A 230,686-nucleotide genomic window follows, 5' to 3' on the forward strand; every position below is an offset into this window, starting at 1 on the left:
CGCAGGTGGCAGGTGGTTTCAGGGAAACAGAAAAGCCGCCCTCTCGGGCGGCTTTTTTCATGCTTGCAAGCTGGCTAAAACTACGCCTTTACGTGCTCGGCGCGGACGTCGTTGGCGGTGAACAGGCTCAGGAAGGGCGCGCCATGGGCAGCGGCTTCCACGGCGGGGCGGCCGTTGGCCTCTTCGCGCTCGACGATGCAGACGATGGCGGCGATCTTCATGCCGGCTTCCACTGCGGCCTGGGCGGCGTTGATGGTGGAGCCGCCGGTGGTGCAGACGTCATCGACGATGACCACGCTGGCGCCTTCCTTGCAGAAGCCCTCCACGCGGCGGCCGGTGCCGTGGTCCTTGGCGGCTTTGCGTACCAGAAAGCCATTCAGCACGGGAATGCCGGGGTGAGTAATGGCGCGCCATGCGCTGGCCGTGGCCACGTTGGAGACGATGGGGTCAGCGCCCATCGTCAGGCCGCCGACGGCATCGGCCTGAATGCCGTTGGCCTCAAGCAGCTCAAGGATGGCGTGGCCGGTCAGGCGGCCGCCCTCGGCGTCGAGCGTGGTGATGCGGCAATCAACGTAGTAATCGCTGGTGGCGCCGCTGGCCAGGGTGAACTGGCCGAGCTTGAAGCTCTTGCGGGCCAGAATCTCAAGAAGCTGCTGGGCGTGAGTCTTGGTGATCATCACTCTTGATTGTAAGGGAAATGGGGTTGCGATAGGGAAGGGGGGAAGTTTTTAAGCGTGCGAGTCAGCGAGTCGGCAAGACAGCAAGTCTGCTGTCAGCTTTTAATGTATTGCTTCCCCACCCTAGCCGCAAAAACAAAGACGCGGCGAGGGTGGGGCACCCGAAAATCTTGGGGTTGGGCCCGGAGAGTCGAGGGTGGGCACCCGGACCTTCGTCCTGGAAGAGTTGCTTAGGACCAGTAGCTGCGATCGAGGGTGCGGTACTGAATGGCTTCGGCCAGATGGGGAACTTCCAGATGCTCCGCGCCTTCCAGATCGGCGATGGTGCGGGCGACCTTCAGAATGCGGTCGTGGGCGCGGGCGGTCAGGCCCTGCTGGAGCATGGCGCGCTCCAGAAGCCGCTCGGCGTCGGCATTCAGCTCGCAGTTGGCGCGGATCTGGCGGGTATTCATCTGGGCGTTGGCGTAGATTTTATCTTTGGTTTTGGCAAAACGCTGGCGCTGGCGTTCGCGGGCCGTCATCACGCGGGCGCGAATCTGCGCGGAGTTTTCCGTGGCCGCCCCGCCCCGCAGCTCCTTGTACTGCACCGCTGGAACCTCGACGTGAATGTCGATGCGGTCGAGCAGCGGGCCGGAAATTTTGGCTACATAGCGCTGAATCATCGGTGGCGTGCAGCTACACTCGCGGGATTTGCTGTTGAAGTAGCCGCAGGGGCATGGATTCATGGAGCCAATCAGCATGAAACGCGCCGGAAAGCTGAGCGACATGCTGGCCCGGGCGATGGTCACGGTGTGATCTTCGAGGGGTTGGCGCATGACTTCAAGCACGTTGCGCGGAAATTCCGGCAGCTCGTCGAGGAAGAGCAGGCCGTTGTGGGCAAGAGAAACTTCGCCGGGCCGGGGCATGACACCGCCGCCGATCAGGCCAGCATCGCTGATGGTGTGGTGCGGCGAGCGGAAGGGCCGCTGGGTGACCAGCCCCTGCGCATTGTCGAGTACGCCGGCTACGGAGTGAATTTTGGTGGTTTCCAGCGCTTCCTCAAAGGTGAGCGGCGCCAGAATCGAGGGCAGGCGTTTGGCCAACATGGTTTTGCCGGAGCCGGGCGGGCCGATCATCAGCAGGTTGTGGCTGCCGGCGGCGGCCACTTCGAGGGCGCGCTTGGCGGTTTGTTGGCCGCGCACGTCGCTGAAGTCGACGGCAAAGTGTTCCAGTTCGCCGAGCAGTTTGCGGGAGTCGATGCGGAAGGGCTCGCGCTGAATGTGGCCGACCACCGAGCTGTTGAGCAGGTCCAGTACGTCGCTGAGCGAGCTGACCGGATAGACGCTTACGCCCTCCACTACGGCGGCCTCGGCAGCGTTGGCGGAGGGCAGCAGCAGGTTGGCAATGCCTTTTTCCCGGGCCAGAATGGCAATGGGCAGTACCCCGGAGATCGGGCGCAGGCTGCCATCGAGGCCCAGTTCGCCAATGAACAGGAACTGGCTCAGGTCGTGGACGCGCAGCGAACCGTAAGCGCCCAGAATGCCGATGGCGATGGGCAGATCAAAGCCCGAGCCTTCCTTTTTGAGGTCGGCTGGGGCCAGATTGATGGTGAGGATGGAGGAGGGAAGCAGGTAGCCGGAGTTCTTGATGGCCGAGCGCACCCGGTCGCGGCTTTCACGGACGGCGGCATCGGGCAGGCCAACGGTGTGGAAGATCTCCTTGTCGCTGGCCGCACCGCCGTAGTCCACCTCAACGTCGATGAGGTGGGCATTGATGCCGTAAACTGCTGCACTGAGCGTCTTGAAAAGCATGGAATTCAGGTCGCAGCGAGTGTAGCAGAAGAATCCCGCAGGGCCTCGATTTTTCTGCTTTTACGCTGTCGTAATCTCCTCGGCGAGGGCCTGGGCGGCGGCAATGCACTGGGCGCGGCTGACGTCGCGGTGCGTCACCAGACGCAGGGCTCCGGGAGTGAAGGTGCTCAGCAGGATGCCGCGCTGCTTGAGCCGTGCCGCCAGCTCGGGCGCGCCTTTGCCCGCTTTCAGGTGGAAGATCACGATGTTGGTTTCCACTTCCTTCAGCTTGATGGAAACCGGATCGAGTGTGGACAGCGCCTCGGCCAGCAGACGGGCGTTGGCGTGGTCTTCCTGCAGGCGCTTGGGGCCTTCTTCCAGCGCAATCAGTCCGGCGGCCGCCAGAATGCCTGCCTGACGCATGCCGCCGCCCAGGGCCTTGCGATAGAGCCGGGCCTGCTCGATCTGCTCAGCAGAGCCAGCCAGCATGGAGCCAACCGGTGCGCCCAGACCCTTGGACAGGCAGAACATCACCGTATCGAAGCCACGGGTGAGCGTCTTCACGTCCACGCCGAGCGCTACCGAAGCGTTGAAGATGCGTGCGCCATCCAGGTGGGTAGGGATTTTTCTTTCCTTTGCACCGGCCCAGATCTCTTCGAGCACTGGAAGCGGCGTACAACGGCCTCCCGCGAGGTTGGCGGTGTTTTCAATCTCGATCAGGCCAGTGGCGGCATGCAGACCGCTGCGCGTTTTGATGGCCGGTTCAATCTCTTTCCAGGTAAGAATGCCGGTGGCGGCAGGAACGGCGCGGATGAGGCAGCCGCTGAAGACGGCGGCGGTGGCCATCTCCCAGTCGAGGATGTGGGAACGGGCCTCGCAGAGCACCTCTTGCCCGGGCTGCGTATGCAGGCGGGTGGCAATCTGGTTGCCCATGGTTCCGGTGGGCACAAACAGCGCCGCCTCGCGGCCCAGGAGCTCGGCTGCACGCTTCTCCAGTAGGTTTACGGTGGGGTCTTCGCCGTAAACGTCGTCGCCTACCTCGGCCGTGGCCATGGCGGCACGCATTTCCTCGCTCGGCCGGGTCACGGTATCCGAACGCAAATCGATAATTTCCTGCATTGAATCGCCTCCGTTGTTATTGTGCACGGTCGGGGGCGTGCGGCTCAATTCCTGATAGAAGAGCCAGTCTTCTGGCGAATTTTGATTCCTGCCGTAAATATTCTAGAGACGAAGTTCGTGCTCTCCCACCCTAGCCACAAAAACAAAGGCGTGGCTAGGGCCTGTTCACGTTCCTCAGGCCATCCACCTGCGGAACGTCAACGGGCCCTAGGGCACCCAAAGAGTCGTGGTATTTGTTTCACGAAAGCTAAGAGCTGGAAGCTAGGAACTGGAAGCTGCCTTTACGGAATCTGCTTCATTTCGAGCGCCATGATGGGCGTCTGCTTGCCCTTGGTCGAGGCGATGGCCCACAGACCATGGAAGTTCTGGCGCAGGCCCGGCTGGGCCTTGAGGAAGGCGCTCAATACGGTCTGCGCCTCGGTGCGCTGCACCGAGGGGTCCGTGACGCCGGTGGATTCATAGACGACGGCCAGATCGGGCTGGCGCAGAGTGCCGTCAAAGAGCACGGAGTCGATCTTCCAGATGCGCTCGCCATCCTGAATCGCGTAGGGGAAGGCAGCCTGCGGACCGTTGGGAATCTGGGCCTGCTCCTGATGGAGTTTGTCCAGATTCGGCGAACTGAGAAAGTCGACCGGCAGCAGCAGGTAGCGGGCGGCCTCGTAGAGGTACCATGCGCTCCAGCCGTCCACGGCGGCCAGCGAACGGGAGCGCGACCAGTACCAGACGCCGTCATGGCCGTCGAAGGAGCCCTGCCGTAGCGAAAGTCCGCCAAGCTTCCAGGCGGAGCCGTCCCAGGCCAGGATCATGCTCAACTGGCCGGCCAGCGGCGCGCCCTCGGCGTCGGCCAGCAGCACGGCATAACGGCCCGGGGGCAGCGCCTGCATGTTCATGGTCACGGTGATGGAACCGCTCTGGTTGGAGCAGAAGAACTGGGTGTCGGCGGCAGCGGTGAGGCTGGTGGCGTCCAGCAGGTAGAGGCTGCGCAGCTTGGGGTGGCCATTCTTGAGCAGATCGCCGGATTGCTCGACGGCGGTGTGAATGCCCGTCCACGCATCGGCTTCGGCGGGCAGCAGCGCGGCCTGTAGGGTCGTGTTGTCCTGATTGAAGACGGCCTGCGTCAGACGGCTGGCAGCCGCACTGAGTGAGGCATGATCGGCCGCCGAGAGCTCGGCAGAGGAGACACAACTGACAGCATGGGCTACCGCAGGCAGAAGGCCCAGAGCAAGTACCCAAACAGCAATCCAACGCATGCGAAACTTCATTTTCTCTTCCACGCAGCTCTGCTCCATGGCGCGCCTGACTTTTGAGCGAATGGCGGCCACTGCTAGTCTATTCTGTGTACGGCCCGGCAGACCACACTGTGTTTCTGCCAGACCCCCCCCGGGAGCCCTGCTGATGCGCACGAACGAATTGCCGCTGTCCACGATGAACCGACTGACTGCCAGCACCGGCCGCCGCTGGGCATCCCTTCTGCTTTTGACGGTTCTTGTTCTCATTCCGGCTCTACATGGCCAGCAGGAAGGTGCAAGTACGGCTACGCCCGCGACCAAAGCTGTGGCATCCACACATAAAAGCGCGGCGCACAAAAAAGCTGCGGGCAAAAAGGCCAAAGCTGCGGCCAAGTCAGCTGAACCGGCTCCCGAAACCATAAAGCCAGCCGTGCCGGTGGAAGCGCCCAAGCCGGACTGGCCCGCGAACGACCCGCCAAAGACCGCGACGGTGAGCTGGAATGCCAGTGGTTTGCGGATTGAGGCGCAGAACGCCAGCCTGAAGCAGATTCTGAACGACGTGGAGACGGCAACCGGAACCAGCATCGACGGCCTGGGCAAGGATGAGCGGGTTTTTGGCACCTTCGGCCCCGGACCGGCGCGTGACGTACTGACGCACTTGCTGGAAGGCACCGGCTACAACATCGTGATGGTGGGCGACCAGGGCGGAGGCAATCCGCGTCAGATCGAACTGACCCTGCACAACGCCAAAGATGGTGGGGCGGCGAATGCAGGTGGTGCGAACAATAGCCATAGTGAGGACGACGACGCCGACGTGGAGCCGGAAGAACCTCAGCAGCCGCCGGCGGGACACAACGGGGCAAATGGCGGTCCGAACGGTGCTCAGGGAAACGGCCCGGGCAATGGACGGCCGCCCATGCAGGGCCAAACGCCGCCTCCGGGGCAGAATTCTCCGCAGTAGTAGCGCAGCTTTGCAGGCAAAGTGGAGCGGTGGCCTGATCTTTTGGGATTGGGCACCCAACGGCATGGGGGTTGATTTGCCGGGTGAAAGCGAGTTCCCTTGAGGAATTCTTTCAGATAGGGATTTTGCGGGGGAGAGAGAAGAAACCTTGGCAGAAAGCCCAGCGGGGGACCAGGCCAGTCTGCGGTTTATCAAAAAATAATAATTATTAAAGAGCCTGAGCAACCTCGCCCTGCGGTTTGACCACCGGTTTAGCCTGCGGGCGCATCAGGGCAAAACCAGCTTTCAAAATGCCGTATGCTGCAAGAATGCCGAACGCCATCGAGCCTGCCGACGCGCAGATCAGCACTATCAGATTCATTCCATCGGTCATTGTAGTGTCCTAGCTTGCTTGGTATGAATTAGAACCGTTTCAGACAAATCTGCATCTAAAACACTTCCTGTTGTTGTACTTTAACGCATTGTCGCGAATCTAACCAGTGCGTTGACCCGTATTTTGTTGCAAAATAAAATACCTTTAAGGGAACGCATCGCAGACGACCGCCACTCCTTCCCCGAGTCAGGCTTATCCCATCATGTCGATCACTCACATTTCGGTACTCGGTGCGCGTCAGCATAATCTGCGCGACATCAGTGTGCGTATTCCCCGCAACTCTCTCACCGTGGTCACTGGCCTTTCCGGCTCGGGCAAAAGCTCGCTGGCCTTTGACACGATCTATGCCGAGGGCCAGCGCCGCTATGTAGAGACGCTCTCGGCCTATGCGCGGCAGTTTCTGGACCAGATTGAACGGCCCGACGTGGATTCCATCGAGGGGCTGAGTCCGGCCATCTCCATTGAGCAGAAGACCACCAGCCGCAGTCCGCGTTCGACGGTGGGAACCATCACCGAGATTTACGACTACCTGCGTCTGCTCTACGCTTCGGTAGGCACGCCCCACTGCCCGCAGTGTGGCCGGCCGATTGCCCGGCAGAGTGCCGAGCAGATTGTGGACCGCATTCTGGAGCAGGGCAAGGGCGAGCGCGTGACGGTTGCCGCACCCATCGTGCGTGGCCGCAAGGGCGAGTTCCGTGACCTCTTCGACGATCTGGACCAGCAGGGCTTTCGCGCCCGCATTGACGGCGAGCTGTACGACCTGAGCGAGCCGGTGCTGCTGGACCGGCGCAAGAATCACACCATTGAAGCCATCATCGACCGCATTCTGTTGCGTAGCGATGGTCAGAGCTCCGCGCGTACCTTCGGCGTTAAGCTGAAGCAGGATTCCGTCCCTGCTTCCGGCAGCAAACAACCGGTGGAAAAGCGCCTGGAAGCCGCCGTGCAGAAGGCGCTGCAACTGGCGAATGGCTTGGTGCTGGTGCTGTTTTCGGGCGACCGGGAGCAGCTGTTCAGCTCTTCGATGGCCTGCCCCGACTGCGGTCTGGACGTGCCCAAGCTGGAACCGCGCAGCTTCAGCTTCAACTCCAACTTTGGTGCCTGCCCGGAGTGCCACGGCCTCGGTTCGCTTTACGACTTCGATCCGGCCAAGGTGATTACCGACTGGTCCAAACCGCTGCTTGATGGCGGACTTGGACCGGGTTCCAGTTCGCAGTACCTGCTCAAGCTGATGCATCTGGCTGCGGAAAAGTACAAGATCAACCTCAAGCTGCCGTTTGAGGATCTGCCCGTCCCGCACCAGCGGATTCTGGTCTACGGTCCGCCCAAGAGCGAGGCTCCGCGCACTGGTTTTCACGGCATTCTGGACTACCTGCGCAACACGGTGGAAGAGGCCCACAGCGACGATTACCGCGAGTCGATGATGGTCTACATGTCGGCCACGGCCTGCACGGCTTGCCGTGGCAAGCGTCTGCGGCCGGAGTCGCTGGCCGTCAAGGTGGGCGATCTTTCCATCTCCGACTTCACGGCGCTGCCCCTGAACAAGGCGCTCTCCGCCATGCTCCAACTCCGCTTCAACAAGCGTGAGGCGGTGATTGCCGACCGCATCCGGCAGGAGATTGAGCAGCGGCTGGAGTTTCTGTGCGCCGTGGGCCTCACCTACCTTGCGCTGGACCGCAGCGCGGCCACGCTGAGCGGCGGCGAAGGCCAGCGTATCCGTCTGGCCACACAGATCGGCTCCAAGCTGCGCGGTGTGCTCTACGTGCTCGATGAGCCGTCGATCGGCCTGCATCAGCGGGACAACAACCGGCTGATCGAAGCCCTCGTCAAGCTACGCGATCTGGGCAACACGGTGCTGGTTGTGGAGCACGATGAAGACACCATCCGCGCCGCCGATTACGTGCTCGACCTGGGCCCCGGCGCAGGCCGTCTGGGTGGCTACGTGGTGGCCGAGGGCACTCCGGCCCAGATCATGGCTACCCCGGAGTCGCTCACCGGAAGATATCTGAGTGGCGCAACCAGCATGATGCAGCGCGAGGCTCCACGTCCGCTTACCGGCAAGTGGCTGACCGTGACAGGGGCCCGCGAACACAATTTGCAGGAACTCACGGTACGCTTTCCGCTGGGCATTATGACGGTGGTGACGGGCGTGAGCGGTAGCGGCAAAAGCACGCTGGTCAATGATATTCTGTACCGCTCGCTGGCCCAGGCGCTCTATGGATCCCGCGAGGAACCCGGTTCGCATGAGGAGCTGTTTGGCGCGCACCAGATCGACAAGGTCGTACGCATTGACCAGTCGCCGATTGGTCGTACGCCGCGCTCCAATCCCGCCACCTACACGCAGGTCTTCTCGCCTATTCGCGATCTGTTCTCCATGCTGCCTGAATCGCGGGAGCGCGGCTACAAGGCCGGGCGCTTCAGCTTTAACGTCTCTGGTGGCCGTTGCGAGGCTTGCCAGGGCGACGGAAAACGACGCATCGAAATGAACTTCATGCCCGACGTTTACGTCGAGTGCGAGGTTTGCGGCGGACGGCGCTACAACCAGGAGACGCTGGCCGTAAAGTTCCACGGCCATTCCATTGCCGACGTTCTGAACCTGACCATCGAAGACGCGCTGGGTGTGCTCACCGACGTGCCGCAGGTGCGCCAGAAGCTGCAGACACTGGTGGATGTAGGCCTTGGCTATGTGCGCCTGGGCCAGAGCGCCACCACGCTGAGCGGCGGTGAGGCGCAGCGCATGAAGCTGGCCCGCGAACTGAGCAAGCGCCAGACGGGCCGCACGCTCTATCTGCTGGATGAACCCACCACTGGCCTGCACTTTGACGATGTGCGCAAGCTGCTGGAGGTGCTGCATCAGCTGGCCGACCTGGGCAATACGGTCATCATCATCGAGCACAATCTGGACATGATTCGCAACGCCGACTGGGTGATCGATCTGGGACCCGAGGGCGGCGAGGATGGTGGCCGCGTGGTGGCCGAGGGGCGTCCGCTGCAAGTTGCCGCCGTGGCGGGCTCGCATACCGGGTATTTTCTGCATCGCGTCTACGCGCTGCCGAATGGCAAGCTGCCCAAGGTGGATTTTTCCGCCGACCTTGAAGCGCTGGCCGCGCCGGACGAAGCTGCTCCCGCATCCAATCAGGTAGAATCGAGCGAGCCGAAAAAATCTTCTCGTGCCAAAAGCGCATCGGCGAAAGAAACACCCCGCTCCACTGCCAGAAAGAAGAAAACGGGCCAACCATGAGCAGCCTTCCGGAGAACGATCCGCTTGCCCTCGATGTAACTCTGCCAGAGGCTAGCGCCGACGCGGCTGTGATCCATCCGCCTGAAATTGTGGCGGAATCCGCGCAGACCGATCCGCCGCTTTTCCAGAGCTGGGAGCATTTGCCCCCTCCGCAGCCGCCGCGTGTGCCCCACATTGGCCACTTTCTGATGCTTGGCTTGTTCGCCATGGGCGGACTGCTGCTGGCCAGTCTGCTGCTGCAACTGGCGTTGCACTTTCATCTGTACGGCGTAAGCACGCTGCAGGAAGCCACCGACGACATTCACTACAACCTGGCCAGTGAAGGCATTCTGTACCTGGTCATGATTCTGGCTTCCTACTTCTTCTTTCCGCTGCTGTGGGGGCGTACGTTCTTTGCCGCCATCGAGTGGAATGGCGCGGTGGCCGCCCGCATCTTCTTCCGTCTGGTGCTGGTGGCAATGGGCTGCTTTCTGTTTGCAGTGTTGAACAGCCTGTGGCTACCCGGCCCGAAGGATGCGCCCATTGACAAGATTTTTCACTCGCCCGGCGCGCCCTGGCTGTTGTTTGCCTTTGGCACCACCATTGCGCCCTTCTGCGAGGAGCTCGTTTTCCGGGGTTTTCTGCTGCCCTCGCTTTGCACGGCCTGCGACTGGACGATGGAGAAGATCCGCCGGGTTCCGCCTCCGGAGCTGTCAGAAAGTGGACAGCCGCAGTGGTCAAAGTCGGCCATGATTGCGGGTTCGCTCTTGACGAGCCTGCCCTTTGCCGCCATGCACGCCGCCCAGACGGCCTACTCCGTTGGCCCGTTTCTACTGCTGATCTGCGTGAGTCTGGTGCTGTGCGCTACCCGCCTGCTGACTCGCTCTCTGGCTTCGAGCATCGTGGTTCATTCCAGCTACAACTTTCTGCTCTTTGCCATGATGCTGCTGGGGACGGCGGGATTCCAGCAACTGGACAAGCTTTAAAGCATGTGCCGCATGGCTTTGTTGAAGCAAAACCAGCTCTCTAGTCCTTGCTTTTGAAGTTTCCGTCCCGTTTTCCAGTTTCCCCCGCCGCCCACATCCGCTAGACTCGTTGGAGTGAACGGGCTTTTGGTTATCGACAAGCCAGCCGGCATGACCAGTCATGATGTGGTCAGCCGCCTGCGCAAGATCTGCGGGGAACGCTCCATCGGGCATCTGGGTACTCTGGACCCCATGGCTACCGGTGTTCTTCCGCTCCTGATGGGAAAGTACACGCGGTTGGCGCAGTATTTCTCTACCGCGGAAAAGAGTTACACCGGAGCGATCCGCTTCGGCTTTGCCACCGACACCTACGACGCCGAGGGACAGCCCTCTGGGCCTGACCTTCCGCCAGCGGAGCTGACCCTGGAGCAGATCCGGGCCAAGGCCGTGCGCTTTCACGGCGTAATGGACCAGATGCCGCCGCCCTACTCGGCCAAGAAGATTGCCGGAACGCCCGCCTACAAGCTGGCCCGCGAAGGCAAGCCGGTGGAGCTGAAGACCGCCAAGGTAGACATTTCTTCCTTTGAGATTGAATCGCTGCAGGGCGTGGAAGCAAGCTTTGCCATGAGCATCAGCGCCGGAGGCTACGTGCGTTCGGTGGCCCATGAACTCGGCCAGGAGATGGGCTGTGGCGCGCACCTGACCGCGCTGCGCCGTACCCGCGCCGGCGTCTTTTCGCTCGAAGATACGCACACGCTGGCGGAGCTGGACCCGCTGGCCGGCAATACGGACGCGCTGGAGCAGTACTGTGTGCATCCGCGCCTGCTGCTTAGCGAAATGCCTTCTGTGACCGGCGATGCTTACGTGCTGGGACGGCTGCGCAATGGCGCGCAGGCCAATCTGCCGGAGTTCAGCGAGGTTCCCATGGTCAAGGTCTTCAGCAGCCAGCGCGAATTGGCTGCCATCGTGCGCCGCGTGGCGGGAACGCTCTTTCAGCCCGTCGTGGTGCTGGATGTGGGAAAGTAAAACTGAACGAGGGTAGGCGGCGGAGCAGAAAGAATCGGAGGTCGGTATGAAGTTGGTTTCTTTTGTCGCTGCGGATGAGAAGGTCAGGCCGGGCGCGCTTTTCGAGGCGCAGGGGCAGGTTGCAGACCTTTCCGCGGCTGGCTACAGCGATGCGCTGAGCGTGATTGCCGCGGGGGTGACGTCCGCCGAAGCTTCGTTGCCCACATTCAAGTGGGCTGAGGTCAAACTTCTGGCGCCGCTTGTCCATCCACCCCGCATCTTTGCCATTGGCTTGAACTATCGCGAGCATGCGATTGAGACCGGGGCTGCGTTTCCGCACTCTCCTGTGGTTTTCTTCAAGCTGCAGACGGCGATCACGGGGCCGGATTCCGCCATTATTCTTCCCAAAAATTCCCACGAGCCGGATTATGAGGTCGAGCTGGCCGTGGTGATTGGCAAGGGTGGCTATCGCATTCCGGCCGAAGATTGGCGAGAGCATGTGTACGGCTACACGATCGTCAACGACGTGAGCGCCCGCGATATTCAGCGTTCCACTTCGCAGTGGTCGATGGCCAAGAGCTTTCCCACCTTCTGCCCGATGGGCCCCGCCATTACTACAGCCGATGAGGTCGCTGATCCGCATCAGCTTGCGATCAGCCTGGCCATCAACGGTGAGGTGCTGCAGAACTCGAAGACGAGTGAGCTGATCTTCAAAATTCCGCAGCTGATCGAGTACCTGTCGTCGATTGCGCCCCTGCTGCCGGGCGACGTGATCTCGACCGGCACGCCTTCGGGCGTGGGCATGGGCCGCACGCCCAAGCGCTGGATTCAGCCGGGCGAGAAGATTGTGGCAAAGATCGACGGATTGGGCGAGCTGGCCAACACCGCCGTCGCCGAAGCACCTGCGGTGCGGCTAACTGCTTCGCTTGACTTGTCGTAGCGCCGAAGCACGACAGGCCTCAATCCATCACTTCGCTCAGGTTAGCCTTCGAGAAGAGGGCTGCATAGAGCGCAATAGCGAGGAAGCAGACGGCGGGCAGCAGGTAGCCATAGCGCACGCCGGCGGCGTCGCAGATGCGCCCCATGACGGGGGTAAGGACTGCGCCGCCAATAATCGCCATCACCAGCAGCGAGCCGCCCGTCTTGGTGCGCAGACCCAGTCCCTTGATGCCAAGCGCGAAGATCGTCGGGAACATCATGGACATGAAGAAGCTGGCGGCGATCAGGCAGCCCAGGCCGAGCCATCCCGGCCAGAGCGCGGCCACGGCGCAGATTCCCGCATTCAGCAGGGTGTAAATCGTGAGCAGGCGCGCGCCGTCCACGTAACGCAGCACAACGGTGGAAGCAAAGCGGCCCAGCATGAAGGCGACCAGAGCGCCTGTCAGCCAGTAGCCCGCGCTGCGCTCGTTCAGACCCACGTAATTTTGCACGTAGGGAATCAGATAGCTCCAGATGCTGACCTGCGCGCCCACATAAAGGAACTGCGCGGCCACGGCCAGGACGAAGGAGCGGCGTCGCCAGAGCGCGGGTCCCAGCGTGCCGGCGTAAGGATTCGTTTCCGTGGGGTTGCCGACCTCGGGAAAGCGCGTGGCCGCAATCAACAGCGCCCAGAGCAGCACCACTACGCCCAGCACGATGTAGGGCGCGACCACCCGCAGCGTCTCCGATTGCAGATAGGCGTGGTAGGTGCCCGCAGTGTGCATGGTGGCCACCTGCGTCTTGCTCAATTCAACGCCTGAAAAGATGAAGCGCGCCCCCACCAGGGTTCCGGCGATGGAGCCAAGCGGATTGAAGGACTGCGAAAGATTCAGGCGCTGCTCAGCATTCAGCGAGGAGCCGATCTGCACGATGAAGGGGCTGGATGCGGTTTCAAGGAAGGCCAGTCCGCAGGCAATCACAAAGAGCGCCATCAGGAAGAACCAGTATTGGGCAACCAGCGCGGCGGGCCAGAAGAGAATGCAGCCCGCGCCGTAGAGCGAAAGACCGATCAGAATGCCAGTCTTGTAGCCGGTGCGGTTCATCAGGCGGCCAGCAGGAAAAGCCACTAGAAAATAGCCAAGATAGAAGGCCGACTGCACCAGACCGGCCTGCAGGCGGTTAATCTCGAACGACTTCATGAACTGGCGAATGAGAATGTCGTTGAGGTTGTTGGGAATGCCCCAGAGGAAGAAGAGCGCAGTGACAAGCAGGAAGGGCAGGAAGCGTTCTGCGGGGATCAGCGGCAGACGATGCGCGCTTTTTGCGTCGCTCAGGTGCGGTTCATGCGTGGTGGAACCAACGGCAAAGCTCAAGGCGATTACGCCCTCCTCTACGAAGACAACAACGAAGACAGTAGGGAAGGGAAAAGCCGAAATTCAGGCTACTTTCACGGTAACTTTACCGCATTCCGTACTGTCGGTAACGTTGTACCGGATCAAGGACGGAGCTGGCAACCGGAAATCACAAAAGAAAAAGCGCGGCTCGAAAACCGCGCTTTTTCATGCTTCGGAATTTTCTTTACAGCACGCGAGCCAGCCAGTGGCCCGTGTGCGAGTGCAGGTTGGCCGCGATTTCTTCGGGCGTTCCCTCGGCTACAATCAGGCCGCCGCCCGATCCGCCCTCCGGACCCAGGTCGATGACCCAGTCGGCCGATTTGATCACGTCCAGATTGTGCTCGATGACGATCAGCGAGCCGCCGCCGTCGATGAGCTTTTTGAAGGCCGTGAGCAGTGTGGCCACGTCGTCGAAGTGCAGGCCGGTGGTGGGTTCGTCGAGGATGTAAAGAATGCGGCTGGCCTGACTGGGCTTGGCGCTGGCATTGGCTGCGCGCACCGAGGCCAGATGCGCCGCCAGCTTGACGCGTTGCGCCTCGCCGCCGCTGAGCGTGGTGGCCGACTGGCCCAGGCGCAGATAGCCGAGGCCGATCTCGTCGAGTACAGCCAGTTTGTCGAGCAGGCGATTGTGCCCGGCAAAGAAGCGTAGCGCCTCCTTGACCGTAAGCTGCAGCACCTCGTGAATGTTTTTGCCCTTGTACTGCACCTCCAGCACGCGCTGCTGGAAGCGGGTTCCGCCGCAGTCTTCGCAGGGCAGCTCCACATCGGCCAGGAACTGCATTTCTACAGTGACCGTGCCATCGCCCTCGCAGGTGTTGCAGCGGCCGCCGGGCACGTTGAAGCTGAAGTGGCCGGGGCTAAGGCCGAGCCGCTTGGCATCGGGCTGTGAGGCGAAGAGTTCGCGGATCTGGTCGAAAGCCTTGATGTAGGTGACGGGATTGGAGCGCGGCGAGCGGCCGATGGGCGTTTGGTCCACCAGCACCACGTCGTTCAAACGCTCGGCTCCCGTCAGGTTTTTGTAGACGCTGGAAGGATCGGCGCCTTCGGTCTGGCCGAGTGCGCGTGCTACAGCGCGATGCAGCACCTGATGCACCAGCGTGGACTTGCCCGAGCCGGAGACGCCGGTAATCACTACCAGCATGCCCAGCGGAATGGTGACGTCGAGCCCCTTGAGGTTGTGCACGCGGGCTCCGTTCAGCACCAGCTTTTCCCGGCCCGGCAGACGGCGGCGCGTGGGCACGGGAATAGAGAGTTTGCCCGAGAGGTAGCGGCCAGTAAGCGAATTGGGATCGGCCTCAATTTCGGCTACCGTGCCTGCGGCCAGCAGCTTGCCGCCCAGTTCGCCAGCGCCGGGGCCCAGGTCGAGCAGATAGTCGGCCGAGCGCAGCACGTCGGGGTCGTGCTCCACGACGATGATGGTGTTGCCCAGGTCGCGCAGCTCCTTCAGAATGCGGATGAGCCGTTCGGTGTCGCGGGTGTGCAAGCCGATGGAGGGCTCGTCGAGCACGTAGAGCGTGCCCACCAGCCGCGAACCAAGCGAGGTGGCCAGCGTGATGCGCTGCGCCTCGCCGCCGCTCAATGTGGAGGCCAGACGGTCGAGCGTCAGGTACTCCAGACCGACAGCATCGAGGAAGCTGATGCGCTGCCGCACCTCATGCAGAATAGGCCCGGCAATCTCTTCCTGCATGGGCGAGAGTTGCAGGGCATTAAAGAACAATCGCGCTTCGGCAATGGTCAGGGCCGAGGCTTCGCAGATGTTCTTGCCGTTGATGCGCACGCTGCGGGCATCGGCGCGCAGGCGTTGGCCACGGCACTCCGGGCACTCGGCGTAGCCGCGATATTTGCTCAGCATTACGCGCACATGCAGCTTGTACTTCTTCTTTTCGAAGGTGGCAAAAAAGCCGAAGACGCCTGTGTAGCTGCCCTTGCCGTGCAGCACGGCCTGCTGCGCCTCGGCAGGCAGATCGCGCCAGGCAACGTCCAGCGGAACGCCCAGCTCAGCAGAACGCTTCTTCAAATCCGTGTAGTAGGGCCGCGCGGTGGGCCGGTTCCACGGATCGATTGCGCCATCGGCAAGGCTCAGGCTTTTGTCGGGGATGATCAGATCAATGTCATAGCCGACGGTGTTGCCAAAGCCCTGGCAGGTGGGGCATGCGCCGAAGGGATTGTTGAAGCTGAAGAGGCGCGGCTCCGGCTCACGGCCGGGACGGCGGCAGGTGGTGCACTCGTAAGCGCCGCTGAAGCGCACCCGGCGCGTTTTGCCTGTTTCGTCGCGCAGAACCTCTTCAAAGATCACTTCACCGGCCTGACGATAGGCGACTTCAACGGCGTCCACAATGCGGGAGCGGTTCTCGTCGGCCTGCACCACAAGGCGGTCCAGCAGCACGAAGACCGGCAGCGTCAGGTCCAGGTCAATGAGCGATTCGGGCGAGGAGAACTCGAAGAGCTGGCCGTTCTGCCACAGGCGATTGAAGCCCGCAGCGCGCAGCTCAGCCAATTTTGCCTTGAGCGAATCAATGTGCAGCTCTTCCTTGCTGGGCGGGGCTTTGGTCTTGCTGGCGCGCGCCGGAGCCTTCTTGGCCTTGGCCTTTTCCTCGCTGGCCGCATCGGTTGCGGGCGTGGGCACCTTGACGGGAAAGAGCACCATCAGGCGTGTGCCTTCGCCCAGAGCCAGCACCGCGTCAGTGGCTTCGTCCACCGAGTCGCTATGCACCAGACCGCCGCAATGCGCGCAGTAGACGGTGCCGCAGCGGGCGTAAAGCAGGCGCATGTAGTCGTAGATCTCGGTGGCCGTGGCGACGGTCGAACGCGGATTGCGCGTGGTGTTCTTCTGCTTGATGGCGATGGCCGGGGCCAGGCCGTCGATTTCGTCCACGTCGGGCTTTTCAATGCGATCGAGGAACTGGCGCGCATAGGCCGAGAGCGACTCGACGTAGCGGCGCTGGCCTTCGGCATAGATGGTGTCAAAGGCCAGCGAGCTTTTGCCCGAGCCGGAGACGCCGCTGACCACCGTCAGCTTGCCATGGGGAATCTCGCAGGAGATGTTCTTCAGATTGTGCGTCCGCACGCCGCGGAGGATGATCGAATCGTTCAATGGAATGTCCTGGGGTTTCTTGTCTTGCGGCGACAAATCGGCCATTCTTCATTTTATCGCGTGGCTTTCGAGTGGTTTTCCAGTACGTCCAACTATCTGGCGTCTGACCTGGACCTAGGCCAGACGCTACACTAGACGTTGAGGTGTTTCGTGCTTCGGAAGAGTTTGTTGGCCGTGTGCCTGGGTGCGACGGCGGTATATGCGCAGGAGTCGTCGTCAAGTTTGCCGCAGCAGCCTGCAGTGCAGGGGCAGGCGCAAGGTCAGTCGCAGGCTACCGAACCTGCTCCACCCGCCGAGGCCGTGCTGGCCGCCGAGGCAGCCATCGCGCAGGGCGACTGGAAGACCGCCGAGAGCAAACTGACTCCGTGGGTGGCTGAGCACACGGACGATGCGCGGGCGCTCTTTGATTTGGGCTATGTGGCCGATACGCAGAACCGTACGGACGATGCGGAACAGAACTACCGCCGGGCGCTGGCCGCCAATCCAGACTCGTTTGAGGCGCATCTGTCGCTGGGCCTGTTGCTGGCGCGTAAGGGCGAGTTGGACGATGCCCAGGATGAGCTGCAGGAAGCCACAAAGCTCGATCCTGGCGTGGGCGGACCGGCGTTGAAGGCCAAGGCCTGGCGGGCACTCGCGCGCATCGACCGCGAGGACGATCCGGAGCAGGCTTCCAGCGAGCTGATCGAGGCGCTTAAGTTGAGTAGCGAAACCCCCGAAGATACGCTGCTGGCGGCAGGCATTGCCGAGGCCGCGGGGCAGGTGGATGAGGCCGAAGCCGCCTACAAGCGGTTGCTTCAGCGGGAGCCGGAAAACGTCGCTGCCAAGGCAGGGCTGGCACATCTGCTGATTGCCAACAAACAGTATGAAGAGGCTGAAACTCTGCTGCGTGCGGCGCTTGAAAAAACGCCGGACGACTTGGCTCTGACTGCGCAACTGGCTGCCGTACTGGCCGCTGAAAACAAGGCCGAGGCGCTGCCGCTGCTGGAAAAACTCCACACGGCGCACCGGGAAGACGCGGCGATTACGCGCATGCTGGCCGAAGTTCGCGCCGAAGCAGGCGACATTGCGGGCAGCGATCTGCTCTATATGCATTTGTTGGCCGCTGCGCCGGAAGACGCCGCGCTGCTGGTGGCGCATGGGCAGAATCTGGTGCGGCTGGGCAAGCTGCAAGAGGCGTATGTGGTCTTTGACAAGGCCACCAAAATCGATGCGGCGAGTGGCGATGGCTGGAGCGGTCTGGCTTTTGCCGCATCGAAGACCGGCAAGCCTGCCGAGACGGTGCATGCCCTGACCGAGCGCTCAAAGGTGATGCCGGAGAATGCATCGACCTATTTCCTGTGGGCCACGGCCTACGATTCATTGCACCAGAAACCTCAGGCCGTGGCCTACTATCACCACTTCCTGGAAGCTGCGGCCGACAAGTACCCGAATCAGGTGTGGCAGGCCAAACAGAGGCTGCAGTTGCTGGAAAAGTAAAAACGCTTCCCGCCACTTTGCTGCATGGACGGTCCGACTGCCCCGCAAGGGGCAGTGCGAAAGTAGCCTAGGGTGGACCCTGAGCGAAGTCGAAGGGGTAACCCTGGGTAGGCTGCGGGTAGGGTATCCGCCCCGGAGGGGCGGTGGGATGCGGTAGCTCAAAGCGGTTTTTTGCCAGGTTTCACAGCGCCCCTCCGGGGCGCTCCGTCTTTCCGAGCCAGCAAACCCCGGGTTCCATCTGAGTCTTCCCCTTCGACTACGCTCAGGGGCAGACTCAGCTTCCACCCGGGGCTATTTTCGCTTCACCCCTCCTGGGGTGAAAAACAAATTGCCGATCAGATAGACGCCGTAAACGTCAGCAGTCCACGGAACTTGCCTACGGGTAGAGCTTGGCGGGAAGAATCTCCGCTTCCGGTTCGCCCGAGGCGGTGATGAGCTTCTTCAGCTCTGTTCGCAACTGGTTGGCGGTTGCGCGGTACTCCTTGCGTCCGGCAAGATTCACGAGCTCATGCGGGTCGTTGCGCTGGTCGTAGAGTTGGTACTCGGTGTAGCTGGTGCTGGCGGGTTTGTTGGTGGTGCCAGTCGGCTCAGCCACGCAGTAGGTCCAGTCGCGGGTGCGAATGGCGCGCGCGGTCATGGACTCGCTGATCTGTACAAGTTGCTGATCGGGCCACGCGGCGCGGGCCTTGGCGTCGGAAACCAGCGGGAAGAAGCTCTTGCCCTTCATCGAGACTGGTGGCGTGACGCCGGCAGCCTCCAGCAGCGTCGGTGCCAGATCCACAATGCCCACCAGTTGCTGAATCACGCGCTCGGCTTCAAAGCCGGGCCCAGCCATCAGCAACGGAATGCGCAATGAGCTGTTGTGCGTGCTGCGTTTGTACTCCGGATTGCGGGTCATGAAGTGGCAGCCGTGGTCGCTCATGAAGATGAAGATGGTGTTGTCGGCCAGCCCTTCTTCTTCAATCGTCTTGCGCAGGCGGCCTACCGATGCGTCGATGCTGGCGCAGGCGGCGTAGTAGTCGGGCAGCTGTTTTTGCCAGTCGCCGGGCTGGGGACGCAGATCTTCCGGCACATGAGCGTTGATGTAGGCTTCGGCCGCGCCCTTGGGACCGACCATGCGGCCCAGATCGTTCTGCTGATGCGGCTCAAGCTGCGAAACCACCAGCAGGAAGGGCTTGTCGTGCTTCTGGCGCAGGAAGAGGTCGGCGCGATCCGTGAGGAAGTCAACGCGGTACTGGTCCTTGAAGCTGATCGGATTGCCGTCGCCGTCCCAGATGGTTCCATCGTAGGGGTGCGAGGTGTGCTCAAGCGCGTTGGCTACTTCCCAATGATCGAGAAATCCGGCACGATCTTCACGGGCCACGGGGCCCGGCCCGCCGCCCTCGGCCTTGGCCTCAATGGCCAGATGCCATTTGCCGATGTAGTTGGCGCTGTAGCCGGAGTTGCGCAGCTCAGTGGCTAGCGTAGGCAGATCCTTGCGCAGGGCCAGGCCGTTGCGCCACACTCCGGCCTCGGTCGCGTAGCAGCCGGTGAGCATGACGGCGCGCGAAGGGCCGCAGACCGGCTGATTGGTGACGGCGTGGTTGAAGTTGACGCCGTCGGCAGCCAGACGATCCAGATTGGGGGTGTGGGCGCTGCCGTTCAGACCGTTTGCGCCCAAAAAATCCCAGCGAAACTGGTCGGAATGATAGAGGACGATGTTGGGCTGTGGGCGCGGCTTCTGCGGTTTCGTGCTTTCTGCCTGAGGCTGCGCATGTACGGCAGCCGCCACACTGGCCTGTGCTGCGGCTGCGGCCGAAGCAAGAAGAAAATTCCGTCGGTTGACCGGCAAAGGTAAGGACCTCCGAAAACTGATTCCTTCGATTGTCGCCGATCAGGGTCCATCCACCAAGCGAACGGCCAGATTCGTAGATGGATGGGATGAGTACGCGGCGCAGGTAGATTTACTCCGCATCGGCGGGAAACTGCAGTTCCACATCTTCGAAGGTCTGGCTATCAGCGGGTTCAAACTTCCATTTTTCTACGGCGTTACGGGCCGCTTCCAGCAATACATGTTCCCCCATCACGGCATCGGCAGACTTCACATGGCCATTCGGCTCCACGGTGACAGTCAGCAGAACGCTGCCCGTGACCTTCATGCGCTTGGCAATGGGCGGGTACACCGGCTTGACGCGCACCAGAATCTTGCGTCCGCTGGCATGCGCCAGATTGGCCTGACACAAAAGACACGCTGCTATCAGAACCAAAGCTGTACGGCGAACAAGCAACCGAAAGCTAGAAGAAACAATATAAAGGCGCATGGAGTGCTCCAAAAAATGAGATTTAAAGTCCTCATCGGCGCTTTGTTAGAAGATTCCAATCAATTAGCCATGAAACTTCAGTTGCAGGAATGTGAATCCGGGGCAAGTGCCCAGCCTTCCAGAGGGGCCGTTCGATCCTTTACGATGGGAGGCAACGTGATTATTAATCTGGCCAGACGCGCGCACGATCACAACTGGGAGATGGACCCCATCACCCGTTCGCTGCTCGACACCGACTTCTACAAGCTGCTGATGCTGCAGTTCATCTGGAAGAACTTTCCCAAGACGCAAGCCTCGTTTACGCTGAACAACCGCATGCGCTCGGTGCGGCTGGCGGAGATGATCGACCGCAGGGCTCTGGTGGAGCAGCTGGAGGCAGTGCGCCAGTTGCGCCTGTACAGGTCAGAGCTGGTCTGGCTGGCTGGCAATACCTTCTATGGCAAGCGCGGCATGTTTGAGCCCGCGTTTCTGGAGTGGCTTGACAAGGACTTCCGGCTTTCGGACTACGAGCTGACGATTGAAGACGGACAGTTCAATCTGCGCTTCAGCGGCTTGTGGACTGAGACGACGCTGTGGGAGATCTATGCGCTCACCATCATCGACGAGCTGAAGACGCGAGCCAGTCTGAAGAAGTTGAGTGAGCTCGAACTCGATATTTTGTACGCGCGCTCGAAGACCCGGCTGTGGGAGAAGATGGAACGGCTGCGTGGCGTGCCGTGCCTGAACGTGAGCGACTTTGGCACGCGGCGCAGGCACAGTTTTTTGTGGCAGGAGTTTGTGGTGACCGCGATGCGCGATATTCTGGGCCCGCAATTCAGCGGTACTTCGAATACGTATCTGGCCTACAAGCACGATCTGGAAGCGATCGGCACCAATGCGCATGAGCTGCCGATGGCGCTGGCCACCATGGCCAATAGCGACGCAGAGCTGCGCCAGTCGCAGTACAAGCTGCTGGAGCTGTGGCAACAGAGCTATCAGGGCGAGTTGTTGATCCTGCTGCCCGACACGTTTGGAACGACGCAGTTCCTGGAAGGTGCGCCGACGTGGGTGAGCAACTGGACCGGTCAGCGCATCGATAGCAAGAACCCGTTTGCGGCAGGCGATGAGTATATTGCGTGGCTGAAAGCGCGCGGTGTCGATCCACGCGGCAAGCGTCTGATTGCATCGGACGCGCTCGATGTGGATCAGATTCTGGCTCTGCATGCGTATTTCAATGGAAGTTTGCAGAATGGGGCGCGGCCTCAGGAGTTCCAGCGAGCCAGCGACTTTGCCGATGGTTCCCGCTGGCTTCCGGAGCGTCGTATCCGCTTCAGTGCCGGTTGGGGCACACTGCTGACCAACGATTTTCGCGGCTGCAATCCGCGGGGCGACGAGGGCTTTGATCCAGTGAGTCTGGTGTGCAAGTTGAGCGAGGTGGAGGGCCGTCCGGCAGTCAAGCTGAGCGACAACTACTCAAAGGCCATGGGCGAGGTGAGCGAGATCGAGCGCTATCGTCAGCTCTTTGGTACAGCAGGCGTTTCCGACCTTCCGGTGGTAGCGTGAGGGGAATTATGTCCGTAATGCACACATGTGCGATCAAAAATGAAACAATTTTTATTACAGGAGCGTGAATAAGTTCACGCTGTAACGTTGCATTCTTCTTCTTGTAAAGCTGCATTCATGAGATCCCTCTAAGTTTGTGCGAGGAATCAATTGTAGTTTTTCCCCATTTCAAGGAGACCAGAAGAATGCAGCGAGTCATGAGAGGATGGCGGAACGCCATCACACTATGCGTGTGTCTTGCCCTCATCGTTCTTTGCGCCGGAGCACGCGCGGAAGATGCGAACGGCGTAGTGAAAGGCACGATTACCGATGGCCACGGCAAGGCGCTGGCCGGCGCGTCCGTCACACTGTCGAACGTGGCTACCGAGCAGGAAAAACGTTCTCTGACCGACAATCAGGGCTACTACGCCTTTGTGAATCTGCCTGCGGGCCGCTACTCGCTGCAGATTACGGCGAATGGCTTCAAGGTGGACGAGCGTATCGTGAGTGTGACGTCGGGTGAGCAGATGCTCGACATCAAGCTGTCGCTGGCCTCGGTTTCAGAAGAAGTCGTGGTGGAAGGCGAGGACAATGCATCGATCGCCACGCAGGATGCGGTGGTCAAGTCGCCGCTGGATGCGGGCAGCGCCCGCACCGAAATCAGCAGTCTATATATTCGTGATTACACCTCGCCGGTGACCGACTTTGCCGACATTTCGCAGGCTGCTCCCGGAACGGTCAGCTATAGCGTCAACGGCGTGGGCAATGGACAGGCCAAGATCTGGTTTCGTGGATTTGCCGACGATGATTACACCATGACCTGGGATGGCGTTCCCTTCGAAGACGCCAACGACCCTTCGCACCACTCCTGGGCCTACGTTCCGGCACCGGCCATCAGCTATGTGGATTTTGACCGCAGCCCGGGTCTGGCATCAGATATGGGACCGGCCAACTACGGCGGTTCGATCCATATGTTCTCGCCAAAGCCTGCCAATACCATGGAGATCAAGGGTGCCGTTTCCTTCGGATCGTTCAATACAACGCAGGTACTGGGCGAATTCAATTCCGGTTTGTTCCTGAACAACAAGGGCAACTTCTGGTTTGAAGGCCACCACAACAACTCCGACGGCTATCAGACCTACAACTATCAGCAGCGCACCGCTGCCACGGCCAAGTTCATCTATCGCATTGACGAGAAGAATGACCTGGCGATTGTGGGCACATCGGTGATTGCCGACGCCAATACGCCCAACAGCGACGCCACCCGCCGTCAGCTCTTCCATCATGGCGATAACTACCTGATGGAAAACACCGTCACCAATTCGGACGGCACGGCAAACTCGCAGTATTATCGCTACTTCAACTATCACGTGCCGACGAACTTTGAGATCGTCACCCTCAACAGCCAGTTCGACAAGGGCTGGGCGATGAACCTGAAGACCTACACCTACTCCTACTCCAACCACCAGCACTACCAGAAGAAGCAAGATCAGGATCTGATCACCACTCCGCTGCCCGGCATTGCTGACGGCCAGAGCCTGACGGCCCAGACCGAAAAGGTGAGCGCCACCAGCGCGGTGGACAAGATGAACCAGTACAACCGCATTGGCGAAATTGCCGCCTTCAGCAAGGCCAGCTCCTTCGGTGCTCTGCGCTTTGGCTCGTGGGCGGAGTGGACCACCACCAACCGCTATCAGCAGTACAGCGATCCTCGTACCTGGTTGGATTCAGTGGTGGCGGACAAGACCTATTCCACGGTCAATGATGAATTGAAGTTCCATGAGAAGTTCTGGACCGACAGCATTCAGCCCTACATCGAGTATCAGCTGGTTGCTATTCCCCACATGACCATCACTGCGGGCGTGAAGGATGCTTTCTATCGCATGACGCTGCAGCAGTTCGCCGATTGCGGTTCCAATTGCAGCGGCGGTGTGGTGGGCAATCTGGGCGGCAATGCGTTTGTCTACAATCATGCCGATTACAACTCGTTTCTGCCTTCGTTCCAGGCCAACTACCGTATCAGCAGCATCTGGTCTGTCTACGCAAATTACGGCCGTGGCAGCATCATTCCCTATAGCAGCGTCTTTGACCAGACCGGCGCTCAGGTGGGCACACTGCCCAAGCCCACGCTGGCTATGACCGCCGAAGCTGGCACGGTTCTGCACGCCAACCGCCTCAGCATGGATGCCGATGTCTACCACATCCACTTCCAGAACCAGTACCAAGGCAATACCGATACCAACGGCGACTACCATTACTACAAAACTCCCGATTCCAACACGATGGGTCTGGAAGGCGAAGGCAATCTTGCCATCACCCATGGCCTGAGCTTCGCCTTCAATGGCACTCTAGGGCAGGCCAAGTATGAATCCACCAACGGACTGATCGAAAACGGCAAAACGCTCTACGGTGCATCCAGCTCTGTCTGGGTAGCCAATGCGCCGCACGACACCGAGAGCCTGGGCATGACCTACCAGCGTCACGGCTTTGACGTTGGCATGTTCAACAAGCGCATCGGTACCCGCTACGATGACGATGGTTCCTACCATCAGGCGGTCACCTACGATCCCTTCTGGATCAACAACCTGTTCTTCAACTACACCATCCGCAAGAACTCGTTTTTCGATAATTCGAAGTTCAAGATCAGCGTGAACAACCTCTTCGACTACCACAACACAGTGGGCATTTCGCCCAACTATGCGGTAACGGCCAATGCCACGCCGTATACGCCCAGCGTGGCTGACCAGATGCAACTGCTGCCCGGGCGCAGCATCATGTTCACCTTCCAGCTGGCCATCAAGCCGCACAGCAAGCAGTAAGCAATACCGGTCAAGCAACAAAAAATCCCCCGCGTTGCCATGAGCAGCGCGGGGGATTTTTTTTGTTGCTTGACCGGTTGAACTAGGCTTTGCCGTTTACCTGCCAGTAGACGGTGTAGCGTTCGTCCATCACCTGATAGAGCGGCTTGAGCTCCATGGAAGAAAGCTGTCCGGCGGTGCGGAAGCGCAGTGGCTCGTGGGTCTTTTCCACCCAGGCTCCATTGACGTTGCGCAAACGGGGCAGTATGGCGCTAGAGAATTTGCCGGTGTGCGCCGGAGCCGTGGGGCCGTAGATCATCTCGGTGGTCAATCCGTCTCGTCCCATTAGCCCAGCCAGCACCAACGGGCCGTACATCATAGCCTGCACGCTGGAGTTGCCGGGCAGGCGCTCGGGATGGAAGCGCATGGGCAGCAATACGTCAATGCGGTCGCCTTGCTGCCAGACGCGCTCCAGCTCAATGTAGCCGTTGCTGTGGGGCGTGGCGGGCTCGGGCCGGCCGTTGATCCGGATGGATACCTCCGGGCACCAGTAGGGGGCACGAATGTGCAGGGCCATACGCACCGGGTGTACCGCGTGTATATGCAGCGAGGTCGATTCTTCGTGGGGGAACTGGGTGTGCTGGGTCAGGCGCAGGCCGCGCTCCGGCCACTCCACCTCACTGGCGGCAAACTGATTGACGTAAATGCCGTGCTCGTCATGGAAGTAGAGCGTGTCGCTGATCTTGGCATACTCCTCGACGCCGGTACCGGTGCAGCACCAGAAGGAGTCGTAGGCCGTGCCGAAGGTCTTCCAGTTGCCCGGCTGCATGGGCACGTAGTACATCAGCATGCCGTGCGGGTCCTGCGTACCGAGGCGCACATTCCACAGCAGGCGTTCGTAGTAGTCCATGTAGCGGGCGTTGCTGGTCCAGCCGAAAAGGTGGCGGCTGAGCTTCATCATGTTGTAGCTGCAGCAACACTCTTCGGCGGCGGGCACCAGCTGGTTGGCCAGGTTGTTGGCGGTGTGCCAGCCCTCGCCGTCATCACTGCTCAGCGGCACGGTGGAGCCGGTTCCGCCGGTGCAGTAGGCATGATGCTCGGCCACCATCTGCCAGAAGTTTTCGGCAATGCTGTGGTAGCGTCTGTCGCCCGAAAGTTCGTAGCCTCGGGCCGCGCCAATCACCTTGGGGATGTTGGTGTTGGCGTGATGGCTAGAGAGACGGTCAACGCCTGCGGCCAGCGGATCAAAAAAGGCCCGGTGCTCAAAGCGGAAGCCGAGGTTGCGGAAGCGCCTTTCGCCGGTAACGGCGTACAGGTTGAAGCAGACCTCGTTCATGCCGCCGTGTTCCACCAGCTGAATCCGCGCCCACTCCTTCTGCGGAATCGGTTCAATCCATCGGGTGGCCCAGTCCGCCATGCGCTCGCACATGGACAGCGCCTGCAGGTTGCCGCAGTGCACATACATGTCCAGCAGGCCGGCCATGATCTTGTGATAGGTGTAAAACGGTGCCCAGATGCGTTCGCCCTTGCGCAGGCGGTCGTAGTAGCTGGCAGGATAGGCGCCCAGATAGCCGTCCTCGCGCTGACATTTGGCCAGTTCGTCCACCAGAGCATCGGCCTTCTGCCGGATCTGCTCATCGCCGGTGGCAGCCACGGCCAGAGCGCAGGCAGAAAGATAATGGCCCCCGGAAAAATGACCGCGCAGCTCGCAGTCCGGAGCCTCCCAGCCGCCCAGAGGCTGCGCCGAGGAGTGCCTGCCGGCCGTCAGACGGAAGCTGTGCAGCAGCCGGTCATTGGGCAGCATGTACAGGTAGACCAGATTGCGTTCCCGCGCTTGGCGCAGAGGACCATCGAGCAGGTGAACCTGCCGCATGGGGAAGGGACGAATTTTCCAGGGAACAATTTCATATCCCGAGTGGTTGGCAGATCTCTCGGTGTTGCTCACCGGATCCTGCGCCAGAGCGTTGAATCCATGGATACCCAGTAAAGATGTGCCCAGACCAGCCGCGGTCACGGCTGAAGCGGACTGCATGAATCCACGTCGCGTAATATCGCCCATCCATTTTCCTTTGAGAAACTTGTAGGAGTCTCGGCTGCAGTCTATTTTGTAAAGGATTAGATACACATAAAGAAAGGCTTATTTGTTGTAGCAGAATGAAACATGAGGATTGCGACAACAAAGTGCACAATGTAAAACAAGAGGGCAAATATGTACCGGTATATAAAAAAGATTTCGTAGAATGATCTGGATCACAGACTGGTCAGACCTCAATACGATAGATTATTGGTGGTATGGAAAAACTCTTGATCCCTGACACACAACGCCGTTGGGACTGTCTTAGCTTGGGCGAAGTTATGCTCCGGCTCGATCCCGGCGAGGGCCGTATCCACACAACCCGCACCTTTCAGGCGTGGGAAGGCGGCGGCGAATACAACGTAGCCCGCGGTTTGCGGCGCTGCTTCGGCATGAAGGCCGCCATTGCGACCGCGCTTGCCGACAACCCGATTGGCCGCCTGGTTGAGGACTTCATCCTCCAGGGTGGCGTCGATCCTTCGCTCATCAAGTGGGTTCCCTACGACGGCATTGGCCGCACCGTCCGCAACGGTATGAACTTTACCGAACGCGGCTATGGCGTGCGCGCTGCCGTCGGCTGCTCGGATCGTGGCAACACGGCCGTCAGCCAGATTAAGAAGGGCGACTTCGATTGGGATTCGATTTTTGGACCCGAGAATGGCGCTCGCTGGTTCCACACCGGTGGCATCTTTGCCGCCCTGTCGGCCTCGACTGCTGAAGTGGCTGCCGATGCCATGGACGCCGCCAACAAGTACGGTACGCCGGTCAGCTATGACCTCAACTATCGTCCTTCGTTGTGGAAGTCCATTGGCGGCGAAGCCAAGGCGCAGGAAGTCAATCGCGAGATCGTCAAGAAGGTTGATGTTCTGCTGGGCAACGAGGAAGATTTCTCGGTCATGCTCGGTGTGAAGATCAAGGGCGTCAGCGAAGACTTCAACGAGCTGCCCATCGAGGGCTACTCCGAGATGCTGCGTGAGGTTGCCTCGCTCTACCCCAACCTGAAGGTGATTGCCAGCACGCTGCGCACGGCCCACACGGCCAGCCGCAACGCCTGGGGTGCAATCGCTCTGGTCGAAGGCGAGATCGTCCACGTTCCGCAGCGCGACATCGACATTCTGGATCGCGTAGGCGGCGGCGACAGCTTTGCCTCCGGCCTGGCCTATGGCTTCCTGTCGGGCGCCAGCGCTCAGGATGCGATTGCCTACGGCGTGGCACACGGCGCTCTCGCCATGTCCACCCCCGGCGACACCAGCACCGCTTCGCTCAATGAAGTGAAGAAGGTCATGAAGGCCGGTACGGCCCGCGTCGACCGCTAAACACCCGAGAGCCCGGCGCAGGCCGGGCTCTTGTCTTTGAGCGTCTCGCTTCGTTCCAGTTTTGAAAGGGCACGGCTTCAGCCGTGCCAACGGCGCTCATCAAAGTTGCGGGGCTTTAGCCCCTGTGGGACGGCTTCATCGATCCCCGAAAGGACATTGAAATGGCAGAAACAATCAAGGAAGCAATCGAGCGTATTGGCCTGATTCCTGTACTGCGCGCCAAGAACAAGGAACAGGGTCTGGCCGTTGTGAAGGCCATGCTTGCTGGCGGCGTGAACACCGTGGAAGTCACCATGACCGTTCCCGGTGCCATCGACCTGCTGAAGGCCCTCAAGGCCGAGTACGGCAACGATCTGCTGCTCGGTTCGGGCACCGTGACCTCGGCCGCTCAGGCCCAGGCCACCATCGATGCCGGCGCTGAGTTCGTCATCAGCCCCTGCCTCAATCTGGAAGTGATCGCGGCCACCAAGGGCAGCGGCAAGCTCAGCTGCCCCGGCGCACTCACCCCGACCGAAGTCCACACCGCCTGGAAGGCCGGCGCTGACTTCGTCAAGATCTTCCCTTGCTCGGCCATGGGCGGCGCAAGCTACCTGAAGGCCCTGCTGGCTCCGTTCCCCTACATGCAGCTGATCCCGACCGGTGGCGTGAGCGTCTCGACGGCCAAGAGCTTCCTGGATGCCGGTGCGCGCGCCCTCGGCGTAGGCTCGGATCTGGTCAACCTGAAGGCCATCGAAGACGGCAAGCCGGAGATCATCACCGAGCAGGCCAAGGCCTATCTGAAGGTCTTCGAAGAGTACCGCGCAGCCAAGAAGTAGTTTTTCTTTGCTGGTAAGAACGAATATCGGGCGACGCAGATGCGTCGCCCGATATTTTTGTGCCTCCTGCTTTATAGCATTTTCGGAATTGCTGTAGACCGAAAGCTGGGTGCTAAGCGCCTTTTTCCTCAAGAAAAATGCGCCTTGCAAGCCCCTTAAAAAGTCTGTGTGTATTCCGAAAATGCTCTAGTCCATGGTAGAGTTACGCTCAGATCTCTATTTATAGGATTTATTGATATGAATTATGCTTCCCTCAAGATAAAAAACACTGCCGCCTCAGGATCGACGACTTCCTCCTATATGCCCACTCTGGATGGATGGAGAGCTCTGGCAATCCTTTGCGTAATGTTCACCCACAACGCTGTCATTCATTTTGGTCCGCTCAGCACCGCTTGGCTCTATCAAAACGGCCATTACGGCGTGGATATATTTTTCGCTATCAGCGGCATTCTGATCTGCACAAGGCTATTGCACGAAGAACACCGCAATGGAAGCATTTCCGCACGCACGTTCTATCTTCGCCGCGCCTTTCGTATTCTGCCAGCTTCCTTTCTTTATCTGTTTACACTCTTTCTTTTAAGCCTGTTTCATCTTGTTGCTGTATCTCGGGGGGAATGGCTGGGATGCCTTCTCTTCTATCGGAATTACTCTCATCTGGTCGGTTCTTTGCCCGCATCCGGCATCACGTACACAGGCCACTTCTGGTCCTTGGCAGTTGAAGAGCATTTCTACTTTCTGCTTCCGGGCTTTATGATCTTTGTCCGCAGAAAAAGCTGGCGTATCGGCATTCTGGGCGCAACGGCCTTCATGGTTCTGGGCAATCGCCTGATCCAGCTTCAATCGCGCTCCTGGGACACAATTCGTTTTCATACGGATGTTCGACTGGATTCGCTGCTGTTTGCAGCCTTACTTGCCATCATTCTTTACTCTGGAAACGAGGGTAAGATCCTTCGCTTTCTTCTCCGATTCTGGCCGGTGATGTTATTGATCTGCTTCTTGGTCCTGACTTTTCTTTCCGTTCGTGTGTACAGTACCCTGATTCCGATTTGTCTGCCGTTCGTTATCTTTGGCAGCATGCGCAACACGGGGAGTTTGTCTGGGCTTTTACTGGAAAGTCCGCCACTGCGTTTTGTCGGAAAGGTCTCTTACAGTCTTTATCTTTGGCAGACGCTCTTTTGTGTGGGACACATTACCAGTCAACATCCGCTTGGAATCTTTCAGGTCTGGCCCATCAATTTTCTTTTTGCTTTTTCTGCAGCAATCGCAAGCTATTACTTGGTTGAAAAGCCTATGATCCGGCTTGGCCATAAACTGGCGCCCTCTGTTGTGCCCGGACGACTCGAATTCACCAGCAAGAAACCAGTCCTTGTGAGCTCCTGAAGCGATTCAGAAAATGAACGAAAGAAATGCACATCGTTTTCGTTCGTTATTCGCGGAATGACAGCCTGAGATACGTTCTAATTCAGTATCGTTGCCTATCCGAAGAACCACAGAAAAATAAGAACGCCGCGCAAATAACCAAGCCCCGGGAAAATCCCGGGGCTTGGTTCGGAACGATAGGTGTTGCAACTACAGAGTTGCGAAGGCAGCCTGCGCGCCCTTGGTCAGGATCGTGTTCAGCTGTGCGCTGACGACCTTGGCCAGACCCGGAACGGTGCGCAGATCCTTGCCGCCCCACCAGGCTTCCTTGGCCAGAACGGCGTCGGCTACGGCAGTGGCTCCAGCTTCGGTGCCATCGTACTTCTTCCAGATGGCCACGAATTCCTGCAGGATGTCCTCGTTGTCCTTGATCGGGTACTCGACGCCGTCGCGGCTGCCGATGAGGGCGCCGTTCTTGATCTCCGAACCACGGTAGAAGGCGATCAGGGCCGAGAGACCGAAGGCCAGACGCTTGGGCACTTCGTTCTTCACGCTCACGTACTTCTCCAGCGTGGGCAGATTACGGGTGGCGTACTTCGAAACCGAGTTCAGCGAGATGCTCAGCAGCTCATGCGCGATGAACGGGTTGGCAAAGCGCTCCAGAACTGCGGCGGCGAACATGTCCAGCTCAGCCTTGGGCAGCGTCAGCACGGGGATGATCTCTTCGCTGACCATCTTCTGGATGTGGCTGTGGATCAGCTCATCCTTCATGCAGTCGCCCACCAGGTTCTTGCCGGCAAGGTATGCAGCGAGCGACATACCAGTGTGCGCGCCGTTCAGAATGCGGACCTTGCGCTCGCGATACGGCGTCATGTCCTTGGTGAACACAACGTTGAAGCCCGCATCGATCAGCGGCAGTTCCTTGCCCAGATCTTCGGGGCCTTCGATCACCCAGAAATGGAACTGTTCGCTGGTGTTGTAGAGGGTGTCTTCGTAGCCGGCCTTCTGCCACAGACCCTCGGCTTCCGCCTTGGGATAGCCGGTAACAATGCGGTCAACCAGCGTGTTGGTGAAGATGTTGTGCTTCTCTACCCACTCGACGAACTTGGCATCCAGCTTCCAGTTCTCGGCGGTCTTCAGCACGGCCTTCTTCAGCTTGTCGCCGTTGCGGTCGATCAGCTCGCAGGGGATCATCACCAGACCCTTGGCGGCATCGCCATTGAAGGTCTTGTAGCGCTCCAGCAGCAGGCGGGTCAGCTTGCCGGGGAACGAAACCTGAGGCTTGTCTTCCTGCTTGTCTTCGGCACGGTAAACGATGCCGGCTTCGGTCGTGTTGGAGACGACAAAGCGCAGCTCGGGGTTGTGCATGGTCTGCAGGAAGTCATTGAAGTCGGTGTAGGGGTTGATGCCACGGCTGATCGAACGGATCAGCTCGGTGTTCTCGACCACCTTGCCATTTTCAATGCCGCGCATCAGCATCGTGTAGACACCGTTCTGCTTGTTCAGCACGTCCACCAGACCGCGCTCAATCGGCTGGGCCACGACCACACGGCCGTTGAACAGACCCTTGCGGTTCATACCGTGGATCATCCAATCCACAAAACCACGCAGAAAACCACCCTCGCCGAATTGCAGTACGCGCTCAGGCAATTCCGTCTTTTTGTTGGCAATCTCAGCATTCAGATGCGGCAATGAAGTCGAATGAGCTGTCACAGTGTTACACCGTCCTTCCAGATAGAAATTTCGCGGTAGCCGTTGAGTTCGCTGCGGGTCTGAGTGCGGCCCGAGGCAATGTCAATCAGCTGATCAAAAAGTTTGTCGGCCAGTTCGTCCAGCGTAGCCGTTCCGTCAGCCACTGGGCCGGCGCTAAAGTCGATCCAGTTCTTCTTGTGCTCGGCCAGCGGCGAGTTAGTAGCAATCTTCACCGTCGGGGCAGGGAAGCCCATGGGGTTGCCACGGCCCGTGGTGAACAGCACCATGTGCGCGCCCGCGCCACTCAGCGCCGTGCCCGACACACCGTCGTTGCCCGGACCGTTGAGCAGAGCAATGCCGCCCAGCTTGGGCTGCGCGCGCTCACCGTACTTGAGCACCTGCGCTACCGGAGCCGTGCCGCCCTTCTGCACGCAACCCAAGGATTTTTCGGCCAGCGTGGTGATGCCGCCATCCTTGTTGCCGGGCGAGGGATTCTCGTCAATCGGCTCATTGTGCTTGCGGAAGTACTCGCGGAAGTCGTTGACCAGATCGATGGTGTTGTCGTACACCTCGGAGGAGCAGGCGCGACGCAGCAGCACATCCTCGGCGCCGAACATCTCCGGCACTTCGGTCAGAATCGCCGTGCCGCCGGCAGCCGCCATCTTGTCGGCAATGCGCCCTACAAGGGGGTTGGCCGTGATGCCCGAAAGACCATCGGAGCCGCCGCACTTCATGCCCACAATCAGCTCGCTGACCGCAACCGACTCGCGCTTGAACTTGCTGGCGTACTCGGCCAGCTCAACAATCGCCTGCGCGCCGAATTCCGTTTCGTCGTCCACTTCCTGAGCGTTGAAGTAGCGGACGCGGCCTTCGGTCTGCGGTCCAACAACCTGGAGGAACTGCTTCATCTGGTTGTTTTCACAACCCAGACCAAGAATCAGTACCGCACCGGCATTGGGATGGCGGACCAGCGCAGCCAGAATCTTCTGCGTGTAGATCAGATCATCGCCCAACTGCGAGCAGCCAAAGGGATGGCTCAGCGTGTAGACGCCGTCCACGGTGGGGAACTTGCCCTCAATGCGCTTGCGGGCAGCTTCAGCAATGCGGGCGGCCGTGTTGTTCACGCAGCCAACCGTGTTGATGATCCACACTTCGTTGCGGATGCCTACCGAACCATCGGGACGGCGGAATCCTTCAAACGTGCGACCGGCTTCCTTGCTGGCGTTGGCCGTGGGGGCCGCAGCAGCCTTGTAGCCGCCACGCTTGAGCTCGGCAGCCAGGGCGCTGGCCAGGTTGTGCGAATGCACCCACTCGCCCGGCGCAATGTCCTGCTTGGCCACGCCCAGCGAGTAGCCGTACTTGATGATCCGCTCTCCAGCCTTGATCGGCTTGAGTGCAATCTTATGCCCGAAGGGGACGTCGGCGGCGGCCACCAGGCCACCTTCCAGAGTCTGTCCCTTGGCTACCGGTTGCAGGGCAACCAGCACATTATCGGAGGGATGGATTTGTAGAACAGCTGGCAATGTCGTCTCACAGGTGAGAAAGTTCTGCAGTCTAGCAATCTGCAGTCGTACAACCGTACTTTCCAGCCAAAGCACTGTCCAAATTGGAAAATTTGTGTTGCTTCCAAAGAGGTCAGACCTCTTTTGGAACACACCCTTCCCAAAATTCACATTCGGACAGACTCTTGGCGGTTTCACTCTTTTGCTTGCAGAGCGAAGATCTTACGACCGCACAGGCTGACAGGTTGATTATACAGCGGCACATTTGTCTACTGCTGTAGCAGTTCTCTCACAGAATTTCATAGATCCAGAATTTGCCCTGTGCCCTTCGTCACGCTAGCTCCTGCAGTGGATCCGGAAAGAGGAAAATCCCGGGCATCGAGCGTGGTGCGACCACTGGCCTCTCACATCCTGAGACTCACTGCTGGATGTCGAACTTCTTGACTACATATATATTGTTTAGCCACTCAGTTGCAGAGGCTTCGGTGTACAGCAATTGGAGAACCGCTTTAAACAGGCTGCGGAGAAACTCGCCTCCGAGTGGATTTCTCTTTATGGAGGGAGCAAGGGCCTTCAGGCCCTTGAAGAACCGATGCGTTGAATATCGCCTTTAGGCGCGGGCTTTATTTTGCCCTGCTTGTTTTGGATGCCTGCTGGGCAAAAAAACTCTCGGGACTGAAGCCCGTGTGCGTTTTCCTCTTTAGCCTGTTTAAAGCCCCAGCTTACTGGCTGCGGCCATGCGATCTGCCTTGTCGGAACGAATGTACCGCCTCAGCATGGCGCTGGATTTGTGGCCGGTCTGCCGCATGATCGCCAGTTCCGAGGCTCCTCTGCTGTATGCTTCCGTGGCGAAGCCTGCTCGCAGCGAGTGGGCACCATAGCGTGCAACCTCTTTTTCGCTGAGGCCGGTCCGTCGCAGCAGTCGTTTGACGATCTCGGCGATCGAGCGCGGATCAAGACCGGTTTTCCCTACAGTCTGGGCGTGGGAGATACGGCGGAAGACAGGCCCACTCGAAATGCTGGCGATCTTAAGCCACTGCTCCAGAGCCCGCACCGGACAGGTGCGCTCAGCCAGCGGCACATTGTCGTCCTGGCTGCCGAGCGGCAGCTCTACCTCCCGCCCTTGCCCTTCCTGGTCCGTCTTCGAATTCGGCAAAAATATTGTGATTCCACGTTTGTGCCAGGTCAGGTCCTCAAACTTCATGGCCGCCAACTCGGAACGCCGCATGCCCCCGGCAAAGCCAACCAGAAACACCGCCCGGTCACGGCTGGCGGCCAAAGCGCCCTCCGCGCTGGCCAAAGACCGTTTAAGCAGTTCCAGATCGATCGGCAACTTGACCTTTTGCCGTACGCCTAGCGTGCGGCGAATTCCCTGCATGGTTTCCGTGATCAATTGCTGATTGCGGGAAGGCGGGGCAAGGCCTACCCGCTTATGCGCGATGTTGATCGATGTCAGCCGCCGGGCAATGGTGGCCACTTTTCTGCCCTTTTGCGCCAGGCTGGTCAAATACAGGGCGATGCTGGAGGCCGTAGCCGGCAGAGGCTCAATCTGGTGCTCATTGCACCAGAGCAGGAAGTCATGCCAGTCGGACTCGTAGGCGCGTCGGGTCGAATTGGCCCGGGCAGCACGGATATATTGGCTGGCAGCTTGGGCTGTTTCGAAGAGCGAATCGCCGGGGCGCAGGGAAGTTAGAGGCTCGGTGGAGGAGCTGGTTTGCGACAAATTCAAAAATGAATCTTGGGAGTTCGTGGACATGGAAAATGCGCCTTGCGAGGAGGATATCACAGTAACATCCGATAACTGTATATTCTCGGATGTTTGATGCTTTTAATAATAATTGGCACTTCGGCCATTTATCCCCTACCATTGAAAAAGCTACTTTTCCCTGCTTCTGAGAGGTTTCCATGCCCAAGCCCATCTCCTGGTCCAACCGTATGCACGAGATTCGCGACCGCGTAAGACGTTCCAAAGTCCAGACATGGAACCGGCGCGACCTTGAAAATCTCTTTCTGGTCAAACGCGCCTCGGCACAATCCCTGATGAAGGCCATCGGCGGCATTCAGAATATTGGTGGAACCCATCTGGTGGACCGTGTTGTCCTGCTGCAGTTTCTCGAACGCGCCATCGGGGCCGAGGATCTTTCCCTCTCTGTGCAGCAGAGCAAGCTGAATTCCGGTCCGGTGCCCAAGCCCAGGCGACTGACCTTCTCCCTGCCTGCGGAGATGCGCTCCATCATGGTCGACGATCTACCGGAGACAATCCGGCTGGAGCCGGGCAGGCTGACAATCGAGGGGGAAGACGCGGAAGCTATTATCGAGTCCTTATATATGCTGGCCCAAGCTATGCAAAACGATCTTTATACCGTGCAGGTGATGCTCGATCCTGTCCCCCATCCTCCTGCGGTCGAGGATGATGAATTACAAAGGCTCTTTGGCCGAGGGAGATAGACCGGAGAAGAGTGCGGCACAAGAGTAAGGGGCCGTTTTCCCTAGGAAAACGACCCCTTGAACAACCCGAGTTATCTACTACGTGTAGAGGAGAACAGCTCTACCGTTCTTCCGCGATCAGCTTCACATCGCCCGTCATTCCCGACGGCACCGGCTGCAGATTCTCGATATCCTGCATCACGAAGCGTTTGCCGAATTTGGCGTAGAGTGGAGCGAAGTCGCGGGGCTTTTGTCCGGCCAGCTCATTGATGGCGGTGTTATAGACCCGTACCTCCACCGTGTTTGTGCCGGCCTTCAGCTGCTTGGTTACGTCCAGCCGGTAGGGTGCATGCCAGAGTGAGCCCACACGCTGGCCGTTCACCGTAACAATCGCTGCTTCCCGCAAGGGAGGATCGAACAGCGCGCGCACGCCGTTTGTAGCATGAGGATCGGTTGTCGCCACGCCCTGCCCGAAGTCAATCAGGATCTTCCCGCTCTGCAGGTCGGCTGCGCTTACTTCGATTGCCTTCGTGTAGGCCGCTTCGCCCGAAAAGAATTTCTTTCCCTCAACCTCGGTCCACGACTGCGGTTTGTCCAGCTTGAGCTCGGTTTTGTCATCGCCAAAGCGCACCGTCCAGCCGTTGCTCACGTTGGCCAGCAGGCGTTCGGCGTGCAGCTTGGGCTGTGCGGTGGGTTGGGCCGCGCTGCTGTCGCTGAAGACAAAAACGCGGGATTCGTAGGGGGCCAGATGCAGCGCGTATTGGCTGCCCGCATGGTTGGCTGCCGTAAACAGCACCGCCGCTGTGTCAGGATTCCACGCCTCGGCCACCGGCCGCGCCGTGCGGAAGCTGACCTGCGTGTCCAGCACGCGATTGCTGCTGTTCACCACAAAGTAGACGTCGTTTGTTTGCAGCTTGCGATGCAGAAAGCCCAGGTCCTTCACGTCGTCGCTGGCCAGCAGGTCGGGCGTCAGAGCCGTACGCAGAGTCTTCCGCAATTCGTCGAGCGTGGTGGGTACGCCCTTGTGTCCGACGGCCTGAAAGAGTGCGTTGCTGAGTGCCGCAACTGCGGGCGAGTCGCCCTGATCCTTCAATCCCGGCGCAAGCGAGGGCAGCGTACCCACGGCAATTACTTTGCCGCCCTTGGCAGCATAGGCGGCTATGGCCTGGTAGGTTGCCAGCGGTATACGCTCGGTGGAAGGAATCAGCAGCACGGGGTAGGGAACCGCGCCCAGCTTGTCGATCATGCGGGCGTCGATGTAGTCCACGTTGTAGCCGGCGTCGAGCACGGTAGCCATCAGCTCGGGCGCAATGCGCTCCTTCATGTCGTCGCTGATGCTTAGGCCGCGGCTGGTGCCGGGCGCAAAGCTGGCCTGCGCGTCGTCCTCAGGCAGCAGAATGGCCACGTCGTTGGCGGATTTTCCCTGGCGCAGCAACCAGCTCACCCGCTGCAGATAGGCGGTCACATCCGGCATGACGGCAAACCACGGATTGTGGCTGTTGAAGACCGCTGCCGCATAGAGTGACCAGCCCGGTTCACCTGCGCCGGTGGGCGAGTACGGCCAGCCGTGGCCCACAAACTGATTCACGCCTTCCACAAACATGCGGTCGGCTTCCACCTTCATGTCCAGCGGGGTGGCGCGGAAGACCGGCGAATGCAGCCACGTCCACGTTTCGGCTGAGGTAATATTGTTGCCCGCCAGATGGTTGGCTGAGCTGGCCCAGCGCGTAAACGAGAAGCTGCGCCACTGCGGTCCTTCGCCCTCGGGCAGCGGGGCGGTCAGTTCGTCGGCCAGCATCACCGGCGGAAAGCCGTAGGTCTGCGAGCGAAACTTGGAGCCATGCGCTTGCGCGAACTCCGCAACGGGCTGCAGATAGTTTTCCCGCACCAGATCGCTGAGCGTTACGCCCCAGTCGTGGCGGATGGCGTTGGCCTGGGGCGTTCCTCCGGCCAGCATTTCCGGCAAATGCGGAATCAGATCGTAGCCGCGCCGTTTGAGGAACTCTTCCGGCAGGGTGGGCGTCCAGTCGGCACCGTATACTTCCAGCGAATCGGAGAAGGTGGCCGTTGGCGGATGGTCGCCAAAGGCTGCCAGCAGCGGCGTAGCCACTTTCTGCAGATGGTTCTCAATGGCCGCGCGCGACATATGGTCCAGCACTGGACCCTCCGCGCCATAGGAAGACCGCTTGACCTCTTGCCCAGTGTGGCTGGCAATAAAGTAGAGCGCCGTCCGCTCGCCCGCGCCCGCCGGAGCCAGCGCCGCAGGATTGAAGCGCACTGCCGAGGCGGCATCGAACTTCTCCTTCGTCCCACTCACCGCAAAGGCGGCCACAATGCTCTCGCCCTCTTTCAGCTTGGGCGCGGCAACGGGGCCCGCAAGCGGAAGATAGACCACGCGCAGCTTGCTGCTGGCCAGTGCCAGCGGGGTAGCCGGTCCGCCGTAGGGCCAGCCGCTGCCGAGCGTAATATCCACCCGCATGCCGAGGCCGCGAGCCGTCTCGTTGGCAAACTTCACGTCGTCCAGGAATTCCGGCGACAGGTATTTCAGGTTGTGAATGTCCTTGGCGTTGTCGTCGAGCGCCATCGGATAGACGGGCTGAATCTCCACGCCGCCAATTCCAGCCTTGCGCATCGTCTCCAGCTCCAGTTTCAGCTCCGGCTTGACCACGGCCGACCCGAACCACCACCAGCGCATCATGGGCCGGGCGTCAGGTGAGGAATGGACAAAACCGTCCTGCAGGCCTCCGGGCGCGGGGGCGGGCGACTGGGCGATTAGCAGGTGAGCAACGGCAAGCACAGCAGGTGCGGAAACGGCAAAGATGAGCCTGCGCCGAAGCGTGCGGGCCGAGAGCGGGAGAACCATGGTATTCCTCCATGAAAATTGTTTCCCAGAAAGAATATCCCGCCCGGCATAGCTTTGGCTGCCCCTGAGAGAGGTTTTTCTCTTCAAAGAGCGCTTCTCAGACGATGTTCTGCAAACAACCAGGAGCTTTCGAGCCTTCTGAAAGGGAAAAACGTCTATCCTCAGTATGTAAACTGAGCAGATTGGATGCGGCTTGTAGCAAAAAAACATGAGGAAAGAATCTACAGTTTCTGTCATTCAACCGGGGCCGCGCGTTCTGCTAAGCGGGCATTTTTATGAGCCAACGGGCTACGGAACGGCCGCGCGGGCTTATGTGCACGCCTTTGCCAAGGGGGGGATGGAGTTAATGCTGCAAAACCGCCTGCCGAGCATGTTGCAGCCGATCAGCGACACTTTGGTGGATACGGTCCTGCACCAGGCGATCGAGCCGGAGTTTTTCATCTGCCACGCGGAACCCTGCGATTTGTTGGTGGGCGAGCGACCGATGAATGAGGTCATCGCGCTGACGACCTTTGAGACGGAGACTCTGCCGGAAGATTTTGTGCGTTCGCTCAATCGGGTGCGTGAGGTCTGGGTTCCTTCTGCCTTCAACGCCGAGGCCTTCCGCCGCCAGTTGAATGTGCCGGTCTTCCGGCTGCCGCACGCCATCAATGTGCCGTCGGGGGAGCAGACGGATCAGGAAGAAATCCACCAGTATTGCGGGCTGGAAGCTTCGGACTTTGTCTTTCTGAGCGTTGCCACCTGGCAGGAGAGAAAGAATCTGGCCGGGACGATTGAGGCCTTCCTGCGCGCTTTTCCCGAGGATCCGGGCGTCAAATTGGTGCTTAAAACCTCCTTTGCTTTCGTACATCTACCTGCAGCCCTGGCCCAGATCCGGCGCAAGATCGAGAAGCTGAATCTGCCGGGTGGCGGCGCACAGGCCTTCGAGCGGGTGCGGATCGTCGATCTGGAGTGGCGGTCGGCGCAGATGGAGGCGTTGATGCAGCGGGCGAACTGCTACGTCTCTCTGCACCGGGGGGAGGGGTGGTGCTATCCACTCTTTGACGCGGCGTGCGCGGGAATGCCGGTGGTGGCCACTGGCTACTCGGGGCCGATGGACTATCTTTCCGCAGAGAGCCACCATCTGGTCAACTACGAGCTTGTTCCGATTGATCGCGGAGACGATCCGCCGAACTTCCCGTTCACCCCTGATCTGAAGTGGGCCGCGCCGGATGTGCTGCATGCTGCGGAACAAATGCGCGCCGTTTACGAGAATTATGGGCAGGCCTGCCAGCGAGCCGAGGCTGCCGGAGCGCGTCTACGGGAGGAGTATTCCTTTGAGGCCGTGGGGCGGATGGCGCGGGAACGGCTGGAAGCGTTGCGGTGTAGCTGAGCGCGGAGGGAGCAAGGGCCTTCAGGCCCTTGAAGAACCGGTGCGTTGAATATCGCTTTTAGGCGCGGGCTTTATCTTGCCCTGCTTGTTTTGGATGCCTGCTGGAAAAAAGACTCCCGGGGCTGAACAGGCTGCGGAAAAACTCTCTTGGGGCTCGGTTTTGAAAGCGCACGGCTTCAGCCGTGCCAAATAAACGCAATAAAATCAACAGGGCTTTAGCCCCTGAGGGACGTTTCTCTCCTGCCCCCTGCAAGGATTCAACCGTTTTTCCGCAGCCTGTGAAGCCCTCGCACATATTGCCTCTTTTTGCAGGGGGTATCCTGCCTCCCTCCGCTATGAGTTTTTCCGCAGTTGTAAAGTTGGCCTTCCAGATGGACCCAAGCCTGAGTTGCTCAGCAACCTGAAAAAACGCCGGGAGAGATCCTTCTCTCCCGGCGTTTTTCTGCTTCTTTGTCTGTTGTTACGAGCGGGTCTTCTGTGCCACCGGAACCGCTTCCTGTTGTGAGTTCAGGTAGGCGTTAACCGCCTCGGCGGCGTTGCGGCCTTCCGTGATGGCCCAGACCACCAGCGATTGGCCTCGACGCATGTCGCCTGCCGCAAAGATGCCGTCCACTGAGGTCATGTACTCGTTGGGGGCATTCACGTTGCCGCGCTGGTCCAGTGCCACGCCGAATTGCTCCAGCATGCCGTTGCGGACCGGGCCGGTGAAGCCCATGGCCAGCAGAACCAGTTCGGCGTTGAGGGTGAACTCGCTGCTCGCAACGGGCTCGAACTTGGGCGGAGCACCTACGCGGATCGCCTTGATCTGCTTGATGTTACCCTTGCCGTCGTCCACGAACTCCAGGCTATTGATGGCCCAGTCGCGTACGCCGCCCTCTTCGTGCGAGGTCTCGGTACGCAGTTTGTAGGGCCACATCGGCCAGGGGGTTGAGTCTGCCCGTTCCTCGGGAGGCTTGGGCATGATCTCGATCTGGGTGACACTTTTGGCCTTCTGGCGCAGGCTGGTGCCCACGCAGTCGGCTCCAGTGTCGCCACCGCCGATGACCACCACGTTCTTGCCGGTGGCCAGAATCTCCACGGCAGGGTCAATGACGTCCCCCAGCACGCGATGCGTGGCCTGGGGCAGGAACTCCATGGCGAAGTGAATGCCCTTGAGCGCGCGGCCCGGGATCTTCAGGTCGCGGGGCTGCTCACTGCCGCCGCAGAGCAGGATGGCCTCGTAGTGTTCGGTGAGTGCTTCCACCGGTACATTGCCGCCCACATGGGAATCTGTAAGAAAAATAACGCCTTCCGCCTTCATCTGCGCGATGCGGCGATCAATGTAACCCTTTTCAAGCTTGAAATTGGGAATCCCGTAACGAAGTAAACCGCCAACACGGTCGGCCTTTTCAAAGACGCTGACGGAGTGGCCGGCGCGGCGCAGTTGCTGGGCTGCGGCCAGACCCGAAGGTCCGCTGCCTACCACGGCCACACGCTTGCCGGTGGAGTGCTCGGGCGGCTCCGGCTTGATCCAGCCGTTTTCCCAGGCATGTTCAATGATGGATTTTTCGATGAGTTTGATGGAGACCGGCGGCTGATTGATGCCGAGCACGCAAGCCTGTTCGCACGGAGCCGGGCAGACGCGGCCGGTGAACTCCGGGAAGTTGTTGGTGGCATGCAGACGACGGATGGCCGTCTCCCAGCGGTTGTTGTATACCAGATCGTTCCAGTCGGGGATCAGGTTGTTGAGAGGACAGCCGGTGTGACAGAAAGGCACTCCGCAGTCCATGCAGCGCGCACCCTGCGCGCGCTGCTTTTCTTCAGGAAAGGGCAGATAGACTTCTGCCCAATCGTTGACACGATCCTCGACCTTGCGGCGGTCGGGTTGTTGGCGATCAATTTCAAGAAAACCAGTGACTTTACCCATGCTGAACCTCGCAACACATGTATCACCTCACCTAGACGGGACCTCATTCGCCTCCACCAGAGACGAGGTGTGGGCCGAAGAAACATAGACAGATTCCGCCCGAGCAATGCCGAAAACGCGCTTGAACTCATGCGGGAAGACCTTGACGAATTTGGACTGAATTTCTGCAAAGTGATCGAGAACCCATGCGGCGCGCGGGCTACCGGTCAAGTCGCGATGCCGTTCAAGCAGATTCTTGACCTTGGCCACATCGTCCTCATGCACAAGCGGTTCCAGATCGACGCTGGCAGTGTTGCAGCGGCGCGTCGAAAAGTCGCCCTGTTCATCGTAGACGTATGCTACACCGCCGCTCATACCGGCGGCAAAGTTGCGTCCCGTCGGTCCCAGAATCAGAACCAGACCGTTGGTCATGTACTCGCAACCGTGGTCGCCCACGCCCTCAACCACGGCTGTTGCGCCGGAGTTGCGGACGGCAAAGCGCTCGCCGCCGATGCCGTTCAGGAAGACCTCGCCGCTGGTTGCGCCGTAGAGCACAACGTTGCCGGCCAGGATGCTTTCTTCAGGCAGGAAGCTGGAGGTCTTGGGCGGGTAGACGATGATGCGTCCGCCGCTCAGGCCCTTGCCCACGTAGTCGTTGGAGTCGCCTTCGAGTTCGAGCGTCACGCCCTTGGGCACGAATGCACCAAAGCTTTGACCGGCTGAGCCGTTGAACTTGAAGTGGATGGTTTCTTCCGGCAGTCCGGCGGAGCCATAACGGCGGGCAATCTCGCCGCCCAGCATCGCGCCTACGGTACGGTGCACGTTGCGGATGGCAAAGGTGCCGGTGACCGGCTTCTGCTCTTCGAGTGCCGGCTTGGCCTTGGCGATCAGGGCATGATCGAGGGCCGTAATCAGGCCGTGATCCTGCTCCTGCATCTTGCGGCGGGCCACACGCGAGGGCAGCGTCGGGGCATAGAGAATCGATTCCAGATCAATGCCCTTGGCCTTCCAGTGGTCAGCGGCGATGGCGGCATCGATCTTGTCCACGCGGCCGATCATCTCATTGACCGTGCGGAAGCCGAGCTTGGCCATGTGTTCGCGGATCTGCTCGGCAACGAAGAAGAAGAAGTTGATCACGTGCTCGGGCTTGCCGGCAAAGCGCGCACGCAGGACCGGGTCCTGTGTGGCGATGCCCACCGGGCAGGTGTTCAGGTGGCACTTGCGCAACATCACGCAGCCCATGGTGATGAGCGGCAGAGTGGCAAAGCCGAACTCTTCCGCGCCCAACAGGGCAGCGATCACAACGTCACGGCCGGTCTGCAGTTTGCCATCGGTCTGCACCCGGATTCTGGAGCGCAGATCGTTGAGCAGCAGCACCTGCTGCGCCTCGGCCAAGCCCAGTTCCCAGGGCAGGCCGGCGTGCTTGATGGAGCTGAGCGGCGAAGCACCGGTGCCGCCGTTGTCGCCAGAGATGAGCACCACATCGGCATGCGCCTTGCTGACGCCTGCGGCCACCGTGCCCACGCCCACTTCGCTCACCAGCTTGACGGCGATGCGGGCCTGCGGATTGACGTTCTTCAAGTCGTAGATCAGCTGAGCCAGATCTTCGATCGAATAAATGTCGTGGTGGGGTGGAGGCGAAATCAGGCCCACGCCAGGGATCGAGTGGCGGGTCTTGGCGATGACCGCGTCGACCTTGTGTCCGGGCAGCTGACCACCCTCACCGGGCTTTGCACCCTGCGCCATCTTGATCTGAATTTCGTCGGCGTTCACCAGGTAGTTGGTGGTGACGCCAAAGCGCCCCGAAGCTACCTGTTTGACGGCCGAGCGGCGCGAGTCGCCGTTGGCGTCAGGGGTAAAGCGATCTTCGTCCTCGCCGCCTTCGCCGGTGTTCGACATGCCGCCCAGGCGGTTCATGGCGATGGCCAGCGTCTCGTGCGCTTCCTTGCTGATAGACCCGAAGCTCATGGCGCCAGTCGTAAAGCGCTTGACGATCTCCTTGGCCGGCTCCACTTCTTCCAGCGGAATCGGCTGGTCGGCGTACTTCAGCTTCATCAGACCACGCAACGTGCACAGGTTCCGATTCTGGTCGTCGACCATCTCGGTGAATTCCTGGAAGGTGGCGGCGTTGTTCTGCCGGACCGCGTTACGCACCTTACTGATGGTCTGCGGGTTCAAAAGGTGATATTCGCCGCCCTGGCGGTAGTGGTACTGGCCACCCACCACAAGGTCGGTTTCGCTCTCGGTGAGCGGCTGGAAGGCGTAGCTGTGCTTGATCTGCGCTTCCTTGGCCAGTACTTCCAGACCAATGCCCTCAATGCGCGAGGCGGTGCCACTGAAGTAGCTTGCAACCAGATCCTTGTTCAGTCCGACGGCTTCAAATACCTGTGCGCCGCGATAGGACTGCAGGGTGCTGATGCCCATCTTCGAGAAGGTCTTCAGCAGACCCTTGTTGATGGCCTTGATGTAGTTGTACTCGGCCTTTTCCGGCGTAATGCCTTCCGGCAACAGGTCACGGCGGGTCATGTCATGCAGCGTCTCAATCGCCAGATAGGGATTGACGGCGCTGGCGCCATAGCCGATGAGCAGGGCGAAGTGCATCACCTCGCGGGGCTCGCCGCTTTCAATGATGAGCGCCACCTGGGTGCGGGTCTTTTCCTTCACCAGACGGTTGTGCACGGCGGCCATGGCCAGCAGGCTGGGAATCGGTGCCGAGTTGGCGTCCACACCACGGTCGGAGAGGATCAGCAGGGTGTAGCCGGAGTGTACAGCCAGAGCGGCGCGCGAACTCAGATCGTCCAGAGCATGCTTCAGGCCCTTTTCGCCGTCGGCTGCGCGGAAGAGCGCAGGCAGCGTGGTGGCCAGCAGATCACCCGATGAGACGCGGCGCAGCTTTTCCAGATCGCGATTCGACAGGATCGGCTGCGGCATCTTCAGCGTGTGGCAGTTCTCGGGCGCTTCACCCAGAATATTGCGCTCGGTGCCGATGTAGCTGATCAGCGACATGACCATCTCTTCGCGGATCGGATCGATGGGCGGATTGGTGACCTGCGCAAAGAGCTGTTTGAAGTAGTTGAAGAGCGACTGCGGACGATCGCTGAGGCAGGCCAGAGGCACGTCGGTGCCCATGGAGCCAATCGGCTCCTGACCCTGCGCACCCATCGGCGCAAGAATGATCTTCAGATCTTCATCGCTGTAGCCGCTGGCGCGCTGACGGCGCAGGAGCGTCTCAGGATTGGAGGCGATCACGCGCGAAGGCTCGGGCAGCTGATCCATGGTGACCTGCTGCTTCTTGAGCCACTCGCCGTAAGGCTGGCGGCCGCTAAGCTGCTTCTTGATCTCGGAATCACTGATGATGCGCTGCTGCACAGTGTCCACCAGGAACATGCGGCCCGGCTGCAGACGGCCCTTCTTGCGAATGTCTTCGGCAGGCACTTCGATCACGCCGGCTTCGCTCGAAAGCACCACCATATCGTCCTTGGTGACGATGTAGCGGCCCGGGCGCAGACCGTTGCGGTCAAGCGTGGCACCGATCAGTTTGCCGTCAGTGAAGGCGATGGCGGCCGGACCGTCCCAGGGCTCCATCAGCGAGGCGTGGTACTCGTAGAAGGCGCGCTTGTCCTCGTCCATGTCGGGATTGCCCGACCAGGCTTCGGGAATCAGCATGGCCAGCACATGGGGTAGCGTGCGGCCGGACTGGAAGAGGAACTCGACGGCGTTGTCGAGCGACGAGGAATCAGAACCGCCGGGAACTACGACCGGGAAGATGTCATTGATTTTGTCGCCAAAATTTTCGCTCTTGAAGATCGACTGGCGGGCGTTCATCCAGCTCACATTGCCGCGAATGGTGTTGATTTCGCCGTTGTGAGCGATGTAACGGTAAGGGTGGGCCAGTTTCCAGCTAGGGAAGGTATTGGTGGAGAAGCGCTGGTGGATCAGACAGAGTGCGCTGGTGACCAGGGGATTGGCCAGCTCGAAATAGAACTTCTCAATCTGCGGGGCCAGCATCAGACCCTTATAGATGATGGTGCGACAGGAAAGCGAGGGAACGTAGAAGCTCTCCTTCTCTTCAATGTCGCTTTCGGCAATCTCATTTTCCGTACGGCGGCGAATGCGATAAAGCAGGCGCTCGAAGGCATCTTCGTCCAGACCTTCAGGACAGCGGACGAAGAGCTGCTCAATATAAGGTTGGCTGGCACGGGCTTCGCGGCCGATGGCGTCGCCGTTGACCGGCGTATCGCGCCAGCCGATGACGGTGGCACCCTCTTCATTGGCGATGCGCTCAAAGATGCCCTCACACTGCAGGCGGGCCTGTTTTTCCACGGGAAGGAAGCACATGGCCACACCGTAACGGCCAGCTTCGGGTAACTGCATGCCAAGTTCGCCGCACTCACGCGCAAAGAAGGCGTGAGGAATCTGAATCAGGATACCGGCACCATCGCCAGTCTCCGGGTCGCAGCCGGCAGCTCCGCGGTGGGTCAGATTGATCAGGACTTCAAGACCCTTGCGGATGATTTCGTGGCTCTTTTCGCCACGAATATTGGCGACCAACCCCATGCCACACGCGTCGTGCTCATTCTGCGGGTGGTAAAGACCTTGCGGCTGGGGGATAGAAGGACGACGACTGGTTGTTTCCATGGCAGCCTTTTCGAATAAAAATGTGCTTGCAGATTGCCTTGCGCGCCGGTAAAGACACTCGTGCCCGCGACCTCAAGTATCGGAAATCGCATATGGGGAAAAGGGAGTGCCTGTGCGGACCCGGCAGCGTACGGGTTAATGACAATAATAACGAAAAAAAACCGGCACTGTTCAATTTCCTTTCACTCTTTCTTCATAGAATTCTTAGAACTTCTCCGATCTCCAGCAGGAAATCTATGCATTTATGCCGGATTGTCGAGTCTCTTGCGGCTTGCTGCCACAGCCCGGGGAGGGGCGTCGGATCGGGGACTTATAGCATTTTCGGAATTGCTGTAGATCGAAAGCAGGATGCTAAGTGCCTTTTTCATCAAGAAAAAGGCACCTTGCAAGCCCCTTAAAAGTCTATATGTATTCCGAAAATGCTCTAGGGAGTAGGGACCAGGGACCTGGGAAAGCAGGAACCAAGGTACAAGATTTATGAGGTCAAAGACCTGGGGGCTGTTGATGCTCAGCGCGAAGTCCGTATCGGTCTCCGCTTTTTCACCCCTCCCGGGGTGAAAAACCAAGAACAAAAGGGCATCCTGGGGAGGGAGCGGGGGTATTCATGCCCCCGAAACTGGCAGGCCGAAGAGCGTGCCTTCAGGCGCGGGTATTTTTCCGAATAGCCCCCAGGGCTGAAGCCCTTACGTATATGCCAGAACTTTTGCAGGGGTTAAAACCCCAGCCTCCCTCCGTCTGCGGGCAGGAAAAGTCTTCTATGGAAGATCGGAAGTGTAACTATAGATTAGATTTGGGTCAGTAAGTTAAAGTTGCGCTTTAGATTTTCTGCTTTCCAGGTCAGACCTCAGGAAGTTTCCGCAGGCAAGCGGCAAAGAAACCGGAAAAATCCGGAGTGTAGCTCTGGCCATCTCCTTATAAGGATGGAATTTTCAGCAGCAGAAAAATTCCGTGGACGTATGTCCGATAAAGCCCGTGATTGAGCGCCCCCTCGGGTGGTATACTCACAGCGCAGGCGCGTAGCGCGCCATTATTTTTCATCACGTTGAGGTTTCCATGTCCGGCCACTCCAAATGGGCCACCATCAAGCACAAGAAGGGCGCGCTCGATGCTAAGCGCGGCAAGATTTTCACACGTCTGCTCAAGGAAATCGCGGTCGCTGCAAAGGGCGGCGGTAATCCTGACAGCAATGCCCGTCTGCGTACGGCCGTAGCCGCTGCCAAAGCGGAAAACATGCCGCAGGACAACATCAAGCGCGCCATCCAGCGTGGTACCGGTGAGCTTGAGGGCGTCAACTACGAAGAGATCACGTTTGAGGGCTACGGCCCCGGCGGCGTGGCCATCATCGTAGAGGTACTGACCGATAACCGCAATCGCGCGGTCAGTGAAGTTCGGCACGCCTTCTCCAAGAACGGTGGCAACCTGGGTGAATCCGGCTCAGTGCGCTTCATGTTCTCAAAGAAGGGCGTGATCGCCATTGAGAAGGATGCAGCCGGTGAAGATCAGCTGATGAGCATCGTTCTCGAACATGGTGGCGAGGATCTGAACGACGAAGGCGATAGCTGGGAGATTCTGACCGAGCCGGGTTCGTTCGAAGCTGTGTCGGAGGCCGTCAAGGCTGCTGGCATTACGATCGTGGCCAGCGAAATTACCATGATCTCTTCGACCTACACCAAGCTCGAAGGAGCACCGGCGAATCAGATGGTCCGCCTCATTGACACTCTGGAAGATCTGGACGACACGCAGAACGTCTACAGCAACTTCGAGATGGATGAGGAAGAGGAGTAGTCTGCGCCTCGTCGTACTTTCAAAAAAAGGCCGCCCGGCAAAGGCGGTCTTTTTTTGGTGATTACAGAATGCAGTTGCAACTGGGAAGGAAGAATTCGTGAACCGTACAGCAAAATGGATGGTCCTGCTGCTGCTGACAGTTTCGGCAACCATATGGGCGCAAGGAGTGGACGGCAAAACTGCCCCTCTCGATGGAAAGGCTGCTCACGCGGAAGACGCCAACCCGGTGGCCTATGTGCGCAATCACCAGAGCTGGGAGTATGGTCCGTTCGTCAACTATGGCGTGGGCGTGGGCGAGCGTTCGGCCTACAAGTTTCTGTGGGCCGGTTTTCAGGTAGGCAAGGCGGTTACGCCGGTTGTGAAGGCTGGTATTTTCAGCGGCCAGTTTGAAATGAGCGGCAACATCATGCCCTTCTGGCAGGCCTATACGCCGGCTTCGCATTTGGAGAACTACAACTGCATCAACGCCACGACGAAAGCGTCCTATAGTTGTGAGCTGAAGACCGGTGGCGGCACCTTTCGCGGTATGAGCATCACGCCGGTGATCTTCCGCTGGAACTTCCTGACCCAGTCGCGCCGGATTCAGCCCTGGGCCCAGGCGGCGGGCGGTCTGATCTATACCTCCCACAAGTTTCCGCCGAACTATTTGAGCGATCCCGCGCTGGGCATTGATGGTGGTACCTCGGTGTGGAACTTTTCGCCGCAGGGTGGGGCGGGCGTGCATTACTTTGTAAAGCCGCGCCGGTCCATTGACCTGGGTGTGAACGCATTGCACATCTCCTCGGCTTCACTGGGTGATCGCAATCCCGGCGTGAATGCCAGCGTGCAGTTTCAGCTGGGCTACACCTACTGGAAGTAATGGATGAGCGAACCTCTGGTTGAGTGCGTACCGAATTTCTCCGAGGGCTGCGATGCCCGGCGGGTCCAGGCCATTGTGGCTGCGATGCGCGTCGATGGGGTGCGCCTGCTCGACTGGTCGCTCGATACCGCGCATAATCGCTCGGTGGTCACTATTGCCGGTTCTCCCGCTGCGGTCATTGAATCGGCAGCGCGTGGGGCAGGCAAGGCCGCTGAAGTGATTGACCTGACCAAGCAGGAGGGGGTTCATCCGCGCATTGGTGCGGCGGACGTGATTCCCTTCGTGCCAGTCTCCGGCATCAAGCTGGAGCAGTGCGCACTGCTTGCCCGGCAGGCAGGGTTGGAGATCTGGCGGCGCTATGGCGTTCCGGTCTATTTTTACGAAGCAGCGGCGGCGCGGCCGGATCGGGCTAATCTTGAAGATGTGCGGCGTGGCCAGTTCGAGGGTCTGCGCGAGATTGTCCGCAAGGATTCCTCTCGCCGGCCAGATCTGGGCGGGCCGGATCTGCATCCGACGGCCGGCGCCAGTGCGGTGGGTGCTCGCAAGTTTCTGGTGGCCTACAACATCTACTTCAACTCTGCTGACCTGACGACGGCCCGGGCGATTGCCAAGGAGATTCGGGCTTCCGCTGGCGGTTTGAAGGGCGTCAAGGCCATGGGCGTTATGGCCCACGGACGGGCACAACTGACGATGAACATTACCGATTTCGAAATCACTCCGATCTCGGTCGTTTATTCGAATGTTGCCAAGCTGGCCGCGCAGCATAAGATCAGTCTGGCGGAGGGTGAAGTCATCGGACTTCTTCCACAGGCAGCCTGTGAGCGCGACAGCGAGTGGATGCGTCAATTAACACAGTTCGATCCCGCGACCAAGATTCTGGAAGAGCGGTTGGCCGCTCCGCTGGAGTGGCCGGGATAGCGAACAAGGCGGTTTGATGGAAATCGCCCGGGCCCAGTCAGAAGTATGCGGCTGTTTCCGGAGATGTGCGGTTTGCACAAGGACGACTGGTGGCGAATCCCGTCCACGGTCGAATCAATGGGAAGATCTCCCGGAGGATGGAATTGTTTAAAGTCTGGTTTCGACTCTCGATTGCAGGTGCTTTGCTGGGCTCGGCCTGTCTGGCCTCGGCGGCTCAGCTGAATAACGACGCTCGTGGTGCCATTCCCCGCGATGTGCAGCAGCTGGTTGTGATCGATTACAAGGCTATGCAGAATTCGCAGGCTGCCATGCAGTTGCGGGATCGCATCATGCCGCCCGAGTTGCGTCAGTTCGATGAGGCGCTGCGCAAGTCTGGCCTGAATGACAATCACGATGTGGATTCGCTGGCCTTTGCTCTCTTCCGCCCGGCGGGTAGCTCCAGCACTGACAATCTGGAGACGGTCGGCATTGCCCAGGGTCAGTTCTCCTATGAGGACATCATCGCCAACTTCCACAAGCAGAAGCTGCGTGCCACACTGCTGCGCACCAACAAGATCTATCCGATGAGCAAGGCCGGTATGGTGTTGTGCTTCATCGATCCTTCGACGTTGGTCTTCGGCAGCAAGGAGTCGGTAACGGCGGCGCTGGATGCCCGCGATGGCGTACACCAGAGCCTGCTCACCAATAACTCGATGATGGACGCCATGAAGTCGGTGGACAGCGAGCCGTTGTGGAGCATTCTGGACTCCAAGGGTACGCAGGTGGTGCTCAAGCAGTTGATGGGCGAGGCCGGCGCGGTGACCGATTACGATTCCGTGCGCAAGCGCATGGAGGCCTGCTGGTATTCGATGAACTTCAAGCACGGTGTCAAGTTTGAGCTGACGCTTGAAACGGGCGACACGATTGCTGCTGCTACCGTCAGTTCGCTGCTTTCCGCTGCCGTGCTGGTACGCAAGATGAGCGGCTCGGATGAAGAAAAGGCTGCCCTGAGCAATACCACCATCAAGTCCAACGCGGGCAATCTTCTGATCCATTTTGCCGCCGATGATACGCAGTTCGACAATCTGTTGCAGTCTTCGCTCTTCAAGAGCGTCGTGCGGTAAGCAAAACAGCTTTCAGCCCTCGGCTGTCAGCTCATTGTGCAGATTCAGGCTGTATCGGCTTTTACTTGGCCGGTACAGCCTTTTTCTTGCGGCAAAAAGACGGCTTTCAGCCCTCAGCTGTCAGCAATGAGCTCTCAGCTGTGAGCTCATCCTGCGAACCGAAGCTGCATGGACGTTTGTACACTGCAGCGAGTGCCCGCGCCGTAGGCGCAGCGCAGGTTAACCCCACGTTTCAACGTGGGGTACGCGGTGGCAGCCACGAACGGAGTCCCGTAGGACGGCGCAAAACCCCAATCCAAAATCCAGGCGATGCCACTGGCTTCCGTGGCCACCAAAAAGTAGAATCTGCAAATGCCAACGGGCGAGGGAATCAATCCCTCGCCCGTCGTGTGTTGCGTAGAAGTGGTAGTTAGAAGTTGAATGCCGCCTGGATGAAGATGCGGCGGGCGGCCGAGTTGGAGGGCGAGGCGAACATGCCGCCCGCCAGAGCGGTGGATTTGCCGAAGCGGCTGCCCGGGCCATAGTTTCCGGTGGAGCTGTTGAGCGTGGGAACAATGCTGCCCGAGGGCGTTCCGTAGTCGATGTCGTTGAACAGGTTCATGGCTGCCACGCTGAAGGTGAGGGCATATTTGTGGCCGGTGTTATTTGTGCCGCCGCCGGGGCCGCCGCGTCCACCGCCGCCTCCATGTCCACCACCGGGGCCGCCGCCGGGGCCGCTCATGTAAGAGCCCTGCTTCTGGTTCTTCTGGTCATTGCCGCTGCTTGCCTGTCCGGTCTTCGCTCCGAGGCCGATGGAGCGGTTGATGCGCAGATTTACGGCAACTGCTGCGGGGCCGTTGGCCAGATTGATGGGAATCAGGCTCTCGTTTTGGCCGGGCTGCACATCCAGGCAGCCGTAGCCGGTTTGCACATAGCGTGAGCTGCCCTGCGAGCAGTCGGAAGACGTAGCGTAGGCAGGACGGTCGTTATAGAAGTTGTCGCCCGTCAGATCGGTATTGGTAACGATGTTGTAAGGATGCCCCGCCTGCGCCACCAGAAAGGGATTGAAGCTGACCCCCCACGGTCCGGTATAGCTGCTCATCAGATAGAGCATGTTACGACGTACGAAGGCGGCGCGACCGTAGTCCTGGCTCAGGTCGTAGGAGTTGGAGGCGGTTGTAGAGTCGGTGTTGGCATGGCCAAAAACATAGAAGCCCATCAAGTTGAAGCGCGGCGAGATGTGGGCATTTGCGTTGACGATCAACTGGCTCTGCTTGAAGACGGCTTCAGGGTAGATTTCGTCCACTAGGCCTTCGCTCGCATTCAGACGGCTGCCAGTCGAGCTGTTGTAGTAGTCGGTGCCGGAAATTGCCGTGTACGGATTGGCATTGATGGTGGCCGACTGGTGTAGGCCGAAGCTATGAATGTAGGTCCCAGTCAGCGTGGTGGTCTTGGTCAACTGCCGTTCAATGCTCACACTGTACTGCTCGTTATAGGGTGAGCGGTAGTTGGACTCAAGCGCATAGATTTGCGAGGAGACCGCACTGCCCGAACCGCAACTGGAGAGCGTGATGCTGCTCAGACTGGTGGCGTTGAAGCACTGCGGGCTGGTGATGACCTGTGTCTTCTGACTGTTGGCGCCACCGTTATCGCGTTCCAGATTCATCAGGTTGGATACGCCGAAGCGGTCATAGAAGAAGCCGAAGCCACCGCGCAGTACGGTCTTGCTCTGTGCGCCCTTTTTGTGGCCGTCGAGGGCATAGGCAAAGGCAAAGCGCGGCGCAATATCCAGATGATCGTTGATGTGGTTCTGCATCTCCAGGCGCAGACCGCCGGAGAGCGTCAGAAAGCGATTGGTCTTCCAGTCGTCCTGCACGAAAACGGCGGAGTCAAAGGTGTTGCCCTCGAACTTCTGATTACCGGTCGCATAGGTCAGAGATGTTGCGGAGGGCGTTCCATTCAGCGTTGCCACATAGGAGGCCAGTGAACTGAAGCTGAAGCTTCCGTTATAGTTTGCATCGGAGTCGTTGGCGTCCCGATTGTCGCGCAGCCAGAAACCTGTCTTGATGGCGTGCGTGCCCGCCGTCATGGTGGTGGTGTTCTGCAACTCCATGTGATCGGAGTGGTCAGTGGAGTACTGACTGGAGGATCCACCTCCGCTGAAGTATCCTGAGACGCCCACCGTTGGCGCAGTGCTGACCGGCGTTTGGGATGAAATCGAACGGCGGAACTGCCCGCGGAACTCCGTGGCCATGCGGTCGTTGATCAGGATCGAGTCACTGAACTGGAAGGAATACTCCGAGGAACTGGAATCATAGGCCGCGCTGGGCAGGGTGGTTGAGCCTGTGCCGCCGTTGGTCGAATTGCTGCGCTCAAACTGGAAGCGCATCGTCAGCGTGTTCTTCTGGCCAAGTTGCAGATCCAGCCGGGGCGAAACCTCAATGCGGCTCGACGGATTGAAGAGGCCGCCCGATACCGGAACCACGGAATAAACACTATCGCTCAGCACGGGCAGATAAGCAGAATAGATGCTGGCATCCTGTGTGTTGCGGCCTTCCACCGTCAAAAAGTACGAGGCCGTTTTACCAAGGGAACCGCTGACGTTGGCGTTGTACTGAATGGCGTGATAGGCCGGAATCAACTTGCTGAAAGGATTGCCGGTGTTGAAGGCATCGTCGTTGCCCTGAATGAAGCCGCGGGCATGGAACTTGTCGGTGCCGGGTTTGGTCAGAATCTCAATACGGCCATAGCCGATGTGATCGTACTCGGCGGAAAAGGGATTCTGATTGATGCGGATCTCGCGAATGGCCGACTTGGGCGGCAGCGTGCCACCGGTAAAACCGTCAATGTAGATCTGGCCACCGTTTGGACCGGCAGCGGGGCCGGCGAGCGCGGTCAGTTCGTTCTGCAATTCGTCCGGATCATCCGACAAGGCGTCCAGATCCTTGTCCTTGAGCACGACGGCGTTGGCATTGGAATCAGCTTCGACGCTGACGTGCGGTCCTTCGTCGTCGCTGACCACCACATTCTGCTGGTCGGCAAAGACCGCCATCGAAATATCGACGTGCTTGCGCTGGCCGGCGGTCAACTGAAGGGTGGGCGAGGTGAACGGCGCAAAGCCGTCCATGCTGGCCTCAACAATGTAGCTGCCCGCAGGTAGATTGCTGACGTTGTACACGCCCGCGGCATCCGACTTGGTGGTTGTAATCGCCACGCCCAGTGCATTCGCGATGGTCACCTTGGCCCCCGGAATCAAAGCGCCCGAGGGATCGGCAATATGACCCCGTATGGTGACTCCGGTCGGTGCGGTCGGTGCGGTCGGTGCGGTCGGTGTAGCTGGTGTGGATAGCGTGGATGGTGCGGAGGGCGCGGTTTGCGCCGCGCCACTCAGGGTGAGGAACAGGAACAAGGCAGATAAAAGGCCGGCTGCCCAGGCACGGCCATGTGTGCGGAGCGAGTTCAGCCCAATGGATAGTAAGTACACAACTCCCCCTCGATTCTCTCTTGGCAATCTTTGGTTGAATCAGGTTTCCAACAAAAAGCAGGCGGCCTTACTGGCCGCCGCTCATATCACTGCCGCCGCCCATGCTCCAGTTCGACAGCAGGTTGCTGGCTGCGGGTGCTTCCAGCAGCGCTTCTACGCCCGCCATCAGCGAAACCGCCGTCAGATCGGAAGTGCCCTGCGTAGCCACCAGCATGACGGCTTCGCCCTTCTTCAGATCAGAGAGCTGAATGGCCGGTGCGCGGCTCAACATCATCTGCGGATCAGGAGCGCCACCGCCGAATCCGCCTCGCGGATCGCCAGCGCCCGCAGCCGGTGCCGGTGCAGCGCCCTGCGTAGGTGGTGCGCCAGCGGGCTTTGCGCCGCCCTTCAGGAGGGCCGCCAAACGGCTGGCCATCGTATCGGGCAATTTGTGCAGTTGCGATTCGGCGCTGAACTTGATGGTGGCAGGCTTCTTGGTGGCAAGATCCTTAACCGTCAGCGTTCCTGCCGCTGCATCCACGGAAAGCACCGTGCCAGCAATGTTGCGGAAGCTGCCGGAAACCGTTTCCTCGGCCGTCAACTGCAAACCGTCGGCGGACTTGCTGCCACGGGCGCGAATCTGATCGCCGGGCTGGATGGCGGTGATGGGGGCAGCCTGGGCCAGATCAAAACGGACCGAGGCCGGCGCGTAACGCTTGAGCACGGAGCTCTTGTTCGTCTCGACCGTGATGGTTTTGGCGCTCTGGCCGCTACCACTGGTAATCACGATGGTGCCCGCCGCAGGATCGACGCTCTTCACCAGACCACCCACGCCGCGGCGCTGCCAGTCTTCCCGGTCGGCCTGCTGCTTTTTGGCCAAGTCCGCCTGCTTGATGGCGATGATCTGCAGGGCAACCGACGAGCCCTCGGGAGCTTTCGTGTCCAACCGGACCAACACGCGGTCGCCGATGGCCAGGGCCGGGAAATCAATGACCTCAGCCTTGCTCAGGTCCTTTTCGCCGGGTGCAATCTGCTTGAGAACAGCGGTTGCAGGAACATCCACCGGCTGGCTCTCACCGGCATCGGTCTTGACCGTGAGCGAGCTGCCATTGATCGCGGTTACGGTTCCCAGAAATCTGGATGCAGCGGGAGTCTGCGCCATGAGCGGCGCAATCAGCAGGGTGGCCAGAGCCAGCATCCATGCGGAAAGCCGAAGTTGTTTCGTCCAGTTCATTTTTGCGTTCTCCATGCGATGCGTCCACATACTCGGGAAAAGCTTCTCACTCGGGTAGACGAACGATATTCGCAAAAGGTTGAAAGTTTTTCTCTTTGAAAGTAGAGGGAGAGATTTGGCCCAAAGTTGTCCAGTGAAACAGCTTATCGCATTTCATTGTGGTCTAGGCAAGCGTTTTCCAAAAATGCGAAGCTGCCCGAGGGCGTGGGAACCACGTTGCTCAGGCGGCGGTTGTGCACCACAATCGAATCGCGGTACCAGAGATTGAGCGCCGGAAGCTCGTGGGCCAGAATCTGCTGGACCTCCACATAATCTGCTTTACGCTTTTGCTGATCCAGATTTTGGGCTGCATCGCTTAGCAGCGCGTCCAGCCGCGGATTCACATAATGGCCGCGATTGGCCCCTTTGGGCGGGAAACTGGCGCTAGAGTAAGCAAAGTTGAAGATGTCGGGCTGCTCGTTGCCGCCGATCCAGCGCAGGGAATAAAGCTGGAAGGCTCCGCGCGTCACATCGGAATAGAAGGTGGCGAACTCGTAGCTGCGCAGGTCGAGCGCAATGCCTACCTGAGCCAGTTGCTGTTGCAGAACGGCGGCCAGCAGGCGGGTGGCTTCATCGGTACTGGTCTTCATCACCAGATGAAAACGCACGCCGTCCTTGCCGCGCGGGTGGCCAGCCGCATCCAGCAGCTTCCCAGCCAGGGCGGGATTGTAGTCGTGGTGCTCCACTGCGCCGGTCCAGGCCCAGTGCGCGGGCGGCAGCAGGCTTTCGGCGGTCTGCCCGCGACCAAGCAACAGGGTGCGCACAATCAGCTCGCGATCCATGGCGCAGGCAATCGCCTGCCGGACGCGCACGTCGGAGAGTAGTGGATCGCGCAGATTGAAGGCCAGGTACTGGATCTGCGTGCCGGGCGTATCTTCCATCGCCAGATTGGGCCGCTTGGCCAGCTCCGGCAGCGCGTCCATGGGCAGGGAATTGACTGCCACGTCGCCCGAACCTTTTTCCAGCTCCAGCGTTGCGGTAATGGCGTCGGGAACCACGGCAAAACGCACCCGCTCGATCTGCGGCACCAGCTTCCAACTCGCCGTGTTGCGCTCCACCACGACGTCCTGATCAATCTGCTGGCTCACAAAGCGGAAGGTTCCAGTGCCGACGGGATGCTTCCAGAAATCTTTGCCGCTGCCCTCGGGCACAATGCCCAAAGCCCCGGTGGACAGGTTGGTGAACAGATAATTGTCGGGGTGCTTGAGGTGAAAAACGACGGTAAGCGGATCGCGCGCTTCGACGGAATCAACCGAGGCGTAGGAGGCGGTGCGCGGCGAAACCACCGTGCCGTTGCGCATGGAGTCGAGCGTCCAGGCTACGTCGCGGGCGGTTAGCTGCTTGCCGTTGTGGAAGCGCACACCCTCACGCAGATGGAAGACGACGGTGAGCGGGTCGGGCTGCTCCCAGCGTGTGGCCAGCGCGGGCACAAAGTGAAAGCTGCGGTCACGCGCTACCAGACCGTCAAAGAGCAGTTCGTCGATGTGCTGCGACTGCGCGTCGGTGCCGATGCGCGGATCAAGATTGGCCGGACTGCTTTCAATGAGGAAGACAACCGTGCGTGGATCGCGCCGGCTAGCATGGCAGCCCGAAAAAAACAGGGTCGCGCCAAACAGGGTTGCGCAGAGCATGGCCGCAGAAAGCAACGCGAAGAGCCCTGGGCGAGAGAAAAAAGAGCGCGCATTAAACATAAGCCACCTGTCCCAGCAGCACGGGCCGCGCCGCGCCAGTAGCCGAAGGCACATTGCCGGGCCGGTGCTGCCACGTTTGCCAGGCCAGCAGCGCGAAGGCTGCGGCTTCCTTGGCTTCGGCAGGCAGGCCAAAGTGCTCACTGGTGTCGAGCGAGCAGTGGAGCGGAGCCAGCCTTGCTTCCAGCATCTGCATCAAGGTGCGATTGCGTGCGCCACCGCCGGAAACAATGTAGTCCACAGGACGGCCTTTCATGCGGGGATGCGCGTAGGTTTCATAGGCGCTGGCAATGGTTTCGGCAGTCAGAGCGCAGGCCGTGGCCAACGCGTCTTCCGGCTTGCGGCTCAGCTTGCGGCAGGCGCTCAGGAAGCGGGCGGAAAACTCGCGGCCAAACTGTTCGCGGCCCGTGGTGCGGGGTGGCTTCTGGCGGAAGTAGGTGTTACGCAACTCCGCGCGGAGCACGGGCTGCAGCACGTTGCCCAGCGCGGCACATTGGCCATGCGGGTCGTATGGTTTTTGATAAAGCTCACTCGCCAGCCAGTCCATCACCATGTTGCCGGGGCCGGAATCGAAGGCCAGAACCTGATCGGCTTTGGCGGCAGGTGGAAGCGCGGTAAAGTTGGCAATGCCGCCAATGTTCTGCAGCACGCGGCCCCGGCGCGCATCGGCAAAAAGCACAAAGTCGAGCAGCGGAACCAGCGGTGCGCCCTGGCCTCCGGCAGCCATGTCGGCGGGACGAAAATTTGCCACGACGGGCGTTTGCAAAGCCTGCGCCAGTACCGCCGGTTCGCCCAACTGCCAGGTGCAGGCAAAACGCTTGCCCGCGTAGATGGAGGGCGCGGCCTGATGGTAGAGCGTCTGCCCGTGGCAGCCCACCAGATCGAGCTTCAACTTGTGTTTGGCGCTGGTTTTGCGCACGGCTTCGGCATATTCAAGCGCCAGCCGCCAGTTCAGCCGCGCCAGTTCCGCCGTCGTTGTGCTCTCCGCATTCATCGCGGCCAGCACGGCCAGGCGCAAGGCCTTCGGATAGCGAAAACCTTCGTGGGCCAGCAGCTCCAGCGTGGGGCGCTTGTCCGCATCCGCAATGCGGCAGATTGCCACGTCCACACCATCGGCCGAGGTACCGCTCATTACGCCCGCGACCACGAGTTCGTTCTTCTTTTTGGCACTGCTCATGCGGCGGAGTCCTCCGCAGGCTGCAGCGCTTCGATCTTTGCGGCGAAGGCGCGAATGCGTGCGGCCAGCGCTTCAGGCTGCTGGGCATTTTTGCTCTTGCTTTTGGGAATGATTTTGGAACGCAGCCGTTGTGTGTGTGTGGCGCGTGCCAGCAACAGTGTGCGGAAGGCCCGCGAACGTTCGCCCTCATGCAGCAGCGCTTCAAAGGCGCGCAGAATCAGCTCCGGGCTGTGGCAGATTTCAATCAGATCCATGCCTGCGCGGATGCTCTCGACGGCGGCTTCTTCCATGCTCATGGCGTTGAGAATGCCGCCCATCTCCAGATCATCACTGAAGACCAGCCCCTTGTAGCCGATCCTCTTGCGCAGCACTGACTCGATCCAGTAGCGGCTGACGCTGGTCGGAGTGCTTTTGCCTCCGGTCAGCGGATAGGCCGCGTGGCTGATCATGACCATCGGCAGAACGTTGCGCAAGCTGCGATAGGGGGCAAGATCCTGCTGCCAGAGGGTGCGGAAGCTGCGCTCGATGGAGGGCGTGGCCAGATGCGAATCGAGCGTGCCGCCGCCCAGTCCGGGAAAGTGCTTGCCGCAGCCCACTACGCCTGCTGCGGTGAGCGCGGCAACAAAAGCGCCCGTGTATTCCGCCACTTCTTCCGGCGTTTCGCCTGCGGTGCGCGAACCCATCACCTGGGCTGAAACGTTCAGGCCAAGATCGAGCACCGGAGCTAGCGTGGTGTTAAAGCCGAAGGACCGCACCGCGCGGGCGACCAGCGTCCCGTGCTCGGTGGCCAGATTGGGTTTGTTCTTTTTGCGCATGGCCCGCGCCACGGCCTGCGCCGAGGGCATGGGAGCCAGAGCATCGCGCAGGCGGTCCACCGAACCACCCTCCAGATCCACGCAGCGCAGCGCGGCGGGTGCGGCCAGCGTAGTGGCAGCGTCGAGCAGGGCACGGCACTGTAGCGCATTTTCAATGTTGCGGCGGAAGAGAATGATTCCCGCAGGCCGCACCACGCTGAGCCATGCGCGCTCCAGACCTGTGAGTTCCGCACCGTTCAGGCCCACCACCATCAGACTGCCAACTGCCTGCCGCAACTCCATTGCTCTACTCGATTCTCCGCCTCTAAGCGCGGCCGTCCTTGAGTTCCTGCTTCAACTCTTCCAGCAAATTCAGCGCTTGCAGCGGCGTGAGCTGATTCACGTCGGTTTCCGCCAACCGGTCCACAATGCGCTGCGAAAGCGGCGTGAAGATAGTCATTTGCAACGGCTCCGGCTCGGTTTCCACCTGCACGCTCTTCTGCTCCTGCTTCTCATGCTGGCGCAGCACGCGGCGGGCGCGGTCAATCACCGCCGCAGGCAGGCCCGCCAGCCGCGCCACTTCAATGCCGTAGCTCTTGCTGGCCGCGCCTTCTTCAATCGTATGCAGAAAGACGATTCCGCCCGCGCCTTCCTTCACGCCCACCCGCAGATTGCGCACGCCTGTCAGCTTTTCGGCCAGCATGGTCAGCTCGTGATAATGGGTGGCAAAGAGGGTGCGTGCGCCGGTTTCGGCGTGCAGGTACTCAACCGTAGCCCAGGCCAGCGAAAGGCCGTCAAACGTAGCTGTGCCGCGTCCCATCTCGTCCAGCAGAATCAGCGAACGGCGTGTGGCTGTATTCAGAATCGTCGCCGTTTCGGTCATTTCCACCATGAAGGTGGAGCGGCCACGGGCCACGTTGTCGCTGGCGCCAATGCGCGTATAGATGCGGTCCACCAGCCCGTAGCGCAGGCTGTCGGCGGGCACAAAACAGCCCATCTGGGCCATCAGAATCAGCATGGCGGCCTGACGCAGATAGGTGCTTTTGCCGCCCATGTTGGGGCCGGTAATCAGCAGCAGGCTGGGGCCATCCTCGCCCGCATTCAAATACAGATCGTTGGCAATGAAGCGGCCCTCGCGCGTCTCCTCCATCCACTGCTCAATCACGGGATGGCGTGCCGCAACGACTTCCAGCACGTTTTCTTCCACTAGCTGGGGCCGCACGTAGCGGCGCAGCGCGGCCAGATGCGCAAAGCTGGCCAGAACGTCGGCCTCGGCCACAATCGACGAACTGCGGCGAATGCGGCTGGCAGCGGAGAGAACGAAAGAGCGCAGCTCGGCGAAGAGGCGCTTTTCAATCTCGATGGAGCGGTCGTGCGCGGTCAGAATCTTGCGCTCGTACTCCTTGAGTTCAGGCGTCGTGAATCGCTCGGCATTCACCAGCGTCTGTTTGCGCTCGTAGTCGTCGGGCACCGCGGCCAGATTGCTCTTGGTCACCTCGATGTAGTAGCCGAAGACGGTGTTGTAGCGAACCTTCAGTGAGCCGATTCCGGTGCGCTGCCGTTCCCGCTCTTCGATGGCGGCAATCGACTGGCGGCCACTCGAACTGATGCTGCGCAGTTCGTCCAATTCACTATCAATGCCCTCGGCAATCGCTCCGCCATCGGCCAGCGTCAGTGGCGGCTCGGGCACCAGCGTGGTTGCAATGCGGACCGTGATTTCGTCGAGTGGGTCGAGCTTTTCCGTCAGCTCCCGCCAGAGCGGAGCCTGCATGGCGTAGAGCGCCGTACGCAGCCCGGGCAGATGGGCAAGGCTGGCGGCCAGCGAGCGCAGATCGCGCGGGCCGGCGGAATCCAGCGAGATGCGGGCCAGCAAGCGCTCCAGGTCCAAAATTCCAGAAAAAGCGCGGCGCAATTCCTCGCGGTGCATCAGGTTGCCGTGGGCCTCGCCGACGGCCTCATAGCGGGCTTCAATCACCACCGCATCCATCAACGGGCGCAGAATCGTCGCCCGCAGCATGCGTTTGCCCATCGGCGTCTGGCAGGCATCGAGGGTGCGGAAGAGCGTCACTCGATCATCGCTGCCTTGAAAGAGCGGTTCCACCAGCTCCAGATTGCGCACCGAAACCTGATCGAGTTCAAGCGCGCCAGAGTGCTCCTGAAACTTGAGCGAATCCACGTGCAGCGCCTCGTTCTTCTGCGTGGTGCGCACGTAATGCAGCACCACTCCGGCGGCAATCGCGGCGGCCTCGTGGCGATCCAGACCAAAGCCTTCGAGCGAGTGCACGCCCATCTGCCGTTCCACCAGGGGCACGGCAAAGTCGCGGGTCCAAACCCAGTCGTCAATGCGTGTGCAGGCTGAAATCTGCGCAAAACCCGTGGGTGGCGTGGCGGCGGCGCGGATCAGCACCTCGCTGGGACTGGCCAGCAGGATTTCTTCCATCGCCTGCTGCTGGGCATGAATGCCGCTGTACTCGGCGGTGCGAAACTCGCCGGTGGAAAGATCGAGCAGGGCAATGGCGCAGAGCTTGCCGTTCTGCAGTTCCAGATGCGCGGCCAAAAAATTGTTCTGGTCGCTGCCGAGGCCAGCATCGATCGCCGTGCCGGGCGTGAGCACCCGCGTAACCTCGCGCCGCACAATCTTTTTGGTCAGCTTGGGGTCTTCCATCTGGTCGCAGATGGAAATGCGGTAGCCCTTGCGCAGCAGGCGCGTCAGGTAGCCATCGACGGCATGGTAGGGCACGCCGCACATGGGCTGCGAACGTTCGCGGTCGCGCGCCGTCAGCGTCAGTTGCAGTTCGCGGCTCACCACTACGGCGTCGTCGTAGAAAAGCTCGTAGAAGTCGCCCATGCGAAAGAAGAGCAGCGCGTCGGGGTTTTCCCGCTTGGCCGCCACCCACTGGCGCAGAAAGGGCGTCAGCGCGGCTGGATTTTGTTCAAGCGCGTCCAGCTGAGCGCTTCCGCTCAGGCTCTGGACGGGTTCCGTCGTCGGGGGGATCAGGTCGTTTTCCGGGGCTTCTTCGCGAATCATTCTGACTTCAAGATTAACGCTTGAACGCTCCTCGTGCAGGCTTCTCTGTGGATTGCCCGGAAGGAAGCAAGGTATTGCCGCCGTAAGGGTTGGCAATCGGCACACGGAGAGGGAGGGGATAGCGATTCAGGGTGAAACGCGTTACCCTTATAAGGTTCTGGAGTTCATCGCGTCACTTTGAGAGCTTTCCCTATCCCTATCGTAGAAGCTGTCGTAAGACGTCCCAGAAGAGTTCCGGACTGGTTTTTCGCTGGGAACAGCTTTAAGGAAAGAAGCAACATCTCTGATTAGGTGATTTGGATCACAGTATACTGTCTTTTTCACCTAGTAAGGTAAGGAACGGTATGTACCTCCTCTGGCTACGAGTTGCGGCGGTCCTTTATGCGGCTGCCGGTATTACCGTCTTCCCCGCGGTCCTCTACGGCATGGAACGTTGGCGCAAAAGCTGCGTCCATCTGGGCGGAATGGCGTTCTTTTTCCATTTTGTCTCGGTGGTGGAGATGCTGGTGCAGTCCCATCACTGGATGCCGGCTGGCATGCGGGATCTGGAGTCGCTGCTCGGTTTCATCATCGCCGGACTCTTCTTTCTGGTCTGGTGGTTTTATGACGCCATTTCATTGGGTGTTTTCGCCTTTCCTGCCACCTTTTTCATTGTTTTTGTGCCCTCTCTGGGGCCGGATCGCTATACCTTTCCCTCGCCGGGCGTGCGTACCAGCTGGTTGATCGCGCACATTATCGCGCTCCTGCTGGCCTATGCCGCGCTGAGCTTCAGCTTGCTGACGTCGTTGCTCTATCTGGTGCAGGAAAAACGCATCAAAACGAAGATTCTGCCCGGCAAAAGTGGTTCGCTGCTGGAGTGGCTGCCCCCACTCGACACACTCGAACGCGTGGCTCTGGCGACGCTGGAGTTTGGCTTTCCCTGCATGACGATTGGTCTTCTGATTGGTTCCGTACTGGCACAGGAAATGCCGCTCGGGGCCGCCTATTTCCTCGATCCGAGGGTGATTGCCTCATTTCTCAGTTGGTTGGTGTACCTTCTTCTCTTGTGTGTTCGTCACAGCGCCGGGCTCAGGGGCCGCCGCGCGGCCTATCTCTCCGGGGTCGTCCTGGTGGGGATGATGGTCGTCTGGGCCGCGAATTTGATTGGCCATGTGCACAGGTTCGGTCCCCAATGACGCTTACGCTGATTGGTGTGAATCACAAAACGGCTCCGCTGGCGTTGCGCGAAAAAGTCGCCATCGGCCGTGCCGCTCTGCCGGATACGACGCGTGCGTTGGCGGCACTGCCCGGAGTGGCCGAGTGCATGATTGTTTCCACCTGTAATCGTGTGGAGATGATTGCCGCGCTGGAAACGCCCGCCGTGCAGGTGGCTGAGTTCCTGGCCCAGCACTTTGGCGTGGCCACCGACGAGATTCTGCCCCACATCTACGAGTACCGCGACCGAGAAGCTGTCGATCATCTCTTCCGCATGGCCGCCAGCCTGGACTCAATGGTGGTGGGCGATGCGCAGATCCTCGGTCAGGTGAAGGAAGCTTTCGCCGTGGCCAAGGCCGCAGGCACCGTCCGTGGCCAGCTTGAGCACCTGATGCAGAGCGCCTTTTCCGCCGCCAAAAAAGCGCGCAGTGAAACCGGCATCGGCGCCAACTCGGTTTCCATCGCATCGGTTGCCGTGGAACTGGCGAAAAAGATCTTCGGCTCACTGGAAGGCCGCACTGCATTCATCGTGGGCGCAGGCAAAATGAGCGTGCTGGCCGCGCGGCATCTGATGCAGCAGGGCGTGAGCAAGATTCTGGTGACCAATCGCACTCTGGAGCGCGCCGAGCGCATGGCCGAGGAAGTGGCCGGCCGCATCACGCCGCAGGTGGTGCCCTTCGAGCAGATTTATGAAGCCGCCGCGCAGGCCGACATTGTGCTCACTTCCACCGGAGCGCCGCACGTCATCTTCACCCGGCAGCATGGACAGGCCTTCCTGCAAAAGCGTCGCAACCGGCCCATGTTCTTCATCGACATGGCGGTGCCGCGCGACGTTGATCCGGCCATGAATAAGCTGGACGGCATCTTCGTCTATGACGTGGACGATCTGCAGCAGGTGGCGGCGGCGCACATGGCCGAACGCGCCCGCGAAGCCACCGACGCTGAGTCGATTGTGGCCGCCGAGGTTGAGCGATTCCAGCAGCGGCAGCTTGCGGTCAATGTGGCTCCGGCGATTGTTGCCTTGCAGCAAAGGGCGGAAGAGTTGCGCCGGGCGGAGCTCGAGCGCATGCACGCCAAGCTGGCCTCGCTTTCCGCTGAACAGCAGGCTGCGGTCGAGGCGCTCACCCGTGGCCTGGTCAACAAGTTTCTTCATCCGCCCATGCTGGCGCTCAAGCAGGCCGCGCGCGAAAGCGATCAGAGCAAGATCAATGCGCTTTGCGACGTCTGGCAGATCTCTGCCGTGCCACAAAACGAATCCGAAACAAAGGAAGACCATGAAGCTGCGCATCGGTAGTCGCGGTTCCCAGCTTGCCCTCTGGCAGGCCCATCACATTGAAGCTCTGCTCGTCGCCGAAGGCCACGCGGTTGAGATCGAAATCATCAAGACCACCGGCGACAAGCTGCAGGAAGTCACCTTTGCGCAGGTTGGCTCCAAGGGCATGTTCACCAAGGAGATTGAAGAGGCTCTGGCTGAAGGCCGCATCGATCTGGCCGTGCACTCGCTCAAGGATCTGCCCACCGAACTGCCTGAGCCCTTCGCATTAGCCGCTACGCCGCATCGTGTAGACCCGCGCGATGTGCTGGTTGCCGTGAACTACAAAAATCTTTCCGAGTTGCCGCAGGGCGCGCGCGTGGGAACCAGCAGCCAGCGCCGCCGCGCTCAGCTCAAGGCTCTGCGGCCTGATCTGGAAGCCATCGAGTTCCGTGGCAATGTGGATACGCGCCTGCGCAAGCTAGCGGAAGGGCAGGTGAGCGCGATTCTGCTGGCTGCCGCTGGCCTTGATCGTCTGGGCAAGACCGACTGGGTGCGTGAGCGTTTGAATCCGCGCCAGTTCTGCCCGGCTGCCGGTCAGGGAGCGCTCGGCATTGAAGCGCGCAAAAACGATGCTGCCGTGCTCAATGCGCTCAGCTTCCTCGATCATGCGCCCACCCGCTTTGCCGTCGCTACGGAACGCGCCGCGCTGGCGGCGTTGGGTGGCGGCTGTCAGGTTCCTATCGGCATTCACTGCCGCCCGGCGATTGCTCCCGGCGCTGAAGTGGGCGACTGGTATGAGGTCTTTGGTGTGGTGGCTGATCCTGCCACCGGCAGAGCTGTTCGTGTAGAGCACGCTGCCGCCGCTGTCCATCCCGAAGCTCTTGGCCAGCTCATCGCGCAGAAGCTCAAGGATGCGGGCGCAGAAGAAATTCTGAGCTGCTCGGCCGGAGGCCAGAAGTGACCAAGGGCCGTCGCGTCCTGGTCACGCGTGCCGCCCATCAGGCGGGCCGCTTGAGTGAGGCGCTGCGTGCCCGTGGTCTGGAGCCTGTCGAGGTTCCCGTGCTCAGCATCGAAGCTCCTGCGGATTGCAGTGCTTTGGATGAGGCGATACGTTCCATTGCCAGCTACGACTGGCTGATTCTGACCAGCGGCAACACGGTACGCGCTCTGGTGGATCGTGCGGCGGAGCTTGGCCTTTCGCTTGCACTTGTTGCTGCGTTGCAGCAAGTGGCAGCGGTGGGTTCTGCCACTGCGAGAGCCGCCGAAAAAGCTGGTCTGAAGGTTGCGCTGGTTCCTGAAACGTACGTTGCGGAATCCTTGGTGGAGAGCCTGCAAGGGCAAGTCTTCCAGAAGAAAATCCTGCTGGCCCGCGCCGAAGTTGCGCGCGATGTGATTCCCGACGCGCTGCGTGCAGCGGGTGCGCTGGTCGATGTGGTGGACGCTTATCGCAACGTGCTGCCCGCCGCCGCGCCAGCCCTGCTCCGCGCCGCACTGGAAGAGGGAATTGCCGCTGCCACCTTCACCAGTTCGTCGAGCGTGACGCATCTGGCGAGTGCTGCTCAGGCGGCTGGAATTGATTTTCCCTTCGACGGCGTGAAGGCCATCTCCATCGGACCCATCACCAGCGAAACCCTGCGCAATGCAGGCTGGGAACTCGCTGCCGAGGCTGTCCCCTGCGATATTCCGGGGTTGGTGGAAGCCGTGAATCGCATTGTGAACCCTGCCTGAAGTATAAAAAACGTAAATGCTCTGTCATCTTGAGCGGAGTTTGGCCGGTTTTTTGGCCAAATGGAGTCGAAAGATCTGCGGTTGTTCTTCAAGGATCTTCTGCGGAAGTTGTGCGTCTTTGGAGCCAGAGTTCATGGGGAAAGAGGCAAAAAGCAACCGCAGATCCTTCGACTCCCTGCGGTCGTTCAGGATGACAATCGACAGCCTGTTTGGCGCCTTCTCCTTGCGCCCTACTCTGTTTTATCTACGACTGCCAAGTCTTGTCTTTCGCCGTGCACACCTGCTCCAGATTGCACTGGTCGCACTTGGGCTTGCGCGCATAGCAGACCGCGCGGCCATGATGGATGATCTGGTGGCTGAAGCCGATCCATCGCTCCTCAGGCAGAATCTTCATCAACTCCTGCTCCACCTTCTGTGGCGTATCGCCCTTGGCCAGCGCCAGCCTTCGCGTAATGCGGAAGACGTGTGTATCCACCACCACGCCCTCGGCCTTGCCAAAGCAGACGCCCAGCACCACGTTGGCGGTTTTGCGCGCCGCGCCGGGCAGTTGCGTCAGCTCATCCAGCGTCTCAGGAACCTTGCCCTTGAACTTTTCCAGCAGCACCTGCGCTGCGCCCTGAATGTTCTTCGCCTTGTTGTGATAAAAACCTGTAGACCGGATCAGTCCTTCCAGCTCTTCAAGCGAAGCTTTGGCCATCTTTTGCGGCGTGGGGAAGCGACGGAAGAGCGCGGGCGTAACCATGTTCACGCGCACGTCGGTACACTGCGCGGAAAGAATCGTTGCCACCAGCAACTCCCACGGCGAACTATGGGTGAGAGCGCATTCCACGTCAGGATAGGCTTCATCGAGCCCGCGCAGAATGGCTTCAATGCGGTCAGGAGTGAGGAAACCATTTTTGCGGTGAGATCCGGGGACGTTGAATATTTTCCGGTTCGACATGAACTGAGTCTACAATCTCGAAATTCTTCTTACCACCCATCACTGCAACTGACATGCAGAATCGCGACTCGGACATCTGTATGCCGGAATAAAAGCAGGATAAAGGCGACTACTCCGATGCCACAGAGTACCTTAACTAACGAGCGCATCACATTCCCTCACGCAAGACGAGGATCAATGTACCACATCGCTCGTTAGTAAAGGTCGCAATTATCGTTCTTTACAGCTTGCCTTCCGTCCAATCGCCCAGCTTGTCCAGTTCCAGACGCAGGGCCAGGAAGAACTGGCCAAAGAGCCCGTAGACAGCCGAGACTTCGTCAAAGCGCATCTCGTAGATGATCTTCTTGAAGATCACCGGATCTTCGGCGAAGAGCGTCACGCCCCACTCCCAGTCGTCCAGACCGACCGAGCCGGTAATAACCTGTTTGACCACCTCGGCGTAGCGGCGGCCGATCATGCCGTGTTCGTGCATCATGCGCTGGCGTTCGGCAAAGGGTACCGCGTACCAGTTCTTGTCCTCGCCGCGTTTGCGGTCCATGGGGTAGAAGCAGAGGTACTTGGCATCGGGGATTGCCGGATAAAGGCGTGGAGCCATGGCAGAAGCGCCACGTTCCAGGCTGGAGCGCACCTCGGCATTGAATTCCGGCGTGTTGGGCTCCAGTCCCTTGGCGGCGGCAGCCTCCCAGGTCTTGCGGCTGGACTCATACAGTCCCAGTTCCACAACGGAAACATAGGAGTGGCTCAGCGTCAGGTAGTCATAGAGTGGCGTCTGGGCCAGGTCCAGTTCCACCTGATTCAGCTCCTCGAAGTTTTCGCGGAAGTGGACCAGCACCAGATCGCCTTTGTGGCCAAGCTGCGAAAAAATGGCCGAGCGGACGGGTGCGTCCTCCGATTCGCGCTCCAGCATCTTCAGTGTTTTCGCGGTTTCAGAGACAATCCGCGCACGTTCGGCAGGTGTGCAGCTCTTCCAGGCTTTCCAATCAAAGCGGAAAAACTGATGTAGTGTCGCCGAGCCTTCCAGCGTGAGAGGAACAGGGGAAAATTCCGTCATGAATGCCTCCATACGAGCAGATTACGAGTTGCCCGTTACCCACATCGTATCAAAATGGAAATGCATACGTGTGTGCAAGCGTGTGCAGGAAAGTTTCCGCTAAATTTTGGTAAACAAGCCACTTGCGGGTTCTATACTGAGGTTGTTCATGAGTGAAAAGATTATTGCGCTTCTTGTTTTGTTGGTAACCCGGGCAATCAGTTTTGGTGGTTATGCCGGTGTTGCCGCTCTGATGGGGATTGAGTCGGCTTGTATTCCGCTGCCATCTGAGATCATCATGCCCTTTGCCGGCTACCTGGTTTTTTGCGGCCGTTTCAGTTTGCTGCTTGTAGCTACGGCAGGAGCAATTGGCTGCAACCTTGGCTCTCTGGTTGCTTACTGGATCGGTGCCGCCGGTGGTCGCCCCTTGGTGGAGCGCTACGGCAAGCTGGTTCTGATGAGCCATCACGATCTGGACCGTATGACTTCGTTTTTTGAGAAGTACGGATCCATCACGGTTCTTCTGGGTCGCCTGTTGCCGGTTGTACGGACGTTCATTGCCTTTCCGGCAGGTATTGCCAGAATGCCGCAGGCAAAGTTCCACATGTACACCTTTCTGGGATCGTGGCCTTGGTGCTTCGGTCTGGCCTATGTAGGCATGAAGTTGGGGGAGAAGTGGCATACCGACCCCCGTTTTCACCAGGCGTTTCACCGCTTCCACCTCGGAGTTGAGGTTGCATTGCTGGCGGCAATCGTCTGGTTTGTCTGGTCGCACATCCGGCGCTCCAAAGCCTCGGTTGCGGCCTGACAGGCAGCTAAAACAAACTTGAGTAAGAGCTGACGACGGGTCAATTGGCCCGCCAACCATGCACAAGAGCGTGGGCAAGATCCTGCGCCTCAAAAACAAGGAAGGTCAAAGAAAATGTCGACAGAGAAGATCGCTCCTGCAAAAGGCAAACTGGGCGTAATGGTCGTGGGCCTGGGTGCTGTGGCTACCACGATGATCGCCGGTGTGGAAGCTGTACGCCGCGGATTGGCCAAGCCGATTGGTTCGCTCACCCAGATGGGCACCATCCGCCTGGGCAAGCGTACGGAAAACCGCTCCCCACTGATCAAGGAATTCGTGCCTCTGGCTGACCTCAACGATGTGGTCTTTACCGGCTGGGACATCTTCGAAGACAACGTCTACGAGTCTGCCGCCCACGCCAAGGTTCTGGACGAGAAGCTGCTTGACCAGATCAAGCCCTACCTGGAAACCATCAAGCCGCTGCCGGCCGTTTTTGACCAGTACTACGTGAAGCGCCTGCATGGCACGCACGTCAAGCAGGGCAAGAACAAGCGCGATCTGGCCAATCAGGTGATCGAGGACATTCGCAACTTCAAGAAGACCGTGGATCGTGTGGTGGTCATCTGGGCTGCCTCGACGGAAATCTTCCTGCAGCCGACTGCCGTCCATCAGAGCATTGAGGCCTTCGAAAAGGGCCTTGAAGACAACGACGTCAGCATTGCTCCTTCGCAGATCTACGCCTATGCGGCGCTCAGCGAGGGTGTGCCCTTTGCCAACGGTGCACCGAACCTGACGGTGGACAATCCCGCCATGGTCGCACTGTCCAAGAAGAACCATGCCCCCATCTGCGGTAGGGACTTCAAGACCGGCCAGACCTTCATGAAGACCGTGCTCGCGCCCGCCTTCAAGACCCGCCTGCTGGGCGTCAAGGGGTGGTTCTCCACCAACATCCTCGGCAACCGCGACGGCGAAGTGCTGGACGATCCCCAGAGCTTCAAGACCAAGGAAGAGTCCAAGCTCGACTCGCTGGAGTACATCTTCCAGCCGGAGCTTTACCCCGACCTCTACAAGGATCTGTACCACAAGATCCGCATCAACTACTATCCGCCGCGTGGCGACGACAAGGAAGCCTGGGACAACATCGACATCTTTGGCTGGCTCGGTTACCCGATGCAGATCAAGGTGAACTTCCTTTGCCGTGACTCGATTCTGGCTGCCCCCGTGGCGCTCGATCTGGTGCTCTTCCTCGATCTGGCCAAGCGTACGCCCGAGCTGCAATCGATTGGTGTGCAGGAGTGGCTCAGCTTCTACCTGAAGGCCCCGCAGACGGCCGAAGGCCTGAAGCCGGAGCATGATCTGTTCATTCAGTCGATGAAGCTGAAGAACACTCTGCGCCACATTGCCGGCGAAGAGCTGATCACGCACCTCGGCCTGGAATACTACGACTAATCTCAGATGCAGAAAATGAAAAGCCCCGGCCATGGCCGGGGCTTTTCTTTCGTTGAACGGGAGAGTGAGTGAAATCAGGCGAGCACGATTGCGGGTTCTAGCACTGGAAGTGCGGGAGCCACAATAGCCTGTGGTGGCATGGCGGCCACTGCCGCATGCGCAGGACGCGTCAAACGGTGGACGAAGTGATACGGCGGCCACGGACCGGAGTGCTGCATGGTGCAATCGCGCATCATGACGCTGGTGGAGGCATACTTGTTCTGGTAGCGTTCCACATACTTGCGGTCAATCAGATGTGCAATGTCGAGCAGCATCTTGCCGTTTTCAGTCAACCGACAGCTGACCTCCTCGTCGAGCGGCATAAACAAGCGATGCATCTGGAAGCTGATTGCCCGGGCGCGGGTTTGCCGCTCACGGGCGCGGGTGGCATTTTCGCGCAGGTTGGACAGATACTTCTGGCCTGTCGCTGCCGGAATCTGGCTGGAAACCTCCTTGGTGCAACAATCGTCCACCAGAATCTTCAGATGCATTTCGGTCTTGCCACGCAGTTTTTCAATGTTAGTCACAAACTGCCGCTGGTTGGACCGGATGGACTTCCGCAGACTCTCGTCATCGTTGAAGATGGTGCCGAAGCGGAAGGGAAGGACGGTTGACTGCTGAAAGCAGTCGGAGATGACGCGTGCGTGATCGACGCCTGACTTTGGATTCAGGCTTTCGCTCGAGTTATGTTCGCTAACGACAATGGCCAAATCACTTGCGGGGTACAAAAAAACCTGGTTTCCGCTAATTCCGTGAACTGATTCCAGAGGAACTGGTTTACGATGACGGGCTAACTCAGGAAAGGCTAGTTTTTCACCGATGCAGTAGGCATACCATGCCATATCGAGACACTCCGTTCGCAGACGCGAGCTTACTGAACAAGCGCTGCTCGTTGGTGAAACGCGGTGAGCTTGTGAACAGCTTATACATGGAGGAGGGCAAGAACCGTAGTTTGGTAGCCCAGTTCAACTACGCGAATCCTAGCCTTCCGAAAATACGGTTGGCAACAGCAAACTTAGCTATCCGTGTCCTAGACGGCTCGAATGATCAAAGTAACTTTTGTACGATGAAATCGGATGTTGATCCTGCGGATTTGGTCGATAAAACAGTCCTTTTAGATCATGTAGGTCTTGATCCTTTGCAGTTTTAACTTCCTGAAACAGAGAAACAGAAAAGAGATTTTCCAAATTTTTAGATCGTCATGATTGAAAATAAAATACTTACGAAGACACCCTCATAAAGTTGGAGTCCACTGGAAATTCCATTCAGCGGAATTTTTTGCAATTCCGCAGAATTCCTCAGGGAAGTACCCGTTGAATATGTAAATAAAGGATTAGATTCAGCAATAACGAAAGGGTGAGCATCGCCAGCATCACAATTGTGACAATGTTTACCCGTGTGCCCACTGACTTCAGATCATCCATCAGCTCCTGCTGCTCAAGCGTATTGCGGTCCGTCGCCTGGCGCACCATGTCGAGCCGGTCTTCCACCCGCTTGAGCGAAGCATTCTGCTCCGTCATCTGCCCACGCAGCTCGTGCTGCTCCTGTTGAAGCTGATTCAGGCTCTCTTTGATCGGAGCCAGATGCGCGGACTGAGCCGGTTCCCGCACCACCTCAACAGACTGCGCCGGGGTCGGAATCAGCGCCGATGGAGCGCTCTGGGGTCTGGGAGTGGCTGGCGCACGCAGATCGAGCAGGGGAAGCAGTTTCTGCACGAAGGGCATGGCGATTTTGAAGGCGCTGATAGCTTTTTGAATGTTGCTGGCGAAGGGGTCGCTGCTGGCCTGCGGGTTGGCGCTGGGCTGCGGCTGCCGGGCTGCCCCAGGACGCGCTGCGGGCTGCTTTGCGGCGGCCGCTGGACCTGGTCCAGACTCGGGTTTGGGCTCGGGCTCAGACTCGAATTCTGACGCAAACCTCGGTTTGGCTTCCGGCGCAGCAACGTAACGCCCTCTTCCTCCTCGGGAAAGAGGCGTTCCCTGGGCGCGATCCGTGCCCGGATTGCGATCATTCAACACGTCTTCGAGCGAATCTCTCATCAGCTTCTGTTTCTACTATAGTGGCGTTGTGGCTTTCAGGAAGGGGAGGTAGTTCGGGAGGCAACAGAAATCGCGTATCCTCAGTACAGCCCTAAGCCTATTCAAGCATTCGGAGCAAGCATGAAGCGTCTTTACTCGCGGGCAATGCGCAGCCTGCAAAGCAATATCCTGGCTGGCATTCTTACCATTGGTCCGCTGTTTGTCACCTGCCTCATCTTCAGCTTCCTGTTCAGCACGCTGGCCAAGGCCGGTTTGCCGATGGTCAAGCTGATGGCCGTCATCTTCCCGGAAGAGTTGCTGCTTCAGCCCTGGCTGCAGTCCGTGCTGGCGATTCTGCTGACGGTGGTGGTTCTTTATGTCACAGGCCGCGTCACCTCGCTGGTGGTGGGCCGCCACTTGTTCCGGCTTTTTGAGGCCATTCTGGAGCGTCTGCCCTTTGTAGCCAAGGTCTATACCTCGGTGCGGCAGTTGCTGGATACGATGATGGCCAAAAAGGAGAGCAGCCAGCGCGTGGTGCTGGTGGACTTTCCCATCGCCGGGCAGAAGTGTATTGGTTTTTTGACGCGCCAGATGACCGACGAGAGCACCGGACAGGCGCTAGCTGCCGTGCTGCTGCCGAATGCCATTAATCCGACTTCGGCGATTTTGCAGATTCTGCCGCTCGACCGGGTGACCGATACGGACCTGAGCATGGAACAGGCTATGAGCATGCTGATGACCGGCGGCGCGGTAGGGCCGGATTCGATCCGCTTTGAAAAGTCAGCCAGATCGTAGAATCCAGAGAGTAGACTAATGCTTGGGCAATATGCCTGTGCCTGTTGTGGCATAATGTCCGCAGAGGTATCCATGGCGACCAACCCCAAGGTTTTCTCATTCATTGGTGTTCAACCCATGTCGGATCTGGAGTTGGCTACCCAGACGGAAAAGGGATTTCCGTTAGCCACCATTGAGCACCTCAAAAAACATGGGTTGACGTTTACCGAAATTGCCGGATCCATCATCTCTCCGCGCACCCTCAAGCACCGCAAAACCCGTCAGGAACCACTTTCCAGCGTTGAAACCGAGCGGGTAGTGCGTGTGGCACGCATTGTGGAATTGGCCGAACAGGTCTTTGGCTCGCGCGAAAAGGCTTTTTTGTGGCTGCGTTCCACGGATGAGCGTTTGAATGACCGCACCCCCATCCAGATGCTGGTGAGCGAACCGGGGGGAAGGCTTGTGGAAAGCATGCTCTGGCAGATCGACGAGGGGATTTACGCTTGATCCATCTTTGGAGAATCAGCAACCACGCTGATCTTGCAGGGGTTGGAGGCGAAAAAGCGGATGGGCGCTGGCATACGGCCGCCATGGGCAAACGGATCGTCTACCTGTCGGAACATCCAGCCGTTGCGCTGGTGGAGACGCTCGCCAACCTCAGAGGCAACCCGGCCCTGTTTCCGCAAGGATTCCAGCTACTCAAAGTTCAAGTGGAAGATGAAGCTTTTGCCCGCAGAATCGAGCTGGTAGAGAGCGAAGAGCAGGCCCGCGACGCGCAGTTCTGTCGGCAGGCTGGTGATGCGTGGCTCAAAAACCGGTCGAGCGCTCTGGCCGTGGTTCCTTCCGCTCCATCCCCGCGTTCGCTCAATGTGCTGCTGAATCCATTGCATGGCGATGCACCGGGAATCCTCGTGGCAGAAAGCTGCTGGATCCGGTACGACAAACGCCTGTTTCATACCGGATCCAGTCCATTTGTCTGAGTCAGCAAGTCGGCGCGGAGAGCATTGGTTCCGGCAACGAAGCTGTGCCCATTTCCCACGCTCCATGCGCTGACTTGCTGACCCGCCGTCTAGGCTTCCACTTCGGATTTGTCGCTGATCTTGCCGCCGGCGTGTTCGCTTTCTTCGGTGATCGAGCGCAGGCTGATGTTTTCAAACTGTGCCCAGGTCAGGCCGATGGGAATGATGCTCAGGAAGGTGACCAGCAGAAGAACCGCGGCGGCTGCCGTAGCGGCCTCCGGTGCTGCTCCCAACAGTCCGCTGAGCGCCGCTGCCACCAGACCGATCTGCGTGAACCACCCGATGATCGGCAGTTGCAGAGCGCTGGCGCCACCGCTGATGGCCATCACCAGAATGCCGCGGGAAAGGTTCATCGTCGCCAGTGCCGGGCAGGCCGTGAAGGCGCGCAGGGTGGAGATGTAGGCAACGGTGATCAACGCCCACATGGAGAGCGAAAGGCTCAGCACCACGATCAGGTCGGTCAGCGAGCGCATATTGTCGAGCCCGGCATGGAAAGCGCGGATCTTCTGTCCGGCGGCGTGGCCAAGTTTGGGCGAGATCAGGCCAAAGAGCGTTTCAAAGAGCGAGGCCACCCAGGATCCAGCCATGCGTACAAACAACAGGAACAGGCCTCCGCCAATAGTGGCCACAAGCCCCGTGGTGCCTACCTTGCGGACGATCTCCTGATGCGGCATGGAACCGGCTGGCGAGAGCAGAATCACCGAGAAGATGATGATGGCCATGGCGCCAAAATCGAAGAGGCGCTCAACAACGTAAACCGCGAACTGCGTGCTCAGGTCAGAGCCGGTCTTTTTTGCCACCAGAAAGGGCCGCACCGGGTCGGCCACGCGGCCAATCAACGCCACGGCTGTAAAGCCGATCACCTGCGTGCCGATGAGCGAAAGCGGCTGCACGCGCTTGGAGTGGCGCATCAGATAGGCCCAGCGGTAGGCGCGGAAGACGTAGGCGACATAAATGCTGGCAATTCCCAGAAGAACCATGCGCCAGTCGGCGAGTTTGATTTGTTGCCCGAGCTGGCTAAAGTCGAAGTGAAAGCGTCGGCAACCCCAGGTGAACAAAATAGCTATGGCAAGCAGGGCTACAGGCGTAAGAATCAGTTGTTTCTTCTTCAAGGGATCTCCAGAAATTTTCTTGCGGTTTTGCAGTTTCTATCCTACGACCTGAGGATGAATCGGGCGAGAATTTCGCAGGCTACGCTCAGGGCAGGCTACGCTCAGGGCAGGCTTCATGGTTGCAAGGCCGCTGACTTGGCCGTCCACGCTGGCTTCGTGGAGCGGGCCTGCGCCTGGCGGGCCATCACGCGCCGGTTGAACTCGTGGATCACGCGGGCCACGTAGGCGCGGGTTTCCGCGTAGGGCGGAATGCCGTGGTACTTGTCCACGGCCGCCGGACCGGCATTGTAGGCCGCCAGCGCCAGCGCCAGATTGTCGTGATAGCGGTCGAGCAGCGCATCCAGATAGGCCGAGCCGCCACGCACGTTCTGCTCGGGCTGGAAGCTGTCTGCCACGCCCAATGTGGCGGCGGTGGATGGCATCAACTGCATCAGGCCGCGTGCTCCGGTGCGGCTGACCGCATGGACATTGCCGCCGCTTTCAGCCTTCACCACGCTGGCCAGCAGATCCGCGTCCAGATTGTGCGTTTTTCCAGCCGTCGTCAGAATCTCGCCCAGATCGGCCTGACTCAGGGGTGCGCTGGCTGCGGTGGGGGTGGCAAGCAGCTTCGAATTGGTTTCAGCCGGAGTTGCGGGCGGATCCGGAACCAGCTCAAAACGCTCCACATCCTCCTGCGCGTAGTCAATGAAGCTGCCTTCGCCTGGGCTCAGATAGAGCCGCAGACGGCCATCGACCACGGCGTGATGATGGCAGGGCTGCTCGAATCCGTTGTGCAGAAGAGCAAGCTCGGCGGCGCGTGCCGGGCCGCTTTCCAGCAGACAAAAGACGGCCAGAAGCGGAAGCAGCGTGCGTGTGCGTCGGGGGAACATCGGCAGAATCATCCTAGTGCATTTTTGTGCCCGGCGGAAGGCGTTCTTAGAGCAAATCCAGAGTTTCCGTGGGGGCGGGAAGAAGGTGTTAGGCGCAGTTTTCTTGAGGAAAACTGCACTGGAAAGCATCGACTCGCACTGCACCAACTCTGAATTTGCTTTAGACCGCCAGAGCATCCAGTTTTTTGAGCGCGGCCTCAATGGTCACGGCCACGCCATCCTGATCGTTGGGCGGGGCCTGCTTCCATCCATTCAACTTGGCCATGGTGTGCAGCTCCGGTACGGCGTTGCCCATCAGCACGGCCTGACCGGCCCACTCCAGCATGTCCAGATCATTCCAATTATCGCCGATGGCCATCACTTCCTTGCGGTCTACGCCCAGCCTCTCCGCCAGCCGCTTCAGCCCCCAACCCTTGGAAACGCCCTTGGGCAGCAGGTCCAGAATCGCCAGATCGCGCGCCGGGTACTCGGTGCGGACTGAATCGCACTCCGTCGCCCAGGGGCTGGCCTTCAACAGCGCCTCGGCCTCCCGCATCTGGGCGAGGGTACCGGCGGCCATGCCCTGAATCGGCTGTGTGGCCACATCGTCGCTGTCTTCAAAAGCGCTTTCCAGCGGCTTGAAGACCTCGATGGCCTGACGGTTAGCCTCAATCCACAGCGCAATGCGGCCCCGCGCGGTATCCATGTCCTCCAGAACCAGTTCGCCCCGGCCGGGACGGTCAAAGGTAAAGATCAGGCAGCCGAAGGGGCGCAGCAGCGTGCAAATGCCCCGGGCCACACGAGCCTGCATCGAGCAGCGGTCCAGCGACTGTCCACCCAGCGTGCGCAGTACTGCACCATTGGACGTAAGCAGGGGTGTATCCGCTCGTAGATGTAGCCCGTCGAGCAGCGGCGCGGTGTAGGCGGTGCGGCGGCCGGTGGCAATGGCGACGGTAACGCCCGCCTTTTGTGCGTCAACCAGCGCACGGCCCGTGCGTGGGGTAATGGATCCGCCTACGCTCGGCAAAAGGGTTCCGTCCACATCAATGGCAATGAGCCGAACAGGTGGGTACATGGATCCAGTGTACCGGCTGAGGCGTTTCCGCGCTGCGCAGGCAGTGTGGAATGGGGTAGGCTAGGTGGATGGAACGTCTTTGCAGCCAGTGCCACGCCGAATTGGAAGCGGATTTGCCCGCCGACTGGTGCCCGGCCTGCGGCGGCTCGTTGCTGGTCCGCGACCCCCTCGAAGCCCAGCCGCTACAGCTCGCCGCCGAGGTAGACCATCGCGGCATCCGCCTGCCCAGGCGTCATGCGCTGGGTGGGGTGATTACGCCGCAGTAGGCGAAGTTTGCAGAAAAACTTGCCCAAAGTGAGGTTGCATTTGCGGAGGGAGCAGGGGCCTTCAGGCCCCTGAAAGATGGCCTTCGTAGAGGACCGCCTTCAGGCTCGGGCTTTTTCTTGCCCTGCCTACTTTGGCTGCGAACTTCCGAAAAACTTCCAGATCTGAAGCCCTCGGTCATTGTGCAGATTTTTGCTGGGGTTATAGCATTTTCGGAATTGCTGTAGACCGAAAGCTGGGCGCTAAGTGCCTTTTTCCTCAAGAAAAATGCACCTTGCAAGCCCTTAAAAAGGGCTACGTGTATTCCGAAAATGCTCTAAAACCCCTGCCTTCCTCCGCCACGCGTTTTTCCGTAGCCTGTAAAGCCAGCCTCCCGCCCCACCCAACCTTCCCCGCAAGCCCTCCCACGCGTTACCCTAGGGTTTGCGCGCGAGCTGCGCGCGGAAGGAGTACGAACGCCCCCATGCCTATCACACCGACAAAACATATTTGGCGCAACGGAGAGCTGATTGCCTGGGAGCAGGCGACCCTGCACGTGATGAGTCACGTGGTTCACTACGGGTCGTGTGTTTTCGAGGGGATTCGCTGTTACGCCCAGCCGCAGGGCGCGGCCATCTTCCGCCTGCCCGAGCACATGCAGCGGTTGCTCGATTCGGCCCGCATCTATCGCATGGATCTGCCCTACACGCTCGAAGAGCTGTGCGCGGCGGTGGTCGATCTGGTGGAGTCCAACGGCGTTGCCCCCTGCTACATTCGCCCCTTTGCGCTGCGTGGCTACGGCGAGATCGGCGTCAGCCCGCACGGTTCGCCGATTGAGGTTCTGGTGTCCAACTTCCCCTGGGGCAAGTACATTCAGGGCACGGGCGGAGCCGACGTTTGCGTTTCCAGCTGGAACCGTCTGGCGCCCAACACCATGCCGTCGCTGGCCAAGGCCGCGTCCAACTACATGAATTCGCAGCTGATCCGCATGGAGGCCGAGTCGAACGGCTACCAGGAAGGCATCGCTCTGGACGTGAACGGCACAGTCAGCGAAGGTTCGGGCGAGAACGTTTTTGTGGTGCGCAATGGGGTAATCTACACGCCGCCGCTGGCCAACTCGGCGCTGAGCGGCATTACCCGCGACTCGGTGCTGACCTTGGCCCGCCACTTGGGCCTGACGGTCGTCGAGCAGTCGATTCCGCGTGAGCTGCTCTACATTGCCGACGAGGTCTTCTTCACCGGCACAGCCGCCGAGGTGCAGCCAATCCGCTCCATCGACAAGATTCTGGTGGGCGACGGCAATCCGGGACCGATCACCAAGAAGCTGGCCGACGAGTTCTTCGCCATCGCCAGCGGCCACAAGCCGGACCGCTTCGGCTGGCTGACGCCGGTCAAGGTGGAAGCGGCGAAGTAGATCGCGAGTCAGCAAGTCAGCACATGGAGCAAGTCAGCGCATGGAGCAAACCAGCGAGTCAGCGCATGGAGCATGGGAAATGGAACACAGTTTCGTTGCCAGAACCACTGCTCTCCGCGCTGACTTGCTGACTCGCCGACTCGCTGGTTTGCTGTCTCGCTTTTCCTCACGCAACATCCCCATTTGCGTGGTATGCTTCCAGCCGAGATTCGCACTCATCGGAGGCTGCCATGAACAAGCCCCGTCAATGGAACCGCCGCGATTTCACCCCGACCTCCGCCGGTTATTTCACCGTATTGCGTGAGAGTGGCTGGTTTTCCACTCTGCCTCTTCCCGGAGGCTATCGCTATCAGACCGGGACCAAGAAGAAGCCTGCCTTAAAGCCGGAATCTGCTGCCATGTTTGGCATCACCGCCGTGCAATCACCAGTTCTGCAGTGGTACAAAGATCCGAAGCTGGGGCTGCGTAGACTGGTGCGCCCCGCTCTGATTCTGCTGGCGGTTGGGCTAATCTATCTATCGATTTATGCGTTTGCGTATCTCTGGGCGAAGATGTTCAAAGAGCTTTTGTAGTCTCTGCGCCTTGGGTTTGCCTGCGGACTATTCGCAACGCAGCGCAACAACAGGTTCCACCTTGGTGGCGCGCAGGGCGGGAAAGAGCGTGGCGACGGTGGCCGCCAGCGCCAGCAGCAGAACGGCTGTTGCCCACGCTGCCGGATCGTAGAGCGCAACGCCAAAGAGCAGACTCTTGAGCAGTTGTGCTGTAGCGAGTGCGGCCAAGAGTCCCAGCAAAATCCCCAAGCCAAGCAGACGCAAACCCTCCTGCGCCATGAGCCGCAGAATGGCCGGTCTGGTTGCGCCCAGAGCCATGCGCACGCCAATCTCGCGAGTGCGCTGCACGGCCAGGAAAGCTACGATGCCGTACAAACCAATCAAGGCCATCAGTAGCCCGCAAAGCGCGAAGAAGCCCAGCAGAGCTGTTTCAAAACGCGGCTGATCGGCCAGTTTGCGGACGGTGAGCTGCAATGTTTCCGTCTGCACCGGAACGGTCGGGTCGAGTGCGGAGATCTGCGCGCGGAGCCACGGGGCAAGGTTGGCCGGGGGCAGTGCACTGTCAATGAGCAGCACCGGCGTGGGGCCGCTGCTCCAGTCTTGCGCGAGGTTGCGGCGCAGCGTGTAGAGCTCCGGCGTATTGGCGGCTGTCAGGCCGTTGTTTTTCACGTCTTCGGCCACGCCCACCACGCTGACCCACGGGCCGTCGTGCGTGATGCGCATTTTTTGCCCGAGGGGATCTTCGCCGGGAAAGAGGCGGCTGGCCAGGAGCCGGCTCAGAATCACGGACTGCTCGTTGCCGCCGCGGTCCTGCTCGGTGAATCCGCGGCCGCGCACTATGGGAATCCGCAGCGCGGCAAAGTAGCCGGGGGTAACCAGCCGCGTGACAATCGATCCGCCGGTTCCGGGCGTCATGGGCGGCTTGCCCTCCACACCAAGCTCGGAAAAACGCCCGCCGCTATTCCAGCCGCCCGGGGGCACGGAGTCGGTGATTGCTATGCTGCGCACACCGGGCAGTCGCTCCATGGACTCTTCGGCACGCAGATAAAACTCCATCTTCTTTTGCGCGGTGTTGTAGCGGAAGCTGGGCAGCGCAATTCGCGCGGTCAACACGCTGTCGGCTTGCATGCCCAGCCGCTGGTTCTGCATTCTGGAAAAACTGCGCAGCAGCAAAGCCGAAGAGGAGAGCAGAACCAGGCAAACGGCAATCTGCGCTACCACCAGCCCGCGTCGCAGCAAGGTTTTCTGGCTCGACGGTGTTGCATGTGTCGTCAGCGCAGCGGCGGAGGGCTGTTGCAGGGCGGGAAGAATGCCGAAGAAGAGGCCGCAGACCAGCGCCAGCAATACCGTAGCCAGCAATACGCAGGTCGAGCGTGGCGTGGTTGAGGAAGGCAATGCCAGTGGGTGCCAGTTGCACAAAGATGTGCAGCAGGCCTACGGCCAGCGCCATGCCCAGGGCTGCTCCTGAGAGCGAAAGCAGGCAGGCTTCGGTCAGCGCCTGCTGAATCAGCCGTCCCCGGCTTGCGCCCAGCGCCAACCGCATGGCTTGGTCGCCCGCCCGCGCCTGGCTGCGCGCCATCGTCAGGCTGGCCACATTGGCGCAGGCAATCAGCAGCACGGCCAGCACCGCTGCAAAAAGGATCCATGCAGCCAGGCGAATGTCCGAGGTTTCACGGGCTCGCAGCGAGCGCACGCTCAGGTGGAAGTCCTTGCGGATGCGCGGGGGCAGTACATTCTGCTGGTACTGCGCAAAGAGTGGATCGAGAGAGGCTTTGGCCTGCTCCAGGCTAACGCCGGGCCGGAGCCGGGCAAAGACGCGCATCGGCGTACCGGGAATTGCGGTGCGTTCTTGCCCCTCGTTCAGCGCCATCGGCAGCAGCAGATCTGGCGCTTGCAGAGTGGGCAGTTCAAAACCCTTGGGCAGCACACCAATTACGCGCGCATCCGTTCCGTCCACATTGATCAGCCGGTTCAGAACGCCCGGATCGCGATGGAAGCGGTCGCTCCACAGACCATAGGAAATCAGCGCGACACGCGGACCGTTGGGCCGGTCTTCTTCCGGAAGAAAATTGCGCCCGAGTGCCGGTGAAATGCCCAGCAGAGGCAGAAAACCGCGCTGTGTCTGTATGCAATTCAGTTGCACGGGATTGTTCTCCACCAGATCGCAGGGATGCAGCATGGTTCCTTGCGCAGCCATGGCTTCAAAGGGTGTCTGCTTGTCCTTCCACTGGTAGTAAAAGCCGCCCAGCATGAACTCCTGCACCTCAAGGGACTGCACTATCCCGGCAGAAACCAGACGGTCGCTGTGCGCATAAGGCAGGCTGCGGAAGAGAATACGATCCACCACGCTGAAGACGGCGGTGGTGGCTCCGATGCCGAGCGCCAGCGTAAGAATGGCCGTGAGGGTAAAAACCGGCTGACGCAGAAAGCCGCGCATGGCGTAGCGCACGTCCAGCAGGATGGTTTCCAGCCGCCAGCCGGGGCGCTGGCTGTGGCACTGTTCGCGGGTGCGCTCCAGGCCGCCGAATTCAATGAGCGCGCGGCGATGGGCTTCGCGGGCGCTCAGGCCAGCGGCACGATGCGCTTCTTCGGCCTGCTCCAGATGAAAGCGCAGCTCTTCGTCAAGCTCCTGCTGGCGAAGGTGTGGGCGAAGCGTCTGGCGAAGCAGAAAGGCCGTTCGCCGAAGCCATGCGGCGCTCATTGCGCGGCCTCGGGAGCAAGGCGCAAAACCTGCTCGACGGCAGTCGTCATCCGCTGCCACTGGTTGCGCTCGGCCTCCAGTTGGCTGCGGCCTGCAGTGGTGAGCGCGTAGAACTTGGCGCGGCGGTTGTTCTCCGATTCGCCCCATTCGGCTTCGATCCAGCCACGGTACTCCAGCCGGTGCAGCGCCGGGTAGAGCGATCCCTGACCGATCTGCAGCACATCGGCGGAAAGTTGCTGAATGCGCAGCGCCACACCCCAGCCGTGCATCGGCTGCAGAGAAAGCGTCTGCAGAATCAGAAGATCGAGTGTTCCCTGCAGCAGATCGGAAGAATCGGCCATGAATCTTTCCCCCTTGACGTTCGACAGGAACAATAACGCTGCTCTTGTCGACTGTCAAGGGGAATCTTTTCTCCGACCGTCGCAGACAAAATCCGGCCTGCGCAGGCACAAGCTTCATCACAGATTGATCCAGCGCCACGTCTCGGATTGGTATCATCGGAGGCATGAAGATCTTTGGCCGAATGAAGCTGCGAATGAAGTTATTTGTCGCCTGTGTTGCTGCCTTGCTGGTTCTCTCCCATGTGGTTGCCCACGCCCAGGCCTTTGCCGCCAAGCCCAAGCTGATCGTGATCGTGGTGATCGACCAGTTCCGTGGCGATTATCTGATGCGCGACCGCGCCAAGTTCCAGGGCCGCGGCTTCCGTCTGTTCACCGAGCAGGGTGCCTGGTTTACCGATTGCTATTACGACTACGCCAACACCAAGACGGCTCCCGGCCACGCCACCATTGGCACCGGTGCGTATACCGATGGCCACGGCATTGACTCGAATGAGTGGTGGGATCCGACCCGCTCCTTCGACGAGCAGGTGAGCAGTGTGCAGGATGAGCGTTATCGGTTGGTCGATGTTGACCCCAGCTCGATTCCCGCCAATCAGCCCGGTGCTCCGGCCAATGCCGCCAAGTTTCTGGTGGGAAGCTCGCCGCTGAATCTGCGCGCCACCACGCTGGGCGATGAGCTGCGTCTGGCCACCGCCGGCAAGGCCCGCGTCTACGGCGTTTCGCTCAAGGATCGTGCCGCCATTCTGCCTGCCGGGCAGACGGCCAACGGCGCATTCTGGGTTGAACAGAACAGCGGTAAGTTCACCACTTCGACTTTCTACATGCAGCATCTGCCCGGCTGGGCCACGGCCTTCAATGAAGGTGGCCGTCGCGCTCAGGCCGCTCGCGAGGCCAACGCCGACGAAAATACCCAGCAATTCTTTGAGCTGGTGGGCCGTACGCCCGCCGCCAACGACTACGAACTGGATTTTGCCAAGGCGCTGATTGATGGCGAACATCTGGGCCAGAACGACGTGACCGACCTGCTGGTGGTTTCGCTCTCGCCCAACGACATTCAGGGCCATCAGTTCGGACCCGACTCCGAGAGCGAGGAGCAGATGATTCTGGGCCTCGACAAGTCGCTCGACAACTTCAATAACTGGCTGGACAAGAAGATCGGCCTGAACAACGTGTGGATGGCGCTGACCGCCGACCACGGCGTGGCTCCGGTTCCGGGCGAAGCCGCCAAGCTCGGCGTGAATGCCGTGGCCGTCAAGATGGACAAGGTCTACGATGCGCTGAACGTCGCGCTTGCCAAGCGTTTTGCCCCGGCACAGCCGACTGGCGCAGCCAAGCCCAGTTTCCTGATGCCGCATCCCGACCTGCCCTACATCGTGCTCGACAAGCGTACCTTTGCAAAGCTGCACATCGATGAGAAGACGGCCGAAGACGCCGTGGCCGAGCTACTGCCCGAGGCCGTAGCCACGCTCAACCAGAATCCGCCGCCGGTGCTCAAGCCGAATGCCGCGCTGCCCGCGCCTTCGGAAGAGCGTCTGCCCACGTATCCGCGTGTCCAGTACGCCTATACCCGCCTGCAGTTGGCCAATGGTCAGTTGCCGCCCAGCGATTGGGGCCGCGAGATCGCCCACAGCTACACCTCGCACGGCAACTGGTTCGTAATGATGGTGCTCGACGCCTATCAGATGCAGGGTTCGGGCCAGTTTGCTGGAACCACCCACTTCAGCCCCTGGTCCTACGACCGTCATGTGCCGCTCGGTTTCTATGGTGAGCCGTTTGTCGCGGGCGAGTATCATGGACGTGTAGCCCCGGTAGATTTGGCCGTGACCTTTGCTTCGCTGGCGGGTGTTAACCTGCCCTCGGCGGCCAGTGGTCGTGTGCTGAGTGAGGCGGTTAAAACCGTGAAGGCTGCAAAGTAGGAATTGACTCCTGCGGAGGGAGGCGGGGGTTTTAACCCCCGCAAAAAATCCTGCAAAGTGGTCGGGGGCTTTACAGGCTGCGGAAAAACTCTCTTGGGGCTCGGTTTTGAAAGGGCACGGCTTCAGCCGTGCCAAATAAACGCAATAAAATCAACGGGGCTTTAGCCCCTGAGGGGCGTTTCTCTCCTGCCCCCCGCAAGGATTCAACCGTTTTTCCGCAGCCTCTTTAGCCCCTGCGGGACACTTTTCACCTTTTGCCCCGCAGCAGGAATCCGGGACGAAAGTCCATCGAATCTGATTTTTCTTGAAGGAAGGGAACTGAGCTGAGCGTGAAACCCGAGATGAAAGTGAAGTTGGCCGGCATTGAGCTGACCAACCCCGTAATTGCCGCCAGTGGCACCTTTGGCTACGGCATTGAATTCGAAGAGATCATCTCGCTGGAAAAGATCGGCGGCTTTGTCACCAAGGGCATCTCGCTGGAGCCGATGGCAGGCAACGCGGCTCCGCGTCTGCTGCCCACCGCGGCCGGCATGCTGAACGCCATCGGGCTGCAGAATGTAGGCGTGGAAGACTTTATCGCCCGTAAGCTGCCCCCGCTCAAGCGCTATCCCAAGTGCAAGGTCTTTGTGAACGTCTTCGGCTACACGGTGGGCGACTACTGCGCCGTCATCGAGCGCTTGAATGACGCCAAGGGCATTGCCGCTTACGAGCTGAACGTCTCCTGCCCGAATGTGCATGCCGGTGGCATGGCCTTCGGAGCCGATCCGGGTGAGCTTGAGTATCTGGTGAGCAAGGCCAAGGCCGTCTCCAAGCGGCCGCTGCTGGTCAAGCTCTCGCCCAACGTGACTTCCATTGCCCACATGGCCCAGGTGGCTGAAAATGCCGGTGCCGACGCCGTCAGCCTCACTAACACCTTTATGGCCATGGCCATCGACGCTGAAACCCGCAAGCCTCGGCTGAGCAACGTCACGGGCGGGCTTTCTGGTCCGGCCATCAAGCCGATTGCCTTGCGCATGGTCTACGAGACGGCTAAAGCGGTCAAAATTCCCATCGTCGGCTTGGGCGGCATCGTCACGGGCGAAGACGCGGTGGAGTTCCTGCTGGCCGGTGCTACGGCTGTTCAGGTGGGCACGGCCAGTTTTGCCGATCCCTGCGCTGCCGAACAGCTCGCCAAGGGGCTGGAGAGCTGGTGCCGCTCGCATCAGGTGGAGAAGGTTTCCAGCCTGACCGGAGCTTTGGAAGTTCCCAGCCCAACCCTACCGGAGCCCGAAGAGTAATTTCGTTTTGTAAAGCTATTTTGATTGACTCGAAGATCCTGCCCAGTGCCCATTGGAGGCCTGGGCAGGATCTTTTTGTGCATAAGCCGACTCTCTCCTGTTTCCTCCATTTCGAAAACTCCCTCCAGCCAATCTCCCGATTTGAAATTTTCTGCTCCTGCTGGCGATAGAAGGTACTTCAATCACGCTACTTTCAGCTCTATAGCATTTCTCCAATTGCTGTAGACCGAAAGCTGGATGCCGAGTGGCTTTTTTCCTTAAGAAAAAGCCACCTTGCACGCAATTCGAAACTGCACGTGTATTGGAGAAATGCTCTAGGATGAGGCTGCCGAGCTGACTCGTTGGCCGGAATGTTGGCCGGAATTTGGAGAAACTAGGGCCATTAGTCCCGGGATGAAGCAGAAATTTGCGGCAATGGTTGACCATTCTGGTGTGATCTATCGCACGTTGTGATAGGAATCACAGCCATCCGTTTTTCCATCAAGGTAACTTCGCAGACATTGGCTGGGCCCCTGACTCTGTCCAGTTGTCAATACCCGTTCAGGGGAATCCCGATGCAGGTTTCAAGAGAGGTAGGCATGGGTCATTCCATTTGGCAGTCAATGCAGCAGAAGGGCTATAGCCGACGGGACTTTTTGCAGTTCTGTACGGCGGCAGCCACTATGGCCGGTCTGGGACAGGCAGGGGTCGCCCAGGTTGTTTCGGCTTTTGAAAAGAAGGAAAAACCGGCCGTTGTCTGGATGCACTTTCAAGAGTGCACCTGTTGCAGCGAGTCCTTTATCCGGGCCTCGCATCCCATTGTGGCCGATGCGCTGCTCGACATCTTTTCGCTCAACTACACCGAGACTCTGATGGCCGCCAGCGGCTTCCAGGCCGAAAAGAGCCTCAAGGACACCATCACCAACAACAAGGGCAAGTACATTGTGTTGGTGGAAGGCGCAGTGCCTACCAAGGACGGCGGTGTTTACTGCATGATCGGCGGCAAGACGGCCGAATCGATTCTGCAGGAAGTCGCAGCCGATGCCGCGGCAGTGGTGGCCTGGGGCAGTTGCGCCTCGAATGGCTGCGTGCAGGCTGCCCACCCCAATCCCACCGGCGCAACCCCCATTCACAAGCTCATCAACAAGACGGTGATCAACGTCCCTGGCTGCCCACCGATTGCTGACGTGATGATGGCCGTGGTGACGCATCTGCTGGTGGTCGGGCAGATTCCGGCGCTCGATTCGCTCGGTCGTCCCAAGGAGTTCTACGGTCGCCGCGTACACGACACCTGCTATCGTCGCCCCAACTACGATGCCGGCCTGTTCGTCGAGTCCTTCGACGACGAGAACGCGCGCAAAGGATACTGCCTGTACAAGATGGGCTGCCGCGGACCGGTCACCTACAACGCCTGCTCGGTCACCAAGTGGAACGAGGGCACCAGCTACCCGATTCAGTCCGGCCATGGTTGCATCGGCTGCAGTGAAGAGGGCTTCTGGGACAACGGACCGTTCTATCAGCATCTGCCGTCGTTCCCGGGCTTTGGCATTGAGAGCACGGCCGACAAGATCGGTGCCGTGGTTGGCGTGGCGACTCTGGCTGGCGTTGCCGCTCATGCGGTTGCCACCAACGTTGGCAAGCACAAGCTGATTGCCGAAGTTCACACCGAAGACCAGCAGGAGGAGTCGTAGGCGACATGACACGCGTAGTCGTAGATCCAGTCACCCGCATAGAAGGCCACCTGCGTGTTGAAGCAGTGGTGGAAAATGGCGTGATCACCGACGCCTTCAGCTCCGGCACGATGATCCGCGGTCTAGAGAAAATCCTGATCGGGCGCGATCCGCGCGACGCCTGGGCCATAACCGAGCGTGTTTGCGGGGTTTGCACCGGCATTCACGCGCTCGCCAGCGTGCGCGCTGTGGAAGATGCGGTGGGCATCACGGTGCCGCCCACGGCCGAGCTGATCCGCAACATCATGACCCTGACCCTGCAACTGCATGACCATGTGGTGCATTTTTACCACCTGCATGCGCTCGACTGGGTCGACATCGTGAACGCTCTGAAGGCCGATCCAAAGAAGGCGGCCGAGCTGGCCGGCAGCTTCTCCAAGTGGGAGAAGAACACCCCGGCCTACTTCTCTGAAGTTCAGGGCAAGATCAAACAATTTGCCGACAGCGGTCTGGGCATCTTCAACAACGGCTATTGGGGGCATCCGGCCTACAAGCTGCCGGCGGAAGTGAACCTGATCGCCGTGGCGCATTATCTGGACGCCCTCGAATGGCAGAAGGAGATCGTCAAGATTCACGCCGTTTTTGGCGGCAAGAATCCGCACCCCAACTTCCTGGTGGGCGGTGTTCCGTGCTCCATCAACCTGGACGAAGTAGCCGCCATCAACACCGAGCGGCTGAATCTGGTGGCCAAGCAGATCGCCATGGCCGACCACTTCGTCAACGAGGTCTACATTCCCGATCTTTTGGCCGTGGCCAGCTTCTACAAGGATTGGGCCAAGTGGGGCGGCGGACTCTCGAACTACCTCAGTTACGGCGAGTATCCGACCAAGGGTTACGCGCAGGTGGATGCCTTCAAGTATCCGCGTGGTGCGGTGCTTGGCCGCGATCTGAGCCATGTGCTGCCGGTCAATCCCCGCGACTCACAGGAAATCAAAGAGTACATCTCCAGTTCCTGGTACGACTATGACGGCGGCAACAACGTTGGCCTGCATCCGTGGGAGGGTGAGACCAAGATCAACTACACCGGGCCGAAGCCTCCCTTTGAGACGCTCGAAGGACACGAGAAGTATTCGTTCCTGAAGACGCCGCGCTGGAAAGAAAACCCCATGGAAGTGGGGCCGCTGGCCCGCATTCTGGTGGCGTATGCCGCTGGCCGCGCCGACGTGAAAGAGATCGTTGGTCAGGTGCTGGGCAAGCTCAACGTGCCTGCTGAGGCGCTCTACTCTACGCTTGGTCGTACCGCGGCCCGTGGCATTGATGCGGCGCTGGGCGTGGTCTGGATCAAGGAGTTCTTCGCCGAGCTGATGGAACGCGTCAAGACGCGCGAGACGGCCACCTTCAGCCCTGAAAAGTGGGATCCGAAGAACTGGCCCAAGGACTGCGAAGGCGTGGGACTGGCCGAGGCGCCGCGTGGCGCTCTGGCTCACTACGTCAAGATCAAGGACGGCAAAATCGACAACTACCAGCTGGTGGTTCCAACCACCTGGAACGGCTCGCCCCGCGACGGCAAAAAACAGCACTCGGCTTTTGAAGCCTCGCTGATCGGTACGCCCGTGGCCAAGCTTGACCAGCCGGTAGAGATCATCCGCACCGTTCACTCGTTCGATCCGTGCCTGGCCTGCTCGGTCCATCTGTATGACCCCGAGGGCAAGCACATTCACCAGGTTTCCTTTGAGTGAGGCCTATGAGTACTCCTTCGATTAGCAATCACGCGGGACCGGGTGCTGAGCACCCGGTGGAGTACCGGCGGGTCTACGTCTGGGAACTGCCGGTACGGGTCTATCACTGGATCAACGCCGTCGTCATGGTGGGCCTGTGTATCACCGGCTACCTGATCGGAGCGCCCATCCGCGCCTTCTACGCGGCCGAAGCCTATCAGCAGTACTGGTTCGGCACGGTGCGCTTCATTCACTTCCTGTGTGCCTACATCTGGACCTTCAACTTCGCGGCCCGCATCTATTGGGGCTTTGTGGGCAATCAGTACGCGCACTGGAACAATTACTTTCCGCTGACCAAAAAACAGCGGCAGGAAATTGTGGACGTGGTCAAGGCGGATGTGCTGCAGGTCAAGCTGCATGGGCCGCTTTCCACCGGACACAACGCGCTGGCGGCGTTCATTTACTTTTTGACGTTTCTAGCCTTTCTGGTGCAGGTGATTACCGGCTTTGCGCTCTACTCCAGCATGAGCACGTCGTTCTTTCCGCACCTGTTCACCTGGGTAGTGCCGCTGCTGGGCGGAGAATTTGCCGTCCGCGCCGTGCATCACGTCTTCCTGTGGTTCTTCGTCTGCTTTATGGTCGTGCACATCTACCTGTCCTTCTACCACGATTACATTGAAGGCCGGGGAACGGTTTCGTCGATCATCGGCGGATGGAAGTTCATACAGGAGAAACGTGAGCACAAATAGCGAAGCGCAAAAAACGCTGGTGCTGGGCCTGGGCAACGTCCTGATGGGCGATGAAGGCATTGGCGTGGCAGTGGTTAGGCAACTGGAGACACACACGCTCCCCGTCGGCGTGGAGTGTCTGGACGGCGGAACGGGCGGCATGGTGCTGCTCGGGCCGCTCGAGAGCGCTGATCGCATCCTCCTGATTGATGCGGCGGCGGATGGCAACCCGGTGGGCACCGTGACGCGGACCCAACCGCGCTTTACGCGCGACTACCCGCCCACGCTCACCGCCCATGACATTGGGGTAAAGGACCTGCTCGACGTCTTTTACCTGCGCGGCGGCGGGCGGGACGTTACGCTCTACGCCATTACCATCGACCCTCAACAGCCGATCCGCATGAGTCTGTCGGAAGGTGCGGAGCGCTCGGCCGCCGAAGCGGTTCGCCGCATTCTGGCGGAATTAGGCGCTCAGGAACTCGTCGCTCAATAGAGCCAGGTCCGGTCTTCGCGGAGCTTCTGCCGAAGGCCGGACTTGTCGTTGCCGACAAAAATGGTCTACTATTGCTTCCATGATGGCTTCTCCCCTCTGTCGTCTCTGTTGCTGTTTTTACGCACACGGCTGACCCATGGGTAGAATGCACAATCACGGATCTTCCGTCGCCCGCGTCCAGCCCAGCTGCCGCGGGTTTCATCGTTTCAGCCTATAAAACCACTTTCCCCCGAGGTCCATATGAGCGAATCGCCCATTGTGAAGGAGACCAAGGCGCAGCGCGCCGAACGTCTGAAGCGTGAAAAGAATCCCTGGCTGGCTTTGGACGAGGTGTTGGCCTTTGCGCGGCAAGGCCGCTCCAGCGTGACGCCGGAGTGGGCCGGAAACTACTTCAAGTGGTGGGGCATTTACACCCAGGGCGATGGCCGGGGCATTACCGGTGGCAAGGGTGGCGAGGGCCTCACCAGCGACTACTTCATGATGCGTGTGGGCCTGCCGAATGGCGTGGTTACGGCGGAGCAGTTGCGCATTCTGGGCGTAATTTCGCAGAAGTATGGGCGCAATACGGCCGACATTACCGTGCGCCAGGCCATTCAGTTCCACTGGTTGGAAGTTGAAAGCCTGCCGGAGATTCTGGAGACGCTCGACAAGGCCGGTCTCTCCCCCAAGGGCGCATGCGGCGATGTGGTGCGCAACGTGACCGGCTGTCCGCTGGCCGGTGTGGACCGGCACGAACTGCTTGACGCCGCTCCGGTGGCCGATGCGATCACGCAACTGCTCAAGGGCAATTCTGAGTTTTATAATCTGCCCCGCAAGTTCAAGATCGCGGTTACGGGTTGCCCGGATTGGTGCTGCCACCCGGAGATTAACGACTTGGCCCTGACCCCTGCCACCCGCGATGGCAAGGTCGGATTTTCACTGCGGGTAGGCGGTGGCTTGTCGAATCAGCCTCATCTGGCCGTCAAATTGGACGCATTTGTGCTGCCGGAACAGGCTGTGGCCGTGGCTAAAGGGTTGGCCGAGATCTTCCGGGAGCAGCAGGTGCTGCGCGAGAGCCGTGAAAAGGCCCGTATGAAGTTTCTCTTCCTGAAGGAAGGCTGGACGGCGGAAAAGTTTTTGGCCGAGTTGCAGGCCAAGCTCGACTTCCAGTTGCTTTCGGCAGGCGAGGAGACCGTACCGGACGAGATTGCCCGCGATCATGCCGGAGTTCGTCCGCAGCGGCAGGCAGGGCTGAACTCGGTGGGCATTTCGGTGCTGAACGGGCGGCTGAACGGTGCTTTGCTGGAGTCTTTGGCGGGCCTTGCCGAGCGTTACGGCTCGGGTAGGCTGCGTACCACCATCAGCCAGAACATCATTTTGCTCGATATTCCGAGCGAAAAGACGTCCGAATTGGTGCAAAAACTGTCTGAAATCGGGCTGAAAGTGGACGGTTCTTTCTTCTGGCGGGGTGCCGTGGCCTGCACCGGAACGGAGTTCTGCAAGCTGGCGATTACTGAAACCAAAGGCTTTGCCCGCTGGGTAGTGGGTGAGCTGGAGGAGCGCCTGCCGGAGTTCGACCAGCAGTTGAAATTAAATGTAACAGGTTGCTCAAACGGCTGCGGCCAGCACTGGGTGGCCGATATTGGCCTGGAAGGCAAGAAGGTGAAGCAGGACGGTCAGATGGTGGATGCCTATTACTTCTGCCTGGGCGGAGCCGTTGGCAGCAACGCTGGGATTGCCCGTCCAGTAGGCTTCCGTACCCCTTCTGTGTTGGTTCCCGAGGCGATTGAGCGGCTGTTGCGGCATTATCTGGACGGCCGCACGGCGGGTGAAAGCCTGCGCGGCTGGTTTGCCCGCCACTCAAACGAAGAACTGCTTGCGCAACTGGCGGGCGAGGCGGTGGAACCAGTGGAGCGCGACAAGCCGCAGGGGCATGTACCGCAGGGCGTGGCGGAGTAGGCGTTTTCCGGATTTTTGCGAAACTCCGGGCCTGAAGGCCGGATGTTCTGTTCAACCAGTACAGGGGCCTGAAGACCCCTGCTCCTTCCACAAACCGTAGAAGCAATTCTTTGGCGCAGGAAGGAACGGCTTCAAGGAGATAGAGTGAGCCTTCTGCCGGTTTTTTTGAAAATCGAGGGAGCGCGCGTCCTGCTGGTGGGCGCGGGCTCCGTGGCACTTGAAAAGGCCGGCAGCCTACTGCGAGCTGGGGCGAGGTTGCGGGTGGTTGCGCCGGGGGTAAGGGAAGAGTTTCGCCTGCTGGCCGCCGAAGGCCGCATCGAGCTGATGGAGCGAGGCTTTGCGCCCGGCGATCTGGACGATTCCATGATCGTTGTGGTGGCCACCAATGATCCGGCGACGAATGCGCGGATCCGGGTGCTGGCCAACCAGAAAAACATTCTGGCCAACAGCGTGGATGATCCGCCCAACTGCGATTTTTTCTTTTCCTCGGTGGTAGCGCGGGGCGATCTTCAGGTGGCTATTTCGACGGCGGGCAAGAGTCCGGCGCTGGGGCAGCGGCTCAAGCGGGAGATCGATGCGCAACTTCCAGCCGATCTGGGCGCGTGGCTCGACGAAATTGGTACGGTGCGGCAGCAGATTCTGGCGACTGACCCGCCTGGAGCGGAGCGCAAGGCACGGCTGCACCGTCTGGTGGAGGAAAGGCCGGTTCTGCTGGGGCAAACACCTTCGGAAAAGCTTGGGGCGCAACCGGAAAGACTTGCGGCGGGGAAGGTTTCTCTGGTGGGCGCGGGGCCGGGCGATCCGGATCTGTTGACGGTGAAGGCTTTGCGTCGGATCGAGCAGGCCGACGTGATTCTGCACGATGATCTGGTTTCGGCAGCGATTCTGAAGCTGGCTGGGCGGGCCGAACGCATCAACGTGGGCAAGCGCTGCGGAAGCAAGGCCATCAGCCAGGAGCAGATTCACAGGCTCATGATCGAGCAGGCTCAGATGGGCCGCAGCGTGGTTCGGCTCAAGGGCGGCGATCCGATGCTCTTTGGCCGCGCCGCCGAAGAGATGGCCGCACTGGAGGCGGCGGGCGTGCCTTACGAGGTGGTTCCAGGAATTTCAGCGGTGTTTGCCGCTGCGGCCGCCGCTGGCTGTTCGCTGACCGACCGCAAAAGCGCCTCGCAGGTGCTGATTGCCACCGGCCATCTGGCCCAGCCCGAGGATCCCAATCCCCCGGCGCAGGCTACGCGAGTTGTTTATATGCCGGGGCGCGATGCGCGGCCGCTGGCCGGGGAGTGGCTGGCGGCCGGATTGCCCGCCGATCTGCCCTGTGTGCTGGTGGCCCGGGCCTCGCAGCCAGATCAGCAAGTGATTCATACCACGCTGGGTGCGCTCAGCCGCCAGAACGAGCTGCTGCCTGCGCCTAGCCTGTTGCTGGCTGGGTGGGCGCTGCGGCCGAAGAGCGTGACCAGGGAAGAAGAGAGCCAGCTTACAGCATTTTGACCGGCTCTCTTCCAAAAGGCATGGCAGGGGGCTTAAAAGAAACGCTCCAAGCTGTTAACCTAGATGTATGAAATTCGGGGTTTTGGTTTTTCCGGGTTCCAATTGCGATCACGATGCGTACAATGTGATTGCCGAAGTGGCCCATCAGCCTGTCACCTTTCTTTGGCACGACTCTGCGGATCTGCAGGGCGTGGACGCCGTGTTGGTTCCCGGTGGTTTTTCGTATGGCGATTACCTGCGAACTGGGTCAATTGCCCGTTTCTCACCCGTCATGCAGTCGGTAAAGAAGTTTGCCGACGCGGGCGGTCCCGTGCTGGGCATCTGCAACGGCTTCCAGATTCTGACCGAGTCTGGCCTGCTGCCGGGCGCACTTATGCGCAATGCCGGGCTCAAGTTCATCAGCAAGCAGATTCACATGCGCACTGAAACCACCAACAGCCCCTTCACGAATCAGTTGAAGAAGGGCGAGGTGTTGCAGGTGCCTATCGCACACATGGAAGGCAACTACTATTGCGACGCCGCGACCTTTGCCCAGCTTGAGGCCGAAGATCGCATTGCTTTCCGTTACTCCACGCCTGAGGGCGACGTGACGGCCGAGGCCAATCCCAACGGATCGATCTCAAACATTGCCGGCGTTCTGAACGAGAAGCGCAATGTACTGGGTTTGATGCCGCATCCGGAGCGTGCTAGCGAAGCGGTGCTCGGTTCAGCCGACGGCTGGAAGATGTTTGCCTCGCTGGTGGGGACTCTGGTAAGCCGTTAAATGTTTCAATAGTTGAAGCTGTCAATAATTGAATGGCTCAATGATTGATATACATCATCATCTGATTTACGGGGTCGATGACGGATCTCCTGATCTGGAGACCTCGTTTGCCATGGCTGAGATGGCGGCGCGCGACGGAATTACACATATCGTCTGCACGCCGCATCACAGCGACGAATACTTTTACCGTCAAGAGATCATTCTGGAGCGCTGGAACGAGCTGAAAGAGAAGCTTCGCGGCGTTGTAGAACTGAGCCTCGGTTGCGACTTTCATTTTTCTGCCGAAAACATCTTTGAGGCCCTGCAGGAAAAGGGGAAATACTCGATCAATCACAAGCAGTATCTGCTGATTGAGTTTTCCAATGCGGGCATTTCCCAGCAACAGCAGGATGCGATTTTCGACATGCAGGCAGCGGGTTATACGCTGATTGTGACGCATCCGGAACGCTATCCGGCAGTGCATCAGCGGCCAGAGATGGTGGGGGAGTGGATCGAGCGAGGTTGCCTGATTCAAGTGACGGCCAGTGCGCTCTATGGGCGCAGTGGTCCGGTGGCGCAATATATATCGAATGAGTTTCTGAAGCGCAACTGGATTCACTTTCTGGCTACCGATGCGCATCATCCCGAGTGGCGTCCGCCACGGATGAAGCATGCCTACGACTATGTGGCGCAGAAGATGGGTGTGGAAGCTGCCGAGCGGTTGTGTGTGAGCAATCCCCGCGTGGCAGTGGAAGGCGCGGCCTGGCCGGCGCAACCGGAGGCACTAGATCTGGGTGCGAAAAATGTGATCAGGATCGATGAAAAGCTGCTCCGCCAGCCCAAATCAAAAAAGATAAAGTCGGGACCGGGATTTTTGGCGCGGCTCTTTGGCAGATAGAACAATTTGTAGGCAGAAGAAAAGACGGTAATGCCCGCCGGAGTTGACTAAGGCCTGTTGACGTTCATGGGATCGGTCGTATCGATCATTCATTTTTCACCCCGAGAGGGGTTTGCTGCCACAGAGAGACGGAGCTCCCTGGAGGGGCGCTGTGAAATCCTGCAAAAAACAGCTTTGAGGCACCGCATCCCACCGCCCCTCCGGGGCGGATTTACCTGCCTGCAGTCTACCCAGGGTTCCCCCTTCGACTTTGCTCAGGGTCCATCCGGGGCTATTTTCGTACTGCCCCTTGCGGGGCAGAGAAAACTTCTTCACGCTCGACGCGCATTTTGTCTCCCCCAAACGGAACTCAAGTTTCCTGATCCAACCATAGACTGTGATGGCCGATGCGCCCTGTGCTATGAATTGTCGTAAACGTCAACAGCCCCCAGGCTGCAGGAAAGCTCATTTCGGAGAGAGGCGGGGGTTTTAACCCCTGCAGTGTGCGCGGGTTTCAGCCCCGGAAGTCTTTTCGCCTGCAGGCATCCAAAACAGGCAGGGCAAGATAAAGCCCGCGCCTAAAGGCGATATTCAACGCATCGGTTCTTCAAGGACCTGAAGGCCCTTGCTCCCTCCCTTACGGCATTGCTCTGCAACGAATTTTCGATCATATGGAAACCGCGCTGGTTTGGTGCCTGCTCCACCGGCAGAGTAGAGTGAAAAGTGCAAACTGAGCGAAATTGACTCTTCTCCATTCACTCTTTCCGCAGGGGACGCATTCCGAATCCTCCGCAAGAGAGAAAAGGGCAGGAGATTTCGCATCTGTCCGGCGGCCGCATGCGCCGGTGCCACTTTTGAGGAGTTGTTGTGCCCGTACTGACCCACGCCAATCTGCTGCCCATCTTTCTGGTTTTCATGTTTACGCTCGGAGCCGGTTTCATGCTGAAGAGCGCGATCCGCAGCTCGGGCGAGTTTCTGCAGGATCTGCGCGGGCTTTCGGCGGGGATTGCTGTGCCGGCTTTTTGCGCAACGTTTTTGGGCGCACCGGAAGTGCTGGGGCTGGGCGCTCTGGGAGCATGCAACGGCTGGCGCTGGAGCGTGGCTTTCGTGTTGGGGCTGATACCGGCGCTGCTGATCGCCTGTCGCTGGTCTGCACCCCGCCTTGTTCGGGCGCAGGCCAAGACCGTGGCGGAGTTTCTGGGGCAGCGTTACGGCAGGAGCATGCGCACTGCCAGCGCTATTTTGTACGTTCTGTTCTACCTTCTGGGCGCGGCTATCGCGCTGGGCCTTCTGGCACACACGGTGCAAATGCTGCACATTCTGGATGGTGTTGCCCGAGAGCGCGGCTGGCCGGTGGAGAGCATCTATCCCGGCGTGGTGACGACCAGCGCCATGATGGTGTTGCTGGCGGTTCTGTGGGGCGGCTTTGCCGGATCGGTCTATAGCCGGGCCATTCAATTCTGTTTTCTGCTGGTTGGCTTTCTGCCGCTGAGTATGCGCGGAGTGGAAAGCGTGGGCGGATGGAGTGGTCTGCAGTCCTCTACCGCAGGTTTTTCCGGAGTGTTGGCACAGCCGCTGGTTGCATGGTTGCTTGGCGCAGCTATAGGCGCTGGTGTTGGCAGCGCTGATTTCCGCTTGCTGCAGATTCTGCTGAATTGCCGGAAGTCGGCGTTGCGCCGGGTTCCGTTGCTGGCCCTGCTGCCGTTGCTGGCGGCATCGCTGCTGGTAGTTTTGCCGGGTGCTGTGGCTCCGCTGCTACCCACGCCCCGCACGGCGGTGACGCAAAGCGTGATTGAAGGCGCGATTGTGCGCACAACCACCGTGGCACGGCCGGAAGAGGAGGCGGGCAGGGGATTGACGCCCGCGCAAACGGATCCAGCTACCGGGAACGTGCAGCACGGAGCCGATGGCGCTGTCCGGCTGGAGTATGCCATGGGCGCTCTGCAGCTGGCGGTGAAGGAACTGCGTGCGCAGGCTCTGGGACTGGTGCTGGCAGCCCTGTTGGCGGCCCTGCTCAGTGGCGTTACGGCACAGTTGACTGCTATCACGGCCCTGCTCAACCACGATCTTCTGCCGTTGTTCTTTAAACTTCCGACCTCGGACGAAGCCTTGCTCCGCATCCTGCGATGGACTGCTGCTGGAACGATGGCAGCGGTGGCGGCTCTGGCGCTGGTTTTGCGCAGTCACGGCCCGGGCAACACACAGTTGCTGCTGCTCGATGGTCTGTGCGGCATGTTTTTCCTGGCACTCATGGCGCTGGGCATGGCGGCTGTGCGGGTGCCTGAGCAGAAGGCCGTGAGCAAGCGAAAACGGCAGGGGAAATCAGTGTAGGGCAAGGTAGGGAAGGGGGAGGGATCCCGTTCTGATTGCTTGTCATACAGAAAAATATGCTTCGCGTACGATCCGTGAAACATTTTCCCGGTCCCTCTCGTCCTTGAAATTGAAGAGGTATCTCTACTGTTGCGGCGGGGCTGGGCGGGGATTGCTGGCAGAATTGGAATACACGCAAGCAGAGTTGCGGTGCGCCAGAGGCTCCTGCGCAAAGGGTGGAGATTGTAAACGTCCACAATAAACAGTAGTTCCGATTTCATATTGGAACAGGTATCTGTGCGGCACTCAGGTACGAGTTCATTCCAAGTCCACAAACCAGTTTTCGTTTTAGTAGAATTGGCATAGTTTTCGCCAGCAACACATCTTGACCGATTGTTTCAAGAGAGAGACATGGAACAGCATCCTTCCGCTTCGCAATCCGCTTCGTCCAGTTCTAATGCCGTTGATTCCACCCAGCCAGCCAAGAAGCGTCTTTGGTGGGTATGGGTTGTTGTTCTAGCTCTCTTCGGCTTGTTGTTCTATTGGGTCTTCAATCACAAGCAGCAGGCGCAGATGGCGGCCGCCAGCGGTCGCCACGCCGGCGGCGGAATGGTTACGCTGACCACGGCCACGGCACACAGCGGCAGCATTGGTCTCTATCTGGACGCGATTGGCACGGTGACGCCGTACTACACCGCCAGCATTGACGCCCAGGTTTCGGGCGTGGTGCAGCAGGTGCATTATCGCGAAGGTCAGCAGGTGCGCAAGGGCGATCCGCTGGTCGATATTGATGCGCGCCCCTATGTGGCGCAGCTGGCTGCCGCGCAGGGCGCGCTCGAACGGGATCAGAGTCTGCTGGCTTCGGCGCAGATGGATCTGGACCGTTACAAGCAGGCTTGGTCGCGCAACGCCATCTCCCGCCAGACGCTGGAAGATCAGGAAAAGCTGGTGGAGCAGGATAAGGGAACGGTCAAGAACGACGCCGGTACGGTGCAGTACGACAAGGTGGAACTGGCTTACTGCCACATTACCGCGCCCATTGCTGGCCGGGTGGGCCTGCGTCTGATCGATCCGGGCAATCTGGTTACGGCCAGCTCCTCTACGCCGCTGGTGGTCATTACGCAGTTGCAGCCGATGACGGTGGTCTTTACGTTGGCCGAAGATGATCTGCCCATGGTCATGCAGCAGATGCGTGGCGGCAAGCCGCTCAAGGTTGAAGTGTATGACCGCACCCAGAAGCAGCAGTTGGGCGTGGGCAAGCTGACCACGGTGGACAATCAGATTGACACCTCGACCGGAACGGTAAAGCTGCGCGCGGAGTTCGACAATCGCGCCGGCCAGCTCTTTCCCAATCAGTTTGTGAATACGCGGTTGCTGGTCAAGTCGCTGGACAATCAGGTGCTGGTTCCGTCCTCGGTCATTCAGCACAACGGCAGTCTCGATTTTGTCTATGTGATTCAGGACGGCAAGGCCGTGATGAAGACGGTCAAGTCCGGCACTTCCGACAAGGGCGAAACGGCTGTGCAGGGCCTGCAGGCGGACGACGTGGTAGCCAACAGCAGCTTTGAAAAGCTGCAGAATGGCTCGCCGGTGAGCATCTCCAAGATGAAACTCCCCTCAGCGGAGTCCTCTGATTCGACCGGGAGCAGCGCGCGATGAATCCGTCCCGCCCGTTTATTGTGCGGCCGGTAGCGACCGCACTGCTGATGATTGCCATTCTGCTGGTGGGCATTGTGGCGTACTTTCAGCTTCCTGTTTCGGCCTTGCCGCAGGTGGACTATCCGACGATTCAGGTGCTGACGTTCTATCCTGGCGCCAGTCCCGACGTGATGGCCACCACGGTGACCGCGCCGCTTGAGCGCCAGTTCGGCCAGATGCAGGGGCTGAACCAGATGACCTCGACCAGTGCCGGCGGGGTCTCGGTGATTGTGCTGCAGTTCAATCTTTCGCTGAGTCTGGATGTGGCGGAAGAGGAAGTGCAGTCGTCGATCAATGCTTCGCAGTCCTATCTGCCCTCCAATCTTCCAGTACCTCCGGTCTATAACAAGACCAATCCGGCCGATGCTCCGGTTCTGACCCTGGCGGTGACATCGAACTCGATGCCGCTGTCGCAGGTGGAAGACTTGGTGGACACGCGTCTTGCACCCCGCATCTCGCAGCTGGCCGGGGTGGGCATGGTGAGCATCAGCGGTGGCCAGAAGCCTGCCACCCGCATTCAGGTGAATCCCGTGCAACTGGCCGCGCATGGCCTGAGCATGGAAGACGTGCGCACGGCGCTGACCGATGCCAGCGTGAATGCCGCCAAGGGCAACTTTGACGGTGCGCGCCAGGATTACCAGATTGACGCCAACGATCAGATCACCGATCAGGATGGCTATCGAAATGTAGTGATTTCTTTCAGCAACGGCGCGCCGGTTTTTGTAAAAGATGTGGCCAAGGTTGTGAGTGGTGTAGAGAACAACAAGCAGGCGGCTTGGATGAACCAGACGCCGGCGGTGATTCTCAACATCCAGCGCCAGCCGGGCGCCAATACCATCGATGTGGTCAAGCGCATCCAGACGATTCTTCCGGTGCTCGAAGCCAATCTTCCGGCGTCGATCCGGGTGACGACGATGACTGACATGACCACCAGCATCAAGGCCTCGGTACATGATGTGTACTTCGAGCTGGGCCTTACCATCGTGCTGGTGATTCTGGTTATTTTCCTGTTCCTGCGCAAGCTGACGGCCACCATCATTCCCGGCATTGCCGTGCCACTTTCGCTGGTGGGAACGCTGGCCGTCATGTACGCGCTCGGCTACAGTCTGGACAATCTTTCGCTGATGGCCTTGACCATCTCCACCGGATTTGTGGTGGACGATGCCATCGTCATGATCGAGAACATCTCCCGCTACCTGGAAGAGGGAATGCCGCCGATGAAGGCGGCGTTGAAGGGCGCAGGGCAGATCGGCTTCACCATCGTTTCGCTGACGGTTTCGCTGATCGCCGTGCTGATTCCGCTGCTGTTCATGGGCGATGTGGTGGGCCGGCTCTTCCGCGAGTTTGCGGTAACGCTGGCGGTCACCATTATCCTTTCCGCCGTGGTGTCACTGACGCTGACGCCGATGATGTGTTCGCGCATTCTGCGTCATGATCCGGCTGAGAAGCAGGGCAGGTTCTACCAATGGTCAGAGAAGATGTTTACTTCGATGATCGACTTCTACGGTCGCACCCTGCGCGTGGTATTGCGCTATCAGACGATCACGCTGCTGGTGGCTCTGGGCACGCTGGTGCTGACCGTGGTGCTCTATATTTTCATTCCCAAGGGATTTTTCCCGGTGCAGGATACGGGTGTGATTCAGGGCATCTCGCAGGCTCCGACGGACATCTCCTATCAGGATATGGTGACGCGTCAGCAGGAGCTGGACCGCGTGATTCTTGAGGATCCGGCGGTAGAGAGCCTTTCGTCGTTCATCGGTGCGGACGGCATCAATACCACCCTCAACAGCGGCCGTATTTCCATTAACCTGAAGCCGCTTGAAGAGCGCAACATCAGCGCCGCGAATGTGATTCGTCGCCTGCAGCGCAATTTGCAGCAGGTTTCGGGCATTCATCTTTACATGCAGCCGGTGCAGAATATTACCGTTGACGATCGCGTCAGCCGCACCCAGTACCAGTACACGCTGGAAGCTCCCGACAGCGAGCAACTGGATGCATGGACCAACAAATTCGTAGCTGAGTTGAAGAAGCTTCCGGAACTGGAAGACGTGGCCACCGATCAGCAGACCGGCGGACGCGCGGTGAAACTCGACATTGATCGTGTGACTGCATCGCGGCTGGGCATTACGCCCAACACCATCGACAACACACTCTACGATGCCTATGGTCAGCGGCAGATCAACACGCTGTATACGCAGCTGAACCAGTATCACGTGATTCTGGAGACCGAGCAGGAATGGCAGAAGAATCCGGCCAATCTGAGTTCGCTCTACATTCAGGAAGGCTCTTCGTCCAGTTCGAGCACATCGAGCGCCACCAGTTCGTACTCGTCTTCGGCTTCGGCCTCGGCGGGGTCCAACGCGCTGACGACCTCGCTGCTTTATACGCCGTCTTCCAGCGTCACCTCCGTACCAGCTTCTGCTCTGGCCACCACATCTTCCTCGACTACGACGAGCAGTGCGGCGGCAATCGATTCAGTTCCACTCTCCGCGTTCACCCACATGACTCCGGCCACGGAGAGCCTTTCCATCAATCACCAGGGGCAGTTTCCTGCGGTAACGATTTCGTTCAATCTTGCCCCCAATGCTTCGCTGGGCACGGCTATTACCGACATCGATAAAGTGGCCAAGAGCATGAACTTTCCGGCGAACCTGCAAGCTGATTTTCAGGGTACCGCCGCTTCGTTCAAGAACTCACTTTCCAATGAAGCCCTGCTGATTCTGGCCGCGCTGGTCACGGTGTACATCGTGCTGGGCGTGCTTTATGAAAGCTACATTCACCCGGTGACGATTCTCTCCACGCTGCCTTCAGCGGGTGTGGGTGCGTTGCTGGCGCTGATGACCTTCCATCAGGATCTGAGTGTGGTGGCTATTATCGGCATCATTCTACTGATTGGCATTGTGAAGAAGAACGGCATCATGATGGTGGACTTTGCGCTGGAGGCTGAACGCACTCAGGGCAAGGATTCCGCCGAGGCAATTTACGATGCCTGCCTGTTGCGCTTCCGACCAATCATGATGACCACCATGGCTGCCTTGCTGGGCGGAATTCCGCTGGCGATTGGCACCGGGCTTGGTTCGGAGCTGCGCCGTCCGCTGGGTATTGCGATGGTCGGTGGCCTGTTACTGAGCCAGATGCTTACGCTTTACACCACGCCCGTGATCTACATCTTCTTTGACCGGCTAGGACAGCGGTTGACTGGACGCAAGATGTCGCGGCAGAGGGGTGACGAGCAGCCTGACAGCGGGACGGAGATGGCATGAGTCTGTCGAGTCCATTTATTCACAGGCCGGTAGCCACTACGCTGCTTACTATTGCTCTGGTGATCGCCGGTGCCATCGCCTATACGGTGCTACCGGTGTCGCCGCTGCCACAGGTGGATTTTCCCACCATCAGCGTTTCGGCCAGCCTGCCAGGTGCCAGCGCGCAGATTATGGCGGCTTCCGTGGCTACACCACTGGAGCGCCAGTTTGGGCATATTGCCGGCGTCTCGGAGATGACCTCTTCGAGCACGCTGGGCAGTACCAACATTACCATTCAGTTTGACCTAAACCGCAACATTGATGGCGCTGCCCGCGACGTGGAAGCGGCCATTAATTCGGCACGCACCTACCTGCCCACTAATCTTCCGTCGAATCCAACTTTTCGTAAGGTCAATCCGGCCGATTCGCCCATCATGATTTTGGCGTTGACATCGAATAAGTACGACATTACGAAGCTTTACGATCTGGCTTCAACGACCCTTGAACAAAAGCTCTCGCAGATTCAGGGTGTAGGTCAGGTGAGCGTGAACGGCGGCGCCACGCCTTCGGTGCGCGTTGAAGTTGACCCCAAGAAGCTGGAAAGTTTTGGTCTGGCGCTGAGCACCGTGCAGTCCGCGCTCAGCCAGCAGAACGCCGATTTGCCGCGTGGCCAGCTCTCTGATGGCAACGTTACAGCCGACATCCTCACCAACGACCAGCTCGACAAGGCCGAGCAATACAGGCCTCTGGTCATTGGATACAAAAAAGATGCCGCAATCCATCTGAGCGATGTGGCTGACGTGGTGGATTCCACGCAGAATATACGCACCGCCGGTTACATGGACGGCAAGCGCGCGGTCTTTCTGATCATCTTCCGCCAGCCGGGTGCCAACATCATTGAGACGGTCGACCGGGTCAAGGCGCAGATGCCGTTTCTGGAGGCCGTTCTACCCAAGGGCATTACGACCACCCAGGTGCTGGACCGCACCACTACGATTCGTGCTTCGGTGACGACGGTGGAAACCACGCTCATCACCTCGATTGTGTTGGTGGTGTTGGTGGTGTTTTTCTTCCTGCGTAGTCCACGGGCCACACTGATTCCGGCGGTCGCGGTTCCCGCATCGTTGGTGGGCACCTTTGCCGCCATGTACATGTATGGCTACAGCCTCGACAATCTTTCGCTGATGGCTCTGACTATTGCGACCGGTTTTGTGGTGGACGACGCCATCGTGGTGATGGAAAACATTACGCGCCATTTGGAGAATGGCGTGGAACCATTCGAAGCCGCGCTGCGTGGAGCCAAGGAGATTGGCTTTACCGTCTTCAGCATCAGCGTCTCGCTGTGCGCGGTCTTCATTCCCATTCTCATGATGGGCGGCATTGTGGGCCGTCTTTTCCGGGAGTTTGCGGTTACGCTTTCGACGGCCATTGTCATCTCCATGGTGATCTCGCTGACCACCACGCCGATGATGTGCGCCCACCTGTTGAAGACGAAAAATGCCGAGGAAAAGCACAACTTCCTCTCCCGCTCGATCGAAAAGTTTCTGAACGGAATGAATACCGGTTACCGGCACTCGCTTGCCTGGGTGCTGGATAATCCGCTGCTGACGATCATTGTTCTGCTGCTGACGATTGCGCTGAATGTAGTGGTGATGATCCGCATTCCCAAGGGATTTTTTCCGCTGCAGGATACTGGCGTGGTCATGGGCGGTATGCAGGGGCCGCAGGATGCCTCTTTCCCCTTCATGAATTTTTCCGCGCAGCAGTTGGTGGGCGTAATCAAGAACGATCCGGCCGTGGCGCATGTGAACGTGTATACGGGCGGAAACGGTACGGCCAACGGTGGCTTTGTCTTTATTGCGCTCAAGCCGCTGGGAACAGATCGCAAGATCTCGGCGATGGACGTCATCAATCGTCTGCGGCCCAAGTTTAATCACATGCCGATTGCCACAACCTTTCTGCAGCCGGCGCAGGATCTGCGCATCGGCGGCCGTGGCGGCAATGCGCTTTACCAGTACACCATTCAAAGCGATAACATCAGCGACCTCTTCCGCTGGGGACCCATCCTTTACAGCAACCTGAAAAAGATACCGATTCTGCAGGACGTGAATAGCGACCAGCAGAACGGTGGCTTGCAGGAGATGCTGACCTTTGACCGCATCGATGCAGCCCGTCTTGGGCAGAGCGCGAAATCCATCGACTCAGCCCTGTACAACGCCTTTGGACAGGAAGAAGTTTCTGTCATTTACAAGGAGCTGAACCAGTACTACGTGGTGATGGAGGTTTCTCCCGAGCATTGGCAGGATCCTTCGGGGCTGAACGACATTTACTTCAAGCCCAGCTCCTCTTCCTCCAGTACGAGCCGCGCCGGAATGAATTCGATGGCTCCGCTGCGCAGCATTCTGACACCCCATGTGGGAACGACGCCGCTGCAGGTCAGCCACACTGGACTGTTTCCTTCCGTCACCATTTCCTTCAATCTGGCCAATGGCGTATCGCTGAGCGATGCTACTTTGGCCATCTCCAAGCTAGAGCAGCAACTGGGCATGCCGTCGTCGGTGCGGGGTTTCTTTGCCGGTACGGCCGATGCTTACCAGAAGTCGCTGGCCAGTGAAAAATACCTGATCCTTACGGCGCTGCTGGCGGTTTACATTGTGCTGGGCATTCTTTATGAAAGCTTTATGCACCCGGTAACCATCATCTCCACGTTGCCTTCTGCCAGCGTGGGCGCGATGCTGGCCTTGATGCTCTTCAACATCGATCTGAATGTTATTTCCATCATTGGCATCATTCTGCTGATCGGCATTGTGAAGAAGAACGCCATCATGATGATTGACTTTGCCCTGATGGCTGAACGCCAGGAGGGCAAGAGCACGCGCGACTCGATCTTCGAGGCCTGCCTGCTGCGCTTCCGTCCCATCATGATGACCACCACCGCGGCGCTGTTTGGCGCGCTGCCGCTGGCCTTTGGCACGGGTACTGGTTCTGAGCTGCGTAAACCGCTGGGCATTACCATCGTAGGCGGGCTGCTGCTGAGCCAGCTACTGACCCTCTATACAACCCCTGTCGTTTACCTGCTGATGAACAGGCTACGTCATTGGCTGTTGCGTTTGTCTGGAAAAACTCGCCCGTCATTGACGCCCGGAGCTACGGAAGATGCATTCTGAGTTGAGAGAGAGTATGAATCGGATGAAGCAAAATACGAGAGCTTCGAAAGCCGCTCTGGTTGGTCTGTTGGGTACAGTGACGCTGCTGGGTGGCTGCCATGTGGGCCCGAAGTACCATGCCCCCGCGCCGCCCGCCGTTACAGCTGCCAACTACAAGGAGTCCACCGTCAACTTTCACGACGCCGACGGATGGAAGGTAGCCAGCCCGCAAGACGGCCTATTGCGCGGCAAGTGGTGGGAGGTCTTCAACGAGCCGGAGCTGAACGCTCTTGAAGAGCAGTTGTTGGTGAACAACCAGAACATCAAGGCATCTTTCCAGAGCTTTATGGAAGCGCGGGCTGTGGTGTCAGAGGCGCGGGCGCAGTATTGGCCTACGGTCACCTTTGGGCCCTCCTGGACCCGTTCCCGCTCTTCGGCCAGCCTTTCCAATTCCTCTTCCAGTTCGGGGCAGGCTTCTTCGCTCTGGGCTGCGCCAATCGATGTTTCCTGGACCCCCGACTTCTGGGGCAAGATCCGCAATGAAGTGCACGAAGCGCAGTATGCCGCGCAGGTCAGCGCTGCCGATCTGGAAAACGAGAAGCTGACGGAGCAGGCCGCGCTGGCCGAGTACTTCTTCGAGATTCGTGGCGAGGATCAGATCCAGAAGATTCTCGATCAAGCCGTTGAAGTCGACAAAAAGACGCTCGACGCAGCTCAGGGCGCGTATGACAGCGGCACCGGCGATCAGCTTGCTGTGGTGCAGGCCAAGGAAACTTTGCAATCGGCCGAGGCTTCGGCAATCAACATCGTCTTGGCGCGGGGCCAGTATGAACACGCCGTGGCGCTGCTGCTGGGCAAGCCGGCTAGCGACTTTTCCATTCCCGTCAAAGCTGTGGTCTATAGCGCGCCCGCCATTCCCACGGGAGTTCCGGCGCAGTTGATTGAGCGTCGTCCTGACATTGCAGCACAGGAACGTACGCTGGCCGAGGCCAACGCTGCCATCGGCATTGGCTACGGCGCATTCTTTCCTCAGGTGACGCTCTCCGGCACCGGGAGCTTGGAAAGCTCGAAGCTGAGCAAGCTCTTCAGCAGCCCCAGCCGTGTCTGGTCGATTGGCCCTTCAATTTCCGAGACCGTCTTTGATGGCGGCCTCTATCGCGCGGAGCTGCATCAGTACGTAGCTACCTACAACGCGGATGTAGCCAATTACCGCCAGACCATTCTGACCGCCTTCCAGCAGGTGGAGGACGACCTGCTGGCTACCCGCGTTTATTCGCAGCAGATCAACCGCCAGAAGGAAGTGGTGGATTCAGCAGAGCAGAGCGTTGAGCTGGAAAAGCAGCGTTATGATGCTGGCGTTGATCCTTTGGCCGATGTGTTGAGCGAGCAGAATACGCTGCTCAGCAGTCAGGAAACGCTCGTCTCCCTGCAGGTGGAGGAGATGCTCAGCTCTGTGCAACTCATCCAGGCGCTGGGCGGCGGTTGGGACCGCTCGCAGCTACCCACCCCACAGCAGATGAGCGCCAAACAGCCTCGGGACACCTATACGTTGCAGAAATAGATTCGCAGGCCACTAACAGAAAACGCCCTTCCCATGCGAGATGCAAAGGAAGGGCGTTTTCTGTTAGTGGGTGCTGGCAGCAAAGATAGCTCGCATTCAAGCCCTCTACTGCCAGCGGAGAGCGTTCCGACGTTCACGTGGACTACTCGTACCGCAACGCCTCGGCTGGCAGAATCTTCGAGGCGGAGTACGAGGGGTAGAGCGTGGCCAGCAGGCTGACGCCAATGGAGACCGCTGCCACCAACACACCATCGATGAGGCGCGGCGCAAAGGGCAGAGTATCGATCGAGTAGACCTCGGCCGAGAGGTGAATGAAGTGGTAGTGGCCGCCGGCCCAGCTGGCCGCGTAGCCCAGCACCAGTCCAATACCAGTGCCAATCACGCTGATCAGCAAGCCCTGCAGCAGGAAGATGCGGCGCACCTGTCCGGGATCGACGCCGAAGCTCATCATTACCGCAATGTCCCGCGTCTTTTCCATCACCATCATGGTGAGCGCGATCAGAATGTTGAGCGCAGCCACCATCACGATGAGTGCAATCACGATGAAGGAAACCACCTGTTCGAGCTTGAGCGCGCGGAAGAGTTCGCGGTTCTGCTCCATCCAGTTGGTGCTCATGTAGCCGTGGCCGGCGGCCTGCTCAATAGCGCGGCCCACCTCGGGCGCGTGGTCCAGATTGTCGATGCGGAAGCTGATGACGCTCAGCAGATCAGGCTCGTCGAAGAGGCACTGTGCATCGGCCAGCCGCACAAAGCCCATCTGCGCATCGTACTGATAGAAGCCGGAGTGGAAGATGCCGGCCAAACGAAAGCGCACGTACTTCGGAATCACACCCATCGGCGTCATCTCACCTTGCGGGCTGATGAGCATGACGGAGTCGCCTACGGTAGCGCCTACGGTCTCGGCCAGATCCTTGCCAAGCACGATGGGCGGCAGCGTGGAGCAGGGCGCACCCGCCGCAGTAGGTTGTGGCTGTAAGGCGTCGAGCGCGCCGGGAGTGGATCCGGCCAACATGCCGCTTACCTTCTTTTCATCGTTGGGCAGAATGCCTTCAACCAGCGCGCCACCATCGCGCGGACCACGCGCCACCAGCACCTGTTCGTAGAGCCCGGGCGAGGCTGCGACTACATGCGGCACATGGCGCAGCTTTTCAAGCAGCGGCTGCCAATTGCGAATGCCTTCATTGGCAGTGGACATCAACTGCACATGCGCCGTGGTGTCCACCAGACGGTCTTCCAGATCGCTCTTCATGCCGTTGGTGATGGCCAGCGCAATGACGAGCGCGGCCACGCCCGCAGCCACACCGGCAACCGAGATGGTTGTTACTACACCAACCACAGCCTGACGGCGCTTGGCACGCAAATAACGGGCAGCAAGAAAAAGTTCGAATCGCATCTATCGTTGCTCCCCAAGAACTGTTTTGGCCAGACCTACGTTGTCGTGACGGTCGTAGACGCGCACGGTAATCAGATGCTCACTTTTGTCGAGCTTGACGCTGTCGAGCTTGCTGTTGTCGGGGCTTGCGCTGTCGAGTGTGGTGTTGAAGTGTAGACGGCGGTAGTCGAAGAGCTTGCCCTCGGGAAAGATCGGCTCCCACGTACCGGCGTCAATCGAGTACTCGGCATGGGCCAGCGGTGAAGAAGCGTCTTCAGCCAGAAACTCAATCTGCAAGGATTTTTCCTTACGACTGGCCTTGAGTCCGCTAATCACGGGCGGCGTTGTATCCACCTCGAAGCGGGTGCTGATCTTTTCTGCGGTGAGCGTGTCGGTGGGCTCATGAGAAGGCGCATCGCTGGCCACAATCTTGATCTGATAGCCGCCATCGGGCAACTGTGTGGCATCCAGGCTGTAGGCCTTTTCGTTGATCTTGTCCTTGATCAAGCGCCAGACTGACTCGCCATCGCCGCGCAGATAAAGCGCGTAGCTGAGTTCGTCGCCGTTGTCGTCGTGCGCGGCCCAGCGGGCTGTGACTGCGGTGCGATCCTTCATGGCTGCCAGCGGTGTGTTGTTGCCACTCGCCTCGGCCGTGTTCAAACCGCTGCTGGCAGGTTGCGGGGTAGGAAAGCCGATCATTACCGTCTGAGGCAAAGCTGCTGCAGCACCGGGCGCATTCACTCGCGCACCGGAAATAACAACCAGATCATCGACCACCGGAGCCGCATTCACCGGCAGATAATTGACGCCCACGGAAGCCAGCGAACCGTTCTTCTCAAAGATCGCCTTCCACTGCAGAAAACGTCCGGCGGGCGAAGCTACAACGCCGTCTTTCAGCGGCTGCCACTCAGTCCAGCCACGCACCGGCTGCTCCACATTGCCGGTGCGGGTGAAAAGCTTGTAGGCTCTGGCGTCGGGTGCAACTTCCACGTGGCCGAAGCGTGCCAGCACCGCGGCATCAAAGACCTGACTGGAGTACTCGTGCTCACCGGCTGCGCCGAACAGATAAAGTTTGCCGGGATTGCCGGTGCCCAGATAAAGCTCTCCACCGCCGGGTGCCGCGGTGAAACTCAGCACTTGTTGTGCGTCCAGCTGCGCCACCACGGCAGAGTTGCCGTTGGCCTGAATGCGGAAGATGCGGCCATGATTTCCGGCCAGCGCCAGCACGCCATCCGTGCGGCTTTCGAGCGCGTAGACCACCTCATCCCGCGCGGCCCACAGCTTGCGCGGAGCCTGCCCCTCAGTGAGCGCGAAAACCTCGCTACCCTCCGGCAAAACGCTGCTGGCCCCAGCCGCTCCCATTGAACCGGGAAGAACAATGGAAATGCCGTTATTCTGCAGCGGCAGCGGGGGCAGAGGATTGCGGCTCTTCTCGCCCACGCACGCGGCGTAGATGGTTCCGGCTGCATCGACGGCCACTGCCGTAACCTCGCGCCGGGGCGCGGCAAACAGTACGTAGCCCTTGCCTGTGGAATCGATGCGATAGACAAGCCCCGTGCCATCGCTCCCGGCAATCAGATTGCCCTTCGCGTCCCAGGCCAGCGCGCGAATGTGCGCTTCATCGCTCTTGAAGAACTCCTCCGGCTTGCTGCCGGGCCTGGTCACATCTACGCGATAGATTGCCGCCGGATCGCCGGTGGCAATGTACAGACGCCCCGCCTTGTCAAAGGTTAGATCCCAGACGAAGTGCGACTTTTTCTTTGTGTAGTCTGCGACGGTAGAAATTTCAGGATCAAAGACCACCGTGGCCTTGCTCTCATCAAGCTTGTCGGCAAAGCGGGGCGAAATCTGAATGACCTTGCCAGAGGGCAGCAGGGCGGCGTACAGATTGCCGTCCGGCCCCATGTGCAGCACCTGCACATTCAGATCCTTGCTCTCGAAAAGCAGGTTCTTTTCCTTGTCGAAGTGCGTCTTTCCGTCCTTGTCAATCTCCATGCGGTAGATTGCGGCAGGACTCCCCGTAGCGGCATAAAGCACGCCCTTTGGACCGGCAGCCAGAGACCAGACCTGGCTGGAAGGTGTAGTGGCAAACACCTGCGCCACGGCACCGTCCACCAGACGGCCATCACTGGTAAGCTCGACGCCTTGCGCCGTGCCTTTTTCAAAGTCGCCCAGTTGTGATTGCGTCCAAAGACGGGTTCCCTGTGCCTCAAGAGACAGCGAGGCCGAGGTCAGAAGAAGGGAAGCGGAGAGGTAGGAGATAAAACGAATCAGGCCAGACATCCTGCCGTTCAGTCTACTAAACCTGGCGGAATGCTGGCCTGCGAATAAAAAAACAAAGGCTAAAAGTTCGGAGTTAGTAATCCAGTGCGTTGTCTTCAATGGCCAATCGTACGTTGCCATCGGACTTGGCCAAGCGGCGTACTGCCTCGGGCTTGTCGACCTTGGCCTTGAGCATGACCAACGCCACAGGCACGCTGCGCCCGGCGCTCTTGATGGTCTCAACCGCCGTAGGCCGGTCGATGTTGCAGGCATACATCAGAATGCGAATGCCGCGCTCCACCAGCTTGGAATTCTGCATATGTACGTTGACCATCAGGTTTTCGTACACGTAGCCCATGCGGGTCATAGCACCAGTGGTGATCATGTTCAGGATCATCTTCTGCGAGGTGCCGGCCTTCATGCGGGTGGAACCGCTGATGACTTCAGGGCCAACCTCGGCAAGAATCACCGTATCGGCAGCATCGGTCAGAGGCGTACCCGGATTGCAGGTCACGGCTGCAGTGTGCGCGCCGCGTGCGCGGGCATAGGCCGTGGCAGCTACTACGTAAGGCGTACGGCCCGAAGCCGAAATGCCAATGACCACGTCCTTGCGTGTAGGCCGGCGGCGCGCAATGTCCCGCTGCCCCAGCTCTTCGCTGTCTTCGTTGACCTCAACGGCCGAGGCCAGAGCCTTCGGTCCGCCTGCCATGATGTATTGAATTTGCCCGGGTGCCGTCGAGTAATTGGGTGGGCATTCCACGGAATCGAGTGCGGCAATACGACCGCTGGAACCGGCGCCGATGTAAATCAACCGTCCGCCGTCTCGCAGGCTGCGGGCTACCATATCGATCACCTGGGCGATCTCAGGAAGCGCTTTTTTTACGGCCGCTGCAACCTTCGCATCTTCATGATTGATGATGCGTGCAATTTCAATGGCCGATTTCGTGTCCAGTCCCAGAGAAGCCTCGTTCTGGCTCTCAGTCGTCAGTTCCTGCAGGGTAGATGCCTGGTCTTTAACGTCCTTTTTAGACGAGCCGGCTGTCTCCTGCATCATCGAGCTATTCAGCATCGCGTCTGTCCCCAATTTTCGATTGTAGCGGCAAAAACCGCAATGCTGGCAGAAATCTTAAGCAGAAACTCATGCCAGTTGCAGTAGGTAGTGACCTAAAATAGGGCACCACGTGCCGCATCGTGGAATAAAGGCCGGAGTATCTTGATCTTCTGGCTCCCTCTATCCGGCCATGTTCGGTTGGTCAACAGGGCAATGGCGACTTGAGCCTCCAGATCGATCCAGAGGGAACAGCCGCTGTAGCCCAGATGCCCTAACGAAAGTACAGAATAATACTGACCAGAAGATGAGTTCAGGCTTGGTGTATCCCATCCAAGAGCCCGGGAACTTCCTTCCGGAGCCTGCTTTTTGGCAAAAAACTGCAGGGTTTCCGGAGCAAAAATCTTCGGTTGGCCACCGGCGCGGGCGGCTTCCAGCACTTCAGCGCTGAAGCGCATCAGATCGGCAGTATTTGCAAAGAGTCCGGCGTGTCCACAGATTCCGCCCAGCAGACAGGCATTTTCATCCTGTACCTCGCCCTGAATCCGTCTATGCCGGAACCACGTGTCCACCTCTGTAGGAGGAATTTTGCTCTTTTCCACCTCTGGAGGGCAATAGCGGGCGGTCGTCAGGCCCAGCGGGGCGGCAATCTCCTGCGTAAAGAAGGTTTGAAGGTCAACCCCGGCAAGTTTTTCCAGGGCTTTGCCGAGGAGGATGAAGCCGGGGTCGGAGTACTCGTAGCGTGAGCCAGGGGAGGCTTGGAGGTTGAGGGAGTAACAAGTCTGTAATAACTGCGCGGCGTTGCTTGTCGTACGAAAGAATTCCACGTACCCTGCTAACCCCGAATTATGTGCCAAAAGATGCCGCAGGGTTACTGTGTGTTCGACCGCATCCTGTGCCCGATTTGCTACAAATTGTGGAAGAATCGAGCCGAGCGGCGCATCCACGTCCAGCTGACCGCGCTGAAAAAGCAACATGGCCATGGCCGTTGTGGCAACAACCTTTGAGACGCTGGCCAGATCAAAAACCGTTCCGGGTTCGACCCGTGGCGCATCTTCTTCATAGGTAAAGCGGCCCAGCGCATCGAGCAGGACCACCTGCCCGCGAGAAAAAACGCCAAAGGCGCAGCCGGGAAAGGCCTGCTCGGCGATGGCCTTACGCAGAACATCGTAGACGGACTCAAAACGTGGATCGGTCACAGCGGTACTCACCACAGCGGTACTCATGGATGCATCCATCCTAGTGCAAAAACGGAACAGTTGCATTGTGCCGCTTCAGTCTCCCCTGTCGGCAGCTATAACTTGAGCGCATGGGCTGATGATCAGAAATGTGAGTTGATCCTAAATGTTTACATCTTCTGCGTTCACAAATGCGTCGGCTCAGTTAATCTGAAATCAGAATGCAGACGGAAGTGCCCCCTACCCAAGCTCCCGGCTCCCAGAATGAGCCGGATACGATGACTTCGAATGCGCCGCAAAGTGGTAGTGCGACGAGCAATGCTGTCTTGTGGCTGCGTGATCTGCTGATTGCCGCTGTTACCTCGATTTTGATCATCACCTTCCTGTATCAGCCCGTGCGCGTGGAAGGCACCAGCATGTTGCCACGGCTGGAAAACAGCGACCGTCTGTTCATCAACAAGTTTGTCTATCGCTTTGAAGCCATCGAGCGCAATGACGTGGTGGTCTTCCGCTATCCACGGGATCCGGAAAAGAGTTACATCAAGCGGGTGGTTGCTATTCCCGGTGACCGGTTGCGCATCAACCATGGCACGGTAGTGCTGAACGGCAAGCGTCTGGAGGAACCGTACGTTCCTGAGGAGTACCGCGACACGCGTTCGATGCCGGAGATGGTCGTACCCGCAGGCAGCTACTTCATGATGGGCGATCATCGCTCCATCTCTTCAGACAGCCGCGAGTTCGGCCCGGTGGAACGCTCGTTCGTCTACGGCAAGGCGGAGTTTGTCTACTGGCCGGCTCGGGATGCGGGCATGGTGCGGTAGGCAGAATCTTGCCCTCGCGAAGGATTTCTCCTCCTCTAGCGCACAGCGCATAAAAAACTGCTAAAATTAGAAGAATCCACTGCTCGGAGAGACGATGCAGGCTATACTAGCGCTCGAAGACGGGCGCATTTTCCGTGGCCACGGCTATGGTCATCCCGGCGAATGCCAGGGTGAGGTCGTTTTCAATACTTCCCTTACCGGTTATCAGGAAATCGCCACTGATCCTTCCTACACCGGACAGATCGTCGTTCTTACCAATCCCCAGATCGGCAACTACGGTACAAACCAGGCAGATAACGAGTCGGCGAAGCCCTACATCGAAGGCCTCATCGTACGCGAATTCTCGCCTATCAGCTCCAACTGGCGGTCAGAACAAGTGACCGACGAGTACATGGAGCGGTACCAGGTTCCGGTTCTGGCTGAGATCGACACCCGCGCACTTGTGCGCCACCTGCGCACGAACGGCGTCATGCGCGGCGTAATCAGCACCAAGGAAACCAATACCGATGTGCTCGTGGAGCGGGCCCGCAGCATCCGCAAGATGGATGGTACGGACTTGGCCAAGGTGGTTACCACCAAGAGCATTTACACCTTTGACAAGGATCTGGCGCTGAACCAGACCGGCGATCCGCTGCTTGCAGCAATGCTCGACCGCCCCACCAAGCATGTGGTGGCTTATGACTTCGGCATCAAGCACAACATTCTGCGCATGCTGGTCCGCGAGGGCTGCCGTGTAACGGTTGTGCCGGCGCAGACCTCGGCCGACGATGTTCTTGCCATGAAGCCTGATGGCGTCTTTCTGTCGAACGGTCCCGGCGATCCCGAGCCCGTTGATTATGCAGTGAAGGCGATCAAGCAGATTCTGGGCCGCGTGCCGGTCTTTGGCATCTGTCTGGGACATCAGCTGACGGGGCTGGCGCTGGGTGGCCGCACCTACAAGCTGAAGTTTGGCCATCACGGTGGCAACCACCCGGTGAAGAACAAGATTACCGGCAAGGTGGAGATCACCGCACACAATCACAACTTCGCCGTCGATCCGGACTCGATCAACACGAGCGAGGTGGAACTGACGCATGTTGACCTGAACGACAATACGCTCGAGGGTCTGCGTCACAAGAGCCTGCCGCTGTTCAGCGTGCAGTACCACCCCGAAGCCGCACCCGGTCCGCACGACTCCAACTATCTGTTCCGTGACTTCCGCAATTTGATGGAAGAGTGGAAGGGATAATGAGTACGACAGCAAAGACGAATTGTTAGCACCAGCAGCGGGGCCCCGGCTCCGCTGTTTTTTGGGTCAAACGGATTGCAAGATCTTTGCAGAAGCAATGTTTTGAAAGGGCACGGCTTTAGCCGTGCCGCAAAAGGATGAGTAAGAGAGCGGGGCTTTAGCCCCTGAGGGATGTTTTGAAGCCAGCACGCGAACACGCAACCAACAACGCGCAGACGTACTTTGTTACGTCTGAGACGTGGGAGCGGCGTTCCCTGTTTCGTGCGGAATCCTGGGCGAGGCTCTTCTTCCAAAATCTTCTGGCGTATCGGGAATCATATCAATTGCACGAGTTTGTTTTGATGCCCGATCACTTTCATCTTCTGCTTTCTCCCGAGGTCGCTCTTGAACGTACCATGCAGTTGATCAAGGGTGGATTCAGCTTTCGCGCGAAAAAGGAACTTGGATCAAACGCCGAAGTCTGGCAGCGCGGGTTTTCCGATCATCGGATTCGTGATTTTGAGGACTATGAACAGCATGTTCATTACATCCACCTGAATCCGGTCAGGAAACATCTTTGCGCTCAGCCGTCAGAGTACAGGTATTCGTCGGCGTATCCGGGGTGGAAGCTTGACCCCATCCCTCAGGCACCTGCGGTGCGGCCAATGGCTTCGCATAACTTGAACGAAGTTACGAGACCTCAGGGGCTAAAGCCCAGTGACTTTTTGGAGACGGCTGATGGCACGACTAAAGTCGTGCCCTTTCAAAACACGGCAATGCAGAAATGATGAGTTGCTAACGAGCCTTCATCGCAACGTTTCAGACACGAACAAAGAGAAAAACTATGCCACGCAGAAATGACATTCAGAAGATTCTTGTGATCGGCTCGGGGCCGATCGTGATTGGACAGTCGGCCGAGTTCGACTATTCGGGCACGCAGGCTTGCAAGGCGCTCAAGCAGGAAGGCTATGAGGTGGTGTTGGTCAATTCCAACCCGGCCACCATCATGACCGACCCGGAGCTGGCCGACCGCACCTACATCGAACCGCTGACGGTCAGCTATGTGGAAGAGATCATCCGCATCGAAACCGAGATGCTTGCCGCACTTCCGAATGCGGGCAAGTTTGCCCTGCTGCCCACCGTGGGCGGACAGACGGCGCTGAATCTGGCCGTGGATCTGGCCGACGCCGGCATCCTCGACAAGTATGGTGTGGAGCTGATCGGCGCCAAGCTGGAAGCCATCAAGAAGGCCGAAGACCGTCTGCTCTTCAAGGATGCGATGCAGCGCATTGGCCTGGAAGTTTCCAAGTCGCAGTTGGTGAATAATCTGCGCGACGGCATGGACTTTGCCGCCAAGCTTGGCTTCCCGGTGCTCATCCGTCCCAGCTTTACGCTGGGTGGTTCGGGCGGCGGCATTGCTTACAACCGCGAAGAGCTGATGGAGATTCTCTCCCGCGGCATCGACCTTTCGCCGGTGCACGAGTGCCTGATTGAAGAGAGCGTGCTTGGCTGGAAGGAATACGAGCTGGAGGTCATGCGCGACCTGGCCGACAACGTCATTATCATCTGCTCGATTGAGAATTTTGATCCGATGGGTGTGCACACCGGCGACTCCATTACCGTGGCCCCGGCGCAGACACTCAGCGACCGCGAGTACCAGCGGATGCGTGATGCGGCCATTGCCGTCATGCGCGAAATCGGCGTGGAGACGGGCGGCTCGAATGTGCAGTTCGCGCTCAATCCGGTGGATGGTCGCATGACCGTCATCGAGATGAACCCGCGCGTATCGCGTTCGTCGGCGCTGGCCTCCAAGGCCACCGGCTTCCCGATTGCCAAAATCGCCGCCAAGCTGGCCGTTGGCTACACGCTCGACGAAATTCCCAATGACATTACGCGTAAGACGCCGGCCTGCTTTGAGCCGACCATCGATTACGTCGTCACCAAGATTCCCAAGTGGCAGTTTGAAAAGTTCCCCGGCACCGATGACGTGCTTGGCCCGCAGATGAAGTCGGTGGGCGAAGTGATGGCCATGGGCCGCACCTTCAAGGAATCGCTGATGAAGGCCTGGCGCGCACTGGAGACTGGCAAGAAGACCGGCGCGGAAGTGCTGGAGCCGCGTCGTCTGACGCAGATGCTGGTTACGCCTCGCCCGGAACGCCTGGGCTACATTCGCTACGCCTTTGAGCGGGGCATGAGCGTGCGTGAAGTTGCGCGCCTCACCAAGATGGATCCGTGGTTCCTGCATCAGGTGCGCGAAATTACCCTGGAGCAGCAGGGCGTTGCCCGCACCACGCCCGAGCAGATCAGCGAAGAGCAGTTGCGCCGTCTGAAGCGCATGGGCCTGAGTGATGAGCGCATTGCCGCCGAGTGGAAGCTGGAAGGTCACGAAGGCACCAAGCAGGTAAGGGAACTGCGCGAGTCGAAGGGCATCAAGCCGGTCTTCAAGTTGGTGGATACCTGCGCGGCCGAGTTCGAATCAATGACGCCCTACCTCTACTCGACCTACGACGAAGAGGACGAAGCGCCTGCCACCGATAAGAAGAAGATCATCATCCTTGGTTCCGGTCCGAACCGCATCGGCCAGGGCATCGAGTTCGATTACTGCTGCTGCCATGCCGCCTTCGCGCTCAAGGAAGATGGCTTTGAGACGATCATGGTCAACTGTAACCCCGAGACGGTTTCCACCGACTACGACACCAGCGACCGCCTCTACTTTGAGCCGCTGGTGCTGGAAGACGTGCTGGCCATTCACGAGCACGAGACCAAGAGCGGCGCGGATGTGGGCATGATCGTGCAGTTCGGCGGTCAGACGCCGCTGAATCTGGCGCAGCGCTTGCTCGCAGCAGGCGTCAAGATCGTGGGCACATCGCCTGACTCGATCGATCTGGCGGAAGATCGCAAGCAATTCGGCAAGCTCCTCGAAGACCTGAAGATTCCGCAGTCGGCCGGCGGCACGGCCACCAGCGTGGAAGAGGCTCTGGCAGTAGCGGATCGCATCGGCTACCCGGTGCTCGTGCGTCCCAGCTATGTGCTGGGCGGCCGCGCCATGGTTATTGCGTATGACGCCGAAAGCGTTCGCCGCTACATGACGGAAGCTGTCGAGTACTCGCAGGATCGCCCGGTGCTGATCGACCACTTCCTTGAAAACGCCATCGAGATTGACGTGGATGCGCTCTGCGACTCCAAGGACGTGATCATTGCCGGCATCATGCAGCACATTGAAGAGGCCGGCATTCACTCCGGTGACTCTTCCTGCGTGCTGCCTGCTGTCAGCATCCGCCCGGAGACTCTGGAGACCATCCGCACCTACACTCGCCAGCTTGCCCTGGCTCTGAAGGTCGTGGGCCTGGTCAACCTGCAGCTCGCCATTCAACGCGATGCGGCAGGCAAGGATCATGTGTATATCATCGAAGTGAATCCGCGCGCGTCGCGTACGGTGCCTTTCGTCTCCAAGGCGACGGGCATTCCGCTGGCCAAGGTGGCTTCGCGCCTGATGACCGGCCGCATGCTGGCCGACCTGCTGCCCAAGCAGCTCAAGAGTGGAAAGGATCTGGGTACCGGCGATCACTTCTTCGTCAAGTCGCCGGTCTTCCCGTGGTCGAAGTTCGCAGGCGTGGATACGGTGCTTGGTCCTGAGATGCGTTCGACGGGCGAAGTGATGGGCGCGGCCTCGACCTTTGGTGAAGCCTTTGCCAAGGCCCAGCTCTCAGCCGGACAGATTCTGCCCAGCAAGGGCACGGTCTTCATCAGCGTCAAGGATCACGACAAGGCCGCGGTGGTCGACTTGGCCCGCAACTTTGTGAACCTTGGCTTCAAGATCGTGGCCACCGAGGGTACGGCCAACGTGATTGAAGGTGCGGGCATCATGGTGGAGCGCGTCTTCAAGGTGACCGAAGGTCGTCCCGATGCCGTCGATCTGATCAAGAGCGACCGCATTCAGCTGATCGTGAACACGCCGCGTGGCCAGGACACGATCTTCGACGAGAAGGCGATTCGCCGTGCTGCCGTACTGCGCCGCATTCCGACGATCACCACGCTGTCAGCCGCACAGGCTGCCATCGAGGGCATCGCCTCTCTGCAGCAGAAACAGATTACAGTAAATCCGCTGCAGAAGCTGAACGCTGAAATCCGCTAACTTAATCACTGCCAGATCTGCTCTGGTCTGAATACAACGACAAACTGCCGCATGAACCTCAAAGTTTATGCGGCAGTTTGCGTTATCTCTTTAAGTCGCTGATTAAAAGCACATTCTAAGAAAAATATCTGCAAGGACCAAGTTCTTTCTGCCTCACAAAGAAGAGGAAAAGAAGAGCAGGCTGCTGCGATAAATAAACAGAAAAGAATCATGGCGCGAGGTTTAGTAAAGGTGTTAGAGTTCCTGTCGCTGATAAATTTCTGATTGAAAAGCAATCAACATGTGCAATATCCCAAATGATCGCATCTGCAATCAAACCTCTAGATAGCGGCACTTATTTTCAAGACAGACTCGGTCTAAAAAGTGCGAAAAACAAATCATGTTAAACCTCATGAAAAATTTTATCTGTATTGACAGAGACATGCCTGGTACGTACTATGTTGCGGGCTTTCAGTATTGAAAGATTTTAGCATTTAAATTTTTTGTGCCAGTTTACGAGGCGAGGTGACACAGACGATGACAATAGGAAAGACATTCGCGCAAAAGACGAACCGTCGCAAGCGGGGCGCAATGAACGCCCTAGTTTTGTGTTTAGTCATAGCACTTCTGGGATTCAGTATTCCGCGCGCTCATGCGCAGGCCGATACTGGACGAATCGCAGGTATCGTACTCGATCCAACCGGCGCATTGATCGCGCACGCCGCAGTGACTGTGCTCAGGGTGGACACAAACACTGAGACCAATGGCTTCACGGACGCCCACGGTGAATACGTTTTCCCCGTGCTGCCAGTCGGCAATTACAGCGTTACAGCCAAGGCCGATGGCTTTATCGGAGAAACCAAGCAGGGGCTGGCACTGGACGATGGCGCGGCTCTCACTGTCAACTTCAAACTCACACTGGGCAGCCAGAGTGAGCAGATCATCGTCTCTGCGGACACCCGCGATGCTGTAAACACCCAGTCGGGAACCATCGAGCACATCATCGATGGCGATACAGTGCGCGACATGGCTCTGAACGGTCGCAACTATCTGGATCTGCTGGGCACACTCCCCGGATCCGTGGCCAACGCCAACTGGGCCACCACCAGCCAGCCGCCCGACGCCATGAGCTCCACCATGAGTGGATCGACGACCAACATCGTGCTCAACGGTGTGCGCGCCACGGCCAACGGCCTGTATGTGGACGGCGTCATCAACAAGGACATTGGTTCGAACGCCGCGCAGTTCAACAACATCGGCATCGACTTCATTGAGCACATGAGCGCACAAACCTCCTCGTACTCGGCACAGTGGGGATCATCAGCAGGCCCGGCCATCAACGTGGTTACCCGCTCGGGAACCAACATGGTGCATGGCACGCTGTTTGAGAACCTCCGCAATAATCTCGTCGATGCGGATCAGTATTTTTCAAATGGTCTTACTTCGCATCTGCGCTTCAACGATACGGGAATGGCCCTTGGCTTTCCGATCAAGAAGGACAAGATCTTTGCCTTCGTGGGCAATGAATGGAAGTTCATTGAGACGACGAGCGCACCCTCGCAGCAGATTGTGCCTCTAACGAGCTTTCTGAGCGGAGACTTCAACTACACGACGACTGCCGGAAAAGCAGCCTGTGCAATTACCGGGAACAGTTATCTTCTCTCCCGTGGCATCACGATCCCGTCCACTTGCAATATCTCAACCCAGATCACCAACTTCGGCCACGGCATGCAGAATCTGTACAAGTACATTGAGTCGCAGGCCACCGAAATTGCGCTTGACACGAATAATAATGCGATGAACTTTGGGTATTTCGCGTTGCCGCAATCCTATCGCAACGAGGAGTACATTGCCCGTGTGGACTGGCAGATCAGCACCCGGCAGAACGCCTATGTACGTTGGGTTACCGATGCGCAGAGGCATTACAGCGCGCTGGGTGGCAATGCGCTGCTGCCCTCCAATCCGGTCATTCAGCACACCCCAGCCAACAACACGGTGCTCTCCCACACCTACACGCTCACGCCGAATACTTTCAACGTGATTAGCGTGGCGGCCATGTGGACGCCAGTCGATCAGATGCCGGCCGATGACACATGGGAAAAATCGAAGTACGGATTCACGTACGAACCACTCTTCGCAGGAAGCTACCCGAAGGTCGGCATTCCGTATATGAGCTGGCTTTCATACACAGCCATCTATGACACCCACAGCTTGACCAAGGCCCACACCACGGTTCTTGAACTTGACGATATTCTGACCACCATCAAGGGCAAGCACACCATCAAGGTTGGCGTTGTGGGTGACCGCAACCGCAAGGACCAGAGCGGCAGCGGCATCTACTTTAACGGCAATATCTCCTTTACAACTGAGAGCAACAACTATACAACCGGCAACGTGATTGCCGACGCACTGCTGGGCAACTTTGCAACCTATTCGGAGAACTCCAACAACACAGAAGGCCTGTTCCGCTTGTGGGGCCTTGCGGCCTACGCTGACGACACCTACCGTGTGTTGCCGCGCGTCACATTGAGCCTGGGTGTGCGTGGCGAATGGATGACGCCGTGGACCTCGCAGCAAAACAACCTGACAGCCTTTTATCCGCAGTACTATGACTCGGATGACGCTGTTTCCGTGGGCCAGGACAGTGGCAACGTAGTCGCCGGCAGCGGCAACCGCTACAACGGTCTGCGCCGCGCTGGAAACGGCGTGCCTAACTCCCAGTTGGGACGTGTGCTCAATGCTCAGAGTACCGATGTGCTGAACGTGCCCACAATCGGCATGCGCGGCTTCTACCATGCGCAGTATCTGTGGGCACCGCGCGTGGGCTTTGCCTGGGATCTGCGTGGAGATGGAACCCTTGCACTGCGCGGAGGCGGTGGCATCTTCTATGACACGCCGCAGGGCACGGTGGCTTATTCCACGCTGTCGAATCCCCCCTATATTCAGGCAGCGCAGTTGAACTACGGCAACATGGATACACTGGCCACCTCTTCCAATGTAACCGCTACCTCTGTGATCCCCCAGATCTACACGGTGGATCCGGGCCTGAGGCGCTCCATCATCTACCAGTACAACCTTGGCATTCAGCAGCAGCTAGCCAAGGGCTTCTTCATGCAGATCACCTACGTTGGCAATCAAGGCCGCCATCTGCTGCGCGACCCCGACATCAATGCGCCGGATCCGGCGGAAGAATTGGCGATGTACGCAATCGACTCCAGCGTGAAGGAGAATTACCTGCGCCCCTACAAGGGGTATTCGGGAATTCTGCAATATCGCAGCGATGCGGACTCCAACTACAACGGCCTGCAGACCAATTTGAATCGCCGCGTGGGCAAGGGACGCATGACCTTTGCCTATACCTGGTCAAAGAACCTGGCCACAGCCGCTGGAGATACGGACGTCTTCCACTTCTATCCGTGGGTGAAGAACTACAGCTACACCTACACCGGCTATGATCGCCGTCAGCTATACACCGGAACCTACATGGTGCAAAGCCCTGACATGCGCGGCCACAACCGGATTCTGCGGGGCGGAATCGGTTCCTGGATGTTGACCGGAACGGCGCGTTATCAGGGTGGAGCCCGCTATACGCCGACGGCCAGCGATACTGATGGTTTGAGCGGATTTCGTCCCACCTATGCCGGCTATCCGGTTGTATATCCGCACAACACGAATCAGTGGTGGGACTTCGAAAACCCCGGCCAGGTCATAAACTTTTCAGCACCCACGGCAGGCACTGATGGCAACTGCCCCAAAGGCATCATTGTGGGGCCGACCTTCTTTGACGCCGATGTTTCGTTGCGCAAAACCTTCAATACGCTTCGTGGCTATCACGTAACCATCAATCTGGACTCCTTCAATATCACCAACCATCCGGCGCTTGCAGGACCGGGAGTGAACATCTCCACCAGTTCATATGCAACGACGCTGAATAGCTCTGGCACTGTTGATAGCAAGGGACTCGGCATTCAATACGCGGGCCGTTCGCGCAACATGCAGGGTGGAGTAAAGATCATCTTCTAGACGCCGGAAGCTGTGCTTCCAGAGAACAAAGAAACCACATTGACCGGAGAATCTGGAGTGAACACCATGAAAGGTTTTACAAGATATATCCGCCTTCTGAAGGGGATGATGCTTGGCGTCACGCTGCTTGTAGGTACTTGCCTTGCCAGTGCGCAGGCAAACATTACCTCGCAGATCAACATTTCCACCAGCTTTAGCAACGCGGCAGGACTGGCGTTGGACCTGTACGGCAACCTCTATGTGGCCGATAGCGGAAACGACGCACTGTCGAAGTTTACCGGCGCCAATGGTTCCGCGACTACCGTTCTGTCCTCCCTGAATTCACCGCAACAGATTGCGTTGGACTCGTCACTCAACCTTTATGTAGCCAACGGGAGTTCGAACACCGTTTACAAGTATTCCTTTACCAGCGGTGCTCTCAATCTGAATTCACCCACCACGCTGGGCAGCGGGCTCGGCAAGGTAACAGGCGTGGCCGTGGACATCAGCGGCAACGTCTACATTGTTGATAACGGCAACAAAAGGGTCGTCAAGATTTCCGGCACCACGCAGACCACGATTCTTTCCGGTCTGACGAATCCGCAGCAGATTGCCGTGGATAAATACGGCAACGTATATGTGGCGGATGAGGGCGCGAACGCGGTGGTTTCTCTGCCCAGCGGCGGTTCTCAGGGCACCGTTGGCTCAGGCCAGAGTGCACCGCAAGGCGTGGCTGTGGATGCTACCGGCAACCTCTACATTGCCGATACCGGCAACAATGCCATCGAAGAAGTTCCATACTCCAGCACTACCAGCGCTCTGGTAACTGCAAGCCAGGCGACGTTGGGTGTTACGGTCACTGCGCCGACAGCGGTGGCCGTGGATACCCGCGGTAGCCTGTATATTGCCGCCGGAGACGAGGTGATTCACTACAACCGTAGCGCTATCTACTTTGGCCTGATGAGCGTGGGGAGTACCAGCCAGACCTTTCCCGTGGTCTTCAACTTCACCTCAACCGTCGCTCCTGCCACTATCCAGGTATTCACGCAAGGCAAGACCGGGCAGGACTTTCAGGATGCTGGCAGTAGTACCTGCACTGCCGGATCAAGTTACACTTCCGGAAGCAGTTGCACGGTCAACGTGAACTTTACGCCGCTGTTTGCCGGAGCGCGGTATGGTGCTATCGTCTTCTACGATTCCAGCAACAATCCGCTGTTGCGTGCATTCATCGGTGGAGGCGGCCTGGGACCGGTGCTTACCATCGACCAGTCCACGCTGACGGCTCCCGCGCCTACCATCAACAGCTCTGCGCTGAAGGTTCCTTACAGCGTGAAACCAGATCTCTTTGGCAACATCTATATTGCCGACACCAGTAATACGCGCGTTGTCTATGGAACACCAACCGTAACTGGCAGTGGTTCCTCGTCTGGTAGTACTCAGTCACTCTCCAATGGTGCTGTAGTTCTTTCCTCAGCGGGGGCGGCGGATGACATTGCCATCAATGGCGCAGGCGATTTGTATGAATCGACTACAGCAGGCGTGCTCTTCTATCCCAATCTGAACGGCACAATTTCTTCCACGTCAACAATCGTTTCAGCGGCGGCGGCGGACAAATTCCGCATCATCAACGTTGACGTGGCAGGTAATGCCTATGGATGCGACTCAACGACCTTCAAACTGTATATGTTTGGCACCACCGCGAATTCTGATACGCAGATTCTATCGGGCATTAGTAGTGCCTGTGTGGGCATTGCGGTGGATCTGTACGGCAACTTTGCCATCAGCGACAGCACGCTGAAGGGCTACTACTACGTTCCCGCCAATGGTGGAAGCACAGTCTCCGCAAATCTTGGATTAACCACGCCCTGGGGTGTTGCATTCGATGCCTCGGGAAGCATCTACATGACGGACTACGGTGCGAATTACTTCTATCGCGTGCCGAACGAGTGGGGTACGCCGAATGCTACCGACGTGCTGAAGATGACGGCCAACAAGGCGTATAGCGTGGCTCTGGACCCCTATGGCAACCTGTATATGTCGACCGTATCTTCCAGCGCTACCTATTACAACGCGCTGCCTCGTGCATATCCATATATCACTCAGGCACCGCTTACAACAGCTACCTCCTCTGGCACGCTGGGCTACGCTCAGCACTATTTCTCGTCGAGTGTTGCGGTAGGCAGCACGTCGGTGGGCTACCTCACGCTGAGCAACTCTGGCAATGTGGCCCCAACCTATACCAACTCCACCGGCTACCTGACGACCGGCGATACAGGAGACTTCCTGCTGAGTGGCACGCCTTCCACGGTGCCAGCCTATGCGACCTGTGGTTTTACCAGTGGCCTGCCGGTCGGACAGCAGTGCTACATTCCCATAACCCTTGAGCCAACCTCTCCTGGCGCTTATCGTTCGATGAACATCAGTTTTCCATCGGATGACACCTATACGGCAGTGATGACGCTTGTGGGCAAGTCCTCGGGTACAGCAGCCTCCACGGCTTCCGGGCTCGCGATCACTCAGCCTACGGCATCGATTTACCCCACCGAAGCAGTCACATTTACCGCGACTGCGGCCAGTGCGGCTACCGGCGAAGTTACCCTGATGGTGGATGGCGTCAGTGAAGTGAGTGCGGCTCTTTCCAGCGGCAGTGCAAGCTTGACACTCTCTTCCGGTCTTGCCTATGGCAGCCATACGATCGGCGTGACGTACGCCGGAGACAAAACCTACGCACCGGTAACAACTCCGGTCACAATTACTGTAAGTGTGGTAAAAATTACTCCAACCGTAACCCTGGTATCGAATGGCAACCAGGCCAACGTTGGACAGACCGTCACACTTACCAGCACTACTGCTACCCATAGCGGATATGACGTTCCGACTGGCACAGTCACCTTCTACGACGGAAGCACCTCGCTTGGATCCGCGACTCTTTCCGACGGAGCAGGCAGTCTGGCTGTAAGTACTCTGACTACCGGCACGCACACCATCACCTCGACCTATGGCGGAGACTCGATCTATGCCAGCGGTTCCTCTTCCAGCTCGGTGACGATTGTGGTTGGAAGTTATCTGCTGAGCAAAACAATCATGACGGTATCTCCCACTGTGCCATCGGGAGGTTATACCTATGGCACGGTTCTGAGCCTCTCCGCACAGGTAGCCGCTGCCGATAGCAGTGACACCACAGCACCCACCGGCTCGGTGGTCTTCAATCTGGATGGCAGTGTAACCAGCGTAGCAATGAATAGTTCCGACATAGCCACGCTATCGCTTACTCCGGATGCTGGCTCGCATGTGTTGGTGGCCAGCTATGCAGGCGATAAGAACTATGCCTTCAGCAACTCCACCAGCTATTCGTTTACAACGGTGAAGGCCTCCACCAGCACGGCACTGACCACGTCGCTTGCGGCAGCCTACGCCACCGCTCCCATCACCCTCACGGCCACGGTCTCTTCCACTTCAACAACGCCCACCGGAACGGTCATGTTCCTGAACGGCGTAACGACGCTGGGTACAGCAACTCTGTCGAGTGGCGTGGCAACACTGACTACGCAGGCCCTGCCTTCTGGCACAGACTCGATCACCGCTGTCTATAACGGCAGTTCCAACTGTTCCGGTAGCACCTCTTCTGCAGTTACAGAGACCATCACCATTAACACTTCCACGGTCACTGTGACCAGCGTGCCGGTCATTGTCTACTCCGGCGAGCCCACACTCACGGCAACCATTGGCTACACCGATCCAACCGGATCGAGCACCGTACCCTCTGGAACAGTGACCTTCTACGCCAATGGAACAGAGCTGACCACGGTCACCGTGAGTGCAGGCGGTACCGCAACCTACAGCAGCGAAACCCTGTCCAGTGGCACCAACGTCATTACTGCCACCTATTCGGGCGACAGTTATTTCGCGGCTAGTACGTCAGGTTCCGACTATCTGTATATGGCGCCATCCTCGGGGTGGAATGGAAGTTATACCGTTTCTACTTCGTCGAGTTCAGCAACCGTTGCTGCTGGATCAGCGGCCACATTCACAATCACGGCAACGCCCACAAGCAACTACTTCGGTTACGTGCAGTTTACTTGCTCGGGTTTGCCCAGCTTTGCCACTTGTGAGATGGCGACCGACCAGATTCTGTTGAACGGAACCAATACGCCCGTCAGCGCAACCCTGACGATTTACACCACCTCGTCAACGCAGTTGATCTCGATGAGCCGGCACAACAATCTGATCGAAGCCTGCGGCTTCTCTATCTTCGCACTGTTGCCCATGTTGCTTTGTGGCTTCACACGCAAGGGGAGAGAATTTCTGCGCAGGATCGGAGCCATCGGAATCGTAGCCATTCTTTTGATGGGGGTTGGAATCGGCAGCATGACAGCCTGCTGTGCACTTGCTCCGATCAATACAGAAAAAGGCACCTATAATGTCACGGTGAATGCCACCGGCTCTGGCAGTGTGAATACCAGCACAACCGTGAAACTTGTCGTTCAGTAATTCCTACGAACGAGCGTATAACTATCTCACAGGAACATCCGGCCACTCAAAGGTCGGATGTTCCTGTGAGGTTTTATAGCTTTCGGACCGCAATGTGCCGAAACGATGAGTAGACAGATAACCAAATAGGATGGAACCCATGAGCAGTGCAAAAACTCAGTTTGCAGAACGTTCATACGCCATGATTTTCTTTTCCACGCTGATCGTTCTGTGTGGAACACTCCTGCTTGACTGCACGGCTGCAGCAGCACAGCAGGCAGACGCACCAGAAAGTTCGAATTATTCGATCAAGGTTGAAACCAGGCGCGTGCTGCTGGATGTGTTAGTCACCGACGCCAAGGGGAAGGTGGTTACCAACCTCAAAGCGGACGATTTTCATGTCTACGAAGAGAACGTTGAGCAGCCGGTGCGCACCTTCGATGCGCCCCAGGTACATGAGATTCCTAAAAAGGACGAGATCTTGGTGCGCTCGACAGAAGATTTGCCCAAGATCGGTTCCGCGCCCGTCACACTGATCGTGCTGGACGAGCTGAATACCAGTTTTGAAGATATGGCCTACGCGCGCAATCAGGTTAAGAGCTATCTGAAAGCGCAGCCCGCCATTCTGCGCCAGCCGACCACCTTGCTGGCTGCGAACAATACGCATTTTCAGGTCATCAAAGACTACACGCAAGATCGCGCGGCACTGCTGACCGCGCTCGATAAGCACTTTCCGGAATATCCATGGAAGATGCAGCATAGCGGAGCCAACAGCGCCGGTGCATTTGAGCGCATGGGCATGTCGCTGAATTCTCTTAATGAAATGGCGGATGCTTCGCGCGGAACGCCTGGCCGTAAAACTGTGATCTGGGTGGGCAAGGGATTCCCCGCAGTCAGTCTGATCGGATTGGACGAACACGCGGCGGGGCTCATGCAGGATGCCATCAAGCGGCTGACTTCCTCCCTGATGGAATCGCGCATCACGCTCTACACTATCGATCCTTCTTCCACGCTTGCGACCGTGGGCAAAGTCTCTTCGTCAGACGATCTTGAATCCATGGAGATGGATCCGCGCAATGACGGTGTGCCATTTTCTGACGAAATCAACTTCACCACACTGGCTCCGGTTACCGGAGGGCAGGCATTTTTCTCGCGCAACGATATAGATGCAGAGGTGGCCGATAGCACAATCCTGGGGGCCAGTTACTACACACTGACTTATGCGCCCACCGGTGACTCGGAAAAGAGCGCGCCCTACCGTCATATCCGCATCAAGATGTCCGATCCGAACCTGAAGGCCGTCACACGCGATGGCTATTACAGCGAAAACCCTATCGTCGAAGCCCGGCGCATGGACAACAAAACTCCCCAGCAGGCACGCTCTGAACTGGAAGCAGAGATGGGCAAAGCCGCATTCAGTTCGCTGCCCTACAACGGACTGGATGTAAAGCTTGAGCGTGGCAAAGGGGATGAGATTCAGTTGAAGATTGCGGCTGGCACATTGCAGTGGGCAGACTCGGACAGCGGCAATCTGGTTTCTGAAATTACGGTGCTGTATATGCTGGCCACCAACAAGGGAAAGATTGTTGGCCATGGCGCTAATGAGCTCAATGCGACAGCGCAGGGAAGAGCGCAGACCCAGGATCAACGCGCCGTATTCACAATCCATGTTCCTGCTGCGGCAGACGCGGCCCGACTGCGTGTTGTGGCACGCGATGCGCGTAGTGGCAAGATCGGCACAGCCGACATGGTATTTTGAGGCACATCCTCTACCCGTTATGACCCTGTACAAACGCGGGGTCTCTCACCCGAGTCACGCTTTTGTGGCCCAGGTGGGAAATTACCAAAGCACTTTTTAGAGGAAGATTTCTATGGGTAATTTCAGACGTTCTGTCTGGGTTTTAAGTTCTGCACTCAGCGTGGTCTGCTGGGCATCTGCTATGGGCAGGGCAGAGCAGCCTGTGCACGTGGCAAAACAGGGCGAAGTCTATGTGCTCGAAAATCAATTCCTGCGCGCTGAAGTCAGCCGTACCAGTGGCGATCTGATCTCTTTGAAGTATCACGGTCAGGAGACGATGGATAGCGACCGCAATCATGGTTACTGGGAACAGAACCCATCGCGAGCGGCGGAATTAAGCGATGGCATTTCCATTGATCCCGGCAGTAATGGCGGAGAACGCGCTGAAGTGTATGTGCGCGGCAAGGCCAACGGCAAGGTGCTCACGCGCACCAGCAGTGGCGATGGCTTTTTCGACCTGGAGATTCGCTATAGCCTTGGCCGCAGCGATCACGGCATCTATACCTATGCGATCTTTGCGCATCCTGCCTCATACGCAAAAACAGACATTGGCGAAAGCCGCTTTGCCATGAAGCTCAGCGGCATCTTCGACTGGCTCTCTGTGGACCCGCAGCACAACCATTTGATGGCCAGTGGAAGCGACTGGCAACACGGCCAGGAATTGAATATGAAGGAGGCGCGGCGGCTTACCTCCGGCCTCTTTGCCGGCAAGGTCGAGCACAAGTACGATTACTCCTCCGATCTCTTCGACGATCCCGCCTTCGGATGGTCGAGCACGAAAAAGCACATGGGAATATTCTTCATCAATCCTTCCATGGAGTACATGAGTGGTGGTCCAACCAAGGTTGAACTGACTTGCCACCTGGGAGATGATGGGCCGATTGTTCTTGATTACTGGCGCAGTACCCACTACGGCGGCAGCACACTCGATCTGGACGCAGGCGAAGACTGGAGCAAACTGGTCGGCCCGATTTTTGTCTATCTCAACGATGGGCCAACACCGGATGCAATTTTTGACGATGCCCGCCAGGAGGCGCAGAAGCAGAAGGCGAAGTGGCCCTTTGACTGGGTGCATGAAGCCAACTATCCGCCTCTCGCACAGCGTGCAACCGTCTCTGGCAAGCTGGAAATCAAGGACGATGGAGAGCAGACTACGCCGACCTCCCGGCTGCGGGTAGGCTTGATTCCTCCTGCTGAAGCCGATGGCTCATGGCAGACCGACGCCAAGTATTACCAGTTCTGGGCGTATGCCAACGCGGACGGAAGCTTTTCGCTGAAGGGCGTACGGCCGGGCCGCTATCAGTTGCATGCTCTGGCAGATGGCGTCTTCGGTGAGTATTCCGGAGCCACCGTTGTGGTTGAGCCGGGCAAGCCCATCGAGCTTGGCGCGGCGGTCTGGAAGCCGCTTCGCTATGGACGTCAGCTGTGGGAGATTGGAATTCCGAATCGCAGCGGAACGGAGTTTCTTGGCGGCGACCACTACAACCAGTGGGGCATGTACCTGCTCTATTCCAAGCTCTTCCCCAAGGATGTGGAGTACTGGGTAGGCAAAAGCGATTATCGCAAAGACTGGTACTTCGAACAGGTTCCCAACGCTGCCCACAGCACGGACGGAGCTCCCTTCAGCGGGGGCGATACGGTCTGGAAGATTCACTTCAACAGTGATGCTGACCTGAAGGGCGAAGCCATTTTACGCACTGGCCTAAGCGGTGTGGGAGCACGCCACGTATTTGTGCGCGTCAACGGCCATGATGCAGGCGATCTGGCTCCGCTGGAGTACAACGCCACCATCAACCGCGACGGCATTCAGGGCAAATGGACCGAGCACGACCTGCGCTTTTCGGCTTCGTTGATCAAGCATGGAGAAAACACGATGGAGTTGCAGGTTCCGCACGGAAGCGTAATGTCGGGCGTTATCTATGACTATCTGCGTCTGGAGCTGGTTGATAAAAACAACTAGCAGTGCAGGGTGCCCCAGGTCCCGATTTTGGGACCTGGGAAAGCACAAACTCAAAATAAAGATTCAAGCAGAAAATCTATTTCTCAGCGTTCTTCAGCGCCAGCCTTGCGCCAATCGCATACCCTAGCAGCGCCGCCGCCGGCCATGTGGCAAGGAATGGTCCGTCGTTGTCGATCAGACCACTGGGGCTGGGCGAACTGAAAAATGTGCGCGAAAGTTTGTCGGTGGCGTCGCACTGAAAGCACTCGCTTGGCCCCGTGGGCATGTCCATCACCCAGAGCGCAAGAATCAAAAACCACACCAGCCCCAGCAGCCATACGATGCCGGCAATCGGATCCTGCCGAAAGTGGTTGACGGCAAAGCCTGCCACCAACGGCACAAACAGCGAGAGCGCCAGAATCATCGGCTGCGGAACCTGCGGCAGATTCAGCGCATAGCCAGCCGCCATCAGTGCAGCCCAGGCAAGCAACGCCAGAACGGCGTGAAGTAGAAAGGAAAAAATCTGCCGGAAGGTCTGAGTCTCCTCAGCGTCCGTTTGCTGTATGGGAACCATGTGCGCATGTACCTCGTGTGAGCTGTCATCTTGAGCGCAGTTTGGCCGTTTTTGGCCAAACGGAGTCGAAAGATCTGCGGTTGCTTTTTGCTTCTGAGCCAGGAATCTTCCGGTTCTCGACACTCTTAGGTTGAATCTGAGTGTACGCGATCATTAGATGCAGGATAGTCGATCTGAAGAAACCTTTCGTATTATCAAATGCAATCCCCTGGGGCCGCAATCTTTCCTGCTGTTCGTTGCGGAGATAAGCACTCTACAATAGAGTGCATATGTGGATGGAAGGAATTACAACCGCCGTCACCACGCCGTTCTATCCGGACGAGCGCGTCTACTATCGCAAGCTGGAAGCCAATCTGGCCCGCCTCTCGCGTAGCCTTGTCTCCGGCATGCTGTTGCTGGGCTCAACCGGCGAGGCCGCCCACCTGAGCGACGCTGAATCAGCCGAGGTGCTCCGTGTGGCCTCAGCAGCCACCGCGGACGAAAAAGTGCTGATCGCCGGAGTCGGCCGCGAGAGCGTCCGCTCCACGCTGGAACTGGCGGAAGTGGCAGCCAAAGCCAACTACGACGCGGTTCTGGTTCGTCCACCCGCCTACTATCCTGCCCAGCGCAGGCCCGAAGCCGCAGCCCACTACTTCCGCTGCGTGGCAGACCGTTCGCCGCTGCCGATCGTTCTCTACCACACTCCGCAAAACGCTCCGGTAGAGCTGCCGGTGGAAGTCGTTGCCGAACTAGCCGATCATCCCAACATCCTTGGCATCAAGGATTCGAGCGGCTCCATCGAGCGCATCCGCGCCTTGGTGGCAGCTACGCAGTCGGCCCGCCGGCGCAGCTTTGCCGTCACCAATGTTTTTGCGCCCGTGACGGGCCGCATGCTTGCCCCCAAGCCTTCAGCGGAGCCTGCTCTGGTCACCATCGGCGCAACCGAATCCGCTGCGCCCGCTCAGGTTTATCCCGAACTGAAGACGCGCACCAAGGAAGTCGGTTTTCAGGTGCTCTGTGGCTCGGCCTCCATCTTTCTGGATGCGCTGGAAGCCGGTGCTGTCGGCGGCGTTCTGGCCTTTGCCAGCTTCGCTCCCGAAGCCTGCCATGAGATTTTCCAGGCCTGGCGCGATCACGATCCAAAGCTTGCCCGGGCCAAGCAGGAGCGCATCGCTGCTGTAAACAAACGCATTGTGGGCGAGCTGGGGCTGGGTGCCGTCAAATACGCGGGCGACTTTAACGGCTTCTTCGGCGGCTATCCGCGCTTGCCTTTGCAGCCACCCACAGCCGAAGTGAGAGCCGAAATCGAGCAACTGCTTGCCGAGATCCGCTGTTAGTGAATTGATCTGTCATCTTGAACGGAGTTTGGCCGGTTTTTGGGCCAAACGGAGTCGAAAGATCTGCGGTTGTTCTTCAAGGATCTTTCGCGGAAATTGATGTATCTTTGAAGCCAAAATTCATGGTGCAGGGGCAAAAAGCAACCGCAGATCCTTCGACTCCCTGCGGTCGCTCAGGAGGAGTAGTGAAGATGTACATTGTTTTGTTGAACTACACACAGCCGCTAGAAGTAATCGAGAAGCATCTGGCCGCGCATCGCTTATTTCTCGATCAGCATTACGTCAACGGCAATCTGCTGGCTTCCGGCCCTCGCAATCCCCGCACCGGCGGCGTGCTTCTGGCCCGTGGAATCAAAAGGGAAGAAGTGGAAGCGCTGATCGCCGAGGATCCCTTCGCCAAGGCTAACGTAGCCACCTACGAGATCATCGAGTTTGAGGCCGTAAAACTTGCCCCGGGTACGGAAAATCTGTTTCGGGGGTAGGAAAGGCGAATCCTTCTCTATCTTTTATGAATTTGGCAACCATCGTCCGAGTGATCGGCGAGTATCTGCTTGTATAAATCCATATCCACATTGCCCCCGGTGAGAATTATGCCGATGCGCTTGCCTTCATGGACGCGCATTTCCTGAATCGCTCCCGCCAAGGCCGCGGCTCCAGCTCCTTCGGCCAGATTGTGTGTGTCCTGATAGTAGGCGCGCATGGCCGATGCAATCTCGGCGTCTGAGACCTCAATGATCCGGTTCACATTCTTCCAGATAACCTCCATTGCCAGCGAGTTGGGCGTGCTGCAGGCAAGACCATCGGCGATCACCGTGTGTGAGGCCGCCACCACGATTTTCCGTTCCCTCATACTGAGTGCGTAGGCGGGCGACTTGGCCGCGACCACGCCGACGATCTGGCATTTCAGCCCCAGAGCATTCCGCGCCGCTGCGATGCCGCAAATGGAGGAACCGAGGCCGATGGGTACATACACAACGTCGAGCGGCGGTGTCGCCTCAAAAAACTCTCGCGCGTAGGTTGCCGTGCCCATCACCAGCCGCTCGTGAAAAGAATCAACCATCGCGAAACCACGGTCAGCGGCAACTCCACGGGCATATTCCATGGATTCCTGAAAATCCAGACCGTGCTCGATCAGCTCAACTCCTTGCGCAAGCATGGCGCGATTCTTCTCACGGCTATTGCCGTGAGGGACAACAATAACAGCGCGTAGGCCAGCAAGTCGCGCGGCCATACCAACTCCCTGGCCGTGATTGCCTCGTGTGGCAGCTACCACGCCTGTCAAACCGGGTTCGGTCTGCTTGAGCCAATCAATATAGACCAAGGCTCCGCGCAGTTTAAAAGCCCCCACCGGAGAATGATTCTCGTGTTTGATCCAGACCTCTGCACTCAGGCGCTGATTGAGGAGCGGCCAACTGAATTGCGGCGTAGGGGGCATGGCACGGTAGACCACAGTCTGCGCATCGAGGATTTGGGCAAGCGAAGGAAGCTGCATGCGTTGAGTGTACTTGCCGCGGGGTGGCCTTGCAGACGATAACTGTAGCAGTGGCAATGAGAGAAGCTGGTACAGTTTTCGCCGGGCATATCAAAGGGCTTTGCCAGATAGAGGAGAGATTAACCGTGTTTTCACTGACAATGGAGGTTTGCGGCTGGATAGGCGGTTTTGTGCTGATCTGCGCTTCCGCAATGGTTTCGTTTGAAAAAATATCAGCGCGGGGTACAGCATTTCAGAGCTTGAATCTGCTGGGGAGCGTTATGCTGGCAGCGAACTCTGCCTGGCATCATGCATGGCCCTCGGTCAGTGTAAATCTGATCTGGATTGCGGTTGGCGTTGGCGCGCTGATACGGGGATTCCTTTTCTTCGCACCAGCCCCCGAGGCAAAGAAAGCAGAACAAGGATAGGCTTTCCGCGCAGGCTTCCAAGGAAAGGAAGAGCAGGGAAGGCGACGGGGGGGCGGGATTCAGGCGATATATTTTAGTAAGACAACAGAAAAGCCGCCTAGAAGAGTCCAATCGACTGCATGAGTCGTAGAGCGTTGCTGCTCTGAACAATTCCTTCCTTCAGCTTGAAATCAAATTGCAACATTCCATTCTCCAAGTGGTCCTCAAAATGAAAATTCTTCGCTGCCCCCTGCATGTTTTCAGGAATCCGGGTTAGGGCCAGATCATGCGTTGTTACCAACCCAAGAGCACTATGACGGACCAATTGCTGTACGAGCATTTCAGCACCCTCCCGCCGGTCCTCTGAATTTGTTCCTGAGAGAAGCTCGTCGAGCAAGAAAAGTACTGGAACAGAGCCTTCTGTCATGTCCGCAATCATCTTGAGGCGCTTAATCTCGGCATAAAAACGCGAAATGCCCCCTTGCAGAGAGTCAAGCACACAGATCGATGCCCCGACTGCAAGACGGGATAAGCGCAAACTTTTCGCTCGAACCGGCGCGCCACACTGCGCAAGCACTACGTTAAGGCCAATGCCGCGCATAAACGTGCTTTTTCCCGACATATTCGGACCACTCAGCAGCATCAACCGCAGCTCCTCGCCAAGCTTAACGTCGTTCTCGACGGCCTGTCCGTCAGGAAGCAGGGGATGTGCAAGCTTTTCAGCTTCAAACCAGGGTGCCTTCTCGCAGAACTGTGGCCATACGTGGCTGGGATGTTCATAGGCATAGCAGGATAGGGCGGTAAGTGTTTCAATCTCACCTACAGCCGCAAGCCAGACGCCAAGGAGCGAGCCATAGCTTTTTCGCCAGGATTCGGTCTTCAGTGTGCATAGCACCGCATAGAAGAGAAAAGAATTGAGCACCCGAACCAGCGGATTCCGACGTTGCTCCTGATAGCGCACGATTCGCTCCAAACGTTTGATCGCAACGGAGGCCTGTATTCCGTGAAGCATCAGTGAGTCACGCAGCTGGCGCAATCGAGTGGATTCGAACTCTGACTCTTCCAGAATTCGTAAAACAGAGACCAATAAAACAAGATCGGTAGTGGATTCCTCTGTCATCGTCATCAATGGATCCAGGCGCTTCTGGAAATGATGACTCAATGGCAGGTTGATGACTGAGAGCAATAAAATCGGCAGGTAGGAATGAAGTGTAATCGAGCAAGCGAGGCTGGCCAGCCACAGTGAGGCAAAGAAAATGGCGATGCCGGCGGTCCTGTTCGGATGCGAGAAAAGCTCCTGTTCCGCCCATGCGGTCAATAACTTGGGACGAACTCCGCATTGAACTTTATTCCCCGCAGTAAAAAGCTTTTCTCGGAACTCAATGCGCTGTTGTAAATCCTTGACCGCATCCTGGCGGAATTTCACTTCGTCGGGCGCAGCAGGCTCAAGCAACCAACGCGCCAGTTGATCTTGTCCAGCACGGGTGCGAAAGGTGCAAAGCAACTCAAACATGGAGCCCGTTCCAAACAGGTCAAGATCCCGCGCGTAGGGGTGGGAGTCCTGCATGTAGTGTGCACCGTCTTCTCCCGTGCCTGCCCAGCGATTCTCCAGACGTGCAATTCCGCGCTGATAAAAGTCAATCAGGGCATTCGTCTTCCGCATTGCCTGAATCACCCGCTCATGCAGGACGACCAGGACGGCGAAGGCTGCAACCATTGCCAGAATCAGGATGCTCAGACGAGGAGCATGGAGATAGCGCAGGGAGAAAAAGATTCCCCCAGCGCCAAGGAGTAGTTTGGTGAATCCAAAAGCTTTGTCTCGGCGACGCAGCATCGCGGCAAGATGGAGATTTTCTTGTAATTTCTGCGTATAAGCCGTATGCGGAGATTCGATTTCAAGGCTCCTTGCATCTTCGAAGCTGGAAGATGGGCGTTGCGAACGATTTCCAGACAATCTTAGCAGCAATCTATTTGTGTACGACAACAAGAAGGCCCATCCGGATCTCCCCGAACGGTCCTTGGAATCAAATACTTAAATTTTCTGCCTACACGTTGAACTTGAAGAAGAGAATGTCGCCGTCCTTGACGGTGTATTCCTTACCTTCGGAGCGGTAGAGGCCCTTTTCCTTCACGGCCTGCTCGCTGCCGTACTTGAAGAGGTCTTCGCAGTGGTAGGCGTCGGCGCGGATGAAACCACGCTCAAAGTCGGAGTGGATGACACCGGCAGCCTGCGGAGCCTTGGCTCCCACCGGAATCGTCCAGGCACGCACTTCCTGCACGCCCGCCGTAAAGTAGGTATGCAGGCCCAGCAGCTTGTAGGCCTGATGGATCAGGCGATTCAGGCCCGGCTCTTCCAAGCCCATATCGGCCAGAAATTCGGCGCGCTCGGCAGGCTCCAGCAGGGCAATCTCAGATTCCAGCGCGCCGCAGATGCGTACCACTTCAGCGCCTTCTTCGGCCGCACGCTTTTCCAGCGCCGTCGTCCATTCGTTGCCGTTCTTCAGACCGGCTTCGTCCACGTTGGCCACGTAGAGCACTGGCTTGGCGGTGATCAGGAAGAGCTCGCGGGAAGCAATCAGCTCCTCATCGGCCAGCTCGACGGTGCGGGCCGGACGGCCAGCGTCGAGTGCCTCACGCAGCTTCTTCAGCGCCTCGTACTCGGCCTTGATCCGGGAGTCGCTGGTATTTTTGGCTGCCTTTTCCGCCTTCGTAAAGCGTTTTTCCACGCTATCCATGTCGGCCAGCAGCAGCTCGGTGTTAATCACTTCCATGTCGTGCAGCGGATTGACGCCGCCGGCTACGTGGATCACATTATCGTCGGCAAAGCAGCGCACCACGTGGCAGATGGCATCGGTCGAACGAATGTGACCGAGGAACTGGTTGCCCAGGCCTTCGCCCTTGCTTGCACCTTCCACCAGACCGGCAATGTCGATGAACTCCATCGTCGTGGGCACGGTTCGGTTCGGCTTGACGAACTCGGTGATGCGGTCCATGCGCTTATCCGGCACCGAAACCACGCCCACGTTGGGGTCGATGGTGCAGAAGGGATAGTTGGCCGCCTGGGCCTTAGCCGCCGTCAGGGCGTTGAAGATGGTGCTTTTGCCCACGTTGGGCAGACCGACAATTCCGCAGTTCAGTGCCATTGAAAACGAATCCTTTGCTGGGGACGCACGGTGCCTGCCACCTTCCAGAGCCTCGAAGGCCTTTGGTTGCAGGGGATTGTCCGCGGGAAGCGGGGCGAATGCCGCCGCTGCGCCTGGCTCGAACGTCCTCTACTATTATGCCTGAAAGCGGCAGACCCAGCCAAAGAGGCAAAGGTTGCTCGAAAGTGCGAACTTAATTTCTTGCCAATCTTGCGTGATATGCAAGAACCTGATCGCGGACTTATCTGGACCGCTAATCTTGCGGGCGTTTTTCAGGGGCTTGTTCAGAGGTTCCCTGATCGATTTGAAATGCGGCGAGTTCGAACAAGATTCCCGGCATCCAAGAGTTTCCGATTACCATACCTTTATAGCAACGGCACGGGGCGGCGAAGGAGATCCATCGACGATGTCGGTCTCAAGGACGATTTCGAGGTTCTTCCGTTCCCAACCACGCGGCGCTGTGCTGAGGGCTTTTTCCAAATCCTGTTCGTGAGAGATAAGCTGACCAGCAGCTTTTGTCCCTACCATGCCGATGCCGCTGACAATGAGCAGGAATTGTCCAGTTTTTGAATTCATCAGTCGAGCAACGATGGCGAAGTCCTTTGTGCCCAGACGGCCTTCCATGCCGTTTTTCCATACCTGACCTGGCTTTGTTCGGTCCTCAATCCACAGAACTTCTCCGTTTTCGCGAAAGCCAATCGGAAGGTCAGACATGATACGCCCCGTCCACGGATTGTTGTAAGCCCCAATCAGAATGGCGGGCGAACTCCGAAGGTCTTCGTATGTGTAGTCCCTTCCGAACCGGACTTGACTTGGTCTGCGTTCTCTCGCAAAGAACGCAGAGAGTTCATTCGCGACGTATGCGTCGTCCTTATTTACATAGAAATCGACGAGGGGAGTAATTTCTTTCCACGGTATTGAAGTGTTGGAGTTCAACTGGAGCGGTGTTGCGTTGCGCTTCATGATGGAATCGTAGATCCCCGTTTGTGCCGCAGGTGATTTTGGAAACAGATCGGAGTTCACAGCATAGGTTACCGGGGAGGGCACGCAAATCAGGATAGGCTGCTGTGTTTCGGAAAGCGGTCCCCAGAATAGATCCAAGGCTGAAGGATGGTGGGAATACGCACGGATGACGAGCATTGCGGCAATTCCTGCAATCGCAAGAGCTGCTGCAAATCCTATAATCTTACACTTCCCCAACTGCGTGGGAGGGGGCGGCGGAAGTTCCACCACTTCAATCTCTGGAGCAGGAGCAGGCAGCCCGGTTCTCCAGTGGAATATAGGAATGTAAGAGCCGACCGGAAGCTCAATTTGAAGCTCGGGTGCTTGTTCTTCCGCCGCATAGTATTCCGCCAGCCGTCTTCTGACCTCACCAGCTTTGACTCGAACAATCGGATCGTCGCCGGTATCGTAGGACGGGGCACGATGAAACAGGTCAACCCCAATCGAACGCTCTTTCAAATTCTCGGCGCGACCGGCAAGAACCTGTTCGACAACATACGAGAGGAATTCCTTGGAGCGGGCACTATTGCAAAATGCGCGGCTGATCTTGATTTGCTCCAATTGGCTCAGGATGTCGGCATGTCGATTCCCGCTTGGATCAGGAAATTGTGCCACCTCTTGCCCTGATTCCTGGAGATTCATGCCCCAAATTCCTTCCTCGAATGTGAGTGTCTGCGATTGCACGGCCCATTGTCCACTGTGGCTCGAATGTCTATGGTTGTTCGAGTCATCGTAGACAACTGGCGCTGGGAAGCGATACAAGCACCTCCGAAGAACGTCTTTTCATTGGATAACGTTTTCATTTAACGCCCTTCGGTGAGGTGAAAAGCATCACTTTTCGCCTATTTCCGGTCTCCCGTACATTGAAAAATCGATTGTATTTCCCTTCCTGCCAGCTCAATACCTGCCCGTTACCTGCCACCGGGAGCATTCAAAAAATAATCATAGATTCAATAACTTAGGAGTGCCGTACGGCTGGCGTTACTGAAACATATCGTTCGGTACGTAGGCAGAATTAATCGTTTCGATTATAAACCTCACTTGAACACAAGTGCGATAAGGCGTTTTGCGGCTATCATGGTTCCTCTCACTTGAATCTATCTGCTTCTCAGGAGGAAATGCGACCTAATGTCTAGCTCAGTTTTTCGGCCGATCCTATTTTTGGCCCTTGCTTCCTTGGCAATCTCTTCTGTGGCTTCCATCAATGCCCAATCGAAACAGGCCCCACCTCGGATTCTTCTTGTGGACATGAATAGCTCGTCGGGTCCGGTAGATCACTTCTTCGATTTGTCCGTTGGGTCCGATTTTCCTGGCACGTTGATTCGCGATGACAGTCAGGCGCAACTGAAGCTTGCGGTGGACGAACTCGGTTTTCGCTATATCCGTTTTCATGCGATCTTTCATGATGTGTTGGGAACGGTACGCATCGAAGATGGAAAGACCGTCTACAACTGGTCGAAGATCGACCAACTCTATGACGGCTTGCTAGCCCGGCATATTCGGCCGTTTGTCGAACTTGGTTTCACGCCACAGGCGCTTGCTACCTCGGAGAACAGCGTTTTCTACTGGCACGGCAACACATCGCACCCGAAACCAGAGGCCTGGCACAATCTAATCGATGCGTTCATTCGGCACATCGAAGAACGTTATGGAAGAGACGAAGTGCGCACGTGGTATTTCGAAGTGTGGAACGAGCCCAATCTATCTGGTTTCTGGGAAGGCGCGGATCAGAAAGCCTACTTCGACCTCTATGATTTGACCGCGAAAACCATCAAGTCCATTGACCCCGTTTTGCGAGTAGGAGGACCAAGCACTGCCGGAGCTGCATGGGTTCCCGAGTTTCTGGCACACGTGAAGCAGAGCGGTGCCAGCGTTGACTTCGTTACGACACATACCTATGGTGTTAACGGCGGTTTTCTTGATGAAGAAGGGAAGTCCGATACCAAGCTAGATCCGTCGCCGGACGCAATCGTGGGAGACGTGCGCCGTGTTCGCGAACAAATTTCGGCCTCGCCGTTTCCGGGCCTTCCGCTGTATTTTTCCGAATGGAGCACAAGTTACACGCCGCGTGACTCCGTGCATGATTCGTACATTAGTGCACCCTACATCCTGACCAAGCTGAAAGCCTGTCAGGGACTGGCGCAGGGCATGAGTTACTGGACCTATACCGACATCTTTGAAGAACCAGGTCCGCCGACAGCTCCATTTCAGGGTGGATTCGGCCTGCTGAATCCTCAGGGGATTCGCAAGCCTGCATACTTCGCATACAAATACCTTCACGCCTTGCAAGGAAAAAACCTGGCAACGAGCGATCCTCAGGCGATGTTATCCACAAAAGACGGGGATGTGAGCGCTGTGATCTGGGATTTCGAACAGCCGGATCAGCAGATGAGCAATCGATCCTTCTACACGCGGGTCATTCCAGCGCATCCGGCGGCGACGGTGGAGTTACATCTCACGCATCTGGTTCCCAGCGCGGCGTATCGGCTTGAAGTGAGCCGGACAGGCTATAACGCAAACGATGCCTATACGGCTTACATTGAGATGGGCTCTCCCAAGGAACTGACCGCGGCGCAGATCGCGCACCTGAACGAACTTACGCGGGATCTTCCGGAGACGGACAAGATATTGCAAAGTGGACCGGCTGGCGCAATCGACTTTACTGTGCCGATGAAGAGCAATGATGTTGTGCTAGTCAAACTGAAACGCCGTCAGGGGGGAAATTGAACGGTCGTCATTCAGCAAACCGCCAAAAGGGAGGTGTTATGTCACTCAGAAAGTTTGTGCTACCTCTTATCCTCCTGGGTGCGTTGAGCGTTACGTCTGCTGCGCAGAAGGATACTGCTCATCCAAACTGGCCCGGTCCAGGGCAACTCTTCGTCGGTGCTTGCTATCAGCCGATCGACCGTACGCCTGAACAGATCGATCGTGATATTGCCATCATGAAGGGGGCCGGGTTCAACGTTGTACGCATGGGCGATCTTTCTTGGGACTCATTCGAGCCGTCGCAAGGAAAGTTTGACTTTGCGTGGTTTGACAAGATTATGGACAAGATGCAGGCCAACGGTATTCGGGTGATTCTGGATATCCCTGGCTCACCTGCACCGATATGGCTGCATCGCGCGTACCCTGGTGTCGATATCGTCAGCCAGAATGGCGTCCGTCTGCCTCCCGCAGAGCGCTATATGGATGACATCAGCGATCCGGGTTATGTGCATGAACTTGGCATTATGGCGGATGCACTGACGAAACACTACGCGCATCACCCAGCCGTGATTGCTATTGGCTACAACAATGAGATTGGCAACGGCTTTATGTCGTATTCAGAAACCGATCGGCAACGATTCATCACATGGCTTAAAAATAAGTATGGAACCGTCGAAGATCTGAATAAGGCATGGGCGACACAGCGATGGTCACGCCGGTTGAATGGCTTCGAGGACGTGGATCTACCCCTCGCGGACGGCCCCGGGCCTTCCGAGCGCTACTTGGATCTTCATCGCTATTGGTCGGATGTTACGGTTGCGCGACTCAAGGAACTCGATGCGATTCGCCACCGCAACATGCCGGAGCTTCCGTCGATTTCCAATTTGTGGGATTACGCGCCAAGGCGAGGCTTTGATTATCTTGCGACGTACAAGGCATATGTGTCCTATGGTGCCGAGGGATTCTACCCAGGCGACCCAGTCGGTGGCGCGTTTGCCGCAGTAATGACGAAAGGCGATCTGAACACGCCTATCTGGTTCAACGAGTTCACCGCGGGCGGTGGAGGATGGTATGGAGAGCCGGGCCGCAGCCGGATGTATGCGCACCTGGGACTCATGCTGGGAGCGCAAGGACTGCTTGCGTGGACGTTCAACAGTCACCTTGGCGGTGAGGAGCAGGCACTCTTTGGGCTGGTAGACCACGATGGCACGCCCTCATGGAAGGTTGATGAATTCGCGCGCATTGCAGCCGAGTTCCGTCAGCTTTCGCAATTCGGATTTCCGCGCTACACGCACCCCGAAGTCGCCATTGCATATTCCTTCGATTCACTCGTTGATTCACACCCGAATGGTCCTTCCAGTACGACGCTTCAATACTTCAAAACTTCGTATACGGAGCAGGTACAAGGTGCCTTCGAGCCGTTCTTTCGCGCGAATATCGACACGGCCATCATCAACATTGGGCACGACAGACTCTCGTCCTACAAGCTGGTTGTTGTGCCAGCCGATTATGTGATGGATGCCGACTCAGCGAAAGCTCTTCGGAATTACGTGAGCGGGGGAGGCACGGTCCTGATGACGGCATTCTCAGCGAAAGTTGACGAACATGGACAGTGGTTTGATACGCCTTTGCCCGGCCGCTTGAGCGACGTTTTTGGATTGAAGACAAATGCGTTTTACGATATTCCGGCCAAATTGAAATTTCAGTTGGATGGGGACTCAATCGAAACCACCGTCCATCACTATGAAGTGCTTGAGCCGTCCACGGCCACGGTGGTTGCGCGTTTCACAAATACCAGCACCCCGGCTCCCGCTCTCACCATCAATAAATTTGGCAAAGGCAAAGCCATCTATCTGGCGACGGAATCGAATCCTTCTGCAATCGGACCACTCATGAACTATCTCTACAAGGTTGCGGACATTCAGCCGGGCCCGAAGACTCCCGAGGGAGTTTACGCAAGAGTCGTCGATGGCCGCACTCTCTATGTGAATACGACAGAGGAAGAGAAGGATGTTGCAGTCGGTGTGAATGCGCATGGCGTTATCTCACACCAGTCTTACGATGGCAATATGAAGCTCGGCCCATACCAAGTCGATCTTGTGGAATAGAACTGCGGTGTGCCATCCAAATGGTTAATCCCTTTCCTGCGCGTTAACTTACGCTCTTGGGATTGGGGATGGGAGTAAGTCATGTGGCAAAGTGGGTGTAGAAAATCGCTTCTATCTTTCTTTTTGGTATCTGCTCTGTTCGTGCTCAAAGCAAGCGCTCAGACGGATTATCCGTTCCTTGATCCCAAGTTAAGTGATGATGAGCGCATTGCCGATTTACTGAAGCGTCTGACGCTCGATGAAAAGGTCGAGCTTATGGGTGGCCATTCTAAAATCCCTCGTCTGAAACTTGTGTTTTCGGACGAAACTGAAGGACTGCACGGTCTCGCGCTGGGCGGCCCGGGGCAGTGGGGGCCGCGCGGACGCCAGCCCTTGCCCACCACGACCTTCCCTCAGGAGAAGGGACTGGGCGAGACTTGGGACACCGTGCTGATGAAGAAGATTGGCGCGCTCGAAGGGGAGGAGGGCCGCTATTACTACCAGAATCCTGTCTTCGACTTTGGCGGAATCGTGATGCGCGCCCCCAACGTCGACCTAAGCCGCGATCCACGCTGGGGACGCACGGAAGAGTCGATGGGCGAGGATCCATACCTGGTTGGCACGATGGCGGTCGCCTTCATTCACGGATTGCAGGGGCCCAATCCCAAGCACTGGCAGGCTGCCTCTCTCATGAAGCACTTCCTGGCCAACGAAAACGAGAACGGCCGTTCCTATACTTCGTCCGATTTTGATGAGCGCCTCTTCCGAGAGTATTACTCAGTCCCGTTCCGTATGGGATTTGAGCAAGGTGGCTCCCGTGCCGTAATGGCCGCATATAACTCCTGGAATGGTACGCCCATGATGATTCATCCCGTTCTTAAGGACGTCATGGTCACGGAATGGGGCAATGACGGCATCATCTGCACCGACGGTGGTGCTCTCGGCTTGCTTGTTACAGACCACAAGAGCTTCCCCGACAAGGAACACGGATCAGCGGCAGCGGTCAAGGCAGGCATCAATCGATTCCTTGATGAGTACAAACCTGATTTGACGAAAGCTCTCAAGGACGGCCTGCTGACAGAAGCTGATATGGACGCTTCGCTCAAGAACATGCTTCGCCTCCATCTTCGGCTGGGTGAGATGGACCCTGACGGAGCCGATCCCTATGCGAAGATTGGCCGCCAGACGAATGGCATGCTTCCTCCGTGGGATCGCGCTTCAAGCAGGGAACTTGCGCGTCAGGCAACGGACGAATCGATTGTTCTTCTCAAAAACGAGAACGACATGCTCCCCTTGAATCGCGAGAAACTCAAAGTTATCGCCGTCATCGGTCCATGGACGAATGAGGTCCTCTATGACTGGTATAGCGGTACGCCTCCATACAACGTGAGCATTGTGCAGGGCATTGAGGAAGCCGCGAAAGGGGCGAAGGTAATCTATACCGACGGCTCCAATTTAGCTGAGGCGCAGGTTCTGGCGCGCAAGGCAGATATTGCTATTGTTGTGGTCGGCAACCATCCTACTTGTAACGCCGAATGGGATCAGTGTCCCATTCCTTCAAACGGTAAAGAGGACGTGGATCGCAAGACAATCGTTCTAGAACAGGAAGAACTGGTAAAGAAGATATTTGCCGTCAATCCGCATACCGTTGAAGTGCTTCGCTCTGGCTTTCCATACGCGATTTCCTGGAGCCAGCACAACCTTCCTGCCATTGTGCACATCACCCATAACAGCGAAGAAGAAGGCCACGGACTTGCTGACGTGCTCTTCGGCAACTACTCGCCAGCCGGTCGTTTGAATCAGACTTGGCCCGCGGATGACGCGCAGTTGCAGCCCATGATGGATTACGATATTCGTCACGGCCGCACCTACATGTATGCGAAAGAAAAACCGCTCTACGCTTTCGGTTACGGTCTCAGCTACACCAGTTTTGTGTATGAAAGCTTGAGCCTAAGCGCGTCCAGCACAAACGCTGAAGGCAAGATCGCGGTCACTGTGAAGGTCAAAAATACCGGCACGCGCTCTAGCGACGAAGTGGTGCAGATGTATGTGCAGCACCTTGGCTCTGCCGTCGAGCGTCCGCAACTTGAGCTCAAGGGCTTTGAGCGGGTCAACATTGAGCCAGGCGCAGAAAAGAACGTTGTCCTCGAACTCAATCCGCATGATCTTGCTTATTGGGACTCAGCGCGGCACACATGGCGTATCGAAAAAGAGCAGGTACGCGTACTCGCCGGTGGATCAAGTGATAAGTTGCCGGTCCAGGCGCTTCTCCAGATCGAGGCTGCCAGAGAGTACAAGCCGTAGCGCAGTTGGTTTTCCCGGCCCAAACTCTGGACCTTGAGGAGGCACCCGGCAGGATTGGTTCGTAGGAGGGCAGCGGTATGGGTAGGATTGTCCGGTAAAGCTATGGACTGCTCCATTTACCGCCATAATTAATATTATACGGATATAATTAACTTGTCTATGAAGACCGATACCTCTGCCTTTCTCGCCAAGCCGTGTACTGCCTTTTGTGGATTCGAGCAGGTTGCTGCCGGAGCTCTCGTCGATGTTGCCCTCGCCGTCAAGGCTTTTGAAGCGCAGCCTGCCGTTCTTCCGCTGCTCGTTTTCGACGATGCCAGTGGCGAGGTCGTCGATCTGGATCTGCTCGGAAGTACCGCTGAGATCGTCGCGCGCCTTGCCGAGCGTGCTCGCCAACAAGTTACCGCAGCGCGGGCAGCGAGGAAGAGTAGCGCCTGCTCACCGGCCCAGAAGCCCGGCCGTCCCCGCCTCGGCGTCGTTGCGCGCGAAGTCACGTTGCTGCCGCGTCATTGGGAGTGGCTTGCCATGCAAACGGGCGGTGCGTCGGCGGCTCTGCGTCGTCTGGTGGAAGAAGCCCGCTTGTCCGATCAAGGCAAGACTTCGCAACGGCAGGCGCAGGAAGCAGCCTATCGATTCCTGTCCGCAGTTGCTGGCAACCTGTCTGGATTTGAAGAGACGACGCGCGCGCTTTTTGCCAGCGACTGGAATCAGTTTGCCGCGAGAACGGCTTCGTGGCCGGACGGCATTCGCGCCTATGCCGAACGATTGGCTTGTCGCAGGGGAGAAAGCGCATGAGATCGTATCTTGAACCGACGCAGGAAACCGGGCGCATGTTGATGCAACGAGCGTTCGAAGGGCCGGTTGTCATGCTCAATCTGCTGCGCTTTCGCAAGGTGGCAGATTACTCGGCTCATCCGGAACTGGCTCCGTCTGCGCCGATCAGTGGCGCTGCAGCCTACGACCGGTACATCGCCCACACGCTGCCGTTTCTGCCGGCGAGCGGAGGCGAGATGCTGTTTCTTGGCGCGGGCGGCCGTTACCTGATCGGTCCTGAGGATGAATCTTGCGCTTGTGAAGACGCGCACGCGGCGGAGGCCATTCAAGATGCCCTTTCGGCCTGGACCACTTGCCCTGACCAATCCAAAACTGCTTTAACGGATAGTAGCAGGTGTTTCCAATCCAACGAAATGTTTTTCAGGATCGAAGCTGCGGAAGCTTCGAAAAGGTTGCGGCGTTTGTTTCTGAGATTGACATAGAATGATGACAGGATGGAGGGTGTAGTCAACTCTCTATCCCCATCCGTTTCCGGTACGCTGCCCGCTGTCGCTCCAACTCTGCGTAGTTCGTCTCTGCCCATTCCCACACACCACAAAAGGCCGCGCCGAGACTTTCTCCCAAAGGCGTCAATGCATACTCCACGCGCGGTGGAACAACAGCATACACCGTGCGCGTGACGAATCCGTCCGCCTCCATCTGGCGTAGCGTTTGCGTCAGCATCTTCTGGCTGATGCCGCTGACCAGTTTTGCCAACTCACTGAAGCGAACAACACCGTTCTGCGCCAACGCCTCCAGTAGGAGCATTGTCCACTTGTCTGCGATGCGGCCGATAATCTCCTCGACCAGCCTGTCGATCTCTGGAGAGGACACGGCACCGTCCACGGATTGAAAACGCAGCTCCGCAGAATTATTTGTCACAGTTTTAACCCGATTTTTCGCATTTCTAACCATTTAGTGAGTATCAAACCAAGAAGTGCGCTCTTCCTTTCAGAGCGTCACTCTCCTATAGTAAGCAAAGAAGGAGTCAATAGCAATGAATCCCAAGGGAAACAACACCATCCTGATCACTGGCGGCGGATCTGGCATCGGTCGCGGTCTCGCCGAAGCCTTCCACAAACTCGGCAACAAGGTCATCATCGCGGGACGCCGCAAGAATGTCCTGGAAGCGGTTGTCGCTGCAAACCCCGGCATGGCCTTCGAAATTCTCGACGTTCAGGACCCGGCCAAGCTGAAGAGCTTCGCTGCGGAAATCACGTCGAAGTTTCCCTCTCTAAACGTGCTGCTGAACATGGCAGGCATCATGCAGACGGAAGATCTGCTCAACGCCCCCGATCCTTCAGTGATCGACGCCACCATCGCAACCAACTTCACCGCGCCGCTGCAGCTGACGGCCGCATTGCTGCCGCACCTGAAGCAGCAGGCACAGGCCACGGTTATCAATGTATCTTCAGGTCTGGCGTTCACCCCAACTTACTGCGCAACCAAGGCAGCCATCCACTCGTGGTCGATTTCTCTGCGCCATCAACTTCGATAGGGGCATCTCAAGTGTCTACATATTTTTACGCGGCACTTGAGGTGATCCGAGATCTGTCTGAGGTGCGGTGAAGTTCCAAGGCAGAAGATCGAGGATGCGGGTGATGGGCAAGTCTGCCATCTTCTCCAGCACGTGCTGCAATTTCGCCGAACCTGTCTCCTTCTTACCGCATTCAACGTGCTTTCTCACTGGTTAAAAGAAACAAACACCTTCACTCTTTCTTAAGGTTGCGCGCATAGAATCAATTGCATGAGATTTACCAGGCCTGTGGCATTTCTAGCTGCACTCATTTGTCTCACATCCAGAAGCATTTACGGACAGGCTTCTGGAGAGCCTGAGCTTGTTCTGACGCTGGACGAGGTAATTCATCGCGCTGAAGTCAACGAGCCTTCGTATGCTGCGGCAACGGCAGCCAGCCACCTGGCAAAACTGGACCGCAATATTGCACGTGCAACGCTGCTTCCTACCGTAAATTTTCATAACCAGGGCGTCTATACACAGCCGATTCGCTCATCTTCGCATACTGTCGTTTCGGACTCTTCTCCCCGTTTTGCCGCCAGTAATGACGTGCGCGAGTACATCAGCCAAGGCATTGTGAATGAATCCTTCAGCCTGGGGCTTCTTGGTGATCTACGCAAGATAGATGCCGCGGCCATACAGGCCGCAGCCGAACAGGAGATTGCCCACCGCGGGTTGGTAGCAACCATTACAGACATGTTCTTTGGAGAATTGGCAACTGTGGAGCATGCTGCTATTGCCAAGCGAGCGCACGATGAAGCTGCAGACTTCCTGAATCTAACGCAAAAGCGCGAACAAGCGCGCGAAGCCGCACATGCGGATGTGGTGAAAGCTCAGCTTGACGAGCAGCAGCGCGCGCGCGAACTGGAGGATGCTGGTCTGGCGGCGGAGAATGCCCGTCTGCAACTTGGTGTTCTTCTCTTCCCCGATCCCACGACGCCATACCGTCTGGCGGAAGAGGTATTTCCTGTGCTCTCCAGTCGCACGGAAATCGAGCAGGCTGCGGCAAAAAACAATCCTGAAATGAAGAGCGCACTGGCTCTTGTCGCCCAGAGCAACGCGGATGTGCTTACTGCACGCAGCGCGTATCTGCCGACCATAGGCATCAATTACACCTATGGAATTGATGCTCCACAATTCGCCGTGAATGGATCCAATCAGACACGCAATCTTGGTTACTCCGTGGGCATGAGCGTTGATCTTCCTGTTTGGGATTGGCTCTCTACACAGCACAAGATCAAGCAAAGCGAGATCCGGCGCGATGTTGCCCGTGTTGCGCTCAGTGCGACGCAGAGGCAGTTGATTGCACGGCTCAATGAAGCTTATGCGGAAGCTTCTGTTGCTCAGCACCAGCTTGCCTCACTCGATAGCAGCGTAAGCACGGCAGAGGAAAGTCTGCGACTGACCCGTATGCGCTATACGGGAGGCGAAGCCACCGTACTGGAAGTAGTCGATGCCCAGTCGGCTCTTGTTGTTGCTGAAAATAGCCGCGAAGATGGCCGCGTTCGCTATTGCATGGCGTTCGCAAATCTACAGACTCTTACCGGAAAGATGTGACTCCATGAATTCGAGGCCAAAGTCTATGTCTCTGAAGCTCCGTGCGGCACGTAACGCCAGCGTTCGTGGCGTAGCCTTTGTCCTGTTCTCGCTGACAATGCTTGTCGGATGTAAAAAGGAAGCAGCCCCGTCCGTTGAAGTTTCCGTTCAGGCAGAAAAACCGGAACTGGGCGATATTTCTGAACATATCACCGCCGATGCCGTGCTTACACCTATTGCACAGGCCGCCATCGCGCCCAAGATCTCTGCTCCGGTGAGCAGATTCTACGTTCAGCGTGGAACTAGAGTGAAGGCTGGTCAGTTACTTGTTACGCTCGAAAACGCGGATCTGTCTGCGGCGGCACTCGATAATAAGGGATCGTATGAAGCTGCTCAGGCTGCGTATCTGACCTCAACCAAGGCACAGATTCCTGAAGATGTTCAGCGTGCGCAACTTGACTTTAACCAGGCCAAGGCAAACCTGGACCTGAATGAAAGCATCGTCAAGAACCGCAAACAGCTTTTTGCTGAAGGCGCAATCCCTGGCCGGGATCTTGATACTGCACAGGCCGCACTTGTGCAAGCGCAAGCTGCCTATGACGCCGCCAAAATGCATCTTGAATCCGTACAGAAGGTCAGTCACGATGCCGCATTCAAGGTGGCGAAGGGTCAGCTTACCTCAGCAGAGGGAAAATTGAAGGGTGCGGCGGCACAGGTCAGTTACTCTGAAATTCGCGCACCTATCAATGGTGTCGTGACGGATCGCCCATTGTTTACAGGTGAGACAGCACCAACAGGGACGCCGCTGATCACGGTGATGGATACTTCCGTCTTGCTCGCGAAAATGCACATTGCACAAATTCAGGCACAACAACTTAAGCCAGGTGACGAAGCTGTGGTGCATGTCCCTGGTATTGATTCTCCTGTTAAGGCTGAGGTTTCACTGATCAGCCCTGCGCTTGATTCTGGCAGTACCACCGTTGAAGTCTGGCTCAAAATCAATAATCACGATGGTGTGTTGAAAGTTGGTACACCGGTTAAGGTGATCATCAACGGTAGAAGTGTTGCTCAAGCCATGAAGATTCCGCAGTCCGCACTTCTCAGCTCAGACGATGGTAGTAAGTCTGTGATGGTGATTGTCGGTGGAGTTTCGCATCGCAAGCCGGTCACGCTCGGTATTGCGGATAGAGCCGATGTTCAGATTCTTGGTGGCATCTCCGCTTCCGATATAGTTATCACCTCTGGTGCATACGCGCTCGATGAAGGTACACGCGTGAAGGTAGAGGCGGCGAGCACAGACGACGAAAAACCTGCCTCCCAGAAGAATGAAGGAGGTAATTGATGGCATCCTCCCAAGAACGTCCCTCGGGCGCAAAAAAATTCTGGCTCGCGCAAAATACACGGACTATCTTTTTTTTTGCGGTGGTTCTTACCATTGCCGGAATCTATCTTGCAACGCAGGTGCCGATTGCAGTTTTTCCCGAGACGAGTTTTCCTCGCATCGTCATTGGTGTTGATAACGGTGTAATGCCCGTCGAGCAGATGGAAGTCACCGTCACTCGCCCGATTGAAGATGCCGTCAATTCCGTACCAGGTTTGCGCAGTGTTCGTTCCGTTACCAGTCGCGGATCGGCCGAGGTCAGTCTGTTCTTTGACTGGAACCTCGACATGGTTCGCCAGCTTCAACTGGTGGATGCCGCGCTTAACCGCGTGCAGCAAACATTGCCTGCCAGTGCGCACATCACATCCAACCGCCTGACATTTGCAACGTTTCCCATCATTGGATACAGCCTTACATCCGACACGGTGCCGCAGTCACGCCTTTGGGAAATTGCGACCTATCAACTCAAGCCACCACTGAATCGTGTTGCAGGCGTGAGTACGGTAGTTGTTCAGGGCGGACAGGTTCCCGAATTTCATGTGATCGCAAACCTGGCTTCAATGGCGGTTTCTGGTGTTACCATCACCGACCTGCTCAACACCATCCAGGCATCCAATGTTGTAGATTCACCCGGGCTCTACGAAGAAAATCATCAATTGGTCCTTGGCCTGGTTGGCGCACAGGTACATGATGCAGACGGCCTCGGTCAACTTGTCGTCAAGACCACCCCCGCGGGCGCACCTGTACGTATCGCCGACGTGGCCTCGATTGAAAAATCAGTTCTGCCCGTTTATACCTCTGTTACTGCAAATGGCAAGCCAGCGGTCCTGCTCAATATTGCTCGCCAGCCGGCAAGCAACACTGTCACTGTTGCCGATGACGTGTCCACGGAAATCAAGGATCTGAAGAAGAATCTTCCACCCGGAGTCAGACTTGAGCCGTTTTATGACCAGTCGCAACTAGTGCGCGACAGCATTGCCAGTGTACGCGATGCGATTTTAATTGGTCTGCTTCTTGCCAGTGCGATTCTCTTTCTCTTCCTTCGTGATTGGAGCTCATCTCTGATCGCCGGACTCGTGATTCCCGTAACTGTTGCCATCACCATTGTTGTTCTCTGGATGCTGGGCCAGAGTTTTAACCTGATGACGCTCGGCGGGCTTGCCGCAGCCATTGGGCTTGTCATCGATGATGCCATCGTTGTTGTTGAAAACATAGTTATGCATCGCGATAACGGTGAATCGCGCACCCAGGCGGTACAGAAGTCCCTGCAGGAAATCATGGCACCGCTTATCGGTTCAACAATTACGCCGGTTGTGGTCTTTCTTCCGCTGGTTTCCGTCAGTGGAGTTACAGGATCGTTCTTCCGCGCATTGGCCATTACCATGGCCGCGGCATTGCTCACATCGCTGCTGCTCGCGCTAACATGGACGCCTGGCCTCAGCATCCTCTTTCTTCACTCCAGGGCAAATAGCCAGCCGCATACGGAACATGGCGCAGGCAAGTTGCTGGGGCGCTTTCTTGGACTTCATCGTCGTGTGTTGACCATGGCGCTCGCTCGTCCTCTCTGGCTTGGCGTGGGCTGTCTCCTGCTTGTTCTTGGTGCCTGGTTTGGTTTTCAGGCACTCGGTTCCGATCTGTTGCCAGAGATGGATGAAGGCGGTTTTGTGCTCGACTACATCATGCCTGCGGGTAGTTCTCTGGCTGAGACCAATCGAGTTCTGCAGCATGTTGAAAAGATCTTGCATTCTATGCCTGAAGTTGAGAGCACTACCCGACGCACAGGCCTGCAGATGGGGCTGGCCGCGGTTACCGAAGCCAACACCGGTGACTTTACCGTGATGCTCAAGGGCAAACGGGATCGCGCCATCGATGATGTAATTTCTGATGTTCGTGCGCAGATCAAGGCAACTGAGCCTGAACTTGATGTTGAATTCACGCAGGTGCTTCAGGATATGATTGGCGATCTCTCCAACGCGCCTGAACCAGTGCAAATCAAAATCTTCTCGTCCGACGAAGCAGCGCTCGCAGAGATTGGACCACGGGTAGGTGCAGCCATCGGGAAAGTACCTGCCGTCGTCGATGTTGAAAACGGTATCGATAACACGATTAGTGGTCCGGCTACCATCTTCCAGGTTGATCCTCAGGTTGCCGCGCGATTCGGGTTTACGCCCGCCGAAGTTTCACAGGACGCAACCGCAATTCTTGATGGACTGCCAGCCTCCGACCCGTTGATTGCCAATAGCCGTCTATATACGATTCGAGTTCGTTTAGCGGCAGAAGATCGTGCCTCACTTGACGCCATCAAAAACACAGTCTTCACAAGTTCAGCCGGACACATGGCTACACTTGGTTCGCTTGCTACCATCCAGCAGCTACCGCCCCAAAACGAAATTCGTCGTGAAAATCTGCAACGCATGGTTGTTGTGACCGGCCGTTTGGAAGGTTCAGATCTCGGCACCGCCATGACCCGTGTTCGCCAGGCGGTTGCGGATCTGCATTTGCCACCCTCGGTGCATGTTACCTACGGAGGCACTTATGAAGAGCAACAAAAGTCTTTTCACGATCTGCTGCGCGTATTGATTCTTGCCCTGACTCTGGTCTTTGGTGTTCTACTCGCGGAGTTTCGCAACTTTCCGGCTCCAGTCGCCATCCTGGCCTCTTCCGTGCTCTCGATTGCCGGAGTCATCTTTGCTCTGCTTGTTACGCACACAACCTTTAATGTGGCATCGTTCATGGGACTTATCATGGTGATTGGCATCGTCGCTAAAAACGGCATTTTGTTGCTCGATGCCGAAGAGCGTTACCGTGCCGAAGGAATGTCCGCGCAGGATGCAATGATTCATGCTGCACAGCGGCGGCTCCGTCCTATTCTGATGACGGCGATTGCCGCTATCTGTGGTATGTTGCCACTGGCCTTCGCGTTAGGAGCAGGTTCACAGATGCTGCAGCCGTTGGCTATCGCCGTTATCGGAGGCTTGCTCATCTCCATGCTGCTTAGCCTCATCGTCACGCCAGTTGTATACTTCCTGCTCACGCGGAATCGTATGCAGACAGTGAATTGCGAGGAGAATTAAGGTGCTCAATCACAATACGCTTTTGCGTCTGTCCGCATACAATCGATGCAGGTTGATGGAATAAGGAGCCGACTGTGCGTATCTTGGTTGTCGAAGACGAACATCGTTTGGCCGAGAATATCGCGCTCGCGCTGCGCGAAGGTCCTGGGTATGCTGTCGATGTCTGCCACGATGGGAACAGCGCATTGCTTCTTTGCGCGACTGTAGCTTTTGATCTTATCGTGCTCGACCTCATGATTCCCGAACCCGATGGCCAGCACGTTCTTCAGTCGATTCGCGCTCAACACAATCAGACGCCAGTGCTCATCCTTACCGCCATTTCCGAGACAAAAAGCGTTATCGCTTTACTCAATATCGGCGCTGATGATTACATGACGAAGCCCTTCGACCTGGGCGAATTAATTGCCCGCGCTCGCGCTCTGGTGCGTCGCGGAAAGGGGGTGCGCCAGACGCATCTTACCGTTGGCGACGTTACACTCAACCTGACGGAGCAAACTGTTTCCGCGCGCGACCAGCAGATTGATCTTTCCCCAACGGAATTCCACATCCTTGAATATCTGATGCACCATCCGCGGCAAATCATCTCCAAGCAGAATCTGCTAGAACATCTTTACGATTTCACGTGGGAGCATCATTCCAATGTGATTGAGGCGCACGTCTCCAATCTGCGTCGGAAGTTGCGTGCGGCCACCGCTGAGACAGTTGTAGAAAATATCCGCGGTCGCGGATATCGCCTCTCTGCAGGCAGTGAGGTATCCGCATGAAAATGCGCTCGATCATTCGCGATGCCACATTGTTAGTCCTAGGTATTGAATTCATTTGTGGCATGATTCTTTGTGGTACCGCGATATTGCACGAACGGCATGCGCGTCTCCACGAACTGGACGAGATGGTACGTGGAAGCGCTGACTCGCTGATTGGCGCGGTACAAGATGCGGAAGACCCCGAAGATCACGTTACGGTTAATTCAAAAGAGTTCAGACCCCGTCATGGCGACCTCTATGTTGCATATTCTTCCGATCATCGGTTGATCGGTGCTTCTGAAGATACGGCGAAGTTACTTCCGCCGCTGGCTATGGATGGTTTTGGCGAAGTCAGCTTCAATGGCCACAAATATCGCATATACCAGCGTCAGGCTTTGCGCATTATCGACCGCTATGAGACCGGGGGCGTAGGACGGCAGCGTCCATTTAAGGTGCTCTATGCCATTCCTATGGATCATATATGGAATGAAATTATAGAAGCAGTGAGGTTTTACCTGCTTCTCAGCGCCACGCTTTTCTGTTTAACTGCGGTGTTGATCGTGGTGTTACTGCGCCGCCTGCTGCGCCCTCTGGAGGAACTTGCCACAGAGGCCGGTGCAATTGAAGCCCGCTCTTTGCAATTTGAAGCGCCTGCTTCATCCATGAGCATTCGCGAGCTAAAACCGGTTGCGGTGGCCATTGCGGAATCAATGGCGCGGCTTAGGGGTGTATTCGACCAGCAGCGACAGTTTGTCAGCGATGCGGCCCACGAACTCAAAACAGCCGTCGCCATTGTTCGTTCCAGCGTGCAAGTTCTTGGCTTACGTACCCGCAGCACAGAAGAATATCAGGCAGGCCTTGATCGTATCCTGGAAGATAATACACGCGTTGAAGAACTGGCCGCACATATGCTTGCCCTTGCGCGCTTTGAGGAAACAGCCATTGCTGCTGCTGGATACTGTTCCTTGGAAGAACAAATTGAAATTATTCTTGGCAGGCTAAATAATTTCGCGAATCTTCAGGGCATCATACTTCGTTCATCGTGTAATCAGGCTAGCGCGATCAAGATGCTTCCTGAGGCCGCGCAGACACTTATTTCCAACCTCGTCATGAATGCGATTCAGCATAGCCATAGGGAATCCGAGATAATGATTCTGGCTTCTAGCCTGGGAACTGGCCATACCATTCTCAAGGTGCAGGATTTTGGCTCCGGGATGTTGCCAGAAAATCTTCCCCATGTCTTTGAACGTTTTTTTCGTGAAGACTCTTCACGGTCGCGTCAGACAGGTGGGGCAGGGCTGGGTCTTGCCATCTGCAAGAGTATTGTGGAAAGCTCCGGAGGCGAAATCAGCATTCAAAGCGCTCAAGGCTCAGGAACATGCGTAACGGTTTTATTGCCCTCTATGTGAGCCGTTCCATGTTTACGTATTTCGTTATATTTTTCGGTTCATCTTGATTCTATCTTAAGGTTCCTGGGCTAAGATCCTCTACAACCGATGATTGCTGGTTAAGAGTTTCGATTGTTCGTTAGGAGAAATAGAATGCAAATGAAATACGCATTGGCTGCTCTATGTCTGTTCTGCAGCGCTGCATGTACCGCCATTGCCCAACCCGCCTGGAGCGTGAAACAGACGTTTCACATCGGCGGCGAGGGTGGATGGGATTATGTTACTGTCGATGACGCGAATCATCGCCTCTTTGTTACGCGAACGACGCATACACAGGTTGTAGACACTGGTACAGGCAAACTCATTGCCGATATCCAGGGGCAAAAATCCTCCCATGGCGTGGCCATTGTACCTAAGCTCAATCGCGGCTTTATCACGGATGGAGGCGGTAGCGGAGCCATCCTCGTTTTTGATCTGACCACGTATGCGGTTCTGGACCGGCTTACTGCCATCCCCGACGTGGACGGCATTATTTACGATCCCTCCACGGACCTGGTGCTTGCCGTTTCTGGAGATGGAAACGCGCTTTTCGCATTCAAACCGGAAATCGACCCAAAGACAGGATCGATAGGTGCGCCAATCAAACTTCCCGGTGCGCCTGAGTTCCTGGCAGTAGATGGCTCAGGCAAGGCCTATATCAACCTTGCAGACAAAAGTCTTGTGGCGGTCGTCTCTTTGCAATCGCGCAAAGTTGTGGCACAGTGGCCTGTAACACCCGGCGGACGTCCTGTTGGCATGTCCATGGATGTGATCCACCACCGTCTTTTTATCGGTTGCCGCAACCCTCAAAAGCTTGTTGTCATGAATGCCGACACCGGCACGATTGAGGCAGCATTACCCATCGGCGCGGGTGTTGACGCTACAACCTATATCGATGGTCAGGCTTTTGCTAGCTGCCGTGATGGATCGCTCACCATTGTGGGCGAGAATGCAAGCAAGTTCGAGGTCTTGCAAATCCTGAAGACTGCCGAAGGAGCACGCACCATGGGTGGTAGTGGCAAACGTATCTTTCTTCCTACGGCAGAATTCGAACCATCGACTACCGGTCGTCCAAAAGCAAAACCTGGAACATTCATGATCATTGAAGCCGAGGCAGAATAGCCAAAGCTCTCCGGCTCGAAGACTATTGATCCGCTCTTTGCTTTTGCAGTAAACCAGTTTCCCCACCCTTGTCGCGTCTTTGTTTTTGCGGCTAGGGTGGGGAAATATTTTTGTCCGGACCAATAAGCGCCTGCCCCATTTTCTCGGGACAGGTTAAGGAGTGCGGCTTATGGGAACGAAGAGTGGGAAAATGATGCTAAAACAAGAACCCGCACCTTGAATGGAATCAACAACAATAGAAGCCTTGTGCTGATCGACAATCCACTTGGCAAGCGAAAACCCCAAACCAGAACCGCTTTGTTCCTGGTGTAGAGGTTTGTTTATCCGGTAGAATCGCTCGAAGATGTGCGGAAGATCCTGTTCCGCGATGCCAATGCCACTGTCCTTAATTGTAAACCTTACAGTATTATCGTCTTGCTCAACACACAGTAGAATGGATCCACCAAGTGCCGTATAGCGGCAGGCATTATCCATCAAGACCTGGCGATCAGGAACCACAGGTTTATGCGCTACTTCATCGATTCAACATGTTATTCGTTCCCCCAAGGATGCAGATAAGATACGATGGATTCGGCCATCCCAGGAATTGCCAGCACCGATAAAATAGTTTGGAGGCGCTATTGCCATGACGGTAAAAATCATTATATTTTTGGCTAATTATGGTTTCAATGTGCTTGTCTCAGGTCCATTGAAGGATGTCCCCATACGCGTCCGCAGTTTTGACAACCGCGCAACTATGCTTGCGCTCTTGAAGAATCTGCATCTGATCTGCCCAGAAGATGTGCAGAATCTGGAAGAGTACAAGTTCCTCAACTCCTGTCCAGTATATTCCGCCGAAATCGACGAAGAGATGCGAGAAGCACATGGATTTCACAAGCCTTAAATGATCGTTTCTCTACTACTTCTGTTTTTCAAGCCAAGCCAGATAATCACGTAAGACGTTGACCAGGCCCCTACCGCCTTCTGTCAACTCCACTAGATTTTCCTTCTCAAGAAATATCTGGCATCCCACGCGTATGGAAAGTTCCGTGAGCGCGATCTGAACCCCATGCCTTATGCGGTTGCCGAGGCAGGATTTTGCAGGGATTGAAGGCCAGCGGCGTGATGGCTTTTCCACTGGTCGGGAAGCCACCGGGGCAGTTGGCTGATGGGCAGCGTGGGCAGGTTGATCAGCTACAACGACGAGCGCCTGATTGCTTTCGTGCGTGATCTGAAGAGGCACTTGCGCGGGCAAAAGGTAATTCTGATCTGGGATGGATTGCCTGCGCACAAGAGCCGGAAGATGAAGCAGTATCTGGAGAGCCAGCGTGGTTGGCTGCAAATTGAGACGCTGCCGGGTTACTCTCCTGACCTGAATCCGGTAGAGGACTTATGGAGCAACATCAAAGGTCAGGAATTGGCCAACCGCTGTGTTGCCGGACTTGGCGAGGCAGAAGACAGCGTGTGCAGCGGCATGGATCGCGTGCGCCAATCCAAGCTGCCGTTTTCCTTCTTGCACCACGCTGGACTCTTTTTTTGACACAATCTGTCACTGTATTGTGCAATATTCAGTAAATAGGTGTCCCCTTAAAAATAAGTGGACACTTCGCCAAACAACCCCAAGATCTCTGACATCGTCAAGAGGGGAACTTCACACGCTTACGATTTTGCTTGCCGAGAGAACATGCTTGCGCAATGCATCAACCAACGGCGCAAGCAACTCACTGGCAGCTCCAACCCAGTCGGCCAACGTGGAGCGTTCCAAATCGATGCCTTCCCGCGAGTAAATATCGGACTGCCGATACAGTGGGCAGTGATCGGCATATTTAGAAACCAGCACATGCGCAATCAGTCCCGGACCAGCAAGTCCTCGTGCGATGGTGCGCGAAGGTGCCGGAGCCTGCACAACCTGATTGCACTTGCTGCAAGCGAACTTGGGACGCACATGGCGAATGACCTTGAAGTTGGCAGGAATATACTCCAGCATCTCGGAAACATCTTCCCCGAAGAGCCGCAGTGTTCCATCACAGTCCGGACAGCAATCCTTTTCCGGCTTGTGCTGCACAACTTCACGCGGAAGATGCGCTGGCAGAGGCTTGCGCGATGATCTCGCCTTCGATCGAGACTTGTTCTCAGTGGCAAGAGCTTCTGTTTTCTCTTCTGCTGTGGCCTGCTCTGTCTCAGCTTCTTCCAGTTGCAGTTCGAACTGCTCGATCTGCATCTTGACCTTTTCGCTCTTCGATCCGAAGACCATGCGACGCAGCTTCTCAATGACCAGCTTGAAATGCTCAATCTGCTGCGACTGCGAAGAGATGACCTCGGCGTGTTGCTGATGCCGCTCCATGAGTAGCGCCTTCAAGGCTGCGGCATCGAGTTGATCGAGATCAGGAAGTGCGCTGACTGCCATGACCGCAGTATGCCATAAACACACAGCGAAAATATCCACATAAGGTGCATGGATAAAGGAGAATCGAAGCGGTTAATCATACCGCAACTTGCGGTGTCCATGTTCTCTCTGGCCTGCGCCAATCGATCCCTTCCAAGAGCATCGAGCTGTGCCCGAGTCAGTAAGACGGTTCCTTCAGTAGCCTGCGGCCACACGAATCGACCCTGCTCAAGACGCTTGGCAAAGATGCAAAGACCATCACCATCAAACCAGAGAATCTTGATGGTGTCGCCGCGCCGTCCGCGAAAGACGAAGACATGGCCTGAAAATGGTTGTTGCTTTAGTGCTGTCTGTACTTGTGCACTCAGCCCTTGAAACCCGCGCCGCATGTCGGTGACTCCAGCGGCAATCCAAATCCGTGTTCCTGCGGGAAGGTCGATCATCGGCGCAATGTTTCCAGAATGCTTCGCAAGAGGTCGCCATCTGCTCCATGCTCAACCGTGATCGCCGCACGCCCATGAAGATCTATACGAATAGTGCCGGAAGATCCAGGTTGGGACATATGCTCTGCTGCCGCGTCTGCTCGGAAACAAGAGTCTGCATCAGACTTAGGGAGCCTCTGCACAACCCGCGATTTTGCGGTGTAATTACAATGCAATGGGTTCGGAAGCAGTTATAGCCAGAATTGCGGGTTCAGTTGCATCCAGGCGCGGGCTCTACGTGGTTGTTTTTTGTCTCTGGAGGCCGTTTTCCGGCCTCCAGAGACACTACGCCCCCAGCGCGACCAGCCGTTTGCGATTTTGGTAAAGGTTAACCAGGGCAAAGGCCGCGCAAAGCCACTCGTGGTTCTTCCTTAAGCCACGATAGCGCACCTTGGTAAATCCAAAAACGCGCTTCAGAATGCGGAAACACCACTCCACCTTCGATCTAACTCTGGCCTTGGTCGTATTTTTGCGCTTGGCTTCTTCGTCTACATAATTTTTGAACTTGGTGCGGCGGCTGGTCATATCTTGCGCCCCGGGCGCGGCCGCATGAATTGCCTCGGTTTGTCCTTGATAGCCTGCGTCTCCCCAGACTTTCTTCTCTGCGCCGTGCAGTAAGTCAGGCAGCATATGTTTGTCCGCCACGCTGGCCGCAGAGGTGCAGACTGAGTGCACAATGCCCGACTTGCTATCAACGCCAAGGTGCGCTTTCGCGCCGAAGTACCATTGCTGTCCCTTCCTGGTCTGGTGCATCTGAGGATCGCGCTTGCCGGTCGAGTTCTTCGTCGAACTCGGAGCGTTGATAATCGTTGCATCCACGATGGTTCCCGTGCCGATGCGAATGCCCCGGCTGGCTAGAAAGTGGTTCACCGTATCGAGTATCTGGCCGCATAACTCATGTTCTTCGAGCAGGTGGCGGAAGCGCAGAATGGTGCTTTCATCGGGCGCGGAGGCACGGCCCAGATCAACTCCGGCGAAGCGCCGCAACGCGGGCGAATCATAGAAAGCTTCTTCCATTCCGGGGTCTGAAAAACCGGCTCTGCGCAGGAATCTGTAAGGCAGCGTGATTTTCGCGGGTTTTGCTTGAGGTGTGGAATCGGCTATTCTCCTCCCGATGCGCGACAACGATTGGACGCGGGTATTGGGATGGCCGGGCTACAAGGTCTACCGGCATGAGATTGACGAGCCTGGCAAAAGGCTGAAGCTTTGGGTTCGGCGCAAGCGGGCCAACAAGTTGCTGGTCTGTTCCGGCTGCGGCAGGCCAACAGGCGAAATGGTAGCCAGCTATGAGCGGGAAGTGCGCGATCTGCCGTGCTTCGAGTATCTGACCACGGTGGTGATCGAGCTGTACCGGGTTCGTTGCCTGGACTGCGGCGTCAAGGCGGAGAAGGTGCCGCTGCTTCCTGGCAAAGCGCCCTTCAGCAAGCGTTTCGAGGATGCGGTAGGCCAAGCCTGCGAAAGCTCCGCAGCCAGCCGAGTAGCGCGGCAGTTTGGTCTGGCGGCGAGCACGGTGCGGGCCATCGATCAGCGGTATCTGGCGCGTTGGGCAAAGTCGCGGCGCAAGCCGGCCTTGCGGCAGATGGGTGTGGACGAGATCTTTGTGGGCAAAAAGCAAAAGTTCATCACCGTGGTGAGCAACCTCGGGACCGCCGAGCCTCTGTGGTTCGGCGCGGAGCGGAAGAAGGAAACGCTCGACGAGTTCTTCGCCAAGCAACTGAGCCCCTTTCAACGTGGCGCGGTGCAGGCTGCCTGCGTCGATATGTGGGAACCGTTCAAGCAGAGCATCGCCGAGTGGCTGCCCAACTGCCGCATCATCTATGACAAATTTCACATCATGAAGCACGCCGGAGCGGCTGTGGATGAGGTGCGCCGCCAGGAGTTCTTCCGCAAGGGCGGGCCGGCGCGGGAACTGGTCAAGGGCAAGCGCTGGCTGCTGCTGACGCGCTGGGTGCATCTGACCGCGCGCCAAAAACAGCAACTCAACGAACTGTTTGCGCTGAACCGGCGCGTGATGAAGGCGTACCTGCTCAAGGAAAGTCTGGATCGGCTGTGGAGCTACAGATATGAGGGCGCGATGTTGCGCTACCTGAAGAACTGGATCGATCAGTTGCGCTGGCAGCGGCTCAAGCCCATGGAGAAGTTGGCCGACATGCTGCTTCGCCATCTGGAGGGAATCCTGAACTACTGCAGAACAAAGGTTCCCCTGGGGGTGGTCGAAGCAGTCAACGGCAACATCAAAGCGCTGTTGCGACGCGGACGCGGCTACCGCAATCTCAACTACCTGCTGCTGAAAGCGCAACGGCTGGCCGCCACAAGAACCCAACTCGTCGCCTTTCAGAAAGCCGCGTAAAACGATGGCCTTTACACATTCTCGTCAAGAGCCGAATAAGTTTTATCACGTTGCCGTACGATTCAGGTACCTTAGCCGCGTCTGCGTCGTTCAGTGGTCCATACCATGACGGCACATATGTCTGAGAATCATAAACAAAACCCCAGTATGTACCGTTTGGCAGAACCAAGGATTGCAGCACATAGGCCGCGCCCGCAGCATCAGCAGCGCATGCCACAGATTCATAGATGGCATCGTTGCATGCGCCGTCTTGGTAGACAGTTGTTCTTCCCCTCACAAAATAAGTGTGATACGAGACGCTCGTATAGCAAAATATATACTTAGATGTTGTTCCATTCTGCCCAGGCACGTCCCACTCTGTGCTATATACAGCCGGTTGTGCCGCTACTTGAAGATTTGGGCATTGCGACACATCGTCTGTCAGTGTCGTTGATGATCGATGAAGATAAGTTGAGGGATACCTGAGTGTCCGTCCAACGGAATCCGAAACATTGTTCTGCCCATCAATCGTTATGATGTTATTCATATTGTCTGTAATAACGGAACTATTTGTTGTTGAACCATTTGTATACGTCACACCAGAATCAGTAACAATAGAACTCCATCGTTCGAGTTGTGCAGATGAACTCACGTTGGGATCAGTATTGATCCCACTCATCATGTACCCGCTTCCATCAAGGGCATGTGCAATATTATGATTCGATGCATCTGGCAATAGTTGATGGGTTCCGCCGTCTGCCTCATATATATTCCTAAATGGAGTAAGGTATGTAGCAGTTATCATTGTTGAACTATCAACAGATCCAGCGCTTTCGGAGGAACTACTCCATGTGCCCCCCCCCGGCTATGCCTTGATCGACTACCAGAGTTGGCCCCAGAGCCTGTTCGTACGGATACGTTCCACTAGGGTGTGTTAACACTAAATTTGTTATAATTGGAGCTAATGGAGATCACGGCCGAGCAGTACAAGAAGATCAAGGATAGCCTGCCGATTCAGCGTGGGAATGTAAAACTGCAGAACCTCCAGGTTCTCAACGCGATTCTGTATGTTGCCGAGCAAGGCTGCAAATGGCGCGGTCTTCCGCCTCGATTTGGCAACTGGCATAGCATTTATACGCGCATGAATCGATGGGCCAAGAACGGCGTTCTGGATCGCGTCTTCGAGAAGTTGCAGACCGAGCAGATCGTGCGCATCAAGATTGAAGCCTTCTCGCTCGACTCAACCTCGATCAAGGTCCATCCCGATGGTACAGGCGCGCTAAAAAAAACGGACCTCAGGCCATCGGCAAATCCCGCGGCGGATGGAACACCAAGATTCATATGGTTGCCGCGGATGCTCGAACGGCTGTAGTGTTTGCTCTGTCGCCCGGCAACGCGCACGATGCGCCAGAAGGCCGAGCGCTTCTGGAAGATCTTGGACCGATGCCGGAAGGGCTTCCGATGCTGATGGATAAGGCCTACGAGGGCAATGAAACGCCGCAGTTGGTACTTGATCTAGGCATGATTCCAGTGGTTCCGCCCAAATCCAACCGCCTCGATCCCTGGGAATACGACCGCGAACGCTACAAAAGGCGCAACGAGGTTGAGCGGCTCTTTCGCAGGTTGAAAGGATTACGCCGTATCTTCTCCAGATTCGAGAAACTCGACGTCATGTTTCTCGCCTTTATCATTTTCGTCCTGATCGTCGAAGCTCTCAGATAGTGTTAACGCGCCCTAGTGTCCGTGCACTGCACTTGCTGGCACTATCGTCTTCAAGCAGGCAAAATTGCACATGAAAAAATGATTTATTTGCGATGAACTCTCAATAGACATCTGCTGTGCTAATTGGCGCGCAGGGTGTTTTCGTTTTTTGCTTGTTGAGCATCCGACAGTGACTCTTGCGTGGCGACCTTTTGCGTACTGAATATATCCTGCATGGAAGTGATGTCTATGACCGACCAAAAGACGAGAGCAATAGCGTTGCGAAATGATGCGCGGTGAAGAACGCTTCTGGAGGCTGCAATTGGGCTTTTCAGCAAATGCTGCTACCACGCTACTACGGTTCCTATGATCGCCGCTGAGGCCAAGAGTTCCGTATGTTGCTTCTACACGTACTTCCGCAACAAAGAGGACGTACTTGTTACCATTCTGAAACACTTGGAGAAAAAATAGTTGTAACTATCCAAGAGACCAGGAAATTTTAATCCGGTCCTTTTCAACAAATGCAGAGCGCTATAGAAGGAACCATAGATGTCATAAATGGATCAGCAAATCTTCGTCTACGTTGACATCCAAAGACGTTGGAGAAAAGATCGAAGCCTGCGCGAAGGCAGAAAAAGTTACGGTGCCGGAATCGTATCTTCCGAGGTGAATGGCGATGCTGGCAAGTCGTTGCCATTGAATAAATTCATGACGGGCGCATTGCTCCATCCATAGCGGACATATTTTGGATTGGCCATGCCGCTGGCTGAAACAATTACGCCGCCCGCATCGATTCTTGCCATAGCAGGAACGAACCCATGATCTGCGTCTGCAATCTCGAAGCCTGTGAGCCTGCCACCTTTTGCAACTAGGCCATTTTTGTTCTGATCAAAATCCACGCGAATCGAATTGCCTTTTATGCTGGCCTGACGGTAGAGCGGCCCAGAGTATTCGATGCGCTCGCCGTAGGAGATTGCGCGCGCAGCAAGGGCCAGACGATGGCCAACATCCTGCTTGTCTGCGGGATGAACATTATCCGGATTGCCAATGTCGATGGTGACAGCCATGGCGGTATTGGCAAGAGACAAGGTGCGGCGTTGAGCCTCCCGGATGACAGCCCAATTCTCTTGCGGTGTAGAGGTGAAGCTGGAAATTTGCGTGTAGATAAAGGGAAAGTTACCTTCCTTCCAATGCCTGCGCCAGTCTGAGATCAGGGCTGGAAAGATGCGCTGATACATGGCCGCACGGTCAAGAGCGCTATTGGACTCGCCCTGATACCAAATCACTCCGCAGATGGGGAACGATATGAAGGGATTCACCATGGCGTTGTAGAGGCCTGCAGGCTGCCAGGAAAGCGGATCAGGATGCCAGACATGCTGCAGCGGCGTTTGTCCAGATGCGCGCGCGGCAGCATCTTCGCGCTTTTCTTTTGCTTCAATCGCGGGCGTGTCCTGGATTTTTTCCGTCATCGCAGCCCAGGTGGCGAAGATCGGCATGAGCGATGAGTCGGATGCAATTGCCTCCAGCGAGAGCCAAGCCTCCGCTACTGTCCCACCCCATGTAGAGTCGATCAAACCAACCGGGACGTGTTCTTTTTCTTCGATCTCGCGCCCGAAGAAATAGGCTGCGGCGGAAAAACTTGCGGCAGTTTCAGGAGTGCAATTTGTCCAGTTCCCCTCAATGTCGTCAAGAGGGTAGTAAGAAGATCTCTCCTTGATATGCAACAGCCGGATCGTGGCATGTGTGGCGTTTTGAATCTCGGCTAGGCCGTTTGTCACTGTAGCGTTGTTCGGAAATCCCATCAGCGGCAGTTGCATGTTGGACTGCCCTGAGGCAAACCAGACATCCCCAACCAGAACGTCCGTCAGGTTAACGGAGTTGGACGAGGATACCGTAAGTGCATAGGGACCACCTGCGGGCTCTGCTGGCAGATAGAGACTCCAGTGACCAAGACCATCCGTTGTGCTGGAAGCGCGAACGCCGTGGAAATCAACTGTAACAACTTCGCCGGGACTGGCCCATCCCCATAGATGAATTGGCCGGTTGCGTTGCAGCACCATATGGCTGCCGAGCACGTTCGGAAGGCGTATTTCAGATTCTGCGCGCAGAGCAAAGATAACCAGAAGAAAGAGAACGACAATGTTAAATGTACTTTTTTTCATGGATGTGGCTCGATTAGGTTGATTAGACGAGGACGCCACTGCAAGCAGGGCGTCCTCGACGGTGTAAGGGTGAAAAACATCTCTTCAGTCAGGCTGAAGAGGCGTTTTAGAAGTAATACTTCAGGGCTACTTCCATGAACCGGTTCTGTCCCGTGGCTTTGTATTCCACATTGCCGTTGGTAGTGGCGTTTTCATTCGAGCCACCAAGGTTGCAGCCCTGGCCAGCCGATGTGCTGTTACAGCCCATGTGAAGGTCAACGTCAGAGCCCTGACCAAACTGTGGCAGTGGATGGTTCAGGAAGTTGAACGCTGAAATGCGGACCTGTAGATTCTGTTCCCCGCGCATTTTAAAGTTTTTGAACATGGCCAGGTCTGTGACGAAGAAGGCCGGGCCGTGTATATAGGGCCAGACCGACGGGCCGTTCTTGCCCAGTGTGGTGGGCGTTTCAAAACAGGCGGTGTTAAAGTATTTTCCTCCGCCATTGCGCGGATCGCAAGTCAAGTAAGGACTCAGGATGGGAGCGTTGCTGCCTAGCAGGTAAGCATTGCTGGCTGTTGCGCCGTCTGTGCCCGTCTCCCAGGTTACATTCATAGTGCCGTTGGTGGTGGGCTGCAGTGGCGGGCCAGATTGCATCTGTGTATCGCCCGAGAGTTGCCAGCCATTTACGATTTGACGCTCGATTGCATTGCCGCTATGCAGGCCGGGCAAGTTGATGTTATAGGCCGCATTGAACAGTTGCGTGCGGTCATAGGCCAGCGGACCGTAGTTATCGCGAATGCTGAAGGGGTTAATCGTCGGGCCATCGCCGGCGCCGTTTTCCGTGTTGCCGTCGCGAATACCCATCACCTTGCTGAAGGTGTAATTGATGACGAACGTGGCGGGGCCGGATTGCTTTTGCAGGGACACAATCATGCCGTTGTAGCTCGAGTAGCCGCCGCGCTCAATTACATTCAGTACAGAGTAGTTTGCATAGGGACGATAACCGCCGTAGTAGGCGCTGTTCGGTGGTGCGCAACCGGTCGAAGTCGCGCAGCTCTGCGTCCAGTAATTCACACCGGTAATCGCATCGGTTCCATACAGAGCGCCGAGCGGAATCTTGTTGATGTTGGAGAACGAAGCCTCGTTGCTGGTGCTGTTGTTGGTCAGTGGAACGTTGCGGGTACGATTGCCGGTGTATTGCAGCTCAAAGACTATGTGGGCAGGGAACTCCTGATCTACCATCACGTCCCAATTCATGGTGTAGGGCGTTTTGTTGTCGCCTTTGGTAAGTGCCGAAGCCGACGGGCAGGTGGCCGTGGTGGCGCACCATGTGCCGCTGGTGGAGGGGGCGAATGTGGACAGCATGGCATAACCACCGCCGCTGTTGCCATTCTGCTGCCACCAATAGGCGGGCGGCGTGCCGGAGGTGGTGATGTTATCCACGTTGTAGGAGGGCGTCAGAGCGCCGTCAACGTCGCCCTCCGAAGCCTGCCAACGATAGACGCCAAAGCCACCGCGGAGTACCGTCTTACCGTCGCCACGGAAGTCGTATGCGCCGCCCACGCGCACATCAGGCGTGACGAACTGTGAGATGAAGCCCGACTGCGGAATCGAACTGTCGGTCTGGTGCCACTTCATGCCGGTGTAGGTCGCAGCGCCGGAAGTGTTGCTGTAAGAGGTTGGATCAAACACGGCAAATCCAGGTCCTGAGGTCGGATACCACTGGCCTTCATGGTCAAATCGTATGCCGTAATCGAGAGTGAATTTCTGCGTCATGTGCCATTGATCCTGGCCGTAGAACGCCCACTCATGGAAGGCCACGTCGTGCACCGGACCGGAAGCATACTGCGCCATGGAATCGATGCTGCCGACTAGCATGTCGGCGTAAGGATTGCCGGTGGTGTAATAGGCGTAGTTATCAAAGTCCAGCGCGCCCTGAGTCCAATTGCCGCTGTTGGTGGTCTGTGTTTGATCGTTGTCATCCCAGAAAAAACCCGCCTTGACGCTGTGACGGCCAAGAACCTTGGTCAGGTTGTCTTGGAATGAGTAAATCTTTTTGATATTGCCGAAGGCGTTGCCGAAAGCCTTGACCATGGCCGGGGTGTAGATGCCGGCAAAGGCACCATTATTGGTTGAAACGTTGTTGCCCCAGCTGATGGTGTTGGGTAGCTGATCAAAAGCGTCGGTGCCGAGCGTGTTAAACGGTGCATAGGTGGTGTAGCCTGCGGTTGCGGCAGTCATGGAAGCCGGATTCTGAAACTTGGGCGGAAAGGTGAAGTAGGTGTAGGCGAAGCTGAATTCGTTGGTCGTGGTTGGGGTAAGAGTCCGCACGTAGTTTACGGTCCACAGTTTGGCGTCGGTAGCAGCATCAATCGGCGAGGGCAACGGCGCAGTAAAGCCCGGCCACCACCAAATGCCGAAGTTGCTAAAATCGTCTTCATCCTGCTTGGTAAAGACCACGCTGACCCTGTCTTTTTGCGTAGGATCCCAGTCGCCCCGTAGACGAAGCTCCCAGCGGTTCACTGGCTCATGATCCAGGAACTGAAAATTGTAGCCATTGTGGGTTGCGGGATCAACATTCGGCGGATTGATCTTGTTCATGTACTTCAGCAGCGCCAGACCATCCGAATCCCAGTACGCGGAAGGAATCTTGCCATTCGGGAACAGGTTCTGGTTGGAGCCACCAGAGGGGCAGAAACCTGTCCAACTGGCCGCATTGGCGCAGGGCACCGCCGAGGTAGACCAGCCTGCGGATGTGCTTTGTGTCGCAGTATTGGCATTCAAATCGCCGGGCAGCGTTGTGGCGCTGAAATCGCCGGCGATCATATTGGTGGTTGGCGTTATCAGTTGATGCACGGTAGCCGAAGGATTCTGGAACATCTTCTCGAAGCCTGCAAAGAAGAAGAGTTTGTCGTGTTTGCGATTGTAGCCAAAGAGCGGAACAGGTCCTCCAACCGTGCCGCCGGGATATATCTGATGCGAGATGGTGCGCTTGTTGTAACCCAGAACGGCCTTGTTGTAAGGATCGTTGGCGTTCAACTGCCAATTGCGCAGATAGGTGTAGGCGTCTCCGTGATAGCCCTGTCCGCCGCTCTTGCTTACCACCTGAATAATGTTCGGGCCGCGCGGTGTATCCGCGCCAAAGGCGGCATTCAGATAGGTAAACTCGGCCGTCTGGTCACCGTTGATGTTGGCAATCTGCGTGCCCATGTTGCCAATGTCTACCAGACCTGCGCCGTCCATCGTCATCTGCATGGAGCCGTAGGGCTGGGTGCCACTGGCAGAAAACGCGCCAATGGGTCCGTTGTTGGTTTGGGTGATCTGGCTGTTGAACTCGGACTGCCCAAGGCCGGTGTTCATGGCCATGGCGGGCATGAATTTGACCAGTTCGGCCGCATCACGGCCCTGTACTGAGATCGAATCCACCATCACCTGGTTCAGCGTTGTGGTGCTGGAACCGTTATCGAGTGGTATCGTGCCAGCCTGCGAAGCCGTGATCTGCACTTCTGCCGTAGCAGTGCCCACGGCAAGCTCGATTCTTGGTATGTTATGGCTTTCGCCCTGGTGTTCAACAATGCCGCTCTCTGACCAGCGTGCAAACCCCTGCGCCTCGACGCTAAGCTTGTAGATCCCAGGTGCAACGGCAGCAAAGTTAAAAAAGCCGGTGCCGTTTGAAACCGTGTTCGAGGCAACTCCGGTGGCGGCGTTTTCCAGTTGCACGCTGGCCCCGGAGATGACTGCTCCAGTTGAATCGGTAATGGTTCCGCCGATGGTTCCGCTGGCCGATTGGCCTAGAAGAAGCTGCGGAACAAGAAAGAACAACACCGCTGCAACAGAGAGAAAGAACCATCTGGTGGATGTACTGATTTCGAAGATTCTATACAAATGTTTGTGCGTCAGCCTGATCATAATGTCTCCTTGTCCAGATAATTTCCCGCGTAGCACTCGCTTCGATGGCGCGTTCTGCAAAGGTTTTCTATCGCTTTAAGGCGTTTTGCATGGGAGCAAGCAGTTGCTTAGATAGGCAAATCCTGCGGGATTCCATGAAACGCTCAACTGTGAATGGTATCGATCCCAATTTCGCCGACACTATCCACTTCGCTGGTCTTGGCATGTTGTGTTTGCTTTCTGCCTGCCGTAGACAACGCCTTTTTCGGGAAGATCGATTTACTAGAGCTTCCCAACTGCTGTCGCGCCGCTCCCCGCCAGGTTGACGACCAAACTCGCGGCCTGCTCATAGAGCTGTCAAGAGGTATACGTCGGTAAATCTTTGTTATTGGGATGTGACTTTTTTTCGCTGAGTAACTTGATGTAAAAGATGGACTTGTATGCACGCAAAGGTATCGTGACCTCAGGTTGCAACAGCGTTAATAACAGGTTTGGACACAGCACTGCATAAAATCGGACCAAATCACCTGGCCTTGCAGGCGGAAGTTTTCCTCACGGCACAATTCGGGTGGCCACAATCTGGGCCGCCCGCGGATCCCCCTGAACGACGCGCGTCCGGATGAGAGCTTCAAACTTGGCCGGGCAGGTAGTACTCGTCCAGCCAAGCGCTTTTTGCAAAAGCGCCTGGTTCGCAGGCGAAGTCAGAAAGTTGCCCGCAGCCTCTGTGCCCTCCTGATGCAAGCCCTGCAAAATAAGGATTCTTCCGTGTTCCTGCGTGGCTGGCAACATGGCAATATCGGCCAGCTCGTCGCCTTCCATGCCGGTTCCCGGCGTGCCGCCGTATTTTTTTGGTTCACCTGGCAGCGGAGAACGGTTTTCAAAATAAAACTGCCCGTCACTGGAATGCTCCAGATTATCTGCAAGCGTAAAGTTCAATTGATCCAGAAACAGCGTGTCCCACAGATTAGAGGAAGGACTACCAAGCAAAATGTGGTTCTTCGAATCAAAATCGCGCGGCTGCAGGTCACGCTGCGACCTGAGCGAAAGGTTGATATGATGCTCAGCGGCAATGCCTGCAAACTCCGTTGCAACCATCACGTCCGCAAGCGAAGTCAGATTCGAACGGCTAAGATAGTTAGCCAGCCGATTTCCGCTCGTTCCCATCGTTTGAGCCGGAAATCGCAACTCTTTTGATGCATTCAGATACTGTTCTAAAGTGTAGGTCTCACCAGTGGCCGCTCGAAAGATCCCGTAATTCGCGTCCGCAACCACAATGCGAACGTTGCTGTCGCGGTTAAGCACACAGCTGAGCGGCCAGGGAATTGGTTGCGCAGAAGCCTCGTTGTTGGTAGCCGAAGCATGATCTCTGTAGAGGATGGAGATCAGCAGTGCAAAGAGTAAAACCGAAAGCGCTGCCAGAGCCAGGGCGATGGCGCGCCAGGAAGTTGCCCCGCGCGTTGATTCCGCAACAGGCTCAGCAGAACTTATGGGAACAGCTGGCGCAGCAGGGCTCTCGAATGAGACTTCAGCCGCCCGGAACTGGGGTATATAGCTTCCCTTGGGGATATCAAGGATCAGCGGTTCATGTCTGCCTTCGTTGCTAAAGTACTCATGCAGTTTGAAGCGCAGTTGGCGTACCTGCACGCGAACGGTGCTGTCCTCGTCCGTGGCATAATCCTCATTCTTGTTAAAAACCAGATGGCCGATATGTCGTTCAGTCAGATCCTCAACTTTGCCTGCAAGGCTGCGATCAACTAAATATTGCAGCAGAATTTGGTAGCGTCTGGATCTCAGGAAAGAGTCTGTTTTCAAAATACGTTCAACAAGTTTCCAGCGAGGATCGCTCTGGGCGAGAAAACCAAGATCTCCCGAAATCACATCTTTATCCACCGTAACGTACCCCCAGCTGACGGAATTAAGAAGTAATCTGAGATGCTACATCATTTCACCAACCTGTAAAACATGTTTTAACAGAAGTAAACAGTTTGGCCTAGTCAAGATGCAACATGACTAACGCCAGAACTGTCATAAATTTATGGTCTGTTTGCGGATAGTCAGGATCGACTCTGTCTGCAAAAGATGTTCTATGCCGGCTCGATCTGTACGTGGATCCCATGGGTTTGCACGCCGTTCTTGCGGCACTTTGCGCAGGCTCGCTTCTCACGCTTGATCACGGATACGAGGAACTCTGCAGGCTTCACGTCGGGCACTTCCGTCTTGTCCTTCCCCACGGTAATGATTCTTTCTATCAAGTCCTCCTGATGTCAGCACAGCAGACGCAATTCTAGAGAGCGCAGCCCGGTGTAAAGTCGCGACCAGCCGCGGCTGCACTCAATGCACGGGCAACCTCTGCGATCACCGGTTCCCATAATTCGCTCTGAGAACGACCATCCGGTAATTTCTGTTGACGAAAGATTCGTGTCCGTGGATACCATGGCCCTCCCGAGCCAACGATTTGCCCGGAAGGGTGAAGCCAGCGCCAGTCGGCAACAAAGGAGAGCAAGATCCAGGTATCTACCCCCTGCGACGCCGCTAGATGCGCCACCGCAGTATCAACGGAGATAACGACATCGAGCGTATCGATTACATGGGCGGTATCGAGGAAGTCATGCTGTGTGGGTTGCTCGATGGATATGCCCGCGCCACGAAGTCTTGCAGCGGTATCGTCGATCTGCAAAGAAATCCAGAGACATCCGGGAATATTGAAAAGAGGCATCAGTGCATCGATCGGGATGGACCGTTCCTGGTCGCCTTTGTTGGATGGATTGCCGGCCCATACAATTCCAACCCTGAGGGGCTGCCGGTCAGTTCGATTCGATACTACGGGAGTGAATCGTATGGGTGTTGGAACAGTATCCATCGTTGTTCCCAATGCCAAAGGAAGACTCATTAGCGGAGTATGCCAGTCGAAAGGAGGAAGTGTGTCCTCGGGACAGAAAACTGGGATGGGCAATTGCATCTGCCGAAGATACTCTATAACCAGACGCAGCAGTCGGCGCTGAACGCCAAGCATAACCTGAGCGCCCAGAGCGGCGACAGCGGGCACATAGCGCAGAAATTGCATGGTGTCGCCGAAGCCCTGCTCCGCGTGCAGGAAAATAGTGGTGCCGGCGATATGCTGGCCCGGCTCTCCGCGCCAGAGCGGTTGCTGATATGCAAAAGGGGGATTTTCTGGACGAAGCCAGCGCCATTCGTATTCGCGCCATCCCTCCGCGTACTTGCCACAACGAAGAAGATGCAGAGCGAGATTCCAATGCTTTTCGGGACTGTCCGGACGTAGTGCGACGGCCCTTTGCAAAAAATCTTCTGCGGAACGGTCATTAACAAGAGCGAGGGTATCGCCGAGACTGCCCAGGATGTCCGCATTTCCGGGATCAAGTTGCAGAGCATTACGAAAAGAGGCGATTGCCGCTGCGTATTCAAAGTGTTTGCACAGCGCAACGCCTAGGTTATGACGATAGGCAGCGATTTCCGGATGGATCTGGACCGACCAACGCAGATGCTCGATTGCATCACAGAGTTCACCTTCTTTGATCAACATGGTGCCGAGATTGCTGTGTGCCTCGGCAAATTCTGGCCGAAGTTTCACTGCATTCTGGTAATATCCGATAGCTGCTGCGGTGCAGCCCCTCATCTGCAAACAGACACCGGCAGCATGCCATATATCCGGCAAAGAACGATCCATGGTAAGGATACGGCGAAAAAGAGCCAGCGCCTCGCCAGGCTTTCTCATCTCAAGGAGCATGAGCCCGCAGGAGGAGAGTGTGTCCACGTTGTCGGGGTTTGCATGAAGCGCATGTTTCATACAGGCTTCCGCCTCGGTCCAATGGCCTGCATCCAGAAACTGCGTGGCTGTCCGAATCAGATTTGTGACTGAATGGTCGGAAGAGTTCATACTGAATACAGACGAAGATCGCGAGGAAAACGCTTCAACGGTGGTTCCAACAGTTGGAGAGAAGATGATGTACTCACGATAGCGCAACAAAATGAACTTAGATTCGTTTGAGAGAAGAAGCGTAGACATCGATCAGAGAAGCTCGAAATCGCCACCTTACGCTAATCTGAATACCCGGTATCAAACTGCAACGAGCATATCTCTGAAGTGTCTTGGGATGGATGCCTACAATGACTTCCGCCTTCACTGAATTAATCAAGGGCTCTGCCAATGGCATTCCAGACCTGAATCCTGCATCGTCAATCTCCATGTGCCTATTGAGAAGTGCGGAGATTGAGGGCCCTCGTGTATGTATCATCCAGTCTCTCCAGACGCTGAGTTTGCATCTTCCAACGATGTCGCGCTGTGCTCAGCTTGCAGGCAATGTGCCTACACTGTCCAATACTTTGCATTTATCGGGTGATAACTATGAGTTATCGGATAGCTCTCCACTATCGATGCAATCTATAGATATTGTTTAGGTTATTGCGCGAAATCTGGTTCTAGTCAAGGCCGACGAACTGGGACATGAGGAAGCGACGCATCTGGTTTCTGAGTATGAAAATAGCGGGGTTACGCGCACGGCGAGGTGGAGGTTGTGGGTGAAAATACGTAATTAATAGCACATTCTGTCAGCATACGTCCCGCGTCAATGCGCTGGCGGAAATACCCTACCTGATAAAGCAAGCCTACACTGACGCCTGGCACGCCTAGATCGCTGGTAGCTTTCAGCTGATCGCCAGCTACATTGCCAAATCCTCCGGAATAGATCGGTAGGTCATCATTCAGTATAAATTCCAAACTGAAGTATGCCACGGTGCTGAGTGGAGACTGGCCATGTATTTGCTCAAAACAACTCGTTGTCTGTTCTCTGCGATATTTTCTTTTGAGGACTTCATCGAGCATCCTCTGGAAGTGTTTATCTGCTGCCAAGTCTTTTAGCTGCAACTTGGCAACGGTTTGCAGCATTGCCCAAGGATTCCGCGTCTACTCTCAGAGTTCCGGGTCAAGTTGGCGCCATAAATCGTCTGCCGCATGATTCCAGGACCACCGCATATTGAGCGCAAGTTCCATGAGAGCTTCAAACGTCGCATTCTGGTGCAAAAATTTAGCTTCCATTTCAGGCTCCGTTGGGCTATAGATTGAGAGGATCAGTTCCTGTGGCCTGAGACGGAATTCATTGAGTTCGGTTGCTCAGGTGCACGAAAAAATTGATAGCCGAGAAACTTTTCCCCTGGCGGGGCGTCTGTATCTGTTAGCAGCAAAGTGGAAATATGGTGCAGAAGGCGATAAATCCGTTGTCAACCCGGGACACATCGACGGTTTTCTTTAGAACCACTCTGAAAGCTGCTTTCAGGGTAAGAGAACTGACAGCATGGATCACTGCTGTCCAAGATAACAGGAAGCGTCTTAGACGAACGTTGATCTGACAGGGCATAGTGCGTCGTTCCCGTGCATTGACGGAACGGGTTGGTCGGTTCCGAGTTATGCGAAGAGCAATCAGCTGTCCAAGATGTACTCCGAAATGGTCCCGTAGTTGTCTGCTTTATCCCTTGTCGAGAGTTTCTGCTGTCCAAGTCAAGCGAAGACCAGCTCCAGTTGTGAAGTGGGTGGCGTTTCCGGTGCCTGGAAAGGATCGTTGATCCACTTCCATAAGTCGCGATAGACGAACAGTTGCTGGCGCAACAGAACCATGAAGTTGGACAAGTGCCACCCGAAGGTCGACTTCATGTGCAGGATCTTGACCAGCAGCATGGCGATCAGCGCCGTCCAGATCTGCGTCTTCAGTGCGTTGGCCGAGGTGCCGACGAAGGTCTTTACCTTGCAAGACTGCTTCAGGGCCTTAAAAAACAACTCGATCTTCCAGCGATTCCTGTAGATCTCAGCAACGGTGGCAGCGGCCAGTTTCATATTGTTGGTCAGGAAGACCAGGGTACGCTGCTGCTCTTCGTCGAAGAACTCGATACGGCGCATCATGGGTGGGTTGTCGTTCTCCGCGGCCTGCTGCGTCATGCAGATGATCTGATCGCTCACCAGTCCCTTGCGCTGGGGAAGATCCAGATCCTCAACTTCGATGATGTCCGCATTCGTCTTCAGGCGGGTGACGAAGTAAACACCCTGCAGGGTCAGCCGCTCGAACCAGTTGTAGTCGGTATAGCCGCGATCGAAGACCAGGATGGTGCCGGGCGGGAACTCCCACTGGCGAGTCACGGTAACTTCATGCTGCTTGCCGTCGGTGATGACCCCGTAGCAGGGCAGCAGGCCGTCGTGATCGAGCATCAGATGCAGCTTCACTGCTCCCTTGGTACGCCGGAACTGCGCCCAATCGAAGACCGAGGCGCACAGTTCGATGGTGGTCGCATCGATCGACAGCAGCTTGTTCTTGAAGCGGAACTTGTGCCGGACGCCTGACTGTTGGGCCTGAGTGCGGGCGACCTCCAACATCTGATAGAAGAGATCCTCGAACAGTGCGCTGGGGCGATGGGCGTTGGCATAAGCCAAGGTCGAGCGCTTAGGAGCGGCAGGCAAGCCCAGGTGACGCAGTTTGCCTTCGCTGGCGGCCAAGCCGTTGGTGATGTCACGCAAGCTGTTGACTGAACCCAACTGACAAAACAACATCGCCACCAACTGGCCCCAACAAGTGAAGCCTTTGGCATTGCGTTCGGCTTCATGCTTGCGAACGGCGGAATCGAAATCGGCGCGTGGGATCAACTTCAAGACTTGGGAGAAAATGCTGCATACTATGGACAAGGCTGCGTCCTCCTCTGACGGTCAAGTTCTAGACAAACCCAACCTATCAGATCGATGCAGCCTTACCTCCATACCAGACTTACTGCTGAAACTCCTGTTTTGGACAACAGTGCTATTGCATATGTTCTGTGAAGCATCGGGCCATTTATCCGCGCAGACCATCCGGCTATGCTTTACCTTTCGACCAGCGTGCCAAGCTCAATTACCGAGAGCGGCGTAAACGCGGAGCATGCCGAGGGAGTGCGTTTTGTGAAGTATGAACAGGGAAAGACCATCTAAGGAGCCTCTGCACAACCCGCGATTTTGCGGTGTAATTACAATGCAATGGGTTCGGAAGCAGTTATAGCCAGAATTGCGGGTTCAGTTGCATCCAGGCGCGGGCTCTACGTGGTTGTTTTTTGTCTCTGGAGGCCGTTTTCCGGCCTCCAGAGACACTACGCCCCCAGCGCGACCAGCCGTTTGCGATTTTGGTAAAGGTTAACCAGGGCAAAGGCCGCGCAAAGCCACTCGTGGTTCTTCCTTAAGCCACGATAGCGCACCTTGGTAAATCCAAAAACGCGCTTCAGAATGCGGAAACACCACTCCACCTTCGATCTAACTCTGGCCTTGGTCGTATTTTTGCGCTTGGCTTCTTCGTCTACATAATTTTTGAACTTGGTGCGGCGGCTGGTCATATCTTGCGCCCCGGGCGCGGCCGCATGAATTGCCTCGGTTTGTCCTTGATAGCCTGCGTCTCCCCAGACTTTCTTCTCTGCGCCGTGCAGTAAGTCAGGCAGCATATGTTTGTCCGCCACGCTGGCCGCAGAGGTGCAGACTGAGTGCACAATGCCCGACTTGCTATCAACGCCAAGGTGCGCTTTCGCGCCGAAGTACCATTGCTGTCCCTTCCTGGTCTGGTGCATCTGAGGATCGCGCTTGCCGGTCGAGTTCTTCGTCGAACTCGGAGCGTTGATAATCGTTGCATCCACGATGGTTCCCGTGCCGATGCGAATGCCCCGGCTGGCTAGAAAGTGGTTCACCGTATCGAGTATCTGGCCGCATAACTCATGTTCTTCGAGCAGGTGGCGGAAGCGCAGAATGGTGCTTTCATCGGGCGCGGAGGCACGGCCCAGATCAACTCCGGCGAAGCGCCGCAACGCGGGCGAATCATAGAAAGCTTCTTCCATTCCGGGGTCTGAAAAACCAAACCACTGCTGCAAGAAGTACGTGCGGAGCATGATCGACAAGCCTGCTGGTTGGCGGCCGTTGCCAGCCTTGGGATAATGAGGCTCAACCAGCGCCAATAACTCCGCCCACGGCACCACTTGCTCCATCTGATCCAGAAAAAGCTCCCGCTTGCCCTTGCGACCATACTGCTCAAAACTCGCTTGTGACGCCAGTGTTCGTTGCCGCATCGCCCTTGCCCTCTACTTATCATTTTATCCAAGCAGAATGCAGTATTGGGACTTGTGCAGAGTCTCCCTAGGAAGCAACAAGTAGCAGTGCTCGATACCGATAGTGGCGAAATTATCGAGCGGGAGCTGGCCAACGGAAACGGAGGAGCAAAGCGATTTTATCGTAGCCTACCAGCTCCTGCTTTAATCGGCATTGAGTCTTGCGGAAATAGTCAGTGGTTTACAGATCTGCTTCCGACATTGGGTCATGAAGTGTGGATCGACGATGCCGCACAAATAAGAGCCAGTTTCGTTCGAAAACAGAAGACCGATCGACGGGATGCAGCTCACATTCTAAAACTTCTGGTCGAAGGGAGATTCCCGAAAATATGGACACCATCTGCTGAGCAGAAAGATTTGAGGCAGTTACTCATTTATCGTCACATGCTGGTGGAAAGTATGCGTCGTCTGACGGCGGTCTGGACATCGGGTGTCTTCGGGCAGACGATGGCAGAGTGAACGAAGTCACCGAGAGTGCATCCCAGCCCGAAGTGCCGAAGCGTATCCATCGCAGTGTGGAGGAGAAGCGCCGTATTGTTGAAGCAACGTTTGTGTCTGGCACGTCGATTGCTCGTGTGGCACGCGAGCACGGCGTGAACTCCAACCATGTATTTCAGTGGCGCTATGAGTATCGCAAGGGGATTCTGGGTGGTCGAACGAAGTTTGCTACGAAGCTGTTGCCAGTTGTTGTGGCGGAGCCAGAAGTGGCCAATTCGGCTCCTGCCGTTGCGCCACAGTCGAACAGCAGCGGCACGATCCGTGTAGAGTCTCCTGATGGAGTTTCTGTCACGTTGAGCGCGATACAGATCTGCATCTACTCCGCACAGTCGTAGAGGCGCTATGCGCAAGCATGTGCTGGCCGCAAGCAAGATTCATGCCGATGACACACCGATCCCGGTGCTTGCACCTGGTACGGGCAAGATGAAAACCGCACGGCTGTGGACTTATGTGCGCGATAAGCGTCCGGCTGGTCTTGATACACATCCAGCAGTGTGGTTTTCTTATTCGCCAGATCGCGAGGGGGAACATCCACGCCAACATCTGAGCACATTCAGCGGCATCTTACAGGCAGATGGCTACGCATGATTTCATCATCTCTACGAAGGCCGCAAGATTCATGAAGCTGCATGCTGGGCTCACGTCAGGCGCAAGTTGTCTCAAGAAGGACTGGTGAAGAGCTATGCCAGTGAGACTTAGGGTGGAAGGCAGAGCCAAACAGTGGTGGTCCACTAACTAAATCTAATTCCAATCTATCCCATTGCGGAAAGATCTGCCATGAACGTCAACAGACCCTAGACCTTGGAATTGCCCATTGTCGCAGTGCTATGAACTACTCGGCCTCACGAGCTCTGCAACGGCTGAACAAGCGGCAGCTGCTTATCATCAAAAAGCCTCTCTATATCACCCTGAAAAATACGAACACCTAGCCTCGGAAATAAAAGAACTCGCTTCGAAAAAGATGGCTGAAATCAATGGATCATACTCGGGACCTCAGGATGCAGTGGTAACGTAATTGTCAGCAAGGCGCCAGGAGACGCATTCACTGCCGTAATATCTCCGTGGTGAACGCGCACGGCTCTTCGCGCAATGGCCAGACCAAGGCCCAATCCACCAGTACGCTCGTCACGTGAAGCGTCCGCGCGGAAGAACGGATCGAAAATTCGTCCTTTCAAGTTCTCAGGAATTCCCGGTCCGTAGTCACGAACGGTAATTCGCGCCAGGTGTTCCTCTCGTTCGAGTCGGACATCTACCGTCGATTCAGAGGGTGCGTAGCGGATTGCGTTGCGCAAAACGTTCTCGATTGCACGACGCAGTAGTTCGGCATTTCCCTGAAGGCTTGTCTCCTCTGGGAGATTTACATCGATGCTGCAACCGGCTGCCTGTGCTTCAACCTCGCAGTCCTCTGCCGTGACCAACAGAAGATCGTTCAGGCAAAGCGCTTCTATCTCGACTTCTCCGGGCTCGCTCTCAGCCCGTGCCATATCGATTAGCATTCCTACCAATTCCGAGAGCCGATCGATCTCATGGCGCAGCCTTGTTGCTGCTGAATCCCGATCCGTCGTCCTGCGAACCATCTCCGCTTCGAAGGTCAACCGGGCCAGAGGAGAACGGAGTTCATGCGATACATCCTGCAGCAATTGCCGCTCGGTCGTCAGCAGAGTATGAATGCGTTCGGCCATGGCGTTGAACGATCTGCCCAGATTGCCGATTTCGTCGTTTGAGCGCGGATTCGCGCGTGCTGTCAACTCGCCTGATCCGAAGCGGTCCACCACATTGGCAAGTTGCCGAACCGGGCGCGTGATGTACATCGTAACCAGCCAGTACAACACTACGACCGTTACCAACAACAGGATATAGAACGGGGCAAGCAGGATGGTAGATGGTCCGACAGAGGTCGCAAGCCAGATATAGCCCCCCTCTTCAGAGCGGAGTCCCATGGTGAGTTGGTTGTGTTCTCCGCGATACGGGCGCTCTTTCCCAACGGAAACTCTGATCAGCTTAGAATGGTCCTCCCCGCTCTCAATATCGTGCCCGGAAGCATCGCAAATGCTGTAATGCGTGCCTCCGGGCTGGTTCAATTCCCTCATGTAGCGCGACAGCCCGGTGCTCCCGTCCGAATGGTAGACGACTAGCGCATAACGAAACAGTTGCTGATTTGCCTGAGTGAAGTTCTCGATTGTGGATTTGCCGATCACGCTGGTAGCAATCAAGAGAAATACGGCCAAAGAGATTGCCAGCGCCGCAACTGACCATATGGTGACTTTCAACGATATCGATTTCACTGCTCGTCTCCTGCCAGGACATAGCCTACGCCGCGAATGGAGCGAATCGTGACGCCAGCGCCTTCGATCTTCCGCCGCATGCGGCTGATGTGCACCTCAAGTGATCGCTCGAATGGCGTGGCCTCGCGCTGGTACAGAATGCCGCATACCTGGTCGCGGGTGACCACTTTGCCTCGGGCCCGGGCTAGAAGATCGAGAATGTCGAACTCGGTGGACGTAATCTCGATAGGTTCTTCTCCAATCCAGGCGCAACGCGCTGCGGCGTTCAGCCGCAGCCTCCCGACGGAAAGTGTCTCGCTTCTCGCGGTCTGCGAGTTCTGAGTCCTGCGTAGCACAGCCGCCATGCGCGCCGCCAACTCTTCGGGGCCGAATGGTTTGGCCAGATAATCGTCGGCACCTGTATTGAGGCCTCGCACACAGTCTTCTTGCGCCCCGCGCGCCGTGAGCATGATCACAGGCACTGAAGAGCGCCTGCGCAGTTGCGTGAGCACTTCAAACCCGTCCAGCCCGGGCAGCATTATGTCGAGAAGGATGAGGTCAAACCTCCCATCGAGTGCACGCGCCAAGCCGGTTGCACCATTATGGACAGCCTGGATCGCGTAGTCCGACTCGGAGAAGAATTCGTCAATTAACTGGCACAGACGCACGTCATCATCAACGATCAGGATGTTACTCGCTCTGAGGTTCTCATTAACCATGCTGCATCCTCTTTTATCACAACTCCGCGAGCGCTGATCGGCTAGTACCGGAACCTTAATAATTCTTGAGACTGTACGGCATGGTGCGAGGTGGCGTGTCTGTATTTGCAAATCTTGAGGTTCAAGCAGAAGAACCTGTTGTTCAATCAGACTAGGAAGCAGATCAGTAGGTTAGAAACCGACTTTGAGAAGCAAGCCGTGCTGCAATGAACTAACCATACCCCGACAACTGTTGTTCTTGGCGCGATTCTGAGGCTTGGCGCCAACAACCTGGAACGTACCTTCTCGGTTTATCGCCAGGTCAAAGGAGAAATTTAGCGTGATATCCATTCGAAAATGGTTTCAGGTGTCCATGGCATGCAGTCTTGCTTTGGCTTGTTTGTTCACCTCGGGTTGCAAATCAAAACCCATGGGGCCGCTTATGGGGCCGCCCATGGGTGGCCCTATGGGGCCTGTTCAGGTATCGGTGATCAAACTGCAGCCCCAGACGCTGCAATTGACCACTGAGTTGCCGGGAAGAATCACGGCATATCTGACGGCGGAGATCCGGCCGCAAGTGAATGGCATCATCCTGAAGCGACTCTTCCAGGAAGGCGCGATGGTCCATGCGGGCCAGGTACTTTACCAGATCGATCCTGCATCGTATCAGGCGTCCCTGGCACAGGCTAAGGCAAATCTCGCTTCCGCCGAGGCGAATCTGCCTTCGCTGCAAGCCAAGGCAGACCGCTACCGCGATCTGGCCGCGATCCATGCCGTCGGCCAGCAGGACTACGACGACGCCATTGCCTCACTCAAGCAGGAGCAGGCAACGGTGGAGTCTGACAAGGCGGCCGTAGAGAGCGCTCGCATCAATCTGGCGTACACGCCAATCACTTCGCCAATTACCGGGCGCATTGGCAAATCGAGTGTGACGGTCGGCGGGTTGGTCAGTTCTTACCAGACCACCGTGCTGGCGACGGTGCAGCAACTTGAACCGGTGTATGTGGATGTGGTGCAAGCCAACGCTGACCTGCTGCGGTTGCGCGCGCGCTTGGCGAACGGCCAGATGAAGTCTTCTGGAGCCCAGGGCAACAAAGTGAAACTTTACCTGGAGGATGGTTCGCTTTATCCGATCGAAGGCAAACTGGAATTCCGCGACGTGACCGTGGATACGACCACTGGTTCGGAGACCGTGCGCATGACGTTTGCGAATCCGAAGCAGGTTCTTCTGCCTGGTATGTACGTACGCGCAGTAGTGGATGAAGGCATCCGGCCAGATGCGCTGCTGCTGCCGCAGCAGGCCGTGAGCCGCGATCCTAAGGGAATGCCATTCATTTGGGTCATCAGGGTGGACGGCAAGGCTGAACGGCGCATGATCGAGGTGGATCGCGCCATCGGTAACCAGTGGTTGGTGAACAAGGGCGTGTCGGCTTCCGAGCAGGTAGTGATGGAAGGCGGCGATCAGTTGAAGGCGGGCATGCAAGTGCTAGCCGCTCCCTACAAGGGCGACACAACGGCTCCAGGAACAGCAGCGGCGCCGCAAGCGTCGTCAGGGAAGTAGGCCGGCGATGTCAAAATTCTTTTTGGAACGTCCAGTTTTTGCGTGGGTCATCGCCATCGGCATTATGGTCATAGGCTGCCTGGCCATTTACACCCTGCCTGTTGCGCAGTATCCACCCATCGCACCGCCATCGATCTCCATTACCGCGTCCTATGCGGGCGCTTCGGCAGAGACGGTAGAAAATACCGTTACCCAGATCATCGAGCAAAAGATGACAGGGTTCGATAACCTCCTGTACATGTCTTCGACCAGCGATTCATCCGGACAGGCCCGTATCGAGCTGACCTTCCGGCCTGGAACTGATCCAGATCTGGCTTGGGCGCAGGTACAAAATAAACTGCAGTTGGCGACCGCCAGCTTGCCTACAACAGTGCAGACCTATGGCATCACGGTCAGCAAGTCGACGCGCAATTATCTAATCTTTGTCTCCCTCATTTCGGAAGATGGCAGCATGGACGGAGCCGACCTGCGCGACTATGCACAGTCGAATCTGGAACAGGTGCTGTCGCGTGTGCAGGGAGTGGGCGAAGTAAGCACCTTTGGCAGTCAGTATGCGATGCGCATCTGGCTGAATCCTGACAAGCTGAATCAATACCAGTTGAGCATCTCCGATGTGACGACGGCGCTAAAGAACTACAACGTGGAAGTGTCGGCTGGACAGCTAGGAGGAATGCCCGCTCTGCCGGGGCAGCGGTTGAACTCCGCCATCATCGTACAGAACATGCTGAAAACGCCGGAGGAATTTGGCGCCATTCCTGTGCGTACAAGCACCAATGGCTCCATCGTACGCATCCGCGATATTGCGCGGACGGAGATGGGCACCGAATCGTATGACATGGATGCCTTCTACAACGGAAAACCGACAGCGGTGTTGGCTATTCGCCAAGTAACCGGTGCTAACGCGCTCGACACGGTCAAAGGGATCCGCGCCAAGGTCGACGAAATGAGCCGTTATTTTCCGCATGGTATGAAGGCGGTCTATCCGGTTGATACCACCCCATTCACGCGTGCGGCGATTCGAGAAGTTGAGAAGACGCTTCTTGAAGCGATTGTCTTGGTCTTCCTGATTATGTGGCTGTTCATGGGTAACATTCGGGCCACATTGATTCCCACCATCGCCGTGCCGGTGGTGCTGCTGGGCACTTTCGCCGTGTTGAGCGCATTTGGCTATTCGATCAACATGCTCACGATGTTCGCCATGGTGCTGGCCATCGGTCTGCTCGTCGACGACGCGATCGTCGTCGTTGAGAATGTCGAACGCGTGATGAGCGAAGAAGGCTTATCGCCGCGCGATGCGACGGCCAAATCGATGGAGCAAATCACCAGCGCGTTGGTTGGCATTGCTCTGGTGTTGTCGGCAGTGTTCGGACCGATGGCTTTCTTCTCCGGTTCAACGGGCATCATCTACCGGCAGTTTTCCGTTACCATCATTGCCTCCATGTTGCTGTCGGTGATCGTGGCTTTGATTCTTACGCCCGTGTTGTGCGCTACGTTTCTGAAGCCGGTGGAAAAAGGTGAGCCCGTGCGCGCGGGGCGGTGGTCGCCACTGCGCACCTTCCTAAACTGGTTCAACCGCATCTTCGATAAGATTCGCGAGTTTTATCTGCGGGTCGTGCAACATTCACTTAAGAGAAAACTGTTCTATGTGATTGGTTACGGATTGATTTTGTGCCTAGTAGGCTTCTTGTACCACCGGATGCCGACCGGTTTTCTTCCGGAAGAGGACCAGGGATCTGCGATTGCCTCGATCACTCTGCCGGCAGGATCAACACAAGAGCAAACACAAGCCGTCGTTGATCAGGTGTCCCGGTATATCCAGGAGAACGAAAGCTCATGCGTTGATGCCGCCATGGGGATCGTCGGCCAGGGCATGGGAGGACAGGCCCAGAACCAGGGCATGATCTATATACGCATGAAGGATTGGTCCGAACGCAGGGGCCCTGCGCTGTCGGCGCAGGCTCTGAGCGGCCGCATCATGATGCGGTTTATGGGACTCAAAAATGCGCGAGTTCTTGCATTTCCGCCGCCCGCCGTGATCGAACTGGGAACCGCGACGGGTTTTGACTCTGAACTGGTGGACTTTGGCAGCCTGGGACACCCTGGCCTGATGGCTGCGCGTGACCAACTCCTGGCCTTAGCCAACAAGGACCCACGGCTGGTACGTGTACGGCATAACGGGCTTGACGATGTTGCGCAGTTTCGTGTCGATGTGGATTGGGATAAGGCGGGTTCCCTGGGACTTTCGATTTCCGACATCCACGATGCAATCTCGACAGCATTCGGTGGAACGTATGTGAACAACTTTGTGAAGGGCGGACGCGCAAAGCGTGTATATGCGGAATCCGATGCGCAATTTCGCATGCTGCCGGAGGATCTTAACCGGATCTTCGTAAAGAGCAGCTCCGGCGAGATGGTTCCTTTCTCCGCCTTTGCTTCGACCCGGTGGTCGTATGGAGCGCCGCTTCTGGAGCGGTTTAACGGCTTCCCCTCACTCAACATTACGGGAGAGCCGGCACCAGGCCAAAGTTCGGGGCAGGCAATGCAAGCCATGGAAGAGTTGGTAGGAAAGTTGCCAAAGGGATTGCGCCTGGATTGGAACGCGCTCTCGTATCAAGAGCGGATGGCGACCAATCAGGGGCCGATGCTCTACGCATTTTCGATTCTCGTGATCTTTCTTTGCGTGGCCGCACTCTATGAAAGCTGGACGATTCCTTTCGTGAATCTGCTGATGCTGCCGCTTGGTGTTTTTGGCGCGCTGCTGGCGACAACATTGCGTGATATGCCGAATAATGTCTACTTCCAGATCGGATTCCTGACAACGCTTGGTCTCTCTACCAAGAATGCGATTCTGATCATTCAGTTCATCAAGCAACAGTTAGCGCAGGGAAAAGGATTGACCGATGCCACCCTGGCCGCGGTTCGCATCCGCTTCCGTCCGGTCATCATGACCTCACTGGCCTTCTTCTTCGGCACCTTGCCATTGGCATTGGCCAGTGGAGCTGGAGCAGGTGCAATGAAAGCAATTGGCACAGCGGTAACCGGTGGCATGATTTCCGCCACATTTATTGATCTGATCTTTATTCCGCTGTTCTTTGTTGTAGTCACGCAGTGGTTCGCCAAGAAAAAGAATGCGCCAGAGCTGCCCACCGGTGGTTCTACCCCGGTCAGCACGTCGGAGGCGATATGACGAAGAAGATCCAAGCTGTACTCTGTGCCTCGATTGGTACCGTCGTTTGTCTGACGGGATGTGCGCCGCACAAACAGACCTATCAACAACCGCAGATGCCCACAGCGCCTGCATGGAGTTCCGGTTTGCCGTCACAGCAAACGCCTGCTTCGGCTGCGGTGGCGGCTCCCACCGCCGCCGAAGTCAAGTGGCGGGACTACTATACCGATGATAAGTTGCGCCAGGTGATTGGCCTAGCGCTCAAGAACAATCGCGATCTTCGGATTGCCGTTCTCGACGTTGAAAAGGCAATGGCGCAGTACCGGCAGCAACGCGCAAGTCAATTTCCGGAGGTGGATGCGAGCGCCAGCGGTGATGCTTCCCGTGTGCCGGGCACAATGAACTATATGGGTACGGGAAGCTATACTTCGGAGACTGACACAATCGGAGTGGGGGTATCTTCCTGGGAGATGGATTTCTTCGGCCGGCTGAAGAATCTATCTCGTCAGCAAATGGAGTTGTATCTGGGAAGCGATCAAGGGCGCATCAGTACGCAGATTTCACTGATTGCTTCGGTGGCAAGCCAATACTTGACAGTGGGCAGCGATCAGGAGTATTTGCGCTTGGCCCAGGCGACGCTGGATTCGCAGAATGCCTCCTACGATCTTACCCGGCATATCCGTGACCGCGGAGTGGATTCGGACCTCGATGTGAGTGAATCGCTGAGCCAGGTACAGTCGGCGCAGGTGGATGTAGTGAAATATACACGCCAACTGAACGTCGATAAGAATGAACTGGAAGTGTTGGTTGGTGCTCCTGTTCCTGCAGAGCTCTTGCCCGACGGACTCTTTCCGGATGAGTCGTTCAAGGATATTTCGGTGGGGGTTCCATCGGATGTTCTGCTGCGCCGGCCGGATATTATCGAGGCCGAACATAATCTCAAGTCGTCCTATGCCAATATTGCGGCAGCCAGAGCTGCCTATTTCCCGACTATCTCGCTGACTGCGAGCGGAGGAGTAACCAGTGAATCGCTGGCTGACCTGTTCAAAGGCGGGCCGGGCACTTGGGAATTTAATCCCAAGATCAGCTTGCCTATCTTCGATGCCGGTTCACGGAAAGCCAAATACAAAACTGCGCAGATTGAGCGCGACACTTACATCGCCGACTACGAGAAGGCAATCCAGTCCGCCTTTCAGGAGGTCAGCGATGCGCTCAATGGCCGCGAGCGCCTGCTGGAACAACAGGAGGCACAGCAGGCCGAAGTGAAGACTCTGGCCGAGACCTATCGCCTCACCGACGCACGCTATAAAGCTGGCATCGATAATTACCTGAGTGTACTGGTCACACAACGGTCGCTCTACAGTGGACAGCAGTCGCTAATCAACATACGACTCTCTCGTCTAAGTAACCAGGTGACGCTCTATAAGGTGTTGGCGGGCGGCGCACAGTAAGAATTTGTCAAAGGGAACCCCATGCGAATCTCCAGATGTTTTTCTAGCAGATTGCTGTAAGGTCAATGCTTTAAAAGCGTAATGGTTCATCTTGCAATTCAACTAACCCAGATGGTCTGACAGACCAGGTTGCATGAAGGTATGAGACATATGAAAATCAGCTTCACCCTTGTTGCGTTCCTAATCCTTAGCGCCTCTGCGGTGGCGCAACAGATAGCGAATTCACCCTCAGCAGAGGCTTCTCATGCCTCTATTCTTCCAGATGCACCATCATCTCTAGGGGAACAGAATACTGCACTCCCAAAAGAAGATGCCCAGGCCCTTCCAAATGCTCCGGGCATTCTGGGGCCAATAGCCCCCATGGGCCCCGTACCTCCTCCGATGACGAATGCGCGGTTGACTCTGGACGATAAGTACAGAATCTACACGCACCAGACATTTGGACCTCCCGCATTGGTCTTTCCAGCACTGGGAGCCGCTCTCCGCATGGCAAATCCGCCGAACAACTACCCCCATGCATGGACTGACGGAGGGGGTGCTTTTGGAAGACTTTACGGAAGTACCATCGCGACGCAGACATCCAAGCGAACTGCTCAGTTCCTTACTGAGGCAGTATTGCACGAAGATCCGCGTTACCTACCTGCTCGCCCAGGCTCCAATGTAGGCGAAAGAGTGTTCCACGCTATTTCCTACACTTTTGTCGACAGGACAGACTCTGGCACACATACTCTTGCCTTTTCCAACTTCGCAGGTGCTGCCTCCGGAGGTTTTGTCGGTATGGCATATCTCCCAGATGGATTCAATGACCCCACACACGCGGGACAGCGCGCTCTCTCTGAATTCATGATGATCGGAATTGCAAATATAGCGGGGGAATTTGCGCCGGAACTGGCTCCGATTGTTCGCAAGATTCATATACCGAAGATAGTACCCGCTTGGTGGGTGCCGGAATCTCCGCAACACCCCTAATCAAAATAGAGCGGCCAGTTTTCCGCCGCTCCTCGCGAAGTACTGTGCGTATGAAAAACGTAAATGCAAAGATAGGGCGCTCACTGATGTGCTACAAAACAATGCGGAGTGCTGGCCACAAGCATTTAGGCGCCCTATACTCGTCACTGCTTCAGAGATGGATTTGGGCCGTCGTCATTGTGAGTTTGCCGTCACTGGCTTATGCACAGATCTCCTTTTCCTCTGCCATTGACCTGGCTCTGAAGAATAGTCCACGCGTGAAAATGGCGGAGGACGATGCTAAACGAGCAGCAGAGTCGCTCTCAGGGATTAAAAACGCCTTTATCCCGAGTATTACCGGCAGTAGCGGCCTTGGCGCATCTTCAGGGATTACTCTGAACGTCCCGACAATCTTCACGGTCAGCGCGCAATCGCTGGTTTTTAACTACTCACAGCCCGGCAATATTCGTGCGGGCCGTCTGGGGGTTCAGGCTGCCGACCTATCTCTTCGAGGAATACGAGAGCAGGTAGAAGAAGATGCTATTGTCACCTATTTGTCGATTGATAATGCGTATCAATGTCAGATGGCACTCACGTCGCAATACGAATTTGCGCTTCGTCTAGTATCCATTGTTCAAGAACGCTTTGAAGCGGGTTATGAAGACGAGCTTGAGTTGAAAAAGGCACGCCGGACAGCACTGCAGATCAAACTGCAGAAGTCCCAGATGGAAGATCTGTTAGTGACACTAAGCGAACACCTAAGGGAACTAACAGGATTGGAAAATGAATCACAATTTATTGTTCCGGAGAGTGTTCCCCGTGAGGAACTCTCATCTGTCACGCTCCTTGAGTCGGTGCCAACGTGTCCGGACTCACCTAGCATACTCTCCGCAGAAGCAGATGCAAAAGCGAAGCTTGAGCGAGCTACCGGCGAATCGAAATACACATGGATGCCACAGGTAGCATTCGAAGCGCAATACGGACGCATTAGTCCCTTCAATGGCGTTTCTAGCTACTACAACCTGAACGGCAACTACAATACTCTTTCCGCGGGTGTCCAATTCCAGTTTCCATTTCTGGATCTCGGTCGCAAGGCAAAGGCAAGGGAATCTATGGCCGAGGCGGCTCACGCTGAACATCAAGTAGCATCGCTGCGCAGCCAGCAACGTGAAGACTGCGTGCAACTGCAGCATTCCTCCTCTCAACTTGCAACAAGAGCTGAGCTGGCGGAGCTTGATCAGGAAATTGCAACCACTCAACTGAAAGTGGCTCTCTTACAGCAGGAACAAGGAGTCGTCACGAGCACTTCACCTCCTGTGACACCAAAAGAAGGCCAAAACGCGCGGATTCAGGAGCGTCAGAGATATGTGGATAGGATTCAAGCGACAGAGCAGCTTTACGAGGCAAAAGTTCACCTGCTTCGGCAGAGCGGAAAGCTCGATGAGTGGGTGAACTCACTTGCAGGCCATATCAAAGCTGGCCAATTAAACCCTTGACCCTCGGTCATTTCCTCAAGGATTTCACACTATCTTCTTGCCCTTCGTCAAAAGGGCAAAACAGTATCCGTTGTAGACCGAAAAGCGGCTTTACCTCAGATGCAAATTTGTACGAGCCTACAAGGCTACAAGAACAGGAACTCCCTTATGACAGACAATGCCAATTTGCAAGAGCCACGATTTGAGCACTTTCGCATTTGTATCCACTGTGGCAGCGCCTTCCGAAGAGAAGAGTTATCTGACAGAGCCATTACCTCTGGCATCTACACATGTCCGAAGTGCGGATTAGATAGCCCGCTCATTGTAGAGGTGCGGGAGGTCAACGCTCCCGACAAAAGCAGGAACAATTCACCAGATGAGGACTCGTCCGGTCAAAGGTAGGCAAAAGCAACGCCAGCATCCAGTGGCCATGGTTCATTCTCTTCTTTTGCCTGACTGCCGTTGCCAACAGCCACCTGCCGGTTGGCGGGCGGCCGCCATCTTTTTGCACGTAACAGTTGCTGAAGCCTAACGATGACAGTCTGACCGAGGACGCTCCACGCATGGAAATCTGCGCACCGGGTGAGCTGCTTTGCTTTTTGCTGGTGTGCAGTGCCCGGGTTATTTTGCCGGGTCGGCCGTCGAGGTGCGCTCAATTAGCCGGTGAGCCAGCACGATGCGGCGATAGCTGCGTTCGGGGTCTTCGATGCGCTGTAGCAAGAGCTCGGTGGCGGTGACGCCGATCTCGTAGGTGGGCTGTTCGATGACGGTCACCGATGGATTGACCAGATGGCTCCAGGCCGACTCGTCGAAGCAGGCAAAGGCGATTTCACCGGGGCAGGGACGGCCGCTTTCGACCAGCGCGCGGAAAGCGCCGGAGGCCATCAGGCCATTGCTGGCGATCAGCGCATCGATGGGTTCTGGTGCAGCCAGCAACTCGCGCGTGGTGCGGTAGCCATCCTCTTCGCGCGGCGCGATCTCTATAGCGCGGCAAAGCGTGCGATCCAGCCCGCTCTCCTCGATGGCCTGCCAGAAGCCGCGAGCGCGCGGGGTGCCGGTTACGCTTTTAGCGCCGAAGAGGCCGACCAGCGCGCGGCGTCCGCGGACGATCAGATGCTGGGCCAAATCGTAGCCGGCTTGCTGATTATCGATGAGTATGCTGTCGGCGAGCCCCGGTTTGACGGGCCGGTCGATGACGACCAGCGGCAGCGGCAGATCCTTGAGCGCCTCTTGCGCGCGCGCGGTGCGGGCCGTGGGAGCAAGGATGATGCCGGCGACGTTTTCGTCGATCAAGTGGCGCAGATAGAGCTCTTCCTTGTGCGGATCCTCATCACTGTTGCACAGAAAAACGGCGTAGCCTTCACGCAGGGCGCGGTCTTCGACGGCTCGGCAGATGCGGGTAAAGAAGGGATTCTGCACATCGGCGACAACCAGTCCGAGGGTCGTCGAACGACTCGAACGCAGATTGCGCGCGACGAGGTTGGGCCTGTACCCGAGTTCTTTGGCTGCGGCCTGAATCTTTTCACGCAGTTCGGCGCGAATGTAGGCCTTGCCCGCCAGGGCACGGGAAACCGTCGAGGTGGAAACTCCGCAGTGGGTGGCAAGATCGCGAATGGTAGTCATGGGGCGTGTTCTTTTCACCATAAATCACCCCGTTGGGCCAGAGGAATCGGTAAAATTTCTGCAATCGATTGCAGATAAAATCATCCTAGCATTAAAATAAAACAGACACTGATATTAAAATAGGTAACCTTATTAACATATTTAAAGTTATGTATTTACAGGTAAAAATTTAATTTCTTTCCGTTCCGGACGTTACGGAGGTTCGATTTGCCCTAAAAGAGATATTGACAGTTATTTCTGCAATCGATTATTGTTTGCGCATTCTGGGATGGAGCAGACCCCATGGTAGAGATTCAGACAGAAAACGTTCGAATGGCGAGTCAGGCCACCAGCAAGGAAGCGGCGATCGTTGAGGTGGCCGCACTGCTGGAGCAAAACGGTTTTGTAGCGCCGGGTTATGCCGCGAGCATGTTGCAGCGCGAAACGTTGGCGAATACCTACCTGGGTTCGGGTATTGCGATTCCGCACGGCGTCCCGGCTGACCGCGAAAAGATTCAGAAGACAGGCGTGGCGATCGTGCAGGTTCCGGGCGGTGTGGCGTGGCAGGCGGGCGAGCAGGCGTATCTGGTTGTGGGCATTGCGGCCCGCTCGGACGAGCACCTGGCGCTGCTGGGCAAGCTGACCGGGTTGCTGGGGAACGAGGCACGGTTGCAAAGGCTGGCAGCAACCAGCGACGTCGAGGAGATTGTGGCGGCTTTTGGCGCCGATGAGGCCGTGCAGGCGGGTAGCGCAACGCTGTCGGCGGCGGCGCGGACGGTGGATGCGGTGGTTGGACCGGCGCACGGACTGCATGCGCGTCCGGCGACGGTCTTTGCCACGCTAGCGCGCGGATTTGCGGCGAAGATCACGGTGACGCTAGCCGGTCGCACGGCCGATGGCACGAGCATGGCTTCGCTGCTGCAACTGGGCGCGGCGCATGGTGCGGTGGTTCGGATTGCTGCCGACGGAGCCGAGGCTGCCGAGGCTGCCGAGGCTCTGCGTCAGTTGAAGGAACAGATGGAGGCCGCCGAGGTTGAGGAGATGCCGAAGCGTGTCGTACGTCGGCATGGATGGAAACCCGTGCGTGAGCTGGCTACGCTGGCCGGCGTTCCGTTGGCACCGGGGCTGGCGATTGGCCGTTTGCGCCGACTGGGCGTTGAGCAGATCGAGACTGCCGCGCCGACCGACAATCCCACCGAAGAAAAACGGCAACTGCATCAGGCACTGCTTGAGGCGCGCGGCGAACTGGCCGAGTTGGCCGAGGAATCGAAGGCGCACGGAGCCACCGAGGCCGCGCAGATTCTTGCGGCTCAGGCCGAGATTTTGCGCGACGAGGAGTTGCTGGCGCGCATCGAGCGGCGCATCGACGAGGTGCCGAGCGCATCCTGGGCATGGCAGCAGGAGAGCGAGCGCCTGGCCGAGAAACTGGCCAACTCTGAGAACGAACTGATCGCCGGCCGTGCCACCGATGTGCGTGATGCGGCGGCGCGCGTACTGCGTTGTCTGCTGAAGATCGACAAGAAGCGGTGGGCGGAAGAGGACGACGAGCCGCAGATTCTGCTGACCGAAGAGCTGACGCCGTCGGAGGCAGCGACGCTCGATACGGCGCGTGTAGTGGGGTTCTGCTCGGCGCGGGGCAGCGCGACCTCGCATGTGGCGATTCTGGCGCGCTCGTTGAAGATGCCGGCGCTGTCGGGCATCGATGTTGATGCGGGAGAGTTGCAGGACGGCGATCTGGTGATTCTCGATGCCGATGCGGGCATGCTCTATCTGAATCCGAGCGACGCGGATCTGGAGTCGGCGCGTAAGGCGCAGGTGCTGTTGGCTGACACCGATGCTGCGATGCATGAGCGGCGTTTTGCGCCAGCGGTCACCGGCGATGGAGTGCGCATTGAGGTCTGCGCCAACATCGGCAAGGTCGCCGACGTGAGCAAGGCGCTCGCGTCGGGCGGCGAGGGTGTAGGACTACTGCGCACCGAGTTTCTGTTTCTGGATCGCGAAGACGCGCCCGACGAAGAGGAGCAGTACCAGAGCTATCGTGCCATGCTCGAGGCGCTCGACGGGCTGCCGCTGGTTCTGCGCACGCTCGACATTGGCGGCGACAAGCCGGTGCCCTACCTGCAGCAGGAAAAAGAAGAAAATCCTTTCCTCGGTGTGCGCGGTATCCGGCTCTGCCTGCGCCATCGCGACTTGTTCCGCACGCAGTTGCGCGCGGCCTTTCGCGCGGCGGCGTACGGCAATCTTAAGATCATGTTTCCGATGATCGCGAGCCCGGAGGAGATGCGTGCGGCGCGCGATTTTGCCGAAGAGATTCGTTGCGAGGTGGGTGCTGAGCCGGTTGAGATCGGCACCATGATCGAGGTTCCGGCGGCAGTACTGATGGGCGAAGAACTGGCCGAGGTAGCCGACTTCTTTTCGATCGGCACCAATGATCTGACGCAGTACGTGATGGCGATGGATCGCGGCAACACGGAGCTGGCACGCGAGGCCAGTGGTTTTCATCCGGCCGTGCTGCGCATGATTCGCAAGACCGTCGAAGCGGCCGAAAAACATGGCCGCTGGGTGGGCGTTTGCGGTGGACTGGCGGGTGAACCGGGCGGCGCGCTTGTGTTGGCGGGTCTGGGCGTACGCGAGCTGAGCGTCTCGGTTCCGTCTATTCCCGCCGTGAAGGATTCCCTGCGCAACACCACGCGCGTTGAGGCCGAAGCATTGGCACGCCGCGCGCTGGGTTGCGCGGATTTGAACGCGGTGCGCGCGTTATTGGCGGATGAAGGGGTGAATGCATGAAGCAGAGTTCTCGCATCGTGACGGTGACGCCGAACCCGGCCATCGATCAGACATTGGCGATTGCACACTTTGCCGCGGGCAAGGTGAATCGTGTGGAATCGAGTCGGCTGGACGCGGGCGGCAAGGGCGTGAATGTGGCCACGCTGCTCGGCGATCTTGGGGTGCAGGTTTGCGTCACGGGATTTTTAGGTGCGGAAAACGCGACGATCTTCGAGACGCACTTTGCTGCACATCATCTGGAAGACCGCTTTGTGCGCGTGGCTGGGGCGACGCGGATCGGCATCAAGATTGCCGACACAGCGACGGCCGAGACCACCGACATCAACTTTCCCGGCGTCGAGGTGGACGGCGCGGCGCTGTCACAGCTGGAAACAACGGTGGCCGATTTGGCCGCGAGCAATGAGTGGACGGTGCTCTCCGGCAGTTTGCCGAAGGGGCTCGACGCTGATTTTTATCGCCGCATGATTGATGTCGTGCATACGCATGGCGGCAAGGTCGCGCTCGACACGAGCGGAGCGCCGCTGCATGTGGCCGTTGCGGCGCGGCCAGAGATTCTTAAGCCGAATGTAACGGAGCTCGAAGAGTTGGTCGGTCGCGCGTTGCCGACGATGGAGGCAATTCGCGCGGCGGCCGAGGAGTTGCTGGTGGATCGCACGCAACTGGTCGTCGTCTCGATGGGGGGCGATGGGGCGCTGTTTTTGACGCGGGAAGAGGCGCTTGTGGCGCGGCCGCCGAAGGTCAAGGTCGTGAGCACGGTGGGCGCTGGCGATGCGATGGTGGCCGGACTCGTCTCCGCGCAGACGCAGGAGCTAACGCTTGAGGAAACGGCGGCCTTGGCCACGGCCTTTGGCGCTTATGCGGTCACGCGTTGCGGCGCTGGATTGGAAGCTGAACGCGTGACCGCGCTCAAGGAACAGGTCAAGTTGGAGAAGCTGGCGGGACGCGCGATCGCGGTCGAAGGAGTATTGTGATGCCCAAGGGAATGGTTCTGCTTAGCGCGCAGCTTGGTGCAAGCCACGCGCGCATGGCCGAAGAGGCGCTGAAGAACGTGGCCAGCCGCCACGGCTATGCACTTGAGGTGCGCACGCAGGTTGAAGACATGGCCGAGACGGCGATTGCGTCTTTGCGGCTGGAAGAGATCGAGCGCGTGATCGTGGCGGGCGAAGCGAGTTTTGACGCAGAATCCCCAGAGCGAGACAAGCTGGTCTTCGTTCCGGTAAGCGTGCTGATTCAGCATCCCGAGATCGCTCTCGGGCTTGAGGAGAAATTGGCGCCGGTCGTGACCGCGCCCGTCGTGATGGCTCCGCCCGAACCGGTGGCTGAGCCTAGGGTCGTGCGTCTGGTTGCCATCACCTCGTGCCCGACCGGCATCGCGCACACCTTCATGGCGGCGGCCGCGCTGCAGAAGGCCGCTGAAGAGCTCGGCTACGCAATGCATGTGGAGACGCAGGGGTCGGTAGGTGCGAAGAACACACTCTCCGCAGAGGAGATTGTGCAATGCTCGGCCGCGATCATTGCCGCCGATACGCACGTCGATCCAAGCCGTTTTGCGAATGTTCCGCTGTTGAGTACCTCGACCAACGATGCGATTCATCACGGCAAAGATGTGCTCGCGCGCGCGCTGGCATTGCCGAAGCCCTCGGCTTCGGGACCCAAGACCGCGGCTTCCCCGCAAGTGGTCAGGCGCGAAAGAACGGGTGCGTATAAGCATCTGATGACCGGTGTATCACACATGTTGCCGTTGGTCACGGCGGGCGGTTTGCTGATTGCGCTGGCCTTTGCCGTCGGCGGCATTCACGCAGGCGATGCGACGGGGTCGTTCGGATGGACGCTGTTGCAGATCGGCTCGGGCGCGGCCTTCAAGCTCTATATTCCGATGCTGGCGGCCTACATCGCGTACTCGATCGCGGACCGGCCGGGGCTGTGCGCTGGCCTCGTCGGCGGCATGCTGTCGATGTCACTCGGGGCAGGTTTTTTGGGCGGCATCGTCGCTGGCTTTCTCGCCGGCTATGTCACCAAGCTGCTCAATGACGCGCTGCCGTTGCCCGAAGCATTGGCGGGACTGAAGCCAGTTCTGATTCTGCCGCTGCTCTCGACATTGATCGTGGGTCTCGCGATGATCTACGTTGTTGGCACTCCAGTCAGGATCGCACTGGGCGCGCTGACCGCGTGGTTGAGCGGCATGCAGCAGGGAAGCGCGTTGCTGCTCGGACTGCTGCTGGGCGGCATGATGGCTTTCGACATGGGCGGGCCGGTGAACAAGGCAGCCTACACGTTTTCCGTCGGTCTGCTGGCCTCGAATGTGCATGAACCGATGGCGGCAGTGATGGCCGGCGGCATGACATCGCCGATTGGCCTAGCCTTGGCCACGCTGCTGGCGCGTCGTCGCTTCACGTCGAGCGAGAGGCAACTGGGCAAGGTCACGGCGGTGCTAGGGTTGAGCTTTATCTCCGAGGGTGCGATTCCCTACGCGGCCAGCGATCCGTTGCGCGTGATTCCTTGCCTGGTTGTTGGCTCGGCGATTACGGGAGCAATCTCGATGGCAGGCGGTTGCCAGTTGATGGTGCCGCACGGCGGCATCTTTGTGTTGATGATTCCCCACGCCGTGACGCATCTGCCCGTCTACGCACTGGCGATTGTAGCCGGTTCGCTGGTAACGGCCCTTCTGCTGGCCATCTTTAAACGAAAGCCGCAAGAGGTTACCACGCTTTAAGCGGAAGCACGGGGCTGCTTTTCGCTCGCGGCTCTTGCGCCTCTCTTGTATAGAACCGTCTCTCTCTGTTCGCCGCTGCTGTTGATGCGCAGCGCAGAGGGGATCCCTGTTTCCATTTTCCGGTGTTCGCAGACACGAAAAGGATCGCACCATGAAAGAGCTCTTTCGCTGGACCCTCTTCCTCGGCCTTATACCCACCACGCTGTTTGCGCAGAAGAATGCCGTGCCGCAACAACCAGAAACCCGCACCGCGCCCAGGGTTGAGCCCGTGCGCCCCGGCTTCTTCAACGGGCCCGATGCGCCCCGGCTTCTGGGCGACTATAGCGGTTGGCAATCGACGCTTGCGCGCAAGGGTATCACCTTCACCGGCTATTGGACGGGGATCGCCTCAGGCAACCCGATCGGTGGCGCGAAGCAGGGCCACATCACCACCGTTGACGATACCTTCATCGTCGCCAATCTTGATCTTGGCCGCATGGCGCACATCAAAAAGGCCGGGCTACAGATGAGCTTTATCGATCGCGGTGGCCACGGCCTGTCGAACGAATACATTCAGGGCCAGTACAACGTGCAGCAGTGCGTTGGCGGCCAGTCGCCCTTCTTCTATCAGATGTTCTTTCAGCAGGAGCTGGGCGCAGGCAAGGTCCTTTACAAGGCAGGCCGCCTGTCGGCTTCCGACGACATGAACGCCTCGCCCCTCTACAGCCTCTATCTGAATAACGGCATCGACGGCGACATTCGCAACATCCTCTTCGACACGCAGTCGAGCGCTTACCCGTTCCCCACCTGGGGTGGCTATCTGCGCTATCAAATCAGTAAGCGATTTTATATGAAGAATGCCGTCTTTCAGACGACCAAGAACGTCTTCGATCCGGGTCTGCACGGCGTCGACTGGGGCGTGCATGACGGCGATAGCATCATCACCATGCACGAGTTGGCCTGGACGCCGGAGATAGTGCAGAGTAAGGGTAGCGAGCGCACGACGCTACCCGGCCACTACTGGCTTGGCAGTACCTACTCGCCCTGGACCGGCTTCACGCAGTTTCTGAGTACGAAGACGGTCGGCAACTCCTATGGCTTTTATGTGCATGGCGACCAGATGCTCTGGAGGCGTTCCTCCACAAGCAATGCGGGACTCACGCTGTGGACGGCGGCGGCTTATTATCCGCAGCAGAACGTCTCAATTGTGCCGGTGCAGATCAACGTCGGCCTCGTTGATCAGGGACGCTTCGGCCATCGCAGCGAAGACAAGACCATCTTCGGTTTCATCTACGGCCAGTTCAGTCGCGACTATGCCAAGAGCATCGTGGCCAAGGGGAATGGCAATCCCTCGCACGAGATGGTCGTCGAACTGGCGCATCGTATCCAGATCGCGCGGCACACCTTCGTGCAACCGGATCTGCAGGTAGATATTCGACCGGCCGGCACCGGGCACATTCCCACCGCAGTTGTGCCCGGCATGGAGATTGGAATCGTCTTCTGAGCAGAAATCATGCATCGTTTGCACAGTAAGTATGGACCGATCCTGATCCAACGGGAGTTCCCCCGGTTCTGCCGGGGAGGCAGTAGCAGGTTGACATTTACGGGAGTCCATCCAAAAACATCTATTGCGCACAGCATCACGCCTTGTGAATCTGACCGCCGTTTTATGTCTTCCGGGTTGGCGTATCTTTTGTATGACCATGATGAATCATGAAGATCATAACGCCGCCCCGGAGGTAGCAATGACAGTAACTGCACCACCCATCACCGGCATTCGTGCCAGTTGTAGATATGCATTCATAGCAGTTTCAGCCAACGCTGGCCTTCCTACCGAAGCAAATGATAGAACCTCATCTGTTTTTGCAGTTGTTCTAGATCAATGGGTTTCATCAGATATGCATCGCAGAGTTCCTTGAAGCAGAGAAAGACTTCTCTCACTTGCTGCACGGTTGTTGTCATGAAAATCTTTACACCAAAAGTGGACAAAATCCCCTGCGCTTCTTCGAGAGACCGTATTCGCCGAACCGCTTCGCGGCCGTCCATTTCCGGCATCATGATATCCATGCAGATCAGATCGTACGTTTGCTTGCGCTCAATCGAAACGCGGAACATATCCACGGCTTCTCTGCCGTTGACGGCCACATGACATTCACCATGGCGGGCCAGGAATGTTTGCAGCAAGAACCGGCATGTAAAGTCATCTTCAACCAGGAGCATGCGCAGTGGTCGTGAATCGGGATGGGACGACACTGTTTCTGTGGACGTGGATGGATGCTCTTCCCGCAGCCGAATCAGATCGGCCATAACTTCGCGGGTATCTGCCTCGTTGCTCACTTCAGCATTCCGAATAAGTTCCTGTAACTTGTCCGTGGCGCACAGCAGAACGGCAATTTGCTCCGAAGTGGGAGCAACGTTGCGGGAACGAATCAGTGCCGCTGAGGTTTCTGTTTGATACGCAAGCTCACGGATATTCACTAGATCAAATAAATCTGCGGGGCCACCGATGGCGTGCGCGGCTTGTAGAATGCGTTTTAGGCGCTCATCGTTGATTCTGGATTCGCTCATCTTGATGGCCAGTAGTTCTGTCTCCATCGCATCCAGATTCTCGCGGCAATCGGCCAGGTAATCCTGTACCAATTCATCGTTCACATTGGTCATTTTCCGTTCTCCTCGATCCCCGTATTATCACTTTTCCGAGGTGTCCATCCGTCTTGTTCCACCGTCGTTTTAAAGCGGTTAAATTCGCTGGTTATGTTCCCCAAAAGGTCTCTACAGTAATCCAACTGACCAAGCGAGGAAGCTGTTTCGATTGCCAGGGCCGCCAAGCGCAAATCCTCAGCTGCCACAGTTGCAGCCGCGCCTTTTAGAGAATGCGCCTCTAGTCGTAAGCCAAAAGCATCCGAAGCACCGAGTAACTCGCGTAGATGTTTCAATTGGGCGGGAACACTGTCGAGAAATCCCTTCAGCAGGGTCCGAGCAAGTTCCCGATCGTCCATGAGTCTATGCAACAGAGCGTCCGCATCGAAGATAGTCGTCTCTGCCTGCTTCATGTTGGGCACAGGCGGAATCGGAGCAGATTGTGACAACCATCGCGCAAGTGCAGCCGCCAAACGAGGTAGTTCCACTGGTTTGGCTAGATAGTCGTCCATCCCTTCGCGCAAGCATCGTTCACGGTCTGACGGCATCGCACTGGCTGTTAGAGCAATGATCGGAATATGTACTTGCATTGACTGGCGAATGCGGCGGGTCGCTTCGTAACCGTCCATCAACGGCATCGCGCAGTCCATTAGCAACAGGTTGTAGTTTCCATGCTTGACCGCTTCAACGGCATCGGCCCCATTCGTGACGGCTTCGCCGTTGTATTTTAGTTTTTTCAGCTGTGCTAGGATTACCTCGCGGTTGGTGGAGTTGTCCTCTGCCACCAGTATCCTTTCGCCTTGCCCAAGAGGGATCGGACTAAGCGGTGCGCTGCCGGGTGCAGACTTTCGCTGGGCAGCGGACTTGGGGATGCATTCATGTTCATCGAGTACCACCTGTTCAAAAGTTGCTGTAAACCAAAAGATAGAACCCTTGCCCTCCTGGCTTTCGACTCCGATGGTGCCCCCCATCATTTCGACGAGTTGTTTGCAGATTGCCAGTCCGAGCCCCGTTCCGCCGTACTTGCGTGTCGTCGAGGAATCGGCCTGAACAAATGGCGAGAAGAGCGCGGAAAGTTGCTCCGGACGGATTCCAATTCCCGTATCGGCGATGGTGAAACGAACCGTTATCGTGCGATCAGGACGACTATCTAATTTAGCATTGAGTATGATCTTACCGCTGTGAGTGAACTTAATGGCATTCGCAATAAGATTGGTAAGCACTTGGCGCAACCGGTGTGCGTCGCCCCGCAAAGTATCTGGAATGTCGGGCGAGATACGCACGTCCAGAAGGAGCCCCTTGGCAGTTGCCTGAACGCGCAATAGTTGGACCACCTCTTCGATCGTGTGGTTCAAGTCAAAACGAAGATTCGTGAGGACGACCTTCCCAGCCTCGATCTTGGACAAGTCGAGAATGTCGTCAATGAGGGCCAAGAGAGTACGCCCGCTGTGTTGAGCTACTTCGACGTATCGCCGTTGCTCGGCCGTAAGATCTGTTTCCAAGAGCAACTGATTCATACCAATAACGCCGTTCATTGGCGTACGGATTTCATGACTCATGTTGGCCAGAAAGCGGCTCTTTGCCTGGTTGGCTGCATCTGCCCTCTCCCGGCGCTTCCTCTCAGATATTTCTTGAAATACCACTACAACACCGTCAGGTTTACCATCTCGCAGAATCGGCGTGCAGGTATACGCTACGGGAAAGCTGGTTCCATCCTTTTTCCAAAAAACCTCGCTATCGCAGTAATGAACCTGGCCATCTCGAAGAGCCTTGTAAATAAGACAGGCCTCTTTCGGGTAAGTTGAGCCATCAACATACGAGTGGTGGATCATCATGTGCTGTGGCTTTCCGATCAATTCCTCGTCCGAAAACCCTAGCATTGCCAAAGCCGCTGGATTGGTAAAGGTTGTGAGCCCGTCGGGATCCAGACCGTAGATACCTTCTCCTGCGGCACTGAGAATGAGCCGGTGCATGTCACTGGTCTTCTCAAGTTCCAATCGAAGCACCGTTTCCTGCAATTTGGCGCTTTGCTCGCGGGCCTCCTGCAGTCTTGCTTCGGTCATTTTGCGCTCGGTAACGTCCTTGCTGGTGCCAACCATCCCCCGGAATTCACCCTCTGGCGAAAAACGTGGTGTGGCATCGGTCTCGATCCAGCGCCACTCGCCATCGGCTCGCCGACTGCGTTGTTCAGTTTTGAAAGGTGCATGTTCTTTTAAGGCACGGTTGAATTCAGTGATGAATTTCGGCGCATCGTCTGGGTGAATCAGCGATACCCAGGAGCCAGGGGAAACCTGTTCTGAGACCATGCCGCAAAACTGACGATACGTCTTGTTGATAAAGCGCTCTCCACCCTCCTCGTCTGTGACCCAAATTCCAATCGGGCAGCTATCTGCCATGACGCGGAAGCGATGTTCGCTCTCAATAAGCGCATGTTCCGACCGCTTACGCTCGGTGATATCGCGAAAGAACCACACGCGCCCTCCGCGTTCAGGATTTTCGCCACGCAAGCTGGCAGAATAGCGCTCCAGTGTCCGGCCGTCCTTCATCTCAAACTCGCAATGGTCCTCTGTCGTCGGATCCGAGTACAATTCGCGAACCCGCGCTAAGAATGCCTCAGGATCTTTGACAAGTTCGACGCCAGCAGATAACACCGAGTCGTCTGGCACGGTCACAACCCCACCGTCGAATTCTCTTGCGTGCATCGATGGATCTATCTTCCACACTTCCAAGAATTTTTTATTGTGCGCGACGACATTGCCTGCGTCGTTAACCACCAAAATTCCGTCCAGTGATACATCCAGGATGGCGGAGATCAATGAATGTTGAAAGTTACGATGCCTGGCTTCGGTCTCGGCGGTAAGTTTGGCAAGGCGAGAAGCATCCTCACTCTGCCGGCGCTCTGTGATGTCTTCCAGGTGAACTACAAAATGTACCGGATTGTCGCCACCGTCTCGAACCAGCGAGGTCCTCGCACGCACCCATACAACATCTCCGTTGCAACGGTAGCTACGCATCTCATCGTCCACATAGCCTCCCGGTTTCTCAAGCAAAAGCTTCATCTTGTTCAGGAAGGATTCAAGATCATCTGGGTGAATAAGTTCAACCCAGCTGATGCGACACAACTCCGCCGCAGAATAGCCAAGCATTCGGCAAAGTGCCTCATTCACCTGAATAAAACACCCGTCCATCCCGCTCACGCACATACCAAACGGAGCATATTCAAAGATGCCGCGAAAACGTTCTTCGCTCTCGCGCAGCCTGATCCGGGACTCATTGCGTTTCGTGTCGTCTCTTAGAATGGCCGTGGCTGCCGTCACTTTGCCCGCCGAATCAAAGATAGGGGATCCAGTAGCGGTAACATGAACTTCACGCCCATCCCCACGCCGGCACACGCCTTCATAATTTGATATGCGGTGTCCGTGCGATATCTGGTCAATACACCACGCCATCTGGGGCAGCCGATCCGCAGGAGTCATGAGGGTTACACTCTGCCCGATCGCCTGTTTTGCGGTTAAGCCAAGAAGCGCTTCAGCGCCATGGTTCCAAGTAAGAATCACGCCCTCTGCCGTAGTGGAGATGATGGCATCCTCGGAGGCTTCCACTATAGCGGCAAGAAATGCTTGCGCTGCCTCTTGCGCCCGTTGTTCTGTCACATCTTGCTTAACGGCTATATAGCCGTTAATGGTTCCTTTAGAATTGTGTACGGGGGCAATCCGCATCTCCTCGTTATAGAAAGTGCCATCCTTGCGCCGATTGGTCAATTCTCCATGCCAGACATTGCCAGATTGGATCGTCGCCCAGAGCTCCTGATAGAACGTAATGGGATGGCGTCCTGATTTGAGGATGGAAGGTTTTTGGTCTAGGACTTCTTCTCTGGTGTAGCCCGTCATTACGGTAAATGCTGGATTAACGTATTGAATTCTTCCGTTTGCATCTGTGATGACAATGCCGTTTGCAGCCTGTTCCACAGCCGCGGACAGGCTTGCTTGCTCTATGGCTCCTTCCGTACTGTGTACAGACCGGTCAGGCACAATCTTCAACTCCGGTTTCTCTTATCGGCCCAACTTTCTAACCGTAGAGCATATAGAAAAAGATCGCTGCAATATTCATCTCGTCAGTTCCGGGAAAAGTTACGGAATTTCCATGATGGGCAAAACTGCGGCTCTTGTTCTGATGCGGGCTCCAGTAGCCGGTTCAACGAACTGCCCGGCTTGCTCTACACGCTATTCGAGAATCTAGCTATTTACTTGACTCCACCAGACACAATCGCTTGTGGTTTCACCAACTTCGCGAACGGAATCGGCTCCATCGGAACGGCTTGTTGTACCAATCAATAAAACAGTTTGCCTCGTGACGCCGCGGTGCGGCGGTTGAAGCGGAAGGTGAACTCGTTGAGTGAATCGTCCAGATGCTCGGCAGACACTGCGACTTGGTGTGTTTCCATTAATCAGCGTTGCAGCAATCCAATGACGCGATGCATGCGCGGCAGTACATGCTCGTCTTCGGATTGTTCTGTCTGCACATGGCGCTGGTGGACATAGCCGTCCAGCTCCAGATAAGACTTGAAGCCATCGGTTCGCACCCTGCTGCCAGGTTCAACTGATGCAGCGATAAATCCATGCACGGCTGTCCGCGTCAGATTAGGGATTGTTTGCAGCCGGATGCGACCAATCTGGGATGGAACGGAAACCCAGAGCGGTTCCAATGTAACGGTGGCGAAGTCCGGCATGGGCTTCAACGGCACATGGAATAACATAACCAACGCCATCCCCACATCCTTCGCGGTGAATGGAACCACCTGCGGCGGCGCATCCAGGCTGACCTCCACGACCACCACGCTGACTTCCACATCCAGCAGCACCACGACAGGAACCAGTGTCTCATTGACGGCTGCAGTCTCACCTGCGGCGGCAGCTGGAACCGTTACATTTTACGATCTCATGAAATGACGCTTGAAACTCACTCTTCGCTTGAGTTCTTGCATCATGTTGAAAAAAACAACCATACGCCGGAGCGATAAAATCGTTGATAAGGTCCGTGCAATTGTTGAGGTACACAAATGCAGAAGAAAATCCTGATCACATATTGTATAGGTTTTGCTCTTTCCAGCATTATCCCTTCAACAGCGCAGTACGTCCGGGTAGGCGATCAAGAGCAAATCACCATGGGCAAGTTGGACGAAATGGAGAACCTGCTTAGCGGTGCCGATGTCGGGCAGAAAGTTGACCTTCTGACGCGGCTGGGCATCGATCCGGTCATCGGCAAAACGGTTGTTGAGGAACTTCTGCCCGGGCAAAAGATTGCGTTAAAGCTGGTCCGAGCACAGCAGGAGACCCATTACGGAGTGGCATTTCTGCCCAGTTTCAGGGGTTGGTTCCTCTATCTGCTTCAAGGGTCGGACGACGAGCCACAAAATCATCCTTGGCATGTGATCGACAAACAGACGCTCGATTGCTGGCATCAATTCTGCGTTCTTGAACTCATGGCTTTACGGCGCGCCGATGCCGATGATCTTGTGGTTCATAACGTGAACTACAACCACGGCTCAAACGTTGTGGAAGATCAGACACAGGTGCTTTCAATTCTTAACGGCAAACTTGTGCAGACGATGGTCACGCAAGATTTTCTCTCGGAAGGAACGCTGGGGAGTCCGACGGAGATTCAGACCGAACATCTCAGTACATTTCTGCGGTTTCCGGATCGCTCACTGGAGGAAACCCGGACCATTGCCGTGAACGAAAAACTGGAGAAGGTCGAACGTCGCTACTGGCGCTGGTCAAACCAGAAGCATCGGTTTATTCCGAGCCGATTCGTGTCCGTTGTGCCGAATCCGTAGCCGCTCTTATGGCTGATGGCCCGAGCGTGTGTGAAGATCAGCTATGCTTTTCTGCACAGCGACAAAGAGAAGCATCAGAAGCGTTCCAACTGCGAAGAAACGCCAGAGAGTCCGATAGCTGGAATGCGCCAGGATCATGCTGCCCAAGGCCGAGCTCAAACCACCTCCGCCGAACAGCCCAAGACCGACTAATGCAGAAGCGACACCGTTCGGCCCGACGCCAAAGGCCAACGTTGCCAGCGTCGATTGGACAAGAATATATCCCGTGCCCAGAGCCACAATTGCCAGCCACGCCAATCGCCAATCCGCAGACATCGCGAGCGTCGTTGCTGCGAATATACCAAGGGTTGTACCTGCCAGGATTGTTCTCTTCGTTGCGATGCAGCGGCTGATCGATCCGGAAAACTTTCCGGCCAACAGACAGGAAAAACCGAAGAACATAATGACGCCGCCGGTTTGTAGAGGATCAAGTCCAGAAACTTTCTGCAAAAAGGCGCCGGAGAAGTTATACATTCCGAGAAGCAGAAATCCTGCTGCCAAGGCCGACAGATAGATTCGTCTTGCGCTGCGTGTAGCGGTTGCCTGACGGATCTGTTCCATCAAGCCTTGTGGCGAAGGTGTGAAGGACCTTTCGTGCAGCTTGCCGAGTAGCAAGCCAGAGCCAGCCGCGGCAAAGGCAAAGGTGAAAAAGATCGCTCGCCAACTCATGTATTTGGCGACCACCCCACCTAGACCGACACTGACTCCCTGGCCGAGAAAGACAATGCCCATGAAACGACCGACGACGGTTTGGCGGGAGTTTTCGGCAACGCGGTCGCCAATCAGCGCCAGCGAGACGGCGATCATGCCAGCGGCAAAGAATCCGGTCACAAAACGGGCGACGCACAGCCAGATGAGTGATGAGGCGAACGCGCAAGCCAGCGTGCCTGCCGTCAGGCCGAGCATCAGTCGGCGTAGGAGCCAGACGCGTCCCAATCGCTCGCTGAAAAAACCGTGAAACGGCTGCATGAAGCCGTAGAGAATCATGTAGGCCGTCAGAATCCATGCGGTCTGCGCCACCGATACATGGAAACTTGCAGCAATCGACGGCAGAACGGGCGCAACGATCCAGTTGTCCGCAGCCGAAATCAGCCCGGCGCTACCCAGAATCCAAACGAAGTAGGACGCACTCATCTTCTTCGGCTGCGCGGGGCTTTTGTCGGTTTCGAATTCTGCAGGATCGGTTAAAATTTTCATTTCTTTTTCAGCCTGGCGTATTTGTCTTTACATAATAGGTACAGAATTTCACTCGGTCGCCTGCCTTAGGCACTCCAACGCGGAGTCAAAATCTTGTCAGGAGGATTTGTCCTGAATTCTACGCCATGCACTGTGCTATTTTTTTTGCCAAATTTCCAGTGCCTCAATGAATGCACGCTGGAGAAGATCCAACTCGTATTAAAGGGGGATGCGGCCTCCTGATCATACTGATTACGGTTTCGACCAAACAACAATGGAGATGGGTAGGTGGAGCATGAGTTCTCCGTTTTTATCCATGGCGTCCGTGGATAGACGATCCACACCGAGATCGCGTCGAACCATCTCGCGCACTTTGTCCGCATTGCCCGGCGCTGGAAACGATGCCGCCAACTGCGTCTCCAAGGGCACTTCCAGCCGATACGACGCTGTGGACAGCAGCAGCAACTTCTCGGCGGCACCAAGCGCAAGCAGGTTGTTCAACGACAAGGCATGTGTGTGCGATGGATCGCGCAGCGTCTCGAGCGCGTCGTAGTCGGCGGTCTTGCCTTCGTCCGGCGTCACATCGGCCACAGCAATGCGTCCGCCGGGCCGGCACACGCGCGCCATCTCATGCAAGACCTGCTGCGGATCGAGCAGATGATGGAAGGAATAGCGGGTGACGACGCAGGTAAACGAGTCGTCGGCAAAAGGCAGACGGGTCGCGTCGGCAAAGCTCCACTGCAGGTTCTCAAGCGCCGCAGCGGCTTGCCGTTTGCGTGCCTCGTCGAGCATGGCAGGTACCAGATCGGTTCCGGTCACGTGCTGGGCGCGCTGCGCCAGCCAGCAACTGACGATGCCGGGACCGCAAGCGACATCGAGGACCTCATCCTGTGCGGAGATCTGCAGAGTCTCTGCCAGCAGGTGGAGCGAGTCTTCGGCGGAGTGTGAACCGACGGCTGCAAAGGGTTGCGCCTGTCGGGTGAATTGGTCAAGGATCAGGGCGCGGTGGGTGGTTTCCTTCGTGTGCATGACTTAGTTTCTTTCCCGCTGCCGCTGGCCTGCAATCGCCGTTCGGCCATATCCTAGTCTTAAGCGGCCATTCACCGCAGACAAGAGAAGAGCAGACGATGCAGAAACTGGATCAGCAACAGACGCTGGCCTACATTGAGCGGATCGGGCTGGAAAATGCCGCGCAACCGGCCTTCGGCTATCTGGATGTGGCGGCGAACACGCGCTACGACTGGCATCAGCACAGCTGCCATCAGTTGATGTACTCGCTGCAGGGGTCGGCCCAGGTGGAGGTGGGTAGCCGACGCTACATGTTGCCGCCGCAGCGAGTGGCCTGGATATCAGCCGGCACACCGCATCGCACCACGATCGGCGACTTGGCCGGGGCCAGCATCTTCTTTCAGCCGGCGCTGATCACGTGGGACGTTGAACCTGTCTGCGTCTTTGCTGCGCAGCCACTGTTGCGCGCCATGATTGACGAGGCCATGCGCTGGGAATCCGAAGCAAAGGCGGTCGACGATCTGCGCGGATCGTTCTTTCGCACGCTCGCTCTGCTGTGCAGAGACTGGACGCGCGCGGGAGATCCGTTCTGGCTGCCTGGCACCGACGACGCACAACTCTCGCGGGCCATCGATTACACGCTGCAACATCTGCAGGACGCTACAGTGCAACAGGCGAGCGCGGCCGCAGCCATGTCGGAGCGCAGCTTTCGCAGGCATTTCGTTGCTGCTCTAGGGCTCAGTTGGCGCGACTATCTGGTGAAAGCTCGCCTGCTGCAATCGCTCGCCTTGCTCTCAAAGCCCAGCGCGCGCATCATCGACGTCGCCAGCGAGATCGGTTTTGATAGCCCCAGCTCTTTCACCAAAGCCTTCGGCGCTTTCACCGGCGAAACTCCCCGTGTTTACCAAAATAGGATACACAGCAACGACCGCTGAGAAGCGCTGCAAAGGATCGCTTAAGTGAAATCACTTCGGGCAGGTTTATGGCAGTCGTTCGGCCGACCGCTCGGCGCACCAGTACTCCAGCCGCTCTTTCATCGTGCGATCGAAAGCAAACAGAAGTTTCTCTGCATCGATCTCCTCGACAACTTCTAGGCGGAAGTCGTCTTCTCCGAGCGCCGTCCACGCTTGCTGCAGAGTCCAGCTGCGGCAGCTGCCCGCGCGCATCTCAAAGGTAATGCGGTTCCAGATCGTGGCGAGGTTCGGCGCCTTTCCAATCCATTGCGTGGCGTTTGTTTTCGAGTGGATGGCAAAGATGCCGCCGATGGTCTTCGTGCGCTTGAAGGCATCGACGGCGGATTTTTTGAACTCTCGGGATGGGCTGGACATGTAATGCGCTCCTGTCGGGATGCGGCGGCGTCCTTTATCAACCGGGTAAATAAACATAATATATGTTATCAGACATAATCAAGCTATGCTTGATAGTGTCTGATAATCATAATTATGTATAGTAAGACTCAATAAGAAAGCTCTGTCTTATCATGTCCCCATGGACACAGCCAAACGTACAGCCCTTGCTTTGACTCATGTGCCTTTTGAGGACCTCGATGCTTTGCGGCCCACTCTTGAGGCACGTGGCTTTTCCATTCAGTATGCTGAAGCCACTGCCGCTAACTTTCCGGCACGTGCGGCACTGGATGCAGATCTTTTAATCGTGCTCGGTGGCCCCATCGGCGTCTATGAGCTGGAGAAATATCCCTTCCTGCTCGACGAACTCAAGCTAGTACGTGAACGTCTTGCGGCCCAAAAGCCGACCATCGGCATCTGCCTGGGTGCTCAGTTGATGGCTGCCGCTCTGGGAGCCAAGGTCTATCCCGGCAAAAATGGCGCCGAGATCGGCTGGAGCCCGCTGCATGCCACGGCTACCACCCCGAAGTGGTTCCAGCCCTTGCTGGCGCCTGGCATTGAGGTGATGCACTGGCACGGTGACACCTTCGACCTGCCGACCGGCGCGACTCACCTCGCGAGCTCAGAAAAGTATCAGAATCAGGCATTTGCAGTTGGAAACTACGCTCTTGGCCTGCAGTTTCATGTGGAAGTGACGGCTGCGGGGCTGGAACGCTGGTACGTGGGCCATACCTGCGAGCTGGGCGTGAAAGGCATCGATGTGTCCCGACTGCGGGCCGAGGGCAAAAAGAAGGCCCCCGTTGTAGCGGAGGCCTCTAAAGTATTCTGGAATCATTGGCTTGACGTTGTATTTCCGCAAACCGCCGGGTCGTAGCTACATTTTGTAGCGACCCAGATCATCGTCGCCCAGCCCTTCGAGCCAGTTGCGCAGCTGCTCTGCCGTCTGGCTCTCGGCCGGGCCGGTCGTCGCTAGCTTGGCAACTTCCATCACCTTCTCATTCACAAAGATGGGGCAATCTCCACGTAAGGCCAAGGCGATGGCGTCGGAGGGTCGAATGTCGATGGCGATGGTTTCGCCGTTTTGACTGAGCCACAGAATGGCAAAGAAGGTTTCTTCCTTAAGTTCTGTGATTACAACGCGTTGCATGGAGGCATTCAAGTGACGGATGAGGTTTCTGGCCAGATCATGCGTCATCGGCCGGGGGGCGTCCACTTTCTCAATCTCGATGGCGATGGCGTTAGCCTCGAAGATGCCCACCCAGATCGGCATCACCGTCTCGGAGGCAATGTCCTTGAGCACGACGATGGGCATATTGGTGGAGGGATCCATCATCAAGCCGCGAATTTTCACTTCAATGTCCATGCTTCCCCTTACGACTAGACAGCTTCACCGACCAGGCTGTTGGGATGCGTGGCGGTGATCTTTACGTTCACATAGTTTCCGGGAGCCGGAGCGATCCCCGAAGCTGTGGTGAAGTTGACGGGCGTGTTTTGGCTGCTGCGTCCGGCCACCTGGTTGCGTGCTGGATGCGTGCCCTCAACCATCACTTCAAGAATCTGGCCCAGATGGCGGGCGTAATTCACCCGCTGAATCTCGCGCTGACGGTCAAGCAACACTTGAAGTCTTTTCACCTTCTCCTCTTCCGAGACGGAGTCTTCCATCTGCAGTGCCGGAGTCTGGGGCCGGGCCGAGTACTTGAAACCGTAAACCAGATCGTACTGCACTTCGGCCAGCAGGTCCATGGTGGCAATAAAATCCTCGGCGGTTTCGCCCGGAAAACCAACGATGATGTCGGTGGAAAGCGAAATTTTGCGCTTGGCCGCCTTGATCCAGGCAATGCGTTCCAGGTACCACTCGGCCGTGTACTCCCGGTTCATGCGGGCCAGCACACTGTTGGAGCCGGACTGGATGGGCAGATGGATGTGATCGCAAAGCGTGGGCACTGCATCGATTACGTCGATGATGTCGCGGGTAAAATCGCGCGGATGGCTGGTCATGAAGCGGACGCGGCGAATGCCGGAGACCTGTCCAACGGCAGCCAGCAGTTCGGCAAAGCTCTGCTTCCCTTCCGGGTCGCGGTAGCTGTTCACGTTCTGCCCCAGCAGCAGAATCTCGCTGTAGCCCTGATCGGCGATGCGGTGAGCCTCTTCCAGCACTGAGCTGGAGGAACGGCTGCGCTCCTTGCCGCGGGTGTACGGCACCACGCAGTAGGCGCAGAACTTGTCGCAGCCCTCGATGATGGTGATGTAGCCCCGATAGGGGTTTTGACGGGAGGCGAAGTCGGTTTCGAAGGTCTCGCTGGTTTCGCGGTCGTTCAGGCCGGTAATGCGGGTTTCGCCAGCTTCCAGACGGGCCAGCATCTCCGGCAGTCGCCGGTAAGAGGCCGAGCCGGAGACGATCGAAACGTAGGGGGCGCGCTCGAAGATCTTTTCGCCCTCCTGCTGGGCGACGCAACCCAGAACGGCAAAGCGCTTGCCGGCCTTGTGCAGGATCTTGTAATCGTTGAGCCGGTGAAAGACCTTCTGCTCCGCTTTGTCGCGGATCGAACAGGTGTTGTAAAGAATCAGGGAAGCCTGTTCTTCGCTGTCCACACGGCTGTAGCCCTGCTGTTCGAGTGTTCCGATGACTTTTTCCGAGTCATGGGCGTTCATCTGACAGCCGAAGGTTTCAAGATAGAAGGTTTTTTCCAGTGCCATACCAATTCCCAGTATACCGTGCAGTGGTTTTTGAGCCCTTGGATGATTGTCATCCTGAACGAAAGGAAGGATCTGCGGTTGTTTTTCTTTGTTTTGCGGTGTGGGCTTGCGGGAAATAGGCCGAAAGCAACCGCAGATCCTTGCAAGCCTCAGGCTTTTTGCGCAAATTGGGAGCTGATCGCATCCCAGTTGACCACCTGAAGATAGGCTTTCACGTACTCCGCGCGGCGGTTCTGGTACTTCAGGTAATAGGCGTGCTCCCAGACGTCGAGCGCCAACACGGGCCGCTTGCCCTGACTGATGGGCGCATCCTGATTGGCCGTGGTTTCCAGCGCAAGCGATCCATCGGGCAACTGCAGCAGCCAGGTCCAGCCACTGCCAAAGACGCTGAGCGCTGCCGTGGTCAGTTTTTCCTGAAAGCTGCCGAGCGAACCGAAGCGGGCGTCAATGGCCTTGGCCAGTTCACCGCTGGGCTGGCTACTTCCCTTGCCCAGCACCGTCCAGAAAAAGCTGTGATTGGCGTGGCCGCCGCCGTTGTTGCGCACTGCGGCACGGGCCGCCTCGGGTACTGCGTCCAGATGGGCCAGGAGTGAATCGAGTGACTTGGCTGCCAGCTCGGGATGGGCCGCAATCACGGCATTGAGGTTGTTCACATAGGCCTGATGATGCTTGTCGTGGTGTAGGTGCATGGTTTCCGCATCTATATATGGTTCCAGCGCATCGTAGGCGTACGGCAGGGGCGCGAGGGTGAAGGGCGCGACCTTGGCGGCGGCAGGCGCGGCTGGCAGACTCTGGGCGGAGAGTTCTGCGCCAAGCAGCGCGGCACCGGTCAAAGCGCCTATCTGGCGAAGAGCGGCGCGGCGATCCATCCTGGGCGTGTGGATTAGAGTGGGCATAGGGCAAAACCTCCGGGGGGAAAACCGTCTGGGTTTATGCAACAATCAAACCGGCACAAACAAGCCGGTACAATCAAACCGGTACAAACCACGTGGGAAACGCCCGACTTCGTGCGCTCCCGGGGAAGATCCGTGGCCTGCGCTTTGGATGCAGCCTGCGGCCCCTGCGATGACAAAAGCTTAAAGGAAACTGAATGACGGAAACGCTCAAGCCGCTGATTCATGGCGCACAGAACTTCTGCTTTGGCTGCGGACTGGACAATCCTACCGGCCTGCAGTTGAAGTTTGCTCTCGATGAAGAGAATCAGATCGTTGTCAGCGTGGCAACCATTCCGCAGAGCTTCGAAGGTCCGCCGACCTATGTGCATGGCGGCATCATCAGCACCATGCTGGACGAAGCGATGAGCAAGTCGGTGCGTATGCGCGGCGTCACTGCAATGACCCGTCACATGGAGATCGACTTGCGGAGACCGGTGCCGAGCGGCCAAGCGGTGCGCATCGAGGGGCGCTGGCTGAGGAGCGAAGAACGTAAGCACTGGACCGAAGCCCGCATCCTCGATCAAAAAGGCACGGTGCTGGCCAGCTCGACGGGCCTGTTCGTGGAAGTTCGCGCCCGCCGCATGCAGCGAGCGCCGGAGTAAATCACAAAAAAAGAAGGGCCTTCACAAGGAAGGCCCTTTTCTCACTCCAGTCAGGATGGTTTAGGAGTGAATCAGATTGATGGTTTCCTGGGTGACCGTGTCGAAGGTGGTGATTGACTTGGAGTTGGCCTCAAAGGCTCGCTGCGCGACGATCAGATCGGCAAATTCGGTTGAGATGTCGACGTTGGACTCTTCGGTAGCGTTATCCTCGATCGTACCCAGCGAACCATTGCCGGCCGTGCCCACATTCATGTTGCCGCTGGACACGGTGGTTGCGTACATGCCGGAACCCTTGCTGACCAAGCCCTGATCGTTGGCCACGTCGGCCAGCGCCACCTGTCCCACGGCCACCGTCTGGCCATTGGAGTAGGTCGCATTCACCATACCGTTGGTGTCGACCGCAAAGCTTTCGTAGGTGCCCGAAGTGTAGCCATCGGCAACTGCGGAGCTGGTCGTCGAAGGCGAGTTGGTCTGGGTCAGAATCTGGCCATTGTTGGAGTTCAACATGTTCCAGTTGATAGCCATGTCATTGGAGCCGTCGGAAAGTCCGGCAAAGCTGAGCGGAATCGAACTGACGTTTCCAGGAGCCGTGCCCACCGTGCTGGCAGCGCCGCCCGAAGAAATGGTACTCAGATTGCCGCTGGCGTCAAAGGCAAGCGAACCGGTGATCGGCGTCGCCGTGCCCGAAGCGTAGTCCGAAGCCGGCAAGGCAATCGAGTAGTTCCAGGAGTTGTTGGCGGTCTTGGTGTAGGTGATGGTGGCCGTATGCGTTTCGCCGAGCGAATCATACAGGGTTGCCGTGCTGGTATACGTTCCGCCCACAGCAGTGGACGAATCCAGGTTGGCCGTCACCGTCATCTTGGTGCTGGCGTTGGCGCTCATCACCGAACCGCTGGTAGGCAGCTTGACCTCGGCCAGCTTGCTGGTATCGGGCACGCCCTTGGTAACGGCATAGCCCATCAGGTTGGCTCCGTTGGTGGTCACCAACTGGCCTGCGGCATTCTGGGTAAAGCCACCATCGCGGGTCAGATACTGGCCCGTGCTGTTCTTCACCACAAAGAAGCCCTCGCCATTGATCGCCATATCGGAGTTGGTCTTGTGGCTGGTGTTGAAGTTGCCCTGAGTGAAATCGGTGGATGTGCCCGAGACCTTGGCGCCCGTGCCCTTGGCAATCGGGTTGCCCGCACCCGAGGTTCCCAGCGACTCATAGAATGCGTCGGAGAACTTGGTGGTGTGGGTCTTGTAGGCCGTCGTGCTCATATTGGAAAGGTTGTTGGCAATCGTGTCCAGCGAGGTTGCATCGGCATCAAGACCGGACAACGCGATACTGAAATTAGGCATGGAAGATCTCCTCTACGTTCGAACTGGTTGGGGTTATGCCTCTTCGGCCCGCCTGCTCCAAAATGCTTTAGTTGGAGCCCAAGCCTCTGGACGACCCGGCGACGGCATTCTGTCCACCCAAGGCGTCTGTGGCGGCCGACGGTACGCTGGCCGATACAACCGGATTGACTGCCGGAATTCCGGCAGCATGACTGCCTGCGCTGGCCGCATGCTTCACGACCGGTTCCGGCGATGTGTTCTGCGCCACCTGCACTGCGCCATGCGGAGCAGGAGCCTGATCCGAACTGCTGCTGGAAGTGGAACCGCTGTCCTGCGACGAACCGCTGTCACCAAGCGCCTGAGACAACGTCTGATTGATCTTGATCAACTGCTCCAGGCTGTTTACCTGCACCAGCTGGTTGATGTACTGGTTGGGATCGTGGTTCGAGGTCGGATCCTGATTCTTCATTTCCGCAACCAGCAGCGTCATAAAATCATTCGACGTAATCGTGCCCGCATCCGACGATCCACTGGAGGTTGAACTGCTGCTGCCGGCGCTCGGTGCAGCGCTGCTGATCATTGGACTGCCCGCCCCCGACGGCTTGCTCGTCGCTTCCGTCGGAAATGCGTTGCCATGAATTGCTGAGGTTGCCATCCTTCTCTCCCCTGTTTCACTGTTGCCGATCCAATGCTGCCGGACGGGCCAAACTGGTTTTATGCCAGCAGCGAGATGCTGCTGCCCTCCCGCAGAGCGGGAATCCCCACCACGGCATCGGAACTGTCGTCCATATCATTGGAGTGACCCGATGCGCTGCTCAAATACTTGTCTGGTTGCACCTGAGCCGCCTGTGCATCCGAGCCCTGCTGCTGTCCACTTTGCTGCCCGCCGGAGCCGGCAAAACTGTTCTGCGTGCCCCCGGTTTCCACCGAGACCGAGTTAATTCCGGAGTTCTGCTGACTCAGAAAATGATTCAGCTCGCCCAGATGGTTGCTGAGTGCCTGCGCTCCTTCATTGGTGCTTGAAATCAAAGTGGCGTGCACATTGCCGCCCGTTGAATCCGCCCGGACGCTGACCTGACCAAGCACCGGATCCTGGAAGGCTGCTTCAACCCGCTGCGGACCGGTATGCGTCCAGCTCACATGGCTGCCGCCACTGCCGCCACTATCGAGCGCGCTGAATGTATCCTGCGCCGTCATTGCCGTGCGCGGTGCGGCATCGCCCGCGGCCTGAGGGCCCGGATTGCCTGCTGCCTGCTGGGCGGCCTGTTCGCGCACCATCGACGAAAGCTCATTGGCGCTGTTGGCATGCGTCGCCGCCAGATTCTGCATGTTCCCTTGCACGGCGTGCGCCTGCTGGGCGGCATCAGCCACAGCTGCCGCTGCCGCGGTGCCCCCGGCCATATTCTGTGCCTCGGCCAGTCGGTCACTGCCGGGAACCTTCTCACTGCCCGTCGCGCTAACGGCATCGGCCTTGCCAGCACTCAGGCCGGACTTCGTCTTGGCCGTGCCTGTTGCCGTTGGGCCGCCATCCGTGGGCTGATTCACATCCCCTTTGACGCCTTGCAGCGAAAGATCAGCTGCCGCCTGCGTTGGGCTTTGTCCGGCTGCCTGCGCAGAGCCGGGCGTAGTGCTGCCCGCCTTCGTGGCTTGGCCGGAAGCGCCGGTTGCGCTGCTGGCGTGCAATGCCTTGGAGGCTGTTTTGCCTACCAGAGCATGGGCACCGCCCGCCGCCGGATCCACGACACCCACTACGGCACTTTGCGTCGAGGCCTGGGCCACTGCATTCTGAGGCAGTGCTGTACCGGTCGTTGCAGCGAGCGTGTCGTCCTCGCCGGAGTCGTCGTCCGTATTCGCATCGCCCGATGCAATGCCCTGCACCGCCGCGCCCTGTGGCAGAACCGCATTGCCCGAGGCCGTTGCCTGCACGCCCACAACCCCGTCCAGCGCACTGCCGGATCCCGTTTGCGGAGCTTCCGGAGTGCTCTCCGGCGCTGGCGCAGGATTAGCTGCACTGTAGGCATTCTGTGCTGCCGCAGCCAACGCCAGCAGATTGCTGGAGTCGCCCGCGGTCAGACTCGCTACCTCAATGGGCGCGTTCGGGGCAAGATTCTTGTCCGCATTCCCACGTCCTGTTTGTTTTGCTCCCGCCGTAGAAAGATTCCCCAAGGAAGATTTGTCCGCAGCCGTCTTTGCCTGCGCTGTTTCCGTCATATCCGGATTCTGCTGGGCCGCCGCTTTCGTACTTCCGGACGGCTGTGCGGCCATCGACGCGCTCTGGTCAGGACTCGGTTCTGCTTTCTCTGTTCCGGCCGTCGCGGCTGTTGCACTGGCCGCCGCGGACGGATTGGTGGCCGCGGACGCGCCAGAGTTCACTGCATTCTGTATGGAACGGGCGGTTGCCGGATGCCACTGCGCATTCTTTCCGGTAGCGTTCTCCGTCCCTGTCATCGAAGAGGCTGCAGAAGAGGCAGAACCGGGGTTCTGCTTTCCGAGCGATGTCAGTTCCGATTGAAAGCTCGATCCAAAACTTGCCGGGCTTGCAGTCTGTCCACTCCCGGTGTTGATAAGTCCACTGATTCCCTGGCTGCCGATCGCCAGTCCGCCGTTCTCTACTCCGAGGTCCACAGCTCCGCCTACGTTCATGCCCAGAGAAGAAGCAGGTGATGTGCCAAAGCTGGACATTTCATGGTTAAAAGCTTGTCAGGAATGGGAAATCCGCTCACAAACAGGAAAACTTCTCAATTTATTACAGTTTTTACGCTAATGTTTGATTTCGCACTGTCGATGCAGCGGCTTGGGAGCCTTGTCACGCTGGGCCGAGGCGGCTTGACGACGCTCCTCCATCCGCTTCCGGCTCAGATACCACTCATCCAACGAGGCCTGTGCCTTGCGATTTCTTTCAACTTTCTCACGCGCTTCGGCCTCTTCGATCAGCGTCTCGGCCTGACGGCGCTCGATCCGCTTGGCCAGATAGACCTCACGGCTCTCCGCTACTTCTTCTTCGGCGACGGCAATCCTCGGCTGGAGCGCCTTCTGCAGTCGCTCGCTCGATACGGATTCGCTCAGTCCAGCTAGACGATCTTCGAATTCGCCGGTATGCACGCTCGCAGAGACCAGCAGGCGAGCCTGACGGCCCCGCTCACCGGCCGTTACCAGAGCTTGTTCCAGCCGCCGGAGCTCGGCCATGGCCGCCTCCATGGCGGCCAGGCACTGCTCCTCTTCGAGTTCAAGAACCCGCTGCAGTCGCTTGAGGGTACGGGAAACGGCCACGGGCTAGATCTCCGTGCTGAGTGCGATCAGGCGCTGCAAGGAATCGCGGAAGTGTACTTCATCCCGTGTGTCCTGGGTCATGAAGTTGCGCAGCGCGGTGCGAGCGCGGATGGCGCGGTCCAGATCCAGATCGCTGCCCGGCTTGTAGGCGCCGATGCGTACCAGATCCTCACTGCGGGCGTAGACCGCTAGAAGCTTGCGCACCAGAGCCGCCTGCTGGCGATGGGCTTCCTCGGTAACCGACGGCATCAGTCGGCTGATCGAGTCCAGCACCTGAATCGGCGGGTACCAGCCCTCGCTGGCCATCTGGCGGGAGAGCACAACGTGACCATCGAGCAGCGAACGCACCGCGTCCACCAGCGGATCCTGCTGGTCGTCGCCCTCCATCAGAACTGTATAGAAGGCCGTGATCGATCCGGTGCGGAACTGCCCGGTGCGCTCGATCAGCTTGGCCAGTTTGGTGAAGACCGAAGGCGTATAGCCCTTGGCCGTGGGCGGCTCACCGGCCGCCAGCCCGATCTCGCGGGCCGCCATGGCGTAACGGGTCAGCGAATCGAGCACCAGCAATACATGCTTGCCCTGAGCCGCAAAGTATTCGGCTATTGTAGTGGCGGAAAGCGCTGCCCGAACGCGCTTGAGGGGCGATTCGTCGGAGGTGGAAACCACCACCACCGAGCGCTTGCGACCCTCTTCGCCCAAAGCCTCTTCCAGAAATTCGCCCACCTCGCGGCCGCGTTCGCCCACCAGTCCGACCACCGTTACATCGGCTTCGGTATTGCGGGTCATCATGCCGATCAGCGTGCTTTTGCCTACGCCCGAACCACCAAAAATGCCTACGCGCTGCCCGCGACCAACCGTCAAAAGCGAATCGAGCACGCGAATGCCGGTGCCAAGCGGCTGGCGGATCGGCGTACGGTCGAGTGGCGAACGCACCGCACCTTCGAGCGGCAGCGAGCGTTCAATCTCCGGCTTGGGCAACATGTCGATCGGCTCGCCCATGGCATTCAATACGCGTCCCATCAGCGCCGGGCCCACCTCAATGCCGGGTCCGTAGCCGAGCGCCGCCACCGCATCGCCAAAGCGAATGCCTTCGGTCGTTTCCACCGGCATGGAGAGCACATTGGAACCGCGGAAGCCGATCACCTCAGCCAGATGCGGCAGGCCATAACGATCAATAACCTCGCAGCACTCGCCCACCGAAGCCAGCGGACCATTCGATTCAATCGTCTGCCCGACGGACTCAACTACCTGACCGCTCCAGCGCCAGGGCTGCAAGCGTTGCAGCGAAGAAAAATAACGACCAAGCAGAGCGCTCATCGTCCGGCCTCCGCTTGCTCTTCCTTGGTGGTATGGTTTCTTACCGACCCGGAGCGGTCAAAGAATCCCCGCTCGATTTCGGCCAGCTGCGCCCGCAGGCCCAGATCGACTGAGCCAAGCACGGTTTCAATCACGCAATCGCCCAGCTGCAACCCGTCCTGGGCCAAGACTTCCGGCTTGGGATTCAGGTTGGGCAAGAGCACAACCGCGTCCTGCCAGAGCTGCAGATCCTGCTGCGGAACTCGCAGCTTGACCTCGCTGGTGCTGGCCAGTTGGCCGAGGGCCACACGAACGGCTCCCGTCAGCAGCAACGGATCCATCTGCGACTCGCGGCGCAGAATTCGCGATGCCACGGCCAGCGACAGCCGCACGACTTCCTGCTCAACCGCATGCAGGTAGCGATCGCACTCCTGCTGAAAACGACCGACCAGCTCCACGGCCTGACGTTTGCGCTGCTCCTCGCTCTGTTGCAGGGTGGTGTCCTGCGCCTCACGCTCAGCCAACCGCCCCTGCTCGCATCCCAACTCGAAGGCGCGGCGCGCCTCCTCCTTCAATCGCCGCTCGAACTCCGATTCGAGCATGGCGATATTGACCTCCGGCGAAGCAGGCGCTGCCTCCTCGGCTGTCTCGTCCTCCTGCTCGGCCGCAGCGTCCTCGGACGGCGTGAGCCCCTCCATCGACTGTGCTACATAGGGCTTCTCGCTCTCCGGATACTCGAAGAGCTCGAACCGGCCGTAGACCTTATCCTGTAAAACTCCGTCCGCCTGCTCAACCAACATTCTCATCCCTCAGTTGCGAACTCCGCCGCCCGTTTTCGGTTCCCTGCAAAGGCCGCCACGCTTTCAGCGGGGTGGTCTACGCCATCATCTCGTCGCCAGACTCGAGCTTGAGGATCACCTTGCCCTCAGCCTCGAGACGGCGGGCCAGAGTCAGAATCTCCTGCTGGGCCTGAGCGACTTCACGCGAGCGCACCGGTCCAAGCACTTCCATGTCTTCCTTGAGCATTTCGACGGCACGCGAGCTCATGGCCTTGAAGATCTGGGCTCGTAGCTCTTCGTTGGCACCGCGCAGAGCCATGGCCAGCTGCCGCTTGTCCACGCCCGAAACAATCTCGCGGATGGAGGTGGCCGGCACCGTGATCAGATCCTCAAAGGTGAACATCAGGTTGCGGATGCTCAGTGCCAGCTCCGGCTGGCTCTCTTCGATGGTGTCCAGAATGTGCTTGGCCTCTTCGGCATTCAGGCGGTTGAGCAGGTCAGCCACGGCCTTGAAGCCGGAGTAGCTCTTGCGGGCCGTATCGCCCACGCTCTCCAGCCGCCGGTGCAGAATATGCGCCACCTTCTGCGCCATTTCGGGCGAGAACTGGCGCATTTCGGCCAGCCGCTGCACGCTCACTACCTTATGGTCTTCGCTCAGGTTGTCCAATACCTGCGAGGCACGGCGGGGGTCCAAATGGGCCAGCACCAGAGCAATCGTCTGCGGGTGCTCGCTATCCAGCAGCTTGCCGAGCTGCTGCGGATCGGTGCGCTGCAGTTTGGCCAGATTGCCCTGCGCCGCCTCCTGGCTGCGCTTGACCAGTGCCAGCAGATCTTCGGCCCGCTCCTTGCCAAAGGTTTCAATCAGCAACCGGCTGGCATAGTCCAGACCGCCGTGCACCATCACGTTCTGGGTCTGCAACAGTTCCCAGAACTCCTCGATCACGTCGGCCGAAATCTCTGGAGTCACACCACGCAGGTCGGCCAGTTCCTCGGTCAGCCGCTGCACATCTGGTTCCGGCAGAGCGCGCAAAATCTCCTTGGCCAGTTCCTCGCCAACCGTCACCAGCAGAATCGCGGCCTTGCGCAATCCTGATAAGTTGGCCATCATTCGCCCTCTGTCTTTTCCCGGCTCTGCCAAAATTGCGTCCTTTCCAACTACTGTACTTACGAAGTATTTGCAGACGTTTCAGAGGGCTGTACAAGGCAACTATTTTTTAAGAAAAGCCCCTTAACATCGCCCCTTCGGTCTACGCCATTCCGGAAATGCTCTCTTCTGCGAAGCTTCCCTGTTTCGGTCTGATTCAAAGCCCCACCGCTGCTTTGAATCAGCCCCCCACCCACCTGTTGGCAAAGTCTGCTTGAGTGAAACCAGAGTCCCTGTGCCCTATTGACTTCTGGGCATAGGTCGCCACTCCCTGATGGTCGCGTCGACCTATGCTCCGTGCTTTCGGGATACACCAACCCTGGTTTCGCTTTAGTCGGAATGAATCCAACTTTGCAGCAGACGCGAACTCTGGGTAGGCTCGCGCTTGAGGTGCGTTGCCACCTGCTCGAAGATCTCCTGGGCGCGGGTGCGTTCCCGCTCCGCTTCTTCGCTCTGGGGGGTCTTCAATGCCTGCGGTGCCGCTTCGCCGGTTGCCGCGACGTTCTCCGGCAATTCCTTGCCATCCTCGCCCTTGGCACCCTTCAGCGCGCCCTTGCCCTTCTTTTCCTTCATATCCTTCACCTTGGCCGGTTTAGGCTCATGGAAGAGCCGGCGAAGCGTGGGCTGCAGACCGAAGAGCAGCACACACATCAAGCCCAAGAGCAACGCCAGATACTTGATCAGCACCGGGAAGCTCTCGGCCTGCTTGAGCAGCTGCTGCCAGAAAGGCTCGGGCTGCTGCAGGCGATTATCGTCAAAGGAGAGATCCTGCACCGTGATCATGTCGCCACGGGCTGGATCAAAGCCCACTGCAGCCTGCGCCAGCGCCGTCAGCGTGCGAATCTCATCGGGGGTACGCGTCTGGAAGACCGCCGCCTTGTTCTTGGTGGCCGGCTGCATCATGCGGTCGTTGACGACAATGGCCGCCGTCATGCGCCGCACCTTGCCGGGGCCTTCCACCACATGACGCTCGGTCTTGGATGCTCCGTAGGTACCTGCCTCCGAACGAGCCTGCTGTGGTCCGGTCGACTGCTGCGGATAGACCGGCAAGGCCTGCGTGTTAGGCGCATTCGAAGCCGTTCCGGGTACGCCCGCTGCCAGCGCCTGAGCACCAGAATTCTGCTCGGTGCGCTGCATGGTGAGGGTTACGGTCTTGTCGGGATCATAGCTCTCCTGCGTTGTGTCAGTGGCGGCATCGTCATAATCCATCGTGACGGAGGCCCGCACATTTCCCGATCCGGTCACCGGTTCAAGCGTGGCAATCAGTTTTTCTTCCAGGTTCTGTTCCGCCGTCTGGCGCAGTGCCTCGGCCGTCTTTGGGCCCAGCGGCAGATTGCCATCGGCATCGACCAGCACCACCCGCTCCGGCGACAATCCATCGACGGCCGAAGCCACCAGATTGCGGATTGCATCCGGTTCCCCCTCAGCCAGAGAACGCTTGCGCAACTTCAGAATGACGGAAGCCTTGGCCGGGCGATCCTGATCGCGGAAGAGCGAATCGTGCGGCATGACCAGATGCACGCGAGCGGAAGAAACATCGGAGAGGGTTGAAACCGTATGCTCCAGCTCTCCCTCCAGCGCACGTTGATAATTGACCTGCTCGTCGAACTCCGATCCTACCCAATTTGGTTTGTCGAAAATCTCAAAGCCCAGACGACCGCTCTTGGCGCTTCCCTTGCCAGCCGAAAGCAGGCGGGCTTTGTCCAGATACTGTGCCGGTACGCGAATCCCTCCACCATCGGGGGTCGGCTCAAAAGGAATTCCGGCCTGGCTGAGTGCAACGCTGGTGGCGCGAATATCCTCCGACTCAAGCCCGGTATAGAGTGTCCTCCAGTCTGTCCGCAATGCATACCAGAGCAAACCGGCGGCTAACAATGCCAGAAGGGCGCCAGCGCCGATCAATCCCGTTCTCTGTTTTGGCTGAAGTCCCGCCCAGCGCACCTTACCCAAGGTCCACAGTGCGGACATTTTGCCCACCAGTCCTGCCGGAAGGGGCTGGGCGGGGGCGCTCTTTTCCAGTTGTGTGCCAGTGGCCATCTGCTCTACCGTTTCCCGTTGTTTGCGGGCTGATCTCCGCTCTTGTTTTTCTGCCAGCGCACTTTAAATGCGTTTGATGCACACCTGAAAAATCAGAACTGCATTCCGATAACCTGCTGATAGGCCGCTACGGCCTTGTTGCGAACCGAAAGCGCCAGCTCAAAGGCCATGCTGGCCTTTTCCTGCGCGATGACTGCCTGGTGCACATCCACGCCCGAACCGCTCATCAGTCCCTGCATGGTCTGATGGGCCTGATCCTCCAGTTGCTGAACCGATTCTGTGGCGTCGGTCATCAACTGACTGAAGGGAGTTGCTGGCGAACCCGTACCTGCCTGAAAGCTGGTTGGTGTCGCGCCCATCGTCTGTCCTGCTGCCGTCGCCGCCGTGTTCACTGCCTGCACTGCATCGAGCATCTGTGCGTCCTCTCCTCTGCTCTCTACTGCGTTCTAGTTGATCCGTAAAATAAGTTGCTCTACGGTTGCTCTATCCCTGTTTTTTGCCTTGGCAATTACTGCTCTAGCCGTTTTTGGCCAGGTCCAGAGCCGAACTGATCATGGTCTTTTCTGCCTGCACCGCCGAGCCGTTCAAACCATAGGCGCGGGTAGCGCCCATCAGGTCCACCATCTCGGTTAGCGGATTGATGTCCGGGTAAGAGACGTAGCCATTGGCGTCGGCGTCGGGGTGGCCTGGATCGTAACGCTTGAGCGACGGGGACTGGTCCTCGACGACGGCGGCAATATGCACGCCCGGCACCACCGAGTTCTTGCCACCGCCCAACTGAGCAATATAGTTGCTCTCCTGAAAGCTCTGGGCTCCCACCACCGGAATCTGTCCCAACTGCTGCCCGGTGGCAGAATTCATGGAATCCAGAAAGCTGCCATCCGGTTGATTGGCTGCAAAAACAACATGCTGGCGCTTGTAGGGACCACCTTCGGCCGTCTTGGTCGTTTCCGCATTGGCCATATTGGCCGCTACCACCTCAGCCCGCATGCGCTCGGCCTGCATCGCTCCACCTGAAGTTTCCATCATGGCAAACAGGTTCATCGCGTCTCTCCCTCCTGTTTTGACTAGCTGTCAGTTTTCCGCTCGCAGCCGTCCGCTATCAGTACTCTGTTCCGCTACTTGTCGGCTGCGTGAATCGCATCAAGGATGCGCTGGTGTTCGGCCCGCAGCATGGCCACACCGGTTTTAAACCGTAACTGGGCCTCGGCCATGTTCAAACTCTCGTGGTCCATGGAAACGTTGTTGCCGTCCGGCCGGGCAATCAGCCCGTCCACCTGCTGGACCGCGACGTGGTGGGCTGGTTTGCCCTCTGCCGCTTCGCCGAGCGCCGTACGCATCTCGGCCTCGAAGTCCATGCCCAAAGTCCGGTAGCCAGGGGTATCGACATTGGCCATATTGACCGCCGTCAGCTTGACCTGGTCATTGGCCAGATCCATATAACGGGCGAGTTGCTCGCCCATCCGGGTTTCCACTCCTATGTTCATTGCACTCTCTCCAGCTAGTTGATCGAAAGGCCGAAGTCGACCTCGGCGGCGGTCAGCTGGGGCGCATCGCCGGCCAGAATGACGGCCCGCTCCAGCACATGCGCCAGTTCCCGCACATTGCCCGGCCAGTAGTGCGCGCCCAGCTTGGACAGCGCTGAAGCATCCAGACGCTTGACCGGCGTGTCGCGCCCCATCTTCTCCAGAAAGTGTTCCACCAGCAGGGGAAGATCCTGCAGATGGTCGGCCAGCGCCGGGGTGCGAATCAAAAAGACCGCCAGGCGGTAATAAAGATCCGAACGGAAGCTGCCGTTTGCAGCATGCTGGGCCAGCGGCCGGTGGGTTGCGGCCAGAATCCGCACATCCACCTTGATAGTCTCGTTGTCGCCCACCCGCTGGATTTCACCGCACTCGACAAAGCGCAGCAGCTTTGACTGCAGAGCCAGCGGCATCTCGCCGATCTCGTCCAGAAAGAGCGTGCCACCATCGGCGGATTCGATGCGTCCCACCCGGCCCTGTACGGCACCGGTAAAGGCTCCGCGGGTGTGGCCGAAGAGTTCGGCTTCCAGCAACGCTTCAGGAATTGCGGCGCAGTTGATGGCAACAAAGGGCTTGCGGCTGCGCGGTGAGAGCCGGTGCAGGGCCTCGGCCACCAGCTCCTTGCCTGATCCGGTGGGTCCTTCGATCAGCACCGGGGTCATGCGCGGAGCCACCAGACGGATGCGGCGGCTGACTTCGAGCATCACCGGAGCATTGCCGATCAGCTGCGGAAGACGGTCAGCCAGAGCCTGATCGGACTGGGCACCGGCTACTTCTGGGCGCAAGGCCACGGCCAGAGGCAGTGGTATATGGCTGGAAATCGGCGGCAAGGCCCGAATGGCCTCGCTGGCGGCATTGGTTGCGGCATTGACCTCTTCCATGGTGGGTGCGGCATTCCAGCTGGCGGTGTCGGAATCCTGCGAACGGCGCAGCGCGTAGAGCAGCTCCTGACGATAGGGGCCGCGCGGACTTTCGCTGATCGAACCGGAACCGGCCGCCACCAGATCCACCTGCGGAAACTGGATGCGGAAGTCGTCGAGGAATTCGTTGAGTTCAAGATCCGGGAGCCAGGAGTCTACAATCACCGCCTCGGGCGCGGCCGATTCGGCCTCGGCCCAGGCCTCGGCGCCTGAACCTGCCTCACGCACCTGCCAGCGCAGGCCGGACAGGATCTGGGACAATCTCTGGCGGAAGCTGTGATCGGCGCTGGCCACCAGAGCCGTGCGCAGATGCTGGCGATTGGTCAACTGGTTTGGGGAATTGGGTACCATTGCTGGCTGCATGAAAAACTCTCCTGGCCCAACCGGGGCCTTCGATTGCGGATAAATCAGTGAACTTCCATCACAACGGGCGCGCTCAAGGCAAGGCCAGTGTTCAGGGGCATCGGGTTGCTGGCGACCGACAGCGCCAGTTCAGCATCAGAGGGAACCAGGTAACCACGACCACGCACGGTGCGAATCAGATGGCCTGGAGGTGGATCTTTCAGTTTGCGGCGCAGGTAGTTGACGTAGACATCGACGATGTTGGTCGTCTGCGTCGGCTCCATGTTCCAGACCGTTTCGAGCAGTTCCACGCGGGAGACGCACTGTCCGCGGTTCATCATCAGGTGCTCGAGCAGGGAGAATTCCTTGTTCGTCAGCTCCAGCGACTGTCCGGCGCGACGTACGGAGTGGTCCAGACGGTCCAGCTCGAGGTCGCCGGCCCGCAGCTGCAGGCGGGCTTCACGCTTGCGCCGCAGCAGAGCCCGGCAACGGGCCCGCAGCTCGTGCAGGCTGAAGGGCTTGATCATTAAATCGTCTGCGCCATGATCGAGGCAGCGCACGCGCGCTTCCACCTCCTGGCGTGCCGTCAGAATCAGGACGGGAAGGTTGGCATCGATGGCCCGAACTTCGTCGAGCACCTGTTCGCCATCCTTCACCGGCAAATTCAGGTCGAGGATCGTCAGATCCGGCATCTCCTGCCGGAATGCCTCGACTGCAGTGCCGCCGTCATATGCCAGGCGTACGCGGTGTCCGTCAGCTTCCAGACCCCGGCTGAGAAACATTCCCAGCGCCTTGTCATCTTCTGCTACCAATAACCTCATGTGGGCCTTTCTCTATGGGCAAACCTGCATGCCCTACAATCACAGCTTCCGTTTTTGAGGACATTCTTTTCTTCCGCACACCCTGCTTAAGCGGTTGTTAAAGAATTACCCTCCTCCAACATCTCCTGAGCTGAAACTGAACACAAGATTAGAAAGAGAAAATGCAAGAGGGACTGTACAGCTTCGGCACAGCTTCGGGAATGAGTTCCAAAGTGGTTTCAGAGTGAAACTTGCCACTCCCACAACTGTTCTTTTGGCTTCAAGTACTTGGGCGGGAGGACGAAAAACAAGGGCGCGGAAGTCATCTCCGAAGCCTGAGAATTTCCTGCTTCGGAACCCGCTTCGGCGCTGGTTGAAAACCAGAAAGCCTGCGCGGAGGGGATCCGTACAGGCTTGCCGAAAATGCGATTTCAGGCTGTGTTTAATGGGCTGCGCGCGTTGCGGACTTGTTCTTGTACATGGCCTCGTCGGCGCGCGCCAGAAGCTTCTCAAGCGGTTCTTCCGGAAGGTGTTCGGCCAGGCCCATGGAGGCATGCACGGCCAGGTTGATCTGCCCGGCCTTTCCCTCTAGCACGTAGCTGCCACATACCCATCGGCTGAGTCTTTCGATCTGCGTCTGGGCATCTTCTGTGCCACATTCCAAGACTAAGATAAACTCATCTCCGCCCCAGCGACCCACAATATCGGTTGAACGGCAGGCTGAACCCATCTCCTGAGCGAATTGTTTGAGTAGTTGATCGCCGGCCAGGTGGCCATGCTGGTCATTGACTTGTTTGAAAAGATCAATATCGATGATGGCGACGGAGAATTTTTTGTTTTCTTTGATAAAGCGTTGCATGATCTTTTCCACACAAAGGCGGTTGCGTGCTCCCGTCAGTGCATCGCGTAGCGCCACCTGCTCGGCTTCTTCCAGTTTGGTCTGGTAGGTATTCACCTGTTTGCGCAACTGGTCCATGGCGGCCTTGCCTTCGGCCGAGATGCGATCAATCGAGGATTTCAGCTCGGCCGCCGTGGATTCGATGGAGGCGCGGATCTGGGTCAGATCCTCCAGGCAGGCCACGGCCCGCAGGCGTTCGGTGACCGTGTGAATCTGTTCGGCGGCACGCTGATCGCGGGCTCCGGCCGCTTCCGCGGTGCCAACCATGGTCAGCAGCAGATCCTTGACCTCTTCACTTTTTTCCTGGTAATGGCGGGCAACCTGTTGCCCCCACTGCTGGATCAGGCTGCGGACCAGCACATCGCCTTCTGCAATCTGCCGGGAGCCAAGTTGCGCGGTCAGGGAACGGGAGTGTTCGTCCATCTGCCGGTACAGGCTATCCCCAATGCCTGGGCAGGCATCCATGCTGGAGTAGCCCATCTGCAACAGGGCTGCGCCGTAAGCTGCCAGCACGAGGGTCGCAAAGTCATTTGCGTCCAGGGAAGTGGCAACAGCCTGAACCGACGAGGTCGATTCGAGGTACTTCTTCAGCGAAATCATGCTTCACCGCCGAGATGAAGCCTCAAGCGAGTCTTGCATTGTGCATCGGCTACATCCGCCAAGCTTATCGGCAATCTGCGGCGTTCCTTAACCCTGACCAACCATAGTTATATTCATGTAATTGAAAATCAGGAACATAGATTAAATTTTCTTTCCATTTGCAGATTCTCAGCATCAGACGTTGTTCCCAGAACGGAGTTTTCCTTATTACCTTTGAATCTCAGTAAGTATAAATTTCCCTGTTTTCCCCATAGACTTTTATTGTGCCGCTCCCATACTAGAGGCATACTTTCCGATCGAGGCCTGAAGTGGACTACGGTTCGTTACCGGATCTGGCTGCAGTTGCGCTGCTGA

At 57.6% G+C, this 230,686-nt stretch carries 166 protein-coding genes and 4 pseudogenes (1 of these 170 running past the window's edge); 89 read left to right on the forward strand and 81 right to left on the reverse strand.

Going from position 1 to position 230,686, the window contains the following annotated elements:
• Positions 1-80 precede the first annotated feature (80 nt).
• From pyrE to ACOBR2_RS09240, 4 genes are all read right to left on the reverse strand, one after another.
• Positions 81-677 (reverse strand): orotate phosphoribosyltransferase, encoded by a 597-nt coding sequence (gene pyrE / locus ACOBR2_RS09225; RefSeq protein WP_420239725.1) that lies wholly within the window; start codon positions 675-677, stop codon positions 81-83.
• 230 nt (positions 678-907) lie between these two features.
• A complete protein-coding gene (locus ACOBR2_RS09230) occupies positions 908-2,467 on the reverse strand; it encodes a YifB family Mg chelatase-like AAA ATPase (protein WP_420239726.1) in 1,560 nt (519 codons plus the stop codon).
• Between the two features lie 60 nt (positions 2,468-2,527).
• The gene (locus ACOBR2_RS09235) at positions 2,528-3,565 is read right to left on the reverse strand and encodes a threonine aldolase family protein (protein WP_420239727.1); all 1,038 of its coding nucleotides are present in this window, start codon (positions 3,563-3,565) and stop codon (positions 2,528-2,530) included.
• Positions 3,566-3,846: 281 nt separating this feature from the next.
• On the reverse strand, positions 3,847-4,827 hold the full coding sequence (locus tag ACOBR2_RS09240) for a hypothetical protein (RefSeq protein ID WP_420239728.1): 981 nt from the start codon (positions 4,825-4,827) through the stop codon (positions 3,847-3,849).
• A gap of 133 nt (positions 4,828-4,960) precedes the next feature.
• Here ACOBR2_RS09240 and ACOBR2_RS09245 point away from each other — a divergent pair, with 133 nt between their 5' ends.
• Positions 4,961-5,755 carry a hypothetical protein gene (locus ACOBR2_RS09245; protein ID WP_420239729.1) on the forward strand — a complete coding sequence of 265 codons (795 nt, stop codon included), beginning with the start codon at positions 4,961-4,963 and terminating at the stop codon, positions 5,753-5,755.
• Between the two features lie 208 nt (positions 5,756-5,963).
• On the opposite strand, the gene ACOBR2_RS09250 is transcribed toward ACOBR2_RS09245, so the two are convergent.
• Complete coding sequence (locus ACOBR2_RS09250) at positions 5,964-6,116, reverse strand: hypothetical protein (RefSeq protein WP_420239730.1); 153 nt, start codon at positions 6,114-6,116, stop codon at positions 5,964-5,966.
• A gap of 214 nt (positions 6,117-6,330) precedes the next feature.
• Between ACOBR2_RS09250 and uvrA (ACOBR2_RS09255) the strand changes: the two genes are divergently transcribed.
• From uvrA (ACOBR2_RS09255) to ACOBR2_RS09270, 4 genes are all read left to right on the forward strand, one after another.
• Positions 6,331-9,366, forward strand: coding sequence for an excinuclease ABC subunit UvrA (gene uvrA, locus ACOBR2_RS09255; protein ID WP_420239731.1), 3,036 nt, complete (start codon positions 6,331-6,333; stop codon positions 9,364-9,366).
• Positions 9,363-10,331, forward strand: a complete 969-nt coding sequence (locus ACOBR2_RS09260; RefSeq protein ID WP_420239732.1) for a CPBP family intramembrane glutamic endopeptidase — start codon at positions 9,363-9,365, stop codon at positions 10,329-10,331. Before uvrA (ACOBR2_RS09255) ends, ACOBR2_RS09260 begins: the two co-directional genes overlap by 4 nt.
• Before the next feature lie 114 nt (positions 10,332-10,445).
• The gene (gene truB / locus ACOBR2_RS09265; protein WP_420239733.1) at positions 10,446-11,336 is read left to right on the forward strand and encodes a tRNA pseudouridine(55) synthase TruB; all 891 of its coding nucleotides are present in this window, start codon (positions 10,446-10,448) and stop codon (positions 11,334-11,336) included.
• A gap of 46 nt (positions 11,337-11,382) precedes the next feature.
• The gene (locus tag ACOBR2_RS09270; RefSeq protein ID WP_420239734.1) at positions 11,383-12,255 is read left to right on the forward strand and encodes a fumarylacetoacetate hydrolase family protein; all 873 of its coding nucleotides are present in this window, start codon (positions 11,383-11,385) and stop codon (positions 12,253-12,255) included.
• Between the two features lie 19 nt (positions 12,256-12,274).
• Here the strand turns inward: ACOBR2_RS09270 and fucP are convergent, their stop codons facing one another.
• Both fucP and uvrA (ACOBR2_RS09280) read right to left on the reverse strand, forming a co-directional pair.
• Complete coding sequence (gene fucP, locus ACOBR2_RS09275; RefSeq protein ID WP_420239735.1) at positions 12,275-13,606, reverse strand: L-fucose:H+ symporter permease; 1,332 nt, start codon at positions 13,604-13,606, stop codon at positions 12,275-12,277.
• A gap of 205 nt (positions 13,607-13,811) precedes the next feature.
• On the reverse strand, positions 13,812-16,766 hold the full coding sequence (uvrA, locus tag ACOBR2_RS09280) for an excinuclease ABC subunit UvrA (RefSeq protein ID WP_420239736.1): 2,955 nt from the start codon (positions 16,764-16,766) through the stop codon (positions 13,812-13,814).
• 105 nt (positions 16,767-16,871) lie between these two features.
• Between uvrA (ACOBR2_RS09280) and ACOBR2_RS09285 the strand changes: the two genes are divergently transcribed.
• A complete protein-coding gene (locus ACOBR2_RS09285; RefSeq protein ID WP_420239737.1) occupies positions 16,872-18,197 on the forward strand; it encodes a tetratricopeptide repeat protein in 1,326 nt (441 codons plus the stop codon).
• 376 nt (positions 18,198-18,573) lie between these two features.
• Here ACOBR2_RS09285 and ACOBR2_RS09290 read toward each other — a convergent pair whose 3' ends face one another.
• Positions 18,574-20,028 carry a sulfatase-like hydrolase/transferase gene (locus tag ACOBR2_RS09290; protein ID WP_420239738.1) on the reverse strand — a complete coding sequence of 485 codons (1,455 nt, stop codon included), beginning with the start codon at positions 20,026-20,028 and terminating at the stop codon, positions 18,574-18,576.
• Between the two features lie 112 nt (positions 20,029-20,140).
• Positions 20,141-20,497 (reverse strand): energy transducer TonB, encoded by a 357-nt coding sequence (locus ACOBR2_RS09295; protein WP_420239739.1) that lies wholly within the window; start codon positions 20,495-20,497, stop codon positions 20,141-20,143.
• A 156-nt stretch (positions 20,498-20,653) separates the two neighbouring features.
• Between ACOBR2_RS09295 and ACOBR2_RS09300 the strand changes: the two genes are divergently transcribed.
• Positions 20,654-22,039 carry a nicotinate phosphoribosyltransferase gene (locus tag ACOBR2_RS09300; RefSeq protein WP_420239740.1) on the forward strand — a complete coding sequence of 462 codons (1,386 nt, stop codon included), beginning with the start codon at positions 20,654-20,656 and terminating at the stop codon, positions 22,037-22,039.
• Positions 22,040-22,224: 185 nt separating this feature from the next.
• Entirely contained in the window at positions 22,225-24,837 is a 2,613-nt protein-coding gene (locus ACOBR2_RS09305; RefSeq protein WP_420239741.1) for a TonB-dependent receptor, read from the forward strand.
• 82 nt (positions 24,838-24,919) lie between these two features.
• Here the strand turns inward: ACOBR2_RS09305 and ACOBR2_RS09310 are convergent, their stop codons facing one another.
• A complete protein-coding gene (locus ACOBR2_RS09310) occupies positions 24,920-26,875 on the reverse strand; it encodes a beta-L-arabinofuranosidase domain-containing protein (protein ID WP_420239742.1) in 1,956 nt (651 codons plus the stop codon).
• 284 nt (positions 26,876-27,159) lie between these two features.
• On the opposite strand from ACOBR2_RS09310, the gene ACOBR2_RS09315 reads away from it, so the two are divergent.
• From ACOBR2_RS09315 to ACOBR2_RS09325, 3 genes are all read left to right on the forward strand, one after another.
• Positions 27,160-28,206, forward strand: a complete 1,047-nt coding sequence (locus ACOBR2_RS09315; protein WP_420239743.1) for a PfkB family carbohydrate kinase — start codon at positions 27,160-27,162, stop codon at positions 28,204-28,206.
• A gap of 161 nt (positions 28,207-28,367) precedes the next feature.
• Positions 28,368-29,021, forward strand: a complete 654-nt coding sequence (locus ACOBR2_RS09320; RefSeq protein ID WP_420239744.1) for a bifunctional 4-hydroxy-2-oxoglutarate aldolase/2-dehydro-3-deoxy-phosphogluconate aldolase — start codon at positions 28,368-28,370, stop codon at positions 29,019-29,021.
• A 237-nt stretch (positions 29,022-29,258) separates the two neighbouring features.
• Entirely contained in the window at positions 29,259-30,401 is a 1,143-nt protein-coding gene (locus ACOBR2_RS09325) for an acyltransferase family protein (RefSeq protein WP_420239745.1), read from the forward strand.
• A gap of 189 nt (positions 30,402-30,590) precedes the next feature.
• Here ACOBR2_RS09325 and ACOBR2_RS09330 read toward each other — a convergent pair whose 3' ends face one another.
• From ACOBR2_RS09330 to ACOBR2_RS09340, 3 genes are all read right to left on the reverse strand, one after another.
• On the reverse strand, positions 30,591-32,093 hold the full coding sequence (locus ACOBR2_RS09330) for a tagaturonate reductase (protein ID WP_420239746.1): 1,503 nt from the start codon (positions 32,091-32,093) through the stop codon (positions 30,591-30,593).
• Entirely contained in the window at positions 32,090-33,595 is a 1,506-nt protein-coding gene (locus ACOBR2_RS09335; RefSeq protein WP_420239747.1) for a UxaA family hydrolase, read from the reverse strand. The genes ACOBR2_RS09330 and ACOBR2_RS09335 overlap by 4 nt, the downstream gene beginning before the upstream one ends.
• A gap of 688 nt (positions 33,596-34,283) precedes the next feature.
• On the reverse strand, positions 34,284-35,303 hold the full coding sequence (locus ACOBR2_RS09340; RefSeq protein WP_420239748.1) for a site-specific integrase: 1,020 nt from the start codon (positions 35,301-35,303) through the stop codon (positions 34,284-34,286).
• A 176-nt stretch (positions 35,304-35,479) separates the two neighbouring features.
• Here ACOBR2_RS09340 and ACOBR2_RS09345 point away from each other — a divergent pair, with 176 nt between their 5' ends.
• Entirely contained in the window at positions 35,480-36,022 is a 543-nt protein-coding gene (locus tag ACOBR2_RS09345; protein ID WP_420239749.1) for a hypothetical protein, read from the forward strand.
• A gap of 100 nt (positions 36,023-36,122) precedes the next feature.
• On the opposite strand, the gene ACOBR2_RS09350 is transcribed toward ACOBR2_RS09345, so the two are convergent.
• Positions 36,123-38,864 carry a glycosyl hydrolase gene (locus ACOBR2_RS09350; protein ID WP_420239750.1) on the reverse strand — a complete coding sequence of 914 codons (2,742 nt, stop codon included), beginning with the start codon at positions 38,862-38,864 and terminating at the stop codon, positions 36,123-36,125.
• A gap of 208 nt (positions 38,865-39,072) precedes the next feature.
• Here ACOBR2_RS09350 and ACOBR2_RS09355 point away from each other — a divergent pair, with 208 nt between their 5' ends.
• Positions 39,073-40,236: a glycosyltransferase gene (locus ACOBR2_RS09355; protein ID WP_420239751.1), complete on the forward strand. Its 1,164-nt coding sequence runs from the start codon at positions 39,073-39,075 to the stop codon at positions 40,234-40,236.
• Between the two features lie 58 nt (positions 40,237-40,294).
• On the opposite strand, the gene ACOBR2_RS09360 is transcribed toward ACOBR2_RS09355, so the two are convergent.
• The 3 genes from ACOBR2_RS09360 to gltB all read right to left on the reverse strand — a co-directional run bounded on the left by ACOBR2_RS09360 (position 40,295) and on the right by gltB (position 46,759).
• Positions 40,295-40,531 (reverse strand): hypothetical protein, encoded by a 237-nt coding sequence (locus ACOBR2_RS09360; RefSeq protein ID WP_420239752.1) that lies wholly within the window; start codon positions 40,529-40,531, stop codon positions 40,295-40,297.
• 165 nt (positions 40,532-40,696) lie between these two features.
• Positions 40,697-42,142: a glutamate synthase subunit beta gene (locus tag ACOBR2_RS09365; protein WP_420239753.1), complete on the reverse strand. Its 1,446-nt coding sequence runs from the start codon at positions 42,140-42,142 to the stop codon at positions 40,697-40,699.
• A 27-nt stretch (positions 42,143-42,169) separates the two neighbouring features.
• Positions 42,170-46,759 (reverse strand): glutamate synthase large subunit, encoded by a 4,590-nt coding sequence (gene gltB / locus ACOBR2_RS09370; protein ID WP_420239754.1) that lies wholly within the window; start codon positions 46,757-46,759, stop codon positions 42,170-42,172.
• A 1,053-nt stretch (positions 46,760-47,812) separates the two neighbouring features.
• Between gltB and ACOBR2_RS09375 the strand changes: the two genes are divergently transcribed.
• The 4 genes from ACOBR2_RS09375 to ACOBR2_RS09390 all read left to right on the forward strand — a co-directional run bounded on the left by ACOBR2_RS09375 (position 47,813) and on the right by ACOBR2_RS09390 (position 51,424).
• Positions 47,813-48,544 (forward strand): YebC/PmpR family DNA-binding transcriptional regulator, encoded by a 732-nt coding sequence (locus ACOBR2_RS09375; protein WP_420239755.1) that lies wholly within the window; start codon positions 47,813-47,815, stop codon positions 48,542-48,544.
• A gap of 97 nt (positions 48,545-48,641) precedes the next feature.
• Positions 48,642-49,403 (forward strand): acyloxyacyl hydrolase, encoded by a 762-nt coding sequence (locus ACOBR2_RS09380; protein ID WP_420239756.1) that lies wholly within the window; start codon positions 48,642-48,644, stop codon positions 49,401-49,403.
• Between the two features lie 3 nt (positions 49,404-49,406).
• Entirely contained in the window at positions 49,407-50,321 is a 915-nt protein-coding gene (gene ftcD / locus ACOBR2_RS09385) for a glutamate formimidoyltransferase (protein ID WP_420239757.1), read from the forward strand.
• A 137-nt stretch (positions 50,322-50,458) separates the two neighbouring features.
• Complete coding sequence (locus ACOBR2_RS09390) at positions 50,459-51,424, forward strand: hypothetical protein (protein ID WP_420239758.1); 966 nt, start codon at positions 50,459-50,461, stop codon at positions 51,422-51,424.
• A gap of 409 nt (positions 51,425-51,833) precedes the next feature.
• Here the strand turns inward: ACOBR2_RS09390 and ACOBR2_RS09395 are convergent, their stop codons facing one another.
• The 6 genes from ACOBR2_RS09395 to mutS all read right to left on the reverse strand — a co-directional run bounded on the left by ACOBR2_RS09395 (position 51,834) and on the right by mutS (position 62,826).
• On the reverse strand, positions 51,834-54,887 hold the full coding sequence (locus ACOBR2_RS09395) for a carboxypeptidase regulatory-like domain-containing protein (RefSeq protein WP_420239759.1): 3,054 nt from the start codon (positions 54,885-54,887) through the stop codon (positions 51,834-51,836).
• 67 nt (positions 54,888-54,954) lie between these two features.
• Positions 54,955-56,100 carry a DUF5666 domain-containing protein gene (locus tag ACOBR2_RS09400; RefSeq protein ID WP_420239760.1) on the reverse strand — a complete coding sequence of 382 codons (1,146 nt, stop codon included), beginning with the start codon at positions 56,098-56,100 and terminating at the stop codon, positions 54,955-54,957.
• Between the two features lie 143 nt (positions 56,101-56,243).
• Positions 56,244-57,770 carry an ABC transporter substrate-binding protein gene (locus tag ACOBR2_RS09405; RefSeq protein WP_420239761.1) on the reverse strand — a complete coding sequence of 509 codons (1,527 nt, stop codon included), beginning with the start codon at positions 57,768-57,770 and terminating at the stop codon, positions 56,244-56,246.
• A 52-nt stretch (positions 57,771-57,822) separates the two neighbouring features.
• Positions 57,823-59,004, reverse strand: a complete 1,182-nt coding sequence (locus tag ACOBR2_RS09410; protein WP_420239762.1) for an anhydro-N-acetylmuramic acid kinase — start codon at positions 59,002-59,004, stop codon at positions 57,823-57,825.
• Positions 59,001-60,101 (reverse strand): beta-N-acetylhexosaminidase, encoded by a 1,101-nt coding sequence (gene nagZ / locus ACOBR2_RS09415; protein WP_420239763.1) that lies wholly within the window; start codon positions 60,099-60,101, stop codon positions 59,001-59,003. The genes ACOBR2_RS09410 and nagZ overlap by 4 nt, the downstream gene beginning before the upstream one ends.
• Positions 60,102-60,123: 22 nt before the next feature.
• Complete coding sequence (gene mutS, locus ACOBR2_RS09420; protein ID WP_420239764.1) at positions 60,124-62,826, reverse strand: DNA mismatch repair protein MutS; 2,703 nt, start codon at positions 62,824-62,826, stop codon at positions 60,124-60,126.
• A 344-nt stretch (positions 62,827-63,170) separates the two neighbouring features.
• Here mutS and ccsA point away from each other — a divergent pair, with 344 nt between their 5' ends.
• The 4 genes from ccsA to ACOBR2_RS09440 are packed head-to-tail and all read left to right on the forward strand — an operon-like array spanning position 63,171 to position 67,003.
• Complete coding sequence (gene ccsA / locus ACOBR2_RS09425) at positions 63,171-64,001, forward strand: cytochrome c biogenesis protein CcsA (protein WP_420239765.1); 831 nt, start codon at positions 63,171-63,173, stop codon at positions 63,999-64,001.
• Between the two features lie 17 nt (positions 64,002-64,018).
• Positions 64,019-65,314: a glutamyl-tRNA reductase gene (gene hemA / locus ACOBR2_RS09430; protein WP_420239766.1), complete on the forward strand. Its 1,296-nt coding sequence runs from the start codon at positions 64,019-64,021 to the stop codon at positions 65,312-65,314.
• On the forward strand, positions 65,295-66,236 hold the full coding sequence (hemC, locus tag ACOBR2_RS09435) for a hydroxymethylbilane synthase (RefSeq protein ID WP_420239767.1): 942 nt from the start codon (positions 65,295-65,297) through the stop codon (positions 66,234-66,236). Before hemA ends, hemC begins: the two co-directional genes overlap by 20 nt.
• Positions 66,233-67,003, forward strand: coding sequence for a uroporphyrinogen-III synthase (locus ACOBR2_RS09440; RefSeq protein ID WP_420239768.1), 771 nt, complete (start codon positions 66,233-66,235; stop codon positions 67,001-67,003). Before hemC ends, ACOBR2_RS09440 begins: the two co-directional genes overlap by 4 nt.
• A gap of 244 nt (positions 67,004-67,247) precedes the next feature.
• On the opposite strand, the gene nth is transcribed toward ACOBR2_RS09440, so the two are convergent.
• Entirely contained in the window at positions 67,248-67,943 is a 696-nt protein-coding gene (gene nth / locus ACOBR2_RS09445; RefSeq protein ID WP_420239769.1) for an endonuclease III, read from the reverse strand.
• 220 nt (positions 67,944-68,163) lie between these two features.
• Positions 68,164-68,994 (reverse strand): hydrogen peroxide-dependent heme synthase, encoded by an 831-nt coding sequence (gene hemQ, locus ACOBR2_RS09450; RefSeq protein ID WP_420239770.1) that lies wholly within the window; start codon positions 68,992-68,994, stop codon positions 68,164-68,166.
• A gap of 148 nt (positions 68,995-69,142) precedes the next feature.
• Here hemQ and ACOBR2_RS09455 point away from each other — a divergent pair, with 148 nt between their 5' ends.
• Positions 69,143-69,781 (forward strand): DedA family protein, encoded by a 639-nt coding sequence (locus tag ACOBR2_RS09455; RefSeq protein ID WP_420239771.1) that lies wholly within the window; start codon positions 69,143-69,145, stop codon positions 69,779-69,781.
• Positions 69,782-69,895: 114 nt separating this feature from the next.
• Positions 69,896-71,209, forward strand: coding sequence for an inositol-3-phosphate synthase (locus ACOBR2_RS09460; RefSeq protein WP_420239772.1), 1,314 nt, complete (start codon positions 69,896-69,898; stop codon positions 71,207-71,209).
• Positions 71,210-71,283: 74 nt separating this feature from the next.
• Here ACOBR2_RS09460 and ACOBR2_RS09465 read toward each other — a convergent pair whose 3' ends face one another.
• Together ACOBR2_RS09465 and ACOBR2_RS09470 are read right to left on the reverse strand one after the other, a co-directional pair.
• A complete protein-coding gene (locus ACOBR2_RS09465) occupies positions 71,284-72,090 on the reverse strand; it encodes a GvpL/GvpF family gas vesicle protein (protein ID WP_420239773.1) in 807 nt (268 codons plus the stop codon).
• A gap of 456 nt (positions 72,091-72,546) precedes the next feature.
• A complete protein-coding gene (locus ACOBR2_RS09470) occupies positions 72,547-73,284 on the reverse strand; it encodes a hypothetical protein (protein WP_420239774.1) in 738 nt (245 codons plus the stop codon).
• Positions 73,285-73,404: 120 nt separating this feature from the next.
• On the opposite strand from ACOBR2_RS09470, the gene ACOBR2_RS09475 reads away from it, so the two are divergent.
• The 3 genes from ACOBR2_RS09475 (at position 73,405) to ACOBR2_RS09485 (ending at position 75,017) form a co-directional block, all read left to right on the forward strand.
• Complete coding sequence (locus ACOBR2_RS09475; protein ID WP_420239775.1) at positions 73,405-74,058, forward strand: DUF502 domain-containing protein; 654 nt, start codon at positions 73,405-73,407, stop codon at positions 74,056-74,058.
• A 72-nt stretch (positions 74,059-74,130) separates the two neighbouring features.
• Positions 74,131-74,544 carry an antitoxin Xre/MbcA/ParS toxin-binding domain-containing protein gene (locus ACOBR2_RS09480; protein WP_420239776.1) on the forward strand — a complete coding sequence of 138 codons (414 nt, stop codon included), beginning with the start codon at positions 74,131-74,133 and terminating at the stop codon, positions 74,542-74,544.
• A complete protein-coding gene (locus ACOBR2_RS09485; protein WP_420239777.1) occupies positions 74,541-75,017 on the forward strand; it encodes an RES family NAD+ phosphorylase in 477 nt (158 codons plus the stop codon). The genes ACOBR2_RS09480 and ACOBR2_RS09485 overlap by 4 nt, the downstream gene beginning before the upstream one ends.
• Positions 75,018-75,106: 89 nt before the next feature.
• On the opposite strand, the gene ACOBR2_RS09490 is transcribed toward ACOBR2_RS09485, so the two are convergent.
• From ACOBR2_RS09490 to ACOBR2_RS09500, 3 genes are all read right to left on the reverse strand, one after another.
• The gene (locus ACOBR2_RS09490; protein ID WP_420239778.1) at positions 75,107-76,168 is read right to left on the reverse strand and encodes a lysylphosphatidylglycerol synthase transmembrane domain-containing protein; all 1,062 of its coding nucleotides are present in this window, start codon (positions 76,166-76,168) and stop codon (positions 75,107-75,109) included.
• 113 nt (positions 76,169-76,281) lie between these two features.
• Positions 76,282-77,037 carry a lytic transglycosylase domain-containing protein gene (locus tag ACOBR2_RS09495; protein ID WP_420239779.1) on the reverse strand — a complete coding sequence of 252 codons (756 nt, stop codon included), beginning with the start codon at positions 77,035-77,037 and terminating at the stop codon, positions 76,282-76,284.
• A 160-nt stretch (positions 77,038-77,197) separates the two neighbouring features.
• Positions 77,198-78,091, reverse strand: coding sequence for an HAD-IIB family hydrolase (locus ACOBR2_RS09500; RefSeq protein ID WP_420239780.1), 894 nt, complete (start codon positions 78,089-78,091; stop codon positions 77,198-77,200).
• Between the two features lie 68 nt (positions 78,092-78,159).
• Here ACOBR2_RS09500 and ACOBR2_RS09505 point away from each other — a divergent pair, with 68 nt between their 5' ends.
• The 3 genes from ACOBR2_RS09505 to ACOBR2_RS09515 all read left to right on the forward strand — a co-directional run bounded on the left by ACOBR2_RS09505 (position 78,160) and on the right by ACOBR2_RS09515 (position 80,320).
• Entirely contained in the window at positions 78,160-78,357 is a 198-nt protein-coding gene (locus ACOBR2_RS09505) for a hypothetical protein (RefSeq protein WP_420239781.1), read from the forward strand.
• Between the two features lie 461 nt (positions 78,358-78,818).
• The gene (locus tag ACOBR2_RS09510) at positions 78,819-79,748 is read left to right on the forward strand and encodes a branched-chain amino acid transaminase (protein WP_420237773.1); all 930 of its coding nucleotides are present in this window, start codon (positions 78,819-78,821) and stop codon (positions 79,746-79,748) included.
• A 230-nt stretch (positions 79,749-79,978) separates the two neighbouring features.
• The gene (locus ACOBR2_RS09515) at positions 79,979-80,320 is read left to right on the forward strand and encodes a hypothetical protein (RefSeq protein ID WP_420239782.1); all 342 of its coding nucleotides are present in this window, start codon (positions 79,979-79,981) and stop codon (positions 80,318-80,320) included.
• 27 nt (positions 80,321-80,347) lie between these two features.
• On the opposite strand, the gene ACOBR2_RS09520 is transcribed toward ACOBR2_RS09515, so the two are convergent.
• The 3 genes from ACOBR2_RS09520 to ACOBR2_RS09530 are packed head-to-tail and all read right to left on the reverse strand — an operon-like array spanning position 80,348 to position 83,341.
• Positions 80,348-81,355 (reverse strand): FtsX-like permease family protein, encoded by a 1,008-nt coding sequence (locus ACOBR2_RS09520; protein ID WP_420239783.1) that lies wholly within the window; start codon positions 81,353-81,355, stop codon positions 80,348-80,350.
• Positions 81,258-83,000, reverse strand: coding sequence for an ABC transporter permease (locus ACOBR2_RS09525; protein WP_420239784.1), 1,743 nt, complete (start codon positions 82,998-83,000; stop codon positions 81,258-81,260). Before ACOBR2_RS09525 ends, ACOBR2_RS09520 begins: the two co-directional genes overlap by 98 nt.
• Positions 82,997-83,341, reverse strand: coding sequence for a PadR family transcriptional regulator (locus ACOBR2_RS09530; protein WP_420239785.1), 345 nt, complete (start codon positions 83,339-83,341; stop codon positions 82,997-82,999). The genes ACOBR2_RS09525 and ACOBR2_RS09530 overlap by 4 nt, the downstream gene beginning before the upstream one ends.
• A gap of 194 nt (positions 83,342-83,535) precedes the next feature.
• On the opposite strand from ACOBR2_RS09530, the gene ACOBR2_RS09535 reads away from it, so the two are divergent.
• The 15 genes from ACOBR2_RS09535 (at position 83,536) to ACOBR2_RS09605 (ending at position 108,127) form a co-directional block, all read left to right on the forward strand.
• Complete coding sequence (locus tag ACOBR2_RS09535; protein WP_420239786.1) at positions 83,536-85,257, forward strand: alkaline phosphatase family protein; 1,722 nt, start codon at positions 83,536-83,538, stop codon at positions 85,255-85,257.
• Positions 85,258-85,598: 341 nt separating this feature from the next.
• Positions 85,599-86,534 (forward strand): dihydroorotate dehydrogenase, encoded by a 936-nt coding sequence (locus tag ACOBR2_RS09540; RefSeq protein WP_420239787.1) that lies wholly within the window; start codon positions 85,599-85,601, stop codon positions 86,532-86,534.
• A 578-nt stretch (positions 86,535-87,112) separates the two neighbouring features.
• Positions 87,113-88,204 (forward strand): hydrogenase small subunit, encoded by a 1,092-nt coding sequence (locus tag ACOBR2_RS09545; protein ID WP_420239788.1) that lies wholly within the window; start codon positions 87,113-87,115, stop codon positions 88,202-88,204.
• A 5-nt stretch (positions 88,205-88,209) separates the two neighbouring features.
• Positions 88,210-89,922 carry a nickel-dependent hydrogenase large subunit gene (locus ACOBR2_RS09550; protein ID WP_420239789.1) on the forward strand — a complete coding sequence of 571 codons (1,713 nt, stop codon included), beginning with the start codon at positions 88,210-88,212 and terminating at the stop codon, positions 89,920-89,922.
• 5 nt (positions 89,923-89,927) lie between these two features.
• A complete protein-coding gene (cybH, locus tag ACOBR2_RS09555) occupies positions 89,928-90,650 on the forward strand; it encodes a Ni/Fe-hydrogenase, b-type cytochrome subunit (protein WP_420239790.1) in 723 nt (240 codons plus the stop codon).
• Positions 90,637-91,122, forward strand: a complete 486-nt coding sequence (locus ACOBR2_RS09560) for a hydrogenase maturation protease (protein WP_420239791.1) — start codon at positions 90,637-90,639, stop codon at positions 91,120-91,122. The genes cybH and ACOBR2_RS09560 overlap by 14 nt, the downstream gene beginning before the upstream one ends.
• A gap of 240 nt (positions 91,123-91,362) precedes the next feature.
• Positions 91,363-93,060 (forward strand): nitrite/sulfite reductase, encoded by a 1,698-nt coding sequence (locus tag ACOBR2_RS09565; protein WP_420239792.1) that lies wholly within the window; start codon positions 91,363-91,365, stop codon positions 93,058-93,060.
• Positions 93,061-93,204: 144 nt separating this feature from the next.
• A complete protein-coding gene (gene cysG / locus ACOBR2_RS09570) occupies positions 93,205-94,551 on the forward strand; it encodes a siroheme synthase CysG (RefSeq protein WP_420239793.1) in 1,347 nt (448 codons plus the stop codon).
• Positions 94,552-94,618: 67 nt separating this feature from the next.
• Positions 94,619-95,314 (forward strand): phosphoribosylformylglycinamidine synthase subunit PurQ, encoded by a 696-nt coding sequence (gene purQ / locus ACOBR2_RS09575; RefSeq protein ID WP_420239794.1) that lies wholly within the window; start codon positions 94,619-94,621, stop codon positions 95,312-95,314.
• Positions 95,315-95,354: 40 nt separating this feature from the next.
• Positions 95,355-96,191, forward strand: a complete 837-nt coding sequence (locus ACOBR2_RS09580) for a tyrosine-protein phosphatase (protein ID WP_420239795.1) — start codon at positions 95,355-95,357, stop codon at positions 96,189-96,191.
• Between the two features lie 846 nt (positions 96,192-97,037).
• Positions 97,038-98,501, forward strand: coding sequence for a sodium:solute symporter family transporter (locus ACOBR2_RS09585; protein ID WP_420239796.1), 1,464 nt, complete (start codon positions 97,038-97,040; stop codon positions 98,499-98,501).
• 390 nt (positions 98,502-98,891) lie between these two features.
• The gene (locus ACOBR2_RS09590) at positions 98,892-100,139 is read left to right on the forward strand and encodes an efflux RND transporter periplasmic adaptor subunit (protein ID WP_420239797.1); all 1,248 of its coding nucleotides are present in this window, start codon (positions 98,892-98,894) and stop codon (positions 100,137-100,139) included.
• Positions 100,136-103,441, forward strand: a complete 3,306-nt coding sequence (locus ACOBR2_RS09595) for an efflux RND transporter permease subunit (protein WP_420239798.1) — start codon at positions 100,136-100,138, stop codon at positions 103,439-103,441. Before ACOBR2_RS09590 ends, ACOBR2_RS09595 begins: the two co-directional genes overlap by 4 nt.
• Positions 103,438-106,587: an efflux RND transporter permease subunit gene (locus ACOBR2_RS09600; protein ID WP_420239799.1), complete on the forward strand. Its 3,150-nt coding sequence runs from the start codon at positions 103,438-103,440 to the stop codon at positions 106,585-106,587. The genes ACOBR2_RS09595 and ACOBR2_RS09600 overlap by 4 nt, the downstream gene beginning before the upstream one ends.
• A 13-nt stretch (positions 106,588-106,600) precedes the next feature.
• Positions 106,601-108,127 (forward strand): efflux transporter outer membrane subunit, encoded by a 1,527-nt coding sequence (locus ACOBR2_RS09605; protein WP_420239800.1) that lies wholly within the window; start codon positions 106,601-106,603, stop codon positions 108,125-108,127.
• Between the two features lie 142 nt (positions 108,128-108,269).
• Here ACOBR2_RS09605 and ACOBR2_RS09610 read toward each other — a convergent pair whose 3' ends face one another.
• The 4 genes from ACOBR2_RS09610 to ACOBR2_RS09625 form a co-directional block, all read right to left on the reverse strand.
• Positions 108,270-109,520, reverse strand: a complete 1,251-nt coding sequence (locus ACOBR2_RS09610) for an FtsX-like permease family protein (RefSeq protein ID WP_420239801.1) — start codon at positions 109,518-109,520, stop codon at positions 108,270-108,272.
• Entirely contained in the window at positions 109,521-111,782 is a 2,262-nt protein-coding gene (locus tag ACOBR2_RS09615) for a hypothetical protein (protein WP_420239802.1), read from the reverse strand.
• 73 nt (positions 111,783-111,855) lie between these two features.
• Complete coding sequence (murQ, locus tag ACOBR2_RS09620; protein WP_420240001.1) at positions 111,856-112,812, reverse strand: N-acetylmuramic acid 6-phosphate etherase; 957 nt, start codon at positions 112,810-112,812, stop codon at positions 111,856-111,858.
• Positions 112,813-112,925: 113 nt separating this feature from the next.
• Positions 112,926-114,035, reverse strand: a complete 1,110-nt coding sequence (locus ACOBR2_RS09625; protein WP_420239803.1) for a serine hydrolase domain-containing protein — start codon at positions 114,033-114,035, stop codon at positions 112,926-112,928.
• A 173-nt stretch (positions 114,036-114,208) separates the two neighbouring features.
• Here ACOBR2_RS09625 and lepB point away from each other — a divergent pair, with 173 nt between their 5' ends.
• The 8 genes from lepB (at position 114,209) to ACOBR2_RS09665 (ending at position 132,359) form a co-directional block, all read left to right on the forward strand.
• Entirely contained in the window at positions 114,209-114,808 is a 600-nt protein-coding gene (gene lepB, locus ACOBR2_RS09630) for a signal peptidase I (protein WP_420239804.1), read from the forward strand.
• A gap of 94 nt (positions 114,809-114,902) precedes the next feature.
• Positions 114,903-116,036, forward strand: coding sequence for a glutamine-hydrolyzing carbamoyl-phosphate synthase small subunit (gene carA, locus ACOBR2_RS09635; protein ID WP_420239805.1), 1,134 nt, complete (start codon positions 114,903-114,905; stop codon positions 116,034-116,036).
• A gap of 176 nt (positions 116,037-116,212) precedes the next feature.
• Positions 116,213-116,803: an REP-associated tyrosine transposase gene (locus ACOBR2_RS09640; protein WP_420239806.1), complete on the forward strand. Its 591-nt coding sequence runs from the start codon at positions 116,213-116,215 to the stop codon at positions 116,801-116,803.
• A 56-nt stretch (positions 116,804-116,859) separates the two neighbouring features.
• Positions 116,860-120,150, forward strand: coding sequence for a carbamoyl-phosphate synthase large subunit (carB, locus tag ACOBR2_RS09645; RefSeq protein WP_420239807.1), 3,291 nt, complete (start codon positions 116,860-116,862; stop codon positions 120,148-120,150).
• A gap of 516 nt (positions 120,151-120,666) precedes the next feature.
• On the forward strand, positions 120,667-124,152 hold the full coding sequence (locus tag ACOBR2_RS09650) for a carboxypeptidase regulatory-like domain-containing protein (RefSeq protein WP_420239808.1): 3,486 nt from the start codon (positions 120,667-120,669) through the stop codon (positions 124,150-124,152).
• 66 nt (positions 124,153-124,218) lie between these two features.
• Entirely contained in the window at positions 124,219-128,622 is a 4,404-nt protein-coding gene (locus ACOBR2_RS09655; RefSeq protein WP_420239809.1) for an Ig-like domain repeat protein, read from the forward strand.
• A 139-nt stretch (positions 128,623-128,761) separates the two neighbouring features.
• Entirely contained in the window at positions 128,762-130,360 is a 1,599-nt protein-coding gene (locus ACOBR2_RS09660; protein ID WP_420239810.1) for a VWA domain-containing protein, read from the forward strand.
• 208 nt (positions 130,361-130,568) lie between these two features.
• Positions 130,569-132,359 (forward strand): polysaccharide lyase family protein, encoded by a 1,791-nt coding sequence (locus tag ACOBR2_RS09665; RefSeq protein WP_420239811.1) that lies wholly within the window; start codon positions 130,569-130,571, stop codon positions 132,357-132,359.
• A gap of 76 nt (positions 132,360-132,435) precedes the next feature.
• Here the strand turns inward: ACOBR2_RS09665 and ACOBR2_RS09670 are convergent, their stop codons facing one another.
• A complete protein-coding gene (locus ACOBR2_RS09670) occupies positions 132,436-132,912 on the reverse strand; it encodes a hypothetical protein (RefSeq protein WP_420239812.1) in 477 nt (158 codons plus the stop codon).
• A 275-nt stretch (positions 132,913-133,187) separates the two neighbouring features.
• Here ACOBR2_RS09670 and ACOBR2_RS09675 point away from each other — a divergent pair, with 275 nt between their 5' ends.
• Together ACOBR2_RS09675 and ACOBR2_RS09680 are read left to right on the forward strand one after the other, a co-directional pair.
• Positions 133,188-134,228, forward strand: coding sequence for a dihydrodipicolinate synthase family protein (locus ACOBR2_RS09675; protein ID WP_420239813.1), 1,041 nt, complete (start codon positions 133,188-133,190; stop codon positions 134,226-134,228).
• Between the two features lie 191 nt (positions 134,229-134,419).
• Complete coding sequence (locus ACOBR2_RS09680; RefSeq protein WP_420239814.1) at positions 134,420-134,710, forward strand: YciI family protein; 291 nt, start codon at positions 134,420-134,422, stop codon at positions 134,708-134,710.
• Positions 134,711-134,727: 17 nt separating this feature from the next.
• On the opposite strand, the gene ACOBR2_RS09685 is transcribed toward ACOBR2_RS09680, so the two are convergent.
• Positions 134,728-135,720: a threonine dehydratase gene (locus ACOBR2_RS09685; RefSeq protein ID WP_420239815.1), complete on the reverse strand. Its 993-nt coding sequence runs from the start codon at positions 135,718-135,720 to the stop codon at positions 134,728-134,730.
• Positions 135,721-135,743: 23 nt separating this feature from the next.
• On the opposite strand from ACOBR2_RS09685, the gene ACOBR2_RS09690 reads away from it, so the two are divergent.
• Complete coding sequence (locus ACOBR2_RS09690; protein WP_420239816.1) at positions 135,744-136,127, forward strand: CBU_0592 family membrane protein; 384 nt, start codon at positions 135,744-135,746, stop codon at positions 136,125-136,127.
• A 97-nt stretch (positions 136,128-136,224) separates the two neighbouring features.
• Here the strand turns inward: ACOBR2_RS09690 and ACOBR2_RS09695 are convergent, their stop codons facing one another.
• The 3 genes from ACOBR2_RS09695 to ACOBR2_RS09705 form a co-directional block, all read right to left on the reverse strand.
• The gene (locus ACOBR2_RS09695; RefSeq protein ID WP_420239817.1) at positions 136,225-138,060 is read right to left on the reverse strand and encodes a MutS-related protein; all 1,836 of its coding nucleotides are present in this window, start codon (positions 138,058-138,060) and stop codon (positions 136,225-136,227) included.
• A 91-nt stretch (positions 138,061-138,151) separates the two neighbouring features.
• Positions 138,152-139,249: a redox-regulated ATPase YchF gene (gene ychF / locus ACOBR2_RS09700; RefSeq protein ID WP_420239818.1), complete on the reverse strand. Its 1,098-nt coding sequence runs from the start codon at positions 139,247-139,249 to the stop codon at positions 138,152-138,154.
• 354 nt (positions 139,250-139,603) lie between these two features.
• A complete protein-coding gene (locus ACOBR2_RS09705) occupies positions 139,604-140,893 on the reverse strand; it encodes a hypothetical protein (protein ID WP_420239819.1) in 1,290 nt (429 codons plus the stop codon).
• Between the two features lie 606 nt (positions 140,894-141,499).
• On the opposite strand from ACOBR2_RS09705, the gene ACOBR2_RS09710 reads away from it, so the two are divergent.
• The 5 genes from ACOBR2_RS09710 (at position 141,500) to ACOBR2_RS09730 (ending at position 148,601) form a co-directional block, all read left to right on the forward strand.
• A complete protein-coding gene (locus ACOBR2_RS09710; protein WP_420239820.1) occupies positions 141,500-142,978 on the forward strand; it encodes a GH39 family glycosyl hydrolase in 1,479 nt (492 codons plus the stop codon).
• Positions 142,979-143,016: 38 nt separating this feature from the next.
• Positions 143,017-145,065 carry a beta-galactosidase gene (locus ACOBR2_RS09715; protein WP_420239821.1) on the forward strand — a complete coding sequence of 683 codons (2,049 nt, stop codon included), beginning with the start codon at positions 143,017-143,019 and terminating at the stop codon, positions 145,063-145,065.
• A gap of 141 nt (positions 145,066-145,206) precedes the next feature.
• Positions 145,207-147,348 carry a glycoside hydrolase family 3 C-terminal domain-containing protein gene (locus ACOBR2_RS09720; protein ID WP_420239822.1) on the forward strand — a complete coding sequence of 714 codons (2,142 nt, stop codon included), beginning with the start codon at positions 145,207-145,209 and terminating at the stop codon, positions 147,346-147,348.
• A gap of 159 nt (positions 147,349-147,507) precedes the next feature.
• Positions 147,508-148,140 carry a DUF2239 family protein gene (locus ACOBR2_RS09725; RefSeq protein ID WP_420239823.1) on the forward strand — a complete coding sequence of 211 codons (633 nt, stop codon included), beginning with the start codon at positions 147,508-147,510 and terminating at the stop codon, positions 148,138-148,140.
• Positions 148,137-148,601 (forward strand): hypothetical protein, encoded by a 465-nt coding sequence (locus ACOBR2_RS09730; protein WP_420239824.1) that lies wholly within the window; start codon positions 148,137-148,139, stop codon positions 148,599-148,601. The genes ACOBR2_RS09725 and ACOBR2_RS09730 overlap by 4 nt, the downstream gene beginning before the upstream one ends.
• 25 nt (positions 148,602-148,626) lie before the next feature.
• Here the strand turns inward: ACOBR2_RS09730 and ACOBR2_RS09735 are convergent, their stop codons facing one another.
• Entirely contained in the window at positions 148,627-149,073 is a 447-nt protein-coding gene (locus ACOBR2_RS09735; protein WP_420236159.1) for a winged helix-turn-helix transcriptional regulator, read from the reverse strand.
• A gap of 82 nt (positions 149,074-149,155) precedes the next feature.
• On the opposite strand from ACOBR2_RS09735, the gene ACOBR2_RS09740 reads away from it, so the two are divergent.
• The 7 genes from ACOBR2_RS09740 to ACOBR2_RS09770 all read left to right on the forward strand — a co-directional run bounded on the left by ACOBR2_RS09740 (position 149,156) and on the right by ACOBR2_RS09770 (position 158,957).
• Positions 149,156-149,656: an SDR family NAD(P)-dependent oxidoreductase gene (locus ACOBR2_RS09740; RefSeq protein ID WP_420239825.1), complete on the forward strand. Its 501-nt coding sequence runs from the start codon at positions 149,156-149,158 to the stop codon at positions 149,654-149,656.
• 249 nt (positions 149,657-149,905) lie between these two features.
• Complete coding sequence (locus ACOBR2_RS09745) at positions 149,906-151,231, forward strand: TolC family protein (protein ID WP_420239826.1); 1,326 nt, start codon at positions 149,906-149,908, stop codon at positions 151,229-151,231.
• A 25-nt stretch (positions 151,232-151,256) separates the two neighbouring features.
• On the forward strand, positions 151,257-152,552 hold the full coding sequence (locus tag ACOBR2_RS09750) for an efflux RND transporter periplasmic adaptor subunit (protein ID WP_420239827.1): 1,296 nt from the start codon (positions 151,257-151,259) through the stop codon (positions 152,550-152,552).
• On the forward strand, positions 152,552-155,665 hold the full coding sequence (locus ACOBR2_RS09755) for an efflux RND transporter permease subunit (protein WP_420239828.1): 3,114 nt from the start codon (positions 152,552-152,554) through the stop codon (positions 155,663-155,665). Before ACOBR2_RS09750 ends, ACOBR2_RS09755 begins: the two co-directional genes overlap by 1 nt.
• A 74-nt stretch (positions 155,666-155,739) precedes the next feature.
• Entirely contained in the window at positions 155,740-156,429 is a 690-nt protein-coding gene (locus tag ACOBR2_RS09760; protein WP_420239829.1) for a response regulator transcription factor, read from the forward strand.
• Positions 156,426-157,817: a sensor histidine kinase gene (locus tag ACOBR2_RS09765; RefSeq protein WP_420239830.1), complete on the forward strand. Its 1,392-nt coding sequence runs from the start codon at positions 156,426-156,428 to the stop codon at positions 157,815-157,817. The genes ACOBR2_RS09760 and ACOBR2_RS09765 overlap by 4 nt, the downstream gene beginning before the upstream one ends.
• A gap of 138 nt (positions 157,818-157,955) precedes the next feature.
• The gene (locus ACOBR2_RS09770) at positions 157,956-158,957 is read left to right on the forward strand and encodes a YncE family protein (protein WP_420239831.1); all 1,002 of its coding nucleotides are present in this window, start codon (positions 157,956-157,958) and stop codon (positions 158,955-158,957) included.
• A gap of 153 nt (positions 158,958-159,110) precedes the next feature.
• On the opposite strand, the gene ACOBR2_RS09775 is transcribed toward ACOBR2_RS09770, so the two are convergent.
• Positions 159,111-159,455 (reverse strand): sensor histidine kinase, encoded by a 345-nt coding sequence (locus ACOBR2_RS09775; RefSeq protein ID WP_420239832.1) that lies wholly within the window; start codon positions 159,453-159,455, stop codon positions 159,111-159,113.
• A gap of 127 nt (positions 159,456-159,582) precedes the next feature.
• Between ACOBR2_RS09775 and ACOBR2_RS09780 the strand changes: the two genes are divergently transcribed.
• Positions 159,583-159,840 (forward strand): hypothetical protein, encoded by a 258-nt coding sequence (locus tag ACOBR2_RS09780; protein ID WP_420239833.1) that lies wholly within the window; start codon positions 159,583-159,585, stop codon positions 159,838-159,840.
• Between the two features lie 273 nt (positions 159,841-160,113).
• A complete protein-coding gene (locus ACOBR2_RS09785; RefSeq protein ID WP_420239834.1) occupies positions 160,114-160,476 on the forward strand; it encodes a transposase in 363 nt (120 codons plus the stop codon).
• Positions 160,477-160,599: 123 nt separating this feature from the next.
• On the opposite strand, the pseudogene ACOBR2_RS09790 reads toward ACOBR2_RS09785, so the two are convergent.
• From ACOBR2_RS09790 to ACOBR2_RS09800, 3 genes and pseudogenes are all read right to left on the reverse strand, one after another.
• A pseudogene (locus ACOBR2_RS09790) lies at positions 160,600-161,343 on the reverse strand (IS66 family transposase); the annotation flags it as partial.
• Positions 161,292-161,765: an IS66 family insertion sequence element accessory protein TnpB gene (tnpB, locus tag ACOBR2_RS09795; protein ID WP_420239835.1), complete on the reverse strand. Its 474-nt coding sequence runs from the start codon at positions 161,763-161,765 to the stop codon at positions 161,292-161,294. The gene tnpB and the pseudogene ACOBR2_RS09790, both read right to left, overlap by 52 nt.
• A 324-nt stretch (positions 161,766-162,089) precedes the next feature.
• Positions 162,090-162,911: pseudogene (locus tag ACOBR2_RS09800) on the reverse strand (IS5 family transposase); the annotation flags it as partial.
• Between the two features lie 7 nt (positions 162,912-162,918).
• On the opposite strand from ACOBR2_RS09800, the gene ACOBR2_RS09805 reads away from it, so the two are divergent.
• From ACOBR2_RS09805 to ACOBR2_RS09815, 3 genes are all read left to right on the forward strand, one after another.
• On the forward strand, positions 162,919-164,154 hold the full coding sequence (locus ACOBR2_RS09805) for an ISL3 family transposase (RefSeq protein ID WP_420236124.1): 1,236 nt from the start codon (positions 162,919-162,921) through the stop codon (positions 164,152-164,154).
• A gap of 943 nt (positions 164,155-165,097) precedes the next feature.
• Positions 165,098-165,855, forward strand: a protein-coding gene (locus tag ACOBR2_RS09810) for an IS5 family transposase (RefSeq protein ID WP_420237023.1) whose coding sequence is annotated in 2 segments (ribosomal slippage) — positions 165,098-165,413 and positions 165,413-165,855 — 759 coding nt in all. Because the reading frame shifts where the segments join, the coding sequence is not laid out codon by codon here.
• Positions 165,856-166,143: 288 nt separating this feature from the next.
• The gene (locus ACOBR2_RS09815; RefSeq protein ID WP_420240002.1) at positions 166,144-166,305 is read left to right on the forward strand and encodes a TetR/AcrR family transcriptional regulator; all 162 of its coding nucleotides are present in this window, start codon (positions 166,144-166,146) and stop codon (positions 166,303-166,305) included.
• A 167-nt stretch (positions 166,306-166,472) separates the two neighbouring features.
• Here the strand turns inward: ACOBR2_RS09815 and ACOBR2_RS09820 are convergent, their stop codons facing one another.
• The 8 genes and pseudogenes from ACOBR2_RS09820 to ACOBR2_RS09855 form a co-directional block, all read right to left on the reverse strand.
• Positions 166,473-167,996, reverse strand: a complete 1,524-nt coding sequence (locus tag ACOBR2_RS09820) for a sialate O-acetylesterase (protein ID WP_420239836.1) — start codon at positions 167,994-167,996, stop codon at positions 166,473-166,475.
• 106 nt (positions 167,997-168,102) lie between these two features.
• On the reverse strand, positions 168,103-171,885 hold the full coding sequence (locus tag ACOBR2_RS09825) for a carboxypeptidase regulatory-like domain-containing protein (RefSeq protein WP_420239837.1): 3,783 nt from the start codon (positions 171,883-171,885) through the stop codon (positions 168,103-168,105).
• A gap of 531 nt (positions 171,886-172,416) precedes the next feature.
• Positions 172,417-173,754 (reverse strand): hypothetical protein, encoded by a 1,338-nt coding sequence (locus ACOBR2_RS09830; protein WP_420239838.1) that lies wholly within the window; start codon positions 173,752-173,754, stop codon positions 172,417-172,419.
• A gap of 194 nt (positions 173,755-173,948) precedes the next feature.
• Positions 173,949-174,116, reverse strand: a complete 168-nt coding sequence (locus ACOBR2_RS09835) for a hypothetical protein (RefSeq protein ID WP_420239839.1) — start codon at positions 174,114-174,116, stop codon at positions 173,949-173,951.
• Positions 174,117-174,148: 32 nt separating this feature from the next.
• Positions 174,149-175,888, reverse strand: coding sequence for a tetratricopeptide repeat protein (locus tag ACOBR2_RS09840; RefSeq protein WP_420239840.1), 1,740 nt, complete (start codon positions 175,886-175,888; stop codon positions 174,149-174,151).
• Between the two features lie 483 nt (positions 175,889-176,371).
• Positions 176,372-176,917 (reverse strand): annotated as a pseudogene (locus tag ACOBR2_RS09845) (DUF3417 domain-containing protein).
• 459 nt (positions 176,918-177,376) lie between these two features.
• Positions 177,377-178,549: an IS4 family transposase gene (locus ACOBR2_RS09850; RefSeq protein WP_420239841.1), complete on the reverse strand. Its 1,173-nt coding sequence runs from the start codon at positions 178,547-178,549 to the stop codon at positions 177,377-177,379.
• A 434-nt stretch (positions 178,550-178,983) separates the two neighbouring features.
• Positions 178,984-179,943, reverse strand: a complete 960-nt coding sequence (locus ACOBR2_RS09855) for an IS5 family transposase (RefSeq protein ID WP_420239842.1) — start codon at positions 179,941-179,943, stop codon at positions 178,984-178,986.
• A 54-nt stretch (positions 179,944-179,997) separates the two neighbouring features.
• Between ACOBR2_RS09855 and ACOBR2_RS09860 the strand changes: the two genes are divergently transcribed.
• From ACOBR2_RS09860 to ACOBR2_RS09875, 4 genes and pseudogenes are all read left to right on the forward strand, one after another.
• Positions 179,998-180,441 carry an IS110 family transposase gene (locus tag ACOBR2_RS09860; protein ID WP_420240003.1) on the forward strand — a complete coding sequence of 148 codons (444 nt, stop codon included), beginning with the start codon at positions 179,998-180,000 and terminating at the stop codon, positions 180,439-180,441.
• A complete protein-coding gene (gene tnpA, locus ACOBR2_RS09865; protein WP_420239843.1) occupies positions 180,438-180,815 on the forward strand; it encodes an IS66-like element accessory protein TnpA in 378 nt (125 codons plus the stop codon). Before ACOBR2_RS09860 ends, tnpA begins: the two co-directional genes overlap by 4 nt.
• A 1-nt stretch (position 180,816) precedes the next feature.
• Positions 180,817-181,137: pseudogene (locus ACOBR2_RS09870) on the forward strand (IS66 family transposase); the annotation flags it as partial.
• A gap of 157 nt (positions 181,138-181,294) precedes the next feature.
• On the forward strand, positions 181,295-181,495 hold the full coding sequence (locus ACOBR2_RS09875) for a DnaJ domain-containing protein (RefSeq protein ID WP_420239844.1): 201 nt from the start codon (positions 181,295-181,297) through the stop codon (positions 181,493-181,495).
• On the opposite strand, the gene ACOBR2_RS09880 is transcribed toward ACOBR2_RS09875, so the two are convergent.
• Positions 181,452-182,765, reverse strand: coding sequence for a HAMP domain-containing sensor histidine kinase (locus ACOBR2_RS09880; protein ID WP_420239845.1), 1,314 nt, complete (start codon positions 182,763-182,765; stop codon positions 181,452-181,454). The two genes, ACOBR2_RS09875 and ACOBR2_RS09880, sit on opposite strands and share 44 nt — an antisense overlap.
• Positions 182,762-183,463 carry a response regulator transcription factor gene (locus tag ACOBR2_RS09885; protein ID WP_420239846.1) on the reverse strand — a complete coding sequence of 234 codons (702 nt, stop codon included), beginning with the start codon at positions 183,461-183,463 and terminating at the stop codon, positions 182,762-182,764. The genes ACOBR2_RS09880 and ACOBR2_RS09885 overlap by 4 nt, the downstream gene beginning before the upstream one ends.
• A 445-nt stretch (positions 183,464-183,908) precedes the next feature.
• Here ACOBR2_RS09885 and ACOBR2_RS09890 point away from each other — a divergent pair, with 445 nt between their 5' ends.
• The 4 genes from ACOBR2_RS09890 (at position 183,909) to ACOBR2_RS09905 (ending at position 192,064) form a co-directional block, all read left to right on the forward strand.
• The gene (locus ACOBR2_RS09890) at positions 183,909-185,003 is read left to right on the forward strand and encodes an efflux RND transporter periplasmic adaptor subunit (RefSeq protein ID WP_420239847.1); all 1,095 of its coding nucleotides are present in this window, start codon (positions 183,909-183,911) and stop codon (positions 185,001-185,003) included.
• Between the two features lie 7 nt (positions 185,004-185,010).
• Complete coding sequence (locus ACOBR2_RS09895; protein ID WP_420239848.1) at positions 185,011-188,190, forward strand: efflux RND transporter permease subunit; 3,180 nt, start codon at positions 185,011-185,013, stop codon at positions 188,188-188,190.
• On the forward strand, positions 188,187-189,620 hold the full coding sequence (locus ACOBR2_RS09900; RefSeq protein WP_420239849.1) for an efflux transporter outer membrane subunit: 1,434 nt from the start codon (positions 188,187-188,189) through the stop codon (positions 189,618-189,620). The genes ACOBR2_RS09895 and ACOBR2_RS09900 overlap by 4 nt, the downstream gene beginning before the upstream one ends.
• A 1,019-nt stretch (positions 189,621-190,639) precedes the next feature.
• Positions 190,640-192,064 (forward strand): TolC family protein, encoded by a 1,425-nt coding sequence (locus ACOBR2_RS09905; protein WP_420239850.1) that lies wholly within the window; start codon positions 190,640-190,642, stop codon positions 192,062-192,064.
• Between the two features lie 600 nt (positions 192,065-192,664).
• Here ACOBR2_RS09905 and ACOBR2_RS09910 read toward each other — a convergent pair.
• On the reverse strand, positions 192,665-193,666 hold the full coding sequence (locus ACOBR2_RS09910; RefSeq protein WP_420239851.1) for a LacI family DNA-binding transcriptional regulator: 1,002 nt from the start codon (positions 193,664-193,666) through the stop codon (positions 192,665-192,667).
• A gap of 282 nt (positions 193,667-193,948) precedes the next feature.
• Between ACOBR2_RS09910 and ptsP the strand changes: the two genes are divergently transcribed.
• From ptsP to ACOBR2_RS09930, 4 genes are all read left to right on the forward strand, one after another.
• Positions 193,949-196,432: a phosphoenolpyruvate--protein phosphotransferase gene (gene ptsP / locus ACOBR2_RS09915; RefSeq protein ID WP_420239852.1), complete on the forward strand. Its 2,484-nt coding sequence runs from the start codon at positions 193,949-193,951 to the stop codon at positions 196,430-196,432.
• A complete protein-coding gene (gene pfkB / locus ACOBR2_RS09920) occupies positions 196,429-197,403 on the forward strand; it encodes a 1-phosphofructokinase (RefSeq protein ID WP_420239853.1) in 975 nt (324 codons plus the stop codon). Before ptsP ends, pfkB begins: the two co-directional genes overlap by 4 nt.
• Positions 197,403-199,145: a fructose-specific PTS transporter subunit EIIC gene (locus ACOBR2_RS09925; RefSeq protein WP_420239854.1), complete on the forward strand. Its 1,743-nt coding sequence runs from the start codon at positions 197,403-197,405 to the stop codon at positions 199,143-199,145. Before pfkB ends, ACOBR2_RS09925 begins: the two co-directional genes overlap by 1 nt.
• 151 nt (positions 199,146-199,296) lie before the next feature.
• Positions 199,297-200,628 carry a carbohydrate porin gene (locus tag ACOBR2_RS09930; RefSeq protein ID WP_420239855.1) on the forward strand — a complete coding sequence of 444 codons (1,332 nt, stop codon included), beginning with the start codon at positions 199,297-199,299 and terminating at the stop codon, positions 200,626-200,628.
• Positions 200,629-200,954: 326 nt separating this feature from the next.
• Here ACOBR2_RS09930 and ACOBR2_RS09935 read toward each other — a convergent pair whose 3' ends face one another.
• The 3 genes from ACOBR2_RS09935 to ACOBR2_RS09945 form a co-directional block, all read right to left on the reverse strand.
• Complete coding sequence (locus ACOBR2_RS09935) at positions 200,955-201,785, reverse strand: response regulator (protein ID WP_420239856.1); 831 nt, start codon at positions 201,783-201,785, stop codon at positions 200,955-200,957.
• Entirely contained in the window at positions 201,782-205,795 is a 4,014-nt protein-coding gene (locus ACOBR2_RS09940) for a PAS domain S-box protein (RefSeq protein WP_420240004.1), read from the reverse strand. The genes ACOBR2_RS09935 and ACOBR2_RS09940 overlap by 4 nt, the downstream gene beginning before the upstream one ends.
• A gap of 416 nt (positions 205,796-206,211) precedes the next feature.
• Positions 206,212-206,628: a transposase gene (locus tag ACOBR2_RS09945; RefSeq protein WP_420239857.1), complete on the reverse strand. Its 417-nt coding sequence runs from the start codon at positions 206,626-206,628 to the stop codon at positions 206,212-206,214.
• A gap of 195 nt (positions 206,629-206,823) precedes the next feature.
• On the opposite strand from ACOBR2_RS09945, the gene ACOBR2_RS09950 reads away from it, so the two are divergent.
• A complete protein-coding gene (locus ACOBR2_RS09950) occupies positions 206,824-207,600 on the forward strand; it encodes a hypothetical protein (protein ID WP_420239858.1) in 777 nt (258 codons plus the stop codon).
• Positions 207,601-207,606: 6 nt separating this feature from the next.
• On the opposite strand, the gene ACOBR2_RS09955 is transcribed toward ACOBR2_RS09950, so the two are convergent.
• Positions 207,607-208,836: an MFS transporter gene (locus ACOBR2_RS09955; protein ID WP_420239859.1), complete on the reverse strand. Its 1,230-nt coding sequence runs from the start codon at positions 208,834-208,836 to the stop codon at positions 207,607-207,609.
• Between the two features lie 231 nt (positions 208,837-209,067).
• Positions 209,068-209,844, reverse strand: a complete 777-nt coding sequence (locus tag ACOBR2_RS09960) for a class I SAM-dependent methyltransferase (protein WP_420239860.1) — start codon at positions 209,842-209,844, stop codon at positions 209,068-209,070.
• Between the two features lie 98 nt (positions 209,845-209,942).
• On the opposite strand from ACOBR2_RS09960, the gene ACOBR2_RS09965 reads away from it, so the two are divergent.
• A complete protein-coding gene (locus ACOBR2_RS09965; protein WP_420239861.1) occupies positions 209,943-210,758 on the forward strand; it encodes an AraC family transcriptional regulator in 816 nt (271 codons plus the stop codon).
• 45 nt (positions 210,759-210,803) lie between these two features.
• On the opposite strand, the gene ACOBR2_RS09970 is transcribed toward ACOBR2_RS09965, so the two are convergent.
• Positions 210,804-211,208, reverse strand: coding sequence for a GIY-YIG nuclease family protein (locus ACOBR2_RS09970; protein ID WP_420239862.1), 405 nt, complete (start codon positions 211,206-211,208; stop codon positions 210,804-210,806).
• Between the two features lie 103 nt (positions 211,209-211,311).
• Here ACOBR2_RS09970 and ACOBR2_RS09975 point away from each other — a divergent pair, with 103 nt between their 5' ends.
• On the forward strand, positions 211,312-212,043 hold the full coding sequence (locus tag ACOBR2_RS09975; RefSeq protein WP_420239863.1) for a glutamine amidotransferase: 732 nt from the start codon (positions 211,312-211,314) through the stop codon (positions 212,041-212,043).
• Here the strand turns inward: ACOBR2_RS09975 and ACOBR2_RS09980 are convergent, their stop codons facing one another.
• From ACOBR2_RS09980 to ACOBR2_RS09990, 3 genes are all read right to left on the reverse strand, one after another.
• The gene (locus ACOBR2_RS09980; protein ID WP_420239864.1) at positions 212,044-212,532 is read right to left on the reverse strand and encodes a bifunctional nuclease family protein; all 489 of its coding nucleotides are present in this window, start codon (positions 212,530-212,532) and stop codon (positions 212,044-212,046) included.
• A gap of 14 nt (positions 212,533-212,546) precedes the next feature.
• Positions 212,547-213,866 (reverse strand): tRNA (N6-isopentenyl adenosine(37)-C2)-methylthiotransferase MiaB, encoded by a 1,320-nt coding sequence (gene miaB / locus ACOBR2_RS09985; RefSeq protein ID WP_420239865.1) that lies wholly within the window; start codon positions 213,864-213,866, stop codon positions 212,547-212,549.
• Positions 213,867-214,015: 149 nt separating this feature from the next.
• The gene (locus ACOBR2_RS09990; RefSeq protein ID WP_420239866.1) at positions 214,016-214,762 is read right to left on the reverse strand and encodes a superoxide dismutase; all 747 of its coding nucleotides are present in this window, start codon (positions 214,760-214,762) and stop codon (positions 214,016-214,018) included.
• A 194-nt stretch (positions 214,763-214,956) separates the two neighbouring features.
• On the opposite strand from ACOBR2_RS09990, the gene ACOBR2_RS09995 reads away from it, so the two are divergent.
• A complete protein-coding gene (locus ACOBR2_RS09995; protein WP_420239867.1) occupies positions 214,957-215,403 on the forward strand; it encodes a PaaI family thioesterase in 447 nt (148 codons plus the stop codon).
• A gap of 60 nt (positions 215,404-215,463) precedes the next feature.
• Here ACOBR2_RS09995 and ACOBR2_RS10000 read toward each other — a convergent pair whose 3' ends face one another.
• The 14 genes from ACOBR2_RS10000 to ACOBR2_RS10065 all read right to left on the reverse strand — a co-directional run bounded on the left by ACOBR2_RS10000 (position 215,464) and on the right by ACOBR2_RS10065 (position 230,332).
• Entirely contained in the window at positions 215,464-216,744 is a 1,281-nt protein-coding gene (locus tag ACOBR2_RS10000) for a flagellar hook protein FlgE (protein ID WP_420239868.1), read from the reverse strand.
• 67 nt (positions 216,745-216,811) lie between these two features.
• Positions 216,812-217,378: a flagellar hook capping FlgD N-terminal domain-containing protein gene (locus ACOBR2_RS10005; RefSeq protein ID WP_420239869.1), complete on the reverse strand. Its 567-nt coding sequence runs from the start codon at positions 217,376-217,378 to the stop codon at positions 216,812-216,814.
• Between the two features lie 59 nt (positions 217,379-217,437).
• On the reverse strand, positions 217,438-219,366 hold the full coding sequence (locus tag ACOBR2_RS10010) for a flagellar hook-length control protein FliK (protein ID WP_420239870.1): 1,929 nt from the start codon (positions 219,364-219,366) through the stop codon (positions 217,438-217,440).
• Between the two features lie 117 nt (positions 219,367-219,483).
• Complete coding sequence (locus tag ACOBR2_RS10015; RefSeq protein WP_420239871.1) at positions 219,484-219,993, reverse strand: hypothetical protein; 510 nt, start codon at positions 219,991-219,993, stop codon at positions 219,484-219,486.
• 3 nt (positions 219,994-219,996) lie between these two features.
• Positions 219,997-221,310 carry a FliI/YscN family ATPase gene (locus tag ACOBR2_RS10020; protein ID WP_420239872.1) on the reverse strand — a complete coding sequence of 438 codons (1,314 nt, stop codon included), beginning with the start codon at positions 221,308-221,310 and terminating at the stop codon, positions 219,997-219,999.
• On the reverse strand, positions 221,307-222,089 hold the full coding sequence (locus ACOBR2_RS10025) for a FliH/SctL family protein (protein WP_420239873.1): 783 nt from the start codon (positions 222,087-222,089) through the stop codon (positions 221,307-221,309). The genes ACOBR2_RS10020 and ACOBR2_RS10025 overlap by 4 nt, the downstream gene beginning before the upstream one ends.
• A 76-nt stretch (positions 222,090-222,165) precedes the next feature.
• Positions 222,166-223,176 (reverse strand): flagellar motor switch protein FliG, encoded by a 1,011-nt coding sequence (gene fliG / locus ACOBR2_RS10030; RefSeq protein WP_420239874.1) that lies wholly within the window; start codon positions 223,174-223,176, stop codon positions 222,166-222,168.
• A gap of 366 nt (positions 223,177-223,542) precedes the next feature.
• Positions 223,543-225,249 carry a flagellar basal-body MS-ring/collar protein FliF gene (fliF, locus tag ACOBR2_RS10035; protein ID WP_420239875.1) on the reverse strand — a complete coding sequence of 569 codons (1,707 nt, stop codon included), beginning with the start codon at positions 225,247-225,249 and terminating at the stop codon, positions 223,543-223,545.
• 92 nt (positions 225,250-225,341) lie between these two features.
• On the reverse strand, positions 225,342-225,662 hold the full coding sequence (fliE, locus tag ACOBR2_RS10040; protein ID WP_420239876.1) for a flagellar hook-basal body complex protein FliE: 321 nt from the start codon (positions 225,660-225,662) through the stop codon (positions 225,342-225,344).
• 103 nt (positions 225,663-225,765) lie between these two features.
• The gene (gene flgC / locus ACOBR2_RS10045) at positions 225,766-226,293 is read right to left on the reverse strand and encodes a flagellar basal body rod protein FlgC (protein ID WP_420239877.1); all 528 of its coding nucleotides are present in this window, start codon (positions 226,291-226,293) and stop codon (positions 225,766-225,768) included.
• 74 nt (positions 226,294-226,367) lie between these two features.
• Entirely contained in the window at positions 226,368-226,736 is a 369-nt protein-coding gene (locus ACOBR2_RS10050; protein ID WP_420239878.1) for a flagellar basal body rod protein FlgB, read from the reverse strand.
• A 14-nt stretch (positions 226,737-226,750) separates the two neighbouring features.
• Complete coding sequence (locus ACOBR2_RS10055) at positions 226,751-228,055, reverse strand: sigma-54 interaction domain-containing protein (protein ID WP_420239879.1); 1,305 nt, start codon at positions 228,053-228,055, stop codon at positions 226,751-226,753.
• A 44-nt stretch (positions 228,056-228,099) separates the two neighbouring features.
• Positions 228,100-228,855, reverse strand: coding sequence for a response regulator transcription factor (locus tag ACOBR2_RS10060; RefSeq protein ID WP_420239880.1), 756 nt, complete (start codon positions 228,853-228,855; stop codon positions 228,100-228,102).
• A 421-nt stretch (positions 228,856-229,276) separates the two neighbouring features.
• A complete protein-coding gene (locus ACOBR2_RS10065; RefSeq protein ID WP_420239881.1) occupies positions 229,277-230,332 on the reverse strand; it encodes a GGDEF domain-containing protein in 1,056 nt (351 codons plus the stop codon).
• A gap of 308 nt (positions 230,333-230,640) precedes the next feature.
• Between ACOBR2_RS10065 and ACOBR2_RS10070 the strand changes: the two genes are divergently transcribed.
• Positions 230,641-230,686, forward strand: the 5' end (the start) of a protein-coding gene (locus tag ACOBR2_RS10070; protein ID WP_420239882.1) for a diguanylate cyclase domain-containing protein. 1,268 nt of this gene lie beyond the right edge of the window; the window shows 46 of its 1,314 coding nt (coding positions 1-46); its start codon is at positions 230,641-230,643; the stop codon falls past the right edge of the window.

The organism is Telmatobacter bradus (genome assembly GCF_048629425.1).
GTDB lineage: Bacteria > Acidobacteriota > Terriglobia > Terriglobales > Acidobacteriaceae > Telmatobacter > Telmatobacter bradus.

Bases quoted from the DNA above. Each gene is read 5' to 3' on its own strand.
- ACOBR2_RS09355 (WP_420239751.1), top strand. From the start codon at position 39,073: ATGAGGAAAGAATCTACAGTTTCTGTCATTCAACCGGGGCCGCGCGTT.
- ACOBR2_RS09990 (WP_420239866.1), bottom strand. From the start codon at position 214,762: ATGCCCACTCTAATCCACACGCCCAGGATGGATCGCCGCGCCGCTCTT.
- ACOBR2_RS09950 (WP_420239858.1), top strand. From the start codon at position 206,824: ATGCAGAAGAAAATCCTGATCACATATTGTATAGGTTTTGCTCTTTCC.
- ACOBR2_RS09495 (WP_420239779.1), bottom strand. From the start codon at position 77,037: ATGTTCCCCCGACGCACACGCACGCTGCTTCCGCTTCTGGCCGTCTTT.
- ACOBR2_RS09465 (WP_420239773.1), bottom strand. From the start codon at position 72,090: ATGGCATGGTATGCCTACTGCATCGGTGAAAAACTAGCCTTTCCTGAG.
- carB (WP_420239807.1), top strand. From the start codon at position 116,860: ATGCCACGCAGAAATGACATTCAGAAGATTCTTGTGATCGGCTCGGGG.
- ACOBR2_RS09730 (WP_420239824.1), top strand. From the start codon at position 148,137: ATGAGATCGTATCTTGAACCGACGCAGGAAACCGGGCGCATGTTGATG.
- ACOBR2_RS09980 (WP_420239864.1), bottom strand. From the start codon at position 212,532: ATGGACATTGAAGTGAAAATTCGCGGCTTGATGATGGATCCCTCCACC.
- ACOBR2_RS09580 (WP_420239795.1), top strand. From the start codon at position 95,355: ATGATTGATATACATCATCATCTGATTTACGGGGTCGATGACGGATCT.
- ccsA (WP_420239765.1), top strand. From the start codon at position 63,171: ATGTACCTCCTCTGGCTACGAGTTGCGGCGGTCCTTTATGCGGCTGCC.
- ACOBR2_RS09955 (WP_420239859.1), bottom strand. From the start codon at position 208,836: ATGAAAATTTTAACCGATCCTGCAGAATTCGAAACCGACAAAAGCCCC.
- ACOBR2_RS09725 (WP_420239823.1), top strand. From the start codon at position 147,508: ATGAAGACCGATACCTCTGCCTTTCTCGCCAAGCCGTGTACTGCCTTT.
- lepB (WP_420239804.1), top strand. From the start codon at position 114,209: ATGCAGACGGAAGTGCCCCCTACCCAAGCTCCCGGCTCCCAGAATGAG.
- ACOBR2_RS09735 (WP_420236159.1), bottom strand. From the start codon at position 149,073: ATGGTTAGAAATGCGAAAAATCGGGTTAAAACTGTGACAAATAATTCT.
- ACOBR2_RS09930 (WP_420239855.1), top strand. From the start codon at position 199,297: ATGAAAGAGCTCTTTCGCTGGACCCTCTTCCTCGGCCTTATACCCACC.
- ACOBR2_RS09960 (WP_420239860.1), bottom strand. From the start codon at position 209,844: ATGCACACGAAGGAAACCACCCACCGCGCCCTGATCCTTGACCAATTC.
- ACOBR2_RS10000 (WP_420239868.1), bottom strand. From the start codon at position 216,744: ATGCCTAATTTCAGTATCGCGTTGTCCGGTCTTGATGCCGATGCAACC.
- ACOBR2_RS09900 (WP_420239849.1), top strand. From the start codon at position 188,187: ATGACGAAGAAGATCCAAGCTGTACTCTGTGCCTCGATTGGTACCGTC.
- ACOBR2_RS09820 (WP_420239836.1), bottom strand. From the start codon at position 167,996: ATGAAAAAAAGTACATTTAACATTGTCGTTCTCTTTCTTCTGGTTATC.
- ACOBR2_RS09770 (WP_420239831.1), top strand. From the start codon at position 157,956: ATGAAATACGCATTGGCTGCTCTATGTCTGTTCTGCAGCGCTGCATGT.
- ACOBR2_RS09750 (WP_420239827.1), top strand. From the start codon at position 151,257: ATGTCTCTGAAGCTCCGTGCGGCACGTAACGCCAGCGTTCGTGGCGTA.
- ACOBR2_RS09545 (WP_420239788.1), top strand. From the start codon at position 87,113: ATGGGTCATTCCATTTGGCAGTCAATGCAGCAGAAGGGCTATAGCCGA.
- ACOBR2_RS09515 (WP_420239782.1), top strand. From the start codon at position 79,979: ATGAACAAGCCCCGTCAATGGAACCGCCGCGATTTCACCCCGACCTCC.
- ACOBR2_RS09510 (WP_420237773.1), top strand. From the start codon at position 78,819: ATGCCTATCACACCGACAAAACATATTTGGCGCAACGGAGAGCTGATT.
- ACOBR2_RS09260 (WP_420239732.1), top strand. From the start codon at position 9,363: ATGAGCAGCCTTCCGGAGAACGATCCGCTTGCCCTCGATGTAACTCTG.
- hemQ (WP_420239770.1), bottom strand. From the start codon at position 68,994: ATGACGGAATTTTCCCCTGTTCCTCTCACGCTGGAAGGCTCGGCGACA.
- ACOBR2_RS09480 (WP_420239776.1), top strand. From the start codon at position 74,131: ATGGCGACCAACCCCAAGGTTTTCTCATTCATTGGTGTTCAACCCATG.
- ACOBR2_RS09595 (WP_420239798.1), top strand. From the start codon at position 100,136: ATGAATCCGTCCCGCCCGTTTATTGTGCGGCCGGTAGCGACCGCACTG.
- ACOBR2_RS09600 (WP_420239799.1), top strand. From the start codon at position 103,438: ATGAGTCTGTCGAGTCCATTTATTCACAGGCCGGTAGCCACTACGCTG.
- ACOBR2_RS09475 (WP_420239775.1), top strand. From the start codon at position 73,405: ATGAAGCGTCTTTACTCGCGGGCAATGCGCAGCCTGCAAAGCAATATC.
- ACOBR2_RS09840 (WP_420239840.1), bottom strand. From the start codon at position 175,888: ATGTCTACGCTTCTTCTCTCAAACGAATCTAAGTTCATTTTGTTGCGC.
- ACOBR2_RS09970 (WP_420239862.1), bottom strand. From the start codon at position 211,208: ATGTTTATTTACCCGGTTGATAAAGGACGCCGCCGCATCCCGACAGGA.
- ACOBR2_RS09755 (WP_420239828.1), top strand. From the start codon at position 152,552: ATGGCATCCTCCCAAGAACGTCCCTCGGGCGCAAAAAAATTCTGGCTC.
- ACOBR2_RS10050 (WP_420239878.1), bottom strand. From the start codon at position 226,736: ATGAACATAGGAGTGGAAACCCGGATGGGCGAGCAACTCGCCCGTTAT.
- ACOBR2_RS09550 (WP_420239789.1), top strand. From the start codon at position 88,210: ATGACACGCGTAGTCGTAGATCCAGTCACCCGCATAGAAGGCCACCTG.
- ptsP (WP_420239852.1), top strand. From the start codon at position 193,949: ATGGTAGAGATTCAGACAGAAAACGTTCGAATGGCGAGTCAGGCCACC.
- ACOBR2_RS09670 (WP_420239812.1), bottom strand. From the start codon at position 132,912: ATGGTTCCCATACAGCAAACGGACGCTGAGGAGACTCAGACCTTCCGG.
- pyrE (WP_420239725.1), bottom strand. From the start codon at position 677: ATGATCACCAAGACTCACGCCCAGCAGCTTCTTGAGATTCTGGCCCGC.
- ACOBR2_RS09965 (WP_420239861.1), top strand. From the start codon at position 209,943: ATGCAGAAACTGGATCAGCAACAGACGCTGGCCTACATTGAGCGGATC.
- ACOBR2_RS09410 (WP_420239762.1), bottom strand. From the start codon at position 59,004: ATGAGCAGTGCCAAAAAGAAGAACGAACTCGTGGTCGCGGGCGTAATG.
- ACOBR2_RS09925 (WP_420239854.1), top strand. From the start codon at position 197,403: ATGCCCAAGGGAATGGTTCTGCTTAGCGCGCAGCTTGGTGCAAGCCAC.
- ACOBR2_RS09910 (WP_420239851.1), bottom strand. From the start codon at position 193,666: ATGACTACCATTCGCGATCTTGCCACCCACTGCGGAGTTTCCACCTCG.
- ACOBR2_RS09535 (WP_420239786.1), top strand. From the start codon at position 83,536: ATGAAGTTATTTGTCGCCTGTGTTGCTGCCTTGCTGGTTCTCTCCCAT.
- fliG (WP_420239874.1), bottom strand. From the start codon at position 223,176: ATGATGGCCAACTTATCAGGATTGCGCAAGGCCGCGATTCTGCTGGTG.
- ACOBR2_RS09565 (WP_420239792.1), top strand. From the start codon at position 91,363: ATGAGCGAATCGCCCATTGTGAAGGAGACCAAGGCGCAGCGCGCCGAA.
- ACOBR2_RS09740 (WP_420239825.1), top strand. From the start codon at position 149,156: ATGAATCCCAAGGGAAACAACACCATCCTGATCACTGGCGGCGGATCT.
- ACOBR2_RS10065 (WP_420239881.1), bottom strand. From the start codon at position 230,332: ATGATTTCGCTGAAGAAGTACCTCGAATCGACCTCGTCGGTTCAGGCT.
- ychF (WP_420239818.1), bottom strand. From the start codon at position 139,249: ATGGCACTGAACTGCGGAATTGTCGGTCTGCCCAACGTGGGCAAAAGC.
- ACOBR2_RS09500 (WP_420239780.1), bottom strand. From the start codon at position 78,091: ATGTACCCACCTGTTCGGCTCATTGCCATTGATGTGGACGGAACCCTT.
- ACOBR2_RS09610 (WP_420239801.1), bottom strand. From the start codon at position 109,520: ATGCGATTCGAACTTTTTCTTGCTGCCCGTTATTTGCGTGCCAAGCGC.
- ACOBR2_RS10025 (WP_420239873.1), bottom strand. From the start codon at position 222,089: ATGTTGGTTGAGCAGGCGGACGGAGTTTTACAGGATAAGGTCTACGGC.
- purQ (WP_420239794.1), top strand. From the start codon at position 94,619: ATGAAATTCGGGGTTTTGGTTTTTCCGGGTTCCAATTGCGATCACGAT.
- ACOBR2_RS09615 (WP_420239802.1), bottom strand. From the start codon at position 111,782: ATGTCTGGCCTGATTCGTTTTATCTCCTACCTCTCCGCTTCCCTTCTT.
- ACOBR2_RS09680 (WP_420239814.1), top strand. From the start codon at position 134,420: ATGTACATTGTTTTGTTGAACTACACACAGCCGCTAGAAGTAATCGAG.
- ACOBR2_RS09650 (WP_420239808.1), top strand. From the start codon at position 120,667: ATGACAATAGGAAAGACATTCGCGCAAAAGACGAACCGTCGCAAGCGG.
- ACOBR2_RS09405 (WP_420239761.1), bottom strand. From the start codon at position 57,770: ATGCTCTGCGCAACCCTGTTTGGCGCGACCCTGTTTTTTTCGGGCTGC.
- ACOBR2_RS09660 (WP_420239810.1), top strand. From the start codon at position 128,762: ATGAGCAGTGCAAAAACTCAGTTTGCAGAACGTTCATACGCCATGATT.
- ACOBR2_RS09270 (WP_420239734.1), top strand. From the start codon at position 11,383: ATGAAGTTGGTTTCTTTTGTCGCTGCGGATGAGAAGGTCAGGCCGGGC.
- gltB (WP_420239754.1), bottom strand. From the start codon at position 46,759: ATGGAAACAACCAGTCGTCGTCCTTCTATCCCCCAGCCGCAAGGTCTT.
- ACOBR2_RS09605 (WP_420239800.1), top strand. From the start codon at position 106,601: ATGAATCGGATGAAGCAAAATACGAGAGCTTCGAAAGCCGCTCTGGTT.
- murQ (WP_420240001.1), bottom strand. From the start codon at position 112,812: ATGCAGGAGACAGCCGGCTCGTCTAAAAAGGACGTTAAAGACCAGGCA.
- ACOBR2_RS09655 (WP_420239809.1), top strand. From the start codon at position 124,219: ATGAAAGGTTTTACAAGATATATCCGCCTTCTGAAGGGGATGATGCTT.
- ACOBR2_RS10055 (WP_420239879.1), bottom strand. From the start codon at position 228,055: ATGCAGCCAGCAATGGTACCCAATTCCCCAAACCAGTTGACCAATCGC.
- ACOBR2_RS09305 (WP_420239741.1), top strand. From the start codon at position 22,225: ATGCAGCGAGTCATGAGAGGATGGCGGAACGCCATCACACTATGCGTG.
- uvrA (WP_420239736.1), bottom strand. From the start codon at position 16,766: ATGGCCGATTTGTCGCCGCAAGACAAGAAACCCCAGGACATTCCATTG.
- ACOBR2_RS09230 (WP_420239726.1), bottom strand. From the start codon at position 2,467: ATGCTTTTCAAGACGCTCAGTGCAGCAGTTTACGGCATCAATGCCCAC.
- ACOBR2_RS09470 (WP_420239774.1), bottom strand. From the start codon at position 73,284: ATGAGAGATTCGCTCGAAGACGTGTTGAATGATCGCAATCCGGGCACG.
- ACOBR2_RS09240 (WP_420239728.1), bottom strand. From the start codon at position 4,827: ATGAAGTTTCGCATGCGTTGGATTGCTGTTTGGGTACTTGCTCTGGGC.
- ACOBR2_RS09710 (WP_420239820.1), top strand. From the start codon at position 141,500: ATGAATAGCTCGTCGGGTCCGGTAGATCACTTCTTCGATTTGTCCGTT.
- ACOBR2_RS09685 (WP_420239815.1), bottom strand. From the start codon at position 135,720: ATGCAGCTTCCTTCGCTTGCCCAAATCCTCGATGCGCAGACTGTGGTC.
- ACOBR2_RS09805 (WP_420236124.1), top strand. From the start codon at position 162,919: ATGCGCGACAACGATTGGACGCGGGTATTGGGATGGCCGGGCTACAAG.
- ACOBR2_RS09625 (WP_420239803.1), bottom strand. From the start codon at position 114,035: ATGAGTACCGCTGTGGTGAGTACCGCTGTGACCGATCCACGTTTTGAG.
- ACOBR2_RS09400 (WP_420239760.1), bottom strand. From the start codon at position 56,100: ATGAACTGGACGAAACAACTTCGGCTTTCCGCATGGATGCTGGCTCTG.
- ACOBR2_RS09525 (WP_420239784.1), bottom strand. From the start codon at position 83,000: ATGAGCGCCGCATGGCTTCGGCGAACGGCCTTTCTGCTTCGCCAGACG.
- ACOBR2_RS09520 (WP_420239783.1), bottom strand. From the start codon at position 81,355: ATGGAGTTTTATCTGCGTGCCGAAGAGTCCATGGAGCGACTGCCCGGT.
- ACOBR2_RS09705 (WP_420239819.1), bottom strand. From the start codon at position 140,893: ATGAATCTCCAGGAATCAGGGCAAGAGGTGGCACAATTTCCTGATCCA.
- ACOBR2_RS09995 (WP_420239867.1), top strand. From the start codon at position 214,957: ATGACGGAAACGCTCAAGCCGCTGATTCATGGCGCACAGAACTTCTGC.
- ACOBR2_RS09325 (WP_420239745.1), top strand. From the start codon at position 29,259: ATGAATTATGCTTCCCTCAAGATAAAAAACACTGCCGCCTCAGGATCG.
- ACOBR2_RS09715 (WP_420239821.1), top strand. From the start codon at position 143,017: ATGTCACTCAGAAAGTTTGTGCTACCTCTTATCCTCCTGGGTGCGTTG.
- fliE (WP_420239876.1), bottom strand. From the start codon at position 225,662: ATGCTCGATGCAGTGCAGGCAGTGAACACGGCGGCGACGGCAGCAGGA.
- ACOBR2_RS09245 (WP_420239729.1), top strand. From the start codon at position 4,961: ATGCGCACGAACGAATTGCCGCTGTCCACGATGAACCGACTGACTGCC.
- ACOBR2_RS09905 (WP_420239850.1), top strand. From the start codon at position 190,640: ATGAAAAACGTAAATGCAAAGATAGGGCGCTCACTGATGTGCTACAAA.
- ACOBR2_RS09455 (WP_420239771.1), top strand. From the start codon at position 69,143: ATGAGTGAAAAGATTATTGCGCTTCTTGTTTTGTTGGTAACCCGGGCA.
- uvrA (WP_420239731.1), top strand. From the start codon at position 6,331: ATGTCGATCACTCACATTTCGGTACTCGGTGCGCGTCAGCATAATCTG.
- ACOBR2_RS09310 (WP_420239742.1), bottom strand. From the start codon at position 26,875: ATGGGCGATATTACGCGACGTGGATTCATGCAGTCCGCTTCAGCCGTG.
- ACOBR2_RS09895 (WP_420239848.1), top strand. From the start codon at position 185,011: ATGTCAAAATTCTTTTTGGAACGTCCAGTTTTTGCGTGGGTCATCGCC.
- ACOBR2_RS10020 (WP_420239872.1), bottom strand. From the start codon at position 221,310: ATGAGCGCTCTGCTTGGTCGTTATTTTTCTTCGCTGCAACGCTTGCAG.
- ACOBR2_RS09540 (WP_420239787.1), top strand. From the start codon at position 85,599: ATGAAAGTGAAGTTGGCCGGCATTGAGCTGACCAACCCCGTAATTGCC.
- flgC (WP_420239877.1), bottom strand. From the start codon at position 226,293: ATGAACCTGTTTGCCATGATGGAAACTTCAGGTGGAGCGATGCAGGCC.
- ACOBR2_RS09360 (WP_420239752.1), bottom strand. From the start codon at position 40,531: ATGTGCGAGGGCTTCACAGGCTGCGGAAAAACGGTTGAATCCTTGCAG.
- ACOBR2_RS10005 (WP_420239869.1), bottom strand. From the start codon at position 217,378: ATGGCAACCTCAGCAATTCATGGCAACGCATTTCCGACGGAAGCGACG.
- ACOBR2_RS10010 (WP_420239870.1), bottom strand. From the start codon at position 219,366: ATGAACGTAGGCGGAGCTGTGGACCTCGGAGTAGAGAACGGCGGACTG.
- mutS (WP_420239764.1), bottom strand. From the start codon at position 62,826: ATGATTCGCGAAGAAGCCCCGGAAAACGACCTGATCCCCCCGACGACG.
- nth (WP_420239769.1), bottom strand. From the start codon at position 67,943: ATGTCGAACCGGAAAATATTCAACGTCCCCGGATCTCACCGCAAAAAT.
- ftcD (WP_420239757.1), top strand. From the start codon at position 49,407: ATGAGCGAACCTCTGGTTGAGTGCGTACCGAATTTCTCCGAGGGCTGC.
- ACOBR2_RS09295 (WP_420239739.1), bottom strand. From the start codon at position 20,497: ATGCGCCTTTATATTGTTTCTTCTAGCTTTCGGTTGCTTGTTCGCCGT.
- ACOBR2_RS09365 (WP_420239753.1), bottom strand. From the start codon at position 42,142: ATGGGTAAAGTCACTGGTTTTCTTGAAATTGATCGCCAACAACCCGAC.
- ACOBR2_RS09935 (WP_420239856.1), bottom strand. From the start codon at position 201,785: ATGACCAATGTGAACGATGAATTGGTACAGGATTACCTGGCCGATTGC.
- ACOBR2_RS09350 (WP_420239750.1), bottom strand. From the start codon at position 38,864: ATGGTTCTCCCGCTCTCGGCCCGCACGCTTCGGCGCAGGCTCATCTTT.
- ACOBR2_RS09460 (WP_420239772.1), top strand. From the start codon at position 69,896: ATGTCGACAGAGAAGATCGCTCCTGCAAAAGGCAAACTGGGCGTAATG.
- cybH (WP_420239790.1), top strand. From the start codon at position 89,928: ATGAGTACTCCTTCGATTAGCAATCACGCGGGACCGGGTGCTGAGCAC.
- tnpB (WP_420239835.1), bottom strand. From the start codon at position 161,765: ATGATCGACCTTCCCGCAGGAACACGGATTTGGATTGCCGCTGGAGTC.
- fliF (WP_420239875.1), bottom strand. From the start codon at position 225,249: ATGGCCACTGGCACACAACTGGAAAAGAGCGCCCCCGCCCAGCCCCTT.
- ACOBR2_RS09825 (WP_420239837.1), bottom strand. From the start codon at position 171,885: ATGATCAGGCTGACGCACAAACATTTGTATAGAATCTTCGAAATCAGT.
- hemC (WP_420239767.1), top strand. From the start codon at position 65,295: ATGAAGCTGCGCATCGGTAGTCGCGGTTCCCAGCTTGCCCTCTGGCAG.
- ACOBR2_RS09745 (WP_420239826.1), top strand. From the start codon at position 149,906: ATGAGATTTACCAGGCCTGTGGCATTTCTAGCTGCACTCATTTGTCTC.
- ACOBR2_RS09855 (WP_420239842.1), bottom strand. From the start codon at position 179,943: ATGCGGCAACGAACACTGGCGTCACAAGCGAGTTTTGAGCAGTATGGT.
- ACOBR2_RS09675 (WP_420239813.1), top strand. From the start codon at position 133,188: ATGGAAGGAATTACAACCGCCGTCACCACGCCGTTCTATCCGGACGAG.
- ACOBR2_RS09390 (WP_420239758.1), top strand. From the start codon at position 50,459: ATGGAATTGTTTAAAGTCTGGTTTCGACTCTCGATTGCAGGTGCTTTG.
- ACOBR2_RS10060 (WP_420239880.1), bottom strand. From the start codon at position 228,855: ATGAGGTTATTGGTAGCAGAAGATGACAAGGCGCTGGGAATGTTTCTC.
- carA (WP_420239805.1), top strand. From the start codon at position 114,903: ATGCAGGCTATACTAGCGCTCGAAGACGGGCGCATTTTCCGTGGCCAC.
- ACOBR2_RS09375 (WP_420239755.1), top strand. From the start codon at position 47,813: ATGTCCGGCCACTCCAAATGGGCCACCATCAAGCACAAGAAGGGCGCG.
- nagZ (WP_420239763.1), bottom strand. From the start codon at position 60,101: ATGGAGTTGCGGCAGGCAGTTGGCAGTCTGATGGTGGTGGGCCTGAAC.
- ACOBR2_RS09345 (WP_420239749.1), top strand. From the start codon at position 35,480: ATGCCCAAGCCCATCTCCTGGTCCAACCGTATGCACGAGATTCGCGAC.
- ACOBR2_RS09975 (WP_420239863.1), top strand. From the start codon at position 211,312: ATGGACACAGCCAAACGTACAGCCCTTGCTTTGACTCATGTGCCTTTT.
- ACOBR2_RS09530 (WP_420239785.1), bottom strand. From the start codon at position 83,341: ATGGCCGATTCTTCCGATCTGCTGCAGGGAACACTCGATCTTCTGATT.
- ACOBR2_RS09320 (WP_420239744.1), top strand. From the start codon at position 28,368: ATGGCAGAAACAATCAAGGAAGCAATCGAGCGTATTGGCCTGATTCCT.
- miaB (WP_420239865.1), bottom strand. From the start codon at position 213,866: ATGGCACTGGAAAAAACCTTCTATCTTGAAACCTTCGGCTGTCAGATG.
- ACOBR2_RS09590 (WP_420239797.1), top strand. From the start codon at position 98,892: ATGGAACAGCATCCTTCCGCTTCGCAATCCGCTTCGTCCAGTTCTAAT.
- ACOBR2_RS09890 (WP_420239847.1), top strand. From the start codon at position 183,909: ATGGGGCCTGTTCAGGTATCGGTGATCAAACTGCAGCCCCAGACGCTG.
- ACOBR2_RS09885 (WP_420239846.1), bottom strand. From the start codon at position 183,463: ATGGTTAATGAGAACCTCAGAGCGAGTAACATCCTGATCGTTGATGAT.
- ACOBR2_RS09505 (WP_420239781.1), top strand. From the start codon at position 78,160: ATGGAACGTCTTTGCAGCCAGTGCCACGCCGAATTGGAAGCGGATTTG.
- ACOBR2_RS09780 (WP_420239833.1), top strand. From the start codon at position 159,583: ATGACGGTAAAAATCATTATATTTTTGGCTAATTATGGTTTCAATGTG.
- pfkB (WP_420239853.1), top strand. From the start codon at position 196,429: ATGAAGCAGAGTTCTCGCATCGTGACGGTGACGCCGAACCCGGCCATC.
- ACOBR2_RS09235 (WP_420239727.1), bottom strand. From the start codon at position 3,565: ATGCAGGAAATTATCGATTTGCGTTCGGATACCGTGACCCGGCCGAGC.
- ACOBR2_RS09765 (WP_420239830.1), top strand. From the start codon at position 156,426: ATGAAAATGCGCTCGATCATTCGCGATGCCACATTGTTAGTCCTAGGT.
- ACOBR2_RS09250 (WP_420239730.1), bottom strand. From the start codon at position 6,116: ATGAATCTGATAGTGCTGATCTGCGCGTCGGCAGGCTCGATGGCGTTC.